Genomic DNA, 226415 nt, shown 5'->3' on the forward strand with positions numbered 1-226415 from the left:
AAACGCCGGATCAGGCCTACTTCAACGGGCTGCAACCAATCCCGGTTGCGGCATAACCCGAAGGGCAGAAATCCACTTATAGAGCGACCGGATTCTGTTCAGACGAACCGAGCCACCTCTGGCGTCAGACAAAAAAGAAACCCGCCCGGAGCGATCCGGGCGGGTTTTTTGTTTGTGGGCGGATGAGCGCCCCTGCGGCCTACATCCGGAGGCGGGCGCCGGCGAAGAAGTAGCGGCCCCGGGCGCTGACCGGCCAGGCTTCCTCGGTGATGAACGGCTTCTCGTCGGCGACATTGTTCACGCCGCCATAGAATTCCAGCTTCTCGGAGAAGGTGTAGCGGCCGAACAGGTCGAACACGAAGGTTTCGTCCGACTGGGCATTCTCGAGGCTGAACGTGTTGTTCTCGATCTGCGAGTTCAGCACGCCGGCAAAGAGCTGCTTGCCCTGATAGCTGGTGCGCAGGCCGGCGAGGACCGGGCCGCGATCCCAGGTGAGTGTCAGATTGCCGGCCCATTCCGGGCGCTGCAGCTGGCCGAGACGGTCAACCACGAAGTCCGGATCGTTCGGGCTCGGGAATTCGTTCAGCCGCTTCTGCTGGGTCGCGACGCCCCGGATACCGAAGGTGTTGGCCCCGATATCGAAGCTGTAGTTCGCCGCGATGTCGATGCCGCGGGCCTCGATCTTGGCGAAGTTGATGTCGCTCTGGCGCAGGAAGGTGAACCCGCCGAACTGCGGCGAGGCCTGGTTGCGGTTGCGTTCGAACAGGTTGCAGAAGGCGTTCGGGAAGGTCGGGCTGTCATAGCAGGTATCGACGATTTCCTGGGCCGCAACGCGCAGGATGACGTCGTCGATCTTCACATCCCAATAGTCGACCGTCAGGTAGAAGCGATCGAGGAAGCGCGGGCGGAAGACGAGGCCGAGGGTGATCGTGTCGGCGGTCTCTTCCTTCAGGTTCGGGTTGCCGCCGATGACGCCCAGGAAGCGGGCCGAGAGCGGATCGGTATAGGTCGCGGGCAGGCCGTCTGCGAGGCAGTTGGCGGCCCGGATGGCCGGGTTGGGCGCGTTCTGGATCTCGTTGGCGTCGCAGGGGTCAACCGGGCGGAAGGTCGCCGGGTTGTCTGGGCCGAACAGCTCGATGATGTTCGGCGCGCGGATGGCCTGGGAGACCGTGCCGCGGAAGCTGATGTCCTGAACCGGCGCCCAGGAGAAGCCGGCTTTCCAGGTCTCGGTCGAGCCGATGGTGGAGTAATCCGAATAACGGATCGCGGCATCGAGCGTCAGCTCATGGGCGAGGATGACATCGCGCAGGACCGGCACGCGGATCTCTGCGAAGACGTCCGTCGCATCGTAGCTGCCCGAGGAGTTGAAGAACTGGCCTTCGGCATTGAAGCCGAGCGAGCCGTTGCCGCTGACATCGGAGACGAACTGGCCCGGCGTGAAGGGGGTGCCTTCCGGCAGGATGCCGAGATCGAACGGGTTGCGCTGGTTCTTGCTTTTCTCTTCGCGGTATTCGGCGCCGACTGCGAAGCCGATCGCGCCGCCCGGCAGGGAGAAGTATTTCTGGGTGTCGCCGACAAGGGTCGCCGAGAACACCGTCTGTTCGAGGTTGAGCTTGTCATAGACGGTGGTGGTGATGAAGTTCACCGCATCCGGGCTGATCGAATTCGGCCCGCCCCAGATATTGGCGGGGCGGCACTGCCCGTCGCCGGGCCGAAAGGTAAAATAGCCCGGATCGAAGGCCGGAATATCGAAGATCGTCGTCGGGAAGATAGACGGATCGACATCCGAGCGGCAGATCGGGTTGCCATTGGCATCGCTGATCACATCGATGGCGGCGAAGAACCGGTCGAGCAGGACGAAGTTGTTGTCGGTGACCCGGCGGGTGAACCGGCCATGGTTCAGCGAGATGTCGTATTGCCAGCCATCATTGATCTCCCCCTTGAAGCCGCCGACAAAGCGCAGGGTTTCGCGCTTGGTCTGGTCCACGTTCGGGCCGAGATCGGTCGGGTCGCGGGTGATCCAGAGGCCGCCGGTTGCGTCCGCAACGCCCTGCAGCTGGGCCGGGATGAACGGGTTCTCCGGCGCACCGTAGAGCAGGTCATAGAAGGTGTTCAGCGGCGAGCCATAGCGCGACACCGTGCTGCCATACATGAATTCGCCGAAGATCTTGTGGCCGGGGGCGTATTCATAATTGGACAGGACATTGATCGTGGCCCTGTCCGTTTCCGGGATCAGGAAGCCCTGATTGAAATTGTCCTCGATGCCGTCGCCGCCGAAGCCGTTGAAGTTGCCGGCGACAAGCCCGTCGCGATAGGGGCGGACCGTGCCGTCATCATTGACGACCCAGCAGCCGCCGGCGAGGCCGAAGGAACCAGTGCCGACGAGGGTGGAGTTCCAGCCGACGAAACTGTCGAGACAGTCATCGCGGCCATTGCCGTCGATATCCAGATTGGCGAGGTCAAAGTCGCCCGGTGCGATGACGCCGCGCTTGGAGCTGATCGAGAAGGTCGGCTGGCGCAGGATGGCGCGTGAAGGCGAGGTGTTGCGCCGCTCGAACAGGGCTTCTTCGGCCGGCGTCAGGTTCGGGGCGACGCCGAAGGCGGCGGTATACTGGTTGATGAAGGTCTGCCGGGCCGGGATGGCGAGGCCATAGGGATAGCGGCCGGTATTGTCGAAATTGTAGAAGTTCGCGAAGTTCGGCGTGCCGGCGCCGATATCGCCCTGCTGGAAGCGCAGGGCGGGGTTCGCCTGGTTACGGCCGACGCCATTGTCGCGCGACCAGTCGCGGTCGCCATAGCGCAGGGCGCTGTCATCAACATAGTCGAGCGAGACGACGATATTGCCGCGATCATTGGCAAAATTGCGTCCGAACAGGGCCTTGACCGACAGGTATTGCGCGTCGCTCTCGCTGGAGATGCCGGTACTGACATCCAGGTCGAAGCCTTCATAATTGTCCTTGAGGATGAAGTTGACGACGCCGGTGACGGCATCAGCGCCGTAGAGTGCCGAGGCGCCGCCGGTCATGACTTCGACGCGCTCGATCAGCGAGGTCGGGATGGTGCCGATATCGACGGCCTGGCTGCCCTCGAAGCCGCCGACGCTGCGCCGGCCATTGATGAGGGTGAGCGTCCGCGTGGTGCCGAGGCCGCGCAGGTTCAGCGCGCTCTGGCCGGTGGCGGAGTTTTCCGAGGTGGTGGAGGAGATGAGGGCTGGCAGGTCGTTGACGATGTCGGCGACGCTGATCTCGCCCGAGAGGCGGAAATCATCGCCGGTGATCGACTGGACCGGAATCGAGGAAACGAGGTTCGGATCGGTCGGGATGCGCGAGCCGGTGACGGTGATGGTCTGCTGGACCGCTTCAGCTTCGGATTCTGTCGTGACGGTGATGGGCGCGTCCTGCGCAAAGGCGGCTGGCCCGCACACGGTCAGGAGCGCTGTGGCGCACGCGGATGTGCGCAGCCAGGCGGCTTTGGTGGTGGCTGGTTTGGTGGTCAACATCTGCTTTCCCCTCGCATATCTTGCTGATTGACACGACTTAGACCAGCGGCGTGCCCTCGGCTGCACAGAAGGTAGCTCCCGCGATTTCATGTCGATAACTGACCAAAAAACAGCCTTCGGGACGGGGCAAGGGAAATTTTGCCCGCTTTTTGGTCAGAGAGGGGCGGAATTGCGTGGGAAGAGCCTAAGGAAAAGGGAGCCGGTTGCTGCCGGACCGCCCGCATCGTGCAAGAAATACGACAGATTGACAAAGATTGGCGCCGGGAGTGCGGCTGGCGGGCCACAGGCCGGAGTTTTTTGGATGGCGGCGGGACGGCGCCGGTTCAGGCCGCTGATTCGAGCCGTCCGAGTTCGCTTTGCAGCCAGTCATGATGGGCCTCGAGGCGGCTGAGCGCCTCGAGGTCCTGATCCGGGCGGCTTGCGAGTTCTTCCCGCCAGGCGGTCAGGATGCGCAGCTGGCCGCGCAGCCAGCAGAGCATCTGGAAGTCGTCGATCGGCACGCACATGGCTGTCGCCTCCGCCTTATCTGCCGAACTGCCAGGAGGCGGCGATCTTGAAGTTGCGGCCGGGCTCCGAAACGCCTTGAAAGACCCGCTCATAATTTTCGTCGAAGACATTATCGATGCCGGCATCGAGGCGCAGGGACGGCGCAAAGGCCGGGCGCCAGGAGGCGTAGAGGTCGAGCACGGTATAGGCATCGCGCCGCTCGGTGACGGTGAGGACGCCGCCGGAGAGGGCGCGCCGCTCAAAATCGGCTGCGTGCTGGATCCGGGCGCCGAGGCGGGTGTTCCAGTCGTCGAGCTTCAGGCCGGCGTCGAGGGCGATGCGGTCCGGTGTCAGCGTCCCGACGTCCTCGCCGGTTGAGACGTCGGTGCCTTCAATCGTGGAGGCGCTCAGGCGGGCATACCAGAGGGGCGCGTCATAGGTCGCCTCGGCCTCCCAGCCTTTCAGTTTTGCGCCGTCGATATTGGCGGAGTTGGTCGTGCCCGCCGTGCAGGGCTGGAAGGTGGGCGCGGCAAAGCAGGTGGGGGAATAGGCGAAGTCGACCGTCAGGTTGATCAGGTCACTCACATCGCTCTCGAAATACGAGACCTTGCCCTGCAGGCGGTCGCCGCCGGTGAGGAGATCCTTGAAGTCGAGGCCGAAACCGAGCTCGGTCGTCTCGCTCGATTCCGGTTTCAGGTCGGGGTTCGGCACGAAGCGGTTGGTGGCGAAGATGAAGCTGCCGGTCTGCGGGTTGAAGAGGATGGGGTGGGGCACGGAGAAGTGCGTGCCATCGAGATAGAGCTCGTTGAGGGAGGGCGCGCGGAAGCCTTCCGAATAGGAGGCGAAGAGGCGGAGCCAGTCTGCGGGGGCGTAGCTCGCGCCGATGCGGGGGGAGAGCTGGCTGTCGGAGGCGCCGTCGGGGCTGAGGCTGGAGGAGCTCTCGAACGCATCATGGCGGATGCCGGGAATGACGATCAGCCGTCCGGGCAGGCCGAGGGGACGGGCGATCTCGGTCTCCAGCTGGGCGAAGAGGCCGGTGAATTCCGCGCTGCCATTGGGGACGCCGCCGCGGATGCCGCCGGTGGCGGCAGAATCGGTGCCGACCTGCTTGTCCTCATACCAGTCGGCGCCGAGGGTGAGCACGGCGTCCAGCGGGCCGGCGCTGAAGCGCGCGGCATTGCGCAGGCTGACGCCATTGGTCTCGATCTCGCGCAGGGTGCGGCGGGAATCGGAGGGGTCGAACTCATCGACGGCGGTCAGCGCATTATAGACGGTGAGGCGGGCATCGATGAGGCGGGAGTCGGGGTTGAAGGCGAGGCCCGCGCGCCAGGTTTCGCTGGTGATGTCCTTGTTGACGTCGCGGTCGAGGATCGCGTCGCCGGTGCTGCCGGTGCCTTGTCCGTTATTGGTCTCGACGGCGCTGTTGGCAAACTTCTGCCAGGCGATGTCGGCGGAGAGGGCATCGGTGAAGCGGTAGCCGAGCTTGACGAGGCCGGTGGAGATTTCGTCCTCCGAGGGCAGGTCGGCGCCGGAGCCAAGGGCGATGTCGCCGGACTGGCGCAGGCCTAAGCTGGCGATGCCGTCGAGGCCGCCGGTCCTGCCATAGACGGTGAGGGCGCCGAGCCATTCCTCATTGACGCTCTGATAGCCGGTGCGCAGGCGCGCGCCGAAGGTCTCGCCCTCGCGCAGCAGGTCTGCCGCATCGACCGTCTCGAAGGCGAGGACGCCGCCGACCGCGCCTGAGCCATAAAGGGCAGAGGCAGGCCCACGGACGACTTCCGCAGTGCGCACGAGTTCGGGATCGAGGAAGAAGCGCCCGTCATGGGCGGAGATGAAGGACTGGCGCGCCCCGTCGAGCAGGATCAGGACGTTCTCGCGCCCGAGGCCGCGCAGGCTGGGCGTCTCACCCGTGCGCCGGGGGCCGCCGGAGAATTCGAGGCCCGGCACATCGCGCAGCAGGTCTGACATCGTGCTCGGCTGGATACGCTCCAGAGTGTCGCGCGAAATGACAGTGACCTGGCCCGGATAGTCGAAGACGGGCAGGGGGTTGGACGTGCCATAGACAGTGATGGTTTCCTCGCGCTGCTCGGGTGCGTCGGGGGCTTCGGCCTGGGCCGCCATCGGGGCGAGTGCGGCGAGCGCGGCGGTGAGCAGCAGCGGCGCCTTGAGCGCGCAGGCAGGGCGGGAAGGCGTGCGTTGGAGGCGGGGCGCCGGGGCGGAATCAGGCATGGCAGGTCCTTTTTGCGAACAATTCGCAAAACGCTAAAGCAGATCGAAATTGAGATTGCAAGTGACTCGCAATTGCAATAATCAGCAGGCATCGGTTTTTTTCAAGCGGCGGCCTCCCGGAAGACGCCGCCCAAGATGGAGGTGCCTGATGGCTCGCTTTTCCCTTCGCCCCGCTGCCAGCCTGATGCTGGCCGCGACCCTGACGTTCGGCCTGCCGGCCAGTGCGAGCGCGGAGACTGCTGCGCAGGTATCAGCTGAGGCGCAGGCGCAGGCGAACCCGGGGGCCTCCTTCGAGCGCGACCGGCAGGCGATCCTGGCGATGGCGGGCGATTACCGCGTGACGTTTGATTTCATCGAGACGGTCGCCTTCCGCGAGGGCTACAGCCTGAAGCCGCAGAAACTTTCCGGCGCGCTGGAGGCGGTGCGCGTGATCGAGGACCGGGGTGATTTCATCAGCCTGCAGCATATCCTCATCATTCCGGCTGGCGGGCAGCGGATGGTGCTGAAACACTGGCGGCAGGACTGGCAGTATGAGCCGGAGCGGGTGCTGGAATTCACCGGGGCGAATGCCTGGGCCTGGCGTGATGTTCCGCAGGCGGAGCGCCGGGGGACATGGTCGCAGACGGTCTATCAGGTGGAAGATGCCCCGCGCTATTCGGCGGTGGCGGCGTGGGACTATGCCTTCGGCACGCCGACATGGGCGCCGCCGCATGAGTGGCGCCCGCTGCCCCGGCGCGACATGACGACAAGGGATGATTACCATGCGATCAACGCCGTGAACCGGCATGTGATCACCCCGGCCGGCTGGGTGCATGAGCAGGACAATGACAAGCTGGACCTGGCGACCGGCGCGCCGCAGCTGATCGCGCGCGAAATTGGTGTGAACACGTACAATCGGCTGGAGGGCGCGGACCTGTCGCTGGCGGACAAATACTGGGCCGCTACGGCAGATTACTGGGCGGGCGTGCGGGCCGAATGGGCGCGGATTGCGGCTGAAGGCCCGCGCTTTGGCCTGACCGTGCAAGGGGAGACCGAAGAGCTTTACAATCCGCTGCTGGCGCTGGGCGATGAGGTGGCTGCCGGGCGGCGGGAAACGGCGTTGGCAGTGGCCGAGGCGCGCGGCATCGTGCGCAGCTACGTGACGCATGAGCTTGCGCCGCTGGCCGAGCGGGTGGCGCTGACGCCGCCGGTGGGAGAGGGATCGTGAGGCGGACGCGGGCGGCGCTTGCAGCCCTGGCTGGCGCGCTGGCGCTGGCGGGGCCGGCGGGCGCGCATGCGGGTTTCGTGATGCCCGACAAGTTCCGCTATCCCGCCTGCGGAATGGCAGCGGCGATTGCCAGCTTCAGCGACCGGTTCCCGGCGCCGGAAGTGGCGCTGGAGTCCGGGTCGTTTGCACTGGTGGGGCCGGATGGCGAGGTGGCGGGCTTCGGGCCGGTCCACCGCGATGCGGCGCTGGTGCGGCTTGCCGGCGCGCTGCCGGGGCCGGGCGTCTACCGGCTGACAAGCGGGGAACGTCTCGGGCGGATGGGCCGGGTGGCGGTTCAGGGCGGGCGATATGTGCGCCTTGGCGCGGCGGCGGACGATCCGGACTTTGCTCCGGGAACGGAGATCCTGTCCTCGCAGGCGGTGACGGTGTCTGAAGCCTATTTCGGATGCGGGGATAGCCTGCGCGGGCCTGCCTTGGCGCCGCAGGGGACGCTGTCGATCGAGCCGGATTCACTTTTGCTCGCGCCGGGCGCGGCGGCGGCAGGGTTTACCGTGCGGTTTGATGGCGTGGGCCTTGCGCCGCAGGAGGCGTATCACCTGACGGCCTATGGCGCGTATGCGGGCGAAGGGGACGGCGTGCCCGTGACGGTGGAGGCGGACGGGCGGGTGATGCTGGCGGGGCTCACGCCCGGCATCCATGCCCTGCTGGTGCGCCATATTGCGCCTGCGCCGGAAGAGGCGGCGAGCGCGCTGAGGTCCTATTCGGCTGTGCTGGCCTTCGAGGTGGCGGCGGCGGACTGACCGCGAATACCGGCTGGATTTGCCGGCGGGGCGGGTGCATAAAGGATATATCTTTTATGCGAGGCCCCGCGTGCCGACACTTTTTGACAAGCTCTGGCAGCTCCACCGGGTGGCGGAGGCGGGCGACGGGTATGACCTGATCGCCATTGACCGGCTGCTGCTGCATGAGCGCACCGGGGGCGTGGCGCTGAAATCGCTAGCGGAAGCGGGCCACCGCGTGCGCGATCTGGCGCGTGTGTTTGCCGTGATGGATCATATCGTCTCCTTCCGCGCCGGGCGGGGGCGGGACGAGGCGAGGAGCCCGGGCGGCGAGGCCTTCATCACCGAGACCCGCGCGATGGCGAAGGCGGCGGGCCTGCACCTCATTGACACCGATGATGCGGCGCAGGGGATTGTGCATGTCGTGGCGCCGGAACTCGGCATTGCCTTGCCGGGGCTGACGCTCGCCTGTCCGGACAGCCATACCTGCAGCCTCGGCGCGCTGGGGGCGCTGGCCTGGGGCATTGGCTCGAGCGATGCAGAGCACGCGATGGCGACGGGCACGCTGCGCCTGAAAAAGCCGCGCCAGATGCGCGTGACGGTGACGCACCGGCTCGCGCCCGGCGTGACGGCGAAGGATTTGGCGCTGCATCTGATCGCAAAACATGGCGCGGGCGGCGGGCAGCGGATGGCACTCGAGTTTGCCGGCGAAGGCGTTGCGGCGCTGGAGGTCGAAGGGCGGCTTACCCTGTGCAACATGGCGGTGGAGTTTGCCGCCTTCACTGCGCTGATTGCGCCGGACGCCAAGACGCTGGCCTATGTGGCCGGGCGCCCGTTCGGGCCGGGACCGGAGCATATGGCAGGCGCAGAGGCGCTGTGGGCGGGGCTGGCGACGGATGAGGGCGCGGCGTTTGATGCGGAGATCGTGATTGATGCGCGCGATGTGCGCCCGCAGGTGAGCTGGGGGACGAGCCCGGAGCAGACGGCCGCGCTGGGAGAGAGTGTACCTGCCGGCGCAGACGCGCGCGCGCTGGCCTATATGGGGCTCAAGGCGGGCGAAGCGATCCGGGGGCTGAAGATCGGCGGGGCCTTCATTGGTTCGTGCACGAATGGGCGGATCAGCGATCTTGAGGCGGCGGCCGCAGTGCTGAAGGGCCGGCGGGTGGCGCCGGGGGTGCGCGCGGTGTGCGTGCCGGGATCGCAGGCCGTGCGGCGCGAGGCGGCGGCGCGGGGCATCGACCGGATTTTCATTGATGCGGGCTTTGAGTGGGGCGAGCCCGGCTGCGCGATGTGTTTCTATGCGGGCGGGGAGACGTTTCCGGCAGGTACGCGGGTGATGTCGTCCACCAACCGCAATTTTGAAGGCCGGCAGGGGCCGGGCGTGCGCACGCATCTCGCCAGCCCCGCGGTGGTCGCAGCCTCGGCTGTGGCGGGGCATATCTGTACGCCTGCGGATATTCTGGCGGCGGAGGGAGTCGGCTGATGCCCGAGGCGTTTCGTCAGCATACGGGGCTTGCCGCGGCGCTGCCCGTGGACAATGTGGATACCGACCAGATCATACCGTCACGGGAGATGAAGGCGGTGAGCCGGGAGGGCCTCGGCGAGGGCCTGTTCGCGGGCTGGCGCTATACCGAGCCGGGCGGGCGCGAGCCTGACCCCGGCTTCGTGCTGAACCGGCCGGATCAGGCAGGCACGAGCATTCTTGTGTCCGGGGCGAATTTCGGCTGCGGATCCTCGCGGGAACATGCCGTCTGGGCCCTGAAGGATTTCGGCATAAGGGCGATCATCGCAAAATCTTTCGGTGACATTTTCCATGGCAATTGCCTGAGAAATGGCCTGCTGCCGGTCGCGCTGCCGGAGGCGGAGGTCGACGCGCTGCTGGCGGAGGCGGGCGGGGCAGAGATCGCGGTGGACCTTGGCGCGCAGACAGTGACGAGCCCTGCGCGGCCCGGCTGGACGGGGCGGTTCGAGATCGGGCCTTATCCGAAGCGGCTGCTGATGGAGGGGCTGGACCCGATCGGGCTGACGCTGGTGCAGGGCGATGAGATCGAGGCGTTCCTTGCGGCGGACCGGGCTGCGCGGCCCTGGATTTATTCCGCCGTCTGAGGATTGGCAGTCACCGATTGCGGCGTCTGGACAAGGCCGCGGCGGACAAGGTCTGCAATCGCCTCGCGCGAATGGCCGAGGTGGGCGAGGATTTCCTCTGAATGCGCGCCGATGCGGGGCGGGTCGATGGTGAGGCCCGGGCGCTGGCCATCAATCGAGACCGGCAGGGCGGGCAGGGCGACGCGCGGGCCTTCGGGCAGTTGCATGTCGAGCAGGCCGCCGCCGGCGAGGAGGTGGGGATCGTCCAGCAGGTCTTCCGGCTTCTGGATCGGCGCGAAGGGCAGCCCGATCTTTTCGAGCTTCTGCATCAGCGCGTCTTTTGTATAGCCGGCAAACAGAGTGCGCAGGCGCGGCAGGAGGATGTCGCGCCGGGCGACGCGGTCATTGTTGGAGGCGAGCGATGCGTCTGCGCCCCAGTCATCAAGGTTGAAGGCCTTGCAGAACGCCGTCCACTGACCATCGGAGACGACGCCGACGAAGACGCGCTCATCATCCTGGACTTCAAATACGTCGTATACGGCCCAGGCGGAGACGCGGGCGGGCATGGGGGCGGCCGGCGCGCCGGTGACGGCGTATTGCGCGATATGCTGGCCGACGAGGAACACGGTCGTCTCGAAAAGGGAGGCGGTGATCTGGCGGCCGCGCCCGGTGGTGTGGCGCTCCTGCAGGGCGGCGAGGACGCCGATGGCGCCGAACATGCCGCCGGTGACGTCGATGACGGAGGCGCCGGCGCGCAGGGGGCGCCCGGGCGGGCCGGTCATATAGGCGAGGCCGCCCATCATCTGGGCGACTTCATCGAGCGCAGTTCTGTGCGCATACGGACCATCCAGGAAGCCCTTCTCGGAACAGTAGATGAGCCTTGGATTGCGGGCGGAGAGATCGCCATAGCCGAAGCCGAGGGCGTCGAGCGCGCCGGGGCGGAAATTCTCGATGAAGACATCGGCTTCATCCACCAGCGCCAGCGCGATGGCCTTGCCTTCAGCGGATTTGAGGTCGAGCGCGAGGCTTTTCTTGTTGCGGTTATACATCGGGAAATAGCCCGCGCCGGAGCCGCGCAGGCGCCGCGTCTTGTCGCCGCCAATGGGCTCGACCTTGATCACCTCGGCGCCGAGATCGGCCAGCACAAGGCCGGCCGCCGGGCCCATCACCATATGGGTGAATTCGAGCACTTTCAGCCCGGACAAGGGTCCGCCTGCTTCGCTCATGAATTTCACTCCCCTGACTTCCTTACGCGCCGTGTTGCCATTACTTGCTCAAATGATATATCTTTTCAAGCGGCGTAATTGACCGGTCAGCAGAAGCAGGTGGAATTTGATGGGCAGCGTACTGATCAGCGAAGTCGGGCCGCGCGACGGGCTGCAGAACTGCAAGGCCGTCATGCCTACGGCAGACAAGGTGCGCTGGATCCGCGCGATGGCGGCGGCGGGCGTGAAGGAGATCGAGATTGGCTCGTTCGTCTCGCCAAAGCTGCTGCCGCAGATGGCGGATACGGGCGAGGTGCTGGCCGAGGCTGTGACGATTCCGGGCCTGACGGTGGCGGTGCTGGTGCCGAACCTGAAGGGTGCAGAAGCGGCAATCGCCGGAGGCGCGCACAAGATCACGCTGCCAATGTCGGTGTCGGAGACCCATTCGCTGCGCAATATCCGCAAGACACATGCTGAAGTAATTGCAGAGGCAAAGGTAATTGCCGACCGGCTGGCTGAGCTGCCGGAAGGGCGCCGGCCGCATTTTGAAGGGTCGCTGTCGACCGCGTTTGGCTGCACGCTGGAAGGGCCGGTGGCGGAGGCGAAGGTGCTGGCCTGCGCCGAGGCGCTGATGGCGGCGGGCTGTGATGAGGTGGGCCTTGCCGACACAACGGGCTATGGCGATCCGGCCTCTGTGCGGCGGCTGATCCGGGCGGTGCGCGGGGCGGTGGGTGCAGGCGCGCTGACGGGCGTGCACTTTCATAATACGCGCGGCCTCGGCCTGGCGAATGTGCTGGCCGCCCATGAAGAAGGCATCACGACCTTTGACAGCTCGCTGGGCGGGCTGGGCGGCTGCCCGACCGCGCCGGGGGCGAGCGGGAATGTCGTTACCGAAGACCTTGTGTTCATGTTCGAGGCGATGGGTATCGAGACCGGGATTGACCTTGAGGCGCTGATGGCGACGCGGGCGATGGTGGCCGAAGCGCTGCCCGGTGAGGAGCTCTATGGCTTCACGCCGAGGGCCGGATTGCCGCTGGGCTTCCGGGGTATGCCGGCGCCTGCGCCTGCGGGCTGACGGGCGGAGCGGGGCGGGGTGCGGGCGAACCTTCCGGCGCTGCTGACGCTGGCCGTCTATGCGGCGCTTCTGATTGGCGTGAGCTATTGGGCGAGCCGGCGGGTCCGGGCCGAGGCGGGGACGTTCCTGCTGGGCGGACGGGCGCTGGGGCCGGTGGTGTCAGGCCTTGCCTATGCCGCGTCGAGTTCGAGCGCCTGGGTGCTGCTGGGCTATTCTGGTTTTGTGTATGCGGTGGGACCGTCTGCGCTGTGGATGATCCCGGGGATCCTCGCGGGCTATGCGGCGGTGTGGCTGTTTGCCGGGCCGGTGCTACAGCGGGCGAGCCGGGAAGACGGGCATCTGACGCTGACCTCTTTTCTGACGGCGGGGGCCGGGCCGGGCACGGCGCGTACCATCCGCATCGCGGCGAGCGGGATGATCGCGTTCAGCTTTTCCTACTACATCGCCTCGCAATTCCAGGGCGCGGGCATCGCGCTCGATGACCTGTTCGGGACGGGGATTGCCGGCGGCATCGTGCTCGGGGCGGCGATCATCCTCGGCTATACGCTGGCGGGCGGGTTCCTCGCTGTGTCGGTGATCAACACGGTGCAGGGGCTGGTTATGATGTTGGTGGCGATCCTGCTGCCGGCGATGGCCTTCCTGGCGGCGGGCGGCATGGCGGGAATATCGCAGGCGCTCGAGGCGGCGCCGGAGGGATATCTCGATCCGTTCGGCGGGCGCGCGGGATGGGTGGCGGCGGGCTTCGTGACGGGGCTGATGGCGACGGGATTCGGCGCGCTGGGCCAGCCGCATCTGATCAGCTGGATCATGGCGGCGCGGGATGCGCGCGCGCGGGTGACCGGCGCCGGCGTCGCGATCGGCTGGGGCGCGCTGGTCTATGCGGGCATGGCGGTGCTGGGCCTTTCGGCGCGGGCGCTGCTGGGCGCAGAGGCCCCGGCGGAGGGCGTGTTCTTCAAGCTGGCGGCGGACCTGTTGCCGGGCATTCTCGCCGGGATCGTGGCGGCGGCGATCCTGTCGGCGATCATGTCGACGGTGGACAGCCAGCTCCTGGTGGCGGGCGGGGCGATCAGCCATGACCTTGGCGCGGCGCGGCTTTTCGGCGGGCGCACCGTGCTGGCAACGCGGGTGGCGATGGCCGGGCTGAGCGCCGCTGCCGTGGCGCTGACGCTGGCGCTGCCGGCGACGATCTTCGAGCGGACGCTGTTTGCCTGGACCGCGCTGGGGGCGAGCTTCGGGCCAGTCGTCGTGGCGCGCGCGCTGGGCTGGCGGCCCGGCGGGGCGGCCGTGCTGGCGGCGATCCTCGGCGGATTTGGCGTGTCGCTGGCGTTTGAATTCGGGCTGGATGCAGGGCCGGGCGCCGTCTGGGCGCGGACGCTGCCCTGGGTTGCCGGCGGGCTCGGCCTGTCGCTTGGCGGAATTTTTGCGCGCCGGGCCGAAAAGCGTCTTGGCGCGGCGCCCGGTTTATGAGATGTAAAAGATATAACAATAAAAGATATACCAAACTTCGGAGGACCTATGCATATGTTGCGCCTTGCGGCGGCGGCGACCGCTGCCATCTTGATTTCGGCCTGTGCCTCGACCGGTGAGGCGCAGGGGCGTCGGCTGGACCCTTCGGTGCCGGCGGATGCTATGGCGATCCAGCGCAAGGTCCAGTGCTCGACAGTTGAGAACGAGCCGGTCGTCTATTGGTGGCATGGCAAGGCGCTGTCGCGCCGGCAGGGCGAGCGCGACCGCCACCTGTTCGATGTCGAAGGCATGAACATCCGCGCCTGTTCCTCGATCACGAATGAGGACGGCGTGCCGGGCTTCCACCTCGTCTCGCGCGAAATCCTTCTTTATAAGGACAAGGACACCGGCGAGGTTCTCAAGACCTGGGATAATCCGTGGTCGGGCGAAACGGTGGACGTGCTGCACGTCGCCAATGATCCGGTGAACTGGCGCAGCTACCAGGTGAACCGGGACGGCACGCCGGCGACCTGGAGCGGCGAGATCGGGGGACCGAACTGGTGGATGCAGTCGACCTTCCCGCTCTGGTATCCCAACCCGCTGGCCGGGGATTTCCAGAAAGAAGTCGGCGGAACTTATCACGCGACGGAGCTTTTCAATTTCTTCGGCCGGACGCAGGACCTGCTTGACCCGTCGACGAAGACAGCCATCGTGACGGTCGCCTGGACGCGGATTGCAGACTGGCTGCCCTGGATGATGATGAACGGCCGGGAGGGGATGATGTACATGCACACCTCCGGCCACAAGCTCGCCAGCTTTGACGAGCTTTCCGAGACGATGAAGGCGGAGATCGCCGCGCATTATCCCGAATATGCGAGCCCGCCGCCGCCCGGCGACCCGCGCCCGAACATGACGAGCTGGACCTATTATCTCGGCATCAAGGATGGGAGCATCCAGAAACCGCAGCGCTGACGACCAGAAAATGCGCTGATAATTCAGAATGATAAAGGCCGGAGCAGTGCTCCGGCCTCACCTGTTTCCTGTTTCTCAATCTGGGCGAAACCCTCCGTCCTCAGAAGGGTTTGCTCTCCCAGGATTTCCAGTCGGGGCTGATGAAAGTCTCGTCGATCAGGGTGCGCTGGAACAGGCGGTCCTGCTTGAACCATTGCCAGGTGCGTGAGCGCGATTGTCCGTCATCGGAGATCTGGATCATCTCATAGAGATAGAGGTCCGGCTCGCCGGTGCGGGTCCAGTTGAGCATGGTCGTGCGCTTGAAATCATCGAGCGGGACATCGGCGGCCCAGCCATTGATGAGCTCATTATCCCAGGAAATGCGGCCATTTACGATGCTGGCAGGAAAATCGCGCACTTCGGTGCGTCCATCATCCCATTTGTAGAGATTGGTCTGGTGATAGGCCGGGCCGGTTCCCGGAAAGCGGCAGAGCAGGCGCGAACGATGCTCGTCAATCTTGTTTCCGGCCGCATCATAATACCGGTAGACGCCTTCCCACACTCCTTCATGGCGCGCGAGCAGCGGCATCAGGGTTTTCAGTTCGGTGGATGTGATCGCAGTGCTCATCATTTGCCTCGTTTCTGGTCGCGGTGTGCTTGGAATGTCACGCATACTTCAAATTTGTGTCGTCTGCCCACGGAAAGGGACTTGCCAATCCGTGAATCCCAGCGGAATGTAAATGGTATATCATTTAGATGCTCTGTCGAGATGCAGAGTGACGCAGCGGGGAGTAGCTGAGATGAAGAAGACCGTATTGCTCGCTGGGGCGGCCGCCCTGGCGATGAGTGTTCAGGCAGCGCCTGCCTATGCGCAGGAGGCGAGCGACGAGACCGAGCTGAAGCAGGATGTGATCACCGTCAGCGCCCGCCGGCGTGAGGAGACGATCCTGCAGGCGCCGGTCGCAGTCAGCGCGTTTGACGAGAGCGCGATCGAGAATCTCCAGCTGCAGAGCGTCGATGATGTCGCGCGCTTCACGCCGGGCCTGTCTTTCTCTGCTGCCTTTGGCCGCTCGACCGAGCGCCCGGTCATCCGGGGCCAGTCGAACGTGCTGGCGGGGGTGCAATTCGGGGTTGAGTCCGGGACGGCCTACTTCATTGACGGGGTCTATTATGCCGGCTCCATCCAGAGCCTGGACCCGAACGAGCTGCAGCGGGTCGAGGTCATCAAGGGCCCGCAATCGGCGCTGTACGGCCGGAACACCTATGCCGGCGCGATCAATTTCATCACGCGCGGCGGCACGGACACGTTCGAAGCCTCAGCGAAAGTCCGCGGTGGCACCAACAACACGCGAGAGATTGCGGCCACGATGTCCGGCCCGATCCTGCCGGGGCTGACCGGGCGTCTCTCCTTCCGCGATTATGAATATGGCGGCGAGCATCGCAACCTCGTGACCGGCGAGCTTGTGGGGCAGGAGCAAAGCACGAGCTTTTCAACTGTGCTCGACTGGAAGCCGACGCAGAACTTCGACAGCCGCCTGCGCGTCAGCTTCCAGGAAGACCGCGACGGCACGATCCCGCTGTTCCTGCAGCCGGCTCAGGCGAACAATTGTTCGCCGGGATACCGCTCTCAGCGCTACTGGACGCTGGCTGGCAGCCAGAACATCAACCAGTATTATTGCGGCGTCATCAAGCCGGGGCAGGTGGCGCTAAACACTGGTCCGGATGCGGATGGTATTCCGAACCTCGTGCCGGGCGTTCCGATCAATGCGACGCTGCCTTTTGCGCCGCAGCCCTACAGTCTGGCAGATGGCACGGCCTTTGACGGGATCCTCAGCGACCTTTGGGTTGTCTCGACTGTTAACACGCTTCGCTTGGGCGACAGCGGCTGGAGCGCCTCGCTGCTCGGCGGGTATTCCAAGGAGCATTACAAGTTTGGCTCGGACAGCGACCATTCCTCCGTGAACTGGTTCCTCTCGGGGCCAACGGTTGAGCCGTTCTTTGCCAACACGACGCGCCGCGACAATGAGGATTACAGCGCCGAGCTTCAGCTGAATTCGCCGCAGGACCAGCGCATTCGCGGCATGCTGGGCGTTTATTACTACAACCAGACGATCTATGAGGGCGACATCACCTTCGCCGATCCTTCGGGCCGCGCGGTCGATACAAACCGGCGGAGCGTTCGCAACGAGGCCGTTTTCGGACTGATCGAAGGCGACCTGACGGACAAGATCACGGTCACGCTCGAAGGGCGTTATCAGGAAGAGCAGAAGACCGACCGGTCATCGGTCGCGACGCCGTCTGTGTCCTTCAGCAAGTTTACCCCGCGACTGACGGTGCGCTATGGCCTCGACAATGGCGGCAGCATCTATGGCATCCTCTCGCAGGGCGTGAAGCCGGGCGGCATCAACGGAGCGATTGGCGAGGCGGTCGGAATGCCAACCTACAAGCAGGAAGAGTCCGACAATATCGAGATCGGCCTCAAGACGCCGCTGCCGGATTTCGGTATCGGCGACTGGACGCTGGCCGCCGCCGGCTATTTCACCAAGGCAACGAATGTCCAGCTGACCAACGCGATTGCAAGCCCGCAGGGCGCCATCAACTCGGTAGCCACCAACCAGGGTGAAGGCGAGATCAAGGGTCTCGAGATCGAGCTCTCTGGTGCGATCAACCGGATCATCTCCAGTGGCCTGACCTATGCCTGGACGGTGCCGGAATTCACCAAGGGCTGTGACCCGGATCAGTGGATCCTGACATCGGGCGGCGGGCTCTTCAATAATCCGGCAAACAATAGTGGCGTTGACTTCACTGCGCTGTTCCCCGGATCGGGCCCGGCCACATGCGACATCGCAGGCAAGCGCTTCCCTTTGACCTCGGAGCATCAGGCGAGCGCCTTCGTGCGGCTCGACTTTGACGGGGCTGGCCCCTTCGACTCCAATTTCTTCGTCACGGGCAATGTGACGTATGAAAGCTCGAAATTCGTGCAGGTGCACAACCTTGCCGAGACGGGCGATGCCACGATCTTCGGCGCGCGCTTCGGCTTCGAGACGGATAAATGGTCGCTGTCGGCCTATGGCCAGAACATCTTCGACGAAGACTCCATCGTGATGGCCACGCGCTGGCTGCAGGCGCCGTATTTCATCACGGCGTTCAGCCCCAACTCGGCACCGGTGACCGCTTCGCGCGGCGCGCCGCGGGCCTTCTTCGGAACCCGGCGGAACGGCCCGCAGTTCGGCGCCGAGCTGCGCGTCCGGTTCTGACCGGTCGGCTTCGGCAAACCTCGATGCGGCGCCGGACCCCCCGTTCCGGCGCCGTTTTCTTTTGGGGGCAGAGGGAACATCTGTATGCGGAGGGCGTTGGCCATTTGGGTGCTGTCTGGGTGCGCTGCGGCGGGGCCGATGGTGGCCGAGGCGCCATCGCCGCCGCCCTACCTGCAGAAGGACATTGCTGACCTTGCCGCGATGCGTGCGGGGCTGTGGTCGGATGACCGGCAGGTGTTTTTCTGGGGAGAGGCAGGATATGCGGGCGAAGCGCCCGTGGGTGTCACTGAGTGGGAAATCCGCCCGGCAAGTGATGGCGGGCTGGTCAGTGTGCTGACGGGTCCCGGTGCCGGGTCCGGTGAATTGCGCCATTCGTTTGAGATTACCGGAAGCGAGATCGAGGAGCGGATCGGTGGCGGCGCTTGCGTGATCCGCTGGAAGCGGCGGGCGGGCGGCTTTGCCGGGGTGGCGAACGCGGGCGAGTGCACGCTGCTGGGCGCGGGGGCGGCAGAGCTGTTCCTGACGGACGCAGACATGGATGTGCGTGTGGGCGGGCTGCAGGCGTTCCGCCGGGCACGGACGTTCACCTGCTGGGCGGCTATCTTGCGCGGCGCTGTGCATGGCGACAGCGGCGAGGGGATGAGCGGCTGGGATTTCCGGCAGGGCCTCACCCTGCATGACCAGGGCGGGGACGCCGTTCTGGAGAGCGACGAAACGCCGCCGCGCACCGTGCGGCTGAAGCTGCGCGATGTGGACTGGCCCCATGGCGCGCGGCGCGGATCGCTGACGCTGTATGTGCTGGAAGGCGCCTCTGACCGCGCAGTGTCCTATGCCTGGACGGGCGGCGGCGAGGACCGGATCGGCATTAACCTGCGCTGGCTGCAGGCAAGCTGCACCCGCGATGGCGCGGAGCCCTGATCAGGCCGGGGCGGCGGCTTCCATCACTCCGTAGGCGGCGGATTCTCCGCTCTCCATCGCGCCTTCCATGCCGGTGTGCAGGAAGGAGAGGTGTTCGCCCGCGAAGTGGATGCGGCCTGAGGGCGCGCCCATGCGGCCCGCCCATTCGCCAATCTGGCCGGGAGCCCAGTGCATATAGGCGCCGCCCGCGCCGGGCGTTGTCTCGTCCCAGCGCACAACGCGCACGCCGCGTACGCCGCTGCCGCGCAGGCGGCGGAATTCTGCGTCGGCGAGGGCGAACCAGTCTTCATCGTTGCGGGAGGGGTCTGCGGCTGTGCCGTTGATCCAGCAGGTGAGGCTCGCAAGTCCTCCGTGCTCGTCATAATTGGCGAAGACGCGCTCCAGCGGTCCATCGGTCCACATTTCAGCGGGCAGGCCATCGGCTTCCCAATAGCGCGCCTCGGGTATGACATGCACCTGATGGATCCGGGTATAGGGGAGGCCGGAAATGGCGGCGCGGCGGAGCTCCGTGGCCGGATCAGCCTCGGCAGCGGTAAACGCGACCTGCCGCAATGCCGGAAAGGGAAGGCTGCAGATGGCGAAGGGCGCGGTGAAGGTGCGCCCGCCGGCGCGGATCTCGACATGGTCGCCGCGTTCAGTCAGGGCCTCGATCCGGGTTTCCAGCAGTAGCGCGCCACCTGGAAGGCTCGCGGCCATCGCCTCGGTCAGGCGGGAGGAGCCGCCCTCGATCCGCTCGGATGGGCCGAGGCCGGAATCCTCCGCATACAGCGTCAGCGAGCGCCAGGTGTTGGCGATGGAATAGGTGGCGAGGCTGTTGCCATTGAGCGAAGTGTCGATCAGCGCGCGGGCGGCGCCGTCAAAGCCCTGTGCGGCGAGGAAGGCATCGGCAGAAACATCCGCCTCCGGCGCAATCTCGCGCCAGGCATAATTGTCGGCAAAGGGATTGGCGCGGCCCGCAGTCACCAGCAGGGCGGCGGAGGGGCTGAGCGCGCGGTAGGGTTCGGGAAGCGGATTTTCTGCGGCGCCCGCCCAGTCCGCCATCGGCATGATACGCCCGCCTACGGCGATCGCCGCATCGCGCGGGCGCGTCGGATAGGGCAGCACGCGGATACCAAGGTCGAGCGCGCTCTTGCGGATGCGCGCATAGGTCTGGCCGACCTGCTGGCCGCCGCCTTCGGGCTGGCCGGGCACATCGTCCAGCGTCATCATCCGCCCGCCGGGGCGGGATGCGGCTTCGAGCACCAGCACCTTCATGCCAATGTCTGCGAGCATCCGCGCTGCATGAAGGCCGGACAGCCCCGCGCCGAGGATGATCACATCGGCGTCGTCCCGCCGGCCGATGGCGGGCGCGGCGGCAGGCGCAGCGCCGGGTCCGCAGGCGGCGAGCAGCGCTGCGCCTGAAAGCAGGGCGAATTTCCGGCGGTTCAGGTCCATCTGGCGATTTCCTCTCGACGGGCGGCTCAAATGATATACCAATTGCGCAAGGATTGGCAGCGCGGCGTTCGCCGTGCAAGCCGGATTATTACGTAAAGGAGCGGGATCCATGGCGGAGACAGGCGAATTCAAGCGCGGCTGGCCAGTTCTCAGCGCAGCAGCGGTCGGCGTGGGCCTCGGCCTGTCGCCGCTGCCTTTCTACACGATTGATGTGATGGTCGGCCCGCTGAGCGCGGAATTCGGCTGGACGCGGGGGCAGGTCTACAGCGCACTGGCGATCTATACGCTCGGCGCGTTTTTCATGTCGCCGGTGATCGGATGGATGGCAGAGCGGTTTGGCGCGCGGCGCGTGGCGCTGATCTCGATCGTGACGTTCAGCCTGTCGATGATGGGCCTGTCGCTGAACACGGGCAATATCCCGCTTTACTTTGCGCTCTGGTTCCTGCTGGCGGTGGCCGGCGTCGGCACGCTGCCGATCACCTTCACCCGGCCGATCAATAACTGGTTCGACAAGCGGCGCGGCATCGCGCTCGGCATCGCGCTGATTGCCACCGGTGTGTTCGGCGCACTGGCGAAATCCTTCGCGCAATACATTGTCTCCACCGATGGCTGGCGCACGGCCTATGTGCTGCTGGGCCTGCTGCCGCTGATCATTGCGCTGCCGATTGCATATCTTTCGCTGCGCGATATCAGCGACGAGCCGGCGCGGGATGCAGCGATCACGCGCTTCAAGGTGCCGGTGCTGGCGATCTCGCTCGGCGGGGCGATCTGGCTCATCTACATGTCGCTGAAATTCGTCTGGCCGCAATATGAGGCGCAGGGCCTCGCGCTGCAGAACATCATGGCGTTTGCGTTCATGGCGCTGATCCTGGTGCCGCCGCTGGCGATGATGATTTTCCCGATCAATACTGCGCCGCCGGAAGTCTCGCGCGAGGGCGGCAAGGTCGTGCTGCCCGGCATGACGCTGGGCGAGACCGTGCGGACCTGGCGGTTCTGGCTGCTGGCGGTGTGCTTCGTGCCGATCTCCTATGCGCTGGGCGCGATCATTCCGAGCCTTGTGCCGCTGCTGGCGTCCAAGGGCTTCAGCGTGCCGGATGCCGTGGGCCTTGCGACGCTGACGGGGCTTGCCGTGCTGATGGGGCGGCTTGTCGGCGGGTGGCTGATCGACCATTTCTGGGCGCCGGGGGTGGCGTTCATCTTCCTGGCTTCGCCCGCGCTGGCGCTCTACTTCCTGACCGGGGAGGTCTCGCCCGCCATCGCCACGCTCGCCATCCTGATGATCGGCTTCGGGGCGGGGGTGGAGTATGATTTCATGGCCTATCTCGTCTCGAAATATTTCGGGATGAAATCCTATTCGGCCATCTATGGCGCGCTCTATGGCTTCTTCGCCGCCGGGGCGGGCTTCGGGCCGACGATCATGAACAATTTCGCCGACAGCCATGGATGGGACTGGACGCTGAGCAAGTCGGCGATCCTGCTCTTCGTGTTCACGGTGCCGATCCTGTTCCTCGGGCGATACCGGTATACGACACACGGGCTGGTCGAGGCGAAGGAAGAGACGGCAGAGGGCGTGGCGCGGGCGCAGGCCTGAGCCGCGACCGCCGGCGGACGATCCGCCAGCGGAGCACTCAGCGAAAAACTCAGCGCAGGACTTTGGCGAGGAGGGCGGCGACGTCCTCCGGCCAGACATCCATGAAATTATAGCCCCACTGAGGGCATTCGATGACTTCGCCGTTCTTCAGCAGCGCCGGGGCGCGGCGCGTGCATTCGGCAAGGTCGTCATCGGGGTTCAAGATCGTGATCCGGTGGGGCAGCGTCTTCAAAGCGTCCACGAAGGGCTGGTCCCAGGCGAAGGCGGCGATGTGGCCCCATTCATAGGCTTCGCCGCCGAGCAGGTTCATCATGTAGGACTGGGCGAGCATTTCCAGGCTGGTGCCGGGCCCGCGGCGCTTGAGGATCCGCTCCCACATCGTGGTGAAGCGCGTGCCGGCCTCATCCAGCGGGATCGGCGTGAAGTAGTCCGAGAAGAAGGCGCGTTCCTCCGGCGTCAGCAGCGCGGCGGAGACCATCGCGATGCTCCGCACACGGTCCGGCCGGGAGGTCGCCATTTCGGCGGCGACCTTGGCGCCGGTATGGTTCCCGAAGAGATCCAGCGTGTCATGGCCGAGGGCGCCTGCCACCTGCCAGCAGGCTTCGGCATAGGCGGGGGTGGTGGCGTCATGTTCCGCAGGCGGTGCATCGGAGCCGCCATAGCCCGGATAATCCGGCGCAACCACGATGCGCTCGCGGCCCACCGTGCGCATCAGCGTTTCGAATTCGAGGCCGCATTTGGGGCTCTGGTGCAGGCAGTAGAGCGGCGGCAGTGCGGAGGGGATCTCCGGCGCGGCGATGCGGTAGTGGAGCTGGCCGAAGCGGCCATCGGTATAGGCGCGCTTTACACGGGTCATCATGCGCGCTCCTCCGACACGGTGATGATCGGCTTGCCGATATTCTGCCCACGCATTAGTTTCTCCATCAGGGCCGGAGCGGCGTCGAGGCCGGTGGCGGCGTCCTCTGCGAAGGCGAGCCGGCCCTCGCGGATCCAGACGGAGGCTTCGGCGACATAATCGTCCCAGTCCGGATAGAAATCATAGACGACGAGGCCGAGCATCTGCGCGCGCTTGCCAATGATGGCGCCTGCGTTCAGGGCATGGGCCTGGGGCGTGGCCGCCTGGTAGGCATCGGCAAGGCCGCAGAGCACGCCGCGCACATAAGGTTTCGAGACCGACAGGGCGATCATCGCCATCTCGGCGGAGACGTTCTCGAAGAACACGCTGGCGCCTTCTGGGAGGACCTCTTTCAGGCGCGCCTGCCAGCCTTCGGCCTTGTAGTCGATACAGGCGTCGAAGCCGTAAGTGTCTGTGACCACGCGGCATTTTTCCGACCCGCCGGCAATGCCGACGATCTTCGAAGCGCCCTTCAGCCGCGCAATCTGGCCGGCCGTGCCTCCGACAGCGCCAGCGGCGGCATCGATCAGGACGACATCCCCGGCGCCCACTTTTGCAAGCCGCGTGATGCCCGCCCAGGCGGTGAGACCCGGCATCCCGAGGACGCCGATATGCGCGCGCAGCGGCGCGGCGGCGGGATCGAGCTTGCGGAAACTGCCGGGGCCGAGGGCGCAGACTTCCTGCCAGCCGCCTTCCATGGCATGGACATAATCGCCTTCCGCGACGCCCGCCGCGCGGCTGGCGATCACCTGGCCGACGATGGCGCCGGGGATGGCGTCCTGCATCGGCCGGGGCGGGACATCGCCCATATGCCGGCCGCGCAGGCGCGAGCCGATATAGGGGTCGAGCGAGAGATAAACCGTCCGTACAAGGAGGCCGCCCTCCGGGCAGTCAGGCGCGGGCACGTCGATGGTGGTGAAATCCGACGCGACCGGGGCCGCGCTGAGCGGCGCCTTCAGGACATAGCGTTTCATGACTCGACAATCTCGATCAGCGCGCCATCGAGGTCTTTCATCGTGGCGGCGCGCTTGCCCTGATAGATGGGGCCATCGCGGCGTTCCGGCGGCGTAATCCACGGGCCGGGCAGCGTATCGAAATCCGGATGCCACAGCGTGCCAACGGCGCAGCCGGGCACGAGCATTCCGGCATGGCGGGGGCGATCAATGGCTGCGTCCGGGTACTGATCAAGCTCGAGGAACACATCGCGGCCATGGATCATGGTGGAGATCTTGTGCAGCTCCTCCATCGGCGTGCCATAGGCCTTGGCGAGCATGGTGTACACGATTTCCATTTCGTCGCGCCCGATGGTGAGGCCGCAATGGCGCACCATCCAGTCGAGCGACGCCTTCATGTCGCTGCAGCCGAGCACGAGGATGAACAGCTTGTCGATGGGCGCACCGGCGCGCGGCAGGTCGAAGGCCGGCAGGTCGTCGCGGATCTGGGTGAGGTAGACGATTTCCTCGTCCGGGCCTTTCACCTGCATCGGATAGATGGCCGGCAGGCCGTCAATCTCGCGCGGCGGGCCGATGATCTCGAAGGGCGAGCCTTCCATGCGCGCATTCGCCGCCAGCACATCCTCTACGCAGATCTCGATGGCGTTCCAGCCATAGGAGCGCAGCGCGGTATAGCCCGGCACGGGCGGCTGCTCGATGAAGCGGATGTAGACATCAGCGCCGGAGGCAGGCTTCAGGACCGCATAGGGACGCCCGGCGGAGGCCGGCGCGTCCCAGCTGACGGCGAGGTCAGCGGGAAGCTCGCCCTGTTCCACCACCGAATAGTCGAAATATTTCTGATAGTTGCCGATGGCACGGGCAAGATCGGCTACGGTCAGCGTGGCGGCGCGGAGGAGTTTCATAGGGGCGGGCCTTTCGGGTTTTTATTCGGGATTGTGGGGCTCTGGAGGCTCTTCTATAAAAGATATATCATTTGAATCGAGAGGTCCAAGCCGAAAGGGACGTGATGGCAGCTTACATGATCGTTTTTGCAGCGGTGAAGGACCGTGCGCGCTTCCTGAGCGAGTATGCCGTGCCGGCGGCGGCGCTGGTGCAGCGTTTTGGCGGGGAATATGTCGTGCGCGCGCCGGGGGTGGAGAGCCTTGAAGGGGGGATGTTTGCCGGGGCGAGCGCGGTGATTTCCCGCTGGCCGGACAAGGAAGCGATTCGCCGCTTCTGGGACAGCGCGGAATACCAGGCGCTCAAAGCGGCGCGCGCGCCGCTGGCCGAAGCGCATGTGATGATCGTGGAGGAGCCGGCATGAGGCGCGGCGTTGGCCTGATGATGGCGGCGCTGCTGGCAGCCTGCGCGGGTGTGCCGGAGGCAGGCGAGGCGCCGCGCTTCGATGGTCCGCCGCCGGAGGTTTCGCGGCGCGGCGAGATGCCCGCTGCCGTGCAGGCCAATCCGCAGCTGACCGCGCGCGAGATACTCGCAGCCGCGCATGAGGCGGCGGGCGGGGAAGACTGGCGCGGGGTGAAGAGCCTTTATCTGGAAGGCTACAACATCATCCGCCGGCCGGATGGATCGGAAGTGCTGTGGGACCGGTATGCGATGTGGCGGGAGTTTTCCGACACCAAGGCGAACGCCCATGCCGCCGAGGGCAAGGTGCGCATCGAGGCCTGGACGGGCGACGCCATCGCCATGCTGATCGCGTTTGATGGCGAGACGACCTATGACCAGAATGGTCCGGTGCCGGAGGATGTTGCCGCGCGGGCCTGGGCCTCGAATTTCGGCTTTGGCGCCATTCGCAATGGACTCGATGAAGGTTGGACGCAGGCGCGCCTGCCGGATGACCTGATCGATGGCGCGCCGGCCTATATGATCGCGCTGACCGATCCGTCGGGCGGCCGCACGATCTTCGGCATCCGCCAGTCTGACTTTGCGACCGTCTATGCCGGTTTCGGCACGCCGCGCGGCTGGCATGAGCGGCGCTATTCGCATTTCTTCTCCGTGCCGGGGTCCCGCTGGGTGCAGCCGGGGCGCGTGCGCCTGCATTATGACGGTGTGAAGGCGAATGAGGCGGTGTGGACGCGCGTGGTGATCGGCGAGGCAATCGATCCGTCCGTATTCGTCATAACGGAGCCTCCCGCCTCGCCGACCTTCTGAGGCGGCGTCAGAACGGTTTCACCGCGCCGAAGAAGGCGGTGGCGGCAATGCCGATCCAGTAGACATAGGCGATGGTGCGGCCATGGCCGATGGAGCGTTTGAGCTTTGCTTCCGCTTCAGGGCTCGGCCCGGCGGCGAGCAGCGGGAACAGCGCGCGCCATTCATGCATGATAAGGCGCAGGCCGACGCCGAGCACCAGCAGAGACCCATAGGTGAGGAGCTTCGCCGAGAACCATTTCTGGCCGAGGCCTGCCTCGAACGGTCCATGGCCGAGGAGGGAGGAGAGCGAGGAAATGATCAGTACCGGGATCAGGATGTAGCGCGTCCAGTCCTCGATGTCGGAGAGGCGCTTGCCGAGCGGCGTGCCGCGATTGGCGAACGCGCCCCAGGTGAGCGCCATCCAGGCGGCCCAGAGAACCCACATGGCGGCCAGCCAGCCGCCGCCATAGGGCTGCATTCCCCAGATATAGCCCATATGCATCCCGAGCGGCAGGAGGGAGATGATGCCCGTGCGCGCCATGATGTCGATGCGGTAGGCCGTGTCCATGTGCCGGCTGCGCTCTTCCAGCGACAGCGCGGGATTGATCACCTTGTAGGAGGTCTGGAACACGCCCCATTCGCCGCCAAGCCAGTAGACCATGGCAAGGATATGCAGCCAACGGAGGATCGCGAGTTCGTTGAGGGAGAGGAAGTCTGTCATACGGGCCTCCGGGCTGGGCGATCTGAAAAGATATATCTTTTGAAATCGGCGCTGGATACCGGTCCATACGGAAAAATACGTACAGGGATTAAAAATCAGGCAGACAGCAAAACGCCCGCCGGGTCAGGGCGGGCGTTCGCAGACAGATGGTGACCTTGAGCGGTCAGGTCGTGCGCGCGAATTCCTCGGCGACGTCTTCGGAGGAGGCTTCCTCGCCGCGCTCGATCGCTTCGCGGTCCTGCTGGAGGATGCGCAGCACGCGGGCGATGTATTCCTGCGTCCAGGCGCCGCGCTCGGCGGCTTCTTCCTTGGTCGGGGTGAAGGCCTCGATGGAGGCGCGGGTCACCTTGCCGTCGCGCTCCAGGAGGCGTTCGACCGTATCCATCCGTTCCCGGAGCACAGCGACTTCCTGCATCAGGGCGAGGGTGATATTCATCACCCGCTCGACATCGGGATCCTTCAGGAACCAGGGGCGCTTACCCTTGGCCTTGGCGCCGGAGAGGGCGACGGGATCAAGTTTCGCAGACATTGCCTATGCCACCTTCCGTGCGCCGACGACATGCCAGGCGGCCTTGCGGCCATAGTCTTCCTGCTTGGTGTCTTTTGCCGCTTCAGGGAACACTTCCGGATCGACGACGGCGGCAACCCCGCCATGGATGAGGTTCGTGCGCTCAAAGCCCGCTTTTTCCATCCAGGCATCGAGGTCGATCTCGTGCATCTTGGTCCAGAAGGGTTCGTTGTTGTTGAAGGCGTCCCAGTCCCGCATCGCCTGTTCAAACAGGGGCATTTCGGGCGTGTATTGCGGCTGCTCGACATGCAGCACGATGCCGCCAGGCTTCAGGAGGCGTTTCGTCTCTGCAAAGATCATCGGCATCGTCTTGTAGCTGGTCTCGTGCAGGAACATGGTCGACTGGATCCAATCGAAACTTTCATCCGCAAATTCGGCGAGGTTCGAGACATCGCCCTGGATGAAGGTCACATTGTTGATGCCCATGGTCTTGGCCCGGGCAAGGCCGTAGCGCAGCATCGGCGCGCCGGCGTCCACCGCGATGATCTCGGCTTCCGGGAAAGCCTGCGCCAGCGGCAGCACATTATGGCCAAGGCCGCAGCCGATATCGAGGATGCGCTTCGGTGCAAAGTCCGGCAGGTTTTTCTTAACCCATTCAGCGACCGCAACGCCGCCGCCATCATTATAGCGGCCGAGCATCCCGCCCGTGGTGGCGAAGATACCGATGTCGTAATTCGCTGCGCCGGTCACATCGCCGGGCACGAGTTCGGTATGATAGCTGCCGGGCATGCAGTGATGGTCGATCGCCTCGGTCGAGCGGGGCTGGCGGAAGCCGGGCTTCAGCACGAGGCGGGCGTCGCCCTCGGTCAGCTCCGCAACGCGGGCGTTGAGGGCGCCGGCCTGGCGCAGCGTGACCCAGCGGCCGGCCTGCTGGCGGGTCTCCATCGTCGCGCGGCGCAGCGCCGACCACCATTGCCAGACGGGATCCTTCGCGAGCGCCTTGCGCACCTCGTGGCGATCCTTGAAGGCGCGTTTCTCGGCCTTTTCGAAACCGGGTTTCACGCGCGCCTCGAAGGCTTCAGCGATGCCGGGCATGATATTGGCGGACAGGTGCCGGTTCATCTGGGCGAGGAAGTTGAAACGAGCGATCTCGTCATGGCTCGTCTCCGGGAAGACGCCGTGGCGGCCGACCACACGGTAATCCGGCGGGCCGTCATAAGCCCGCCCGGGGGCCCTGGACGGCGGGGCAGCTTTCGCGGCCGGCTTGCGCTTCGGCGCGGGTTTGCGGGGACGTTGCGTGTGAGCCATTCTTATCCTCCGGGACGCGCGGGACCAATTCCCGATTGACCTTCGACCAAAAGATATATCATTTAAGCGAGACCACCAAGTAGGGGAGAACCCGTATGAGCACCCGGATTGTCGCACTTTTCAATCTCAAACCCGGAATTTCAGCAGCGGACTATGAAAACTGGGCGAGGACGAAGGACATCCCGACCGTCAACGGCCTGAAATCCGTCGACAAGTTCGAGGTGTTCCGCTCCTCCGGCCTGCTCGGGTCCGAGGCGAAGCCGCCCTATGCCTATATCGAGATCATTGATGTGAACGATATGGGCGTCTTCGGCGGGGAGGTCTCGACCGAGACGATGCAGAAGATTGCCGCCGAGTTCCAGGCGATGGCGGATGACCTCGCCTTCATCCTCACCGACAAGCTCGGCTGAGGGGCGGGCGCGATGGGCACACTCTCCGGCAAGACCGCCGTCATTACGGGCTCCGGCCGCCGCAAGGGGCTGGGCGAGGCAATCGCCCGCCGGCTGGCCAGCGACGGGGCAAACATTGTGATATCCGACATCGGCCAGGCCCGCGATGCAGCGACCGGCGAGGCGCATATCGGCACGACCGATGAGATGGAATCCATTGCCGCCGAGCTGCGCGGCCTCGGCGGGCAGGTCTCCACCTGCGTCTGCGATGTGCGCAGGCTGGAGGAGGTGCGCGCCCTGGCCCGCCATGCGGCGGATACGCATGGCTCGCTCGACATCTGGGTCAACAATGCCGGCATCGGCTATATCATGAAGCCGCTGCTGGAGGTGACCGAGGAGGATTGGCGCGCGGTGATCGATGTGAACCTGACGGGCGCGTTCTTCGGCCTGAAAGCTGCCGCCGAGATCATGGTGGCCCGCGGCAAGGGCGGGCGGATCGTCAATATCGCGAGCCAGGCGGCCAAATCCGGCTTCCCCCATGCGCAGGCCTATACCTCGTCCAAGCACGGCCTTGTCGGCCTCGTCCGCTCGGCCGCGGTGGAGCTCGGGCCGCACGGCATCACGGTCAACAATGTCTGCCCGAACCATGTCACCACCGGTCTCGGCGCCTGGCAGAACGAGTATTTCTCCAAGGTGGTCGGCGCCGCCTCGGTGGAGGATTACCTTGCGAGCATGGCCGCGCGCATCCCCATGCGCCGCCCCGGCCTGCCGGAGGATACCGCCAATGCCGTCGCCTGGCTCTGCACCGATGATGCCGCCTACATCACTGCCGAAAGCATGAACGTCTCCGGCGGGGAGGAACCGCATTGACCCCGCTGCCTCCTGATCCTGCCCCTGAAGGCTTCACCTGGCCGGGCGGCGCAAAGCTCGCGCTCTCGGTGGTCGTTAATGTCGAGGAAGGCGCCGAGCGCCGCATCGACGAGGGCGACGGCCGGCCCGAACCGGTGGACGAGCTTGGCGCCGTGCCGGGCAAGCCGATCCGCGTGCATGGCAATGAGACGAATTATCAGTACGGGATCAATCGCGGCGCGCCGCGCATCATCCGCATCCTCGACGCTGCCGGCGTGCCCGCCACCTGGACCGTCTGCGGCCTCGCACTGGAAAAGGCGCCCTGGCTGGCGAAGGCCATCACCGCGCGCGGCGACGAGCCCTGCAATCACGGTTACAAATGGGCCTTCACCGCCTTCATGGACGAGGCCGCCGAACGCGCCTTCATCGAGAAGGGCACGGCCAGCATTGCGGCGACCTGCGGGCGGCGCCCGTCCGGCTGGCTGTCGCGCTACCTGCATACCGACATCACCCGGCGCCTGCTGCTGGAGCAGGGCTATACCTATCATATGGACGATTATTCGGACGACTTTCCCTATTGGGCCAAGGTCGCGATGTCCGATGGCGGCGAGCAGCCAATGGTGATCCTGCCTTATGCCATCGATTCCAATGACATGAAGTTCTGGCTCGCGCCCGCCTTCACGCCGGACATGTGGCTCGACTATGCGCGCCGCAGCTTCGACTGGCTGTATGATGAAGCAGAGCGCGACGGCGCGCGGATGATGAGCCTCGGCCTGCACCTGCGCATCATTGGCCGGCCCGGGCGGATCAAGGCGTTTTCAGATTTCCTCAGCCATGTGAAGGCGCATCCCGGCGTCTGGATCGCCACGCGCGAGCAGATCGCGGCGCATTTCGCCGCGAATGTATCCCCGGAGACCGCCCGATGAGATGGACTGCTGCCCTGGCCGCCCTCGCCGCCGCGCTGATCGCCGCGCCCGCACTCGCTGATCCGGCCACGGAGTTTGCGGAGATCGCCGCGGGCAGCTGGACCAGCCGCGCCCAGTCCGCAGATCCCCGCTATGACTGGGTAGAGAGCGAGACCGTCCGTATCCTGCCGGATCGCACAGACGGGGTCTGGCTCTATCAGGAGAACGCGATTCTTGCCGCCTCCCCGGACGAGACCCCGGCAGACGGCGCGAAGGATCGGCCTTACTTCCAGGTGATCGTGCAGCTGCGCGCCATCGGCCCGTTTGAAGTCCACTCGACCACCTACCGCCTCGATACACCCGAGGCCCGCGAAGGCGCGCGTGGCATCTGGCGCGCGGGCGGGGAGGGCTTCGACCCTGCATGGATCGGCACGATGGCCTGCATGAGCGGCCTCACCCGCATTTCCGAAGGCTACTGGACCGGCGGGGCCGACTGCCCCAACAACTGGCGCGGCGGGGTCAAGGTCGACAGCCGCTCGATCCGCACGCCCGACGCCTATGTCAACTGGGACCGCGGCATGGACGCAGACGGCCAGCAGATATGGGGCCCGCGCGCGGGCGGCTATGTTTTCCTCCGGAAGGACCCGCAAGAATGAAACGCTTCGCCCTTACTGTTGCCGCCGCGCTGATGCTCTCCGCCTGCGCAACCCCTGTAGCTGAAGCGCCCGCGCCCGCCGCGCCTCCGGCGGGCCTTCTCGGCGCCGACAATCCCTATCCGCTCCACCCGATCAACCTGCGCCGCACAACGCTGGTCGTGCGCGACATGGCCGCTTCGCTCGCCTTCTACCGCGACGCGCTCGGCTTCGATGTGGTCTATGATCAGGAGCTGACCTCGCCGGGTCTTACTTCGCGCCATGGCGCGGATGGGCAGAACCGCTCCCGCCTCGTGCTGACCCAGACCAACAGCGGCGAGATGGGCATGATCGGCCTCTGGCAATTCCTCGACCCCACGGAAAAGGACACTGCCCCGGCCGGGCCCGCCGATTTCACTCCCGGCAAAGTCGTCCTCCTGTTCAACACCACCGATCTCGATGCCCGCTTCAACGCCGCCGCTGCCGTACCCGGCGTCACCGTGATCAGCGAGCCGCGCGAGCGGCGCTATCCCTCTCCGGCCGGCGACATCATCGTCATGGTTTCCATGCTGGTGGACCCCGATGGCCACACGATCGAACTCAACCAGCTGATCTTCGACCCCCGCGCGGCGAACTGAAGCGGGCCCGCGAATTCGCGGCCGCCAGCGATTGACTTTGCACACCTGCAGGCTAATTTGTCCGGACAAACTTTTTGCGGACCGCCGGCCATGATTCAAGCCTTTCGCTCGCTGCTCTTCGTGCCCGGCGCGCGGCCAGACCGTTTCGCCAAGGCCGCCGCTGCCGGGGCCGACACGATCATCATCGACCTTGAAGACGCCGTTCTGCCGGCGGACAAGGACAGCGCCCGCGCCGCTGTGCTGGACTGGGTGGCCGTTGCCGCTCCGGAAGCCGGGACTATCGGCGTGCGGATCAATTCTCCGCGCACCGCTTATGGCTGCGCCGACATTGCCGCCTTTGCAGGCTCGCCCGCGCTCGCTCGCCTCGCCTTCCTCATGGTGCCGAAGGCAGAGACCGGCGTGGACCTCGAGATCGTGACCGAAGCCCTCGGCTCCGGCATTCCTCTCATTGCCGTCGTTGAAAGCGGGCGGGGCCTCGCTGAAGTGAGCGCCGTCGCCGCGCAGGCGAAGGGCGGCGTGCTGTTCGGCGGCGCGGATTATTCCGCCAGCCTCGGCGCCGACCTTGCCGACTGGGACGCGATGATCACCCCGCGCGCGCTGATCTCAGCCGCCTCTGCCGCAGCCGGCGTGCCCGCCTATGATGTGCCCTACCTTGATGTGAAGGACGAAGCCGGGCTAGGCGATTACACCGCCCGCGCGCGGCGCATGGGCTTTTCAGGCCGCGCCTGCATCCATCCGGACCAGGTTGCTGCCGTCAACGCCGCCTTCACGCCGACCGAAGCGGAGATTGCCGACGCGCGTGCGATCATTGCCTCGCTGAATGCGTCCACCGGCGGCGCCGTGCTCCACAAGGGCAAGCTTGTCGACCGCCCCGTCATCCTCGCGGCCGAGCGCGTGCTCGCCCGCGCAGAATCAGTCCCAAAATCAGTGCAGGGAACATAATTCATCATGGTACAGAACTGGAAAGAAGTCGCCCCGAACCGCTACCGGGAAACATTCGGGCGCTATTTCGAGGATTTCCATGTGGGCGACATCTATGAGCATCGCCCCGGCAAGACCGTCACCGAATATGACAACCACCTCTTCACCTTGCTGACGCTGAACACCCATCCGATGCATTTCGATGCGGAGTTTGCCAAGGCCTCTGAGTTCAAGCGTAACCTTGTGGTCAGCCCCTATACGCTGGCGCTGCTGATCGGCATGAGCGTGACCGATTGTTCGCAGAAGGCCATCGCCAATCTCGGCATGGACGAAGTGAAATTCACCGCGCCTGTCTTTGCTGGCGACACGCTTTATGGCGAGAGCGAAGTGCTGGCGAAACGCGAAAGCCAGAGCCGCCCGGGTCAGGGCATCGTCACCATCGTCACGCGCGGTTTCAACCAGGATGGCACCATGGTGTGCACCTTCAAGCGCAACATGTTGATCCCGGCGCGTGGCCACGCGGTCGAGGACAAGGTTGGCAATTATTAAGACCGGATACGGATTTTCAGGAGACAATCAGATGGCGGACAGCACGCATCTCACCGAGGAAGACGAGCGCCAGATCCTCGCCAGCATCGAGAAATGGATCGAGAAGAAGGTCGCGCCCGTCGCGATGCAGCTCGAGCATGACAATGTCTGGCCTGCGGACCTCGTCGAGGACATGGCCGAGCTGGGCCTGTTCGGCGCGCTGATCGAGCCGGAATATGGCGGTCTCGGCCTGTCGGCGACGACCTATTCGCGCATCGTCACGCTGATCGCCGAGGAATGGATGAGCCTGACCGGCATCTTCAACTCGCATCTCATGATGGCGCTCGTCGTGCAGAAATTCGGCACGGAGAAGCAGAAAGCCTACTGGCTTCCGAAATTCGCAACCGGCGAAATCCGCGGCGCGCTCGGCCTGACAGAGCCGGATGCCGGAACAGACCTTCAGGGCATCCGCACGGTGGCCCGCCGCGTGGGCGACAAATACATCGTGAACGGAACAAAGACCTGGATTTCGAACGCCATCGAAGGCCACTGCGTCGCCCTTCTCGTCAAGACCGATCCGGACGCCCAGCCCCGCTATAAGGGCATGTCGATGCTGATCACGCCGAAGATCGACCCGGAAACCCGCGCGCCGCTGAAAGGCGTCAAGAATGGCCGCAAGCTCGAAAAGCTCGGTTACAAGGGCATCGATTCTGGCGAATTCATTTTCGAGGATTATGAGTGCGATGCGGACCTCTCCCTCGTCGGCGGCAAGGAAGGCGAAGGCTTCTTCATGGCGACCGGCGGTTTGGAGATCGGCCGCATCAATATCGCCGCGCGCTCTGTCGGCATTGCCCGCCGCGCGCTGAAGGAAAGCGTGAAATACGCCCAGCTGCGCAAGACGATGGGCAAGCCGATCTGCGAGCATCAGGCGATCCAGTTGAAACTCGGCGAGATGGCCGCCAAGACGCGCGCCGCCGAACTGCTCGTGCAGGACGCCGCCGCCGCCTTCGACCGGGGCGAGCGCGTGGACATGGAAGCCGGCATGGCGAAATACTTCGCCTCCGAAACCGCCGTGGAAGTTGCCACCGAAGCGATGCGAATTCATGGCGGCTATGGCTATTCCAAGGAATATGTCATCGAGCGGCTCTACCGCGACGCGCCATTGATGTGCATCGGCGAAGGCACAAACGAGATGCAGCGCATCATAATTTCCAAACAGCTCGTGAAGCGCAACCCGGCATGACGCGGCTCCTCGAAGGCATCCGTATACTGTCAGTCGAGCAGTATGGCGCGGGCCCCTATGGCACGCAGCTGCTGGCAGACTTTGGCGCCGAAGTCATCAAGATCGAGGACGGCGCGCGCGGCGGGGACGTCTCCCGTGCCGTCGGCCCATACTATCTCGGCGAAGGCGATTCGGATTTTTTCCAGACCTTCTCCAAGGGCAAAAAATCGGTAGACCTTGACCTCAAGAGCGAAGCGGGCCGCGGAGCCTTCAATCAACTTGTCGCCTCCGCCGATGCCGTCGCCAACAATCTGCGCGGTGACCAGCCGGCAAAGCTCGGCCTCGACCATGCATCGCTGAAAGCCATCAATCCCCGCATCGTCTGCGCTCATCTTTCCGCCTACGGACGGGACAATTCCCGCGCTGGCTGGCCGGGCTATGACTATCTGATGCAGGCCGAAGCCGGTTTCATGCTCGCCACCGGGGAGCCCGAAGGCCCGCCCGTGCGCTGCGGTCTCTCCATCGTGGACTTCCACACGGGCAGCCATCTTGCCACGGCCCTCCTCGCCGGCATCCTCAGTGCTCAGAAGACAGGGCAGGGCTGCGATGTTGATGTCACCCTGTTCGACACCGCGCTGCACCAGCTTTCCTATCCCGCCACCTGGTATCTGAACCGCGGCCATGAGACCCGCCGCCTGCCGCGCGGCGCGCATCCCTCCATCGCGCCGAGCCAGCTGGTGAAAACAAAGGATGGCTGGGGCCTTCTGATGTGCCAGACGCCGAAATTCTGGGATCTGTTCTGTGAACGGACGGGCGCCGCGCACCTGAAAGCCGATCCCCGCTTTGCGACCAATCCCGCGCGGCATGAGAATCTCGCCGCGCTGACCGAAGAGGTCGACAAGGTGCTCAGCCAGCGGACGAGCGCCGAATGGACCGCGCATTTCGCGGGCGAAGTGCCGTTTGCGCCGGTCTTGGACATCGCCCGCGCCCTCGAAAATCCTTACCTGGCGGAAACGCAGATGATCGAAACCGTCGACCATCCCACCCTGCCGCAAGGGCTTCGCACGCTCGCCTCACCTTTCCGCGTCAATGGCCAGCGCCCGCGCAGCGCCCGCGCGCCGGCCCTTGGCGAACAGACCGAGGAATTGACGCAGCGCCCCGGCGCAGACTAGTCACGCGGCCATCCAAGAAACCACCCGGGAGACGCGCCGAGATGAAACTCGAAGGCCTCAAAGTTCTGGACCTGTCGGCCTTCCTGCCGGGTCCGCACATGACGATGATGATGGCCGATCATGGCGCCGATGTGATCATGGTCGAGCCCGCCAATGGCGTCGGCGAACCGGTGCGCGAGATCGGCGAGCGCACGCCGGACGGCACCACCGTCTGGTTCCGCAACATCGCGCGCGGCAAGCGCAGCCTGAAGCTGAACCTGAAGGATCCTGCCGGCGTTGAGCTTCTTTTGAAGCTCGCGGAGACGGCGGACGTGTTTGTCGAGGCATTCCGGCCCGGCGTGGTCAAGCGGCTCGGCGTGGACTTTGCGGCGGTTGCCGCGCGCAATCCGCGCATCGTCTATTGCTCAATCTCCGCCTTCGGACAAACCGGCCAGCATGTGCAGAAGCCCGCGCATGATTTGGTCGTGCAGGCGATGACGGGCCTCATGGATCTTGGCCGCGGCCTGACGGACAACCAGCCCGCGCCGCCGCCGGTGCCCTTTGCGGATTCCGCCGCCTCGCTGATGGCGCTGTCGGCGATCCTGATGGCGCTCTATCGGCGCGAGAAGACCGGTGCGGGCGACTATATCGACATGTCGATGTATGACGCGGCCATCGCCTGGACGCCGAATGTTCTGGGGCCGACCTTCGGCAAGGGCGAAGCGCCGGAGCCCAAGAAGATGCGCAGCTTTGGCGGCGCGGCGATGAATTCGATCTATCCGACCTCGGATGGTGGCTTCGTCGTGATCGGCGGATCCGAAGTCAAGTTTGCCGAAAACCTGCTCAGTGCCCTCGGCCGGCCGGACCTGCTGGACTATGCCAAGATCCCGCCCGGCGATGGGCAGGAGCCGCTGAAGGCCTTCTTCCGCGAGACTTTTTCCGCGAACACGCTGGCGTACTGGACCGAGTTCCTCCAGCCAGTCGATTGCTGCTGGGCGCCGGTGCGCAGCCTGAAGGACGCCTTCGATGATCCGTTCACGGCGGAGCGCGGCATGGTCTTCAGCGATGCGAGCGGCAACCGCCATGTCGGTCCGCCGATCCGCTTCATGAATGAACCACCCCGGCCCAATCCGGCGCTGCCCGCCTTCGGTGAGCATTCCGAAGCCATTGCTGCCGAAGCCGGCCTTTCGCCCGATACGATCCGGAAGCTGAAGGAAAAGGGCACGATCTGATGACACGGTTTCCCGCCCACCGGGCCCATGAAGGCATCTGGGAAGGCGTTTACCGCCATATCGCCGCCGATGGCAGTGAGGAGGGGCGGTTCCGTTCCCGCGTCACCTGTGAATTTCCAGATGACGGCAACGTCTTCTACCGTCAGACGACGGAACTCTGGACGCCGGAGGGCGCGCACTCAGCCGCGAGCTTCGACGGCCTCGACCGGGGCGATCATTTGTTCTACGACACGCCGACTTTTACCGGGCGCAGCTGGGAGACAGAAGGCGGCCACCTGATGCTGAACCTGATGCGCAAGGACGAACCCGGCGCCTATTTCGTCGAGGTGATCATCCTTGGCGAAGGCGGGCGCCACCGCGCGCGCACCTGGCATTGGTTCCGAGAAGGCCAGCTTTACCGGCGCACGCTGTGCGAAGAATCACGCACCGGCTGAGCCGGCCGCGTCATTTGCGCTGGCGGGTCATTTTCATCTCATAGGCAAAGCGCCCGGCCGGATGCAGGCTTTCGGAGACGAGGATTGTCCGCCCCGAAACGTCTGTATACCGCCGCAGCGTGCGCAGCGCAGGCGAACCTTCGGCCACGCCCAGTTTGGCCGCGTCGGTCTTCGTCAGCGCGACTGCCTCCATCCGCTGCGTCACGCTGGCGACAGAGACGTCATGCGCATTTTCCACCCATTCCGAGATGGAGCCCGTCAGCGCACGGACGGCCTCGAGCGGCGGAGCAAGGGCATCCAAAACATAAATCGTGGTGATCGCCAGCGGCGCGGCTCCGCTCGCCCGGCGCAGGCCCGGATAGGCCGTAAAAGCGCCGGTCAGGTCGAGGCGTTTGGCTTCGCCGGCCGTCGCCGGCCGCGCCCGGTCGGGCAGGAAGGCCGCGTCGCGGGCATATTGCAGGATCGAGTCGAAGTCGCCGATGGGTTGGGCAAAAGCCGGCGCCGGCGGCTGGGTCACGACCGTTCCTGCTCCGCGCCGCCGCGCGATCAGGCCGTCCTCGGTAAGCAGGCGCAGCGCCTCCCGCGCCGTGTGGCGCGAGATGTCCCGCGCGGCGCACAACTCCATTTCTGTCGGCAGCGCGTCGCCCGGTTTCAGCCGGCCAGAGGCAATCGCCTCGCGCAGCTCATCCGCAATCTGACGGTATCGGGGCAGGGGCGTCGTCGTCACATCCGGCTCCTTATCCGGCTCCACTCATCGCTTAATCTGGCACGATGCGCGGGATCGGCAATCCCGATCAGCGCTTCGGCGCGTGCGTCAATGTCGCGGCCTTTCAGGCGCGCGGCGCCGTGCTCGGTCACCACGATGTCGAGATCGGTGCGCGCGATGCTCGTCGCGCCGGGCGCGAGGCGCGCCACGATGCGGCTCACCGCGCCGCCCTTCGCCGTGGAGGCGAGCGCCGTGATGCCCCGCCCGCCGGGCGAGAGGCCCGCCCCGCGCAGAAAATCGACAAGCCCGCCAAGGCCCGACACCTGCCGCCCGCCCATGAATTCGGCGTTCGCCTGGCCGAACAGGTCAATCTCGATCAGGGAATTTATCGCGGTAAAGCGCGGGATCGCCGCCAGCACAGAGAGGCTGTGCGTCTCGATCACCGGCCGGAACCGCACATTTTTCGCCGAAGCAAGCCGCGCATAAAGCGCTGCCGAGCCCACCGCAATGCCGGTCGTGATGTCGATATCCGGGTCCCCGTCCATCAGCCCACGGACCGGATCGGACACCATGCCCGAATGGATGCGGAGCCCCCGCCGCCCGGCCAGCTCTGTCAACACCGCCTGCTGCACATTGCCGAGACCGAATTGCAGCGTATCGCCGGCCTCGATCATCCCGGCGATATGCCGGGCAATCGCCTCAAACGCGGGCGGCAGCGCGGCGGGCGCCACCTCCACCAGCGGGCGCGCATCCTCTGCCAGCATCGCAAAGCGCGAGAGCGGCACGCGCACACTGTCCCGCGCCGCCGGCATGTGCGGATTGATGATCCCCAGTACGGGCACCTCGCCCCGCGCCAGCACCGCCGGCGCAAAATCCGGGCTCACCCCCAGCGACACCTCTCCGGAACCATCGGGCGGCGACACCATCACCACCGACCCGTCGAGCGGCGTTTCGCACAGCCAGGGCCAGGCCTGCGTGTAGGGGATGGGCAGGAAACGCGTGCGCCCCGCCTCGAAGCCTGCCCGGTAATCCGGGGCGAGGAAAATCGTCTCCGCCCACGCGCCCGGCGACAGCGCGGCCCAGTCGGTGCGGTTGATGCCGGGGATCCAGACGCCGAGGAAAGTGACGCCCCCGGCCAGGTCCGGCGCGGCCCGAATCACATCCGCCAGCGCCAGCGGATCTCCGCTGCACCCGCCCACATAGAGGCGCGCGCGCTCTGGCAAACGCCCACGGAACGTGCGAAACGCTTCAGACAGACTTTGGTATATCAAATAATGCTCCCGCGAGGCTCCTGGCGGCCAAAAACAGGTTTTCGCATGACGGGAGCGCGTGGTACACACCGAAAATGTCCGGACAAACTTCCGCCCTTCCCGAGACCCCCGCGCCGCTCACTCGGCAGCTGGCCGCGCACCTCGCCGCGCCCGTCAGCGAGGGCGACCGGGCCCGCGCGGGGCTGCACCTCCTCGACTGGGCCGGCTGCGCCGCCGCAGGCCGGGCAGAACCGGCCGGGCGCATCCTCCTCAGCGGGATGGACGCCACCGCCAGCGCCCGCGCCTTCGCCTGGGGCGGCCTTGGCAACATTCTCGAGATGGACGATGTCGACAAGCGCGCGCGCCTGCATCCTGGCCCCGCGATCATCCCCGCCGCCCTCGCGCTTGCGATAGAGACGGGCGCCGGCGGAGAGGCCCTGCTCAGCGCCATCGTGCGCGGCTATGAAGCCACCATCCGCCTCGGCCGCGCCACCGGCAACGCCCACTATGCCCTCTGGCACACGACCGGCACCTGCGGCGCCATCGGCGCGGCGGCCGCCTGCGCCAGCCTCCTCGGCCTCAGCGAGGAGGAGACGGCCCACGCCCTCGCCCTCGCGCTCAGCCAGTCCGCTGGCCTCTGGCAGACGCGGCACGAACCCGCCAGCATGGGCAAGCAGCTGCACACCGCAGCCGCCGCCCGCGCGGGGCTGGAGGCGGCGCGTCTTGCAGCCGCCGGATTCCTCGGACCCCTGACGATCCTTGAAGGTCCGCAAGGCTTCTTCGCTGCCATGTGCCCCGGTGCAGAGCCGGGCGGCGTGGCCGCGCCGATGCCGGGCTGGCGCATCCACGAGGTCAGCTTCAAGCCCTGGCCGGCCTGCCGCCACGCCCACGCCGCGATTGATGCCGCGCTCGCCTTGCGCGCTGAAGCAGGCGCTCCGGGGCCGGAGGAAACCATCCGTATCGAAACATACCAGGACGCGCTCGTCTTCTGCGACAAGCCTGCCCCGCGCACGGTGATCGAGGCGAAATTCTCGCTCCAGCATTCCGTGGCGGTCACCCTCCTGCGCGGCGCGCCCCAGCTTTCAGACTTTGCGACCGAAGCCCTGGGTAATCCCGAAATCGCCGGCCTCCGCGCGCGAATATCTGTCGCCGCAACGCCGGAATTCAATGACGCTTACCCCGCCCGCTTCGGCACAGCCGTCACGTGCGGCGCCCGCCGCATCGCTGTGCCCGATGCGCTCGGTGACCCGGAAAATCCGGTGACGGAGGAACAGGTCCGCGCCAAGGCGGCCAGCCTGTTTCAGGCCGGCGGCATCTCAGCCGATGTCGCCGCTGCCCTCATCACCGAGGCGCCCGCCGCCTCGCCGCGCTTCCTCGCCCTCATCCAGCAGGTGCTGGCATGAGCCTCGGCGCCGAAATCCTCTTCATCCGCCACGCCCTCGGGCTCCGCTGGGATGCAATGTCGCCGCCCGCGCAGGAGGCGGTGAAAACCTTCCTCCTCGATTCTCTTGGTGTCGGCATCGCCGGCGCAGGGGCTCCGCTCACGGATAATATCCGAGCCGCCGCCGCAAACTGGGCCGGGGCAGGGCGCGCCCATGTCTGGGGCCGGGAGAGCTACACAACCACCCCCGCCAACGCCGCCTTCATCAATGGCTTCCAGATCCATTGCCAGGAGTTCGACTGTGTGCACGAGCCCGCCGTCGTCCACCCGATGGCCACCATCCTCGCCGCCCTGATGGCCACCGCGCAACAGGTGAGCGAAGTCTCCGGCTGCGAGTTTGGCGCGGCCCTCGCCGCAGCCGTCGATGTCGCCACAGGCCTCGGCATCGCCGCCAAGACGCCGCTGAAATTTTTCCGTCCGGCCACGGCAGGTATCTTTGGGGCTACCCTGGGCGCCGCCCGCCTGCGCGGCTTTACCGAGGATGAAGCCCGCCGCGCGCTCGGCTATGCGCTCGCCTTCGCCTCCGGCACGATGCAGGCCCACGCCGAAGGCAAGCCCGCCCTGCCGGTGCAGATCGCCAATGCCGCGCGCGGCGCCGTCATGGCGTGCGATCTTGCCGCCGCCGGCATGGACGCCGCCGAATTCAGCCTTGAAGGCCCCTTCGGCTATCTCGCTCTGTATGAGGATGAAACGGACCTTGCTCCTGTTCTCGCTTCGCTAGGCAAGGTTTTCCGCATCGCGGAAGTCAGCCATAAGCCGTTCCCGACAGGCCGCGCTGCCCAGGGCGGCATCGTCCTCGCGCTGAAAGCACGCGCCGCCGGCATCCGCCCCGGGGACATCGCCTCCGCCACACTCACCGCGCCGCCCCTGATCAAACGCCTCGTCGGCCGCCCGGCCCATCCCGGCATGACCGCCAGCTATGCGCGCCTCTGCTACGCCTATTCCGGCGCCCTCGCCCTGACCGATGGCCGCGTCGGCCTTGCAGATTTTTCGGCAGAATCCCTCGCCCGCGACGACATTGCAAAACTCAGTGAACGCATCACCGTGATCGAGGACGGCCAGACCAACCCGGCCGCCTTCACGCCGCAGACCCTCACCCTTCGCCTTGCCTCCGGCGCCGAAGAAACCTTCACGATAACAAGCCTGTATGGCTCTCCGGCTGATCCGCTCAGCCCCGAGGACAATGCCGGAAAATTCCGCGCCTGCTGCGCCTTCGGCTTCGGCGCGCCGCGCGCTGATATCGAAGACGCGGTGATCCGCGCCATCGCAAATCTTGAAACCCTCGATGATGCGGGCCGCCTCGCGCGCCTCGCTGCTGGCTCAATGGAGTAATCCGATGACTGATGGACACAACACTTACTTCAACTCGGTCGATTGGGCCGCCATGCAGGCCGATCATCCGGTAGGCGACGCCTTCCTTGCCTTCGCCCGCAAATCCCGCGATGAAATCCGTGCGCATCAGGAACGCCTCTTTGCCCGCCTGGTCGCCCGTGCCTGGCAGACCGAATTCTATCGCCGCCACTGGGGCAATGCCGGTATCCAGCCCGGCGACATCAAAGGCCTCGAAACGCTCCCGCAACTTCCGAGCTTCGACAAGAGCGACATCATGGACTCGATCGCGCGCAATCCGCCGCTGGGCGATTTCGGCGGCTTTGAAGCCTATGGCGAAGGCGCCCGCCCACCCGTCATCCTGCACACGACCTCCGGCACAACCGGCACGCCGCAAGTGCTGCTGTTCGGCGCCAAGTCCCGCGAAGTGCAGAACCTGCTCCTGGGCCGGCTTTACCGCTTCCAGGGCCTGCGCCCGGATGATGTCGTCCACTCCGTCTATGGTCATGGCATGATCAATGGCGGCCATTATGTGCGCGAATCCGTCACCCACTGGACCAGCGCGCTGTTTCTTTCCGCCGGCACGGGTGTCGAAACGCCTTCCGTCCGCCAGGTCGCCCTGATGCGCGATTTCGGCGCCACCGTCATCGTCGGCTTTGCCGACTACATCAAGAAACTCGCCCGCGTTGCAGCCGAGCAGGGCATCGACCCCGTCCGTGACCTGAAGATCCGCATGATCTCCGGCCATCTCGGCCGCGAAGACAAGGAAACCCTCTCCGAAGCCTGGGGCGGCGCAGCCTGTTTCGACTGGTACGGCGTTGGCGACACCGGTTGCATCGCGGGTGAAGGTCCGGACCGGGACGGTCTCTATGTCATGGAGGATGCGCAATATCTCGAAATCGGGGATATCGACACCGGAAAGCCCGTGCCGGAAGGCGCTGAAGGCGACATGATTGTCACCTGTCTCTACAAGGACGATATCTACCCCATTATCCGCTTCAACACCCATGATGTCACCCGCCTCAAACCCGGCGCCTCAAGCATCGGGGTAAACTTCCAGCGGATCGAAGGCTTCCTTGGCCGTTCGGACAACATGGTGAAAATCCGGGGCATCAACATCTTCCCGCAGGCAATGGGCCCGATCCTCGAAGAGGATCCTGCCTTTGCCGGTGAATTCATCTGCAAGGCCCGCCGGGACGAGACCGGCCGCGACGAATTTATCGTCGCCGCCGAAATCACGAACGGGGCCGACAGTTCGGTGGCAGACCGCCTTCGCGCGCTGCTCAAATCCCGTATCGGGATTGACGTTGGTGTCGAGATTGCCTCGCCCGGCGACCTTGCGGGCCTCACCCAGACTGAAGTTCGCCAGAAGCCCATCCGCCTGATCGATGAGCGCTTCAAATGATGCCGCTCCAGCGCTTCCATCATTATGCGGAGCGTATCCGCGCATTCAATCCCGCGCTGAACGCCTACCTCCACCTGCGCCTCGATGCCGCGGAAACAGACGCGGCGGCTTCGGAAGCCCGCGTCGCCGCCGGAAAGCCGCTGTCGCAAATCGATGGGTGGTGCATCGCCGTCAAGGCGAACATCGCCGTCACAGGCCTGCCTCATCATGCAGGCATCGGCGCCTACAGGGATGATATTGCACAAGAAGATGCAGAGGTCGTCCGGCGGCTGAAGGCATCGGGCGCGGTCATTCTCGGCATCGTCAATATGCATGAAGGCGCGCTCGGTGCCACGACAGACAACGCCTTCTTCGGGCGTACGGTTAATCCGTGGAAAGAAGGCTATACACCGGGCGGATCATCCGGCGGCTCCGGCGCTGCGGTTGCAGCAGGCCTCTGCAATGTAGCGCTCGGGTCCGATACGATGGGTTCCGTGCGCATCCCGTCCGCCTATTGCGGTGTTCAGGGGTTCAAGCCCGGTCCCGGTGTCCTGTCCAACCGGGGGGTGCTGGCCCTGTCAGAGACGCTGGACACGATCGGCCCGCATGCGCGCAATATAGACAGCCTACGGAAGGTCCTCGCAGTCATGTCGGGGGCGGAAGCGCCCGCCTCCCGCCTGCCGCTTGAAGGTCTCAGGATCGGGGTCTGGGCTGAGGCAGGCAAGGCAATGATTGATCCCGCTGTAAAGGACGGCTTCCATCGCGCTCTGGCCAAACTGGAAGCTGCGGGTGCAACCACGAAGGCCTTTACGCCTCCGATCTATGCGTCTTCGCTATCCCGCCGCGCAGGGCTTCTTGTGTCCGAGGTCGAAGCGCATGCCATTCATGCGGAACGGCTGAAGCAAAATCCGGACGGCTTTTCACCGCTCTTCCGCAAGCTGTTGGAATGGGGCGCTGCGCAGGCCCCGGACCGGGTGGCCGCCGCCTACGAACATATCTGTGCCATTGCCGCTTCGGCGCCTGCAGTCTTCGAGGCACATGATTTTGTCATCGCACCAGTTGCTCCGCAGACGGCCTTTTCCTTTGATGCGCCCGTCCCGGAAACGCAGGCAGATTTCACCGCATGGGCAAACCTCGCAGGCCTGCCTGCCGCCGCAGTGTATACCGGCCTCAGCCCGGAAGGGCTTCCGTTATCGGTGCAAGTTATTGGACCACAAGGCGCCGATTCGCGCCTGCTTGATTTTGCGGAGGCGGTGGAGCAGGTGTTCGGGCTGCCGCCGTTGCCGCCGGGTTTCTAGCGGAATGTGAACGCCGCTGGCCGCTTGGCGAGAAAGGCGCGGTAGCCCTCCTGGAAATCCTCATTGGCAAAGCCTTGCAGGAAAAGCGCCTGAGCAGCCTCGGTCTCTTCGGTCCATCCAGATTGCAGCCCACGGATCATCCGCTTGGTGGCGCGGACAGACCATTGGGAAATGCCGGCAATGTCCATGGCCCACGCCCGCGCAGCCGCCAGCGCGCTCCCGGTGTCCACCATCCGGTCGATCATCCGGATCGTCAGGGCGTCTTCGGCTGAGAAGATCCGTCCCGTGAACAAGATATCCTTCGTCGCGCCCGGGCCGATGGCCGCCAGAAGCCGCCGCGTGTCACCGGCGGGATAGACGAGGCCGAGCTTTCCAGGGGTGACGCCAAACTTTGCTGCGGCGCCTGCGATCCGCAAATCTGCGGCCATGGCAAGGCTCACGCCGCCGCCAACACAGGCGCCTTCAATGGCGGCGATCACGGGCTTTTCGCTCGTCTCGATCGCGTCCAGGGCTTCAGCGATGCGCTGTCCGGAGGCGCGCGCGGACGCCTCCGTGGCATAGATCGACTCGAATTCGGAAATGTCCGCACCCGCAGCAAATGCGCCTGCTTCTCCGCCATGCAGGAGGATGACCTTGATGTCCGGATTCGCATTGGCCTCGGCAACGAGGCCGGGGATTGCGCTCCACATGTCGACCGAAAGGGCGTTGCGGCGCTCGGGCCTGTTGAGGATGATTTCGCCCAGCGGCGCGGCGGCATCAAGGCGGATCGGCAGGCTCATTCAGGCATCCTCGGCGAAAGCGGACAATGGGGCAGGCGCGCCCGTGTTAGCGATCAGCGCCTTGCGGCGCAAGAAGCGCTGGAAGCCCGCCGGCCCCATCCGGCTGCCGCCGAGGCCGGACAGACGAAATGAATGTTTCTCCGCTTCATGGAACAGGCCGGTCAGCGCGGCATCGTTGAGGCTCACGGCGCCCGCCTCGATCCTGCGGCCGATTGCCTCGGCCTCCTCCAGCGTGCCGGCGAAGACCGCTGCCGATAGGCCGTACACGGTATCATTGGCGAGCTGGATGGCGTCCTCAACACTGGAAAATGCCATCACTGGCAGGATGGGCCCGAACGTTTCTTCCGTCATCACGGCCATCTGATGGCTGACATTCGTCAGCACTGTCGGCCTCAGCCAGAGCCCGCCGCCAAGTGTCTCAATCTCTCCGCCGGTCAGGATGCGTGCGCCCTTGGCGGTCGCGTCGTCGATTTGTGCCCGGAGTATATCGGCCTGCCGTTCGAAGATGATGGGGCCGATCTCGCCGGCTGTGATGTCCGGCCAGTTCAGGCGTACGGCGGCGGCTTTTTCTGTCAGGCGGCTGAGGAATTCGGCCTGTATCTGCGCGTCCACATAAATCCGCTCGATGGACTGGCAGGCCTGCCCGGTCGAGAGGACAGAGCCGCGCAGCGCAGCGTCGGTTGCCTGCCCGATATCCGCGCTGGCGGTGACGATCAGCGGGTCCTTGCCGCCGAGCTCGAGGAAAGCGGGGATCATCCGCGCGGCCGCAGCAGCGGTAACCTTGCGCCCCGTGGCAACGGAGCCGGTGAAGCAGATGACATCCACAGCCTCGATCAGGGCCGCGCCGGTCGCGCCGTCACCGGATACCAGCGTGAGCACATCGCTGAGGCCCGCAGATTCTATCGCTTCCATCAGCGGGCGGATGAAACGAGGTGTCACCTCCGAAGGCTTGATCATCACGGCGCATCCCGCGAGCAGGGCAGGGATCGTATCAATCATCGACAGCGTCAGCGGGAAATTCCAGGGCGAGATGACGCCCGCGACTGCATACGGAACAAATTGCGGCGCATGGCGGATATGCGGAGCGGAGCGCCCTTCGGTCCAGCCTTCGGGCAGCAAGTGCGGTGCCTGCGCGGCCCATCCGCGCAGGCTGGCGACGGCGCCGTCCAGTTCCATGCCGGCGATGCGGCGCCGGCCAGTGTCGATTTCCAATGCGGCTGTGATGGCGCCCCGGTGCGCGGCGAGGGCGTCCGCGAGGCGGACAAGCGCTATTGTGCGCTCCTCCAGCGGCCGGGCGGCCCAGGCTTTCTGTGCGCTACGCAGGCGGGCAGCAATGGCGGCGATCTCCTCCGCGCCGGCTGCCTCGATGGCGTAGTCCATTTCGCCGGTGCGCGGGTTGCGGACGGGGAGGGTGCGGGGTGTCACAGGCCAAGCGCTCCCGGATTGATGGTGGCGTTCGGATCCAGAAGTGCCTTGATGGACTTCAAGAGGTCCAGAGATGCCGTATCCAGAATATCGGCATACGGATAAGATCGGCCAATCTGGAAATGTGCCGCGCCGAAGGAATCGAACAGGTCGATCACGCCGCGCCGCGCGCGCTTCACCGCTTCCGTGGCTTCGGGGTTTGAGGCATGGCGTTTGAGCTTTTTGAGATGTGCCGGTTCAACGAATTCCTCATGGATTTCAAGCAGTTCCTCCGGCCAGAGGAAGACCGGCTCGATCAGGTAGCCGGTGGTGGAGAGGGTGGTGACGAGATAGCCATGCTCGATCCGGTGACGGGCCATTTCGTCTGTGATCGACGCAAAATAGGCGTCGAGCGCCGCCCACATTTTCGGGCCGTCCTCCATGGCGACAATTCCGTGCACGGGCACCCAGCGTTCACCCTCTGGCCCGAGGATCGTGTTCGGCGCGGTGAACGGATTGGCCCGGATGATCTTCGGGATGGAATTCTCCGTCTCCTTTCCGCCATGGCGTTCACAGATGGTTTTCAGCCGCTTCATGTCCTCGGCGACACCGGCTTTCGAGCGGCCCTCGACGATGACATGCAGGCTCCAGCTCTCCGCTTCCATGAAGTTGCGCCCGGCGAGGGCCACCTTTGCGCCTTCCTGCAGGCCCTTGAGCAGGCTGCCCTGCGCCTTCATGACATTGGCGAGCGTCTTCGTGTCGGCGGCCAGCGAGGCGCGCTTCAGGCGCACGCGCGTCAGCGCAGGGTCAAAGCCGAACACTTCGCAGGCGATGTTCTCGCGCGCGACGGCCGCCATCGCTTCGGCGCATCCGTCCCGGCTGGAAAACTCGAAGGACGCCCAGTCCTCATGCTCCGGCCACGGAACAAGCCGGAAGGAGACTTCCGCCTTGATGCCCATCGCGCCGGAATCGCCGCAGAAAAGCCCCGTCAGGTCAGGGCCATAGGAACGCCAGAACGGCTTGCCCACCCGGGTGGCGCCGGTGCCGGTGCGCACGCGCGTCCCATCGGCGAGAATGATTGTCAGCCCCATCACGCTGTCGCCCGTCGTGCCATAGGTGCCGGCCCCGAAGAAGGCATTGTTCTGCGAAACCCCTCCGCCTACGGTGGAAGAGAGGCCCGACAAGGGCCCCCAGAAGGGCGTGCGCAGGCCAAGGGGCTTGAGCGCATCATAGAGCTGTTTCCAGGTCACGCCCGCCTCGGCGGTCACATACATGGAGGCGGCATTGATCTCCACGATCCGGTTGAGGCGGGAAAGGTCAAGGATGCCCGTGCCGGCCCGGTCCGGGGTGAAGCTGCTGGTATAGGACATGCCCCCGCCGCGCGGATGCAGGGCGACGCCCGCGCCATGACAGGCGCGTACAGCGGCTTGCAGCGCATCGACCGTGTCCGGAGCGATCACAAAATCGGCGGTGACGCCCGCCGCCCAGATATCCTGGCTCATCAGCCTGCGGAGGGCTACATCCTCAGAGTACCCCGCTTCGCCGAGGATCTGCCGGAGCTGGTCCTTCAGCGGTGCAGGGATCGTGGCGGTGTCCATGGGCAAATCCTCCGGCAGGTCAGATCGGTTTGAAAAGGGCGAGGGCGGCGGCCGCGATCAGCAGCGCCCAGATACAGACAACCAGCGGCCGCGCACGGTTCAGCGTCGCGGCAAGGCTTGCCTCCGCGCCCGCTGCGTCCGGCCCGGTCAGTCCCATCAGCGCCGGCCCCAGCGGCGCCAGCACCGCGCGAATGTAAAGCCCGAGGCCCGTGCACCCCGCCAGCGCCAAGAGCTTCAGCGACAGGAACAAGGGTAAGCCGTCCCCGCCGCCCGCGCCGGAAAGGCTCCACGCCGCGGCGGCCACAAGCCCCGCAATCATCAGCCAGCGGATCATCAGGTCCGCCTGCCGCCAGGCCATCGGCGCGGCGCCATGCCGGTTGTGGATCGCCCAGGCGAGCGCGAGCCAGGCGAGCGATCCCGCCCACAGCGCCGCCATCACCGCCGGGCCCATCGCCAGCCATCCCTTCGCCGCCGCAAGGCTCAGCCCCGTCGGCAGCGCCAGGATCAGCGCGGTGCGCGGCGCCATGTCCACATCGCCGACGATCTTCGCCGCCATCAGCCGCCGGTCCGCGCTCACGCCCGGCCGGATCAGGAAGCGGCTGGTATAGAACGCTCCCAGATCCCCGCCCAGCCAATAGACAAAGACGAGCAGGTGCAAGAGCGTGAAAAGGGCAAGGTCTGGCATCCGCCGGGGGCTCGCGATCAAAAGATATATCTTTTAATCGCGCGAACCGGCGCCGATGGCAAGAGCGCCCTGCCGCTGGCCCGCGCCGGTGCCCCGCGCTGCCTGCGCAGCAGGCACCCGCCTCAGCTGTCGGTCTTCCAGTCCTTCTGCCGCGCGGTGTCGCGCGTCAGGCGCATGTGATACTGGAACCGGTCGGAGCGGTAATGCGCGGTAATGTCCTGCACGGGCCGGCCTTTCCGGTCGCGCATAATGCGGTGGATGCGCAGGAGCGGCGAGCCCGGCGCCACGCCCAGATTGGCCGCCACCGCCGGCTCGGCCGGCTCCGCCATGATCGTCTGCTCGGCTTCCACAGGCGCATGGCCGGCCTTTTCCAGCAGCTTGATCAGCGATTCCGTCGCCAGCTCATCTTCCGAATAGCCCTCGGCCACATCCGCCGGAATATACGTCACCAGGTAGGAAAACGGCTCCCCCGCCAGCCGCCGCAGGCGCACGATGCGCTGTACGGCCGAACCCTTGGGCAGTTCCAGCGTCTCGCAGATCGCCGGGCTTGCCGAGCCCATCGTGCAGTCGAGCAGCTGCACCTGCGTCTCCACGCCCATCCGCGTCAGCCCGTCGATCAGGTTCTCGAAGCTGCCTTTCACGGTCGGCGCGGCGGCGTCATAGGTGATGACCGTGCCGATGCCCCGCTGGCGGCGCACGAAGCCGGCAATCGCCAGCTCGTTCAGCGCCCGCTTCACGGTGATGCGCGAAACGCCCAGCATCTCGGTCAGCTCCTGCTCCGCCGGCAGGCGCGTGTTGAGGCCGAGTTCGCCGCTCACGATGCGCGCCCGCAGGAGGTCATAGATCTGCTGGTAGAGCGGCGCATTGGCCGCCTCGTCCAGCATGTCTGCCGTCAGCGCAGGGGAAAGGTCGGCGGCCATGGGGCATATTTCCAATAGAAGTTGATCCGGTCTTCCGGCTTTATCGGCTGAGTGATGCCTATATGCAATGCACCGCCCCGTCTTTCCGGCGCGGCAGCGGGAGAGGGGGGTATCCTCGGGGTCGGAGACGGGCCGCCCCTTGCCGGGCGCGGAAATCCGGGTAAGCTGACAAAGGATATATCTTTTGGAGGTGCCTGATGATCCGCGCGGCTTTGCCTGCTCTTGCGCTCCTGCTCGCCGCCTGCGCGGGCGCCACCGGCGCTGCTCCGGCCATCGCACAGCCGCCCGCCGTCCCAGCTGCTGAGGCCGGGCCCGCCGCTGAGGCCGAGCCCGACATCTTCCGCCTCTGGATCGAGGCGCGCGCCGGCACGGGCGCGCCCGTTCACTGGGTGTCCGAAGGCGCGGTCTATGCCTATCCCTCGGGCGAGAAACTGTTCGGCATGGTGGGCTTTGATTCCTCCCGCATGCTCTGGCCGGAGAACGCAGGCGACGAGGTCGTGCACCTGACGCGCAAGACCTTCACCTATACCGATCCCGAAACCGGCGAGATCCTCACCGAATATAACGGCCAGGCCGTTGTCCCGATTGCCTATCCCTACCAGGTCATCCGTTACCAGATGAAAGACGGCCTGATCTTTGCCGAAGTGGAGCAGGGCGCCGCCCCGCGCATCCAGCGCATCGCCGCCAGCCATGGCATCGAGGCGCGCCGCCTCGGCACGAGCTGGGCATTCACCGCGCCGCTCTTCCTCAATTTCCCGCTGCCCGGCGGCGCGCAGTATGAGGCGTGGGAGAATTATGATTTCTTCATCCACCCCGAAGGCAGCGTCAGCGAGCCCCACCAGATGAGCTGGCAGCGCTTCGGCGACCTGCCGCCCTGGGCCGGCGGCGGCAAGGCGATCTATCACCTCTTGAGCTGGCGTGTGGAAAGTGCGGACGCATTCCCGCCCGCACTGCTGGCCTGGGCAGAGGCCGAGCAGCCGATGTGGCTTCATCCGCCTACGGATATGGACGAAATCCGCGCGCTGCAAGCCGGCACAGGCGGCCCCGGCTGGGGCCAGTAGCGCCTAGCCGCTGAGCCCCTTGGGCACATCATCCGGCGGGCCGCCGGCCGCGCGGTGGCGGATCGCCTCGCGGCTCGGCCAGATCTTGCCGCCGATGAATTGCCCGATGGAATTGGTGAATTCCTTATATTCTACAGAGGCATACATCCCGCAGCTGAGATAGGGGTCGGCCTCCATCAGCGCCTTCACCTCCGCGAGCGAGTTGCCCATCACCAGGAAGAGAGAGCCGACCAGAGCCTCGCCGCCTGGCTCGCGCAGCGGCCCGGCGGTCACATAGCGCGTCCAGTGACGCTCGACATGTTCGAGGTGGCCATCCAGGTGCAGCGCCCTGAATTCCGCCGCCCCCGGACCATCCCGGCAGATCACGAGATAGCAGGTCCCCTCCGGCTTCGGAACATGCGGCGGCACGGAATGATCCGCAGGCGTCATTTCAGGACCCCACTTGTCACCAGCCGGTCGATCACGGCCTGTTGCTGTGCAATCGCTTCGGCGCGCGATACCATCTGCCCGTCCGGCGTCCGGTTGGGCGGGGCAAGGTCCATGCCCGCATAGGCCGGCGCAAAGGCCGCCAGCGGCAGGCGTGTCAGCGTATTGGTCATGCCGGTCTTGCGCCGCGTCTCGCGCAGCGCGCCGATATCCAGCACGGCATTGGCATTCATTGTCTCGCCGCCCGCCGCGTCGGCCAGCGTTCGGCCATACCAGTCGAGCATGATGGACATGCCGTCGGTCGAGGCCGCGGGAACCGGCGTGCCGATGATGCTCGCGGAATTGGCCGAGACGACATAGGCCATCGTTTCAATCGCGCGGGCCTTCTTGGCGATATGTTTCGGCGTCAGCCCCGGCGCGCCAACTTCCGAGGTCGGATGAAGCAGCACTTCGGCGCCCTTGAACGCCAGCATCCGCGCAATCTCGGGATAAAGGATCTCCTCGCTCGCAATCGTGCCCAGCGCGCCGATCCCGGTCTCGGCCACGGGGAAGACGGCATCGGCGCCATAAATCTCGAGGTATCTGTCCCAGACATCATACGGGCTCGGCGAATAGAGCGAAATCATGCGGCGATAGCGCAGCACGGTGTCGCCATTTGGTCCGTAGACGACATTCGACTGGAAATAGAGCGCGGGAAAGTTCGGGTCGGTCTCATAATGGTTCGAGCACAGATAAACTCCGGCCGTCTGCGCCATGCGCGCCAGCGCGTCAGGAAAGGCGCCGTCCATGGGGATCGCGGCCTTGGCCTGCCAGGCCTCCCGCGTCTCGCCCATGGGAAAGCCCGTCATCCAGTATTCGGGCAGCACGACGAGTTTCAGGTCATACCCGTTGAAGCCCTTCAGGAAGTTCTTCGACGCCATGATCTGCCCGGTTACGCGGGCAATCGCCGCGCGCATTCTTGCGTGTGCGTCTTCCGGCGTCTGGTCCTGGTTCACGGCGTCGCAGACGGTCTGCAGGGCGAGGGCAGTATAGCGCATGGGGGCCTCCCGGGGCTCGGCAAATGATCTGCCTGCGAATGATGCGAGCGCGGTGGTGGCCGCGCCCATGAGCAGTCCGCGCCGCGTCATGGGGCTGCCTCCGCAAAGGCCGCCGCGACGCCGGATGCCGTTGCGACCTCAAGGCCTTCCATTGCCGCAAGGCCGTGCAGAACGCGCGTCAGCGCCGAAATCCGAAAGGGCAGCCCCGTCACATAAGGGGTCAGCGTGAAGCCGAAACATTGCGCGCCGCGTGTCTCATGCTCGGCCACGGTCTGCGCGGCGGCTTCAAGGATCTGGCCCGCCCAGGAATCTTCCGTCTGCGAACGGGTCGTCAGCATCAGGAAGTCCGACAGTTCATGATGGTTCGGCAGGCAGGTCAGCGCGCCATGCGCCGTCTGCATGGACAGCGGCCTCTGGTCGCTCTCCCAGTCGAGGCAGATCGTAAAGCCCGCCTCGCGGATCAGGTCCGGCGTGCGGAAGCTCTCATTGCGCGCCGGGCTCATCCAGCTGACGGCATCGGGGAAAACGTCGCGGGTCTCGCGCACAAGCGCGCGTTCTTCCTCTTCGCTGAGGCCTGCATGATGGATATGCGCGGTGGAAACGCCGTGTGCGGCAATTTCGTGCCCGCCGGCGCGGATGCGCGCGATCAGCGGCGGATAGCGCCGGGCGAGGTCTGCATTAACCGCAAAGGTCGCCTTCAATCCGGCCGATTCCAGTTCCGTCAGCAGGCGGAATACGCCCACGCGGTTGCCATAATCGCGCGTCGTATAATGGCGCAGGTCCGGATAGGGCGTCACCATCGCGCCTGGATGCTTGAAGGGTTTCGCTGGCGGGTCAAGCGGAAAAAACTCAAGCGGAACAATGATGAAGGTCATCGCCTTCGCGCCGGATTTCAGCTGCAGCGGCGCGCGCCGGTCGGCGGGCTCCCAGCCATAGCGGTCCTGGTCCATGCCATGGGCGCGGCGGGGATAGGCGAGGTAGTCCTCAGGCAGGGGCAAAGCCGGTCCCTCCCGTTGTAACGCCGCGCGCTTCGATGTCGGCGAGGCTCTGGTCCCAGTAATGCTCGCGGAAATGCGCGGCGATTTCCGCGCCCGTGGTGATCCACACATCATCTGTATGTGCGGCAATATGTTTCAGCGCGGCCTCGAACACACGGATCCGGTGTGGCTGGCTGACGAGATAGGCATGCAGCGGAATGCACATGACGGTGCCGGAGGTATCGCCCTCCTTCAGCAGCTGGTCAAAATGCCGGATCAGCACATCCGTATACCGCTCCGGACTCCATCCCTGTACGGAATAGGTGATGACGTCGTTCACCTCCAGCGAATATGGCATGGAGACGAGCCGGCCCGTTTTCGTTTTCAGGGGCTGGGGCTGGTCGTCCTGGAACAGGTCGCAGGAATACCAGAAATCATGTTCCGCGATCAGGTCGAGCGTACGCTCGGTATGCGTCAGGGCCGGGGCGAGATAGCCGCGAATACGCTCGCCGGTCGCGGCCTCGACCGATCGGATCGAATCCTCGATCACCGCCCGCTCCTGCGCCTCATCCATCCCATAGGAGAAGCGGGTGTTGTAGATGCCGTGGCTGAAGAATTCCCAGCGGCGCGCCTTGCACGCCTCGATGATTTCCGGGTGATGGTCGATGAGGCCGATCGACAGCGAGATTGACCCCCGCATATCGTACTTATCCATCAGGTCCATCAGCCGCCAATGGCCGATCCGGTTGCCCCAGTCGCGCTGGGAATATCCGGTAATGTCCGGGTTCGGACGAGGCCAGGGCGCGCGTTGCGGGTTGGCTGGCGGGTCGAATTCGTAATACTCTATATTGGGCGCGATCCAGAAGGCGAGCTTCTTGCCGCCCGGCCAGCGGATTTTCGGGCGCCCCTCATAGGGCCAGTAATCATAGAGGTTCGGATCAGGCTGCGTCACTTCGCATAACCCTCGATCCAGGCCTTCACCTCAGCCACCTTCACGACATCGGCATATTTGATCAGCAGGTCGGTGAGGTTCGCGAAGTGAAAGCTCTCATGCTTGTCGGCCACGCATTCGATGGGCACGATGGTGCGATAGCCATGGCTCAGCGCGTCCACCGCCGTTGCGCGCACGCAGCCGGAAGTGGACCCGCCGGTGACAACGACCGTGTCCACCTTGTGCCAGGTCAGGAAGCTCTGCAGCGGCGTTTCGAAAAAGGCGCTGGGCATACGTTTCGTATAGACCGCGTCGACGCGCCGGTCGATGGTCAGCCGGTCGTCGAACTCGGCGCGCTCTGATCCGTATTTGATGTTCTGGAGCGAATCCGGCGTATCCGTCCGTGTGCCCCATATACCGGCATCGGCGGCATTCTCCATATAGGCCACATGCGTCCAGATGACGGGCAGGCCTTTTGCGCGCGCGGCGGCTGAGATGTCGTTGATATGGGTTACCTGGTCCGGATCGGTGATGTAGGCCGTCTTCGGGTAAAGGTCCGGCCGTGTATAGGCTTTCTGCGGATCGACATTGATAATGGCGAGCTTTGTGCCGAAGCCGAATTTCGCCCGGGCGGGGTTTGCCAGCGTCTCCTCGAAGATCTGCCGGGCGGTCTTGTCCGAGAGGGTCATGGTGGGCTGTGTCGGATAGGCGCTCATGGGCCGTGGGTCCTCGCTTGCCAAGTCAGGCTTTCTCAAATGATATATTCTTTCCGGTCCGTCGAGCCCGGAATTGCAATTTCCCCCGAAGGAGACGCCGGTGCCTACCAGACCCCAGTTTACCAGAGCCTTGCTCGCCGCGGCACTGTTTCTCGCCGCCTGCGCGAGCCCCGGCGCCCCGGCGCCTGCACCTGTGGCCGCAGTCGAGGCGCCGCCGCAGAATTCCGGTGAGGATCCCGGCGTCTATATGATCGTGCTCGGCACGGTGTTTGACCGGCCGGCCTTCATGGCGGGCTATGCCGCGAAACTGCCGCCGCTGTATGAGCGGTTCGGCGGGCGCTATGTGGCCCTGACGGGCCAGCCGGGCATCCTGGAAGGCACGCCCGGCTTTGAAAGCGTGGTGATGTCTCACTGGCCGAGCGAAGCGGCGGTGCGCGGATTCTGGACCAGCGAGGAATATGAGCAGCTGATCCGCGACCGGACAGAGAATGGCTGGGGCGAATTCACCGTTGTGATTGTACCGGCGCTGCCATCTGCCCGCTGACGGGGCAGGGGCGCCTTCGCATCGTGCAGGTGCAGCCGGGGGGCGGTTGACTTTGACCGGACATATTGTAGCTGTGGATGAGTAAAAGATATATCATTTAACGAGGCGGGGACGTACCCCGTCCCAACTCGCCGGAGGTCAATATGCGTTTCAGAACATCGCTCACGGCTGGCGCAAGCCTTGCCGTTCTCCTGTCGGGCGCAGGCATGTTGCCTGCGTTTGCCCAGGAAGACCCTGCTGCCGATACCGATACCCGCCGCCTCGGCGCGATCACGGTGACCGCTCAGCGGACGGAAGAAAACCTGCAGGATGTGCCCGTTGCCGTCACGGCGCTGGATGCACGGATGCTCGAGGACAAGCAGGTCGCCGACCTGCTCGACCTGCACACGCTGGTGCCCAATATCAACATGGCCACCAATACCGGCACAGCCAATGCGGCGCGGATTTTCCTGCGCGGCGTGGGCGAGGATGAAAGCCGGGGCGCGGTGGACCAGGCGGTCGGCATCTATGTTGACGGGGTTTATGTTGGCCGGTCGGTCGGCTCGCTGTTCGATGTGGTGGACCTCTCCTCCATCGAGGTCCTGCGCGGGCCGCAGGGCACGCTGTATGGCCGCAACACGATTGGCGGCGCAATCAAGCTGACCTCCGTGCGCCCGCAATTCGAGAATTCGGGCGATGTGCGGGCAACACTGGGCAATAATGGCCGCTATGATGTGCGCGGGACGGGCAATTTGCAGCTCGGCGAGCGCACGGCCCTGCGCGTGACTGGCCTGCTGCGGGAGCGCGATGGCTTCCACGACGTGATCCCGAACGGCGGCAATGCCGACCAGCGCCGCAACGGCGTCGGCGCGCTGCATGTGATGTCCGTGCGCGGCAGTCTTTATACGGAATTCAATCCGGACTGGTCGTTCCAGCTGACGGCGGACCATACGCTGGACCGGTCGGACCCGATCCCGGATTCGGTGGCGCCGGGCAATGATGCCGACGGCAATATCTTCACCATCGAGCCGATCCCGGGCATAGTCTGCACAGCCGGATCGACCGCGATTGGCTGCTTTACCGGCTATGACCAGCGCGCCAAGACGACCGGAGTTTCCGGCACGCTGAAAGGCGATGTTGCGGGCCTCGATTTCACCTCGATCACCGCCTATCGCGAGATGGAAGACAACCTCGTCACGCGTATCGGCTCTCCCTTCCGTCAGGCGACCGACCAGAACCAGTTCAGCCAGGAGTTCACCCTCGGCGGCAAGGGCGACAAGCTCGACTGGCTGCTGGGCGCGTTCTATTTCACCGAGGATATCACGCTCAATACCGTGTTCGTCTTCCCCTTCCGGATTGATACGAGCACAGATTCCTACGCCCTGTTCGGCCAGGGCAGCTATGCCGTGACTGATGCGCTGAGCGTCACGGCTGGCCTGCGCTATACCTCGGAAACCAAGGACTTTTTCGGCCAGAACTTCACCCTTCCTTTCAGCCGCAGGGACAGCGCCGACTTTGACAATGTGAGCTACACGATTGGTGCGGATTACCGGTTCAATCCGTCCGTCCTCGGATATGCGAAGTATTCCACGGGCTTCAAGTCCGGCGGCTGGTCGCCCGATGCGTTCAGCGGCACGGCGGTGTTCCTGCCCGTGGATGAAGAGACGCTGAAATCGGCCGAAGTGGGCCTGAAGACGGACCTGTTCGACAACACGGTGCGGCTCAATGTGGCGGCGTTCTTCAACCAGTATGAAGGCCTGCAGATCGGCGCGACGGTGCCGGGCGTAGGCTTTACCCGGTTCAATGTCGATGAGACGGAGATCAAGGGGCTTGAAGTCGAAGGCGTCTGGCAGATCACCGAGAATTTGCAGCTGAACGGAAACCTGGGTCTTCTGAGTGCGGAATATACCAGCATGAACGGCGACCAGGCGCGCGGGCTGACCAACAATGGCGCTGGCTGCCCGGCGGGCACGAATGCGGCGGACAATGCGCAGATCATCGCCTGCGCGCTGGGGCTCGAACTCAAGAATGCGCCAGAATACAAGGCTACACTCGGTATGCTCTACACCCGCCCGCTGGCGAATGGGGAGCTGGTCTTCTCCGGCGATGTCAGCTTCGAGGATGACACCTGGAGCCTTGTTGCCAACTCGCCGCCGCATGCGCTGACGCGCGGGCCGACGCTGCTGAACGCCCGTATCAAGTATGAGTCTCTGGCCGGATGGTCCGTGGCGCTGTGGGGCAAGAATCTGACGGATGAGGAATACTGGCGCGCGGCGTCTGCCGGTTCGTTCACGACCTATGCGTCAGAACCGCTGACTTACGGCATCGATATCGGCTGGAAGTTCTGATCCGTATGCGGCCTGTGAAGTCCGCACTGCTGGCAGCCCTGGCGCTCGCGCCGGGGCTGCTGTGCGCCTGTGTGGCCGTGTCGCAAACGGTCACTCCTCCGCAGGCGGAGGAGATGGTGCGGCCCACGCCAGTCACCACGAAGCCCTGGCTGATGGCGACGGCGAGCGTGACCGATCTTGAGGTTTCCGCGCGTTTCTTTCGCGAGATTGGCGGCTATGAAACGCTGTGGCAGGGGGCGCTTTCAGGCGAAGAGATTGCAGCCTTCGGTCTGCCGGAAACTGCCAGCGGCGAAGCACTGGTGCTGGCCGCGCCGGGGGCGGCGCATGGCTGGGTGCGGCTGGTGCGCTTTGATAATGCCGGGCGGAAAGTGCCGACGCGGCCGGGGGCAAGGGCGTGGGATACAGGCTGTTTCTGGTCACTGATGGTGCGGGCGAAGGATATGGAGGCGGTGTATGATGATGCCATCGCCATGGGCTGGTGGACGCATACGCCGATCACGGACCTTAATTTTGGCGACTCTGTGCTGAAGGTTGTCGTGTTCCAGGGGCCGGATGGGTTGCAGGTGCAGGCCTATGAGCGCCTGTCGCCGCCGCTGCCCGAAGCGTTCGGGCCGTTCGGGCGGATCAGCCAGCCTTTCAACATCATGCAGATGACGCGCGACCGGGAAAAAGTGCGTGTGCTGATGGAGGATGTTCTGGGCTTTGGCCGGTTCTGGTTCGGGGCGCCTTATGTGGATGCTCAGCCCACGGATATGCCGCTGGGCATACCGCGGAACCTGACAACATCGGTGCCTTACAAGGCCGCGATTTTCGAGCCGCAGCCCGGCGAATTCGGGCGGATGGAATACATCGAGATCGTCGGGCTGGAGGGGCATGACTTTGCGGAGCGTTGCCGGGCGCCGAATCTCGGCTGGCTGTCGGTGACCTATCCGGTGGCGGATGCGGCGGCGGCGGAAGCGCTGATCCGGGCGCGGGGGTGGGAGATTGCCTCGGCGCGGCGGGAGGTGGCGCGGGGGCCGTTTGGCAGTGCGCAGGTGTTCTCCATCCGCGCGCCGGATGGCGCATGGATCGAGTTCCAGGGGCCGGTGGCGCCCTGATAAAGTTAGTAAAAACAGAGTATTAAGATTATCCGTATCAGGATGTGTTTGCCGGCATCGGCGGCCCGCAAAGGTGCGCGGCGGCGACAGATGCCTGCAGGCAGAGCGCAGCGAAGGCGGCGCGCGCCTCGGGCGCCAGCTCGGGTGTGCGCCCGCCGGGGGCGTCCTCAAGGCTGGCGGCGAGATGCGGCGGGCGGCCGCGCGCGGCAAGGCGGGCGAGGCGCAGGGTTTCGGATTTGATGTTGCGCTGAAGGGCGAGGAGCGCGGCGAGGCGGCGGCGCACGCGTTCTGCAATGAGGGCGGGATCGGGCGCGGCGCGGTCTGTGGCGGCGGCGGTGCTGGCGGGGGCTGCGCCGGGCATGCGGGGCTGGCGCCGGGGTTCGCCGAGGCGGAAGCGGGGGCTGCGCGCGGAGGCGGGTGATCCGGGTGCGGAGGGGTCGCGGCCCTCGGCCTCACGCTCGCGCGGGGCGGGCAGCAGCATGACAGGCAGGGCGGCGGCGATGATCCACAGGCAGCGGCGCATCATGGCTTCGGCCGGCGCGATCATCCATTTGAGGATGCGGCGCGAGACTTCCGGCGCAGGGGCCGGCCCCGCCGCCGACAGGGCAAGGCCCGCCTGGCGGATCAGCTGGCTGATCAGGGCAAGGATCGCCGGAGGAAGCGCAGGAATGCTCATGACCCCCATTATGCCACAGCCCGGAAGGGGGAGGATAAGTTTGCAGGTTTTTCGGGTAAGGCGTTGGAGGGGATGGAGTTTTTTTCGCGGGGGTGTGGGATAAACCCCTGTTGCACCGGCCTTCCGGCGCCGCCATTCAGGGTTCCCCGGGGGGCTTTTTCCAGAAGAACAGCAGGTAGATGACGCTGATCCAAAGAATATAGTGGGCCGCATTGATGAAGATTGCCGTGCCCTCGAACAGCCATGACTGGCTGAGCTGGAGCAGTCCCTCAGCGACCGGCGCGCGGTCCGCCTCAGGAAGCGCGCCGATGCTGTCGAGCGCGACGCGCTTGAAGTTCGACTCGCGCAGCATCATGCCGAAGATAGCCAGCATGCCGACGGCGTAGCAAACGAATGCGAAGAACTTCAGTTGCAGGCTGGCGCGATTTAGGAAGTAATAGGTGCCGGCAATCATCGCAAAGTTGATGGAGATCATCTGTCCGAACAACGAAGCGACTTGCTGGTCGGCGGAGCGCACGAGGACAAGCAGGTCCATACCATCAGTCATAGCGGCTCCCTCACCACGCAAGGAAATAGCCGGAATAGGGGCGGCTGGCTAGCCGAGGCCGTTCGGTGGATTGTGCGGTCGGTCCGGGCAGGAGGCTGCTCTTGAGGAGCAGGGGTCAGACGCCGATCACCTTGCGCAGAGCTTCGTCGATGCGGCTTTGCCAGCCGGGGCCGTCTTTCTTGAAGTGCTCGATGACTTCGGGGCTCAGGCGGATCGTTGTGCTGATTTTGGTCTTGTCGGCCTTCGGGCGACCGCGCTGCACCCTGGCGGCGGCGAACTTTGCCTGCCAATCCGGGGTGGAGAGGTCGGGGGCGTCATTCTCTGAAACGCGGCGTGTAGGTTTTTTGCTCTCGCTCATTGTCCAGCCCCCTGGCTTCCGGCGTGGCGCTTGGCGTGATCATACTCGATCTGCATCTATTATTGTTACTACAATAAACGGTGGCGCGCGATTGTGTAGTATCAGAAATAATGTGCCCCTGGCGACCCCGGCAGGACTTGAACCTGCGACCATTCGCTTAGAAGGCGAGTGCTCTATCCAGCTGAGCTACGGGGCCTCTGGGCCGGTGGGGCACCTATAGCATCGGGCCGGTTGCCTGAACCAGCCCGGTGCGCGAGGTTTGATTTATTCCGGCGTTCTGGCGGAAACCGGGTCCCGCTTCTGGCAGGGCCGCTGTAGCGCGGGGGCGCTCAGTGAGTCCATGGCTGTTTGCGGCCGGCCGAGAAGTTGTCGGCATAGGATTTGACGAGGCGTTTGCGCTCGCGCGGCTCTTCGACCGTGAAATTCAGGCCCTCGCGCTCGGCATAGGCGATGGCCTGCTCGCGCGTTTCGAAGCTGAGGCGGACCTGGCCGGAGGTGTCGTCAATGCCGCTCCAGCCCATCAGCGGATCGGAGCTGCGGCGGGCGCCGGGATTGACGAGTTCCAGCACCCAGGCGCGCGTGTTGCCGCGGCCCGATTGCATCGCGCTCTTGGCGGGGCGGTAGATGCGCGCTTCCATGGGAGAGCCTCCGGGCGGGGGGTGAGCGATTGGTCAGCGCGGTGATTATCCCGCTTCCCGCGCCGCCGCAACCTGCGCTTAGCTTCAGGCGTGCGCGGCGGCGAGCCGGTTCATGCCGCGTGTGTAAAGGGCGCGCGCGGCGCGGTTGGCGCCAAGGGAGGCGGCGAGGGCGCTCGGCAGGATGAAGCGCCAGTATTCGCGCACGGCCGAAGCCGGATCGCGGCGCAGGCGACGGGCAATCTGCGGCGCTTCGTCATAATAGCGGGCAATGTCGGCTGCCCCGCCCGGCTGGCGCGCGAGCCAGCCATCGCGGAAGCGGCGCAGGGTGCGCAATTCCCAGCAATCATCGGCGAGCCCGATGACGCCGCAGGTGGCGGTCGTCAGGAAGCAGTCGTCCTTGACGGGGATTGGCGTGCATTCGCGCCCGATATAGCGGTTGGCCAGATCGACAGCCCTGGTTCTGGCAAACTGTCCTGACGCAAAAGCCGCCATGCTGCGATCATATTGGAGGACGGCCCGGTCTGCCTCTGTATCGCCAATGAGTGTCAACAGGATCGCGGAGTCCTCCACGTGCATGTCGTACCACCCGCCATAGAAGGAGATTGATCCGGATGCGTCACGGACGCAGGATTGTTCAAACTCATGGTTGTCAATCTTCAGCGTTGCGCAGGGCCAGCGCGATGGGATGTCCGAGATGATTGCGTTTTGGCTTCTATGGTTCAACGTTCCGCCAAAGAATGTAAATACCATTTCATAAACCAAAACGGGGCCGCCGGCTTCGAAAGACAAGGCCCGTTCGGGGGACGCTGTCTCCGGCTGGAGGAAGACGCGGTGAGCAACGGTTTCGTCAAATGAATTCCGCCTGATCTCGGTGATCACAGACGCGGCATTACTCAGCTTTGTCTCTTCCCGGCAAACCGGCGTTTCTGCCTGGGCGAGGGAGGCTGCCGGCACAAGGCCAAGGAGGGCCAGCGCGGCGGCGGTTCTTTTTCTGATTTGTTTCATCTTGTCCCTCTTCCCTGATGTCGTGTTGCGCGCCCGGCTGATGGGGGCTGCGCATGAGTCCCCGCCCGGACGATTGCTGAGCGGGCGCCCGGCGTCAACGACCGTTCAGCCCCCGATCGGTCCGGATACTTTCCCGGGAAAGCGGCTGGATCAGGGCGCAGATGAGGCGCCGGGGAGGGCAGAGTGGACCCAGATTGGGATTCTATCTGGCCAGCGGGGAGAGATGGTCGGAGCGATAGGATTCGAACCTACGACCCTCTGGTCCCAAACCAGATGCGCTACCAGACTGCGCTACGCTCCGGAGTCCCGGTGTAATGAGATAGCGGGCGGGCGCAAGGGGCTTTTGGCGGCGGGGTGTGGGGCTTTTGGGGCGGGGTGTCAGGGTTTCCGTCAGCTTCCCTGTCAGGTTCTGGGGCGGAACTTGGCGTTGCGGCGCATCAGGCCTTCCTGGGCGACCGAGGCGACGAGGCGGCCGGACTGGTCGAAGATCTGCCCCCGGTTGAAGCTGCGCCCGCCGCCTGCATACGGGCTGTCCATCGAATAGAGGTGCCATTCATCGAACCGGATGGGCGCGTGGAACCACATGGCATGGTCGAGGCTGGCAGACAGCAGCTCGCCCGTCATCCAGGAGACGCCATGCGGGCGGTTACCCGTGCCGAGGAGGGCCATGTCGGAGGCGTACGCCATGAGGCAATGGTGGAGCCAGGGCGCCTCGTCGATCTGGCGGGCGACGCGGAACCAGAGGTGCTGGACATCCGAAGCTTTGGCGGGCTTCAGCGGATCGAGGGGCTCGATCTCGCGCATTTCCACAGGGCGGGGGCGGAGGAAATGGCCGCGATGGCGCTCTGGCACCTGCTCGGCGAATTTGCGGCGCCATTCGATGCGGTCTCCCAGTGATTTGGGGCTCGGCACGCCGGGCATCGTGTGCTGGTGGTGCCAGCCTTCCTCGGCCGTGTGGAAGCTGGCGGCGAGATTGAAGATCTGCTTGCCATGCTGGATGGCGACGACGCGGCGGGTGGTGAAGCTGCCGCCATCGCGGGAATGGTCGACCTGGTAGATGATCGGCACGGAGGGGTCGCCCGGGCGGATGAAATAGGCGTGCAGCGAGTGGCAGGCGCGGTCTTCCGGCACGGTGCGATAGGCGGCGACGAGCGACTGGGCGATGACCTGGCCGCCGAAGACGCGCTGGCTTTCTTCCTCATCCGGGCTCTGGCCGCGGAACAGGTCATGCTCGAGGCGTTCGATGTCGAGGAGGGTGAGGAGGTCGCCCACGGGATCGGTGCTCATGGCGGGGCCTTTCTTGCGGTGTTTATCTTTGTGCGGCGCAGCAATTAGCAGAGACCGGGCGCGAGGCCAACTGCCGGAGCGCCGGGCAGGTTTCCCGAGGGGCAGGCCGCAGGGGAAATCGGCGGGTATGGTTAGCGAAATCTTTGACATTGCGTGAGAGTGTTACAATCTACGGCCCAACGACAACAATCACCGGTTTTGAGCCCAGACGCTTTGGGAGGCGCATTTTCATGAGCATTGTTTCGGTTCTGGCCCGGGAATTCCGCTTCTTCCAGGATGTGCAGCTCGTGCAGAAATGGACGGGCGATATTTCGCCGGACTCGGCTCATCTGCTGGCGGACGATATGGAGCAGGCGGCGGACAAGTTCGCCGGCAATCTGGCTTTCCGGTTTGAAGGCCATTCCATGACCTATCGCGAGTTTGATGCGCTGGCCTCGCGCTTTGCCAACTGGGGGCTGGGGCAGGGCCTGAAGGCGGGCGACTGCGTGGCGCTGTTCATGGAAAACCGTCCGGACTATGTGGCGGCATGGACGGGGCTGGCGAAGATCGGGGTCGTCACGGCACTGATCAATCACAATCTTGAAGGCGAGGCGCTGGCGCACTGTGTCAACATCTCCGGCGCGAAGATCATCCTGACCGGCGCGGAGCAGGACAGCGCCGTGCGGGGCGCCGCCGGGCTGCTGAGCGGGGCGCCCGAAGTGTGGACACTGGGCGGGGGCGTGGGCAAGGACCTCGTGGTGGGGCTGGCGGCTCTGTCCGAGGCGCGGCCTGACAAGTCGCACCGCGCAGGTCTTCTGGGTAAGGATCTTTGCCTCTATGTGTATACGTCCGGCACGACGGGCCTGCCCAAGGCGGCGCGCCTGACACAGGCGCGCACGCAGGGCATGATGCGCAGCTTCATCGCGCCGTGCCGCATCACGCCGAAGGACCGGGTGTATGTGACCCTGCCGCTCTATCATGGCACGGGCGGGCTGTGCGGGATCGGACAGGCGCTGAACACCGGCGCGGCGGTGATCCTGAGACGGAAGTTTTCGGCGAGCGGGTTCTGGGATGACTGCGCCGATGAGGGCGTGACCTCGATCGTGTATATCGGCGAGCTCTGCCGGTACCTGCTCAATTCGCCGCCGCACCCGAAGGAGCGCGCGCACAATATCCGCACGGGCTTTGGCAATGGCCTGCGCCCGGAAGTGTGGGAGCCGTTCCTGGAGCGGTTCAATATTCCGCACCTCGCCGAATTCTATGGCTCGACCGAAGGCAATGTGAGCTTCATCAATTTCGACGGCAAGCCGGGCGCCATCGGGCGGATTCCGGGCTGGCTGAAGGGAAAGTTTGCGCATATCGCGTTTGTGAAATTTGACGTGGAGACCGAAGAGCCTGTGCGCGGGGCGGACGGGTTCTGCATTCGTGCGGATGCGGACGAACCGGGCGAGGCGCTGGGCCAGATCGGCGATGATGTGCGCCAGCGCTTCGAAGGCTATAACGACCGACAAGCGACCGAGAAGAAGCTGCTGCGCGACGTGTTCGAGAAGGGTGACCTCTGGTTTCGCACGGGCGACCTGCTGAAGCAGGACAAGCACGGCTATATCTATTTCGTTGACCGGATCGGCGACACCTTCCGCTGGAAGGGGGAGAATGTCTCCACCAATGAGGTGGGCGAGGCGCTCTCGCGCATTCCCGGCATTGCGACGGCGAACGTCTATGGCGTGCCTGTTCCGGGGGCGGACGGCAAGGCCGGCATGGCAGCCATCACCACCGAGGGCGAGGTGGACTTTGCGGGGCTCTACCATGCGCTGGCGGAGAAGCTGCCCTCCTATGCAGTGCCGCTATTCATCCGTGTGCAGAAGGAAGCTGAAACGACCGGCACGTTCAAATACCGCAAGGTGGACCTTGTGACCGAGGGCTTTGACCCCGACAAGGTGGGCGAGGATGCGCTGTGGATGTATGATCCGGAATCAGGGCGCTACCAGCCTGTGAGTCAGGAACGGTATGACCGCGTGCTGGCGGGTGGATACCGGTTCTGAGGTTTTCGTGAATTGAGTTGCGTGTGTCGCGGCGCTCAATCTATACAGCGCTTGTCCCGGGACGATACGCTCATCCCGAGCCGGTACGCTCATCCCGAGCGAAGTCGAGGGATGGGGATGTGGGGCCGTGGTCGCGGCCCGGCTCGTCCTTCGACTTCGCTCGGGATGAGCCTTCCTTGATGGCGGCGATTGTCGGGCGTTGCTTGAGTTAGCGGCTGATCAGCATTTTCTGATAGCTGGCGGTGCGCGCGGCGAGGGCTTGCTGGCCGCTGGGGGTGGCGGCGGCGGTGAGCAGGAGGGCGTAGCCGAGGCCGACCGAGGCCATCAGGTCTTCCGTATCCAGAACACCGGCGGCCCAGGAGAGGAGCGTGCCGGCGGCGAGGTTTGACAGCGAACGCTCCAGCAGCGGGATGTTGACCTCTGGCTTCAGGAGGCCTTCGGACTGGGCGGTTTCGAGCAGCGCCCACCAGGCGGCCTGGGTCTGCGCGCGGCGTTCGGGGCTGGCGAGGCCGGTCTCGTCGCCTGTCCCGCTTCCCAAGCCGGCGCCGAGCAGGGCGCGCCAGAGAGGGCGATAAAAGTCCGGGTCCTGAACAAAATAGCCATAGGCGATGGCATGGGCCTCGAAGATGCGGTCGATGGCGCTGCGCACTTTCAGGCGTTGGAAACGCTGCACGAAATCGCGTTCGTCTTCCAGAACCGCGAGCATCACCGCGCGTTTGGAGCCGAAGAGATTATAGGCGGTGGCGACGCTGACTTCGGCGCGGCGGGCGAGCTCGCGCATGGGCACATTCGTGTCGCCGGTCTCACGGATGAGATCGCGCGCGGCGCGGCGGATGCGGGCGCGGCGCTCGGCCTTGGCTTCCTCGCGCCGGCCTGTGGCGGGGGCGGTCTCGGTGAGGGGCGCGTCGGTGCTCATGCGGCCTTGAGCTCGGCGGGCGTCTCGCGGATCATGTCCGCCTGCGGATCAATGGCGAGGGCGGCGAGCATCTCGTCGCGTGGCGGACCGGGCTCCGGCGGATAGGCCGCCGCGTTGAGACGTTTACCGCGCGCCCAGTAATAGAGGACGCGGGCGAGATTGCCGGGGCGGCCGAGCCATTTTTCCGGGTGTTCGAGCATGTGGAAACCGCGCAGCGCGGCGCGCAGGAGGGCGACATCGGAGCGCACCGCGATGCGCACGCCGTCTTCCACGAAACTCTCCATCATCCGGGAACGGAAGCTCTGCCTGTGTCCGGGCGTGAGGGTCTGGCGGGCGCGCTTGATGGCGCTGCGGTCCTGCCGGCGCTGGGTGAGGTAATAGGGGCGCAGTTCCGCTTCGAGGCGGGCATGATAGGCGCGGGCGCGGGCGGCGGGGTCCGCCGTTTCGTCGAGCGATTTGCGCAGGGCCTCGGCGCTGACGGCGGCGAAGGAGCAGCCCCGGCCATAAAGGGGATTGGTGCGGATGACCGTGTCGCCGAGGGGGAAATAGCCGCGCGCGGCGGGCTTACCTTCCGGCGCCATATCGCGCCAGCGGCTGACAAGGTCGCCCATGCCGAAGACCTTGCTGGTGGGGATGGCGCGGGTTTCATTTGTCCACGGATAGAGGCCGGGCAGCATCAGGGTGATGCGGTGGAACACGTCCGGATCGAGGATGGATTTGCGCAACTCCATCTCGATTTCGGGGATTGCGATGGTGATGGAGAAATTGCCATTGTCGCCCGGGAAGACGCCGAATTTGAGATAACCCAGATCACCCGTACCCGGAGGGTTGGTCTTGCGGTCTGGCTCGTCGAGGCCGGGCAGGAGGCGGTAATGCCTTGTGAAATAGAGGATGCCGGCGGTTTCGGCTTCCTCGGTGATGGCGGCGCCTTCCTCGATGAGCTGCTCTATCGTGAAGCCGCCCTTACCGGAGGCGTCCACGATGACGTCTGCGGTAAGGGAGACAGGCGCGCCGTTTTCCTCGCCCTCGACGCCGGTGACGTCGAAGACGCCGTCAGCGCCTTTCGAGGTGATCAGCTTGCGGACGAGGAAGCCGGAGCGGATCTTCACGGTGCCGAGCGTTTCGACATAGCGGCGCATGGTGAGTTCGAGCGTGGTGCGGCGGCTGGTGAGGATGGTGAGTTCTTCATCCTCCGGGAGCGGAACATAGGTTTTCTGCTGGTCGGCGGTCAGCATCATCTCGAAGGGCAGTTCGCGCACGCCGCTGGCGAGCATTTCCTCGAGCAGGCGCGGATGCTCTGCGCGCAGGATGGTACGCAGGCGGGCGAGGAAGGCGTGGCTCTGGCGGAGGTGGCCGACACCGGTTCGCTTCCAGCTGCGGAAGGTTTCGTCTGGGTCGTTCGCGGGCGCGGGGCCGTCGCGCTCCAGCAGCGTGACGTCGCGGCCCGAGGAGGAGAGCATCAGGGCGGTGCAGAGGCCGCCGATGCCGGCGCCGATGACAAGGACGGATTCGCGCATCGTGGGGCCTCCTTCAGCCGTCGATACTTTTGAGGAATTCGAGGATGGCATCATTGACCGCATCCGGCGCTTCCTGCTGGGTCCAGTGGCCGATGCCGGGGATCATGCGGTTGATGCGCAGATCCTTGACGAAATGCGGCATCATCTCGATGGCGGCGGCGGCCATCATCACGACGCCGTCCGCCGTGCCGGCGACGAACATGGCGGGCTGGTGGATTTCCATGGGCGCGCCTTCGGTGAGCTGCCAGTGGAGATCGTGATTGCGGTAATAGTTGATGGGGCCGCGCATTCCGGAGGCCTTGAATTCGGCGACGTAGAAATCGAGATCGGCGTCCGTCAGCCAGGCCGGGAGGGTTTCGGGGTAAGGCAGGCTGGTGAGGAGGTCGTCATGCTCGCTCTTGGGCGTGAGCTTGGTGAGGTCTGTTTCGCCCGCCGCCATGATGAGGAATTTGCGCAGGGCGGTATACATGTCCTTCTCGAACTCGGCCTCCGCGACGCCGGGTTCCTGGAAATAGAGCTGATAGAAGAACTGGCCCTTGAACATCTCGCGCAGCATCGGCATGGGCTGGACGGGTGAGCGCGGCATGAAGGGGACCGATAGTCCGCCTACGGCGCGAACTTTGTCCGGGTGGAACAGCGCGGTGGACCAGGCGGTCGGCGCGCCCCAGTCATGGCCGATGACGATGGCGGTCTCGTGGCCGAGGGCCGGGATGAGGCCGATGATGTCCTTGATCACTTCGGTCTGGACATAGTCCGTGATCTGAGGGGGCTTGTCGCTCTTGCCATAGCCGCGCATGTCGGGGGCGGCAACATGATAGCCGGCGGCCGCGAGCGGGGCGAACTGGTGGCGCCAGGAGTACCAGCTTTCCGGGAAGCCATGCAGGAGCAGCACGAGGGGGCCGGAGCCCGCCTCGGCAACATTCAGCTCGATCCCGTTTGTGGCGACGCGGCGCTGGGTGACGCCCGGCCAGCTCATGCGGCCACCAGGGGGCGGGTGTTTGCGGCGGCGCCGGGCAGGACTTCGCCGCGCGCGTCCTGATAGCCTCCGGCGGCTGTCCAGGCGATGCCGCCGGAGACGATCACAGTCTCCACGCCGCGCGCTTCGCGGACATAGCGGCTGCCATCGCCGGGCACGTCCTGGACGAAGACTTCCTCGCCCCGGTCAATCGTGGCGGGATCGAAGACGACGATGTCGGCGACATAGCCCTCGCGCAGCAGGCCCCGGTCCGGGATGCCCCAGATGGCGGCGGTGTCGGAGGTGATTTTCTTCACCGCATCCTCAAGGCGCATGGCGCTCAGGCTACGGACGAAATGGGCGAAGAGGTAGCCGGTATCGCCATAGGTGGAGAAGGAGAGGATGTGCGCGCCGCCATCGCTGGCGCCGATATGCACGCGGGGGTGTTTCAGGAGGCTGCTGACGCGCTCATTCGAATTGTGGCCCATATCGGCGGCGAGGAAGTGGGCGTCGAGCTCTTCTTCGAGGGAAAGGTCGATCATCGCTTCGACGGGGGTTGTCTTGCGCAGCTTTGCGATCTCGCCGAGCGTCTTGCCGACATATTTCTGGTTGGCTTCGGTCTTCACCTGCCGCAGGCGGAGCATCGGCCAGAGGGTGGACATGGCGGCTTCGGCCTCGGCGACGAGGTTCTTGCGGTTCTCGGCGTCCCTGAAGGCGGCCATGATTTCCTCCGGCGTGCCGAAGCGGATGATGCGATACCAGCTGCGCATACGGATGAAGAGGAGGCTCGGCACCGCGAAGCTGAAGGAAATGTCGATGGGGCGGGTCTGGACCTGGGGCCAGACGCGGGCGCCGCGGGCGAACTGTTCATCGACGCGGGCCATCACGCGCTCGACCGCGTCGGTATTGTCGGCATTGACGAAGAGGGGCGAGAAGGTGGTGGGGATGGAATATTTCAGCGACAGCTCGGCGAGCTGGTCGAGGCGGGCGATGGTGAGGTCGGCGTCATAGAATTCCGGCACGATCTGGAGGATGCGGCCATATTCGCCGAGAACGCTGGCGAGAGCATCGACTTCGGCGGCATCGGCATAGCGGCTGGGCACGGGCTGGAGGCGCTCGTCCATGTCGACATAGGAGGTGGAGAGGCCGATGGCGCCGGCATCAAGGCATTCGCGCAGGACCGATTTCATGCTTTCGATTTCACCCGGATTGGCGGTGCGCTCCATGGCTGCGTCGCCCATCACCCAGAGCCGGATGACGCTGTGGCCGACGAGGGGGGCAACGTTGATGGCGAGGCCCTTGCGGATGCGGGTGATGTATTCGGAGAAGGTTTCCCAGTCCCAGACGACGCCTTCCTTGAAGGCCTTGTAGGGCATTTCTTCGATCTGGTTGAACATGCCGACGAGCTTCATCCGGTGATCGGCTTTCAGCGGGGCGAGCGAGAGGGAGCAGTTGCCGGGCACGATGGTGGTGACACCGTGGGAGAGGGCGGGCCTGGCGGCGCCGTCCCAGAGGAGCTGGGCATCGAAGTGCGTATGCGGATCAATGAAGCCGGGGGCAACGGCGCGCCCCGAGGCGTCGATTTCCTTGCGGGCCTTGCCGGCGATCTGGCCGATCCTTGCGATACGGTTGCCGGTGATGGCGATATCGGCGCGGTAGGCGGGCAGGCCGGAGCCGTCCACTATGGTGCCATTGCGGATAACCAGGTCAAACATGGGCCACTTCCTCCTCGTGGGATATTTTGTTCAGCTATTCTCTGCCGGCAGGCCGGCGAAACGTTCAGATGAGGCGATGAGCGCGTCGCGCACGTGCAGCCAGCTGGCGCCGATCAGGGCGTCGGGCGTCTGGGCCTGGCAGGTCTCGATCAGGGTGCGGGCGGCGAATTCGTCGAGGGTTATCTGGGCGGCGCCGCCATTGGGATAGGCGAGCGTGACGAGCAGTTCGGCCTCCCCGTCATGGGCGGCGGCGATGTCGATGCGCTGGATCACGGCCTCGTGCATCTTGGGTGCGTATCAGGTGCGGGCGACCGGAGGCTCGACGAAGATCACATCGCTGGGAAGGATCGGGTTACCGCCCCTGACCCCGCCAATGGCGCCGGCGGCGCGCATGAAGACGTGGAGGTTCCAGCTCTGCAGGGCGCCGGTGGCGGCGGCTTCGTCCATGTCCGGCAGCTCGCGCGCGGCGATGCTGGCCCAGGTGTCCCCGGCCTGAGGCAGGATGGAGCGGCGCACGCGGGAGAGCGTGGATGCGGTCATGGCGGGTCTCCGGAGTCGGGCTGTCCGAGAAAATTAGAACATGTTCCAATTTTGCTCGCAAGAGGCGACGCCGGGGAAGGGGGTGGGGTATGTGAGGGCGGGCGGGGCTGGCCTCACCGGTAAAGCCGGCCCCGGCCCATGTCGAGGTGGAAGTGGTCGGCATGGGCGGCGTTGTAGTCGGGGCCGAGGGTGACCGAGAAGAGGCCGCAGGCGCCCTGGTGGACGCGGGCGAGGAAGTCGCCCTTCGCGGTGCCGTCTTCCCAATGGGCGAGGACGGTGACGGCGCGGCCATCGGCGAGGCGGAAGCCGGAAATGTCGATGGCATTGCCGAAGGCGTGCTGTGAGATGCGGCCTGAGCCGGCGATGTTGCGGCAGGAGAAGCTGCCAAAGGTCTCGATGCGGGCAAGCTCTGCGCCGAGGAGTTCGGCGGCGGCCGGGGCGACGATGTGGCGTTCCCACATATGCAGCGCGGCGGTCTGGGCGCAGGTCATGCGCAGGGGCGCGGAATAGGGCGTCAGGCTGCGGCCGAGGGTCAGGGCATCTGTGAGGGCGCAGCGGGCGCCGGGCGGGGAGTCCTCAAGGGGGAGGTATTCTACGCCGGCCTCGTCCAGCGCGGTGAAGCAGGCTTCGCGGTCTGATTTCAGGCGGGCGAGCTGGACCTGGGCGGCAAGGCCGGGCGGCTGGGTGAGGTCTGCAGGCTCCAGCGGGTTGTGGCGCGCGGGCACGGCGCGCAGGAAAACCAGCACGATGGCGCCGATCAGCCCGGCATAAAGCATGAGAATCAGGGTTTCACGCATATTCGCAGCTGGGGCCTTCGAGCTTTGTTAACCCTGCGCCGGTTTCTGTTAACCTGCGCACGTCGTGAGTCGGGGGCAGCGGGGACCCAGTCTGGCCCCCCAAACCGCACCAGAATGTGGCGAGACCTGCAAAGAGGACAGAATGTCGAAACGTGTGAGCGAGCCGCCGGAAGACCGGATCATCAATGAGCCGATGAGCGAGGCGCTGTCGAAGCGCTATCTCGCCTATGCGCTCTCCACGATCACGGCGCGGGCGCTGCCGGATGTGCGCGACGGGCTGAAGCCGGTGCAGCGGCGTATCCTCTACGGGATGCGCGTGCTGAGGCTGGACCCCGAGGGGGGCTACCGCAAGTGCGCCAAGATCGTCGGCGATGTGATGGGTAACTACCATCCGCATGGCGACAGCTCGATCTATGACACGCTGGTGCGCCTCGCGCAGGATTTCAACGTGCGCTACCGGCTGGTCGACGGGCAGGGCAATTTCGGCAATATCGACGGGGATTCCCCGGCCGCCTACCGCTATACCGAGGCGCGGATGACGCGCGCGGCAGAGCTGCTGATGGAGGGGCTGGACGAGAACGCGGTCGATTTCCGCCCGAACTATGCGGAGAATGATGAGGAGCCGGTCGTGCTGCCGGCGGGCTTCCCGAACCTGCTTGCCAATGGGGCGAGCGGGATTGCGGTCGGCATGGCGACGTCCATCCCGCCGCATAATGTGGCCGAGGTGATCGATGCGGCGCGCCACCTGATCGAGAAACCGAAGGCGACGACCGAAGAGCTGATGCAATTCGTTCAGGGGCCGGACTTTCCGACGGGCGGGGTGATCGTCGAGGATGCGGCCTCGATGCTGCAGACCTATGAGACCGGGCGGGGCGCGTTCCGCATCCGCGCACGCTGGCAGGTGGAGGATACCGGGCGGGGCACCTATCAGATCATCGTGACGGAGATACCGTATCAGGTTCAGAAGTCGCGCCTCCTTGAGAAACTGTCTGAACTGCTGGAAGCGAAGAAAGTTCCGCTGCTGGAAGATGTGCGCGACGAAAGCGCGGAGGATGTGCGCCTTGTTCTGGTGCCGCGCGCGAAGACGGTGGAGCCGGACGTGCTGATGGAGAGCCTGTTCAAGGTCTGTGATCTTGAGACACGGTTTTCCATGAACATGAACGTGCTGCACAAGGGCGCGCCGCAGGTGATGGGGCTGCGCCAGGTGCTGCAGGCCTACCTTGATCATCGCCGCGAAGTGGTGGTGCGCCGGGCGGAGTTCCGGCTGGATAAAATCGAGAAGCGGCTGCACATCCTGGAAGGCTTCCTGAAGGCCTATCTCAACATTGATGAGGTGATCCGCATCATCCGGACCGAGGATGAACCCAAGCCCGTGCTGATGGAACGGTTCAGGATTTCCGACATCCAGGCCGAGGCGATCCTGAACCTCAGGCTGCGCGCGCTGCGCAAGCTGGAAGAGATGGAAATTCAGGGCGAGCACACCAAGCTCACCGAGGAGCGCGACGAGCTGGTCAAGCTGCTCGGCTCCGAGCGGCGGCAGTGGACGCGGGTGTCGAAGGAATTGCTGGCGGCGCGGGGGGAGTTTGATCCATCAACGGAGCTTGGCCGCCGGCGCGCGACGTTCGAGGCGGCGCCCGAGGTGGACCTTGCGGCGGCGCTGGAAGCTTCGCGGCCGAAGGAGCCGGTGACGGTGGTGCTCTCGGCGCAGGGCTGGATCCGGGGCATTAAGGGGCACGGGATTGATCCGGAGACGGTCAAATTCAAGGAAGGCGACGGGCCGGGCTTTACCGCCGAAGTGATGAGTACCGACCGGATCGTGTTCATGTCGTCGGATGGGCGGGCGTTCCTGCTGGCGGCGGACCGGCTGCCGGGCGGGCGCGGGCATGGCGAGCCGATCCGGCTGTCGATCGAGCTGGAGGACAATGTCGCCATCGTCGACATGTTCCGGTTTGATGCGGGGCGCCGGCGCGTGATGGCGTCTTCGGCCGGGTACGGATTTGTTGTTCCGGAGGCGGAGCTTGAATCCAACCGCAAGGCGGGCAAGCAAATCGTCAATACCGGCGAGGGCGTGCTGAAATGCTGCCCGGTGGTGGAGGGCGACATGATCGCGGTGGTCGGCACGAACCGGAAGCTGCTGATCTTCCCGCTGGCGGACCTGCCGGAAATGCCGCGCGGCAAGGGTAACAAGCTGCAATCCTATAGCGGCGGGGCGGAACTGGCTGACCTCATGACCTTCGACAAGCGCGACGGGCTGATCGTGCGCACGGGCGAACGTTTCCGCGCCTTCGAGGAGTGGAAGGAGTGGAAAGGCCAGCGCGCGCAGGCCGGCAAGATGGTGCCGAAGGGCTTCCCGCGGGGCGGGACGTTCGGGGGGTAGGGCTCGCGATGCCTTTGAACCCCTCTCCCCAGGGAGAGGGGCAGGGGTGAGGGGGCTGCGTCGCAGGTGTTGATTGGTGGGGAGAGCGCGCGCTCCCTCACCCCCAACCCCCTCTCCCTCAAGGGAGAGGGGGCTTAGAGCCGCTCCATCACGGCGCTCATCAGGGGGCCGATTTCGGTGTTTAGGACAAGGTCTGCATACGGATCGTGGTCGGTTTCCTCGCGGTTGACGATGGCGAGGCGGGAGCCGGCTTCGCGGGCGATGAGGGGCAGGCCGGCGGCGGGGTAGACGACTAGGGAAGAGCCGAGGACGAGGAACAGGTCGGCGAGCATTGCTTCTTCGGTGGCGCGTTCCATTTCGGCTTCGGGCATGGCCTGGCCGAAGGAGATGGTGGCCGATTTCACAAGGCCGGTGCAGAAGAGGCAGGTGATGTCTTCATCCGCTTCCCAGCGCGGGCGCAGGGCGTCGAATTCATACCGCTTGCCGCAATTGAGGCAGCGGGCATAGCTGGCATTGCCGTGGACCTCGATGACCTTGTCCGGGTGGATGCCGGATTCCTGGTGGAGGTTGTCGACATTCTGGGTGATGACGCTGGTGACCTTGCCGAGATCGACGAGGCGGGCGACGGCGTAGTGGCCGGTGTTGGGCGAGGCGCCCGTCCAGCCGGCGGTGCGGTTGAAGACGCGGTTCCAGGATTCGCGGCGGGCCTCGCGGGAGGCGACAAAATCCTGGAACATGATCGGCTTCATCTTTGACCAGACCCCACCGGGGGAGCGGAAATCCGGGATGCCGCTCTCGGTGGAGATGCCGGCGCCGGTGAACACCACCACGCGGGAGGCATCCTGGATGAGGCGGGCGAGGGAGTCGGCAGCGCGGTCAGTCATGAGGCCGATGCTACACGATCTGGCGCAGGCCGCTAGCCGCAGGGTTGCGGAAATGGGCGGGCGCCGCTAGGGCAGGAGGCAGAGACTCGCGCGTGGGAGGCCCCGATGGAAGCGTTTTATGTGATACTCGGCATCATCGTTGCGGTGATCGGGGCGATCATCCTGATTTACAACGGGCTGGTGATGAAGCGCCAGCGGGTGAACCAGGCGTTCGCCGATGTCGATGTGCAGCTGAAACAGCGCCAGAACCTGATCCCGAACCTCGTCGAAACTGTCCGCGGCTATGCCAAGCATGAGCAGGAAACGCTGCAGCAGGTGATCGCGGCGCGCAACGCCGCGCAGGCGGCGGGGTCGGCGGGCGAGAAGGCGGTGGCCGAGGGCGTGCTGACGCAGGCGCTGGGCAAGCTGTTTGCCCTGGCCGAGGCCTATCCGGACCTCAAGGCGAACACCAACTTCCTGCAGCTGCAGCAGCAGCTTTCCTCGATCGAGGACAAGCTGGCGGCGGCGCGGCGGTTCTACAACTCGGCCGTGCAGGATTATAACACTTCGCGCGAGCAGTTCCCGGGATCGCTGATCGCCGGCGCGTTCAATTTCGAGGGCCGCGAATTCTTCGATGTCGGCACCGAGAGCCGCGCGGCGATGGACGAGCCGCCGAAGGTCAGCTTCTGAGCGCTTTCAGGGCGCTTTTCTGGGCGCGGCTGCGACCTTTCCGGAATGACATGATGCGGGCGATGGACAGGGGCGCGGGGCTCTGCTCAGTGTTGTGTTCCGTGTGCGGTGTTGTTTGGCGCCGTGCCTGCTTGAAAGGCTTTTAGTTCATGCGCTCCCTGACCCTGATTCCGATGGTCCTTCTTGTGCTGGCGGCGTGCTCGCCCGCGGAGGCGCCTGTGCCAGCGGCAGAGAGTGCGGGGGTGGCGGCGCCGGCTGCGCCCGCGGGGGCCGCGCCGGGCGAGCTGGATCCCGGCTCGCTCGACCTGTCGCAGATTGCGCTGGCGATGCGCATTCCGGAGGCGTTTCAGGCGCGCGAGGCGGGGGCGTATCTGCAGATTGTCGTCACCAATGATCGGCTCGGCGTGGATATCGCCGAGGACTTCCCGATGGTGACGACGCAGGATGTGGCGAGCCCGGCGCTGGCGGCGGAGGCGCGGCCGGGTTACCGGATCTGGACCTATGGCCTGCGGGCGGAAGATGCGCCGCGCCTGAACGCGATCAGCGCGGAGCTCTCGCGCCTGCGCGCGGAGGCGCCGGGGGAGAATGAGCTGTCCTTCGGCGCGGTGGCGGCGGGCTGCTGGAACGAGCCGGAAGCGACGCCGGAGAGCCTGCGGCGCACCCTCTACATCCGCATCGCGCCGGAGGGGGATTTCCAGGTGTTCGTGCCGGAGGAAGACTATGCGCCGGGCGCGCTTCCGGGGCTCGACAGTTTCTGGGCGGCGTGCGGCTGAGGCGCGCTTGACGGGCATGGCCCGAGCGGGCTGGTCTGTGGTATCCTCGCGGCGCGATGAGTGATGCGCTTGGCCCCGGCGATCTGGTTCTCTGCGTCAATGCGGCGCCCAACCACATGACGGGCGAGCCCGTGCCGCTGGTGGCGGGCGAGACCTACCGGGTGCACGATATCTGGGCGTTCATGTGCCCGTGCGGGCGCTCGGACGCGCTCCTCGATGTGGGCATCGGCTTTGCCTGGTGCGAAAGCCGGTTCCGGAAGTTGCCGAAGCCGAAGGCGCGGGCGAAGGGGCGGAAGGCGGGGGCGCCGAAGGTGGTGGAGAAGGTTTGAGGGGAAATCGTAGGGCGGATAGAGCAAAGCGAAATCCGCCATCGCGAAACACATGCCTCAGAGTGTCGGATTTCGGCCTGCGGCCTCTATCCGACCTACGAGTTGCTCAGTGAACGGTGCGCGCGGAATTCGTGGTGAGGCGCATTTTGAAGGTGCCGCAGCAATCGAGTGCTTCGCTGCTGATCCAGATGGGTCTCTGATCAGCACTTGTAACCCGAAGCCAGGCTTCATCCGGCGATCTGTCGAATACGGCGATAGGGTCCCACCCGCCGAACGGATGCCGGCTGACGCTCAGCGTCGGCACACCCGCTTCTCCCGGGAACCAGAACAGGAGTGTTGCGCCATCGATCTCGGGCCAGTTGCCCGAATGCCCCTGCAAGCGCAGCCAGCCGATGCGATCGCCCTCCGGAGCATCGAGGATCTCGGACATGAAATAGGTCGCGGTACTGTAACGAGGCATCGGACTGTCGTCATACAGATCGGAATAAAAGAATGCCGCGAAAGGCGCGGAAGATAGGGGGTCTCCTTCCGTCACCTGCTGCAGAGGGACGTTCTCCCGGTCACCTTCGACAAACCCTTCCGCAAAGGACCAGACCGGCTCCGCGGTCGGGCTCCTGGCGGTTTGCCAATTGCACATCGAGACGGGCATTTCCGGTGCCGGGCAGATCGGGAAATTGATGGCCGCATACACCGCGTCCTCGCTTTCGGGCTCGGCGCAGAAGCGGTCCAGAATGTCCTTGTCGGATTGCTGCTCCTCGCAAGTTCCATACAGTTCAACACCTTCACCGCTCAGATGCAGCATCGTGACGAACGTATCCGAGAGCCCCATGGCAATCAGCCTGGTGTCGGACAGGCTGAGATGATCCTTCTCTCCGTTGCTTGAAGCGGGCGCTGCCTGATCAACCGTGTCCGGGTCATCGCTGTCCTGCGAGAGGGCAGGTGCCGGTCCGGACGCATGGGTATCCGATTTCATTGTGCTGTATGACGCGATTGCCAGCGGAAACAGTGCGACTGCCGTGCCCAGTGTCATCAGGGCCAACAGGCCTGCCCGCCGGTAGCGGGCAACGGCCATATGATAACCGGCGGCAACGGCGAGCCCGGCGGCTGCGGAAGCGGCGCCAAGATGCAGCCAGTGCAAGGTGCTGCTGACCAGGGTCGGGGCAGCTCGAAGACCCATTCCGCCCAAGGCACTGAAAAGATACGCGCCGCATGACAGGGCGATCAACACGCCGGCGATGAGTACGCCTGCGACGAACCGGATAACTCGAAGTGTCAAAACGCTCGCTCCGCCCATGCCATGGCCGGGAAGACCATAGCAGATCGGAGTTAAAGGCCGGTTTCGGCGATGTCCCGCCGCTTGAGAGTGTCCTGCTAACCCAATCACCGCCTCTGCTGCGCCGCGAACCATGGGGTCAGGAGGCCTATGGCTTCTTTGATTTCCGGCGTTGAGAGCGCGAAGGAGAAGCGCATGAAGTGGTGGCCGTCGATGGGGTCGAAGTCGATGCCGGGGGCGGTGGCGACGCCGGTGTCTTCCAGGAGCTTCAGGCAGAAGGACAGGCTGTCACCCGTAAACCGGGAAATGTCCGCATAGATATAAAAGGCGCCGTCCGGCGGGGCGATGCGCTCGAGGCCGAGGGCGGGCAGGGCGGCGAGCAGCAGTTCGCGGTTGCGGGCGTAGACGGCGACATGGCCGTCCAGTTCGTCCCTCGCGTCCATCGCAGCGAGGCCGGCATGCTGGGCGAGCGAGGGCGCGGTGAGGAAGAGGTTGCCGGCGAACATTGCGGTGCGCGCAGCAGCCTCTTCGGGCGAGACGAGCCAGCCGAGGCGCCAGCCAGCCATCGAGAAGTATTTCGAGAAGCTGTTGACGACATAGGCTTCCGGGTGGACTTCGAGGATCGAGTGGATCTTCGGGCCATAGGAAAGCCCGTGATAGATCTCGTCGGAGATGAGGGTGGCCGACAAGTCGCGGCAGAGGGCGGAAATCTCCGCAAGCTCCGAGAACGGAAGGATCGTGCCGGTCGGGTTGGCGGGGCTGGCTAGGATGACGCCTTTGGGTGGCTCCGGCAGCGCGCGCAGGGCGGCGGCGGAAAGCTGGTAGCGGGCGTCCTCGCCGCAGGGCATTTCGACGGGCACCATGTTCAGGGCAAGGATGGTATTGCGATAGGCGACATAGCCCGGCCGGGCGAGCGCGATACGGTCGCCGGGGCGGAAGGCGCTGGCGAGGGCCAGGACGAGGGCGGGCGAGGCGCCGCAGGTGAGAGCGATCCGGTCGGGTGTCACGTCCACGCCATAGGTGTCGCGGTAGTGCCGGGAGATGCGGGCTTTGAGCGGCGCGCTTTCCCAATAGCCCATGGCTTCGGTGTCGAGGATGGTGTGGGCGGCCTCGATGGCGCGGGCGGGCGCGCCGGTGGAGGGCTGGCCGAATTCCATGTGCAGGATGCGCCGGCCTTCGGACTTCAGGGCATGGGCGCGGCGGCTGATGCGGATTGCCTCGAACGGCGCGATGGATTGGGGCATTGTGTGTGTACGGCCTATCTCGCCGCGATGCTGGGCAGCCAGGTGGCGAGGCTGGGGACAGTGGCGACGATGAGGATGAGGAGCAGCTGGAGCCCGATGAACGGCAGCGCGCCCTGCCAGATCTGCATTGTGGTGACTGAAGGTGGGGCGGCGCCGCGCAGGTAGAACAGCGCAAAGCCGAAGGGCGGGGTGAGGAAGCTCGTCTGCAGGTTCAGCGCCATCAGGATGCCGAGCCAGATGGGGTCGAAGCCCATCAGGATCAGCGGCGGGGCGACGAGCGGCACGACGACAAAGACGATCTCGATGAAGTCGAGGAAAAATCCGAGGACGAACATCACCAGCATCGCCATGGCGAGCGCGCCCCATTTGCCGCCGGGGATGGCGGCGAGGAGGCCGGCGACGAGTTCGTCGCCGTCAAAGCCGCGGAAGACGAGGCTGAACAGCGAGGCGCCGATGAGGATGAGGAACACCATCGAGGTGATGTGGACGGCGCTTTTCAGGGCGGGCTGCAATTGCCGGGCCCGGCGCAGGACGAGGAGGCCGGCGCCGACCGCGGCGAACAGGGCGAGGCAGGCGAGCACGGTGATGGCCATGCCGGCGGCCTCTGCGCCGGTATGGGTGGCGGAGCCTGCGCGCAGGTCGAGCAGGTTGCGCAGGAGGAGGATGAGGACGAGGCTGGCGAGGCCGAGCAGCATGACAGGCGTGAGGCGGCTTTCGGCTTCGCGCGCAAGGCGGAGGCCCGCGAGGAGGATGGCGCCGCCGGCGCCGATGGCGGCGGCCTCGGTCGGCGGGGCGATGCCGCCGAGGATGGAGCCGAGGACGGCGACGATAAGGGCGAGCGGCGCGCCAAGGCCGAGGGCGACTTCGCGGAAGGTGAGCGCAGGCGTGTCGCTCTCGAGGCGCGCCGGGGGGCAGGCCTGCGGGCGCAGGAAAGCCATCACCGTAATCCAGAGGAGGTAAAGCGCGACGAGGATCAGGCCGGGGATAAGCGCGCCGGCGAAGAGGTCTCCCACCGAGACGACGGCCGAGCCGCCGCCGGTGCGCAGGCTCGCCTGGCTGGCGGCGTTGGAGATGGCGTCGGCCAGCAGGATGAGGACGATGGAGGGCGGGATGATCTGGCCGAGCGTGCCGGAGGCGGCGATGGTGCCGGTGGCGAGGCGCGGGTCGTATCCCTGGCGCAGCATCGAGGGCAGGGCGATCAGCGTCATGGTGATGACGGTGGCGCCGACGATGCCGGTGGAGGCGGCGAGCAGGGTGCCGACGAGGACGACGGCATAGCCGAGACCGCCGCGCACACGGGAAAGGAGCCGGCTGGCGATGGCGAGCAGGTCTTCGGCCACGCGCGAGCGTTCAAGGATGACGCCCATGATGACGAAGAGCGGGACAGCGATCAGCGTCTGGCTCTGCATGATGGAGCCGCCTTCGATGCGGCTGGGGAAAGCGAGCAGGAAGGATTCCGGGAAGACGCCGAAGGCGATGCCGATGAGGGCGAAGATCAGCGCGACGCCGCCGAGGGTGAGCGCGACGGGAAAGCCCATCAGCAGCGCGCCGATGGCGGTGAGGAACATCGCGATGGCGAGGACGGCTTCAAACTCCACGGGCGCCTCCGTGGGGTTCGGTTTCAGTGGGCTCTGCGGGGGCCAGCGCGCCGGTGAGGCGTAGGGCGGCCTTGATCGCTTCGGAGAGGCCCTGCGCCATCAGGAGGACGGCAAAGGCGGGCACGAGGGTCTTGAACAGGAAGAGAATCGGCAGGCCGTCAGACTCGCGGGAGCCTTCGAGCAGCAGCCAGGAACGGGCAAGGCCCGCCTCGCCCGTCATCAGGATGCGGACGCAGATGGGGAAGAGGAAAAGGTAGATGCCGGCCAGCTCGATCCAGTTGCGGCCAGCCTCGCCGAAGCGGGGGCGCAGGATGTCGACGCGGACATGCGCGCCGTCGCGCAGGGCAGCGGCCGCGCCGAGCATGAACATGGCGGCGAAGGCGTAGGTGACGGTCTCGTTCAGCCAGCTGAAGGACAGGCTGAAGGCGTAGCGCAGGAAGACGACGCCGAGCTGGGCGAAGACGAGGACGAGGGCGGCGAGGATCGCTGCGCCGAGGGCGGCGCCGCTGATCCGGTCGATGAAGGCGCTTAGGCGCAGGGCGAACCGGTCGATGAGGCCGGGGGCGCTGACGGCGATGAGGGGGATGAGGAACAGCGGCAGGCTGGCGATGCCGAGCCATTTGAGGCCGGCGCCGATCGTGAGGAAGATGCTGGAATCCATGCTGCGCCCGCCCCGGAATGCCGCTTACTTGCCGCGCGCGCGGGCGGCGTAATACGGCCCGTCCGAGATGTCCGACCAGCCGCGCATGAGTTTGAGCGCACGTTCATAGCTGTCGTAGATGCGCTTCTCGAGGCCGCTGCGCCCGCTGGCGGCGCGAATGTCATAGGAGGCTTCGGAGATACGCTGCATCACATCGTCCGGCAGGGAGCGCAGGCGGACATTGTGCCGGGTGGTGAGGAGTTCGAGATGGACCGAGTTCTGATAGGTGAATTCGCCGAGGGAGAGATGGTTCACGGATTCGCAGGCGGATTTGAAGATCATCTGTTCGGTCTCGTTGAGACTGTCCCAGACACGGCGGTTGATGCCGACGGCGAGGCCGGCGCCGGGTTCCTGGAAGCCGGGGCCGTAATAGAAGGGCGCCTCGCGGTGGAAGCCGAGGGCGTAGTCGTTCCAAGGGCCGACCCATTCGGCGGCGTCGATGGCGCCGGTCTGGAGGGCCTGGTAGATTTCCCCGCCGGCGAGGGCGATGGAGGCGCCGCCGAGCGCGCGGATGACTTCGCCGCCCTGTCCGGGGATGCGCATCTTGAGGCCGGCCATGTCGGCGAGGGAGCGGATCTCGCGGCGGAACCAGCCGCCCATCTGGTGGCCGGTATTGGCGCCCTGAAGGGATTTGATGCCGAACTGGCCGGACAGCTCGTCCCAGAGTTCCTGTCCGCCGCCGAAATCGATCCAGCCCATCAGCTCCTGCGCGGTCATGCCGAAGGGAACGGAAGTGAAGAAGGGATAGGCGCTCGACTTGGCGGTCCAGTAATATTCGGCGCCGTGATACATGTCGGCTGAGCCATTGGCGACGGCGTCGAAGGATTCAAACGGCGGCACGAGTTCGCCGGCGGCGAAGACGCGGATTTCGATGAAGCCGTCGGTCATCTGGCTGATGCGTTCGGCGACACGTTCGGCGGCTGTGCCGAGGCCGGGCAGGCCCTTGGGCCAGGTGGTGACCATGTTGAAGCGGCGCCGGTTGCGGGTGATGGCCGGGGTGGCGAGCACCGCGCCGGCTTTCGGCGTGGAAAAGGTGGCGGCGGCGCCGGCTGCGCCAAGGGCGCCTGCGCCGATCAGGTTGCGGCGGTTGATCATCGAGCCCTCCCCGGGGCGGGGCGGCGGTCTGGAGCGCCGCTTGTCCGCCGGAACTATTCGTCGTCTCTCAAGGGCCGCCAGCGGTCGCCGTCAAGCACTTCCAGCGGTTTGTAGCGGCGCTTGTAGTCCATCTTCGGGCTGCCCTTGACCCAGTAGCCGAGATAGAGGTGGGGCAGGCCATGCTCATGCGCGTGGCGGATATGGTCGAGGATCAGGAAGTGGCCGAGGCTCTGGCTGGTCAGCTCCGGATCGAAGAAGGTGTAGACCATCGAGAAGCCGTCGCGGAGGATGTCCGTGATCGCGGCGGCGACGAGGCGGGAGTCCGGGTCCGGGCCGTCGCGGTATTCGAAGATGAGGCTCTGCACCGGGCTGCCGCCGACCATGGCGACATAATCCCGGTAGGACATGTCGGACATGCCGCCATTGTCATGGCGGGTGGAGACATAGTGTTTCAGCAGGCGGAACTGCTCGCGGGTTGCCTGCGGCGGGGCCGGGCGGCGCACAAGATGGGCGTTGCGGGCAAGGGTGCGCCGGTCGCCGCGGCTGGGGGCGAAGGCGCGGGTATCGACCCGCACGCTGCGGCAGGCATTGCAGCGGGCGCAGGCGGGGCGGTAGGCGATCGACTGGCTGCGCCGGAAGCCGGACTGGCTGAGCACATTGTGGATCGCGTCCGCATCCGGGACGGCGAGGTTGGTGAAAGCCTTGCGTTCCTTCAGCCCGGGCAAATAGGGGCAGGGGCTGGGGTTCGTGACGTAGAACCTCAGCGACCGCTCAAGGCCCGCCGGCAGAAGATGTGAATCTGAAAACTTCATGTGGCCTGACGATACACCGGACGGCGAATCCGCCAAGGGGCGATTTCGTGGCAAGGCTTGCCGGATGCCCTGAATGCGCAGGGCATGTGCTTGCGGAGTGACAGATCAGGGGGCTGTGTGCAGCTCGAGGCTGATGCGCCGGTTGGCGGCAAGGTGAGGCTGGCCGGGGGCCAGCGGGCGGGTGTCGGCATAGCCGGTGACGGCGCGGATGCGCCCTGCCGGCAGGCCGGAGGCGGTCAGGAGGCGCCGGGCCTCATTGGCGCGGGCGGAGGCGAGGTCCCAGTTGGTGAATTCGGCGCCCGAAAGCGTAAACGCATCGGTATGGCCCTCGATGGAGACCTCGTTCGGCAGGGCGGCGATGAGGGCGGAGACCTCTGCGAGGAGGGTGCGGCCCTCGGCATTGAGGGCGCCGCTGCCGGTTTCGAACAGGGGGCGGCCGGCGGTATCGACAAGTTCGAGGCGCAGGCCATCGGGCAAGGCGGTAAGCTGCAGGCTGTCGCCGGCGCGTTTCAGCGTTTCGGAGAGGTGGAGGAGCGCGGCGAGGCGTTCAGCTTCCGGCGCGGGGGCGGGATCTGCTGCAGAGGCTGCAGGGCGCGGCTTGTGGCTGAATTCGGCGGCGATGACGGCGCGGTCTTCGGTCGAGACGCCGCTGACGAGCCACATGAGCAGGAAGAAAGCCATGAGCGCGGTCAGGAAGTCGGCATAGGCCAGCTTCCAGGTGCCCGGCTTGCGGGCGGGCGTCGCAGGCCTTCTGCCTGCCTGCCGCCGCGAGGATGTGGCATACGCCATGGCTCTCTCTGCGTCCGATCATTCTGATGGATATGCCCTTTCTAACAGGGTGTGGTGAAGGTCACGCTTCGGGCAGGGGTGGGATTTTGATGAAATTCGATCTAATTGCCGGGACCCGGATGAGGGCTTGAAACAAGGAGACGGGCATGGCGCGCACGGCATTTCTGGGGCTGGGGGTGATGGGCTTCCATATGGCGGGCCATCTGGCGCGGGCGGGCCATCAGGTGGCGGTGTGGAACCGGACGCCGGAGAAGTCGCAGGCCTGGACCGGGGTGCACCGGGGCGAGGCGGCGAAGGACCCGGCGGCGGCCGTGTTCGGCGCCGAATTCGTGCTGATGTGCCTCGGCGATGACCCGGATGTGCGGGCCGTGTTCGAGGCGTTCGAGCCGAGCCTGGGGGCGGGGATGGTGGTGATCGACCACACAACCGCCTCGGCGGGCCTCGCGCGGGAGCTGGCGGCGCGCTGCCGGGCGAAGGGCGCGCATTTCGTGGATGCGCCGGTCTCCGGCGGAGAAGCTGGCGCGATCAATGGCAAGCTGACGGTGATGTGCGGGGGCGAGGAGGCAGCGTTTGCCGCGGCCGAGCCGGTGATGGCGGCGTTTTCCCGCAAAACCACGCATATCGGGCCGAGCGGGGCGGGGCAGCTCGCAAAATCAGTGAACCAGATCTGCATTGCCGGCATCGTGCAGGGCCTCGCCGAGGGGCTGCACTTTGCCGAGGCGGCGGGGCTGGATGCGGCCAGGGTGATCGAGGCGATCTCCGGCGGGGCGGCGCAGAGCTGGCAGATGGAGAACCGCTGGCAGAGCATGACCGAGGGGCGGTTTACGTTCGGCTTCGCAGTCGACTGGATGCGCAAGGATTTGCGCATCACGCTGGACGCGGCACGCGAGACCGGCGCGAGCCTGCCGCTGACGGCGATGGTGGACCAGTATTATGCCGATGTGCAGGCGATGGGCGGCGGGCGGTGGGATACCTCCAGCCTGATTGCGCGGCTCGGGCGGAAGGGCTGATTGCCAGCGGGTTCAGGGCGTCATAGCGTTCCGTGAACGGAGGGGACGGGATGGCGAAGGCGAAGACTGAACCGAAGACGAAGGCGACGGCCGTGTCACCGGCGGAGTTTATTGCCGGGCTGGAGGATGGGCCGCGCAAGGCGGATGCGGAGGTTTTGCTTGAATGGATGACCAAGGTCACGGGGCTCGCGCCGAAGATGTGGGGGCCGTCGATCATCGGGTTCGGGCGGTATGCCTCTACCTATGCGAGCGGCCATTCGGGCGAGATGTGCCTGACAGGTTTCAGCCCGCGCAAGGCCAACCTCGTTGTCTATGTGATGCCGGGCTATGAGGAGAAGGCGGAGATGCTGGCGCGGCTGGGCAGGCACAAGACCGGCAAGAGCTGCCTCTACATCAACAAGCTCTCGGACATCGACATGGATGTGCTGGCAGAGATCGTGAGCGGCGGCCTCGCCGAGATGCGCCGGACGCACCAGACCTGGGACGCGTGAGCGTGCCAGGCCTGGCGGGAGAGGGCACGCTCACTCTGCGATGAAGCGGGGGCAGTCGCGGATGAAATCGCGGAACGCCGCATCCGGTTCCGGCAGGGAGACAGCGACGGGCCGCAGGCCGCCGACCTCGACCTCTGCCGCCTGACGCTTGTAAACAGCATCGACGGCGGTGAAGGCCACTTCGTCCCGGGCGGCCTGGGCGACTTTCAGCCTTGGCCGGTACAGGAAGCGGGTGGTCTCGCGCGGACGTTCTCCGTCGACAACGAGCCGGCCGCTCATCTGGCGTACCTGCTGGCTGGAGGCGAAATAGGCCTCGTCGGCGAAATCCACCCCGTCGAGCGAGAACATGACCGCGAGGCCTTTTTCAGCGCTGCAGGTGAACAGGGCGCCGGGGCGGCTGGTGTCCAGCGTGTGCACCATGACGCCGGAATATCGGACCCGCCGCTCTTCCACCGGCTTGCGGCGATCGGCAGGGTCATAGACGTCGAAGGTGCGCAGGGTCCATGCGGCAGGCTCGGCGGCAACCGCGCTTGCGGCGGTGTTGGGCGAGGCTCCAGCCGACAGGGCGAGCCCGGCAACAAGGGCGGTGGCGATGAGATGGCGCATGGGCAAGGTCCTTCATATTCGTTTTTCAATCAATATTCATTGAAAAACAATATGTCAACGCGTTTCTGGTCTCATTGGGCATAGAATACGCCCCCTCGGACCCTTCCTGCAGGGTGGGGGGACTTCAGCCCAGCTTTTCCGCAGCCCGTTCGGCGAAGTAGGTGATGACCCCGGCCGCGCCGGCGCGTTTGAAGCAGAGGAGGGTTTCCATCATCACACGGTCGCCGTCGATCCAGCCATTCTGGGCGGCGGCCATGATCTGGGCGTACTCGCCGGAGACCTGGTAGGCGAGGGTGGGCACGCCGAAGGTGGAGGAGACGCGCTGGACGATGTCGAGATAGGGCAGGCCTGGCTTGACCATGACCATGTCGGCGCCCTCGGCAAGGTCCATGGCGACTTCGCGCAGGGCTTCGTCGCTGTTGGCGGGGTCCTGCTGGTAGGTTTTCTTGTCGCCTTTCAGGGCGGCGGCCGAGCCGATGGCTTCGCGGTAGGGGCCGTAGAAGCCGCTGGCATATTTGGCGGCGTAGGCGAGGATCATGGCGTTGGTGTAGCCTTCTTCCTCGAAGGCCTCGCGGATGGCGGCGATGCGCCCGTCCATCATGTCGGAGGGGGCGACGACATCGGCGCCGGCGGCGACATGGACGAGGGCCTGCTGGACGAGGCGCTCGACGGTGGCGTCATTCGGGATGGTGCCGTCCTCGTCGAGCAGGCCGTCATGGCCGTGGCTGGTATAGGCGTCGAGGGCCACATCGGTGATGAGGCCGACTTCCGGGGCGGCGTTCTTCATTTCCTTCAGAGCGCGGGGGACGAGGCCGTCCGGGCTGAGCGCGCCGGTGCCTTCGGGGTCTTTGCCGTCGGGGCCGATATAGGGAAAGAGCGCGATGGCCGGGATGCCGAGTTCGCTGGCGCGCTTTGCGGCGAGGCCGGCTTCCTTCACGCTCAGCCGGTCGACGCCCGGAAGCGAGGCGACGGGGACGCGGCCTTCGCCGTCATGGACGAAGACGGCCCAGACGAGATCGGCGGGGGTGAGTACGATTTCGGCGGCGAGGCTGCGCACCCAGGGGGCCTGGCGCAGGCGGCGCAGGCGGGTGAGCGGGAAGGTCTGGTTGTAGCCGGTCATGGGTCTCGCCGTTTCTGGAATTTTATGTGGGCCCAGCACTAATTGGCAAAGCCCCTAGCCGCAATCTTCAATCCCGTTTACCAAAGCCGGTGTCCGGGGACGCAAGATGCAACACGATTTCTTCCTGAGCTATCGGCGGACCGACCAGGCGCTCGCCCGCCAGCTGGTCGAGGCGCTGCGTGCCCGGGGCGGCCGGGTCTGGTGGGATGAGCATATCGAGGGCGGTGAGGACTGGCGCGAGGCCATCGTGTCGAACCTCGAAGCCTCGCGGACGCTAGTGATCCTGTTCTCGGAGGCGTGCAACAGCTCGCGCCAGCTGCGCAAGGAGCTGGCGATTGCCGACCTGCTGGACAAGCCGGTAATACCGGTGCTGATCGAGCCCACGACGCCCAAGGGGCATTACCTGTACGAGCTGGCGACGCGGAACTGGCTGCAGATCCATCCAAATCCCGAGACGCGGATCGAGGAGCTGAGCACAAGGTTGATGTCGGAGCTTGGCCCCGGCGCGGCGGCGCTGCCCGAACCTGTGATGGCGCGGGAGGAATCGGGCGGGCCGGACGCGGCGGAGGATCTGGAGCTTTCTCAGACTGCCCCCACAGAAGGGTCGCCGCAGCCGGCTGCCCCTCAGCCGCGCAAGAAAACACCGCCGCCGCCGCGCAAGGCCAAGGCCCGCAAGGATGAGGCGAAGCCGAAGGCGCGGCGCAATTTCCTCGCCTTCAAATGGTATGAGGTGCTGCTGGCGCTGCTGATCGCGGCCCTGCCCATCGCCGGCATGATGAGCCAGCCGGTGGAGGGGCGCAGGCAGACGCCGGAGATCCTGACGCTGGATTTCCTGCTGCTGCTGCTGCTGGTGCTGATTGTGGTTGCGGTGATCGTGTTCCCGTTCCGCTATTATTTCCGGCGGCTGAGGGCGCGCACGGCGCTGGGCTTCTATCTCGCGAGCGTCTGGTTCCTGTCCTGCGTCATGGGCGTGATTTCGGCGTTTCACCCGGAATTCATCAATGAGGGCCATGGGGTGGGCGGGAACGTCCTGCTCTACATCACCGTCTGGGGATTGATCACACTGGTCGTCTCGATCCCCGCCTTTGCGATCTATGGCGCGCTGCATTTCCAACGCAGCCTGCGGCAGGTGAAGGCCAATACCGAGATGATCGGGGCGCCGGAAGCCGGCGTGACAGCGGCCTAGAACAGGCTGGTCCTGCGGGCCATGAAACAGCGCTTCGAGACATCGAGGCCGCGCTCGGCCTGGGCCTCCTCGATCTGCAGCATCCAGGTTTCGTAGCGCCGCTTCGGCAGGATGCGGAAGCCGTGGAGCCGGTAGAAGGGCGCGTTCCAGGGCAGGTCGCGGAAGGTGGAGAGGAGGACGGTCTTGAGGCCGCGCTCCTTCGCCTCGGCGATGACGCGGGCGAGGAGGGCGGCTCCGAGGCCCTTGCGGCCATGATCCGGGTGGACGCTGATCTGGTCGAGATAGAGCGTGTTGCGCCGGAGGGAGGTGAGCGCAAAGCCGGCGAGGCGGCCCTTATAGTCGCGCACCGTGTGGAGGTGGCCGGCGGGGATCGCCGCCGCGAGGATGTCCTCGGGAACATGATCGCCGAGTTCGGCTTCCGGGATCAGGCCCGTGCCAGCGAAGAGCTGGCCAGCGGCGAGGTCTATGCGGACAAGGTCCGGGATTTCCTCCTGTGCGGCGCCGCACAGCTGGTAGTCAGCGGGGAGGTGGCGCATTGACATGAACGGGGCCTCGCGGACACATGCGGCCAGACCCATAAGCCAATCCGGAAGTATCGCCAATGAGCCTCATGTTCACCGACGAACAGCAGATGATCCGCGACATGGCGCGCAAGTTTGCCGAGGACCAGCTTGCGCCCCATTCGGAAGCCTGGGACCGGGACAGCCATTTCCCGGTGGATGTGATCCGCGAGAGCGCAGCGCTGGGCTTTGCGGGCATCTATGTGAGGGAGGATGTGGGCGGATCGGGCCTGACGCGGACGGATGCGGCGCTGATCTTCGAACAGCTCTCCTATGGCGATGTCTCGACAGCGGCGTTCATCTCGATCCACAACATGGCGAGCTGGATGATTGACACGTTCGGCTCCGAGGCGCAGCGCAAGGCCTGGCTGCCGCGGCTGACCTCTATGGAGCTGATCGCCTCCTACTGCCTGACCGAGCCGGGGGCAGGATCGGACGCGGCAAGCCTGAAGACGAAGGCCGTGCGCGAGGGCGATGAGTATGTCATCACCGGGACGAAACAGTTCATCTCCGGCGCGGGCACATCGGACGTGTACGTGCTGATGGCGAGAACCTCCGATGACGGAGCAAAGGGTGTTTCCGCCTTCATCATCGAAAAGGATGCGCCGGGTCTGTCCTTCGGGGCGAATGAGCGCAAGATGGGTTGGAAGAGCCAGCCGACACGGCAGGTGATCCTCGACGGCGTGCGTGTGCCGGCGGCCAACCGGATCGGTGAGGAAGGGCATGGCTTCCGCTTCGCGATGGCGGGGCTGGACGGCGGGCGGCTGAACATTGCCGCCTGCGCGCTGGGCGGGGCGCAGCTGGCGCTCGACAAGGCGGTGGCCTATGCGAAGGAACGCCAGCAGTTCGGCAAGGCAATTGCCGATTTTCAGGCGACGCAGTTCAGGCTGGCAGATATGGAGACCGAGCTGCAGGCCGCGCGGCTGATGCTGTATGAAGCGGCGGGACGTCTTGATGGCAAGACGCCGGACGCGACGCGCTGGTGCGCGATGGCGAAACGCTTCGTGACGGATACGGCGTTTCGTGTGGCCAATGACGCGCTGCAGATCCATGGCGGGTATGGATACCTTGCGGATTACGAGGTGGAACGGATCGTCCGGGATCTGAGGGTTCACCAGATCCTTGAGGGGACGAACGAGATCATGCGGGTGATCATTTCGCGGGATATGCTGAAGGGGTGATGGCGCGCGCTGCCGCATTTCCTGCTTTGCGCTGAGAAGCAGCAGCCCCTCATCCCCAACCCCTTCTCCCGGAGGGAGAAGGGGCTTTTAGGCATCAGTAGCGAGGCGTCCTGCCGCGGATGCGGTCGAAGCCGGCCTTGATGGCGTCGAAGCGGGCTTCGATGACGGGTTCGAACTGCAGGTCAGTGAAGATGTGGGGCCAGTCGCCTTCGATGGCTTCGCGGACGAGTTCGCCGACATAGAGGGGGTCGATGCCGCTGGCGATGGCTTCGGTGACGGCTTTCAGGACTTCCGTGCCCGGACCTTCAATCGGGCCCGACGGGATCTGTCCCTGGAAGCGATCCGGGATGTTGCGCGAGGACTCAAGGATGTTGGTGCGGATCACGCCGGGGCAGAGAACGGAAACGCCGATGCCGCGTGCGGCGAGTTTCGGGCGCAGATCCTCCGACAGGGCAACGACGCCGAATTTGGTAACGTCATAGGACGGGTTGGTCAGCGCGACCATGCCGGCGATGGAGGCGGTGGAGACGATATGGCCGCCCTCGCCATGGGATTCGATCAGCGGGCCGAAGATTTCAAAGCCCCAGACGACCGACATGAGATTGACGCCGATGACCCAACGCCAGGCGGGATCATTCCAGGTGCCATAATCGCCGCCGCCGCCTACGCCGGCATTGTTGACGAGGATGTGGACCTTGCCGAAATGCTCGAGGGTGGCGTCTGCGGCGGACTGCAGCTGGTCCTTCAGCGAGACATCGGCGAGGACGCCGTCGACATCGGCATTGGTGGCCTTGAGGCCTTCGACGGCGGCGTCGAGCGCGGCCTTGTTGATGTCGCAGAGCATGACCCTGACTCCGGCCTGCGCGAGCGCAGTGGCGATGCCGAGGCCGATGCCGGAGCCCGCGCCGGTGACGAAGGCGACCTTGCCATCCAGATCTTGCATATGTTCCCTCCCGAGGATGTTTTGCGGGGCAGAATGCGCCGGGCGCGCGGCGCGCGCAATTGCCGCGTTGGCTTCACGCAGCGGAAGTTTTGACGGGGCCTTTCGCCGGTGACACGGTGGGGGTCATGCCGGGCGAGCTGGTCATCGAGAGCCTTGAGAAGGCGGGCGAAGTGTGCGCCGACCCGGCGCCGCTGATCTATGCGCGGCTGTTCGAGCTTCGCCCGGACTATGCCGCGCTGTTCGAGATGGATACCGATGGCGGTGTGCGCGGCTCGATGCTGGCGACGTGTTTCGAGGTGATCCTGGGGATCATTGACGGGCAGCCGAGCCAGCGGGTGATCCTGTCGGCGGCGCGCTTCAGCCATGGCGGATATGGCGTGCCGGAGGCGGACATTGATGTGATGTTCGAGGCGATCCGCGACACTTGCCGCCGCCTGATGGGGCCAGCGTGGAGCGAGGCGCATGAGGCGGACTGGGACGCGGTGATGCGGGAGATTGCGGCCATCGCCTGACGGGCGGGGCGGGGATCAATTGCGGGTTTCCTTTTGGCGCGGCTGATTTACTCTCCCTTCAAAACGGGGAGGAACGGGCCATGACCGATCACAGCCAGTCTGTGTATGGCGGGGTTTCGCGGGCCAATCACTGGATCGGGGCGCTCTTGTTTGCGGGCGTTCTGTCTGTGGGGTTCTACCTTGCCTATAGCGGCATCGAGGGGCCCGACCGGCGCTCTCTGATGGGGATGCACCGGGCGACGGGGACAGTTCTGCTGCTGTTCGCGCTGTGGCGGGTGATCTGGCGCCTCCGGCAGGGGTTTCCCTCTCCGCTGGACGGGGTGCCGGCCTGGCAGGTGATTTTCGCTCGGATCACGCATTGGGGGCTGATCGCCTGTATGCTGGCAATGCCGCTGTCGGGCGTGTTCATGATGTCGCTGCTGGGCGGGCGCGGCATTGACATCTACGGGCTGTTCACGATCCCGCCGATCCTGGAGATCGAGGGCATCCGGCCCATCGGCCGGCAGGTCCACGGGATTGTGGCATTCACCTTCGTGGGCCTGATCGGGCTGCACATCCTGGGCGCGCTGAAACACCTGCTGATCGACCGGGACGGGACGGTGCAGCGGATGCTGGCGGGCGGGCGCCGCTGAAGCCTGCCGAGGTTTCCGGCAGGGTTATTGTCAATTCCGGCGGGCCGGGTTTAACTGTCGCCCACAAGAGCCTGCCGGGTGCGAGTGGGCCGGGAGGAACCACATGCAGATCACATCCTTGCCGGGCGCCGGCGCGGAGATTACCGGTGTCGATATCAGACATCTGAACGAGGATGAGTTCGGGGCCATCCGGCAGGCCTATGCCGATCATGGCATCATCTTTTTCCGCGACCAGACACTGAGCGAAGATGACCACATCGCCTTTGCCCGCCGCTTCGGGCCCATCAATATCAACCGCTTTTTCCTGGCGCATGAGCGCTATCCCGAAATTGCGCTGGTGCTGAAGGAGAAGGAGCAGAAGACCAATATCGGCGGCGGTTGGCATACGGACCATTCCTATGATGCCGAGCCGGCGATGGGCTCTGTGCTGGTCGCGCGGCAATTGCCGGATGCAGGCGGGGATACGTGGTTTGCCTCGATGTATGCCGCCTATGAGACGCTGGACGCGGCGACGAAGGAAGAGATTGCGGGCCTGCGCGCGGTGCACTCGGCCAAGCATATCTTCGGGTCGGGCGAGAGCAATTTCTACAAGGCCAATGAGGATACAGACGGGCGCATTGCCAATACGGCAGCGGCGGATGCGCTGGCGGATGTGACCCATCCGGTGGTGATCACGCATCCCCTGTCAGGGCGAAAGGCGCTGTATGTGAACCCGGCCTTCACGACGCGGATCGTGGGGTATGATGAGGAGGCGTCAAGCGCGCTGCTGATGCGCCTCTATGCCCATGCGATGAAGCCGGACCATGCGCATCGTTTCAAATGGCGGGATGGATCGGTGGCCTTCTGGGATAACCGGGCGACCTGGCATTGGGCGATGAATGATTATCACGGCGAGCGCCGCCTGATGCACCGCATCACGATCGAGGGGTGCGCCCTCAACTGATGCCGGCTCAGTCCGCCCGGAATTCGACGCCCATTTCACGGCCGCTTTCCCAGCGCTTCATGCAGACGCGCGGGCGGCGGAATTGCGGGAGCATCATGACGAATTCTTCCGGCACAGCCGCGCCTTCCGGCAGGACGATGCGCGCGCCGCCGGGCGAGATGTCGCGCAGTTCGCACTCCATCCGGCCGAACAGGCCGACCCGGATATAGGCCTTGCCCTCGACACGTATGCGCACGCCGCGCCTGTTATACTGCAGGAACGGCTGATGGTTGATCTCAGGGCGCGCTTGCGTCATGGGGGGCTGTCGGGTGGCTGCCGGGACTTTGACCTTGGCACACTCGAGTAAAGCCCGATCAAAACAGATCGAATAAATTCAAAGGATTGCGCTCAGGGCGCGTTCAGAGGTGGGGAGCGTTGCGTGAGCGTTGGCGTACATGTCCGGATTGAGGGCCAGATTGGCCGGGTGACCCTGGCGCGGCCGGAGGCGCTGCACGCGCTGAACACAGGGATGTGCGCGGCGATCCTGGAGGCGCTGACGGCCTGGGCCAGCGACCCGCAGGTGTGCCTTGTCTGGATCGACCATGAAGCGGGGACGCGCGGCTTCTGTGCGGGCGGCGACATCCGGATGCTGGCGGAGAGCGGAGCGGGCGATGCATCCGAGGCGCGCGGCTTCTTCCGCACCGAATACCGGATGAATGCGGTGCTGAAGGCGTTTCCGAAGCCGGTCATCGCGGTGATCGACGGGGTGACGATGGGCGGCGGGGTTGGTCTTTCCGTCCATGGTTCGCACCGGGTGGCGACGGAGCGCACGCTGTTTGCGATGCCGGAGACGGGGATCGGCCTGTTTCCGGATGTCGGCGGGGGCTGGTTCCTGCCGCGCCTCGGCGATCAGCTTGGCACCTGGCTGGCGCTGACCGGCGCGCGGCTGAAGGGTGCGGATGTGGCGGCGGCGGGCGTGGCGACGCATTTCCTGCCATCAGAGCTTGTGCCGGCGCTGGCGAAACAATTGGAGGCTGCGGACTTTTCGGTTGATCCGCGCGGGATGCTGGACGAGATCCTCCGTGGGCTGACGCATACGGTTGCAGCGCCGTCTTATGCGGCGGTGGCTGGGACCATTGCGCGCTGCTTCGCGTTTGATACGGCCGAGGAGATCGTGGCGGCGCTGGAGGCGGATGGGAGTGACTGGGGGAAGGCGGAGGCGGCGACCATCCGCGCGAAGTCTCCGGAGACGGTGAAGGTGGCGCTGCGCCAGTTGCGCGAGGGGGCGCGGGCGGCGACGTTTGAAGAGAATATGCGGATGGAGTTCCGGATTGGCTGGCGCAAGGTGCAGAGCCATGATTTCCGCGAAGGCGTGCGCGCCGTCATCATAGATAAGGACAATGCCCCGGCCTGGTCGCCGGCGCGGCTTGAAGATGTCAGCGAGGCGGATGTGGGGAAATACTTCGCGTCTCTTGGTGAGAACGAACTGACATTTTGAGGTGAGGCCGCGCGCGGCGTTATTCTTTTCAAGTATAGATGTTTGAGCCGCGCAGGTTTTGCTTGCGCGGCTTTTTCATGCGCAATGTGCCGGAATGAGACGGAAAGTCTTACCAAAACATGTTTCGGGGCAGTAACGGTAAATGATTTCTCTGTTTTGTTAACCAACATCACTTGCGAAACAGATGTGCTTATCAATTTATTAGGCCGGATGCTGTAACTCTACTCAAACTACAACAAAAGTTGAGTGGTGGTGAAAATGATGATGATCGACATGCAGGAAACTGCACCGGCAACTGTTGGCGACTCTTTCCTGAAGTCGCTCTCCCTTCTCGAGCAGGCGCATCGCCGTCTGCACGATGTGGTCAAGGATGATCTTGAGCGTGGCGGCGAGCGGTCGCTGACCGGCGTCCAGGCGCTGCTGCTCTATGAGATCGGCGAGGGCGATGCCCCGGCTTCCGTGTTGCGCGCCCGCGGCGCCTTTGCCGGCACGAGCCTCTCCTATAACGTCAAGAAGCTGCAGGAGGGCGGCTATCTCGTCCAGACGCGGTCGGATGACGACAAGCGCACGGTGACGCTGCGCCTGACCGATCGTGGCCGGAAAGTCCGTGCACGGGTTCAGAAGCTGTTCGAGAAGCAGGCCAAGGCCCTCGAGCCTACGGCCAGCGTGCGCGCCGATGACCTGTCGCAACTCAACAAGACCATTTCGCGCCTTGAGCGCTTCTGGTCGGACCAGATCCGCTACCGTCTCTGATCGTCCGGCGAAGGCTTATCAAGACTGGGAGGAAAGGCCCCGGAACCCAAGCGGTTCCGGGGCCTATAATTTTCGGGGATAATCCTTTCACGGATTATTCGGGATAGATCATCTTCAGCGTGATGGCCTTGCCGTCTGCGCCGACGGTGACGCTGGCCTGCTCGAAGGTCGGGGCAGCTGTCAGGGTCTCTGCCTTGAGGGTGGACCAGCCATCGGCGGGGCGGCCATCGGGCATGAGATCGAAATTGCCATTGGCTTTCAGGTCGTGCCAGGCGGAGATGGCGTAGCGGCCTTCCGGCAGGTCGAAGCTGAGGGTGAGGGTGCCCTCGGCAGGTGCGGCGATCATTTCACCGGCGATGCCGTCGTCCTTCATATACTGGCTTTCGGTCTGCACGCCGACATAGAGCGGGCCGGGATGGGCGCGTACGCCCTCAACGGTGACGGTGAGGGTGCCGGCGCTGGCGATGCCGGAGGTGAGGAAGGCGCCGAGGAGGGCGGTTGCGAGTCTGGGGCGGGTCATCTGGGGGCTCCTGTCTGGGGGTGTACGAGCTTTGTAATTCAAAGTGAGTTATAGAGTCAACAAAGAACTTTGAAAAGCAGAGCTTGCTCGAGACGGCGGGGGCGGAGGGTCTGAGCCTGTTTTCCGGGGGTGCGCTTGACTCTCCGGTAAAAGAACAAAATAAGAACTCATGAGCCTCGAGACCCTCCGATCCAGCGGCCTTGTGCGCCCGCTTACCCTGCCGGCTCCGGCCGGGCTGGCCTTTCCTTATGGCCTCGGACGGACGGGCCTGCACGAGATGGCAGAGGCCGCCTATGGCGCGCGGGCGGCGATGACGGGCTTCCTGTGCGCCGTGATGCAGTCGGCGGAGGCCGGGGCGTGGATCTGGGTGCAGCAGGCTTCCTTCCGGCGCGAGGAAGGCAGCGTTCCTGAGCGCGCGCTGGCCGACAGCCCGTGCGTACTGCGCCTGACGGTCGAGGCCCGCAATGGCCGCGAGGCGCTCTGGGCGGCGGAGGAGGCGGTTGTCTCCGGCGCCGCGAGGCTGGTGATTGCAGAGGTCGATGAGGCGGATTTCACGGCCACGCGGCGGCTGGCGCTCGCCTCCGGGCGCCATGGCGTGCCGGCCGTGCTGATGCTGCCTTACAATTGCGCCGGGCCGACGGCGGCAGCCACCCGGTGGCGGATCGGCCCGCGCCCGTCTGCGCCCAACCGGTATGACCCGCACGCCCCCGGCGCGGCCCGCTGGCGGGCAGTTCTGGAACGCTGCCGCGCGGCCCCGGCCGCAACGGGCAAGGCTTTTGATCTCGAATGGACCGATGAAACGCTATCTCTCAGTGTGGTTTCCGGACTGGCCACTGGACCGGCTGCGCCGCGCCCGGCGGCAGGGGAATCCATCCTCCGCAGCCGGGCCGGCTAGGCCGAAGCCGTTTGCGCTTTATGAGGCGTCTGCGGGCGGGCTTACGCTCGTGGCAGCGAATGCGCCGGCGCAGGCGGCGGGCGTGGCGGCAGGGCTGCGCCTGACCGATGCGCGGGCGATCCTGCCGGCGCTCGCCTGCGAGGAATGGGATAGCGGGGCGGATGCGGCGGCGCTGGCCGCGCTGGCGGGATGGATGGTGCGCTTCTCGCCCCTCGTTGCCCTGGATGGGGCAGATGGGCTGATGCTCGACATCACCGGCTGCGCGCATCTTTTCGGCGGAGAGGCGGGGATGGCGGCGGAGATGTCCGCGCGTCTCAAACGGGCGGGGTATGGTCACCGGATCGCGGTGGCCGGCACGCCGGGCGCGGCCCATGCGCTGGCGCGAGAGGCCGGGCCGGGCGCGCCGCCGGTGCTGGCTTCCGGGGAGGAGGCGGAGGGGCTCGCCCATCTGCCGATGCAGGCGCTGCGCCTGTCGCCCGACGCGCTGACGCTGCTGCGCCGTTTCGGGCTGACCCGGATCGGCCAACTCTATGGGATCGACCGGAAGGCGCTCGCCCGCCGGTTCAGGTCAAAGGGGGCGGCCGATGCGGTCTGCCTGCGGCTGGACCAGGCGCTGGGCCGGCGGCATGAGCCGCTTTCCCCGGTTCGTCCGCCAGCGGATTATATTGAGCGCCTTGCCTGCCCGGAGCCGCTCTCGGCTGCGGAGGGGGTTTCCGAAGGGCTGGCGCGCCTCGCCGGGGCGCTGTGCGAGGGGCTTTCGCAGGCGGGGCTCGGCGCGCAGACATTCATCTTCCGGGCTTACCGTTCGGATGGCGGCGTGGCGGCGGTTTCTGTCAATGCCGCAGCGCCGGTGCGCAGCGCGGCGCATGTGCTACGCCTGTTCCGGGAGAAGATTGCCGCGATTGATCCGGGTTTCGGCATAGACCTGCTGACCCTGGAAGCGGAGCGCACCGGACCGATGGAGACCGGCAGCCGGCCGCTTTCGGGAGACATGGCGGGCACGGATTTCGATGCGGCTGCGATTGCGGCGCTGGCTGACCGGATCACGGCGCGGCTTGGCGAGGGGCGCGTGACGGTGATGGTTGCCGAGGCGCGCCACCTGCCGGAGAAGGCCGAGCGGCGGGCGGCGTTTGCGGGGGAGGCGCCCCGGCAGATGGAGGGGCCGCTGCCCGGCGGGCCGAGACCGGTGCGGATGCTGGCGCGGGCCGAAGCGGTTTCTGTGGTCGCGCAGGTGCCGGATGGCCCGCCGCTGCAATTCATCTGGCGCCGCCGGCTGCGCAAGGTCGTGCGCGCGGACGGGCCGGAGCGGATTGCGCCGGAATGGTGGACGAGCCTGCCGCCGCCGCCCGGCGAGCGGGCCGTGCTGCCGCGCGCGCGGGACTATTACCGCATCGAGGACAGCGAGGGGCATCGCTACTGGGTGTTCCGCGAGGGGCTCTATGGCGATGGCCGGGGGGCGCAGCCTGAATGGTTCGTACAGGGACTGTTCGCATGAGCGCCTATGCCGAACTTGCCGTGATGAGCAATTTCTCCTTCCTGTGCGGGGCGAGCCATGCGGAGGAGCTGGTGCGGCGCGCGGCGGCGCTTGGGCTGTCGGCGATCGGGATTGCGGACCGCAATACGCTTGCGGGCGTCGTGCGGGCGCATGTGGCGGCGAAGGCGGCCGGGCTGAGGCTGCTCGTAGGGGCCCGTCTGGCGCCGCGCGACGGGTCGGAGATCATCGCCTATCCCATGGACCGGCCCGCCTATGGGCGTCTCTCGCGCCTGCTCTCCGAAGGCAAGCTGCGGGCAGAGAAAGGCGCGTGTGATCTCTCGCTTGCGGATATTCTGGCGGCCAGCGAGGGCATGATCCTCATCACATTGCCGCCGGATGGGTTGACGCCGGACTTCCGCCGCCAGCTGGAGACCATCGCGCAGGCCGCTGCCGGGCGGGCCTATCTGGGGGCGCGCTACAGCTATGCCGGGCGTAACCGCGAGCGCCTCGGGCGGCTGGCTGAAGTATCGGCAGCTTCCGGCGCGCCGATGGTGGCGATCAATGACGTGCTCTATCACGCCCCGGAGCGCCGCCCCCTGCAGGATGTGCTGACCTGTATCCGCGAGCATTGCACGATCGAGACAGCCGGATACCGGCTGGAGGCGAATGCCGAGCGCCATCTGAAAGGCCCGGAGGAAATGGCGCGGCTGTTTCGCGGGTTCGAGCCGGCGCTGCGGCGGACGCAGGAGATTGCTGCGCGCTGCGGCTTCAGCCTCGACGAGCTTTCCTATGAATATCCCGATGAGCCGGTGCCGCCGGGGATGACCCCGCAGGCGCACCTGGAAGAGCTGACCTGGGCGGGCGCGGCGGCGCGCTATCCGGGGGGGATTCCGGACAAGGTTTCCGTACAGCTGCGCCGGGAACTGCGGATCATTTCGGACCTTCGCTATGCGCCTTACTTTCTGACTGTGCACGACATTGTCGCCTGGGCGCGGGCGCAGGGCATTCTCTGCCAGGGGCGGGGCTCGGCGGCGAATTCGGCGGTCTGCTACTGCCTTGGGATTACCAGCGTCGACCCCGCGCTCAGCAATCTGCTGTTCGAGCGGTTCCTGTCGCCTGAACGGAAAGAGCCGCCGGACATTGATGTCGATTTCGAGCATGAGCGGCGCGAGGAAGTCATCCAGTATGTGTACGGACGGTATGGCCGCCACCGGGCCGCGCTGGCCGCGACGGTGATCACCTACCGGTCGCGCTCCGCGATCCGCGAAGTGTGCAAGGCGCTGGGCCTGAGCGAGGATATTTCCGCGGCGCTTGCCAGCACGGTCTGGGGCAGCTGGAGCGACGGGCTGCCGGACAAGCGCATTGCCGAAGCCGGGCTTGATCCGGCAAACCCGATGATCCGGCGCGCGGTGCAGCTGGCCCGCCAGCTGATGGGGTTTCCGCGCCATCTTTCCCAGCATGTGGGGGGCTTCGTGCTGACGCGCGGGGCGCTGATCGAAACGGTTCCCATCGGCAATGCCGCGATGGAGGCGCGCACCTTCATCGAATGGGACAAGGACGACATTGACGCGCTGGGCATCATGAAGGTGGATGTGCTGGCGCTGGGGATGCTGACCTGTATCCGCAAGGCATTCGAGATGCTGGCGGCGCACAAGGGCATAAGGCATGACCTTGCGAGCCTTCCGCCGGATGATCCGGATACGTATGACATGCTCTGCCGGGCCGATAGCCTGGGTGTCTTCCAGGTCGAGAGCCGGGCGCAGATGGCGATGCTGCCGCGCCTCAAGCCGCAGACCTTCTATGACCTTGTGATCGAGGTGGCGATCGTCCGCCCGGGGCCGATCCAGGGCAATATGGTGCATCCCTATCTGCGCCGCCGCAAGGGCGATGAGGCTGTGAGCTTTCCGCGCCCCTCGCCGGAGGCGGGGCCGCCGGACGAGTTGGAGGCGATCCTGAGCCGCACGCTCGGCGTGCCGCTGTTCCAGGAACAGGCGATGCAGATCGCGATTGATGCGGCAAGGTTTTCCCCGGCTGAGGCCAATGGCCTGCGGCGCGCCATGGCGACCTTCCGCAATGTCGGCACGATCCACCATTATGAGGAAAACTTCGTCTCGCGGATGATCGCGCGGGGATATGAGCCGGCCTTTGCCAAGGCATGTTTCGACCAGATCAAGGGATTTGGTGAATATGGCTTTCCGGAGAGCCATGCAGCGTCCTTTGCCCTGCTGGTTTATGTTTCGTCCTGGATCAAATGCCATCATCCGGATGTCTTCTGCGCTGCCCTCCTGAACAGCCAGCCGATGGGCTTCTATGCGCCCGCGCAGATCGTGCGCGATGCGAAGGAGCATGGGGTCGAGGTGCGCCCGGCGGATGTGAACCTGTCGGACTGGGACAATACGCTGGAGCCGTGCGAAGGCGGGCGGGGGCATCTCGCGGTACGCCTGGGTCTGCGCCAGCTGAGCGGGCTTGCGGAGGCGGATATGCGCCGCCTCGTGGCCCTGCGGGGCGGGGGGTATGAAACGCCGGAGGCGCTGCTGCGGCGAACGGGCCTTGGGCGCAGCGTAGCCGAGCAGCTGGCAGCGGCCGATGCCTTTGCCTCGATGGGGCTCAGCCGGCGTCAGGCGCTATGGCAGGTGCGCGGGGAGGCGGCGGGCGGCGCGCTGCCGCTGTTTGCGGCAACGGATACAGCCAGCCAGGGGATGGAGGCCGGCACGCGGCTTCCGGTCAGTCCGCCCTCGGAGGAAGTGATCCAGGATTACCAGGCCATCCGCCTGTCGCTGAAGGACCATCCGATGCGGTTCCTGCGCGAGGTGTATGCCGGCCGCGGCATTGTCACGACGGCGGAAGCGACAGGCGCGCGCAGCGGGCGGCGGGTGCGGACATCCGGTCTCGTTCTCGTGCGCCAGCAGCCGGGAACGGCCAGCGGGGTCGTGTTCATCACCATCGAGGACGAGACCGGGGTTGCAAACCTGATCGTCTGGCCCTCCGTGAAGGAGCGGTTCCGGGGGGTGATCATGCGCGCCCGCCTGCTGCAGGTGAAAGGAAAAGTTCAAACGGCGGACAATGTGACCCACATCATTGCGGAGGAATTGATTGACTGTTCGGCCGACCTGTCGCTGCTGTCGGAGGATACACTGCGCGATCCTGTCCGGGGCGTCCTGGCGCGGCCGGATGAGGTGGCCCGCCCGCCGGATGAACGGCGCGGTCAGGGCGGCCGGCGCAGCACGGCGCGCCATCCGCGCGATGTGCGCATCATTCCGCGCAGCCGGGATTTTCATTAGGGCGGGTTCCGCTCAGAATCCAATTCCGGCGCGAGCAGAGGCCATCAGCCCGTAGGCATGGGCTCGCAATAGGCCAGATCGAACCAGTCGGCGAGGCTGAGGCCGGTCAGTTGTCCGGTCTTTCGGATGTCATCAGTATAAAGATCAAGCAGGCGGGTGGCCAGCTCAGCCGGGAGCGGCGGCGCCGGCGCCGGGGGCACCGGAACGATGTACCGCTGCTGGACCGATCCGGCGAGATGAGCGTCAAGGCCGAGGAAAGTTTCTATTGCCTGCAGTGTTCCAGAGAGATGCAGCCACATGTGGTCTGTCCGCAGAAAATGTATTTCGCTTCGCGGAAACATCGTCAGCAGGCGTTCGATCTGCGGCGCATAGAAGCCGCGTTCGAGATAGGAGAAGACCCTGTGGACGCCCATGCCGGTGGCCCGCGCCCTTGCGCGGCCGGCATCCGAAATCGCTTCAGCAAAGCTCAGTGTTTCCAGCTTGCGTCCATGTTCCATCCGCCATTGCGAATAGGCCCTGTGCACCGGATGGCGCAAACAGACGATCAGCTGCGCCGCCGGATTGTAGGCGTGCAGCCGAGGCAGGGCGGGCGGCCAGAAGATGGTGATCGGCGTGGCCTCGCCGCGCTTCAGATGGGGCGTCGTCCAGTCAAACTGCGCGTGCAGGCGGGCGTGATCCGGCGCGGACCAGTCGACATGCGTTTCATCATCGAAGTGATGGACTTCCTTGACCCGCGACATGGCGATCTGCGGATGTTGGCCGAGATGCGCCGCCAGAGCGGTGGTCCCGCCCTTCTGAACCCCGATGATGAAGAAATCGACCCGCTGATCCATTGCCGGTCCTGTGGATGAGTGCGGCTTGCACGTCAATCAGGACACGGCGCGAAAGTGGGGGGCCAGTCAGGCGGCTCTGCGCTCAACCAGTGTTTGACAGCGGCGCCGCGCAATGCCAGTCTTGCGAGCGCTAACAAAACGTAAGAATGGCGAAATCTGGGAGGTAGGGATGACATATCCCGAAAGGGCAGTGCCGGCGGCGCGCCTTGGCTATCACGTGTGTGCAGCTGCACTTGGCATCTTGTTTCTGACCGCCTGTGTTTCGCCCTCCCCCAGGGCGGAGCCGGCGCCGGAGCCGCTCGGCAGCGCTCCGGCGGCAGAGGCATTCAGGGGCAGCGAGCGTGTCGAGGCCCTGCTTGCCAAGATGACAACGGCCGAGAAGCTGGGCCAGCTGAACCAGATGGCGGGCGGACGGCAGATTGCGCTCAATTCCCGCATTGATGAGGGCGAACTGGCGCGGGTCCGCGCCGGCGGGGTCGGCTCTTACCTGCACGTTGCGGGCGCAGAATTCCTCGAGACGCTGCAGCGCGTTGCGGTCGAGGAAAGCCGCCTGGGCATTCCGCTCCTGTTCGCGATGGATGTCGTGCATGGCTATCGCACGATGTTTCCCGTCCCGCTCGGTATCGCGGCCACTTTCGATACCGCCGATGCAGAGCTTTCGGCCCGGATCGCGGCAATCGAGGCGACGAGCGCAGGGCTGCACTGGACGTTTGCGCCGATGATCGACGTTGCCCGCGATGCGCGCTGGGGCCGCATTGTCGAGGGCGCGGGCGAAGAGGCATTCTTTGTGGCGGCCATGGCGCGGGCGCAGATCAGGGGGTATCAGGGTACGGATCTTTCTGCGCCGGACACGATCCTCGCCACGGCCAAGCATTTCGGCGCCTATGGCGCGGGCACGGGCGGACGCGACTATGACAGCGCGGACATCTCCGAGCGGACGCTGCGGGAGGTCTACCTGCCGCCGTTCCGGGCCGCGGCGGATGCGGGCGCGGGCAGCTTCATGGTGGCATTCAACGATATTGGCGGGGTTCCGACGACGGCGAACCGGGCGCTGGTCAGGGACCTGTTGCGGGGTAAGTGGGGCTATCATGGGCTTGTCGTCAGTGACTGGAACTCAGTCCTTGAGCTGATCAATCATGGTGTGGCGGAAACGCGGGAGGAGGCCGGCGCGCTGGCGCTTCTTGCGAGTGTCGATATGGAGATGACCAGCGGCATCTATGCCAATGACCTGCAAGCCGCTGTCGAGGCGTCGCCTGCGCTTCAGGCGGCGCTCGATGCCTCGGTCCGCCGTGTGCTGATGACCAAGGAGCGGCTGGGTCCGTTTGACACGCCTTTTGCCTATCATGATCCGGCGCGGGAGGCGGCGGTGATGCTGACGCCAGAGCGCAGGGCGGCGGCGCGGCATGTTGCCGAGCGGTCCATCGTGCTGCTGCGCAATGACAAGGGCCTGCTGCCATTGGCCGAGGCGCCGGGCCGGGTGGCCCTGATCGGGGCGCTGGCGGATGATGCGCGGTCGATGATCGGTTCATGGAAGGCGCAGGGGCGCCCCGAAGACGTGATAACGCTGGCCGCCACCTTGAAAGTACGGCTGGGCGACGATCTGGTCTATGAGCCGGGCGGGCCGGCGCGCTGGGAGGCGGATCCCGCCGCGATTGCGCGGGCTGTGCGCGCCGCCGAGGCGGCCGACATCGTGATCCTGGTGACCGGCGAGGATTATGACCTGTCTGGTGAGGCGCGGTCCCGGTCTGACATTGGCCTGCCAGCGCCGCAGAAGGAACTTGCGCGCGCCATCCTGGCGACGGGTAAACCGGTGATCACGGTCGTCATGACCGGGCGGCCGCTAGACCTCGATCCGCTGGACGCAGAAGACGCCTCCATCCTTCTCGCCTGGTTTCCGGGGACACAGGCCGGGCCGGCGGTTGCGAATGTGCTGTTCGGGGCGGTTTCGCCGGCTGGACGGTTGCCAGCGACGTTTCCGAGGCGGACCGGGCAGGCGCCGTTTTTCATGGGGCACTATCCGACGGGCCGGCCTGCAGACCCTGACCTGTCGAAGGATTCGGCCCGTTACATGGACATTCCGATAACGCCAGCCTACGCCTTCGGGCACGGGCTCAGCTATGGACAGTTCGAGTACGGATCGCTGGGTGTTTCACAAAGCGAACTGGCTCCCGGCGGGGTTGTGACCCTCAGCGCGGCGATTACGAATGTCTCGGGTGTGGATGCGGATGAAGTTGCCCAGCTTTACGTGCGTGATCCGGTCGCGCAGGTTGCCCGGCCGGTGCAGGAATTGCGGGGTTTTGTGCGGGTGAACATCCCGGCAGGTGAAACGCGCCGGGTATTCTTCCGGCTGAAGCCTGAGCATTTCGCCTATCTTGCGCCCTCGGGCCACTATGAAGCGGATGCGGGCCGGATTGATTTCCGGATTGGTCCGGCATCGGATGATATCCGGCTGACGGGACACATTACCCTGACTTCGCCGGTCGTCTCTGCAATGCCCGGCGCGGCAATCGCAGTGGAAGCGGGCACCGAGGAGGAGTGAACATGCGGAAATCATCAAACGCTTTCGCTATCGCAACCGCCGTTGGGTTGGCGGTGTTGCCGGCTTGCGGTGTGGCAGACCGGTCAGAGCGCGCGGAGATAGGCGCGGCCTACGTTCCGGCGTATGAAGAACGTGCACAGATTATTGTCCTGAATGCGGACCTCGCGGCTGATATCCTGCTCACGGGTGCAGGCGTTGAGCGGCTCACGGATGACCTGTTCCAATGGTCTGAGGGGCCGGTCTGGGTCCAGGATGGCGGATATCTTCTGTTCACGGACGTGCCGACGAACACGATGTTCAAATGGAGTGAGGCAGGCGGCCTTGAAACTTTCCTCAAGCCAGCTGGCTATGGCGGGGAGGACCCTGACGGAATTTTCGGCCAGCCCGGCGCAAACGGGCTGATCCCCGGCGACCAGCCCGGCACCATCCTGCTGGCGGATCATGGCAACCGGGCGATTGCGCGACTTAATCTGGCGAGCAAGGAGAAGACATTTCTCGCGACAGATCATGACGGCAAGAAGTTCTCCAGCCCGAATGACCTTGTGCTGGCGGCCGATGGGTCGGTCTACTTCACGGACCCGCCCTATGGTCTCGCGGGGCTCAATGCTTCGCCCCACAAGGAAGCGGATTTCAATGGCGTCTATCGGTGGCATCCGGGTGGAAGGGTCGATCTGATCGATGACAGCCTGACGATGCCCAATGGCATCATCCTGTCGCCGGATGGGTGGACGCTGTATGTTGCCGTTTCGGATCCGGAGGCGGCGCAGCTTTTTGCCTATGATCTTGATGCGGAGGGAAACCCAACCGGCCGCCGGATGCTGGCAGACCTGACGCCGATGGTTGCCGAAGGATATCCGGGCCTGCCAGACGGGATGGCCATGGATACTGCAGGCCGGGTCTACCTCGCCGGGCCGGGCGGGGTCTCTGTCTTCATGCCGGATGGAACGCCTGTCCTCAGGATCGATACCGGCACGGCCGCCGCCAACTGCACATTCGGCGATGATGGCCGAACCCTGTATATCACCTCCGGTCCCTGGCTCGGGCGCGTGCGCCTCAGCGCCGCCGGGCTCGGCTTCTAGGCTGGCGCAAAGATGGGGGAGACCGCCAGCGCCTTCGTGATGGTGGCCGCGAGCATCGCCGCACTGCTTGGCCTGATCCTCCGGGCCCGGATCCCGGCTTTCCTCGCACTTCTGCTCGTCACGGTCGGTTTCGGTCTGGCTTATGGCATGGAGCCCGGCGCCATCATCCGCTCGATCCAGTCCGGGATGGGCGGGACGCTTGGCTTTGTCGCGGTCGTCGTCGGGCTGGGGGCGATGCTCGGCGCGCTTCTGGAATCGTCCGGCGGCATTCGCGCCCTGACACAGGGCATCCTCGGCACGTTTGGCGAAAAGCGCACGTCCCTGTCGCTGGGCTTCCTGGGCTTTGTTGTTGCGATCCCGGTGTTCCTCGATGTGGCGCTGATCATCGTGGCTCCGGTGCTCTATGGGCTGAAGGCGCGAACCGGGCGGCCGATCATCGCCTTTGCGATTCCGCTTCTGGCGGGGCTGGCCGTGTCGCACGCCTTCATTCCGCCAACACCGGGGCCGATTGCGGTCTCGGATATTCTGGGTGCGGATCTTGGCTGGGTCATCCTGCTGGGCGCAGTCGTGGGCCTTCCGGCGATGCTGGTTGCCGGCCCGGTCTTTGCCCGGTGGCTGGAAGGCCGCGCCGGGTTTCAGGATACGGCGCCTGTCCCGCTGGAGGCGGATGAGGCAGGTGGCCGCCCGGTCAGCCTTGCGCTTGCCTTGTCAGTGGTGCTTATCCCGCTCGTTCTTATCCTTGCGGGCACCCTCGTCGATGCCCTCACGAAGGCGGGCGCGGTACAGATTCCGGAGGGGCTTGCGGCTGCCATCATCTTCATCGGCCACCCGTTTTCCGCGCTGATTATTGCCTGCCTGTTTGCCTGGATTGTGTTCGGTCCCGGGCGCGGTGTACCGGCAGACGCGCTGAACCGCGCGATGCTGCGCGGGCTGGAGCCGGCCGGAGTGGTCGTCCTGATCACGGGCGCCGGCGGCGCGTTCAAGCAGATCCTTGTGGATTCGCAGGCCGGCATGGTGCTCGCCAGCGCGCTGACATCGACCGGTGTGTCGCCGCTTTTCTTTGGGTTTTCCGTGGCCGCGATCGTGCGCATTGCGCAGGGGTCTGCCACGGTCGCGATGTTGACGGCGGCCGGGCTTGCAGCGCCGGTGGCGCAGCTGGCAGGGCTCGACGGGGCGGGCCTTGCCCTCATGGTGCTGGCCATTGCCTCGTGCGCAACGGTGCTCAGCCATGTCAATGACAGCGGCTTCTGGCTTGTCAGCCGTTATCTGGGGCTCTCGGAGGCGCAGACGCTGCGGAGCTGGACCATTGCGTCAACGCTGGTCGGCGTTACCGGCTTTGCGGGCACCTTGGTGCTATCACTGGTCGTTTAGGGATCCGTCCGCAAGCGGAGGGCTTCCACGGCGCAGCGCAATTGCTCATCGGGCGCCATGCTGACCGGGATAATGATCGCACTGGCCGGAGGATCCAGGGCTTCAAACTGGCTGCCGAGCAGGTGGGGGTTCATGAAGTGGCCGGTGCGGCGGCGGAGGCGCTCGGCGACCAGCGTCTGATCGCCTGAGAGCCATAGGTACAATGGCTGGCAGCCTGTGCCAGCCTCGATCCATCCGCGTACGGCCGGGTTCAGGGCGGAGCAGGCTGTGACCGATGCCGGGCCGGCCTGCCGGATGGCGCTGCACAGGGCGCTGATCCAGTCCCGCCGGTCAGTGTTTTCAAGCGGGATGCCGGCGGCCATTTTCTGCCGGTTGGCGGCGCTGTGATAATCGTCCCCTTCGATCACCGGCCAGCCAACATGGCTGCCGAGTGAATTGGCCAGCGTGGACTTGCCGCTGCCGGAGACCCCCATCACAATGACCGTGCAAGGACGGATCAACCTTGCCTCCCTGCGCTCTTGGGGGCGTGCAGCGCCTCACAGGGTTTCATCCGGGCAAGCATGAACGGGACACCGGGGACAACCAACCATATGACGCTACGCACATGCGGGGGGGCGTCAATGCAGAAATATCCTTTGACATTTGAAAGGTTCAGGCCCATGTGCGCGCTGTCTGGGCAGCTGTCGTTGCCTTGCGGGGACAGCGTGAGCTGGCGAGGTGGGTTAGCCCCCCTTGTCCTGGGCCCCCCTCAAAGACGGATTTTATCCCCAAAGCGCCCTTCTTCACGCGGGTCGTTCCACCCCGCCACCTGGCCGCATGTGATTGCGCCGGGCGCACACTCTTGTTGAAAGTAAATATGACCAGTTTCCAATCCTTCGGCTTCACCGAGCGCCTTGCGCGCGCCCTTACTGAGGCCGGCTATACCACACCGACACCGATCCAGGCCGGGGCCATCCCGCTGATCCAGTCGGGCCGCGACGTCCTCGGCCTTGCCCAGACGGGCACCGGCAAGACGCTTGCCTTCGCTGCGCCGATTATTGACCGGCTCTCCCGCAAGTCGGGCCCGGCGCCTGTAAGGGGCACCCGCGTGCTGGTGCTGGCTCCGACGCGCGAGCTTGCCGGCCAGATTGCCACCTCGTTCGAAACCTATGGCGCGGGGCAGGGGCTTCGCATCGCCATGGTCTGCGGCGGCGCCAAGATCGGCCCCCAGATCCGCAAGCTGGAGCGCGGCGTGCACGTGCTCGTCGCGACGCCGGGCCGCCTGATCGACCTGATGGAGCAGCGCGCGGTCAGCCTCAAGGATGTCGAAATCCTCGTGCTGGACGAAGCGGACCAGATGCTGGACCTTGGCTTCATCCACGCCCTGCGCACGATTGCAAAACATCTTCCGCAGAAGCGCCAGACGCTGTTCTTCTCGGCCACCATGCCGAAAACCGTTGAAGGCCTTGCTGCCCAGTATCTCACGGACCCGGCTGAGGTCGCGGTGGCGCCCCCGGCGACGACGGCTGAGAAAATCGAGCAGCGCATCTGCTTTGTCGAACAGTCCGAAAAGCAGGCCCTGCTGGCTGAAACGATCCGCCAGCCGGACCTTCGCACCGCGCTCGTCTTTGTACGCACCAAGCATGGGGCGGACGCAGTCGTGCGCCGCCTCGCGAATGCGGATATTGATGCTGTCGCCATTCATGGCAACAAGAGCCAGTCGCAGCGCGAGCGCGCCCTGCAGGCCTTCAAGGGCGGCAAGGTGCCGGTTCTGGTCGCGACGGATATCGCTGCGCGCGGCATCCATGTCGATGGCCTCACCCATGTGATCAATTTCGACCTGCCGGAAGTGCCCGAACAATATGTTCACCGTATCGGCCGCACGGCCCGGGCCGGGCATGCGGGCATTGCGATCTCGTTCGTTTCGAAGGCGGAGCGGGAGTATCTGCGCGCCATCGAGAAGCTGATCGGCATGAAGCTCGCTCCGCGCCCGGCTGATTCGCCGGATGAAGTGCACGGCAATGGTGGCCGCCGGCCCGGGCAGGCGCGCCGCGGTGGCCAGTCCGGCCCGCGCCGGGACGCTTCGTCCCAACAAGGACAGAATGCTCCGCGTTCCAACAAAAGTGGCGGGCATGGCAAACCAGCTTCGGCGCAAGGCGGCGGTGAGGCTCCTCGTGGCCGCCGTCCCGGCAAGCAGGCGCGGCGCCGGCGTCCGGAATATGCCGGTGCAGGCTCGGCCTGACGCATCGTCAGCCAGCGGACGGGTAACAGCCTGGGCGAAACGTCAGAATACGGCGTGATCGCCCCGGTCGTCCTCTGTCTCGCCGCTGAGCATGCGGGCATAATGCTCGAACAGGGTGTCCGATCCGGTGGAGGGTGTGGCGTTCGCGTCATACCTTCCAGATTCCGGATCGAGCACCAGCATCGACTCGGTCGCATAATAATGGCCAATGGCGGCAAGCTCTGCCTTGTCGGCCAGTGTGCGGCTGAAGCGCCCGAGAAGCCTGAGTCCGCCGCCGATAGCTGAAATCATACCCGGCGGGACCTGCTGGAACTTTGCCTCGCGTCCCAGAAGGGCGAACAGTGCTTCGCCCTGATCGCGCGGCGTGATGGCCTCGCCCGGCCCCCCGATCGGCAGGATCCTGTTTTGCCGCGAGGGATCCTCAAGGCAATCGGCGAGGTAGCTGGCGAGGTCGCGGTCGCTGATGGGTTTGCAGGCGGTCAGCCGCCCGTCGCCAAAGATCATGTAGGGCTTGCCCTGCTTTACGCGTTCGACTTGACCGGAAAGCGACTTGAAGAACGCGGTCGGGCGGACGATCGACCATGTGAGTCCGGACGCCATCAGTTCGCGCTCAAAGGCGAGTTTCGCATACTGGAACGCCAGCTTCGGCTTCTGGACGCAGATCGCGGACAGGTGCACGACCTGTGTGACGCCGGCCTGCCGGGCGGCGTGCAGCGCGGCGAGATTGGCCGCATGATCAATCGCCCAGGCATCGCGCGGCGTGCCCGTGCGGGAGGCGAGGCAGGAGACGAGCGCGTCAAATTGCTCGCCGCAGAAGCCGTCCCGGGCGAGCGAGACGTGATCGGTTGCGTCCCCGAAACGAAGGGTTGCGCCGGGCAGAATGCGCGCGGCCTCCTCAGGTGACAGCGCTCCTGCCGGGCCTGCGCGCGGCCGGATGAAACAGACAAGCTCGTGGCCACGCTCGGTGAGAGCGCTGGCAGTCGCTCGGCCAATTGTCCCGGTCGCGCCGACCATGAAGATGCGGCGGCGCGGCGAGGATCGGGAAACAGACGGTGTCATTCGGGGCGCATTCCAGTTCACTGGACCTTAGCTGAGCCCGGCGAGCCTTGCCAACCTCCAGCACGTCAAGCGCCCTGTTGGCGCACGAGCGCCACATAGGCATGCCAGCTTGCAAGGCCGATCACGGGAAAGACAATGATCAAGCCGAGAAATGCTGTCAGCACGCCGAGCGCCGTCAGCCCGGTAATCAGGACAGCCCAGAGGAACATCGGATAGAAGTTCCGGTTCACGGCTCTCACGCTCGTCGCCATTGCCATGAACACGTCGAAGCGGCGGTCGAGCAGCATAGGCGCCGAAATCGCGGTCAGCGAAAAATTGCAGAAAGCCACTACTCCTCCCGTCAGGATGCCGGAGAGCGCCATTGTCTGGCCGGCAGGATCTGTCAGCATGAAGGTGAGAAAGGCCTGTGGCTCGCGAAATATCTGCGGTGTCGAAAGGGCGTAGATGACCTGCGCGATGCGGGTCCAGAGAAAGTAGAGGAAGACGATCAGCAGGCCGAGCAGAAGCTGGTCCCGGCGCATCGCCGCGCGGACCCAGAGCATACCGGACAAAGACGGTTTCCTTCCATCCGAGAGCTCTCTGGCAGCATGGTAGAGCCCCATGCCCAAGAGCGGGCCGGCGATCAGGAATCCGCCCAGCAACACGAAAAACCAGCTCGCCGAACCGGTGGTATACAGCACAAGGAATATCCCTGCACTGATGCCGGAGAGCAGAATACCGTAAAGTGAACAGGTCACCGGGGCGCTCCAGAAATCCCGCCATCCCGAGGCGAGCCAGGTAAGGGGCGCCGACAGAGGTATATCGTTGATGTCGGGCAACCGCGTGACAGGTTCATTCATCAGGTGTTTTCCCATGGTCAACACGATTCGATGCGCCCGCTTGTTCGCTGGCCGGGGCGCTCTTTTTCCGCCGGTTGAAATTCGTATCCTTCGCTGCTTGCACCGGAATAAGGAAAGTTCCGGATATGCCGGGCCAGATACTCTGCAGGCGCTTGACCGCGCAGCGATTAAGCTGTGTGCTTGCGGGCCTGGTGCTCGGACAAGAAGTCCAGCGTGGCGGGCAAGGCCATCGGGCGGGCGATATGGTAGCCCTGCACGCAATCGGCGCCCATCAGGCGCAGCATCTCGACGACCCGCTCATTCTCCACGCCTTCGGCCACGACCGACATGCCTAGCGCATGGGCGAGGTCTACCGTCGACTGGATCATCAGCTGGTCGCAGCGGCCATCCTCCAGCGGCAGGATGAAGGATTTGTCGATCTTCAGCTCATGCGCGGGGATCTGTTTGAGATAGGAGAGCGATGACAGGCCGGAGCCATAATCATCAATCGAAATGCGTATACCGGCATTGCGCAGCAGGCTGATGATCCGCAATGCCTTGTCCGGATCGCCGATCACGGCTGTCTCGGTGATTTCGAAACACAGGTCTGCATTGTTCGCGCGGACCTTGCCGATGGCCCAGATCGCGAAGGCTTCGTCATTCAGTTGCCGTCCTGAAATATTGACCGAGACCGGCAGGAAATGGCCGGCGGCCTGCATCTTCTTCTGGTCTGCGATAGCCCGATCGATGACCCATTCCGTCAGGGGACGGATATGCCCAGTATCTTCCGCCAGCGGAATGAAGGTATCCGGAAAGACCCGGCCTCGGGCGGGATGATTCCATCGGATCAAGGCTTCAAAACCGGATATCTCGCGCGTGTTGAGGCTATATTTCGGCTGGTAGGCGAGGGAGAGTTCATCCTCGCCCTGCATGGCCTGCATCAACTCGCTCATCAGCGAGAGGGTGCTCGACGGGTTGCCATAGGCAGGCAGATCGAATTCGGCTGCCGGGGCCTGGGACTGTTCGGCGATATCCGTCGCAACCACAGCCTGGTCGATCAGGCCGATGGGGGGCGCCTCGCCCTCCCTGGCCACGGCAAGGCCGCAGCAGACGAGCAGGTCAACCGAGGCATCGCCGACCCGGACCGGGCCGGAACACTCCGCTGCCAGCCGGGCGAGTGCGCCTACCGACAGGAATGCTGCGCCTGCCGGCATCAGCAAGGCGAGGTCGGACGTGTTGATCCTGTAGACCGCGCCCCCGCCCGTATAGGCTGTGAGCCGGGCAGCGAGCAGCCGGATTGCTTCGGCTGAGGCGACATGGCCGATGGCCCCGCGAACGGCCGCAAACCGCCGTATACGGATTGCGATGGCGGCATGGCCGGACGGGCTCGCCTGCATGAGGATGGCGAGGTCTTCATTCATGGCGCGCCGGTTGGCGAGTCCGGTTTCGATGTCTTCGCGCGACATGCGCACGATGGCGTCTTCGCGCGCGGCCAGGTCGCCCAGCATCATGTTGAAGCTGCTCGCAAGCCGGCCGAACTCATCATCTGCCGGGACGTGCACCGGTTCGCGCTGCCCGGCGGCAAGCGCCTGAACGGCTTTGTCCAACGCGCCGATGGGCCGCGTCAGCCCCCGCGCGACGAGGCCTCCACTGACGACCAGCAAAGCTGCGCCGGCGAGGCTGAAGATCAGGATTGCCAGCATCATCGGCTGGTACGGTGCCATGGCGGCTTTCATCGGATAGCTGATGACCAGATTGACCGGTTCCTCGCCGCCGAAACGTTCGATTCCCTGCGCTGTGGCAAGCGACCCGCCGCGCAGATAGGCCTGGCCCGGCCGGCCCTCCCAGTCGGCCGCCGGCACGATCGCGGCCTGAACCGGGATGGGGGAGAGGTCCTCCAGCGCGGACATCCGTGCCTCGTCCAGTGGCGACCAGAATATGGCCCAGCCGACCAGCATCGGAGCGTGGACCGGTACGCCAACGGAATGGAAATAATTGCCTTCGTGGAGGACCACCCCGCTGGCTCGGTCCCGGTCGTAAAGGGCTTCCAGCATATCATCTGGCAGAAGACCCTCTTCGCCGCTTGCCGGTATCAAACGGCCATCGGTGAAGGCGACCGCTGCATTGAGCCCTGCCGCGCGCGCGGCGACATTTGCGACGGCTGATGCAATCGTCGGATAATCCTCTGTCGCGACCGCTTCCCGGAACCCGAAATCTGCTGCGAGCACTTCTGCCCGCGCGGTCATGTTTTCGTTTTCCATCTGCCAGATGCGCTCAAAGACGGCGAGGCTGGCCAGAAGTTCGCGTTCAACAGTGCGTTCGGCATTCATCCGGATGCTGAAATAAACGGCCAGCGCGACCATGAGGATGATCAGGCCGAACAGCGCGGAGTAGACGATTGTCAGCTTGCGGCGCAGGGAGCCGCCAGCCCAGCGGCTAATGCCCATGACCGTGCCGTCTCGTGCGCATACGGAGGGTGGCTGTCACCGGGCCGCTGCGATTGGCTGCGGGAACATCGACCCTTGTTTCCTGGCCGGTGGCTTCGGGGTGCCAGATGGTGGCACGGCCGGCTGCGGCGGGCAGATCGATCACGGCTTCGCCGGCGGTGTTGGTCAGGGCTGCATAGGGCGTCTCGACCACCCGGATATAGGCGACCATTTCGTCATGGATGTTGCAGCCGATGGCCACGATGCCGGGCGTGTTGAATGTGGCTGAGCGCTGTTCCTCGCGCCCATAGAGGCGCAATTCGAACCGGTTGCCACGCGAGAAGGAATAGACATGGTGGCGCACACGGTCGAGGTTCGGGAAGCTGACCTCAGCGCCGGCTGGAACAATCAGGATGAACGGATCGAAGGTGAGATTTTCCTGGCTCATCACGAATTTGCCGGATGCCGACGGCTTCGGCGTTCCCGGCACATCCACCATGACGACTGCGTTCGCCACAGGCTGTCCGGAGGCGTCTGTCACGCGAAATGTCACAGGCCCCGCGGAGGCTGTTCCTGCAAGGAACGCGGCTGTCGCGAGACAGGCAATCAGATGGCGGATGAAAGTCTGGACCATACCGGGTGTCTAGCTGCCTGGAATTGCGATAGCGTTAATCAGTTGGAAAAATTCCCGCATCTACAAGCTGTCAGGTCTTGATGTTCCGGGGGTTGTCAAACTCTCCTGGAGGTCGAAAAGTCGATGATCAGGGGATCCCTTCATGAGCTTTCGCATTGTGCTCGGCGCTGCCGGCCTGTCACTCGCCTGCGTGCCGGCAATGTCTGCGCAGACTGTAGAAACTGGCGGAAAGCTGATGTTGACACGCGGCATCTCCACGGTAGAAGGCGCGGGCGGCGGGGGGCTTGCGCCCTGGGCGCTCATCACCGGAAATTCCACCGAAAGAGGAATTGGGGCCTCCGCCCATTATAGTTACGCTGCACTGTCCGATTTCGATATCGAAAGTTTCGGGCTCGCTGCCGGCTTCTATGACCGGTTCGAGATTTCCTATTCGCGCATGACACTCGACACGCGCGATGCGGGCGCGGCGCTGGGGCTCGGCGAAGGGTTCGAGATTGCGCAGGACATCTGGGGCGCCAAGCTGCGCGTTGCCGGAGACGCCATCTATGCGCAGGACAGCTGGATGCCGCAGATCGCGGTCGGTGCGCAGTTCAAGCGGTCAAACCGGGAGGATCTCGTCAAGGCGCTCGGCGCCGAGGATCACACCGGTGTGGATATCTATGCCTCGGCGACAAAGCTCTTCCTGGCGGAAAGCATCCTGGCGAATGCGACCTTGCGCTACACGAGCGCGAACCAGACCGGTCTGCTCGGCTTTTCCGGTTCTGACGATGCCAGCCTGCAGCCTGAATTCTCCATCGGTTACATGCTCAGCCGGCGATTGATCGTGGGCGGAGAATACCGTTTCAAGCCGGACAATCTGGCTTTCGCGCAGGAAGATGATTTCTTTGATGTCTTCGGCGCGTATGCGGTGAACCATAACCTGACCCTGACAGCCGGCTATGCCGACCTCGGTTCCATTGCGACCTTTGGCGGCCAGCGCGGTGTTTATCTCAGTGCACAGATCGGATTCTGACGCGATGAAAATTGCTACAATCATATTCGCCGCCTGCCTGCTGGCCTGCAGCGCCCTCGCACAGGACACAGATATGCCGGCCGGGGAGCTGCCGGTCGATCCGTATGAGATGAGCAATGACAATGCCGGCGCCACGCCACTTGCCGATGATGCGCTGTTCCGTGCATTTGGCGCGGAGGCAGGCATCAGCAGGATTGTCGATGAGATGGTCGAGCTGTGCCTTGCCGATCCGCGCATCCGGGACGTGTTCATGGGGAGTGACCTTGTGCGCCTGCGCCGGACGCTTAAGGAGCAGTTCTGCTACATTCTCGGCGGCCCGTGCGATTATACCGGCCGGGACATGGCATCCTCCCATGCCGATCACCGGATCACGACGGCAGAGTTCAACGCGCTGGTCGAGAACCTGCAGATTGCCATGTCGAAGGAGGGCGTGGCCTTCCGCCACCAGAACCGCCTGCTGGCGAAACTCGCACCGATGCACCGCGATATCGTCCGGCGTTAAGCGCCCGTCCTGCGCTGTATATGCCAGCGGTGTTGCTGAAAATTGAGTGCGGACCCTCCCCATAGGGCAAGCTGGACAGCGCCCCGGTTTCTGTGATGCCTTCCCTGCAAATCAGGGCACGCGCTGCGGCGCGCGCCCGTGCAGGGAGGCAAGAGGACATGAATCTCGATTTCTCGGACGAGCAGAAACAGCTGCGCGATCAGGTGCGTCGTTTCCTTGAAGAGCGCTGCCCGCCAGCCGCGGTTCGCAAGGTGCTTGAGGGCGATGCAGGGTATGATGCGGGGCTTTATCAGGGCCTTGCCGAGCTCGGCGTCCTCGGCGCAGCGATCCCGGAAGAATATGGCGGGGTCGGGCTCGGCCATCTTGAGCTTTGCGTGGTGGCTGAAGAGCTTGGGCGGGTGCTCGCGCCGGTTCCGGTGGCTTCCTCGATATATCTTGCGGCGGAATGCCTGCTGCTTGCCGGCTCTGAGGAGCAGAAGCAGGAATGGCTGCCGAAGCTCGCCGCAGGGGAGGCCATCGGCTGTTTCGCGCTGAAAGAAGGTAGCGGCCGGATGCGTGCGGAGAAGATCGCCGCCCGGTTCGAGAATGGCAAGCTCACTGGCATCAAAGCTCCGGTCGCTGATGGCATGATCGCAGACTTCGCGATTGTCGCGGCCCGCGAGGGACAGGGCGTCTCGCTTTGCCTCGTGGATCTGAAGGCCTCTGGCGTCACGCGCGAAGCGCTTGACTCGATCGACCCCACCCGCAGCCAGGCCCGACTGACCTTCGAGGGCGCCCCCGCCAGCCGCATCGGCGCGGCCGGGGATGGCTGGCAGATCGCCTCGCAGGTGCTGGACCGCGCGGCGATCCTGATCGCGTTTGAACAGATCGGCGGGGCGGACCGCTCGCTGGAAATGGCGCGGGACTATGCGCTGGAGCGGATGGCGTTTGGCCGGCAGATCGGCTCGTTCCAGGCGATCAAGCACATGCTGGCAGATATGTATGTCTCCGCCACGCTCGCCCGGTCCAATGGCTATTACGGCGCCTGGGCGCTCGCCACGAATGCGCCGGAACTGCCGATTGCGGCGGCGACTGCGCGCGTTGCGGCGACGACCGCCTTTCAGCACTGCGCCAAGAACAACATCCAGACCCATGGCGGCATGGGCTTCACCTGGGAATATGACTGCCACCTCTATTATCGCCGCTCCAATGCGCTCGCCCTCGCGCTTGGCTCGCTCTCCACCTGGGAGAGCCTGCTGATCGAGCGGATGAGCCACGGCAACGCTGCCGAAGCTGCAGCCTGACAGGAAAGGACCTTCGAGATGGACTTCAACGATACCCCGCAGGAAGCCGCCTTTCGCAAGGAAGTGCGCGCCTGGATCGACGCCAACGCCCCGAAGCACCTGGAGGCAGAACTTAAGCGCGCGAGCTTTGGCTCAAGCGGCCTCGTCAGCGAGGACCCGATTGTTGCCGGCAAGGCCTGGCAGAAGAAGAAGGCGGAAGCCGGCTGGGCCTGCCTGCACTGGCCGAAGGAATATGGCGGCGGCGCGCGCACACCGATCGAGCGTGTGATCTGGGGACAGGAAGAGGGCGCCTATGCCGTCCTCTCGGGCGCCTTCACTATCGGCCACGGCATGTGCGGGCCGACCGTGATGGAATGGGCCACCGAAGAGCAGAAGCAGGCGCTGCTGCCGCCGCTCGCCAGCGGCGAGGAGATCTGGTGCCAGCTCTTTTCCGAACCCGCCAGCGGCTCTGACCTGGCAGGCCTGCGCACCCGCGCCGTGAAGGCCGAAGACGGCTCCGGCGACTGGATCGTGAACGGACAGAAAATCTGGACGAGCGGCGCGCAGAATTCCGACTGGGGCCTGCTGATTGCCCGCACCGATCCGGACGTGCCCAAGCATAAGGGCCTCACCATGTTCTTCCTGTCGATGAAGACACCCGGCGTGAAGGTCGTGCCCATCAAGCAGGCGAACGGTGCCTCCGGCTTCAATGAGGTCTACTTCACCGATGTCCGCATTCCGGATGCTCAGCGCCTCGGCGCTGTGGGGGATGGCTGGAAGGTTTCGCTCACGACCCTGATGAATGAGCGGCTTTCCATTGGCTCGGGCATGTCGACCGGCTTTCCGGAGCTTTTCCGGTTCTGCCTGGATGCAGAGATTGATGGCCAGCCAGCCGTGGCCGACTCGGCGGTGCGCTCCCGGCTTGCCCAGTTTGCCGTCAGGCAGAGCGGGCTCAAATACACAGGCATGCGCGCAATCTCGGCGCTGTCGAAAGGCGAAACGCCGGGGCCGGAGAATTCCATCGGCAAGCTGGTGGCCGGCGCCACCATGCAGGACCTCGCCATGTTTGCGCTCGACCTGCAGGGCGAGGCGGGCGTGCTGTGGAATGATGACAGCCCGCAGAATGGCCGTTTCCAGGCGATGCTGATGCGCTCCCCCGCTACGCGGATCGAGGGCGGATCGGATGAGATCCTGCGGAATATCATTGCCGAGCGTGTGCTGGGCCTGCCCGGTGACATTCGGGTGGACAAGGATGTGGCCTTCCGTGACATCCCGACCAGCGGGAAGCGCGAGTGACAAATTATCCGCTCCCGAACAATTCTGCTGATCTCAGCGGTCAGGTCGCGCTCGTCACGGGCGCCTCTTCCGGGCTCGGCCTGCGCTTTGCCAAAGTGCTGGCAAGGCAGGGAGCAAAGGTGGCCCTTGCCGCCCGCCGGATTGACCGGCTGGAAGCGCTTGCGGCTGAAATCCGCGCAGATGGCGGCGAAGCCCTCGCCATCGCGATGGACGCGACGGACGCAGATCAACTCGCCGGCGCCGTTGCACAGGCAGAGGCCGGTCTCGGCCTTGTGACAATCCTCGTCAACAATGCCGGCATCCCGGATGCACAACGCGCCCACAAGATGGACATTGGCCTGATTGACCGTGTGCTGGACATCAATGTCCGCGCGCCGTTCGTGCTCAGCTGCGAAGTGGCGCGGCGCCTGATGGCGGCGGGCAAGCCGGGGCGGATCGTCAACATCGCCTCGTCGGCAGCATACGCCTATAATGGGTCCGGCGCGGCGCTCTATTCCGTCTCCAAGGCCGCCGTCGTGCGGATCACCGAGACGCTGGCCGTTGAATGGGCGCGCAATGGCATCAATGTGAATGCGATTGCGCCGGGCGCCTTCGAATCCGAAATGATGGACGGGATGCTCCAGCGCGTCGGCGATATCAGCCAGCACTTCCCCCGGAAGCGCATCGGCAACCCGGCGCAACTCGACTCGACGCTGCTCTACCTCGTCAGCCCGGCATCAGATGCCGTCACCGGCACCTGCATCCGTGTAGATGATGGACAGGGCGGGCGCTGAACCAACGGCCGGAACCAAAAAAAGGGCGTATACGGATCTTCTGGGAGAAAGCGGCATGTATGATTACAAGGACATCAAGGTTGATGTGCGCGGGCAGGTTCATTGGCTGACGCTGAACCGCCCTGATGCACTGAACTCGATCAATCACCGCATGGTCGGCGAACTCGCGGATTATTTCGGCGGGCTCTATCATGACCGCTCCTGCCGTGTCGTCGTCATGCGGGGGGAAGGGCGCGCCTTCTGCGCCGGCCTCGACATCAAGGATCGCAGCAGCGGCAATGAGGCCCAGCCCTTCGGCGGTGGATTCGGTTTCCAGGGCTATCTGGCCGATGTCTATATCAAGATGCGCCGCTGCCCGCAGCCGATCATCTCGCTCGTGCATGGCCCGGCCTGTGGCGGCGGCTTTGCCTTTGCGCTGGCTTCCGACATCCGCATCGGCGGGGAAAGCCTCAAGATGAATGCCGCTTTCATCAAGCTCGGCCTGTCGGCCTGCGATATGGGCGTCAGCTATTTCCTGCCGCGTCTCGCGGGCGTGTCGATTGCGTCGGAACTGATGCTGACGGGCCGCTTCATCTATGCCCAGCGCGCGCTCGCGGTTGGCCTCGTCTCGGAAGTCGTGCCCGATGACAAGCTGGAGGAAGCTGCCCAGCCCTATATCGATGAGATGCTTGCGGCCTCACCCATGGGCCTGCGCCTTACCAAGGAAGGGCTCAACATGGCGATTGATGCCGCCAGCCTTGAAGCCGCCATGGCCATCGAGAACCGCAACCAGGTGCTCTGCGCGGGAACTCAGGATTTCCGCGAGGGGATGCAGGCCTTCCTCGAGAAGCGCAAACCGGTTTACCGGGACGCCTGACCTGTTCCTGAAAATGTCCGGTTGGCTTGGCTGCAGGGGCCATGCATGATGGGTGTTCAGCTGACGGATGGCTGAACCCTGCGGACAGTCTCATGCGACCTTTCATGCCCCATCGCCGCGAGGTGCTTCTTGGCTTGTCAGCCAGCGCTGCTGCCGGATCGTCTTTCGCGGCCCCCGGCGGCGACCCCCGTGTGCTGACCAGCTTCGGCCCGGTTGTTGGCATAACAGAGCAGGGCATCGCTGTCTTCCGCGGCCTGCGCTATGGCGCTGATACTGCGCGCACCCGCTTTGCCCGGCCCAGGACCCCGCTTCCATGGCGCGACGCGGTTCGGGCCACGGAGTATGGCGGGGCCTCGCCCCAACGCGGACGCGAGCCGGGGCAGTCTGAAGACTGCCTGTTCCTGAATGTGTGGACGCCGGAAGCCCGGCCCGGCGGCGACCGCCCAGTGATGGTCTACCTGCATGGCGGCGCCTACAACACCGGCTCCGGATCGGATGCGCTCTATGAGGGCATTCGCCTGGCCGCGCGCGGCGATGTGGTTGTGGTCACGGTGAACCACCGCCTAAATGCCTTTGGCTATCTCTCGCTCGGCCGACTGATGCCGGAGGCATTTCCGGATTCCGGCAATGCCGGGCAATGGGATCTTGTGCTCGCGCTCGAATGGATCCGGGGCAATATCCGTGCGTTCGGGGGCGATCCTGGCCGGGTAATGCTGTTCGGCCAGTCCGGGGGAGGTGCAAAGATTGCAACCCTGATGGCGACCCCTGCAGCGAAGGGCTTGTTCCACGCCGCCGCCACGATGAGCGGCCAGCAGGTCACCGCCTCCGGCCCGCTCAACGCCCAGAAGCGGGCCGAAGCTTTCCTCGCGCGCCTCGGCATAACGCCCGGTGATGCAGCCGCCTTGCTTGCTCTGCCTGCGGAGCGTTTCATCGAGGCGCTCGATACGCCCGATCCCGTGAACCCGGAACACCCGCTCTATTTCGGCCCGGTCCTCGATGAGCGGATGCTGATGCGCCATCCCTTCTGGCCGGATGCGCCCGCGCAATCCTCCGCCATTCCCATGATCCTTGGCAATACGCGGGATGAAACCCGGACGCTGATTGGCCGGCGCGAACCGGAATTGTTCGATATCAGCTGGGCGGACCTGCCAGCGGCGCTCGCGCGCCATATGCGCACCGATATTGATCCAGGCGCCGTCGTATCAGCCTACCGGGCCGCCTATCCGGATCGCAGCCCCGGCGAGATATTCTTCGACGCGGCAACCGCTGCGCGCTCCTGGCGGGGGCAGGTGGAGGAGGCAGATGCCCGCGCGAAGGAAAATGGCCCGACATGGGTCTACCGCTTCGACCTTCCCTGGGCGGAGGAAAATGGCCGGTGGGGCGCGCCGCACACGGTCGATATCGGCTATGCTTTCCTGAACCTCGACAAGCCCGGCGCCATGCCCGGTGCGGCAGACCATGTGGGGCGCGTTGCGGACCGGCTGAGCGGCGCGTTCATTTCGCTTGCCCGCACGGGAGACCCGAACCATTCCGGCCTGCCCCTCTGGCCGCGCTACAGCCTGCCCGCTAGGGCGACGATGATCTTCGGGGCTGAAACAAGCGTCCTGAACGACCCCCGGAGCATGGAGCGGGAGCTGTTCTCAAAGGTCCCGTTCATCCAATGGGGCACATGATCCGCGCGCTTGGTGCAGGCCATCTGTAAACGGATTTCAATAAATAATCAGTAGACAGAGTAGATCCTAGGGCCACGTTCGTTGAGAACCGCTGGGATCGGCTGATTCGCGCCTCTGAAAATAATACTGCCGGCGGCCTGGGAGGGAGCCGCCGGCAGTTTCAGGATCAGGCAGGATGCAGCAAAGACATCAAGGGGATACGATGCCCCGCTGGCCAGACCGCTCCTTCAGTGCCGGTATCGAACGCCCACAAGGAATTCGCGGCCGGTATGCTCGTAGTTGAGGTTGTTCTTGCGCTGGCTGTTCACCCAGCGCTCGTCATAGGCGTCGGTCAGGTTGATCGCCTCGAACGAGAACTCGACCCTGTCATTCAGGCGATAGGACGCCTTGAAATCGACATTGAGTGTTGCCGCGCGGCCTTCCACATCATTGCCGCTACCGGCCGGGAAAGTCGTCAGGTACTCATCCCGCCAGGTGCTCGACACGCGTGTCTCGAATGGGCCACGCTGGTAATACAGCGTTGTGCTGAGCGCTGAAGGGGACTGGCCAAGCAGGGCCAGGGTTCTGGTCGCGCCTGTGTTCGGATTGATGACATAGTCGAACTCGGACTCGATCTTGGAGTAGCTGAGCCGGCCGCCGAAATCCTGCAGGAATTCGGGCAGGAAACCGAAGCGGAACGGTGTCTGCGCCGAGATCTCGAAACCCGTCAGGTCGCCGCCGGGCGTGTTCACCGGCGTCGTCACCTGGAAGATCGTGTCCGGATCAATTCCCGGCTGCAGTAGCTCCAGCGGGAATCCGGTTTCGGAATAGGGCATCGTCTGGCGGACGCGCTGGACAAAGCTGCCGATTTCCTTGCGGAACAAGGCCACCGAGAACAGCGCCTCCTTGTAGGGATACCATTCAAGCGACAGGTCGTAGTTGTCTGACCGGATCGGGTCAAGGTAGGGGTTACCAAGAGTCAGCGATGACGTGCCGACCGAACCGCCGGGCGTCAGGAAGTTCAGGTTCGGCCGGGCCATTGTCTTGGCGGCGGCAAAACGGACCAGCACATTGTCGATCGGCTCCAGCACGAATGTCGCCGCCGGCAGGGTGTCGCTGTAGCTGTTGCTCAGCGTCTGGGCGACGCCATTGATGAAGCCGGTGGTTTTCAGATCGGTTTCCACATAGCGCACGCCAACATTGCCGCGGAACGGCATGTTGGCGAGTTCAGTCCGCCAGTTGAGCTGCACGAAGCCGCCATAGGAGGTTTCATAAGCGTCACGCGTTTCGCCCGGGAACAGGGGGCGAGTGAAGTTGCCAAACTGGTTGACGCAGTTGCAGTCAAAGTCGATCAGCGCCTTGAGGGCGTTCACGTCCGGCACGATCCAGCTGCGGTCCGTTCCAGCCGGCAGGCTCATGCCCCGTCCGAAATCGGTCAGCAGGGTCGTATAGGCCGATGGCGGAATGCCGAGCGCGTTCAGCTGCGCAATGGTTGAGGCCGGAATTGCTTCCGTGGCGCGGCGCCACTCTTTTACGTCGAAGCCGAATTCCTTCCAGGACATGCCGCCCACCAGGGTGAACGTGTCGTTGAAATCCCATTCCAGATCGAACTTGACGGTTTCGTAGGTGTTCAGCGTCTTGTTCGGGCGCATACGGATGATTGAGGCATCCCCCAGTGCGTTGCTGGATGAGAACACCCAGCTCGCCGGGTTAGTCACGTCGATCACATAGTTGAAGCCGGGCAGGTTCGGGTTCGAATAGTCGTAGGAATAGCCCTGAACATCATAGGCTTCGAGCGTTACGGTCGTCTGCTCCGGGTTCTTGCCGATTGCGCGGGAGATGCCCGCCATGGCATTCAGCCGAAGGGTCGGCGTGATGTCGTGTTCAAGCGCGAGCGAATTCTGCATGAACTCGGTCGAGAGCCTGTCGAGACGCTGCTCGGTGCGCAGATCGATATTGTTGAACGTGCCGGCTACAAGGGTGTTGTTGTTGTCCACCCGGCCCGAGACGAGCTGGACCGCGCGGAGGCCCTGAACACCCGTTTCCCGGGCGAAGGAAATCACTTCGAGGAATTCTTCGGACCGGTTCTGATCCAGCTGAGCAAACAGCATGTCATATGTCAGCGTCGTGGTGCTGAAGGGCTGGTACTGGATCGTGCCGGTCATGCCGAGCCGCTCCCGCTCATAGCCGATGCGGCCATAGCGCGGGATACGCGGATGGGCGGCGTTCCAGGCGGCTTGTTCTGCAGCAAGTCCTGTCAGGACATTGCCGGAGGCGTCGGTGATCGTGCCTACCGAGGCATAGCAGCGCGTGGTGCCGGTGTAGCGGGTAATAACCCCGCCGGATACAGTGGGCACGCAGCCATCATCGGCCGGTACGCGGAAACGCAGCGAGCTGGAGCCTTCCTCGAACGTGTTGCGGGTGGAGTAGGCGACAGAGAAGAGGGTACCCAGGCGGCCGTCCATCCAGCGCTTCGAGACGAGCGCTGTCATGCGCGGGTCAATTTCCTGCGCCAGGTCGTTGTAAGACGCCTGTCCGCCAACGGCGAATGTGAAATCGTCATAGTCGAACGGTTTGGCGGAGCGCAGCTGGACGGTTGCGCCGAGCGAGCCTTCATCGAGGCGCGCGTCCTGCGATTTTGCGACGCGCACGCTGCTGAAGAGTTCTGCGGCGAAGACGTTGAAGTCGAAGCCCCGGTTGCGGTTGGCCCGGCCATCCCGGCCGCCGGTGGTGGCGAGGGCTTCCATGCCGTTGATCTGTACCCGAACGAAGTCCGAGCTGAGGCCGCGCACGCTGATCGAGCGGCCTTCGCCGCCGTCCCGGTCGATCTGAACGCCGGGGATGCGCTGAAGCGCTTCGGCCAGGTTCAGGTCCGGGAAGTCCGCGATGTCCTGCGCGGAGATGGCATCTACGATGCCGGTCTCGTTCCGCTTGACTTCGATCGACTGTTGCAGGCTGCCCCGGAAGCCCGTGACGGTCACGGTGTCCTGTCGGCTTTCGGCATCGCTCGCGACGGTGGCGGCGGGCTCCTCCTGGGCGGTGGCAGTCGCCCCGGATGCCATGAGGCCCACGGCAGCAGCGCCCATGAACAGGCGGAAATTGAGGCTGTTTTGCTTGAAACGCATGACTGGTCTCCTCCCCAGGATATGTTCGTTTCGGTTCAGGGGCCCTCTTTGTCGAGAGACCTCCAATTATGTCACCGGTAGCATTACTGATTTTGATACCGGTGGCAATTCGAAAAAGGGCCTGTTGGCCCGATAACCTTCATTTTTCCTTCATTGTGTTCCGGAAGACGCACTGCCACCCGGAATCCGGCGGGCCGAGGGGCCCATCGGCAGTAATCTTAGGTTGATCTCAGGATAGCCGTCCATCTCAACGCTGGCGGTCTGGCCGGCGCGGATGGTATGGACGCCTGTGACGGCCCCGGTCGACACATACATGCCCTTGCGCAGCGGCATTCCGCGGGCGGCGCAGATCTCGAGCAGGGCCCGGAAGGATTCGATGGGTCCGCCCGGGATCGCCGAAGCGTCTGCGCGGCCGATGATCTCGCCGTCGATCCGGGTCGTGAAACCCCAGTCAGACGGGCTGGCCTGGCGCCAGCCTGCGACCTGCGGGCCGAGCACGAGGCCATTATTGTTGCCGAAGTCAGAGATCGTCACCAGCGGGCCCAGATCATTGATGCCGGGAAAGGGGCTGGACGCAATCTCGGCGCCGATCAGGATATCACCAATTAATTCAGAGGCTTCTTCGGTCGTCCAGGCCGTTTTCTGGGGCGGGGCGTCGCCAGCACAGACAATCACGATCTCGCCTTCAACCGCGCCGAAGCCGCCCTCAAAGACAAATGTATCCACCGGGCTGGCGCCGGCGTGTGAGACATCGCTCGCGAAAACCGGGCCGGCCAGGCGGTCGGATCCGAGCAGGCCGTCCCAAGGCGGATTGATCCGGCCGACTTTCCAGCCGGCAACCCGGTCGGGCCAAAGCCGGATGGCTTCGTCCTGGACGGAGTAGGCTTCCGTCAGCGATTGCGGCGGCGCGCCGGGATATTCCGCCAGCGCTTCGGCGCGCAGGCGGGCGGTGATGAAGCGCCTCGCGCGGATGTCTTCTGCCAGTTCTGTGCTCATCTGGATTGTAGTGCTTTACGCCATCCCTTTTGCGCCGGGCTCTTGAATGCGCTGGTGTGCGCGCCTGGTCGTGTTTTTGTCCATCGGGTCACCAAGGCGGTGTGGACACCGGAGGAAACCGGTGTCATAGTCTCGCGAAACGCAGGCCTGTCAACTGGATTTTTTCTGGCACGGCGAACAAACACAAGGTGCCAGTTTGCAGCGGCGCCGCAAAAGGAGGGCTTCATGGCACACTCATTCCGGAGATCCGTTCAATATACTGTCGCGGTGGCGGCCGTCCTGATCGCGGGCTGTGCAAGCACGGCGGTTGCAACGCCGCCGGCGCTGACTGCTGCGGCCCAGCCGGCTCAGGCGGCGGTGCCTGCTGCGGCGCTGAAGCCTGCCTGGTTCTTCCCGGACATCGACTGGACCCAATACACGACCGGCGGGCGCGGCGGAGAGATCGTGCGCGTGACGAACCTCAACAATCACGGCCCCGGCAGCCTGCGCGAGGCGCTGTCAAAGGATGGCCCGCGCATCATCGTGTTTGAAGTCGCCGGCGTGATCGACCTCGAGAAAGACACCCTCCCGGTCGCCAAGCCTCATGTCACGATTGCGGGCCAGACGGCCCCGTCGCCGGGCATCACGCTCATCCGCGGCGGCATCAACATCACGACGCATGATGTCATCATCCAGCACATCCGCGTGCGCCCGGGCGATAACAATGAAGAGCGTGGCTCCGGCTGGGATGATGATTCGATCAACACAAACCGGGCCCGGAATGTGATCGTTGACCATTGCACCCTGACCTGGGCAACCGACGAGAACCTCTCTTCCTCCGGCCCGCGCTTCACGGGCGACACGCCGGATGAATGGCGCGCCGGCACGTCTCACAACATCCTCTTCAGCCACAACCTGATCGCTGAAGGCCTTGCCGATGCAACCCATGCGAAGTTCGAGCACTCCAAAGGCTCGCTCATCCATGACAATGTGAATGGCCTGCTGCTGTACGGAAACCTGTACGCGCACAATTATGAGCGCAACCCGCTCTTCAAGGGCGGCGTGCACGGGCAGATCGTCAACAATTTCATCTACGATCCCGGCCAGCGCGCCGTGCACTACAACCTGCAGGGCCTCGAATGGGGCAGCGTGCCCTTCGAAACCGGCCGGATGGACCTGATCGGCAATGTCATGCGGGCCGGCCAGTCTACGCCGAAGGGCCTGCCGATGGTGATGCTGGGCGGCGACGGCGATCTTGCGGTGTATGAGCGCGACAATATTGCGGTCGACCGCTGGGGCAATCCGGCGCCGATGCGGGGGCGCTACACTGCTGGCCCTGCCAGCTTCATTGACGCGCCCGCGCCGATGAAGCTGCCGGACGGCCTGCCGATCCTGCCGGCGGTTGCAGTCGAACGCTACGTGCTCGCCAATGCCGGCGCCCGGCCCTGGGACCGGGATGCGCATGATGTGCGCGTCTTCGCCAATGCGGCTGAAGGCCGGGGCGACATCATCGACAGCCAGAACCAGGTGGGCGGCTATCCGAAGTTCGAGCCAACCTACAGGGCCTTCGATCCTGCACTCTGGGACCTCGAAACGATGCTCCCTCTGTCGCCTGAGGCACTGGACGCATCTGCCCGCGGCCGGGGCACCTGAGGCCTCGCCGCGATGGCGGTAACAGGCGCCCGCTTGCAAAATGTCCACCACTAGGCAACACGAGACAATTACGGTTTCGAGAAGGCCTTAAGGTGACCCAGGAGATCAAGCCCGATCACGCGACCGAGCTCGCCGCCGCTGTCGAAGCGGCGGCCGAGTTCCGGCAGCACGGGCGGGCGACCATCAACGACATCGCGCGCATCGCGAAGGTGTCGAAGAAGACCGTTTCGCGGGTCATCAATGACAGCCCGCTGGTCAAGCCGCGCACCCGCGAGATCGTCAAGGCGATCATCGCCGAGCTCGGCTACGCGCCGGATCCGCAGGCGCGGGCGCTGGCGCTGCGCCGGTCGTTCCTCGTCGGCCTGGTTTATGACAATCCAAGCCCGCAATACGTGGTCAACATGCAGCGGGGCATCCTGGATGCGCTGGAGGAGACCGACTTTCAGCTGGTCCTGCGCCCCGTCAGCCGCACGGATGATCATTATCCCGGGCGCCTGCGCCAGTTCATCCAGCAGCACAAGCCCTTCGGGCTGATCCTGCCGCCGTCCGTGTCGGAAGATGACGCGCTTTGCGAAATGTTCCGGGCGAATGATGTGGACTATGTTCGCATCGCCTCCGGAATGCTCGACGAACCCGGCCGGATGATCCTGACCCATGACAGCGAGGGCGCCGCCCAGGCCGCGCGGCACCTCTGCGCGCTCGGGCATGAGCATATCGCCCATATCCATGGCCCGGAATCCTTCCGCTCGGCGCATGAGCGGCGCGGCGGCTTCCAGCGCGCGCTTGAGGAGGCGGGCCGCGCGCTCGATCCCGGCCTGACGGTCGAGGGTGGCTACACCTTCGACTCCGGCCTTCAGGCGATGGAGCGGCTGCTCTATGCCAAGCGCCGCCCGACGGCGGTGTTCGCAGGCAATGACGAGATGGCGACGGGCGCCTATGTCGCCGTGCGCAAGGCGGGCCTGCGGATTCCCGATGACGTCTCGATTGTCGGCTTTGACGATACGCCCATTGCCGGGCGGCTCTGGCCAGCGCTCACCACGGTTCGCCTGCCGATCCGGGAGATGGGCCGGGCGGCGGCGGCGCTGCTGCTGGAACAGGCGGCAGGCGTCGAGCGGGAAGAAGTGATCAGCTTCACGCCGGAAATCGTCGTGCGCGAGTCCACTGCCGCGCCAGCCGGGCGCGCCTGACGCGAACCGGAATTGCCCACGCAAAACACCGATTGCGGCTTGCCGGTTCTTCTGGATGCAGATATGACACCGGTTACCAAATAAAGGCCGCCAAGGGACACCGCCATGAAGATCGCGCTCATCATCGAAAACAGCCAGGCCGCCAAGAGCAGCATCGTGCACGACGCGCTGACAACGGTCGCCGAGCCGCTCGGCAATGAAGTGTTTCACTACGGTATGTATACGCCGGAAGACGCGGCCCACCTGACCTATCCGATGATCGGCATTCTCGCCGGCATCCTGATCAATTCGAAAGCCGCCGACTTCATCGTCACCGGCTGCGGCACAGGCATGGGCTCGAACCTTGCGTGCAATGCGATGCCGGGAATTTTCTGCGGGCTGATCATCGACCCGACCGACGCCTTCCTGTTCGGCCAGATCAATGATGGCAACGCCATTTCGATGCCTTATGCCAAGGGCTTCGGCTGGGCCGCCGAGCTGAACCTGCAGGACTGCTATCGCAAGCTGTTCGAAGTGAAACGCGGTGAAGGCTATCCGAAGGAGCGCGCCGCAGTCATGGCCAAGAATCGCGGCATCCTCAGTGAGCTGAAGAAAGCCTCCTGCCACGACATGCTGACCGTGCTGAAGACGATCGACCAGGACCTCCTGAAGACCGCGATCTCGGGCGAGAAATTCCAGGAATACTTCTTCGCGAATTCGCAGGACGAGGCGATTTCCGGCTACATCAAGAGCGTGCTCGCATCCTGAGGCGCCGCGCAGGCTCAGCGCACCATCATTGTCGTCGTTCGGGAGGAAGCCGATGAACCTCAGCATGTTCAGCCTTGAAGGCAAGACCGCCATCGTCACCGGGGCCAATACCGGCCTCGGCCAGGGCATCGCCGTGGCACTCGCAGGAGCAGGCGCGAGCCTCGCACTTGTGGGCCGCTCTGCGCCGGATGAAACGGTCGAACTGGTTCAGAAGGCTGGCGGCAAGGCGCATGTCATCATGGCCGATCTCGGCAGCCTTGATCCGCTGGACCGTATCATTGAGGAAACAAAGGAAGCGCTCGGCGGCGTCGATATCCTCGTCAACAATGCCGGCATCATCAAGCGCAATGATGCCATCGACTTTACGGTTGAAGACTGGGACAGCGTGATGAATATCAACCTGCGCTCGCTCTTCTTCCTCAGCCAGAAGGCGGCGCGCGCGATGATCGAGGCCGGCACTGGCGGCAAGATCATCAACATCGCCTCGATGCTATCCTTCCAGGGCGGGGTGCGCGTGCCCTCCTACACTGCCTCCAAGAGCGGCGTGCTGGGCCTGACGCGCCTGATGGCCAATGAATGGGCCAGGTACGGCATCAATGCGAACGCCATTGCACCGGGCTATTTCGCGACCAACAACACCGATGCCCTGCGCGCGGACGAAAAGCGCAACACCGAAATCCTCGGCCGGATTCCGGCCGGGCGCTGGGGCCAGCCTTCGGACCTTGGCGGCGCGGCTGTATTCCTTTCCTCTGCGGCTTCTGATTATGTGCACGGAACAGTTGTTGCCGTGGATGGCGGCTGGCTCGCGCGCTGAGCCCGCCGGGGAGGAGCAAGCCGATGGCCCGTATCGTCTGTTTCGGGGAACTGCTCCTGCGCCTCACCGCGCCGGGCAGCGAGCGGCTGCTGCAATCCTGGTCGCTCGATGTCTGCGTTGGCGGGGCGGAAGCGAACGTTGGCGTCTCGCTTGCCGCCTTCGGTCATGATGTCAGCTTTGCCAGCATCGTCGCGGACAATCCTCTCGGTAGCGCCGCTCTCGGCGAATTGAAACGCCACGGCGTCGGCACGGCCTGCGTCCAGCGCGCGCCGGGCCGGATGGGGCTCTATTTCCTCGAGCCCGGCGCCGTCCGCCGCCCCGCCGCCATCACATATGACCGCGCCGGTTCTGCCTTCGCAGAAGCCGCGCCGGATGCGCTGGACTGGTCATCGATTCTTCCGGGTACGGATCTCTTCCACATCTCCGGCGTCACGCCCGCCATCGGCCCGAAGGCAGCCAATGCCGCCCTGCGCGCCGCTGCCGCCGCCGTGAACGCCGGCTTGCCCGTCTCCTTCGATGGCAATTACCGCGCGCTGCTCTGGGAGGCGTGGGACGGCGACGGCCCGGCCATCCTGCGCGAACTTCTCGCCTCGGCCACCTATGCCTTCATCAATGAGCGCGACATCGCTCTCATCCTGAGAGAGCCTTTTGCTGACCGCGCCGCGGCCTATGCCGCCGCCTTCGACGCCTTCCCGCGCCTGAAGGCGGTTGCAGCCACGACGCGGCAGCAATCCTCGGTCGATGATCAGGCCCTCGCCGCCGAACTCGTCACCCGCGAGGGTCGCTGGGTTTCGCCGGAGCACCTGCTGCCCGGCGTCATCGACCGGATCGGCGGGGGCGACGCTTTCGCCGCCGGCGCCCTTCATGGCCTGATCGCGGGCAGGGACCCCCAGCACACCATCGATTTTGCCGTCGCGGCCGGCGCGCTCAAACATTCCGTCCCCGGCGATTTCAACCGCGTGACCGAAGCCGAGGTCGAAGCTGCCATGGCGGGCGGCAGCCTGGATGTGCGCCGCTGACATGCGCGGCGAATAGATATTGACACCGGTTACCTAAACGCCACAAATGGGCGGCAGAAGAAGACCAGAAGAATAATTGGGCCGGCCCAGCCGCCCGGCGCCTCGAGGGGGCAGGAAACACTGATGCGGACCTCCGCAACCGCCGAAAAACCTGGCATCAGCCGGCGCAACGTGCTCCTCGCGGGCGCGGCTGCCGGCGGTCTCAGCGCGTGCGGGATGCGGGCGGGCCGCGAGTTCCTCTCCACAGATACCCACCCGCGCGGCTATCCGACCGTGGCGGCGGTCGAAGAGATGGGCCGCCTTTTGGAGCAGCGCACGGACGGGCGCCTCGGCATCAAGATCTATGCCGGCGGCCAGCTCGGCTCGGAGCAGGACACGCTCGAAATCACCGTCTTCGGCGGGCTGGACCTCAACCGCGTCAACCTTGCCCCGCTGAACTCCATCGAGCCGCTCACGACCCTGCCGGCGCTGCCTTTCCTGTTCCGTTCGAACGAGCACATGCGCCGCGCGCTCGACAGCGACATCGGCGAGGAAATCCTCGCCTCGCTGGAGCCGCACGGCCTGATCGGCCTCTGTTTCTATGACAGCGGCGACCGGAATTTCTACAACACCCGCCGCCCGATCCGGACGCCCGCCGATATGCGCGGCCTGAAGATCCGTGTACCGAATTCTGATCTCTACGTTTCGATGATCCGCGCGCTCGGCGCAGACGCGACCCCGATGAGCATTGCCGAGGTCTATCAGGCGCTGGTGCAGGGCGTCATCGACGGCGCCGAGAACAACTGGCCCTCCTATGAGAGCGGCCGCCATTTCGAGGCCGCCCGCTATTACAGCCTGACCCGGCATGTCATCGCGCCCGAAGTGCTGGTCATGTCGAAAAGCCGCTGGGACAAGCTGGACGAGGCCGACCGCGCGCTCGTGCGCGCAGCCGCAAAGGAGTCTGTGCCATACATGCGCGGCCTCTGGGACCAGCGCGTCGCCGATGCGCGCACCCGGCTGCTCGCCTCCGGCATCGAGGTCAACGAAATCGAAGATACCGCTGCCTTTGCCGAAGCCATGCGCCCGGTCTGGGACCGGTATATAATGACGGATCAGGCGCGCCGCATTGTGGATGCCATCGTCGCGGCCGGGGAGGCAGAGGGATGATCCGCCTGCTGTCAAAATTCACCCATGTCGTCGCCGACATCCTCGTGAAGATCGCCGCCGCCGGACTCGTCCTGATGACGGCCATCATCGGCTGGCAGGTGTTCGGCCGCTATGTGCTGAACTCGACACCGTCCTGGTCGGAGCAGGCGGCGCTGACCCTTATGATCTGGTATGTGGCGCTTGCGGCGGCCGCCGGTGTGCGTCAGGGGTTCCACATCCGCATCGTGGCGCTGGAAGAGGCCGTAGGCCCGCGCACGCGCAAGGCGATGCAGGTCTTCTCCAATTCCATCGTCGGTCTCTGCGGCCTTGCCATGCTTATCTGGGGCGGCGAGCTGGTCCTGCGCACCTGGAGCCATGTCGTCCCCTCGCTCGGCATCCCGCGCGGCCTTGCCTATCTAGGTCTGCCGATTGCCGGCGCGCTGATGGCGCTGTTCTCGGTAGAGCGCATTCTCGAACTTCTGAACGCCCAGCCCATCAAGGATGAGGAGGATCCCAGATGGAGCTGATGGTTCTGATGGGGGTGCTCATCGCGCTGCTCGCGCTCGGCGTGCCGGTGGCCTATTCGCTGCTCGGCGCGGCGATTGCGACCTTCCTTGTGCTGGATATCCCGCTCGTCGTCGTCTTCCAGCGCCTCGCTGGCGGCGTCAGCGTTTTCTCGCTCATGGCCATCCCGTTTTTCATCTTTGCAGGCGATCTGATGTATCGCTCGGGCATTGCAAAACGCCTTGTGGAAGTGGCCGAAGCGATGCTCGGGCGCACGCGCGGCGGCCTCGGCCTCGTCAATGTCGGCGCCTCCACCATGTTCGGTGCGGTCTCGGGTTCCGCCATCGCCAGCGCCTCGGCCATGGGCTCTACGCTGATGCCGCTGATGAAACAAAAGGGCTATGACGCAGACTACGCCGTGAACGTCACGGCATCCGCCGCCATCGTCGGCCTGCTCATTCCACCCTCGCACAATATGATCATCTATTCGGCCGCCTCCGGCATTGGCGTGCCGATCGGTGACCTGTTCCTGGCGGGTGTCGTGCCGGGCGTTCTGACCGCGCTGATCCTCATGGGCGTCACCTGGCTCGTGGCCGTGCGGCGCGGCTATCCCAGCGGCGCATTTCCCGGCTGGGGCGCCTTCCTGCGCGCCACCGCCATCGCCATTCCCGGCCTGATGGCCGCCATCATCATCATGGGCGGCATCCTCTCGGGCATCTTCACCGCGACGGAATCCTCTGCCATTGCCGTGATTTACACCATCCTCGTCGGCGCCTTCGTGTATCGCTCGCTCGGCTGGACGCGCTTTGCCGAAGCGGCGATGCAGTCGGTGAAGGTCACCGCCATGGTGCTTCTCATCATCGGCGCCGCGACAGCCTTCGGCTATGCCCTCGCCATCCTCGAAGCGCCGGCCCAGCTTGCGGACCTGATCACCTCCATCACGCGCAACCCGCTGCTGGTGCTCCTGATCATCAACATCACCCTGCTGGTGCTCGGCACCTTCATGGACATGTCACCCCTGATCGTCATCACGACGCCGATCCTTTTGCCGGTCGTGATGGAGGTCGGCGTAGACCCCGTGCATTTCGGCATCATCATCATGCTGAACCTCGGCATCGGCCTCGTCACCCCGCCGGTCGGATCGGTGCTTTTCGTGGGCGCGGCCGTCGGCAATCTGAAGGTCGAACAGGCGGTGCGCACGATCTGGCCGTTCTATTCGGCGCTGATCCTGTCGCTCATCCTCATCACCTATATCCCGGCCATCTCGCTGACCCTCCCGGCGCTGTTCCGGTAAGGGGCGGCCGATGCTCCGCCTGCTGACATCCCTGCTGGCGGCCCTGATGCTCGCGGGTGCCTGCGCGTTCGCGCCATCGGTACCCGCAATTACGGAAGGCGAGGTGATCTATCTGTGGCCGGACGGCCCACCCGGCGGCGTCCCGCAAAGCCTCACCGAACATATCGTCCACCGCGACAATCCCTTCGGCCTGCCAGACCGCGCCGCGCATGATGTGACGGCGCCCAGCCTCACCATATTTCGGCCTGCCGTGCCAGACGGCTCGGCCATCCTCATCATTCCCGGCGGCGGCTATCGCTGGGTCGTCATGGACAAGGAAGGCTTCGAGGGCGCCCGGCATTTCGCGTCCCGAGGCGCGACCGTTTATGTCCTGCGCTACCGCCTGCCGCACCAGGGTTGGGCCGCCGGCCCGGCAGCGCCGCTGCAGGATGCCCAGCGCGCGATGCGACTGATCCGCTCAAGAGCCGCGGAAGACGGCATCGACCCGGACCGGGTGGTCGTCATGGGTTTCTCCGCAGGCGGGCACCTTGCCGGCCTGCTCGCCACCCGTTTCTATGAGGCTGTATATGCGCCTCTGGACCGGGCCGACAGCCTCTCCGCCCGGCCGGATGGGGCGGCGCTGATCTACCCGGTTGTCACCTTTACTCAGCCCCATGCTCATGCCGGATCCCGAACAAATATGCTGGGCCCTGAGCCCTCGGAGGCCGCCAGCGCAAGCTGGTCGCTCGAGACGCTGGTGCACCCGTCGATGCCGCCCGTCCTCCTCATGCACGCCGCCGATGATGCCGCCGTGCCGGTCGAGAACTCCTTGATTCTGCACGCGGCGCTGCGCGTTGCCGGTGTGCCCGTAGCGCTGCACATCTTTGAAACCGGCGGCCACGGCTTCGGCCTGCGCGGCCTTGAGGGCACGCCGCTCGCCGCCTGGCCGGATCTCGTCAGGGATTGGGGCAGGGGCAAGGGCCTCTTGGATTGACCGCGCTGCAGAGCGTAAACGAGGTGTGAACGATTTCCCTTCAATTGGAGCGTTCTGCCCCATTCCGGCAGCCCAGTCAGACTTGTTAACGAGGCACCCGCTCCATGACCGCCAAGGCTCCCGCTTCCACCCCGATCAAAGCGCCCTCGATTGCCGCCCTCATCGCCGCCGAGCTCGGGGTGGCCGAGCGGCAGGTCGCAGCGGCAATCGAGCTGATCGATGAGGGCGCCACCGTTCCGTTCATCGCCCGCTATCGCAAGGAGCGCACCGGCGGCCTCGATGACGCCCAGCTGCGCCAGCTGGCCGAGCGCCTGACCTATCTGACCGAGCTCAACAAACGCCGCGAAGCTGTCCTTTCCGCCATCCGCGAGCAGGGCAAGCTGACCCCCGCGCTGGAGCGTGAGATCATGGCGGCGGCCACCAAGGTTGCCCTGGAAGACCTCTACGCCCCGTTCAAGCAGAAGCGCCGCACCAAGGCGACCATCGCCCGCGAAGCCGGCCTCGCCCCGCTCGCCGAGCGCCTCCTCGCCAATCCGTCGCTCTCGCCTTTTGATGAGGCCAAAGCCTTCATCTCCGCCAAGAAGGGCGTTGCAGACCGGGACGCGGCCCTCGAAGGCGCCCGCGAGATCCTCGTCGAGCAGATTGCAGAGACACCGCGCGTCGTCGGCAAGGTGCGCGAGACCGTTTGGTCGCAGGGCAAGCTCGGCTCCACCCTCGTCAAGGGCAAGGAGAAGGACGGCGCCAAGTTCGCCGATTATTTCGACTTTGACGAACCTGTCACCGAAATCCCTTCGCACCGCGCCCTCGCCGTGCTGCGCGGCCAGAAGGAAGGCGTGCTGAAAGTGAAACTCGCCGTGCCGGTCGAGCCGAAACGCGAGCATCCCGCCATCCGCGAAATCCGCAGCGAGTTCGGCATCGTCAGGAAGTGCCGCCCGGCCGATGACTGGCTGATGGAAACCGCAGAAGCCGCCTGGAAAGCCAAGCTCGAGCCCGCCTCGACCCGCGATGTCATCAGCCGCGTGAAAGAGGCCGCCGACCGCGAAGCCATCCGCATCTTCTCCCGCAACATGCACGACCTGCTCATGGCTGCGCCGGCGGGCCCGAAAGTCGTCATGGGCATCGATCCCGGCATCCGCACCGGCTGCAAGGTCGCCGTCGTGGATGCGACCGGCAAGCTCCTCGAAACCGCCACCATCTACCCTCACGAGCCGAGGCGCGACTGGGCGGGCGCCCTGACCACCCTCGCCATGCTGTGCAAGCGCCACAAGGTCGAACTCGTCAGCGTCGGCAACGGCACGGCGGGCCGGGAAACCGAGAAACTCGTCGCCGATCTCAGCACAAAGCTGCCGGACCTGAAGCTCACCAAGATCATGGTCTCTGAGGCGGGCGCCTCGGTCTATTCGGCCTCTGAGCTTGCCTCGAAGGAATTCCCGAAACTGGATGTCAGCCTGCGCGGCGCGGTCTCCATCGCCAGGCGCCTGCAGGATCCGCTCGCGGAGCTTGTGAAGATCGAACCCAAAGCCATCGGCGTCGGCCAGTACCAGCATGATGTCGACCAGGCCGCGCTCGCCCGCTCGCTCGACGGCGTGGTCGAAGACTGCGTGAATGCCGTGGGCGTCGATGTGAACACCGCCTCAGCCCCGCTGCTGGCCCGCGTTGCCGGCCTTAACGCTACGATCGCGGCCAACATCGTGACTTACCGGGAGCAGAACGGCCCCTTCAAATCGCGCGCCGAGCTCAAGAAAGTGCCGCGCTTCGGCCCGAAGGCGTTTGAACAGGCCGCCGGCTTCCTGCGCATCATGAACGGCAAGAACCCGCTCGATGCCTCCGGCGTTCACCCTGAAGCCTATCCGGTCGTGGAGCGGATCGCGAAGAAGGCCGGCCGCAAGATCGACTCCCTCATCGGCGACAAGGCCTTCCTGTCGAAGCTGAAGCCCGAAGAGTTTGCCGACCAGACCTTCGGTGTCCCGACGATACGGGACATCATCAAAGAGCTGGAAAAGCCCGGCCGCGACCCGCGCCCGGAGTTCCGCACGGCAACCTTCAAGGACGGCATCGACAAGGTCAGCGATCTAAAACCCGGTATGCGCCTTGAAGGCGTCGTCACGAATGTCACCGCCTTCGGCGCCTTCGTCGATATCGGCGTTCACCAGGACGGCCTCGTCCACATCTCCGAACTCGCCGATACCTTCGTCAAGGATCCGCATACGGTGGTAAAGACCGGGCAGGTGGTCTCGGTCGCCGTCCTCGATGTAGATGTCCCGCGCGGCCGGATCAGCCTCAGCATGAAACGCGGGGGCAGATAGGCTGGACAGGGCCGGGAGCGCCGGTAGTGTCCCTCCCGAAACTCAAAGAACGGGACGGAGACACCAGATGGACCTTCAACTGAAAGCGCGCAGCGCCCTGATTCTCGGCGGCACCCGCGGCATCGGCCGTGCGATTGCAGACACGCTGGCCGCCGAAGGCGCCAATGTCGGCATCTGCGCGCGCAATGCCGATCAGGTGGCCGAAACAGTTGGGGCCCTGAAAGCTGCTGGCGTTTCTGCAACAGGCCGCTCTGTCGATGTCACCGATGGGGCCGCGCTGAAAGCCTGGATCGCTGACGCGACCGCAGAACTGGGCGGCCTCAATATCCTCGTCTCCAATGCTGGCGCCATGGCGCAGGGCAACGATCCTGCCGCCTGGAAACAGAATTTCGAGCTAGATGTGCTTGCCGCGGTCAACGCCTTCGACGCGGCGAAAGGGCCGCTCCAGAAGGCCGCAGCCGAGAGCGGCGATGCGGCCTTCATCATCATCTCTTCAATCTCCGCAGCCCTTGCGGATCGCGGCGATTCCTACGGCCCGGTGAAAGCCGCGCTGATCCACATGGCCAAGGGCCTTGCCCGCGAGCACGCCGCCAGCGGTGTCCGCGTCAATGTCGTTTCGCCCGGCATGGTCTATTTCGAAGGCGGCATCTGGCACCGCGTGAAAACCCACGCGCCGGATTTCTTCGCCCAGGCCAATTCCCGGAACCCGACCGGGCGCTGCGCGACACCGCAGGAGATCGCGAACGCGGCCGTTTTTCTCGCGAGCCCGCTTTCCTCCTACACAAACGGCTCCAACCTGATCGTCGATGGCGCCCTGTCGGACCGCGTCAATTTCTGAAACGCAGGGTGTAAGCAGCCCCGGTCAGGTGACCTTCTCGCGCCTGTGGAACTCCGGCCGGTCCCAGCTCCGGCTTTGCAGGATCTCGCCGAGGGCCTCCATCGCGTCCCAGACCTGCGCATAGGTCAGGAACAGCGGCGAGAACCCGAGTCTCACCGTTTCCGGCGCGCGGAAATCCGCGAGCACTCCTTGCGCAGCAAGCGCCTGCACGACCGGATACCCGTCATTGATCCGCAGGCTGATATGACCGCCGCGCCGGTGACCTTCAGCCGGGGAGCGCATGTCCAGTCCCAACGCACACGCGCGTGCGATGGCCAGCGTGCCAAGGGCCTCGGCCTTGGCCTGCAGCGCCGACATCTGAACCCCGTCGAACGCATCCAGCGCGCCGTCAAGCGCGGAGAGAGACAGGATCGGCGGTGTCCCGCTGGCAAACCGCGCGGCGCCATCTCGCGGCTCATACATCGCGTCGAACGCAAAAGGCGCCTTATGGCCCATCCAGCCGGGCAGCGGTGAGCTGACCCGGTTGGCGATGTCCCTCGCAAGATAGACAAAAGCCGGTGCGCCGGGTCCGCCGTTCAAATATTTGTACGTACACCCCGTAGCCATCAACGCGCCGTCGGCCTCGAGCGAAAGCGCGCGCACGCCCGTGGCATGGCTGAGATCCCAGACGATCATGGCCCCGTGCCGCCGGGCTTCCTCCTCATAAGCGGCGATGTCAGCCACTTCCGCCGAGCGGTAATTGACAGCGCTCTTGATCAGCACACCGCCTGTCCCCAGCGCGGCGAATCCCTCTCCCGGTGCAGCCCGGCGCACGTCCAGTCCGAGCAGCCGCCCGATCTCTGCCGCAATGTATTGATCGGTCGGAAATTCGTCGTCCTCAATGGCGATCACAGGCTGGCGGGCGAGGCTCAGCGCAGCGACGGCCAGCTTGAACAGGTTGACCGACACATTGTCGGTCACCGTCACGCTTACGGCCTCTGCGCCGATGAGCCGGGCAATCCGGGCGCCGGTGCGATCGGCGAGATCTATCCAGTCGGCCGTGTTCCAGCCCCGGACGAGGTCGTGCTGCCAGGCGTCCATTGCTGCCTGCGCCTTCTGCCGCGCCGCTGTGGGCTGCGGCCCCAGCGAGTGTCCGACGAGGTAGATCGTCCCGGCAGGGATTCCGAACTGGCCTCGCCTGGCTGCCAGAGGGTCCTCCGCGTCGAGCGCAGCCGCGTCCTCCCGGGATGTTGCTATCTGGATCATTTGTCTTGCTTGCCTGTCTTTCCGAACCTGCGAGAGTAGCGGGCGGTGGTTTGCCGGCAAGGGAGCAGGGCGTGTGGAAATGTCTGACCGGAATTCTGGCGACCCTGCTGCTTGCGGCCTGCCAACCCGACGGTTCCCAGCCTGCCTCCGCGCTGCCTGAGCCTGCCATGCCGGAATCGCCCGCCGCCCTTATGACCTGGCCGGACCTGACCGGGCGCCCCCGGCCGGAACCGTCAATGGCGGTCCGCTGGGGCGATGGGCCGGCTGATACGGCCGATCTCTGGCTGCCGGAAGGCGGCGGGCCACACCCGGTTGTGGTCATGGTGCATGGGGGCTGCTGGCAGAAATCCATTGCCGACCGCACGCTGATGAACTGGATGGCAGAAGGCCTTCGGCAGGAAGGTTGGGCGGTCTGGAATATCGAGTACCGCGGCGTTGACGAACCCGGCGGCGGCTATCCTGGCACCTTCCTCGATGCCGGTGCCGCCGCAGATGAGTTGCTGACGCGGGCCAGCGACTTCAATCTGGACCTGTCGCGTGTGACCGGGATCGGCCACTCGGCCGGCGGGCATCTCATCCTTTGGCTCGCTGCGCGCAGCCGCCTGCCCGAGGGAAGCGCGCTGGCGGTCCCCGATCCCTTGCCATTCCGGGGCGTTGTTGTGTCGGGCGGGCTTGCGGACCTGGAAGCGTCCCGGCCTGTCACGCTGGCATCATGCCTGGACGCGATCTATGACCAGTTGACCGGCTCGGTGAGCGCCCAGCGCCCGGATCCTCTGGCAGACACCTCGCCCGCCCGGCTGCTGCCGATAGGCGTGCCGTTTGTCAGCGTTCATGGCCGGGAAGACCGCATCGCACCGCCCGCGCTCGCCGAAGCCCTTACGGAGAAGGCCCTGACCGCAGGCGACGCAGCTGTCACGATTATCGTGGAAAGCACCGGCCATGTCGAGCTGGTTGCTCCGGATACGGAGGCTTTCCGCCGTCAGGCCGAAGCGCTGTCCGGCTTCATAGCCGGCCCGTCCGGCGGAGCGGACTAGAAGTCCGCGATCAGCCGATACCTTCGGCTTTCACCCGGTTTCGCCCCTGTGCCTTTGCGGCATAGAGCAATTCATCTGCCTTGCGCACGAGGTCGCGCGGGTTCATCCCGCTGCGGAACCGTGCAAGCCCGATGGACACAGTCATGGACGGCAGGGGTTTGCCGTCTGCTGCGTTCAGAAGCTGCAACCCTGCGAAGCTGTTCTTGATCGCGACCAGCCGGTTGTAGGCCATGATGTGATCGCTGCCGGGCAGGATCATCGCAAATTCTTCCCCGCCATATCGGGCGGCGAGCTCGGCATCATGCGTGCACTCGACCCAGAGTTTGGCGAAGGCCTGCAGCACATGATCGCCCGTCTGATGGCCTAGCGTATCGTTCAGCTGCTTGAAGTGATCGAGGTCCGCGATCGCAAGGCAGAGCGGACGCCCGGTCTCCTCGGCCACCTCGATGGCGTCATCCAGCGCCCGGTCAAATGCCCTGCGGTTGGCGATCCCCGTCAGCGGGTCACGCAGGGACTGGTCTTTCACTTCGCTCAGCTGCTCGTTGAGGTTCGAGATCAGCTCCTGAGACCTTGAGAGGCCGTCACTCAGATCATCGGCAAGCTGCGCCATTTTCCGGTTCTCGGCCAGCAGCGTATCGACAACCTCGATCAGGCTTTCCGGCGAGCCGGACTGCGCGAGGTTCGAGCCGATCCGGTCGAGGCTGGAGGAAAAATCATTGCTTTGCTTAAGGCTTTTCTGGATCGTCGCGAGGACGTCGTTGATCTCCTCGCCGATCGCCTCACTGATTTCATGAGCCGCAAACGCATCCGGCTCCTCGGCAAGATATGCTTCGAACAGGAGTTGCAAATCATAGGTCGAGATCTGGTCGCGGCCGAGCAACAACTCATCGAGTTCCGAATTGAGCTTTGGGTCCAGCCCGGTCACATAGGCAAACCAGACCGCATAGGTGTTGGGCAGCGGGGCCGTCTTGTATTTCTCCGCAAGCTCGAAGACGTTCATGGCGGCCCTGCACGCAGCCCTGAACTCCATCGATCCCAATGTTCCGGGACCGGGCTTTGAATTGATTTTATCCATCATGTGACCTGAACGTCTGCGGTAGCCCGTGAGGACTCCGGTTTATATGCTCTGGTACCACAGCAAAATTTGCGTTTGATTAACGCTGTCCGCTGCAGCATGTCCGCGCTCTGAAGTATCCGTGCAGGCATCGGGACGGAGCGCGCGCCAGCTAGACGTCAACCGGCTCTGGGCTTGCGCGCACCGCATCCTGCACATCTCCTTCCGCCCCTTCGGCGACGAGCGGGATCGACATGGACACGATGAGCCCCTGCGGCTCGGCGGCTGTCATCTCCAGGCTGGAAGCGTCTCCATAGGCAGAGACCAGCCGCTGGCGGACATTCAGGAGCCCGATCCCGGTCTCGCTGCCTGAGCGGCTCATCCCGGCCGGGCCGGGGCCGTCATCCTGAACGGTCAGTTGCAGCCGGTCTCCTGAAACCTGCGCGCTGACTGTGATCAGTGTCGGCTTCGTCTGTCGGCCAAGGGCATGTTTTATGCTGTTCTCGACAAGAGGTTGCAGCAGCAGGCTGGGCACCAACACGCTGCGCGCCGCGTCATCAATCCGGAACTCCGTCTGCAGACGATCACCGAATCGCACTCGTTCAATCCCGAGATAGAGCTGCAGGGCCGTCAGTTCCTCCTCCAGCGTGTGCAGCAGCTCGTCATGATGTTCCAGCGACATCCGCAGGAAATCCCCGATGCGGGCCAGCATGTCCAGCGCCGTCGCCTTGTCGTCCCGGTGCACAAGGTAAGAGACCGAGTTCAGCGCATTCAGCAGGAAATGCGGGCTCAGCTGGTATTTCAGCATACGGAGCTGGGTTTCCCGGAAGTGCTTCTCCGCCTCCAGCCGCCGGAAACTTTCTTCCCGTGCGGACGCCTGCGCCAGCAGCATCTCATTGCGCGCCTCGGCGAGGAACTGGCGCTGCAGGAACCAGGCCCGGTAGTATTTCAGCGCATGATAGCAGAACGACCATGCCCCGAACACGATCACGGAGGCGAACACCCATCCGCCCCAGTCCGATGGCGGAATGGCTTCCCCTGTCAGCCAGGTGAAGCTCGCCAGCCGCGCGGCCGTCCAGACAAGGGAGGCAGCCACCACCGCCGCGCCGTTCGTCACCGTACGGACCAGCCAGCTTGACGACCAGGTCATGGTCGCCACCCAGCGCAGCGGATGGCTGATGAAAATGCCCAGGAAGGACTGCAGCAGCGTGTGCATCGCCGGCTGCCATTCGCCCGGATTGTACCAGATCGTCAGGCTGAGGAAGCTGAGCAGCGCCATCGCGCTCCAGCCGGCAATCTGGAGCAGCCAGTATTGCCGCGTCGTGGAGCCGAGCGCCATCAGCTCAGGTTCGGACTTTTCAACACTCATAAAACCCGCTTTCCTTCCCGTCCTGAAGGATGTCTGCTGGCGCCGGGCCTTTGGAAGGGCCAACGCACAGCCGCTATCGTGCATCAATTGCGTGCAGCAAAACAGGTAGGTCAATGCTGAAGACCGTAGTTTGCGATGATGAACGCCCGGCGCTGGAGCTGATGAGCGAGCTTCTGGTTGAGTCCGGCTATGTCGAGATCGTGGCTGCCTGCCTCACCCCGCTCGAGGCGATTGCCAACATCAATGCCGGCGGAATCGACCTTGCCGTCATGGATGTCGAAATGCCGGGGATGAGCGGCGTGGACGCCTTCAGCCAGATCACCGTCAGCCCGAAGCCACTGCTGCTGTTTGCCACCGCACATCCGGAATACGCCGTCGAAGCCTTTGGAATCGATGCCATAGATTATATCCTCAAGCCATTCGACCGGCACCGCGTCCATAAGGCGGTCGAGCGGGCGCTGCGGTTCCATCGCCTGATCGCCGAGAGCGAGCGCGAGGACGAGGCCGATCCCGCATCTGCGCGGGATGCCGGGCCGCAGGCCGCCCTGCGCATCCGCGATGGCGGCCGGATTTTCGTTATTCCGTATGCCGAAGTGATCTGGATCGAGGCGGCCGGCGACTATTCCCTGATCCATTCCACGGGCCGTGAAGCGGTCATCCGCAAGACGATATCATCGCTTGAATCCGAGCTGCCGGCTGAGCGTTTTGTGCGGGTGCACAGGTCCGCCATCATCTGCCGGGACCATGTGAAGGAAGTGCGCCTCCTGACCAAGGGGGAGGCCATCCTGACCTTGACCGGGGACGCCACGGTGCGCTCCAGCCGCAGTTTCAAGGCGGCCGTGACAGGGCTTGCCCCCCAGAAATAGGCCCGTTTCGCCGCCCGGCCTGTCCCATTCGTCGCATGAGGTGTCCGGTTCGCCGCAAACGCGTTGCGACCGGCAACGGGCTGCTGAAACCTACAAAAATAGGGAAGGAACGATATGCGGCGCAAGAATCGCACAATCATGCCTTGTATTGCCGGCATCCTGCTGCTCGCAGGCTGTTCATCGGCAGCCGACAGCATGACGCTGGCGGCCGGAACGGCAGCGGCGGGTCTTGCTGCGCCGCAACAGGGCGGCTGGACGCAGGTCTGGTTCGATGATTTCACCGGCAATGCGCTGGACCGGTCGAAATGGGCGCCGGAAGTCTCCTGCTGGGGCGGCGGCAACAATGAACGCCAATGCTATACTGACCGGCCCGCGAACATCCAGGTCCGCGACGGCACGCTCCGCCTGATCGCACGCAGGGAGCGTTTCACCGGCCCGCTGCATCCAGCGGACACCCCTACCGCGGACACAAGCCGCGCGACGCAGCCCTACACGTCCGGCAAGGTACGCACGCGCGGGCTTCATGCGTGGACCTATGGGCGTTTTTCCGCCCGCATGAAACTCCCGTCAGGCCTCGGCACCTGGCCGGCCTTCTGGATGATGCCGGCGGACTCCGCCTATGGCACCTGGCCGCTGTCCGGCGAAATCGACATCATGGAAGCGGTCAATCTCGGCGCGCCGTGTGCGGAGTGTCCCGGCGGTGAGGAGCAGCGCACATCTTCTGCGCTCCATTTCGGTGGTCTGTATCCTGACAATACCTACCGCTATGCAAAAACCAGCGGCGAACGCCGGCCAGGCCCGGCGGATGAGTGGCGTGTCTACAGCCTCGAATGGGCTGAAGGCGTCGTGCAGACATTCGTCGATGGCGAACTGGTGATGCGGATTGAAGCATCCGACTGGCACACCGCTGCGCCGGGGGCGGTGGGCCGGCCAGATGCGCCATTCGACAAGCCCTTCTACCTCATCCTGAACCTCGCCGCCGGCGGCAACCTGCCGGAGCGGTCGCCAGGTGGCGGATTCGACCCTGCATCTTTCCCCGCGGAACTGCTCGTCGATTGGGTTCGGGTGGAGCATTGCGCTATAGATATCGAAACTGGCCGGGCCTGCCTGACCGGCGCAGACTGGCAAGGCGAACTTCTGGGTCCATGGGAAGCGGATACCGGATAGGCGGCAGACGCTGCCGGACTTGAGATAAATCAAAAGACTTCTGGGAGGAGACAGATCATGAAACCCCAACGCAGACCCCACAGACTGACATATTCCCTCTTGCTGCTGGGAAGCGCCTCCATGCTCGCGCTGGCCCAGCCGGCCGCCGCGCAGGACGCTGAGGAGCAGGCCGATGCTTCCCTCCGCCAGGACGTTGTCGTCGTCACCGGCATCCGCAGTTCGCTCGCGCAATCCTCGGACGTGAAGCGCAATGCGCAAGGCGTTGTCGATGCGATCACCGCCGAGGACATGGGCAAGTTTCCGGACACCAACCTCGCCGAATCCCTGCAGCGCATCTCGGGCGTGTCGATCAACCGCTCGAACGGCGAAGGAAGCCAGGTGACGGTCCGCGGCTTCGGGCCGGATTTCAACCTCGTGCTCCTCAATGGCCGGCAGATGCCGACCGCCTTCCTCACCGGGGGCGCGCCATCCTCGCGCAGCTTTGATTTTGGCAACCTCGCCTCAGAAGGCATCGCCGCCGTCGAAGTCTACAAGACCGGCCGCGCTGACCTGCCAACCGGCGGCATCGGTTCGACCCTGAACATCCGCACCGCCCGCCCGCTCGAGGCGCCGGGAATGCGCTTCTCCGCCGGCGCGAAGGCGGTGTACGACGAGTCCGTCACCAGCCTCGGCAGCAAGAGCCTGACGCCGGAAATCTCGGCGATTTACTCCAACACCTTCGCCAATGACACGATCGGCGTTGCCATCGTGGGCAGCTATCAGGACCGCCAGTCCGGTTTCGCCCAGGCCGCCACCAGCAGTGGCTGGCGCGGGGCGTATTTGGGGTCGGAGAACAACTGGGGCACGCTGCCGCAGCCGCCGAACGATACGCAGGTAACGAACCGTCCGGGGCCGAACGATATCTACGAAGTCCCGCAGAACCTCAACTACTCCCTGACCAATATCGACAGGGAACGGATCAACGGCCAACTGGCGCTGCAATACCGCCCGGTGAGCAATTTCACCGCAACGCTCGACTATTTCTATTCCCAGAACAAGGTCGCGACGGAACGCTCCGACATGTCAGTCTGGTTCAACCATGGCGACACGACCAGCGCCTGGACGAATGGGCCCATCGCGAGCCCGATCTTCTATAATGAAGACTTTGGCCCCGGCGGCTCAGACCTTTCGATGGGTGGTGCGAAATACGCCACCAAGAGTGAGAACAACTCGGTCGGCCTGAACTTCGACTGGCAGGCAACCGACCGGCTGAACATCGTGCTCGATGTCCACTCCTCCTCTGCGAAGTCCGGCCATGACAGCCCCTATGGCACAAGCTCCGTCATCAGCACGGCAGACTTTGCGCTCCGCTTCCAGGGCGTGAATTTCGAGAATGAGCTGCCTGTGCTCTCGCTCGGCTTCCAGCCGCCCTTCACGGATATTGACGCAGGCCGGATGATCAGTACCGGTTCTGTCTTCTCCAACAGCCTCATCCGGACTGATATTGATCAGATCCAGCTGACATCGTCCTATGATCTCGACCTTTCCTTCATCAAATCGGTCGATTTCGGTGTCTCGGCCACGCGCAACGAAGTGCGCTCCGCCTTCGCAAACGCCCAGCGGGACACCTGGGGCGGCGTCGGTACTGCCGCCGACCTGCCGGACGATATTTTCCGGCGGCTGAACATCGCGAAGAACTTCAACCGGTTTGGCGGTCATCAGCAGACCTTCCAGGACTTCTTCGTCTTTGACTTTGACCGCATGGTCCAGATCATCGACAGCAGCGGGGCGCCCTTCTTCAATGCCTGCGGCGGGGATGGCATCTGCCGCTCAGATGATTACCTGATCGACCGCCGGATCAAGGAAGAGAGCTTCGCCGGCTTCTTCCAGGTGAACACGGAATTCAATGTTGGCGCCATGCCGGCGATGATGTCCGCGGGCCTGCGCTACGAGACGACCGATGTCGTCTCACCCTCGCAGGTCACCGTCCCGACAGGCACGGCCTGGGTTGCGGCTAACGAGTTCACGCTCCTTGGGCTGACGGATGCAGCCAATGTCCAGGTCCAGGAATTCTCCGGCGAGTATGACTACTGGCTCCCGGCCATCGATTTCCGTCTCGACCCGATGCAGGATGTGATCCTGCGTGCCTCCTACAGCAAATCGCTGACCCGTCCGGGATATGGCGACATCGCAGGCGGCCTCAGCGTCGCGCAGCTCTTCCGCGTCGATGGCGGCAATGGCTCGAACGGAAATACAGGGCTTCTGCCCTTCGTGTCGGAGAATTTCGATCTGTCGGCTGAATGGTATTATGACCGGGGCTCGTACATCTCGGCCGGCTACTTCAAGAAGAATGTCGACAACTTCATTGGCTCCGGCGTCGTCACGGAAACGCCGTTCCAGGTCCACACACCCTTCGGCGGTGCGCGTTACAATGCGGCTGTGGCTGCTCTGGGTACGAACGACCTCGCCGCCATCCGCCAGTGGATCTTCCAGAATGCCAACCCGGCAACCTTCCAGATCACCGGGACGGACTCCAACGGCAACTTCACCGGCAACATCTTCGGCGTCGCCGGGGAAGACCCGCTGCTGAACTTCCAGATCGCCACCCCGGTCAACCAGCGGGCCGCCTCGATCGATGGTTGGGAATTCGCCGTCCAGCACCTGTTCGGCGAAACCGGCTTCGGCGCCATCGCCAACTACACGATCGTCAGCGGCGATGTGGAGTTCGACCGTTTGCAGGTGCCCTCCAGCGGCGACCCGCAATTCGCCCTCACAGGCCTTAGCGACAGCTACAACCTGATCGGCTTCTATGACAAGAACGGCATCCAGGCGAGGATTGCCTATAATTGGCGCGACCAGTTCCTGACCTCGACAGTCGGGGTCAGCGGCACGCCGAACAATCCGCTCTATGTCGAAGCCTATGGCCAGTGGGATGCCAATGCGAGCTATGAGATCCGCAAGGGCCTGACAGTCTTCGTTGAAGGCATCAACCTGACGGATGAGACCACCCGCGTCATCGGGCGGACCCCTGCCTATGTGAATTTTGCCACCCAGACCGGGCGGCGGATCAACATCGGTGCGCGGTACACCTTCTGACTCCTCCCGGAAGGTGCGGAGCGGGGAGGTCCAACACCCCGCTCCGGCGCCGCTGCGTTTCTGGCAAGACTGTTGATCCCCTGCGGGATGGCGTAAAGTCAGGATGCAAAAGGAAGAGTCAGCCGGTCATGAGGCAGGCGGCACATCGGGAGGTTGTGTGCTGATGGATGAAGTAAACCATGTCGTGATTGTCGGCGGCGGAACTGCCGGCTGGCTCACGGCCTGTATCCTGGCGGCGGATCACCGCACAGCATCGGGTGGTGGCCTGAAGGTCACGCTGATCGAATCCCCCGGAATCCCCATCCTCGGCGTTGGGGAGGGCACTTGGCCCAGCCTGCGCGACACGCTGCGCCGTATCGGTCTCAGCGAATCCGAATTCATCCGCCGCTGCCAGGCCAGTTTCAAACAAGGCTCGCGCTTTGATGGCTGGCTCGATGGTCGCCCCGGAGACACCTATTACCACCCCTTCGATGCCCTTCCGCCAGCGGATGATGTCAACGCGCTCGCTCTCTGGCACAGCGCCCCCGCCGGCACCCCCTTTGCTGCCGCCGTCTCCGCGCAGGTTCATCTGTGTACGGCGGGCCGCGCCCCGAAACAGCCGCAGACACCGGAATACGCCGCCGTTGCGAACTATGCTTACCATCTCGATGCACCTGCTTTCGCGGCGCTGCTTTGCGAGCATGGCACCCGCCATCTCGGCATCCGCCACATCCGCGATGATGTGACCGGCGTGCGCCGCGCACAAGGCGGCAGTGTCGAGGCGGTGGAAACCTCCGCCAACGGTGCCATCGCTGCAGATCTTTTCGTCGATTGCTCCGGCGCGCGCGGTCTCCTGATCGGAGACGCCCTCGGCGTCCCGCTGAAGGATGTCTCAGCCTGCCTGTTCAACGACCGCGCCCTCGCGATCCAGGTTCCCTATGCGGCGCCCGACGCGCCCATCGCCTCCCAGACGAATGCGGCCGCCCAGCCCGCCGGCTGGATCTGGGATATCGGCCTCCAGTCCCGCCGCGGCATCGGCCATGTTTATGCTTCCGCCTTCCGCAGCGAGGAAGACGCCCGCGCAGACCTCACCGCCTATCTCGCCGGCACCGCGCCTGGCTGCGGCTTCACCGGCGCCGACGCCCGCCTCATATCCTTCCGCTCCGCCTACCGCGACACGCCGTGGACGGAGAATGTCGTCGCCATCGGCATGTCGCAGGGCTTCGTCGAGCCGCTGGAGGCTTCTGCCATTGTGATGATCGAGCTTGCCGCTGCCCAGCTCAGTGACACCCTCCCGCCCGTCAAATCGCTCTTCGCCTCTGCGGCCCGTCAGTTCAACGCCCGCGCCGCCTATCGCTGGGAACGTATCACTGAATTCCTCAAGCTTCACTATATCCTCAGTCAGCGGACGGAACCTTACTGGCAGGCCCACCGCGACCCGGGGTCATGGCCCGCGCGCCTCATCGAAGGCATGGCCCGCTGGCAGCATATGCCGCCGTCGCGGGAAGACTTTCCCCAGTCACAGGAAATCTTCCCCGCCGCCAGCTATGCCTTCATACTTTACGGCATGGGCCATCGCCCCCAGGCGGGCGCTTTGCGCCGCCGCAGAGACGATCCGGCGCTCGCAAAACGCTACCTCGCTGATATCGACGCGCGCACCCGCAAATTTCTCGCCGGCCTTCCCGCCCACCGCGAGCTCATCCAACACATCTGCGAGCGCGGCCTCGCCCGCGCCTGACAAGGATTCACCCACGCATGTCCCGCCCTGTTCCCCTGAACAATATCGACCATGCCGGCCTGCGCGTGATCCCGGCGCGCGGCGCGGCCTATGGCGATGCCGCCATGTTCGCGCCGGTCTTTCCTTACGAATTCCGAAATGTGCAGGCACACTATCCCATCGTCTTCATCCGGGAACGGACGGGCGGCTATCGCCCGGTCGCCCTGTTCGGTCTGGAAGAGGGGCAGAACCTGTTCCTGAACGAGAGTGGCTGGGATGCGCCCTATCTCCCCATGGCCGTGCGCATGGCGCCCTTCCTGATCGGCCTCGCCGATGATGGTCGCGAAAAGCGCTTCGAAGTGCATATCGATCTTGATCATCCGCGCGTCTCAACCACACAAGGCGACCCGATCTTCCTCGAACAGGGCGGTCACTCGCCCCTCCTGCGTGATGTCTCCGCGCTTCTGTCGGATATCCATAATGGCGAACAGTCCGTACGCCCTTTCTGCGCCCTGCTCGACGAACTTGGCCTGATCGAGCCCTTCACCCTCGATATCGAGCTCGATGACGGCACAAAGGGCCGCCTCGCGGGCTATTACACCATCGCCGAGGAAGCGCTCTATGCTCTGTCGGCGGAACAACTCGGCCGCCTTCAGGCCGCCGGCGCGCTACAGCCGGTCTACATGGCCGTCGCCTCTCTTTCCCAGATGCTTTCGATAATTGCGCGGCGCAATCGCAGGGCAGGGGGCGCCGCATGAACATGATCGCCCTGCCGGGATCCCGCTGGATGGATGAGGCCCCCCGCGTGGAGGAAATCCACCTGCCGCGCACGCCTGAGGCCATGGCTTCCCTCAGCGCCCGGGAACGTCCTGCAATCCTGCGCGGGCTGGTCGCGGACTGGCCCGTCGTTCGCGCAGCGCGTGAAGGGCAGGCGGCCCTCCTCGATTATCTCCTCCGCTTCGATGCGGGCCGGATCGTCCCAATCGCGGCCGGCACGCCGGGGATCGGTGGACGGATTTTCTACAATGAGGATTTCACCGGTCTCAACGTTGATCGCGGCCGCGCGCATTTCGCGTCCTTCCTGCGAGAGGTCGACCGGCAGGGCCGCGAGGACCCCGCCCCGCTGATCTATATGGCGTCCACGGATATTCCGGATGCCGCTCCCGGCTTCGAGGCAGAAAACCGTGTTGACTTTGAAGGGCTCCGCCCGCTCGAAAGCCTCTGGATTGGCACGCCCAGCCGGATAGCGGCACACAATGACCTGCCGATGAATCTCGCCTGTATCGCCGCCGGAACGCGCCGCTTCACACTCTTCCCGCCGCACCAGACCGCCAACCTCTATCCGGGTCCGTTCGAGCTTACGCCTGCAGGCCGCCCGGTCAGCCTCGTCGATTTCCACGCGCCTGATCTCTCCCGCTTCCCCCTCTTCGCAGAAGCTATGGGAGAGGCCGCCGTAGCCGATCTTGAGCCGGGCGACGCGCTCTACATCCCCTCCATGTGGTGGCACCATGTGGAGGCGACTGCTCCGTTCAATATCCTCGTGAACTATTGGTGGCGCAGTGTGCCGGCCTGGCTCGGCACGCCGCAGGATGTGCTCCACCACGCCATGCTCACCCTTCGCGACATGCCTGCCAATGAACGCGAAATCTGGCGTGACCTGTTCGATCACTATGTCTTCCGCAATGATCCGCAGGCCGCAACGGCCCACATCCCCCCGCACGCGCGCGGGATGCTCGATCCGATGACGGAAGAAATGGCCCGGCGCATGCGGGCGTTCCTCCTAAACCGCCTGAACCGCTGAGGTGCCCCATGACTGATGCGATCCCGAAGAAGCAGAAGGTCGTCATCGCCGGCGGCGGCACAGCCGGCTGGATGACCGCCGCCGCCATGGGCAAGGTGCTCGGCGCAGTGTGCGACATTACGCTCGTTGAGTCTGAAGAAATTGGAACCGTCGGCGTCGGTGAAGCCACCATCCCGACACTGATGACCTACAATCGCCTCATCGGCATCGACGAAGCGCGCCTGATGCGCGCCGTCAGCGGCACCTTCAAGCTCGGCATCGCCTTCGAGAACTGGACCGAGCTTGGTCACCGCTACATCCACTCCTTCGGCATCACCGGAAAGGATCACTGGACCGCCGGCTTCCAGCATTTCTGGAAACGCGGGCGTGATCTCGGCCGCGCCGGCGAATTCGGCGACTATTGCCTCGAACTGATGGCCGCTGAAGCTGGCCGCTTTGCCCACCTGCCAGACCTTGGCCTCAACTATGCCTACCATCTCGATTCCTCCGCCTACGCCGTATTCCTCCGCCAGCTTGCAGAGGCGAGCGGCGTCCGCCGCATCGAGGGCCGCATCGCAGATGTCCGCCGCACCGATGACGGCGACCTGCAAAGCCTGACCCTGCAGGATGGCACGGTCATCCCCGGCGACATGTTCGTGGATTGCACCGGCTTCCGCGCCCTGCTCATCGGCGAGGCGCTCGGCGTCGGTTATCAGGACTGGACACACTGGCTGCCGTGTGACCGCGCCATCGCTGTGCAGACGGCCTCCGTCCGCCCGCCCTTACCCTATACCTGCTCCATCGCGCATGGCGCCGGCTGGCGCTGGCAGATCCCGCTGCAGCACCGCACCGGCAATGGCATCGTCTTCTCCAGCCGGTTCATGAGTGAAGATGAAGCCCGCCAGATCCTGCTCAATGCAGTGGAAGGCGAAGTTCTCACCGAACCCAGGGTGATCCGTTTCCGGACGGGTTCGCGGACCGCCCACTGGCACCGCAATTGTGTTGCCATCGGCCTCTCCAGCGGCTTCATCGAGCCGCTGGAATCAACCAGCATCCACATGATCCAGCGCTCGGTCATGCGCCTCATGCAGATGTTCCCTCAGGGTACGGTCAACCCGTCCGATGTGCGCGAATTCAATCGCCAGACGCATTACGAGATGGAACACATCCGCGATTTCATCATCCTGCACTATCATCTCACCAACCGCACAGACACGCCCTTCTGGCGCCATTGCCGCACGATGGACATCCCCGAGGGCCTGCGCCACCGGATGGACCTATTTGCCGCCACCGGCCGCGTCTTCCGCGCCAATGACGAGCTGTTCGCAGAGAACTCATGGACCCAGGTGATGCTTGGCCAGGGCATCCTCCCGCGCGGCCACCACCCCGTCGCAGATGCGATGAGCCCGGATGAAGTGCGCCGATTCCTCGCGCACATCTCCGAGAACGTAAACCGCACGGTCGCCGGCCTGCCAATGCACCAGGCTTATCTCGACAGTTACTGCAAGGCCGCCGTCACCGCCTGATCCACCGAACCCAAAGAGGAGCCTCCCATGCCCTTGACGACCCTCCTGTGCCGAAGATTGACGATTTCAGCGGCATTGTCAGCTGCCTTGCTCGCAGCCTGCGCCGCAACTCCAGCCGCACCGCATACGGAAGAACAGGCGCCTGCGGCGGCCTCCGCGCGCGTCAACCCGGACCTCTGGCCAGTCCTAAATCCGCCCGCACTCGACCCGGCGGTCGAGGCGCGCGTGACGGCCATCATGGCCCGGATGACGCTTGAACAGAAAGTCGGCCAGGTCATCCAGGCCGATAGCGATAGTGTGACTGCGGAGGAAGTGAAACAATACCGCCTCGGCTCGGTCCTGAGCGGCGGCAACTCCGCGCCTGGGCCGCAGCCTTATGCGGACACTGCCGCATGGCTCGCTGCTGCCGATGCCTATTTCGAAGCCTCCATTGACCCGGAAGGCGTGGACATCGCCATCCCCATCATCTGGGGCATTGATGCCGTGCACGGGCACGCAAACCTCATCGGAGCCACCGTTTTCCCGCATAATACCGGCCTCGGCGCCGCGCGCGATCCGGACCTGATCGAGCGCATCATGGAGATCACCGCCGCAGAACTCGTCGTCTCCGGTCATGACTGGACCTTTGCGCCAACCCTCGCTGTGCCCCGTGATGACCGCTGGGGCCGCACCTATGAAGGCTTCTCCGAAGACCCCTCCATCGTTGCGGAGTATGCAGACCGTATCGTCTTCGGCCTCCAGGGCCGTCCGGGAACGGACAGCTTCTTCGCACCCGGCCGCGTCATGTCCACCGCCAAACATTATGTTGGCGATGGCGGCACAGCCGAAGGCATCGACCAGGGCGATGTGCTCGCCTCTGAAATCGAGCTGCGCGATATCCATGCCGCCGGATACTTCCCCGCCATCGAAGCGGGCGTTCAGTCGATCATGGCCAGCTTCAACAGCTGGAAAGGCATCAAGATGCATGGCGACCACGACATGCTGACCCGCGTGCTGAAAGACCGCATGGGCTTCACCGGCTTCGTCGTGGGCGACTGGAATGGCCATGGCCAGATCCCCGGTTGTACGAATACGGATTGTCCCGAAGCGCTCCTCGCCGGCGTCGACATGTATATGGCGCCGGACAGCTGGAAAGGCCTCTATGAAAGCCTGCTCGCTCAGGTGCAGAGCGGCGAAGTGCCGATGGAACGCCTCGATGATGCCGTCCGCCGCATCCTCCGCGCCAAGGTCCATGCCGGCCTGTTCGAGGCGCCGCGCCCAAGCGCCCGGGTTGGGGCAGGGGATGTGTCCCTGCTCGGATCGGACGCCCATCGCAGCATAGCCCGCCAGGCCGTTCGCCAGTCGCTCGTCCTCCTGAAGAATGACAACGCCACACTTCCCGTCGCGCCCGGCAAGACGATCCTCGTCATCGGCGACGGCGCCGACAGCATGGCCAAGCAATCGGGCGGCTGGACGCTCTCCTGGCAGGGCACAGGGCATTCAAACGATGATTTCCCTTATGGCGACACCATCCTCGCCGGCATCCGTGAAGCCGCCGCCGCCGCCGGAAGCACCGTGATCTTCGATCCGGAGGGCACCAGCGAGGCCGCTGCCGACATCGTCATCGCAATCTATGGCGAAGATCCCTATGCGGAGTTCCAGGGCGATCTCAACCATCTCGCCTTCGAAAATGATGGCTTTGACACCGCCCGCCTGGCCGCCTTCCGCGCGCGCGGTATTCCCGTCGTCTCGGTGTTCCTCTCCGGCCGCCCGCTCTGGGTGAACCCTGAGATCAATAATTCCGATGCCTTCGTTGCGGCCTGGCTTCCGGGTACGGAAGGTGCGGGCATCGCCGATGTACTGTTCCGGACATCCCCGGATTACGACTTCACAGGCCGCCTCTCCTTCTCCTGGCCGGCGACAGCCGTCCAGTTCAACAATAATTATGGCGATGAATCCTACGCGCCGCTGTTCCCGCTCGGCTATGGCCTGTCCTATGGTGATGCGCCGGGTATGCTCGGCCAGCTCTCCGAAGACAGCGGCCTCGAGCCGGAGCAAATGACCAATCAGGGCTCGGTGTTCCAGCGGGGCCGCTCCATGGCGCCCTGGCGGGCCTTCCTGGTCGCGGGCGGCGAATCCTCCGTGTTCAGCGGCGCGCGCGCCAATGTGCCCGGCATTTCCGGCAGCCGCGCAGACCACCTCTCGCAGGAAGATGCGCTCAGCCTGTCCTTCTCAGCTTCAGGCGCGCTCGCCTTCTTCCCGGACAGCGACAGCGTCAGCTGGGCCGAGGAGCTGGACGCCGGCATGATGCTCGGTTTCGCCGTGCGCACCGATGAGGCCTTCACCCTCACCATCGGCGCCGAATGCAGCGCTGTGGGAACCTGCGAGGCGGCCGAAACCCGCCTCATCGCCGCCGGTGACTGGCGGGAAGAGCGCGTCCCGCTCGCCTGCCTCGCTGCCGCCGGTGATGGGCTCAGCCGGCTCCAGAGGGGCGTGATGTTTGCCGCGGGCGCCGGTGCAGACTTCGATATCGCCGATGTCCGCCTCGTGCGGGCTGCAGGACAGCCGCCCGCCTGTAATCCGTCCACCCCGTAACGCTCCAATCTCAACCTCACAGGAACAGAACCGTCATGAACCTCGGCACACTTGATCTTGGCATCCTGGCTGTCTATGCGGCGGTTCTGTTCCTGATCGCCATCTGGGTCTCGCGCGAGCCCAAGGGGCATACGCGGAGCACGGAGGATTATTTCCTTGCGGGCCGCGCGCTGCCCTGGTGGGCAATCGGCGCCTCGCTGATCGCCGCCAACATCTCTGCCGAACAGATCATCGGCCAGTCAGGGCAGGGCTTCGTCGTCGGCCTCGCCATCGCCGCCTATGAATGGCAAGCGGCCATCGTCCTGCTGATCGTCGCGAAGTATTTCCTGCCGATCTTCCTGAAGCGCGGCATCTATACGATGCCGCAATTCCTCGAAACGCGCTATGGCGGGGGCGTCAAGGCGCTGATGTCGGTCTACTGGATCCTTCTGTATACGGCAGTAAACCTCACAGCCGTCCTCTGGCTCGGCGGCCTCGCCATCGAAAGCCTCACGGGCGCCAACGTCTTCCTCGCCATGTGCGGGCTTGCTGCGTTTGCGGTGCTCTATTCCCTTTATGGCGGCCTCAAGGCCGTTGCGCTGACTGATATCATCCAGGTCGTCATCCTCATCGTCGGCGGCTTCATCATCACATGGATCGCGCTCGATCTCGTCGGCGGCCAGGCAGGTCCCATTGCGGGCCTGCAGCGTCTTGCCGGCGAGGTGCCGGGCCATTTCGAGATGATCCTCAGCCCGGAGCATCCGAGCTATTCAGACCTGCCGGGCATCTGGACCCTGCTGGGCGGCCTGTGGGTGCTCCATTTCTCCTATTGGGGCTTCAACCAGTATATCATCCAGCGCGCCCTCGGGGCTGAAAACCTTGCCGAAGCCCAGAAAGGCCTCGCCCTTGCTGCGGGTCTGAAACTGCTCGTTCCTGTCATCGTCGTCCTCCCGGGCATCGCCGCGCTCGTCCTGGCGGGAGACAATGTCCTCTCCGGCGCCGTGCTGGAGGAGAAATCCGACCGCACCTATGGCGAGCTCATGAAGCTCGCCCCGGAAGGCCTTCGCGGTCTCGTTTTCGCGGCCCTCATCGCTGCCATCATCTCCTCGCTGGCCTCGATGATGAACTCCATCTCCACCATCTTCACGATGGATATTTATCGCGACTATATCGCCCGGGGCAAAACCGAGCGCCATTATGTCACCGTCGGGCGTATCGCCGCGCTCAGCGCGATGTTGCTTGCACTCGTCCTTGCACGGCCCTTCCTCGGCGGCATGGAAAGCGCCTTCCAGACGATCCAGGAATATACCGGCTTCATCGCCCCCGGCGTCGTCGCCATCTTCCTGCTCGGCTTCTATTTCCGCCGGATGAACACGCCCGGTGCCTTCGCGGTCCTCATCGGCTCGGTTCTCGCCAGCCTCGCGATGAAGTTCGGCCTGCCGGATATGCCCTTCGTGCTTCGCATATGGCTTGTCTTCATGGCCATCGTCGCACTCGGCATTCTCGTCAGCTTGCTGACGAAGCCGCCTGCGCCGCAGCAACCGGTGGACCTTGGCGACATCGCCGTGAAAACCAGCCCCGCCTTCAACATCGCCGGCATCGCCATCGTCGCCGTCCTCGCCCTCATCTACATAGCCTTCTGGTAACACCCATGGCCTTCAGTCCCGACACCGGCCGCAGAACGCGCGTCACCATCCGCGAAGTAGCCCTTCACGCAGACGTTTCCCAGATGACCGTCTCGCGCGTCCTCAACAAGCGCGACTCCGTCCGCCCCGACACGCGCGACCGCGTGGAAGCGGCCATCCAGGAACTCGGCTACCGCCCGAACCTTGCCGCCCGCAGCCTCGCCGGCGGCGCGTCCTGCTCCATCGGCGTCATCTATCACAATGCCAGCGACAGCTATCTGGGCGAAGTCCTGCGCGGCGCGCTCACGGGTAGCCATGCGCAGGGCCACCAACTCTTCGTCGAATCCCTTCCGGATGCCGACAAGGATCACTCCCTGCACGAACTTTCCGAGCGCCTTACCCGCATCGGCTTTGACGGCGTGATCCTCGTGCCTCCGCTCAGCGAGAGCGAGAAGGTGCTGGACCTGCTGGCCAGCATCGGCGTGCCCTGTGTCCTGATTGCCCCGGCCAGCGCCGCGCGCCCGGAACGCAGCGTTGCCATTGATGATGCCGCTGCCGCGCAGGCGATGACACAGCACATCATCGCCCAGGGGCACACGCGCATCGCCTTCATCCGGGGTCCGGCCGGGCAAGTTTCTGCGGACTCCCGCTGGGAAGGGTTTGAGGCCGCCATGGCCGAAGCCGGCCTGCCGGTGCGCAAGGGCTGGACCGCCGAAGGCGACTACACCTATCGCTCCGGTATGCTCGCAGCAGAGAAGATCCTCACCGCCGGCAAGACCCGCCCAACTGTGATCTTCGCGAGCAATGACGATATGGCCGCCGGTGCCATCACCACCGCCTACCGCCTCGGCTTGCCGGTTCCGGACAACCTCTCCGTGGTCGGATATGACGATACCCGTGTCGCGACCTCCATCTGGCCGCAGCTGACGACTGTCCGCCAGCCGATCGCGGACATGGCTGCCCGCGCTGTCGCTATGCTCGCCGATGCCGTGCAGGGCACAGCGCAGGAATCCGAACCGCCCGCCCGCGTCGTGCTGGACTTCGAAATCATCCAGCGCGAGTCGCTCTGCCGCATTTGAAAAACTCCGGGCCATCCCGCCGCATCCGGAAATTCCCTTATTATCGCGGCTGGCATGTCTGCTAGCCTCTCTTCGATCATTCAAACCCGTACGACGCTGAGGGCTGGATGTCCGGTATCCGCCTTTTGTCGCGATGTTTTCTGCGGGCTCTCGTACTGCGCTCACCGGATGAGACGAACAGGAGACGGAAGACCGATGGCAGATCATGAATTCAAAGGGCAGGTGGCCCTCGTCACGGGCGGCTCGTCCGGCATTGGTGCGGCCACAGTGCGCGCCTTCTGCGAAGCCGGCGCCGCTGTGGTCATTGCCGACATTCTCGATGCCGAAGGCGAGGCGCTCGCAGCGGCCCTGTCAGCCGCCGGCCACCGCGCCGTCTATCAGCATTGCGATGTGTCGCGCGAAGCTGACATCGAGGCGGCTGTCGCGCGCGCCGTCCATGAGTTCGGCGGCCTCCACCACGCTTTCAACAATGCCGGAATCGAAGGTACGCCATCGCCCGTTGATCAGGCTACGAACGAAAACTGGGAACGCGTGATCACGGTGAATCTGCGCGGTGTCTGGTGGTGTATGAAGCATGAGATACCCGCGATGCGCCAGACCGGCATGGCCTGTTCCATCGTCAACTGTTCCTCCATCGCCGGCCTCACCGGCTTTGCCGCCATCCCGGCCTATGCCGCGAGCAAGCATGGGGTCGTCGGCCTCACCCGCAGCGCTGCGCTGGACCTTGCCACAAGCCCCATCCGGGTGAACGCCATCTGCCCCGGCGTGATCGAGACCCCGATGATCGACCGGTTCGCCGGCACGGACGGCACCGCGCGCGAGGCACTTGCCACCGGCGCGCCCATGGCCCGCATGGGCCAGCCGGAGGAAATCGCCCAGGCGGTACTCTGGCTCTGCAGCCGGGGCGCAAGTTACATAACCGGCCAGGCCATTGCTGTCGATGGCGGATGGACCGCCCGCTAAATCGCCGCCCGCATCGGGCAGGTGATGCGCGTTGAACGATCAGGGAGCGTTGCCATGAGCAACACGGACATTCCGGCTGCGTCAGGCGGCGCGCCATTTCATGCCCGCGCAGCCGCAGACATCCTGTCGGACCTTTCGGCAGACAGCCAGTCCGGCCTCAGCGAGATCGAAGCTGCCGCCCGCCTCCGATCCCATGGCCCGAACCGGCTGCCGGCCCCGCCGGCGCGGCCCCTGATCCTGCGTTTCCTCGCGCATTTCCACAATGTGCTGATCTATGTGCTGATCGGCGCCGGCCTCGTCACGGCCCTTCTCGGCCATTGGATCGACACAGGCGTGATCCTCGCCGTCGTCATCATCAATGCCGCCATCGGCTTCATCCAGGAGGGCCGCGCCGAAGAGGCGATGGCCGCCATCCGCAACATGCTCACCCCTCATGCCGCCGTCATTCGCGGCGGGCGGCGCGTCACGGTCGATGGTGAGGCGCTGGTCCCCGGCGACATCGTGCTGCTCGAGCCCGGAGACAAGGTGCCCGCAGACCTGCGCATCGTGCAGGCCAGTAACCTCCAGGTCCAGGAAGCCATCCTGACCGGGGAGTCCGTGCCCGTCAGCAAGCAGACCGCCGCCGTCGCCGCCGAGGCCGCGCTCGGCGACCGCAAATGCCTCCTCTTCAGCGGCACGCTCGTCACATCCGGCACGGCGCGCGGCGTGGTTATCGCCACGGGGCCCGCCACGGAAATCGGCCGGATCAGCGGAATGCTGGGAGAGGTCGAACGGCTGACAACGCCCTTGGTGGCCCAGATGGAAGGCTTCGCCCGCTGGCTGACGGTGATGATCCTGCTGATCTCGTTCCTGCTGTTGGTCTTCGGCTATTTCGTCGATCATTTCGAATTCATCGACGTGTTCATGGCAGTCGTCAGCCTCGCCGTCGCCGCCATCCCGGAAGGCCTGCCCGCCGTCCTCACCATCACCCTCGCGGTCGGTGTCCAGGCGATGGCCCGGCGAAACGCCATCGTCCGCCGCCTGCCGGCCATCGAGACGATCGGTTCAGTCTCCGTCATCTGCAGCGACAAGACCGGCACCCTGACCCGGAATGAAATGGTCGTCAGCGCCGTCGCCGTCACAGCCGGACAATTCAGCATCAGCGGCGAAGGCTATGCGCCCTCAGGCGAGATCACCGGCGGGGACACAGCCGCGCTCGCTCCGCTCGCCCGCGTTGCTGCGCTCTGCAATGATGCGAGCCTGCACGAGGCCGGAGGCGACTGGCGCGTCGAGGGCGATCCGATGGAAGGCGCACTGATCGCCCTTGCCGGCAAGCTCGGCGTCGACCGGGCTGCAGCCGAAACCGCAACGCCCCGCATCGCCGAAATCCCGTTCGACTCGGCAACCCGCTACATGGCCACCCTGCACACCGAGGAGGGCGGCGCGGCCCGCGCCTGCGTCAAGGGCGCACCGGAGCGGATCACCGCCATGGCCAGCTTCCAGCGCGGCGCAGACGGCCAGCCCGAACCCGTCAATGAAGCCCACTGGCAATCCCTCGGCAACGCGATTGCCGCGCAGGGAATGCGTGTCCTCGCCCTCGCAGAATGCGCCTTCGACACCGCACCGGACACCTTTTCCCCGGCGGATCTTGAAGGCGGGCTGATCCTCCTCGGCCTCGTCGGCCTGATCGACCCGCCGCGCGCCGAAGCGGTGGAGGCCGTCGCAGCCTGTCATATGGCGGGCATCGCGGTGAAAATGATCACCGGCGACCATGCCGGCACCGCCGCCGCCATCGGCCGGCAGATCGGCCTAATAAATCCTGGCGAAGTTCTCACCGGCGCCGATCTCGACATGCTCGATGATGCCCAGCTTCAGGCGCGCATCGAGCGCACGAACATCTTTGCCCGGACGAGTCCCGAGCACAAGCTGCGCCTTGTCACAGCCCTTCAGGCGCGCGGCCTCAGCGTTGCGATGACCGGGGACGGGGTCAACGACGCTCCGGCCCTCAAAAGGGCAGATGTCGGCATTGCGATGGGCCGCAAGGGCTCCGAAGCCGCCAAGGAAGCCGCTGACCTTGTGCTCGCCGACGACAATTTCGCCTCCATCGTGGCCGGGGTGCAGGAAGGCCGCACTGTCTATGATAACATCAAGAAAGTCATCAGCTGGACCCTGCCCACCAATGCCGGTGAAGCGGCAACGATCCTCGTCGCCCTGATGTTCGGCTTCACCCTGCCGATGACTCCGGTCCAGATCCTGTGGATCAACCTCGTCACGGCGACGACGCTCGGCCTCGCTCTCGCGTTTGAGCCGACCGAGAAGACAACCATGAAACGCCCGCCCCGGGCGCGCAGCGAACCCCTGCTGACGGGCGAGCTTGTCTGGCACATCGTGCTCGTCTCGGCGCTGTTCCTGGCAGGCGTCTACGGCATGTATCTCTATGCGGTAGACCGGGGCTATCCGGTTGAACTCGCGCGCACCATTGCGCTCAACACCCTCGTCGTGTTCGAGATTTTCCACCTGTTCTTTATACGGAACATCTACGGCACCTCCCTGACCTGGGACGCTGTCAAGGGCACCAGGTTTGTCTGGTTCGCCGTCATCACCGTAGCCGCCGCCCAGTTCGCGATCACCTATATCCCGGCCCTGCAGGACATCTTCGGCACAGCCGCCGTGCCGCTCTTTGATGGCATCCTGATCGTCGCCGCCGGCGCCGCCCTTTTCGCCATCATCGAGACAGAGAAACAGATCCGGCTCCGCCTCGGCTACATGCGCAGCGGCCACCGGCTTCAGGCTTCATGAACATAGAGCCCCGGCGCCGGTCCGAGCCCCTCTTTCGGCGATGGGGGCGGGGCTACCTCAACTGGTGAGGCGCGCGCTTTGAGCCAGCTCAGCCATTCAGGCCACCAGCTGCCCTCATGACGCCGGGCATTGGAAAGCCAGCCTTCTGGCTCCAGATGATCGGCCTCGCCGATAACCGGACCGGTATGATAATACGCGCCCGGCTTTCCGGGCGGGCTGACGACGCTCGTATTGTGTCCGCCGCCGGTGAGAACGAAAGTGGTCTCGCTTCGCCCGTGAAGCCCGATCCGGTATACCGAGCGCCAGGGCGCGATATGATCTCGCTCTGCGCCAAGCGCAAAGACCGGGATACGGATGTCCTTCGCGGCCACAAACTCGCCGTCGACGGCCAGTTCGCCATGGGTGAACCGGTTCTCGAGGAACAGCTGTCTCAGATACTCGCCATGCATTCGCGCGGGCATCCGCGTCGCATCCGAGAGCCAGGCATCCAGCGGTCCCTGCACGCCGGCCCGGCCGATCAGATATCGCTCCACGATCCGCGAATAGACCATTTCATGCGCCCGCAGCATCGAGAAGGCGCCCGACATGTTGCGCGCATCCAGCGTGCCCTCGACATGCATCATGTCCTCCAGCAGCGCGACCTGACTTTCATCAATGAACAGCAGCAGCTCGCCGGCCTCCCGGAAATCGGTCTGCGCCGCCAGCAGCGTCAAAGTGGCAAGGCGGTTATCTTTCCGGCGGCCCATTGCAGCGGCGGCAATCGCCAGCACAGTCCCGCCAAGACAGTATCCGACGCCATGGATCCGCTGCCCGCCTGCCTCTTCGCTGACCCGGTCGATCGCGGCCATCACCCCGAGGCGCCGGTAATCATCAAAGCTGATGCCACGATCATCCGGACCCGGATTTTTCCAGGACAGGATGTAAACAGTATAGCCTTGGCTGGCCAGCCAGCGGGCGAATGAGTCCTCCGCCGTCAAGTCGAGGATGTAATACTTCATGATCCAGGCTGGCACGATCAGGACGGGCTCGGCATGAACGGACGGCGTCTGCGGGCGGTAGCGAATCAGTTCGCAGAGTTCCCCGCGCCAGATTACATCGCCGGGCGTTGTCGCAAGCGTCTTGCCAACCTGCCAGGGCGAGTCTGCCTGGCCATGGCGCTGCCCGCCGGCCACGGCGACGTCCTGCAGCAGATTGTGAAGGCCCTGAAGGAAGTTACGGCCGCCGCTCGCAAGCGTGGCATCGACGACATCCGGATTGGACCAGGGAAAGTTGACGGGCGCCATCGCATTCAGCACCGAAGCGCCCATGAAAGTCACCCGGCGGGCATGATGGTCCGCGACGCCGCGCAGGCAAGAGGTCGCAAGGCGCCACTGGGCTTCTGCAGCCAGATGCGCCTGCGCGAGCAGGTGAAAAGGTGGACGGGTCCAGCTGGGGCTGCGGAATCGCCGGTCGCCGGGTTCGGGTTTGAAGGCCCAGTCTTCCGGGGCCGGGTGTGCAGCCGCTGCGACCAGCCTGTTAGCCGCTTCGCCCCAGCGCCACCAGAGCTCGAACTGGCGTGCAGGCGAGACAGACAGGTGAAACAGCCAGTCTTCATAAGCCTGCAGCGCCGCCCAGGGCGATTGCCCGCCCGTCATCCGCGCAAACCGGCCTCTCAGCCGGCGGTCCAGATCCCGCAGAAGCTCTTCGGTCTCATCTTCTGCCGCGCAGGCCGGCTGCGCCCGCTGGTCAGGCTTTCGTGCGGTCAAGGAGCCGGGCCGTCTCTTCGGCATAGTCGGACACAGCCTCCATGGCCGCCATCCGCCAGATGGTGATGAAATCCGCCGGTGTCCGGCAGGTCGCAAAAGCCGCCAGCGTGCCCATGTTCTTGCGTGCGCGTTCGGCGGCGAATTGCGCCATCGCCATCTGCGCTTCGCTCAGGTGCCGGATGTTTTCGATGGCCGTCGCCGGGTTCAGGGCTGACTGTGCCGTCTGCCAGTATTCCGGCAAAGAGGGGGCTGCCGAGAAGAGGGTTTCGGGCGCCTTGGCGGCTTCCGCCTGGGTCTTGGTGCGCGTCATCTCGCGGTCTCCTTTCTGAAGCAAAGGGCGCTCCTGCAGCCCTTTCTTCGAATATGGGGCTGCAAGCGTGAAAAAGTTATCCGGGAAAATGCCTAATCCTGGCGTTTTTGTTCCGGAATCGAGTCGATTCCCTCGATCAGGCCGAGCGTACCCCGCGCGATCTCCCATTCCTCGTCAGCGGGCATCACAGCGACGCATACGGAGCTTTCCGGTCCATCGATCCGCAGCGCATTTCCGGCATTGGCCGCCGCGTCGAGCCTGAGGCCCGTCCAGGCGAGCCCCTCAGCGATCCTTGCGCGAATGCCCGGCGCGTTCTCGCCGATGCCTGCGGTGAACACCAGCGCGTCCAGTCCTCCCAGCGCCGCGATCATGGATCCGCACTCGCGCACGATCCGGTAGGCAAACAGATCCGTCGCCTCGCGCGCTTCATCGGTATCGCTGGCTTCCACCGCACGCAGGTCGCCCGATACTCCGGAGACGCCGAGCAGGCCGGATTCCTGCCGCAACATTTGCGAGACTGCTTCAACACTCATACTCCGCTCACGGAGTAAAAAGAGGATGAGGCCGGGGTCAACATCGCCGCTGCGCGTGCCCATCGGGATGCCGGACAGCGCGGAAAAGCCCATCGAACAGGCGACACTTAACCCCCCGCGCAGCGCGCAGAGGCTTGCCCCACTGCCAAGATGCAGGGCCAGCGTGCGGTCATGCGCGCGCGCGCCGAACAGTCGGGGCAGGCTGCGCGCCACATGCGCATAGGAGAGGCCATGATAGCCATAGCGCAGCATCCCTTCATCACTCAGCGCCCTTGGGATTGCGTAGAGCTGCGCGATCCTCGGCTGGGTGCGGTGGAAGGCCGTATCAAACGACAGGGTCTGCAGGAGGCCCGGGCGCGCCTCCATCAGCGCACGGACGGCTGACAAGTTATGCGGCTGATGGTCGGGCGCGAGCGGGCTCAGCGTGTCCAGAAGGTCCAGAAGCTCCGTCGCCGCCCGCCGGCTGCCGGTAATCTCCGGCCCGCCCTGCACGATGCGGTGCCCCACCGCGCTGACCGGCCCGCCCAATGCCGCCTCAAGGGCTGCGATCAGGCGCAGCGCCAATACCTCCGCCGAGAGATCGGAGAGGTCCGCCGCGCCCCGAAACCGCTCTGCCGCCGCCTCATCGCCGGCTTTCACACTCAGGCGCGGCGCCGACGGCAATCCCGAAATCTGCGCGCGCAGGACCGGCGCGCCGGGCTCGTCTGCGCCGGTGCCCGGCTCAAAGGCTGCCATCTTGATGCTGGACGATCCCGTATTGAGCGTTGCAATCCGTATACGGCTCATATTGCCCGGCCCGCCCAGTCCAGCCACGCCGCCGCCAGCGCGCAGGAGGCCACCCGCTCGCGCGCGCTGTCCGACCGGCTCGTCAGGATCACCGGCACTTTCGCGCCCAGCACGATCCCGGCGGCGTTCGCGCCCGCCAGATAGTCGAGCTGCTTGGCCAGCATGTTTCCCGCTTCGATGCCCGGAACGATCAGGATGTCGGCCGCGCCCGCGACAGGCGAGACAAGCCCCTTGGCCGCAGCAGATTCTTTCGAGATCGCCAGGTCGAACGCAAGCGGGCCATCCAGGATACCGCCCCGGATCTGGCCCCGCTCCGCCATCTTGCACAGCGCCGCCGCATCGAGGGTCGAGGGGATGTGCGGATCAACCACTTCGGTGGCCGACAGCAGCGCCACTTTTGGCAATTCGATGCCGATGGCACAGGCCAGGTCGATGGCGTTCTGCACGATCCAGCGTTTCGTCATCAGGTCCGGCGCAATGTTCAGCCCGCCATCGGAGATCAGCAGCCAGCTCGGCCAGGCTGGCGTTTCCATTACGAAGATATGGCTCATCCGCCGCTCGGTGCGCAGCCCTCCGGCGGGCGCCACACAGGCCGCCATCAGTTCGCTCGTCGCCAGCGCGCCCTTCATCAGGGCAGAGACGGCTCCGCTCGCGGCAAGGCGCACGCCTTCTGCCGCCGCTGCATGGCTGTGCGGCACCGTAACAATCTCGATACCCGAAAGGTCGAGCCCCGCCGCTGCCGCCGCTGCCTCGATCCGGGCGGGCGGCCCGACAAGGACCGGCTCGATCAGGCCATGATTGCGCGCTTCGATGGCCCCCGACAGCGACAGCGCATCCACCGGATGCACAATCGCCGCCGGAATGGCCGGCTGCCCGGCCCGCGCCAGCAGCCCCTCGAAAGCCGTTTCATCCCTGCCGGTCTCGCTCGTGCCCATGGCGTCCTCCAGATCCACCGCCACCTTGCGCGGAGCTGGCGGCCCCTGCAAGCGCCTGCAACCCGGACCGTCCCGCGCCCGTCAGTGTGACAGCAGCAGGGGCAGGTGCGCCTCGCGCAACATGCTGCGCGTGACGCCTCCGAACAGCGCCTGTTGCAGCCGGGAATGGCGATACCCGCCCAGCACCATCAGGTCAGCGTCAATGTCGGTCGCAACCCGCAACAGAACCTCATGCTTCGATTGTCCAAGGCTCGCCTCATTGCGCAGCACGACCTTCAGCCCATGGCGTGCAAGATGCGCTGCGATATCTATGCCCGGCGTATCGCCATGCTGGAACCCGCCCGGCCTGACATCCACCGTCACAATCGTCACAGTCGCGCCCGCGGGCAGGACCATCAGCGCATCATGCAGCGCCCTGGCCGCTTCGCGGCTTGCGTCCCAGCCAGCAACCACATTGGTGCCAACCGTCTCGCCCTTCCAGTCAGCCGGCACGACCATGACCGGCCGGCCCGAACCCAGCAGCGCGGCCTCGATCATCTCGGCGTGGGGCTGGGGGCTTTCCTTGGCCGGCGCGCGGATGACGGTCAGGTCGCCATGGCGCGCCATCGCGGCGATCAGTGCCTCAAGGTTGATGCTGTAAGTCATCTGCCGCCGGACTTCAAAATCCGGATACTGACGATCAAGCACTGTTTTGAGATCGCTCCAGAACCGCTCGATCCTGAGCTTGTCCTGATTGAGCTGCTCCGCATACGCCGCCCCGGCGCCATACTCATTGTAAAGCAGCGCCGATGGCAGGATACCGATGCCTGCGCAGGCGACATGCGCCCCCGTCGCCTCCTTCAGCCTCTGTGCCAGGGCGATGGCCCCCGTGTCCTGAGTTGCGCTCGTCACGCAAACGAGAATGTCCCTGAGCTGCATCTGTCCGTCCTCCGTTCAGCGCCCCGCTGCGGACCCGCGCCCGCGCCTGCCAGCAGGCTCGCCGGCGCTGCCGCCTCATGAGCAACCTGACCCCCTTAAAGCCGGGAAAGGAGCGGCCCAGAATAAGTAATTGCCGCAACCCCCACGAAAGGCCGCCGGGAAGCGAGACGACCCGGTAGAGTCGAAAAAACCAATAAAATCAGAACAGTAATTTAAGAAAACTGGCGGAGAGGGAGGGATTCGAACCCTCGATACCCTTGCGAGTATATCGGTTTTCGAGACCGACGCGATCGACCACTCCGCCACCTCTCCGCGCCGGGGTCTTTGAAGGGGCGTGACGTATCCCGGCCCGGCGAAAAGCGCAAGACACCATACTGGTGAAAATTCCCCCGCCCGGCGCCCGCGCGCCCGGGCCCCGCTTCCCCCTGCGGCAGCGCTCGCCAAGCCCGCCGGATGCGCTAGTCTGGCCCCAGCGGCCCGCCAGCGGCCTCAAGGGAGGAGTTCACCATGTCAGCCACCGTCCAGGGCAAATGCGACCCTAAATTTGCGAAAGTCCGCGAGGAATTCGAGCGCAATTTCGCCGCGCGCGGCGAGGTCGGCGCTTCGGTCTGCCTGTCGGTGAATGGCGAGACGGCGGTCGACCTCTGGGGCGGCATGGCCAACCCAGAGACGAACGATCCCTGGCGGGAGGAAACGATCTCCATCGTCTTCTCCTGCACCAAGGCGGCGGTCGCCACCTGCGCGCATATCCTGATCGACCGGGGAGAGCTCAATCCCGCCGCCCGCGTCAGCGACTACTGGCCGGAGTTTGCAAAGGCCGGCAAGGAGAAAACCACCGTCCAGATGATGCTGAACCATGAGAGCGCGCTGCCGACCCTGCGGGATCCCGTCAAGCCCGGCGGCTTTGCTGACTGGGATTATATGGCCGCCCGGATGGCGGACGAGGAAGCCTTCTGGGAGCCCGGCACGCGCAATGGCTATCACATGATCAATTTCGGCTGGACGGTGGGCGAGCTTGTCCGCCGCGTGTCCGGCAAAACGCTCGGCACCTTCTTCCGCGAGGAAGTAGCGGAGAAGACCGGCGCGAAATTCTGGATCGGCCTGCCGGAAAGCGAACAGGTGCACATCGCCCCGATCCGGCCTTACATCCCGAAGCCAGATGATCAGCCCACGGAGTTCACCGTCGCGCTGATGACGGACCCGGCCTCCATCCAGCACAAATCCTTCATGAACACCGGCGGATGGGATTTCAACGACCGCAAGGGCCAGGCCGCAGAGATCGGCGGGGGCGGGGGGCTTTCCAATGCGCGCGGTCAGGTTGCGTGGTATACGGAGCTTGCCACCAATTCCGGCAGGCTCGTCTCGGCCGACCGGCTGGCAGCGATGAGCATGGTCAGCGTCGCCACCCAGCGCGACGCGACGCTGCTCATCCCCACGCGCTTTGCCTCGGGCTACATGAAGTCGATGGACAATCGCCGCCTCGGCCTCGGCCCGGGCACCAGCGCCATCATCGGCGAGCGCGCTTTCGGCCATGTCGGCGCGGGCGGCTCCATCGGCTTTGCAGACCCGGACTGCGGCCTCGCCTTCAGCTATACGATGAACCAGATGGGCGGCGGCCTCCTCCTCAATGATCGCGGCCAGAGCCTGATCGATGCCGCCTATGCCGCCCTCGGCTACCGCACCAACGCGCCGGGGGCGTGGGTGCGGTAATTCCGCTTGCCCCGCCGCCTCGGCGCGCCTATCCTTCCCGCGAAGATTGCAGGGAGAGGCATGTGCGCTGCAGGATCGTTCTCGCCGCCGGCTTTCTGGCCTTCGCCGCCGGTGCTTCATCGGCGGGCGAGGAAGAGTGCCCGGACGAATGTATCCCGTTCGATGTGGATGCGCGCCCCTTGACGGTGCCCCAGCCGGTCTTTCCGGTTTTCGCCGCTTATCTCGGTCTCGGCGGTTATTGCGAAGTCCGGTTCTCGGTGACACCTGACGGGCGCACAACGGCCATCGAGCCTGCCTGCTCGCGGCCGGCCTTCTGTGACAGTGCAGCCCGCGCCATCGGGGAAATGCGGTTCAAACCGGCGGAACGCGGCGGCAAACGTGTTCTCCGCAGCAATGTCGTGGCCCCGCTGACCTTCCTGCTCGACGGCATGGACCAGGCGGTGGTCGAGGCACAGCCTCTCAGGGGCTGCGTGGATCCGAACATTTCATGAAGGCCCGTGTCGCCGTTAGCTGAGCCTGAACTGAAGGAGTCCCGGAACATGCGTATACGGATATTTTCTGCCGCCATGCTTCTCCTCGCCGCAGGTGCCTCAGCCGGTGAAGGCGCCGCGCCGGACACAGGCGCGGCAACAGAGCTGGTGCTGAAAAAGGGTAATCTCGAAGCACATGTCGTCCGATGGCCCCAGCCCACCTATCCGGCGCGGGCGGCCGAGCAAAGCCTCGTGGGATTTTGCGATGTCCGGTTTGATCTGGATGCGGATGGTTGCCCCCGGAACATGACGCCGCATTGTTCAGACGCCGTTTTCTGTCAAAGCGCGGCCACCGCCATGGCGGCGGCGCGTTTCCGCCCCCGGATCGTGAACGGCACCCCGGTGGCCCACCCGAATGTCGTCTTTCCCCTCGAATACCGGATCGACGGGGTGCCACCGGCCAGCCCGGATCCCCGCACGCTTACGGTGTGCCCCTGATCAGCCCGCCACGGCCGGCAGCCCGCGTGCGATCCAGCCGCCTTCGCCGCGATAGCCGCCGGTCACGCTGAACAGGTGGACGAAGCCTGCCGCGCGGGCCTGCATCGCCGCCTGCATGGATCGCTGTCCGCGCTCGCTGATGAAGGCAACCGGCCGCTCGAAATCGCCCGCCAGCCGCGCCACCTGCTGCAGGAAATCCCGGTCGCGCAGGCTGGCATGTTCCGCCCCCTCCGGCGCCCCGGTCGCGGCGCGTTCGGAAGGCTGGCGCACATCGATCAGCAACAGCTCGCCCGCCACGAGGTTCTCATGCGCGTCCAGCGCGCTGATCTGGCCGATGGGTGGGGCCGGGCGGCCGTCCGCATCCTTCTTCGACATCATCGCGGCGATGATGGCGGCAATCCTCATCCCGCCCCGCCCACGGTCAGCGCGCCGACCTTCAGCGTCGGCTGGCCCACGCCCACCGGTATGGATTGTCCCGCCTTGCCGCAGACACCGACGCCGTCATCCATCGCGAAATCATTGCCAATCATGGTGACATCCGACAGCACCGTCGGCCCATGCCCGATCAGCGTCGCATTCTTCACCGGCGCCACCACCTTGCCATTCTCGACAAGGTAAGCCTCCGTACACTGGAAGACGAAATTACCCGAGGTGATATCCACCTGCCCGCCGCCGAAATCCACCGCCCAGAGCCCGCGCTTGATGGAGGCGACAATCTCCGCCGGGTCGCGGTCTCCGCCCAGCATCACGGTATTGGTCATGCGCGGCATGGTGGAGGCTTCATAGCTTTCGCGCCGGCCATTGCCCGTGGGCGCCATGCCCATCAGGCGGGCATTCATCCGGTCCTGCATATAGCCCTTGAGGATGCCGTCCTCGATCAGAACGGTGCGCTGCGTCGGCGTGCCCTCATCATCAAAGGACAGCGATCCGCGCCGAGCCTCGATGGAGCCATCATCAATGACGGTCACGCCGCGCGCGGCCACCTGCTCGCCGATGCGCCCGGAATAGACGCTCGTGCCCTTGCGGTTGAAGTCCCCCTCGAGGCCATGCCCCACCGCTTCATGCAGCAGCACGGCCGGCCAGCCGGGGCCGAGCACCACTTCCATCTCGCCGGCCGGGGCAGGGATGGAGCGAAGGTTCACTTCCGCCTTGCCAATCGCCCGGCGCACCATGGCCTGCCAGCGCTCCGGCGCGATCCATTCGTCATACGCCGCCCGGCCGCCCGCACCTGCTGAGGCTGACTCGCGCCGGCCATTCTCCTCCAGCGTCACAGACACGTTCAGCCGCACCAGCGGGCGGATGTCATGGAACTGTGCCCCGTCGGGCCGGATGATGTCGATTTCCTTATGGCTCCCGGCCAGCGAAACAGACACCTGCACCACGCGCGGGTCCGCCGCACGGGCAAAGGCGTCGATCTCGGCCAAGAGGTTCGTCTTGTCGCCAAAGGCAGGCGCCAGCGTCGGGTCTATGGGCTGGTAGAGGCGGCGGTTGACCGGCTGCGGCCCGGCGGCGAGCTTGCCGGAATAGCCGCGCTTCGCCTGCGCCGCCGTCTCCGCCGCCCGGCGGATCGCCGCGAGGCTCAGTTCAGAGGCATAGCCGGAGCCCTGCGCCTCGCCGGCCACGACGCGCAGGCCGAAGCCCTGGTCGGTGTCATAGGCGGCCGATTTCAGCCGGCCATCATCAAAGACGAAACTTTCGGAGCGGGAGCGCTCGATATAGAGGTCGCCATCATCGGCGCCTTTGGCGGCTTCGGCGAGGATGTCAGCGGCGGCGCGGGAATCGAAGGGCAGGGGAGATTGGGTCATGCCCCCAACATGTGCCCGCGCGCGCGCGGCTGCAAGCCGCTTCGCGCGGCCAGGCGCGGACTCAGGCGTGGATCAGGCCACCGATGACCGGCGCACCCGGGACATTGGCGCGCGCGGTGCCTTGTAGGGCCGCGACATGCGGATGCCGCCCCGCGCCGCGCCGATCACACAGGCCGCCGCAAACACCAGTGTCAGCACCTTGAAGCCCGCCGCGATATAGCCGGCCACGCCAAACTGCGCCGCCAGGATGGCCACCATCACCATCAGGATGAAACACACCGCCAGAACCCGCATCGCTGTCTCCTGCATCGACTACAGGGTTTCCAACGCCTCTGCGCCGGTCCGGTTCCGTGATGGCGACTGATTCCCGTGTCAGGCGAGAGACCTGCGCCTGCCGGGCCTGCTGAACGCTCAGTCGATCCGTCAGTTGATCGTCACTTCAAACCGCGCGAGCTGTTCAGCGGTGCGGGGGAAATCGGGGTTCAGCTCCTGCGACTTCAAGAAGTCGAAATACGCCCCCTCGATATCGCCGGTCTGCTCCTTGACGATCGCGCGGTTGTAATAGGCGGCATAGAGCTCCGGCGTGCCGAGCTCTATCGAGCGCTCGATGGACACCCGCGCCGCTTCATAATCGCGGCCGAGGATGTAGGCGGCGCCCTCGTTCAGCCAGGTCGCGCCATTGTCCGGGGAAATGCGCTTTGAGGCAGCATAATCTGCCAGCGCAAGGTCCAGCTTGCCCTGCCGCATCCGCAGGATGCCGCGATTGGTGAAGGTCGCGGCCCGGTTGGAGATGTTCAGCATCTCGGTTTCCAGCGCCCGCGTGCAGATGGCCTCGGCATCGGCAATCCGGCCCTGGGCGAACTTGGCAGCCTGGTAACACTCGCGCGCGAGCCCGCCGCCGATGACCGAGATCTGCGCCGCCGCAACCGGGGCGAGCGCGACCAGAAATGCAGTAAATACAACTGTGCGGACCATGGATGTCCTCCCTTCATTCTTGTGACAGGAGTATATCACGCAGGCGCCTGCCCGGCGATCCGCTGCGACAATTTTGAGCGAGGAAAAGGCTGGGGTTCGCCTGCGCGCTGGTATAGTTAGAGCCGGAATCGTAGTGAACCGAACTGGGGTTATTTTCCGTGCGCCATCTCCTTGCCGCCCTCTCTGCTGCAGTTCTTGCAGCTCCGGCCATGGCCGGCGAACCCGTAGACGGCGCCCTCGGCTTCCAGCCGGCGGCCACCCGCATCGCTGAGCGGGTGCATGAATTCCATGTCGTGCTGCTCTGGATCATCACCGCCATCACCCTCCTGGTGCTGGCGCTGCTGCTGTACGTGATGGTGCGCTACAAGAAGAGCTCCAATCCCGAATCGCGCAAGTTCAGCCACAACACCACGGTTGAGGTGGTCTGGACGGTCGTGCCCGCCCTGATCCTGGTCGGCATTGCCGGGCTGTCCTTCCCGCTCCTCTACTACAAGGATGTGCCGCCCAACCTCACCCAGATCGTTGCGACCTCTGAGCGCCTGCTCGCCGAGGGCCGCTCGGCCCAGCATCAGTCCTTCACGCGCAACCATTTCCCCGATGCCGCCGCTGAAGGTTTCATCACGGTCAAGGTGCAGGGCAACCAGTGGAACTGGACCTACACCTATTCCGACCTGATCGACGAGTCGGGCTTCCCTGTGGAATTCGTCTCAAACCCGCTGCATCGCGGCCGCGCCAGCGACCCGGCCGAAGGCGTCCGCCTACTGTCCACCGACTATCCCATGGTCATCCCGGTCAACCGCTACATCCGCTACCAGACCGCCGCTGCCGACGTGATCCACTCCTGGACCGTCCCGGCCTTCGGCATCAAGACCGACGCCATCCCCGGCCGCCTCAATGAAGGCTGGTTCCTGGTCAACCAGACCGGGGTATATTTCGGCCAGTGTTCTGAGCTGTGCGGCATCGACCATGCCTACATGCCGATCGAAGTGCGCGTCGTGCCGCAGGCCCAATATGACCGCTGGGCCGAGCTGATGCTGGCGGGCGATTTTGACGCCGCCGCCGCCTCTGTCCGCCAGATTGCCGATGCCGGCACCGCCCAATACGCGTCCAACTGAAGTCCGATTAGAGAAAGTCCCGCCCCATGCCCATGGATCAAGTCGCCACCGGTCACGATCATGCCCATGATCACAAGCCCGGCTTCTTCACGCGCTGGTTCTTCTCGACGAACCACAAGGATATCGGCACCCTCTACCTGATCTTCGCGCTGATCGCGGGCGTCGTCGGCTACTCGCTGTCGGGCCTCATCCGCTGGGAACTGGCAGAGCCGGGCATCGGCCCGATGCTGTGGATCCAGACCACCTTCTTCGGCCTCGAGGGCGAAGCGGCGCTGACCGCTGCCAAGCACTTCTACAATGTAGTGATCACCTATCACGGCCTCGTCATGATCTTCTTCATGGTGATGCCCGCCCTGATCGGCGGTTTCGGCAACTGGTTCGTGCCGCTGATGATCGGCGCGCCGGACATGGCCTTCCCGCGGATGAACAACATCTCGTTCTGGCTGACGGTGGCCGCCTTCATCCTCGCCCTCCTGTCGATGATCGTGCCCGGCAACTCGGCCGGCCCCGGCTTCGGCGGCGGCTGGACGCTCTACCCGCCGCTCTCCGGCGCCACCGGCCACCCGGGCCCGGCGATGGACCTCCTGATCCTGTCGCTGCACACCGCCGGTATCGCCTCGATCCTCGGCGCCATCAACTTCATCGTCACCATCCTCAACATGCGCGCCCCCGGCATGACGCTGCACAAGATGCCGCTGTTCGCCTGGTCCATGCTGATCACCGCCGTGCTGCTGCTGCTGGCCCTGCCGGTGCTCGCCGGCGCGCTCACCATGCTGCTCACCGACCGTAACTTCGGCTCGCAATTCTTCGTGCCCGGCGGCGGCGGCGACCCGGTGATGTTCCAGCACCTGTTCTGGTTCTTCGGCCACCCCGAAGTCTACATCATGATCCTGCCGGCCTTCGGCATCATCAGCCACATCGTCTCGACCTTCTCGAAAAAGCCGATCTTCGGCTATCTCGGCATGGCCTATGCGATGGTTTCGATCGGCGTCATCGGCTTCGTCGTGTGGGCCCACCACATGTATACGGTCGGGATGAACGTGGACCTGAAGGCCTATTTCGTGGCTGCCACCATGGTCATCGCGGTGCCCACCGGCATCAAGATCTTCTCCTGGATCGCCACGATGTGGGGCGGCTCGATCGACTTCAAACTGCCCATGCTCTGGGCCATCGGCTTCATCTTCCTGTTCACCGTCGGCGGTGTGACGGGTGTGGTGCTCGCCAATGCCGGCATCGACCATGTGCTGCACGACACCTATTATGTCGTGGCTCACTTCCACTATGTGCTCTCGCTCGGCGCGGTGTTCGGCCTGTTCGCAGGCTGGTACTACTGGTTCGAGAAGATGTTCGGCGTGAAATACAACGCCATCCTCGGTAGCCTGCACTTCTGGCTGATGTTCATTGGCTCGAACGTCCTGTTCTTCCCGCAGCACTTCCTCGGGCTGCAGGGCATGCCGCGCCGCTATATCGACTATGCCGACGGCTTCGCCACCTGGCACTATGTGTCGTCCATCGGCTACGCCATCACGCTGGTCGCGACGCTGATCTTCTTCGTCTCGCTGGCCGTTGCCTTCATCCAGCGCCGCAAGGCGACCGAGAGCGGCAACCCCTGGGGCGAAGGCGCCACGACGCTGGAATGGACCCTGCCGTCCCCGCCGCCCTTCCACCAGTATAACGAACTCCCGGTGGTCACGACCAAAGGCGGCCACTGAGGCGACGCTTCAGCCCCTCACCCCTCTCCCCCCGGGAGAAGGGTGAAGGGCAGCCCCACTAACCCCTCTCCCACTTGTGGGAGAGGAGGGGCCCGCGCCGAAGGCGTGGGAGGTGAGGGCCTACCAACCTCCCACCTCACCCTTCTTGTCATCCCGGCGCACGCCGCGACCCAGAAAAGCCACACAGAACAAGGTTCAATAGGCTCCCGGCGTCCGCCGGGATGACAGCGGGCGGGCCTGCTCCGACACGATCACCCGGCTGACAGCGCGCACCAGACCATCGGGTATTGTGTCACGCTGCTTTCCGCGCTCGTTTTTGCCATATGCATCGCAGACGCAATTCTGAGGCGCGTCCGGCAACGGAACGCGTTATAGACCCGCCATAATGACTGATACGCACGCCACACCTGCCAGACGCCCCGCCACGGCGGCGGACTATGTGAACCTGATGAAGCCCCGCATCATGATGCTGGTGGTGTTCACGGCTGTGGCCGGCCTTGCCGCTGCCAGCGGCCTCACCGGCGCCGCGATGCACCCCGTCATGGCCGCCATTGCGGTGCTCGCCGTCGCGCTCGGCTCGGGCGCCGCCGGCGCGATCAATATGTGGTATGACGCGGACATTGACGCCGTGATGAACCGCACCTCTACCCGCCCCATCCCGTCCGGCGCTGTGCCGAGGGATGAGGCGCTCGCGATGGGCCTCATCATGTCGGGCGTCTCGGTGATGCTGATGTGGCTTGCCTCCAACTGGCTGGCCGCGGGCCTGCTGGCGCTGTCGATTGCCTATTATGGCTGGTTCTACACGATGGTGCTGAAGCGCCGCACCGCGCAGAACATCGTTATCGGCGGCGCGGCCGGCGCGTTCCCGCCGGTTATCGGCTGGGCAGCGGTCACCGGTTCGGCTCCGCTGGACGCCTGGATCCTGTTCGCCATCATCTTCTTCTGGACGCCCCCGCATTTCTGGGCGCTGTCGCTGCTGGCCCACAAGGAATACGCCAAGGTCTCGGTGCCGATGCTGCCGGTCACGCATGGCGCGAAGGCGACCCGCACGCAGATTTTCCTCTACACGCTTGTGCTTGTCGCCGTCTCGCTCGCCCCGCTGGCGACCGGACTTGGCGGCTGGGTGTATGGCGGCGTCGCAGCGCTCCTCGGCACGGGATTCCTCGCCTATGCCGTGCGCCTTCTCACCTCGCGCGCAGGGGATGCCGACGCCCCGGGCGCGGACATGAAGCTCGCCCGAAACACCTTCGTCTTCTCGATCCTTTACCTGTTCATCCTGTTCGGCGCGGTCCTGGCCGAACATGCCGGCGGCCTTTACTGGCCCCTCACCGGAGGCTGACATGACCGACCCTGCACCGCTGACCCCTGAAGAACTCGCCGCGCGCAAGAAGCGCAATCTCTGGCTCGGCCTGTCGCTGGCCGGCTTCGTCGTCCTCGTCATGCTGATCACGGTGATCCGCCTGACGACCGGCGAAGGCATCTCGACGCGGATGTAAGCGATGGGCCTGTCGAACACCCGGATTGCGCTTCTCGGCGGCGGCCTCGCTGCCGGAATGCTCGTGCTCGCCTTTGCAGCTGAGCCGCTCTATTCGGCCTTCTGCGAGGTCACCGGCTTTGGCGGTACCACGCGGATGGCGACCGCCCCGGCCAGCCAGATCCTGGAACAGACCGTCACCGTGCGCTTCGACGCGAATGTCGCCGACACGCCCCTCCTGTTCCGTGCCCTCCAGGGCCCGCAGACGGTCCAGCTCGGCCAGCATGGCCTTGCTTTCTATGAAGTGACCAACCCGACCGACCGGGAAGTGCGCGTCATCGCCACCTATAATGTGACGCCGCATATGGCCGGGCCGTATTTCAACAAGCTGGAATGTTTCTGCTTTTCGGAGCGTGTTATCGGGCCGGGCGAATCGCGCAAGCTGCCGGTGGTCTATTTCGTCGCCCCGGAGATGGTCGAGGACCGCGTCGCCTCGCAGCTGGAGACGATCACCCTCAGCTACACTTTCTTCGACAGCCGCACCTATAATGGCCCCCGCACAGAGGCGAATGCAGAAGCGCGTGCCGGGGGTGCGGCAAATCCGGCCACGCCGGGCTGAAAGAGTTGCCTGACCGCGCGCACAGGCGATAAAGAGCGCGACAGTTTGGTATGATTCCGGAGGGGATTCAGAGAAGATGGCCGGCGGCGACGTCAAACACGATTATCATCTGGTAAACCCCTCGCCCTGGCCGCTGCTGGGGTCGCTTGCGGTTACCGTCCTCGCCATCGGCGCTGTCACCTATATGAAGGGCCTGTTCGGCATTGCCGAAGGCAGCTGGTGGCTGATGGCCATCGGCTTTGCCATGGTCATCTGGGTGATGTTCGGCTGGTGGGCCACCGTGGTCAAGGAAGGCCGCGCGGGCGACCATACCCCGGTGGTCGAGATCGGCCTGCGCTATGGCATGATCCTGTTCATCGCTTCGGAAGTGATGTTCTTCGTCGCCTGGTTCTGGAGCTTCTTCGAATTCGCGATCTTCTGGGACGCCCGCGTCGGTCCGACCTGGGACGCCGCCAACGCCCTGTTCGCTGACAATCTGGAGCGGTTCCGCCAATGGCCGCCGGCGGGTGTCGAGACGTTCGATCCCTTCCACCTGCCGCTGATGAACACGCTGGTCCTCCTGCTCTCCGGCACGACCGTGACCTGGGCGCACCATGCGCTGCAGCATGGCGACATGAAGGGCGCCAAGCTCGGCCTGTCGGTGACGATCATCCTCGGCCTCGCCTTTACGGCGCTGCAGGTGCTCGAATACAGCCATGCCGGCTTCACCTATGACGGCACGCTCTATGGCTCAGCCTTCTTCATGGCCACCGGCTTCCACGGCGCCCACGTCGTCATCGGCACGATCTTCCTGATCGTCTGCCTGTTCCGGATGTATGCCGGCAATCTGACGCCGAAGAAGCATCTCGGCTTCGAGTTTGCGGCCTGGTACTGGCACTTCGTCGATGTGGTCTGGCTGTTCCTGTTCGCCTTCGTCTATGTCGTGCCCCATCTGGTGCATGGCGGCGGCCACTGAGGCAGCGGCAAGGTAACGGATTGCAGGAGCCCGCCGGCAGAGCTGCCCGGCGGGCTTCCTGTTTGAAAGGCGAGGCAGAGCGATGCAATTCCGCCCCTATCCGGTGATGACGGCGTTCACGGCCGCCGCCTTTGTCATCCTCATCCTGTTCGGCAACTGGCAATGGGGCCGCTACGAACAGAAGATGGGCGCGCGGGACACTGCGCCGGACTGGGCAGACATCACCGCCGCCATCATCCCCGGCACCGAGCAGGCCGTCTATGCCTATGCCGAGGGCCGCTCGGCCTGGCGCATCACGGTCGCAGCCGAAACAGCCGACGGGGTGATCCTCCTGCCGCGCCAGATCAGCTATGAGGTGGAGCCGCCGGACATCCTGCCGCTCGCCGTTGCCGAAGCCGTCACCCTGCGCGGCCTGTGGCATCCCCCGTCGCGGCGCAATGCCTTCTCGGCAGAGGACCAGCCCCAGTTCGGGCTCTACTACACCTTCGATCCTGTGCGCATGGCCGAGACCCTGCCGCCGAGCGTCGGGGCCAGGCTGATCCCGCGCGTGTTCGAGCCTGAAACCCTCGTGCTGATCGGCACCGCCGAGCAGGTCGCCAATCCGATGCTGCAACCCGGCGATCCCGCGCGCCTGCCGCCGGAGCGGCATTTCGGCTACGCGCTGACATGGTGGGGCCTCGCCATCGGGCTGATCGGTGTGTATCTGGCGTTCCATTACCAGAAAGGCCGGCTGCGCTTCGGGCAGGAGAAAGAGTAAGTGAAATACATTTCCACGCGCGGCGGCGCCGGGCCTGTCGACTTTGCAGGCGCCTGCCTGGCGGGCCTTGCGCCTGATGGCGGCCTCTATGTGCCCGAAAGCTGGCCGCAGATTGCGCCTGCCGCAGCCGGCGAGCCCTATGCCGAGGTTGCTGCGCGAATCCTCTCCGCCTTTGCCGGGGATGCGATCCCCGCCGATGTGATGGCCCGCCTGTGCGAGGAAGCCTATGGCCGCTTTTCGCACCAGTCCGTCGCCCCGCTGACGCAGGCCGGTCCCGGCCTGTGGCTGATGGAGCTGCATCACGGGCCGACGCTGGCCTTCAAGGATGTGGCGATGCAGATCATCGGCCAGATCTATGACTATCTGCTTGGCCGCTCCGGTCAGCGCATGACCGTGGCGTGCGCCACCTCCGGCGATACGGGCGGGGCAGCAGCGGCGGCCTTTGCAGGCTTGCCCAGCGTTCGCCTCGTCATCCTGCACCCGCATGAGCGCGTCTCGCCGGTGCAGCGCCTGTTCATGACGACGACCGGGGCGGAGAATGTGCTGAACCTCGCCGTCGAAGGCGACTTCGATGACTGCCAGGCGATGATCAAGGCGATGTTCGCGGACAAGGCCTTTGCCGGCCAGATCGGTCTCTCTGGTGTCAACTCCATCAACTGGGCCCGCATTGCGGCGCAGGCGGTCTACTATGCCACCGCCAGTGCGCAGCTTGGCCACCGGCCGCTGCGCTTCGTCGTGCCGAGCGGCAATATGGGCGATGCGCTGGCAGGCTATGTCGCCGCGCGCTGCGGGCTGCTTCCGGGCGGCCTGGAGATCCGCTGCGCGGTGAACGAAAACGACACGCTCGCCCGCCTGTTCAATACCGGGCGGATGACCCGCACCGCTGCGGTCGCGACGCCCAGCCCGGCAATGGACATTGCCGTCCCGTCGAATTTCGAGCGGCTGCTGTTCGAGGTGGCCGGCCGCGACCCCGAGGCGGTGCGCCGCACCTATGAGACCTATGCCCAGTCGGGCGAAGCGGCGCTTCCCGAGAGCGCGTATTCGCGGCTCTCCTGTACGGGGCTCTCGGCGGCGTCCGTCAGCAATGACGACACGCTGGCTGAGATGGCGCGCTTCCACGCCGATACTGGCTGGCTGATCTGTCCGCATACGGCCGTTGGCACGCTGGAGGCGTCTCGCTGGGCGTTGTCCGGGGCGGAGGCCACAATTGTGCTCGCCACAGCCTCTGCCGCGAAGTTCCCCGAAACGGTGGCAGAGGCTACAGGCGAGGAGGCGCCGCTTCCCTCGCGCTGCGCAGACCTTGTCGCGCAGGGCGAAGTGTTCGAGCGCGTGCCATCCGATCTGGGCGCCGTGCGCGCGCGCATCGCCGCCTTCGCGGCCGGATAGGAGGCGCGGCGATGGCCCTCATCCCGCCTGATACGGTGATCCCGGCGGGGCGGACGGTGCTGATGGGGGCGCGGCGCAGCGACTATGCCGAATGGTCCGCCCTGCGCCGGGAAAGCCGCGACTGGCTGGAGCCGTGGGAGCCGCGCTGGCCTAAGGATGCCCTCTCGCGCGGCGACTGGCATCGCCGCGTGGATGCCTGGAACAAGGCCTGGAAGGCGGGGAGGGGCTATGTGTTCCTGATCCGGAGGGCCGCTGACAACATGCTGCTGGGCGGGGCCTCGCTGACACAGGTGCGCGCCTGGCCGGCCAATGCGGCGAGCCTCGGCTACTGGATCGGCGCGCCCCATGCGGGGCAGGGCTATATGCAGGAAGCGGTCAAGGGCCTCTGCGACTGGGCGTTCCCGGCGCTGCGGCTGGCGCGGATCGAGGCGGGCATCGTGCCCGGCAATGACCGCTCGCGCCGCGTGCTGGAGGCCGCCGGTTTTGCCGAGGAGGGCTATGCCAAGGCCTATCTGGAGATCGCCGGAACCCGGCGCGACCATGTTCTTTTTGCGCTCGTCAGCCCGGACATTCGCGGCTAGGACTGAGCCTGCATGTCTAAACCCCTTCCGACAGACCCGCAGGGCAGCTGGCACTGGCGCGGCGGCGCAGGCCGCCTGATCATCGAGGCGCGCACCGGCACGCTGCTCTCAGACATGGCCGGCAACTGGTCGCTCGATGCGCTTGAAAAGATGGTGGAGGGGCTGAGCCGGGGGCGTCTTGGCAAGGCACTGTCGGCCAGTGACGGGCCGGTGCGCTGCGGGCTGAGGCTTTCCAATGGGCGGGACGTGCATTTCGTCGGCGCCTTCGTCAGCGATAATGAGGCGCGCGGCATGCTGCTTGCCGGCGAGAGCTTCCCCGAGATCGACCCCGCCGAGATGCGCCCCGGGCCGGATCTTGTGCCCGTCTACCAGCCGATCATCTCGCTGAGGGATGGCCGGGTGGTCGGCTTCGAGGCGCTGGCCCGCTGGGACGGCATCGAGGTGAACGCGCCGCCGAGCCGGTATGAAGACCAGGCGCTGGCCTCCAATATGCTGATCCGCTCAGCCGAGACGCTGTCGAAGCTGCGCGAGGGGGCAAGACGCGACGACCTTTTCATGCATGTGAACCTAACGGCGCGGGAGCTGACACGCTCGACCCTGCCGGCGCTGATCGAGGCGCTCATGAATGGCTACAAGCTGCCGGAGAAGGCGCTGCGCATGGAGCTGACCGAGCAGGCGGCCCTGCGCGACGAGAACCATGCGCTGTCCGCCGCGATGGCGATGAAGGCGGTGGGGGCGGGGCTGGTGCTCGATGATTTCGGCACGGGGCATTCCTCGTTCCAGTGGCTCGCCGACCTGCCCTTCGACAGTTTGAAGATCGATCACGGCCTGACGCGGCGTCTCGGCGAGGCGCGCATCGACACGATCCTCGGCACGATTACGCTGCTCGCGACGCGGCTCGGCATGTCGTCTACGGCTGAAGGCGTGGAGCGGCGCGAGGATGCCGGGCGGCTGCGCGCGCTGGGCTTCGACCATGCGCAGGGCTATGCCTTTGCCCGGCCGATGGATGCGGAGAAGGCGCTGGCGTTCCTGAAAGGCTGAGCCGAGGATTGCACGCAGGCGGAAAATCCGGACAGGGAGCTTTCCCTTCCGGTGATGCTTGGCAAAGGGTCCTGCGGATGGGGCGATGGCCCAATTGGTCCGGGGACGGAATTTTTACTCTACAGTTTGGTATTGGTGTCCCCGGCGTCCCGGAGCCTGCCGCCACCCGCAGTTTGAGCCAGGTCGTGATGACGAAACACGCCCGGCCCGACCCGAAGCCGGACCATCCGGCTTCGAGGCAGAGTATATGGCGGGGCGGGACCCGGTCGGATTGGATTGCTGGTGTTTTTTATTGGTGGAGCGCGCCGGGCGAGTGTTGAGCCTTGTTCCTGCGAAGTTTTCTGGGTCCCTGCCTGCGCCGGAATTACAGGGGATGAGGTGGTTTTTGGGGGGATAGGGATGTGCGAACCCAGCAGAAACAGAAGGGTGTCCCCGCTTCAGTTCATGTCACCCCGGCGGAAGCCGGGGCCCAGCGTCAAGCGGTATTGAGGCTTGCGCCCTCTCACCCCCAACTCTCTCTCCAAGGGAGCGGAGCTTTGGGTGGTTCACTCCGCCGGGAGTTTGATGTGCTCGAGGCGCGTCTTGACATACGTGCCGGGGGCGGGGCCGAGGCCCATGTCCTTGGGCTGGACGGCGGGCACCTTGCGGCCGGATTTCGGCTTCAGCCAGGCCCACCAGGTGGGCCACCAGCTGCCGGGTGTTTCCTCGGCGCCCGACATCCAGTCTTTCGCTGAAGCATGCGGCGCGAGCGGGCCGGGGCGGGTCCAGTGCTGGTATTTCTTCGCATCCGGATGATTGACGACGCCGGCAATATGACCCGAGCCGGAGAGGACGAAGGTGGCGTCCCCGCCATAGCGTTTCGCCGTGCGGAACACGCTTTCGAAGGGCACGATATGATCGTCCTTCGAGGCCTGAAGCATCACAGGCACCTTGATGTCGCCCATGCTGATTTTTTGTCCGAGGACGGTATATTCCCCGCGCGCGAGACGGTTCTCGGCGTAGCATTCCTCAAGGTAGCGCTTGTGGACCTTGCCGGGGATGTTGGTCTGGTCGGCATTCCAGTAGAGCAGGTCGAAGGGGCGGGGCGGCTTGCCCAGCATGTACTGGTCAACGACATAGCGCCAGACAAGGTCGATCGGGCGCAGCCAGTTGAAGGTCTCGTACATGTCCTTGCCGGGCATGATGCCGCCATGCTCGTCGATGATCCCGAAGACATAATTGCGGCCCGGCCCGTCGGTGAAGACTTTCAGGTCGCCGGCGAGTTCGAAGTCGGACTGCGAGGCGAAGAAGGTGGCCGAGTCGATCTTCGAATAGCCGGTGGCGGCCATGTGGGCGAGGGCGGAGGTGAGGAGCGTGCCGCCGATACAGTAGCCGACCGCATTGAGGCTTTTCGCGCCGGCGGCCATCAGGGCGGCTTCGGTGGCGGCGTAGATGCCCTTCTGAACGTAGTCGTCCCAGGTATAGTCCTTCGTCACCTTGTCTGCGGAGCGCCAGGAGACGACGAAGACGGTGAGGCCCTGATTGACCAGCCAGCGGATCATCGAATTCTTTTCCTGCAGGTCCAGAATGTAGAATTTGTTGATCCAGGGCGGGAAGATCAGCAGGGGCTTGGCGTGGACCGTTGCCTGCGTCGGGGCATACTGGATGAGCTCGATCAGGTCGTTGCGGAAGACGACTTCGCCAGGGGCGGTGGCGATGTTCTTGCCAAGCTCGAACGGGGTCTCGTCGGTCTGGGTGATGTAGAGCTTGCCATTGCCCTTGCGCACATCCTCGCGCGCCATGCGCAGGCCCGCGAGCACGCTTTCGCCGCCGCTTTCGATGAAGGCTTTCAGCGCCTGTGGATTGGTACCGAGGAAATTGGTGGGCGAGAGGCTGTCGGTGAGCAGCTGGGTGAAGAATTTGGCGCGCAGGTGGATGGCGTCGTCAAGGTCGGGTGCCTTGTCGGCGAGGCTGGTCAGCCATTTGGCATTGACCTCATAGGCCTTGCGGATGAACCGGAAGCCGGGATTGGTCTGCCATTCGGGATCGGAGAAGCGCTTGTCCTTGACGGGGGGCGGTTCCGGCGCGAGGGCTTCCATCGCCATTTCCTGCCAGAGACCCATCCAGCCCTGCATGAGCTCCATATTCGCCTGCATCAGCGCCATCGGATTGCGCGCAAGGCTGAGGCCGAGCTCGCGCATGGCGTCGCCTGCGCCCATCGGGTCGCCCTTGGCGATGGTGCCGAGCGGGCCGGAGCCGGTGATGACTTCGGTGAGGAGGGCCTGGGATTCGGTGTTGGCAAGCGCCAGCGTCGTCATCAGGAGGTGCAGCCGCGCCGGATCCTGCGCCATCATCAGCGCGGTGAGGCTGTCGGTTTCAGCCGGCAGGAAAGGTTTGCTGCTCATTGGTCGTAGTTTTGCCCGCTTGATCGGGCTTATCTATCCTTCGGAAAGTTTGTGATTTAATGAGTTTAAGCATGAAAAACACCGCGATTCCCCTCCTGAGTGTGCCATTCCTGCTCATTGCGGGGTGCGCCTCATCCTATTCGGCGGTGCGCGAGGCGGTGGGCCAGGCGCCGGAATGGTATGGTGAGCGGCGCACGGAAATCCGGGGCGAGGGGTATCCGGCGATTGCGGATGTGCCCCGGCTGGAGCCGGCGAGCGTGCCGGGCCGGGGGCTGGCGCAGCGCCGCAGCCGCGCCGCGCAGCTGGTCGCGCAGTTCGACAACAATCCGCGAGCCGAGCCGCCACAGGGCGGTATCGAGGAAATCCTCCAGCTTGCAGCAGACATCCGGGCGCGCCTTGGGGATGAGGAGCCGCCGGAAGCGTTCCTGACCGAGGCGGATCTTGCGGCGATCCGTGCGAGTTTCACCGTGCCGCGCGTAACCCAGGACTGACCGGAGCCCCTCCCCATGAACACCGACTTTCACAAGATCCGGCGCCTGCCGCCTTATGTCTTTGAGCAGGTGAACCGCACCAAGGCGGCGCTGAGGGCCAAGGGCGCGGACATCATCGACCTCGGCATGGGCAATCCGGACCTGCCGACGCCGAAACATATCGTCGACAAGCTGGTCGAGACCGCGCGCAAGCCGGATGTGAACGGCTATTCCGCCTCGCGCGGCATACCCGGCCTGCGCCGGGCGCTGACCGACTATTACAGGCGCCGCTTCGGCGTCAGCCTCGACAAGGACCGGGAGGTGATCGTCACGCTCGGCTCCAAGGAAGGGTTTGCAAACCTTGCCCAGGCGATTTCTGCGCCGGGGGATGTGATCCTCGCGCCCGACCCGTCCTATCCCTTGCATCATTTCGGCTTCATCATTGCCGGCGCCTCGATCCGCGGCGTGCCGGCGCATACGCCGGAGCAGTACCTGTCGAACCTTGGCAAGGCCGTGCGCTATTCGGTGCCGCCGCCGACGGCGATGGTCTTGTGCTTCCCGTCGAACCCGACAGCGGCTGTCTGCGATCTCGATTTCTACAAGGAGGCCGTCGCTTTCGCGAAGAAGCATGACCTCTGGGTGCTGTCGGACCTTGCCTATAACGAGATCTATTTCGACGAGCCGACGCCCTCCATTCTGCAGGTCGACGGGGCGAAGGATATCGCGGTGGAGTTCACCACCATGTCGAAGACCTATTCGATGGCCGGCTGGCGGATCGGTTTCGTCGCGGGCAATGAGCGGCTTGTGGGCGCGCTGGCGCGGGTGAAATCCTATCTCGATTATGGCGCCTATACGCCGATCCAGGTGGCCGCGGTGGCCGCGCTTGACGGGCCGCAGGACTGCGTGGCGGAGACGCGCGCGATCTACAAGGCGCGCCGCGATGTGCTGGTGGAGAGCTTTACCCGCGCCGGATGGCCTGTGCCGAGTCCTAAAGCCTCGATGTTCGCCTGGGCGCCGATCCCGGAACAGCTGCGCCATCTCGGCAGCCTCGAATTCTCATTGCAGCTGATCAACGAGGCGCATGTGGCGGTGGCGCCGGGCGCAGGCTTTGGCGAGCATGGGGATGATTATGTCCGCATCGCGCTGGTCGAGAATGAGCAGCGGATCCGGCAGGCCGGGCGGAATATCCGCAAGTTCCTGGCCTCGCGCGGCGTGAAGGAAATCAAGCCGGTCGCGGCGGCGTGACCCTTCCTTGAACCCCTCGCCCCCGGAACGGGGGAGAGGGGCAGGGGTGAGGGGGAGCAGCGGCTGAGCGGAGCGCTTCGTTGAGAGGTCGCGCCCCCTCACCCCCAACCCCCTCTCCCCAAGGAGAGGGGGCTTAAGGCCTTCCCCCCGGGCCCCAAAAGGGCTAGGCAGCGCGCGGTGTCTGGATAGCGTGTGAGGGGACCCTCGTGGGGCCTTTGAGGATCGGGATTGCGGGGCTCGGCCATGTGGGGTGCGGGCTGATTGAGCTGGTGCAGCGGCAGGAGCGGCTCCGCCTGCCCGGGCAGGTGGTGATTGCGGGCGTCAGTGCGCGCTCGCAGAGCCGGAACCGGCCGGTGAGCACGGATGCCTATACTTGGTATGACGACGCCGCGACGCTGGCCGAGGACCCGAAGGTGGACGTGTTCGTGGAACTCGTCGGCGGGTCGGACGGGCCGGCGAAGTTTGCGGTGGAATCGGCGCTGCGGGCCGGAAAGCATGTGGTGACCGCCAACAAGGCGCTGATCGCCAAGCATGGGCAGGCACTCGCCGCGCTGGCAGCCGAGAAGCAGGTGGACCTCTTGTTCGAGGCGGCGGTGGCGGGCGGCATCCCGGTGGTGCGCGTGCTGCGCGACAGCCTGGCGGGCACCGAAGTCAAGCGCGTGTCCGGCATCCTCAACGGGACGTGCAATTTCATCACCTCGACCATGCTGGAGACCGGCCGGTCCTACGAGGATGTGCTGGAGGAGGCGCAGAAGCGCGGCTATGCCGAGGCAGACCCGACGCTGGACGTGTCCGGCATGGACGCAGCCCACAAGGCGGCGATCCTGTCGGCGATTGCGTTCTCGGCAGACCTTGATTTCTCGAAGGTGGCCGTGCGCGGCATTGAAGAGATTGGCCTCCTGGACCTGCGCCTCGCCGACCGGCTGGGTTTCCGGATCAAGCTGATTGCCGAAGGCGTGCTGACCAAGGCGGGCGTTGTCTGCCGGGTGGAGCCGATGGCACTGCCGGCGGCCCATGCGCTGGCGCGCATTGATGGCTCGCTGAACTCGGTGCGCGTCGAGGCTGACCCGCTGGGCGCGGTCGTGCTGACCGGGCCGGGGGCGGGCCCGGGGCCGACGGCGAGCGCGGTGATGGGCGATGTGGCGAAACTGTTCCGCCCGGCGATCCGCAATGCGTTCGGCCGGGCCGATCACCATGTGGCGCAGCCTTTCGTGACCGGCACAGGCGACGAGATTGCGCCTTTCTTCCTGCGCGTACGCCTCGCCGACCGGCCGGGCACGCTGGCGGCGCTGACCGAGGCGCTGGCCGAGGAAGGCGTGTCGGTGGACAAGCTCCTGCAGGATTCCGCCGATGAGAGCGGGGCGAGCCCTGTGGCGGTTGTCACCCATCGCTGCCCGCGCGATCACATGGCCGCAGCCCTGAAGCGCATCGACGCGCTGGGCGTGACGGTGGACGCGCCGAGACTGATACGGATTGAGACGGCAAGCTAATTGCTTAAGGCTGCCCCAGACTAACAGGAACGACCGGACCGGAGAAAAAGTCCATGAATAACAATGTTCTGACTTCCAGCCTTGCCGATGCCATGGTGCGCGTGACGGAGGAAGCGGCGATTGCCGCTGCGCGCCTTGCCGGGCGCGGCGACGAAAAGAAGGCCGATGCGGCCGCTGTGGACGCCATGCGGTCTGCCTTCAATGCGGTGGATTTCAAGGGCCGCGTCGTGATCGGCGAGGGCGAGCGGGATGAAGCCCCGATGCTCTACATCGGCGAGGAAGTCGGCACCGGGAAAGGCCCGGAGATCGACATTGCGCTGGACCCTCTTGAAGGCACGACGCTGACGGCGAAGGCGATGGCGAATGCCTGCGCGGTGCTGGCGATTGCGCCGCGCGGCGGGCTCCTGCACGCGCCGGACACGTATATGGACAAGCTGGCCATCGGGCCGGGCTATCCGGAGGGTATTGTCAGCCTCGACAAGTCGCCCGCCGACAATATCCGCGCGCTGGCGAAACATGCCGGCCGGGCTGTGGAAGACATGACGGTGTGTGTGCTTGACCGGCCGCGCCATCAGGAAATCATCGACTCGCTGCGCTCGGCGGGCGCGCGGATTGCGCTGATCTCGGACGGCGATGTGGCCGGCGTGATCGCAACGACCGATCCGGCAACCGGCATCGACATGTATGTCGGCCAGGGCGGCGCGCCGGAAGGCGTGCTGGCGGCGGCGGCGCTGAAATGCGTGGGCGGGCAGATGTTCGGCCGCCTCGTGTTTCGCAATGAGGACGAGAAGAAGCGCGCGGCACGCACCGGGATTACCGATTTCGACAAGACCTATTCGCTGAACGAGCTGGCCTCGGGCGAGACGGTGTTCTGCGCCACGGGCGTGACGCCGGGATCGCTTCTGGACGGCGTGTCGGTGAAGGATGGCCGGGTGCACACGCATACGCTGGTCATGACGTCCACGGACGGCATGGTGCGCAATGTGCGCAGCGCGCGGAAGGCCTGAGGCGCGGTAAACGACGGGGGTAATCACCGGGCTTGCGCGCGTTTGCCGGGACTGCTGAATAGGCGGGACAAGCGAACGGAGGGGACAGGGATGCTGTCGCGCGTGAGTATCCTGCAATGGGTGATTGTCGTCTTTTCGCTGGTGACGGTGAGCGGCGGGCTGGTGCTGCTCCTGACCCCGCTGGGGGCAAACCTGCCGGGGGACGGGCAGAACAGCAGTGCGCTGACAGCGTCGGTTGCGCTGATCGTGGTCGTCGTCGGCCTGATTCTGACGGTCTACATGCAATCGGCGGAGTATCGCCGGCAGGCCGAGATTATCGACGGGCTGCAGGAAATCCGGATCATCCTGACGATCATGGCCGCGCGGGTGAGCCTGGCGCGGACGGGCGGGGACGCTGACCACAGTATTTCCGCCGAGGAACGCGCGGTGTTGCTGAACGCCGTGAAAGGGCCGGCGGGGCGTTTCCTGAATTACATGCGCGGGGTGAAGGACAAAGAGGCGGGTGAGGCGAACGCTCCGACGCGGTGGCGGACGATCTTCCTGAACTTCTCGATGGTGGTCTATGCGACCGATATCGGGCGGGCCGGGCAGAATGTGATCGACCTCCTGCAGGTGGTCGATGATGTCACGGTCAAGGATATCAAGAAATATGCCTCCAAGGTGATCTCGGCGGACTCCATCGACAAGATCCGGGCCTATGAGGACGACATTATCGTCCGGGCACTGAAATCCATGTATGCCGAACAGGCGCAGCGGGCTATTGACCCGGCGGACATGGCACGGCTGGAAGGCATGATCGCCGGGCTGCAGGCCGTGTTGATGCAGGACGCGCAGGGCCGGGCGGGCTGGGCGGAGCTGCAGAAGACGCTGCCCAAGGCGCGGGCGGGTGATCCGGAGGCGTTCAATTATATCGCGTCACTGTATGGCGCGCTGGTGGCGCCGGACGACGACGAACCGCAGGGCTGAATTGCGCGTCAGAGGCGCTTTGCCATGACGATGTCGTCATAGAATGTGCCGCCGACTTCGAACTTCCGTGTGCCGATGAGTTCGAAGCCGTGGCGGGTGTAGAAGGCGACGGCACGGCGGTTGTCCTGATAGGTGCCGAGGAGGAGGCGCGGAGCGCCGCGCGCGGCTGCGTCTTCGAGGGCGGCGCGCATGAGGCGCTCGCCCGTGCCGGTCCCGTGGAAACGGGAGAGGACGTAGATGCGTTTGAGCTCGATATCGCCGGGCTCGGGCGCAACCGGAAGGTCCGGCGGGCAGTTGACGGCATAGCCGATGGGGGCGCCGGTGGCGGCATATTCGGCGAGCCACACCGAGGCAGCGGGGTCTGCGAGCCAGGCCTCATAGACGCTGCGCGCGTGCTGGCGCGTGCAATGGGCGACCATGGCGGCGCCGTCGATGTCGAAAGTGTAGCTGTCGATGAAGGTGGCGACGCCGATATGGGCGAGGCGTTCGGCGTCGTCGGGCCGGGCGGGGCGGAGAGTGATTTCGGTCATATGAGAGGCGCCACAAAAGGAAACGGCGGCAGGGAAACCCCGGCCGCCGTTGCAGGTCAATCCGTCAGAGGACGGATCAGGCTTTCGCCATCGCCTCTTCGAAGCGCTGGGCGACTTTTTCGATGAAGCCTTCGGTCGTCAGGTAGCCCTGGTCGGGGCCGACGAGGAGGGCGAGGTCCTTGGTCATGAAGCCGGCTTCAACCGTCTCGATGATGGTCTTCTCGAGCAGCTGGGCGAAGGCGCGCACTTCGGGGGTCTCGTCCATGCGGCCGCGATGGTCGAGGCCCTGGGTCCAGGCGAAGATCGAAGCGATGGAGTTGGTCGAGGTGGCCTCGCCTTTCTGGTGGGCGCGGTAGTGGCGTGTGACGGTGCCGTGGGCAGCTTCAGCCTCGACGGTCTTGCCATCGGGGGAGAGCAGCACCGAGGTCATCAGGCCAAGCGAGCCGTAACCTTGCGCAACCGTGTCGGACTGGACGTCGCCGTCATAGTTCTTGCACGCCCAGACATAACCGCCGGACCATTTCATCGCGGCGGCGACCATGTCGTCGATCAGGCGGTGCTCGTAGGTGCCTTTGAATTCAGCGAACTTGTCCTTGAATTCGGTGTCCCAGATTTCCTGGAAGATGTCCTTGAAGCGGCCGTCATAGGCTTTCAGGATCGTGTTCTTGGTGGAGAGGTAGACGGGCATCTTGCGCTGCAGGCCGTAATTGAACGAGGCGCGGGCAAAGTCGCGGATCGACTCGTCGATGTTATACATGCCCATCGCGATGCCGGAGCCGGGGAAGTCATAGACTTCCTTCTCGATGACCTTGCCGTCCTCGCCTTCGAATTTCATGGTCAGCTTGCCCTTGCCGGGCACGAGGAAGTCGGTCGCGCGGTACTGGTCGCCGAAAGCGTGGCGGCCGATGATGACCGGCTTGGTCCAGCCCGGCACGAGGCGCGGGATGTTGGAAATGACGATCGGCTCGCGGAAGACGACGCCGCCGAGGATGTTGCGGATGGTGCCGTTGGGCGACTTCCACATCTTCTTGAGGCCGAATTCCTCAACCCGGGCCTCGTCCGGCGTGATGGTCGCGCATTTGACGGCGACGCCGTATTTCTTGGTGGCTTCGGCCGCGTCGATGGTGATCTGGTCGTCGGTCGCGTCGCGGCTCTGGATCGAGAGGTCGTAATATTTCAGGTCGATGTCGAGATAGGGGTGGATCAGCTTGTCCTTGATGACCTGCCAGATGATCCGGGTCATCTCGTCGCCGTCCATCTCCACGATGGGGTTCTTGACCTTGATCTTCGCCATTTTCTGTAATCCTTGCGCTGCATTCGGGTTGGCCGGGGCTATAGCAGACCCGTTGCCCGCGTCAAAACCTCTAAACTGAGAGCTGATATGTCTGCCAAACCCGCGATTTTGCTGCACACGCCGCAGCTGGGCGAGAATATCGGCGCGGCGGCGCGGGTGATGCTGAATTTCGGCCTGACCGACCTGCGCCTGATCGCCCCGCGTGATGGCTGGCCGAGCGAGACGGCGGAGGCGATGTCGGCCGGCGCGCTGGGGCAGGGCACGGTTGTGTCCGTCTTCGAGACGCTTGAGGCGGCAGTCGCGGACCTGACCTATCTGGTCGCGACAACTGCGCGGCCAAGGGGCATGGAAAAGCCGGTCTTCGATGCGCCGGGCGCGGTGGCGGCGCTGGCGGCGCGCGGCGGACCTGCCGGGGTGCTGTTCGGCGGCGAGAAATCCGGCCTGCCGAATGAGGCGGTGGCGCTTTGCGATGCAATCCTGACCTATCCGGTGAACCCGGATTTCTGGTCGCTGAACCTTGCCCAGGCGGTCGGCGTGTTCTGTCACCAGTGGGGGGCGCAGGCGGGGCTCGGCGGCAAGTTCGAGGGCAAGGGCGAGGGCGTCGGCGAGGCGGCGAGCCGGGAAGACCTGATCGGCATGTTCGAGCATTTCGAGGCGGAGCTGGAACGCGCGGGCTATTTCTACCCGCCGGAAAAGACGCCGGTGATGATTGCGAACCTGCGCAGCGCGCTGGTGCGGGCGGAGTGGACGCAGCAGGAGGTGCGCACGTTTCGCGGCGCGATCAAGGCGCTGGCGCTGGGACGCGGCAAGGCGCGGGTGCTGCGGGAGGAGTGAGGCGCTGACCTGCCGGGCGGGGCTTACCGCATCTGCGCCTGGATCAGGGTGAGCGCGGTTTCCACCGAGGCCATGCGGATGGCGTTCCGGCCGATATCGCCGAGCTGAAGCATCTCATGAATAATGGCGCGGTTCTCGCGCGCGCAGGCGATGTGCACCGTGCCGACCGGCTTCATCGGCGTGCCGCCGCCGGGGCCGGCGACGCCGGTGATCGCGACCGAGATATTTCCCCGGCTGTTTGCCAGCGCGCCCTCGGCCATCATCCGGGCGACGGGCTCTGATACCGCGCCGAAATCGGCCAGCACATCGCCCGGCACGCCGAGCATCTCTTCCTTCGCCTTGTTGGAATAGGTGACGAAGCCCCGGTCCACGACGCTGGAGGAGCCCGGGATCTCCGTCAGCAGCGCGGCGACGAGGCCGCCGGTGCAGCTTTCGGCGGTGACGATCTTCAGCCGCGCGCGCTCGGCATCGTCGAGCACCAGCATGGCGAGGTTGCGGAGGCGTTCGGGAAACATGGGGCTTGTCTAGCGCCGGTTCACTGCCCCGTGAAGACGGGCGTGCGCTTCTCGAGGAAGGCGGCGGCGCTCTCCTTCGCGTCGGCGGTCTGCATCAGGCGGCGGATTTCGGTGATCGCCCATTTGCCGGTATCGCGCCAGTCGGGATCAAGCGTGCGGCGGAGGCCCGCTTTCAGCGCGCGCACGGCCTGGGGCGGGTTGGCGGCAATCTTCTCGGCGAGGGCGATGGCGGTCGGCATCAGGTCCTCGGGCGGCACGACCCGGCTGACGAGGCCGATGGCTTTCGCCTCGGCCGCATCGATCACATCGCCGGTGAAGAGGAGCTCGCTCGCCTTCTCGCGGCCGACCAGCTGGGCGAGGCGGCCGAGCCCCGGCGCATCGCAGCAGAGGCCGCGCGTGACGAAGATTTCGCCGAATTTCGCAGTCTCAGCCATCACGCGGATATCCGCCATGATGGCAAGCTCCGCGCCCCAGCCGAGGGCGAAGCCATTGATCGCGGCGATGACCGGAATGTCTGTATGCAGAAGGGCGTCTGCGGCCGGCGTCAGCCCTCCTGTCTCCTTGGCTTTCGCTGCCCGCTCCGGCGTGACAGGCGCGCCCTTGGAGAGGATTTTCTTGACGTCATCCCCGGCGCAGAAGGCGCGCGTGCCGGAGCCTGTGATAACAATGGCGCGCGCGGTGCTCACGCGCACGGCGTGTTCGAGCGCGTCATAGAGCTCATAATCGAGCGAGTTCATCGCTTCGGGCCGGTTCAGCGTCAGGATGTCGACATGCCCGCGCCGCTCGGTGATCAGGATGTTGTCCATGCATTCCTCCCGGTAGTCTTTGGGGGAAGGCTCTCATGAAGGTGGGGGCTTGGAAATCATGCCGTGGGGGTAAGGCGCGTGAGGCTTTTCTGGGTCCCGGACAATCGCTGCGCGATTTCCGGGATGACGGCAAAATGCGAACGCCCCTTATCCGTCATCCCGGCTTTGGACCAGAGGTCCAAGGACCGGGACCCGGAAAGTTCCCCCCTCCGTCAGCCCGCTTCGCGGTCTGCCACCTCCCCCGCTTCGCAGGGGAGGATGGTGTTGCATCCGGCGAAGCCGTTATCCTCCCCTGCAGAGCGGGGGAGGTGCCCCGGAGGGGCGGAGGGGGAAACTAGACCGGCACCAGCAGCGCCACAGCCTCCGCCGCAATCCCCTCGCGCCGACCCGTGAAGCCGAGCCCCTCGGTCGTCGTCGCCTTCACGCTGATCGCATCGAGCGGAAGCCCCAGCAGCTCCGCCGTGCGGGCGCGCATAGCTTCGCGGTGGGGTTTTACCTTGGGGGCTTCGCAGATGACGGTGATGTCGCAATTGGCGATCGCGTAGCCTTTTTGGAGGGCGAGGTCCTGCGCGGCCTTGAGGAAGATGGCGCTGTCGGCATTCTTCCAGCGCGGGTCTGAGGGCGGGAAATGGTCGCCGATGTCGCCCAGTGCGACGGCGCCGAGGATGGCATCGGTCAGGGCATGCCAGGCGGCGTCGGCGTCGGAGTGGCCTTTCAGTTTCGCCACATGCGGAATGGCGACGCCGCAGAGGGTGACATGGGTGCCGGCCTCGAACTCATGCACGTCATAGCCCTTGCCGATGCGCGGGGTGCCAGAGGGGGCGAGGAGGCGGGCGAGCATGTCGAAATCTTCCGGATAGGTGATCTTGGTGAGGCGGGCGGAGCCGGGAACGAATTCTATCCGTCCGCCGGTGGCTTCTATGGCGGCGAGGTCGTCGACGAGGTCGGGTCCGGCGCTCGCGAGGGCCTTGCGGATGGCGCCGAGGCGGAAAGCCTGCGGGGTCTGCACGCGCCAGAGGCCGGCGCGGTCAACCGTGTCGATGGCGCCGTTTTCGCGTGCGCGTTTGAGGGCGTCGGAGACGGGCAGGGCGGGGGCGGCGCCGTCAGAGGTTTCGAGCGCGGCGATGAGGGCGGTGATGGTGGCCGCGTCGAGGCCTGGCCTTGCGGCGTCATGGATCAGGACCGGCGCATCCTCCGGCAGGGTCACCGCCGCGAGGCCGCTCAGCACGGACAGGGTTCGCGTGGCCCCCGGCGGGGCCAGTTTCACGGGGAGGGTGCCGGGCTCGAACGCGGCGCCGGCGTCAGCCACCACGATCAGCTCGGCAATCGCCGGATGCGCCCGGAAGGCGTCGACGGACCAGTCAATGACCCGCCGGCCGAGAAGGGGTTGCCACTGTTTCGGGCGGCTGGCGCCTGCGCGCTGGCCTGTTCCTCCGGCGACAATTATGGCAGCGGCTCTGGTCATGTTCCGGCTTGTATCCGGCCCTGAAGGGGCTGGCTACACTACGAAATGTCCTCACAGGGGAAAGTTATTGCACATCATTTGTGCGCTTGCGAAAAAATGAAAAGTCGGGAAGATGAGTGCATGAACAAATTTCAGGCACCGAAAGTGCTCCTCGCGCCGATGTCGGGGGCGACTGATGCCCCGATGCGGCGCCAGGCGGTGCATTTCGGGGCACCTGCGGTTGTATCCGAGATGGTGGCGGGCGAAATGCTCGCCCGCGCGCGACCGGACGTTGTGCGGCGCACCTGCCGGCATGAGGGGGCGGGCGACTTGATCGTGCAGCTTGCAGCAAGGCGACCGGAAGACATGCTCGCCGGCGCGCGGCTGATGGCGGAAGCGGGCGTCGATGTCATCGACATCAATATGGGCTGCCCGTCGAAACAGGTGACAGGCGGCCAGTCCGGCTCGGCGCTGATGCGTGACCTCTCTGTGGCCGGCGAGATCATCGACGCGGCCATTGAAGGCGCGGGCGGACGCCCGGTGACGCTGAAGATGCGGCTGGGCTGGGATGATACTTCCCTCAACGCGCCGGAGCTTGCCCGGATGGCAGAGGCGCGGGGCGTGGCAATGCTGACCGTGCACGGGCGCACGCGCTGCCAGTTCTATGGCGGGCGGGCGGACTGGGCGGCGGTGCGCCGGACAGTCGAGGCAGTCGCCCTGCCGGTGATCGTCAATGGCGACATTTCGGACATTTCGAGCGCGCGCGAGGCGCTGGCGCTCAGCGGGGCGTATGGGGTGATGATCGGCCGGGCGGCAATGGGCCGGCCCTGGATCGTGGGCGAGGTTGCCGCGAGCCTTGAAGGCCGCTCCTGGCGGGCGCCGGGCCTTGGCGAACAGCTGTCTGCCTTGTGTGAGCAGATCGAGGATTCCGTGGCGCTCTATGGCGCCGACCTTGGCCTGCGGATGGTGCGCAAGCATGTCGCCGCCGCCATTGATGCGCTGGACATGCCGATGGAGGAGGGCGCGCGCCGGCAGCTGCGCGCGGATCTCTGCCGCCTTGCGCCAGCCTCCGCGCTGATCAGCGCGCTGAGAGACGTTTATTCAGGAGTTGTCCCAGAAAGGGGTGTTCCGGCATGAGTACTTTGACCGGGGTCAAGCCGTCGGGGCTTGCCGATGTGGCGCCGATTGCGCTGATCCAGCTGGATGCGCGGCGGCGCATTGCGAATGTCAATCCGGCGGCGGAGTCGCTGCTCAAGCTGTCCCGCCGGGCCCTCGTCGGGCGGCCGCTGAGCGAGGTGATCTTCCATGACTCCCTCCTGTTCGAGCTGATCGACCGGGCCGAGCGCGACCCGGCGGAGATCACCGCGCCGGCCACGCCGGTCTCCGGGCCGTCGATGCAGGTGCGGGTGATCTGTGATGTCCGCCTGCGGATGGTCGAGGGGCAGAACTTCATCCTGGCGCTCGCCGAGGCACCGGCGCGCGACCCGTCCGAAGGGATTGCCGGGGCCGCCGGGTTCGGGCGTATCCTCGGCCATGAGGTGAAGAACCCGCTGGCCGGCATCATCGGCGCGGCGCAGCTCCTGGAGCGGCAGGGCCATGGCGGGCAATCGGAGCTGCTCGACATCATCAAGGATGAGGCCCGCCGGATCGAGCGGCTGGTGAACCGGCTCTCGGCCTTCGAGCTGTTCTCGGCGCCCCGGATGCAGGGCTGCAATGTCCATGCGCTGCTGGACAAGGTGCTCGCCTCGGAGCGGGCGGCGATGGGGGCAAAGGTGGAATTCCGGCGCATATTCGATCCCTCGCTGCCGGACATCATGGCCGACCCGGACCATCTGCAGCAGGCCTTCCAGAACATCGTGCGCAATGCCGCCGAGGCAGCGTCTGAATCCGGGGCGCGCGGCGAAGTAGTGATCCGTACGGCCTATGCGGCGGGGCTCGCAATGCGCCAGGCGCGGCTCGGTCCCGGTCTTCACCGGGCGATGCTGATCTCGATCGAGGACAATGGCGCCGGCATCCCGCGCGAGCGCCAGTCGACGATCTTTGACGTGTTCCAGAGTTCCAAATCCGGCGGGCGGGGGCTTGGCCTCTCGGTCGTCAGTGAAGTGATCAACGCGCATAGCGGACAGATCCGCGTGGACAGCCAGCCGGGCGCCACACGGTTTACCGTTCTCCTGCCCCTCACGGAGGCCTGACCCATGGCTGACAAGACTGTCCTGCTGGCGGAAGATGATGCCAGCATCCGCCTCGTCGTGAACCAGACGCTGGTCTCTGCCGGCTATGAAGTGCGCGCGACGAGCTCGCCCGATGCGCTGCAGCGCTGGGTGCGCAATGGCGAGGGCGATGTGGTGGTCACTGACGTCTATCTGGGCGACACGTCGATCTTCGACCTGTTGCCCTCGATGAAGCTCGCCCGGCCGGAGCTGCCTTTCATCGTGATGAGCGGGCAGAACACGATCCTGACGGCGGCGTCTGCAGCCGAGCATGGCGCGTTCGATTACCTGCCGAAGCCGTTTGATATTGATGTGCTCTCCAGCCTTGTGCGGCGGGCGCTCAAGTCTGCGCCGGCGAGCGAGCGGGCGATCAATCCCGAAGCGCAGAAGGCGGCCTATGATGCCGGCCTGCCGCTGATCGGGCGATCCGATGCGATGCAGGAAGTCTACCGCCTGATCGCCAAGGTGATGAACACCGACCTGACTGTGCTGATCGAGGGCGAGAGCGGCACCGGCAAGGAACTCGCGGCGCGGGCGATCCACCAGCTCGGCCAGTCCAAGAACGGACGTTTCATTGCGCTCGACCTCGCAGCGATGCCGCCGGCGGAGATCAACCGCGAACTGTTCGGCACCAGCGGCGCGCCGGGAGCGGCGCACCTGAAAGGCGGCACCCTCTATCTCGACGAGATCGGCGACCTGCCGGCCGAGGCGCAGGCGCAGCTGGTGAAGCTGCTGCGCGAGCAGGGCGGGGCGCGCCTGATCGCCTCGACCCGGCGCAGCCTGGGCCGGCTGGTGGAGGAGGGCAAGTTCCGCGAGGATCTGTTCTACCGCCTTAACGTGATGCGGCTGACCCTGCCGCCGCTGCGGCAGCGCAAGGAAGACATTCCGGAACTCGCCCGCGCCTTCCTGATCCGCGCCCAGCGGCAGGGGCTGGCAGCGCGCACATTCGACAAGTCGGCGCTGGACCTGATGGCGGCCTATGACTGGCCGGGCAATGTGCGCGAGCTGGAGAACCTTGTCCTGCGCCTTGCGGTGCTGTCGTCCGACAGCGTCATCACGGTCATGGATGTCGAGCGCGAGATGCGCATGGGCGCGGCGGAGAAGACCGGCAGCAATCCCGGCTTCGAGGCGGAGATCGAGGCGCTGCTGCACCGCTATGTGATGGGCGACCTGGTGGCCAGCGGGGAGCTGGACGAGTCGAATGTGCATGAGTCCGTCATTAACCGTGTCGAGCGGCCGCTGATCCGGCTCGCCCTGTCGGTGACATCGGGCAACAAGGTGCGCGCGGCGCAATTGCTGGGCATGAACCGGAACACGCTCCGGGCCAAGATTAACGCTCTGGGCATTGCAGAAGACTGATTGACGGCGTAGCGGTCTGTGCTTTTAGTGCACCAGTGTTGCGGTCGGGACACTTAATGTGTGTCTTTCCTGCAACGGGGCGGGGGCCCTAAGAGCCGGAAAGCCGAGTTTGACCGCAGCGACCTCGCAGACACCCAAGGCAAGCTGGGCCCTGTTCGAGGGGCTGTTCATCATTGCGGCCCTCGTCGCGGTGTTTGCGACCTTCATTGCCATTTCGGGCGCAGCGCCGGACGATCCGACCGCCGGGGCGACGCCCTGGCTGCTGGGGCTGAACTTCCTGCTCCTGACGGTGCTCGCGGTCATCGTGGTGCGCGAATACCTGAACATCCGGGGCGGCGGGCGCGGGCAGGGCGACGGACGGATGGCGCGGCGCTTCGTGCTGCTGTTCGGCTTTTCTGCGCTGATCCCGGCGATGGTGGTCGCGGTGTTCATGGGCGCGTTCATCACGCGCGGGCTGGACCGGTGGATTGGCGAGCGGGTCGACAATCTGATGCAGCAGAATGCGGAAATCTTCCGCACCTATGTGGAGAATTTCCAGTCCGGCTTTGATTCCGACATGCGCCTCGCCGCGCTGGATATCGAGAATTTCGCCCGGCAGGTAGATCGCACCCTTGCCTCGGCGGACACCGGCGCGGAGGGCGGCGAGGCGATCTATGACTATGCCTCGGCGGCGTTCTTTGATGGCCTCCGGGCAGAGCTGACCAGCCGGGAATTCCTGACCATTGCGATCCTCGGCGGGGACGGTGTGGATCTGATCGCCGAGGCGAGCGTGCTCGACCCGATCCTGCTGCTGCCGCCGAAATCGGCCTATCTCGAGGCCGATCAGGGCGCGGTGGCGACGACCCTCTATGAAGGCCGGGGTCTGGCGACGGCGCTGATCCGGATTTCGGCGCCCCTCGACGGCTATATCTATGCGGTGAAGGTGTTCGACCGGAACGCGGCGCGCTCGCTGCGCGAGGCGGAAGCGGCGCTGGAGGATTACTACGCCGCCAAGCAGAGCGGCGGGCGGCTGCAGACGATCTTCGTGATCGGCTATGCGCAGATTGCAGGCCTTGTGCTGCTGCTGGCGGCGCGGCTCGGGCTGGAGGCGTCGGGGCGGGTGACGGGGCCGATCGGGCGGCTTGCCGGGGCGGCCCATGCGGTGCGCGACGGGGACCTGACGGTGCGCGTGCCGGTGACCGGGCCGGAGGATGAGCTGCACGCGCTTAGCCAGTCCTTCAATGCGATGACGGAGCAGTTATCCGGCCAGCGGGACGCGCTGATCCGCGCGCGCAATGAAGAGGAAGACCGGCGCCGCTTTGTCGAGACGCTGCTGGCGGAACTGGGTGCGGGCGTCATGCGGGTAGACCCTGACGGGCGGATCACGTTGGCGAACCGCTCGGCGCTGGACCTGCTCGGTATCGAAGAGCCGGCGCAGGGCGCGCTCTTGTCCGAGATTGCGCCTGCCTTTGCGCGGCCTGTGCGCGATACGCTGGAGCGCGGGGCGCCGGTGGATGCGACGCTGGACATCAGCCGGCGCGGCGAAGTGCTGAACGTCCGCCTCAAGACTGCGCCGGAGCCGGAGGGGGGCTGCGTGCTGACCTTTGACGATACGACGCGGCTGGTGATGGCGCAGCGCCAGCTCGCCTGGCGGGATGTGGCGCGGCGCATCGCGCATGAGATCCGCAACCCGCTGACGCCGATCATGCTGTCGACAGAGCGGCTGAAGCGGCGCTATGGGCCGAAGATCGACGATCCGGACGGCGTGTTCGAGCGCTGCACGGATACGATCCTGCGCAAGGTGGACGAGATTGCGCATATGGTGGAGGAGTTCTCTTCCTTCGCGCGGATGCCGAAGCCGAGCCTGGCGCCGTTCGACATGGTGGCGCTGCTGAAGGAGTCGACCTTCTCGCAAGGGGTTGTCTCGCCGGAGATTCAGATTCAGCTGGAGACCGAGCTGCCTGAGGCGATGTTCCTGGGCGATGAGCGCCTGCTGGGGCAGGCTTTCGGCAACCTCCTGAAAAACGCCGCTGAAGCCATCGACGGCGAAACGGGCGGCGGCGATGCCGAGGGGCATATCCGCATCCAGCTGAAGCCTTCCGGGCGCGACCTTGAAGTGATCATCGAGGACAATGGCCCGGGCTTTCCGGCGGAAGTGCGCGCGCGGCTTCTGGAGCCTTATGTGACGACGCGGGAAAAAGGCACCGGCCTTGGTCTTGCCATAGTTAACCGGATCATCGCCGATCATGGCGGCTCCATCTCCCTGCAGAACCGGCCCGATGGCCTGCGCGGCGCGCGGGTGCGCGTGCTGCTGCCGGAGAATGGCGCGCTCGCCCTGCAGGCGGAAGATCCATCCCGGGACGAGACCGGCGGCGAAGATGGCCGCGTCCCGTACCCTTTGAGTTTGTAGAGGAGACGTTCGCATGGCGTTGGATATCCTGGTGGTGGATGACGAGCCGGACATCCGTGAACTGATGGCCGGGGTTCTCGGCGATGAGGGCTATGCGGTGCGCACCGCCGACACGGCGGAGCGCGCGCTGGAGGAAGTACGCTCGCGCACGCCGCGGCTGGTGATCCTGGACGTCTGGCTGCAGGGCAGCGGGATGGACGGCCTGTCGCTGCTCAAATACCTCAAATCCATCGACCCGATCCTGCCGGTCATTGTCATCAGCGGGCATGGCAACATCGAGACGGCGATTGCCGCGATCCGGCGCGGGGCGTTCGACTTCATCGAAAAGCCGATCAAGACCGACCGGCTGATGCTGGTGGTCGAGCGCGCCATCGAGGCGGCGGCGCTGCGCTATGAGAATGCCGCGCTGCGCAACCGGGCGGGCGATGAAGAACGCTGGATCGGCAACAGCCAGGCAGCGAGCACGCTGCGCGCGGCGATCGACAAGGTGGCGCCGACCAATTCGCGCGTGCTGATCTCCGGCCCGGCGGGTGTCGGCAAGGAACTGGCCGCAAGGCTGATCCACAAGAATTCGATGCGCGCGGAAGGCCCGTTCGTGGTCGTCACAGCGGCCACGATTGCGCCCGACCAGATGGAAGCAACGCTGTTCGGCGAGGAGGATTCGGGCGGGCGCACGGTGCGCGTCGGCCTGTTCGAGCGGGCGCATACCGGCACGCTTCTGCTCGACGAAGTGGCGGACATGCCGGTCGGCACGCAGAACAAGATACTCCGTGTGCTGACGGAGCAGCGCTTCCAGCGGGTCGGCGGGCGTTCGGATGTCAGCGTCGATGTCCGGGTGATGGCCTCGACCACGAAAGACCTGCGCGCCGAGATCGAGGCGGGGAATTTCCGCGAGGATCTCTATTACCGGCTGAACGTCGTGCCGCTGCGGGTGCCGTCGCTGATGGAGCGGCGCGATGATATCATCGACCTGTCGACCTATTTCTGTGAACGGATTGCCGAGACTTCGGGGCTGACCTTCCGGCGGTTTTCGACCGAGGCGCTGGCGGTGCTGCAATCAATGGACTGGCCGGGAAACATCCGCCAGCTGCGCAATATGGTGGAACGCATCCTGATCCTGTCGCCGCCGGATGCAACCCGCCCGATCAGCGTGGACGAGTTGCCGCGCGATCCCGGCCGGGGCCCGTCACAGGCGGAAAAAGCGGGGTCTGCGGAGCTTGTGGGCCTGTCCCTGCGCGATGCACGCGAGCAGTTCGAGCGGGAATACCTGACGCTGCAGATCACGCGCTTTAACGGCAATATCTCGCGCACGGCTGAGTTTATCGGTATGGAACGCTCCGCCCTGCACAGAAAATTAAAGGCTTTGGGGATAGCTACGGGTGTCCGTCAGGATTCCTGAGCCGTTCTTCGGGGGCGCTTGAGCCATGCATGTTCTGATCTGCGGCGCCGGGCGGGTGGGGCAGGGCATTGCCCGCCGCCTTGCCCGCGAGAAGCATGAAATCACCATCATCGACGAGAGCGCCGACCTCGTCGACCAGGTGTCGATCGACCTCGATGTGCGCGGCATTGTCGGCCATGCGGCCCATCCCGATGTGCTGAAGCGCGCGCGGGCCGAAGACTGCGAAATGATCATCGCGGTCACCCATTTCGACGAGATCAACATGGTGATCTGCCAGATCGCCCACACGCTGTTCTCGGTGCCGTTCAAGATCGCGCGGGTGCGCGACCGATCCTACCTGGAGCCCGCCTGGAAGAACATCTTCTCGCGCGAGGGGCTGCCCATCGACATGGTGATCTCGCCGGAGGCAGAGGTGGGCGATGCGATCCTGCAGCGGTGCCGCACGCCGGGCGCGATCATGAGCGCGAACTTTGCCGCCGGGCAGATCAAGCTGATCGGATTTGAAGTGACCGCCGGAAACCCGCTGATTGATACGGCGGTGGACCAGATGCGCGGGCTGTTCCCGGAGCTTTCCGCCCGGATCGTCGGCATCGGCCGGGGCGAGAGCCTGCGGGCGGCGCGGGCGAAGGATGTGCTGAAGGCGGGCGACCGGGTCTATGCCGCCGTACTCGATGCGCACGCCCCGCGGCTGACCTCGATCTTCAGTACCCAGCAGAACCGGCTGGATCATGTGGTGATCGTCGGCGGCGGCAATGTGGGCCTCTATGTTGCGCGGATGCTGGAGAAGGAAAGCCATATCCGGGTACGGATGATCGAGCGGGACAGCGAGCGCGCCAACAAGGCGGTCTCCATGGTCAAGCGCTCCATCGTGATCCAGGGTGACGGGCTCAATCCCGACATCCTGTCGGAAGGCGGGGTGGAGCGGGCGGACTTCGTGATCGTCATCACTGATGATGACAAGACGAACCTCCTGATCAGCAATCTTTCCAAGCGGGCGGGCGCGCGCCGGGCGCTGGCGCTGATCAATACGCCGGAACTCGCCACACTGGCACCGGACATGCGGGTCGATACCGTGCTCGATCCGCGGGCGCTGACCGTGTCCCAGATCCTGCTCAGGATGCGCCGGGGGCGGATCCTCGGCCTGCAATCGCTCGAAGACGGCGCGGCGGAAGTGGCAGAAGGCGTGGCGCTGGAATCCTCCTCCCTCATCGGCAAGCCGCTTGGCCATGACGACATGCCCGAAGGCGTCGCGGCTGCCGCCATTGTGCGCGACAATCAGGTGATGATGGCGGACGAGACCGTGACCGTGCGGCCGGAGGATCATCTGATCCTCTTCTATGAGGCCGACATGGTGCGCAGCGTCGAGAAATTCTTCCGGGTCAACCCGGACTATTTCTAGCCATGAATTACGCCTCCGTCGTCCGCGTCCTGGCGCTCCTGATGCTGATCCTCGCGGGGGCGGCCTTGTCTGGCGCAGGCGTGGCGGCTGCGTTCGGCGAGACGCCGCAGGTGATTGCCTTCGGGGCGACGGCCCTCAGCCTCGCCGTGTTCGGCTCCAGCGTGCTGCTGCTTTCGCCGAAGCCGGCGCGGCGGGCGCGGCCTTCCGATGCGCTGGCGGTGGTGCTGCTCTGGTGGCTGATGGCTCCGCTCGCGTCGGCACTGCCGTTTGTCTTCGGGGTGGCCAATGATTCGCCGATGGCGGCGGTATTCGAAGCAACCTCCTGCCTGACAACAACGGGGCATTCGACGCTCGTCTTCGGCGAGGACGGATGGCCGGCGAGCCTGATCTACTGGCGCGGCCTGCTGCACCTGATCGGCGCCTATGCGGCGGTGGTGATGGCAGCCGGCGTGTTCGCGGCGATCAATCTGGGCGGGCCGGGGATCCACCGCACGGTGCTGTTTACCGTGCCGGATACGAGCTATTTCGATGCGATGCCGCGCATTTATGTGGCGGTCGGGCTGATGCTCGGCATTTCGACGGCCTTCATCCTGCTGCTGCTTCTGGTGGCGGGCGTGCCGCCGGGCCGGGCGCTGGCGGATGCGGTCAGCGTGATCACCACGGGCCTCGTCCTGCCGGGGGCTGCGGCGGCGGCGCCGCTTTCGCTCGCGGCGTCGGTGGTGCTGACTTTCGGCATGGTGATCGGCGCGCTGGGGCTGGCGATCTGGCTGCCATTGCGCGTCGGATCGGTGAAATCGGCGGCGCTGGACCCGGAGACCGTGACCTTTGCCGCGCTGGCGGTGCTGTTTGCGGCGGCCTTGATTCCGCTGGGATTTGCGCTGGATGATGCCGCGGCCTGGTCGGTGTCGGCGCTGTCGACCTCCGGACTGCCGCTGAGTGTGGGCGCGGCCGGGGCGAGCGTGCCGCTGACGCTGCATGTGCTGCCGGGCCTGATCGGCGGCTCGGCGCTGGCGGCGGCGGGCGGCATCAAGATCGCGCGCTTCATCGTGCTGGGGCGCCGGGCGGGGCAGGAATTCCTGCAGCTCGGCTATCGCCGCTCGGTCCTGAGTTTCCGCTTCCGCGACCGGGAGCTGGACGAGCGCAGCGTGATCGGCGTCTGGGTGTATTTCATCGGCTATGTGGTGGCCGTGTTTGTGCTGATGACGGCGTTTTCCTTCGCCGGGGATGCGATCGGTGATTCGATCCGGCTGGCGATCGGCGGGCTGACGAGTTCCGGAGGGTTGATCGCCACCGCCGAGCGCGCTGTGCTGACGCCTGCCGAGCAGGGGCTCCTTGTAATTGCCATGCTTTTGGGCAGGGTCGAGATACTCACAGTGCTTCCCGCGCTTTCCCTCAGTTTCTGGAGAGGGTAAAGCGGGTGTGCACTTGCGAAGGTGACGCAACCGCACTAGCTGCCGGATAAATCATAACGAGAACAAGCACCAGAAAGACATAACCCATGTCCGCCGACAAGAAGCAGAACCTCCAGGACACCTTCCTTAACGCTGTCCGCAAATCCCGCACCCCGCTCACCGTCTTCCTCGTCAACGGGGTCAAGCTGCAGGGGGTGGTGACATGGTTCGACAATTTCTGCGTCCTGCTGCGCGGCGATGGCCGTCCGCCGCAGCTTGTCTACAAGCACGCCATTTCCACCATCGCGCCCAGCGCCCCTGTGCAGCTGTTCGATGAGGAAATGGATGCGGACTGATCCCGCTTGAAGCCGGGCATGATCGACCGCCTGCCGGCGCCCGAGATCGCCGGCGTCGTGATCCCTTGGTTCACTCCAGCGGACAGGCCGGGCCCGGACCGGCTCTCTGAAACCGCAGGCCTTGTCGAGGCGCTGGGCTGCGAGCTCGGCTTCCTCCGGCCGGATCATGTGCGCGACGTCAATCCCAGCTATCTCCTCTCCGGCGGCCTGCTGGACCGGATGGCGGGGGATATCGAGGCGCACAATTGCACGCTGGCGGTGATCGATGGCAGCCTGACGCCGGTGCAGCAACGCAATCTCGAGAAACGCCTCGGTGTGAAGGTCATCGACCGGACGGGGCTGATCCTTGAAATCTTCGGTCTTCGCGCGCGCACCAAGGAAGGCCGCCTGCAGGTGGAGCTGGCGCGCATCCTTTATGAGCGCTCGCGGCTTGTGCGGACCTGGACCCACCTTGAGCGCCAGCGCGGCGGCGGGGGCTTCCTGTCGGGGCCCGGCGAGAGCCAGCTGGAAGCGGACCGGCGGATGCTGGACGAGAAGATCCTGCGGCTGCGCCGCGACCTAGAGGATGTGAAGCGCACGCGCGAAGTGCAGCGCGCCGGGCGGCGGCGCTCCGGCAAGCCCGTGGTCGCGCTGGTGGGCTATACCAATGCAGGCAAGTCCAGCCTGTTCAACCGGCTGACCGGGGCCGATGTGCTGGCCAAGGACATGCCCTTTGCGACGCTCGACCCGACCATCCGGCGGCTCGACCTGCCGACGCTGGGCGAGGCGGCGCTGATTGATACGGTGGGCTTCATCACCGACCTGCCGACCCACCTCATCGACAGCTTCCAGGCGACGCTGGAGGAATCCCTTCAGGCGGACCTCTTGGTGCATGTGCGCGACCGGGCGAGCGCGTCTGATCTCGACCAGGCCGATGATGTGATGCAGGTGCTGGAGCGGCTGGAGAGTGAGTCCGGCCTGCCGCTGCCGCCGATGATCGAGGTCTGGAACAAGATGGACCTGCTGCCGCCCGAGCGCGCCGCCTCGCTGGAGGCGCTGGCAGCCTACGGGGCGGAGCCGCCGGCGGTTGCGGTGTCGGCGCTGACGGGGGCGGGCATTGACGCCCTGCTGGCGCTGATCGAGGCCGCGCTGCTCCGGGGACGGACAGCTTACATTTTCCGCCTACCGCCTGAACAGGGCCGCGCCCGCGCCTGGCTGCACCAGCATGGCGAAGTGACATCCGAGACAACGGGCGAGGATGGCGCGGTGGAACTGGGCGTGCGCCTGTCAGCCGAACGTGCCGGGCAGTTCCGGGCAGAGTTTCCGGGGGTGGACGGTGAGGTGGTGAAGGGGTGATTTCGATCACCTCGTTCAAGGTCCTCGTCACGCCCGATGGCTGAAAGCCATCTGGGCGCCCATCTCCTGACAGACAGGATGAGCGGCGCGGCGGTGGCGGGAGATGGGCTCCCAGACCGGCTTTGCCGGTCGGGAGCGACGAAGGTAAGGGACGTGAGAGCTATTTCCGCTCGGTTGCCTTGACCCGCTGCCAGTAGGCTTCCTGTTCATCGAGGCTCAGCGAACTGAAATCCACGCCTTCGGCTGCGGCGGCGGCTTCCATGGCGCGGAAGCGGCGTTCGAATTTGGCATTGGCGCGGCGCAGGGCCTGTTCGGGATCGACCGAGAGGCGGCGGGCGAGGTTGGCGGCGACAAAGAGGAGGTCGCCGACTTCGTCCTCGATGGCTTCGGCGTCGCCGGAGGCCATGGCGGCTTTCACCTCCTCCACTTCCTCGGTGAGCTTGTCGAAGATCGGCGGGGTTTCGGTCCAGTCAAAGCCTGTGCGGGCGGCGCGCTTCTGGAGTTTCTCCGCCCGCAACAGCGCGGGCAGGGACAGGGCGACACCATCGAGTGCGCTGCCGGCTTTGGCAGCCTTGCCTTTGGCAGCGCGTTCGGCGGCTTTCATTTCTTCCCAGGCCACCGTCTGCCCGTCTGCATCGCGGCCATCAGCGGCCTCGAAGACATGCGGATGGCGGCGGATCATCTTGTCATTTATGGCGGCGATGACATCGGCAAGCTCGAAGGCGCCGGCCTCCTCCGCCATGCGGCTGTGGAAGATCACCTGGAACAGGAGGTCGCCAAGCTCGTCGCGCAGGTCGCCCATGTCGCCGCGCTCGATCGCGTCGGCGACTTCATAGGCTTCCTCGATCGTGTAGGGGTAGATGGTGGCGAAGGTCTGCTGCAAGTCCCAGGGGCAGCCGCCGTCCGGATCGCGCAGGCGGGCCATGATGTTGATGAGGGTGGTGAGCGCCTCTGCGGCATCGGCCGGCCGGGTCTGGGTGTCGGGCATGGGCTTGCGCCTCCGTCGCGTGTCGCGCCTCCTCCTCTAGCGGGCGGCGCGCCGGGGCGGCAAGCAGGCAGGGGCCTTTTTCCGCCTTGCGCGGCGCGGCGGGCTGCCCCAGAGGTTAGAGGGGCGCGGAATGCGCCGGATGCGGCAGGAGACAATGGCGGAATCGCTGGCACTGATCGGGCTCGACTGGAATGGCACACGGCTTTCGGGCTGGGCCTTCGATGCTGAGGGCGAGGTGCTGGGCGCCTTCTCGGCGCTGGAAGCGCGCCGGCCGGAGCTGTCTGAATACCTGCCGCGCACACATTTCCATCTCGGCGAATGGATCGGCAGCGCGATTGAGGTGCCGGTGATCGCGTGCGGGGACATCGGCCTGCTTGCGCCGGAGAGCCTGCGCGCGGAGATGCGCCTGCCGGTGGCGGCGACCGAAGCGGCGCGGCTGTTCGAGACGGCCGGGGTACATGTCGTGCCATGGGTGTGGCAGGGCGAGCCGGCGGATGTGTCGGGCGGGGCGGAGACGATGCTGGCCGGGCTCGGCGAGGATCATGGCGCGATCTGTCTCGCCGGGCGGCTGACCCGGCATGTCCAGCTGGCGCATGGGCGGATCGTGCGCATCGCGACGGAAATGACGGCGGAGCTGCGCGACCTGTATCTCACCGGCGGCACGCTGGCGCTGGGGCCGGACCAGGCGCAGGCCTTTGATGAGCGCGTCTTCCGCGACTGGGTCGAGATGGCGCTGGATACGGGCGAGCCGGTGCCGGTCTTTGCGGTCGAGGCGGCGGTGCTGTCGGGCCGTCTCCACCCGCGCCATAAGGCGGCCGCGGTCGCCGGCCTGCTGATCGGGCGGGACGTGGCAACCCATTATGATCCGGGCGATGAGGTCGTTCTGGTGGCGGATGGTCCGCTGCTGGAAGCCTATGGCCTCGCCTTCGATTGCCTCGGCGCGGAGGTCGAGGAAGCCTCGGCCGAAGGCGTGCTGCAGGACGGGCTCGTCGAACTGGCAGACCTTGCAGGTTTGCTGGGCGAGGATTAAGGCGTCGCCCCAACATCTGGCCGGGATAGGCAGGTTACCTCATGATGATGTCGCCAGAATGTGTTGCGCCCACGGGCTGTCTGCAGGGCGAAGGCCCGGTGTGGAGCCCTTCGGAGGGGTTCCTCTGGTGGGTGGATGTGCGCCGCGCCAAGCTGCACCGCTATAATCCGAAAACCGGCAATACGCGCCGCTATGACCTGCCGGTGCGGGCGAGCAGCCTGGCGCTGTATGATGGCAGCCTGCTGATGGCGGGCGACCGGGAGATCGGTGTCTTCGATCCGGCCAGTGAAGTGTATGAGCGGCTCTGCCGGCTGGACGATGAGCCGGAGGGAAACCGGACGAGCGATGGCGGCGTCGCGCCGGACGGCTCGTTCTGGTTCGGCACGATGGATGATGCGGGGCGCGAGCCAACGGGCCAGTACTACCGGTATGGCGCCGACAAGGCGGTGTCTCTTCTGCGCCTGCCGTCCGTGCTGGTGACGAAGACGATGCAGTTCTCGCCGGACGGGCGCACCTTCTACACCTGCGATACGGCAGAAGGGGAAATCCTCGCCTTTGACGCGGATCCGGCGACGGGCGCGCTGTCGGGCCGGCGGACCTTTGCGTTTACCCATGAGCTGGGCGGCCTTCCGCACGGGGCGGCGGTGGACAGCGAGGGCGGGCTGTGGGTGTGCCTGCACGGGGCTTCCCGGGTCGTGCGCTACCTGCCGGACGGGACGCTGGACCAGACGATCATCGTGGCCGCGCCCCTGCCGACGGGCTGCGCCATCGGCGGACGGGACATGCGCACCCTGTTCATCACGACGGCGCGCACAGGGCTGAGCTTTCCGCAGCTGGACGCGCGCCCCTTGTCCGGCAGCCTGTTCGCGGTCGAAGTGGATGTGCCGGGCCTGCCGCCGCGCAGCTTCGGCAAGGGCGGCTGACATTGCCGCAGACGGCGCCCTTTACAGACAGGGGCTTGTGATCGGGCCAGGCATGGCTCACATCGCACAGGATGCAGATTTGCCGTGGACGCGGGCGTTCAAACGGGCTAAGCGCCCGCCTTTCAAGTGAGTGATGCTATGGCCGAGAAGGACCCGAAGGAAAAGAAAAAGAGCGTCGGGCCTCTGACGTTCCTCCGCCAGGTACGCGCGGAAGGCAACAAGGTGACCTGGACTTCGCGCCAGGAAACGATCCAGGCGACGATCTTCGTGATCATCATGTCCATCGTGATCGCAATCTTCCTTTTCCTGACTGATACGGTCATAAGCATGTTCGTCAATTTCGTCCGGGGCGGCTGATGCCGGCCCCGGCGCAGGCAGTCTTTCCGGAGCGCGCTGGCCCTATGTCTGAAGCCAAGTGGTATATCGTCCACGCCTATTCCAACTTCGAGAAGAAGGTGGCGGCCACGATTCGTGAACAGGCCGAACGCAAGGGCCTGATGGAACTGATCGAGGAGATCGAGGTTCCGACCGAAGAGGTCGTCGAGGTTGCTCGCGGCAAGAAGAAGACGGTCGAGAAGCGCTTCTTCCCCGGCTATGTGCTGATGAAGGCCCGCCTGACCGACGACATCTACCACCTCGTCAAGGACACGCCGAAAGTCTCCGGCTTCCTCGGCGCCGAAGGCGGCAAGAAACCGCTGCCGGTGCGCCAGAAGGAAGTCGACCGGATCCTCGGCCGCTCGCAGGACGTGACCACCGAGCGCCAGCGCCCGAAGGTCAGCTTCGAGATCGGCGAGCAGGTGCAGGTCAATGACGGCCCGTTCCAGGGCTTCGAGGGCGCTGTCGAGGAAATCGACGAGGCCAATGGCCGCCTGAAGGTGACCGTGTCGATCTTCGGCCGGGGCACGCCGGTGGACCTGGAATTCGACCAGGTCGTGAAGGTCTGAGATTATTGCGCGCCGGGGCTGCCCGCAGGCAGTGGCCCGGCCGCTTGAAACCCCGGCCCGGCAGTTGTATGTCGCCGGAACGGATGCCGCCTTAGCTCAGTTGGTTAGAGCGCTAGATTGTGGATCTAGAGGTCCCCCGTTCAAACCGGGGAGGCGGTACCATTCTTCCGCAGCCGCGCTGGCGATGGGCAAGCCCGGTTGGCCTTCCGGCCGGGGATTTGGGCGCGGCCATGCCTCGATCCGCATGATGCAATTCCAGGGTGAGAACTTTGCGGCCAGGCGAGTCCGGCAGTTTCAGCCTGCTCTCCTGAAAACGGGGCCCTCCAGCCTGCGGTTCGGGGCTGCGTTGCGAATCGGGCTGGAGGAAGTTGACGCAAGGGTGCGATGCTGCGCCGATTCTCCCGCGAAACTGTTCCAGATCGGACCAATACAAGGAATTTTCATCAGATTGCGGGAACCTCCGGGCGCCCTGCGCATTGATACAACGGGATGCGCGGGGGCGGCCTGTTGCTGCGCGTCAACCTGAACTGATAACCTGTTGCAAAAGGGCCTCGCCATCCGGTTTTTTTTACGCCCCACGGACGAATTTGGCCGGATTTTGCTCGCGGGCAGCGGAAAAAGCGATTACACACCGGACTGTGCGGGCTTAACCGTATGAACCTGCGGCCGGTGGCAATCCCGTCACCCGGCACACAAAAGGGGATTGAGTATGAAGAGAACTCTGTTGTGCGCGACTGCCGCTGCTGCATTCGCAACTGCTGGCACAGCGGCACACGCCCAGGACGGGTGGTATACCCGGGCTGATGTGCAGTACAGCTTTGATGGTGTCGTCGATCATGACGCGACCGGTGATGCCGCCGGCAAGATGTCTGGCGACTCGGATGTTTCTGAGAACTGGGGCGGTGTGCTCGGTCTCGGTTTCGCAATGGAAAACGGCCTGCGCTTTGAAGCCGCCATTGGCCAGCGCAGCGGTTCCCTCGATGTGAGCCGCTCGGTGTCCGGCGCCCCCCCCGCGGGTGCCATCGTGCGCCCGTCGGGCTATGCCACCGTCACCGATGTCATGATCAATGGTATCTATGACTTCAACAAAGGCGGTTCGATCCAGCCCTATATCGGCCTTGGTATCGGTGGTGCCCGCATCGGCGCGAAGGCCGCCAACCGCGTGACGGGTACCCCGGGCAGCTACAGCGCCGTCAACGGGTTCAACGACAAGGACACCGGCATTGCCTATCAGGGTCTGCTCGGCGCTGGCTTCAAGATGTCCGAGCGCCTGACGCTCGACGTCGGCTACAAATACTTCCTGGCACCGGACCTGAACTTCGCGGGCAACCATGGCGGCATTTCCTATGATGCCGACTATACCGACCACACCGCCCTGATCGGTCTGCGCTTCGCATTCGGCGCGCCGCCGGCTCCGCCGCCGCCGCCCCCGCCGCCTCCTCCTCCGCCGCCCCCGCCGCCTCCGCCGCCCCCGCCGCCGCCTCCTCCGCCGCCCCCGCCGGTGACGGATACCGGCCCGGCACAGGTGCAGTGCTCGGAGCTGAGCCAGGAACTGACTGTCTACTTCGAGTGGGACAGCTCGGCCCTGAACAGCCAGGCGGCTGCCGTGATTGATGCGGCTGTTGCCAACATCAGCGCGGTCGCTGGTTGCTCACCGAGCTCGGTGACGGTTGTTGGTCACACCGACTCTTCGGGGAACGCAGCCTACAACCAGCGCCTGTCGGTCCGCCGCGCAGATGCGGTCGCCAACGCTCTGGTCGAGCGTGGCATTCCGGCGAACATCGTGACCCGCGATGGTAAGGGCCAGACCCAGCTCGCCGTTCAGACCCGCGACGGCGTGCGCGAGCCGCTGAACCGCCGCTCGGAAATCTCGATCATCGTCCGCTAATCCGGACGGCTGACGCCAATCAAGGAACGGCCCGGCTTCCTGCCGGGCCGTTTTTTGTTGCGCGGCAAGGGGGTGTCAGGCTTGCCGCGCGGGCATAGCTGTGAAACCAGAAAGACATGAACACGCTGACTGACTTATCCCGGGAGGACGCCGCTGCCCGCGAGCGCCTGACCGATGCCCTGCCGCAGATGATCGCAAGGACCCGGGACTGGTCCGTGCACAATACCGGCAGTTTCAATGTTGCCGGGCTGAAGGCGTTTGCCCCGAAGCTGGCGGATGCCTTCGCCGAGCTTGACGCGGCTGTGCGCCTCGAAGCCGGGCCGGCTTTCGAGACAGTCGGCGCGAATGGCCAGGTCTCCGAGATGGAAACCGGGCCAATCATCCGCGCTGAGGCGCGCCCCTCCGCGCCGGTCCAGATCATCCTGTCCGGCCATTACGACACGGTGTTCCCGCCCGGCCAGTTCGAGACCATCCGCGATCTTGGCGATGGCCGCATCAACGGCCCCGGCATGGCCGACATGAAGGGCGGGTTGTGCGTCATGCTCGAAGCGCTGAAAGCCTTCGAGGCCGGGCCGATGAAGGACCGGATCGGCTACAGGATCGTGATGACGCCGGATGAGGAAATCGGCAATTTCGCCAGCAACGGCGCGCTGACAGAGGCGGCCCGCTCCGGTGCCCTGATCGGCATGACCTATGAGCCGGGGATGGAGACGGGGGCGATGTCCGGCGGGCGTAAGGGTTCGGCGGTGTATGACATCGTGCTGCATGGACGCGCCGCCCATGCCGGCCGGGCGAAGGAAGAGGGCCGCAGCGCGCTGCTCGCGGCGGCCGAACTCGTGATGGGCCTCGAAGGCCTGAACGGCCAGCGGGACGGGGTGACCTTCAATGCCGGGGCGATCGAAGGCGGCGCGCCGGTGAACATCGTGCCAGACCTGGCCGTCGTGCGCTTCGGCGCGCGCGCGCCGGATGCCGAGGCCGCCGCCTGGGCCGACACCGAAGTCCGCCGCCTGTTTGCGCGCGCCACGGCGCATGACGGCATCCACGGCCATCTGCATGGCGGGTTCTATCGCCCACCGAAGCCGCGCAACGGCGCGCAGCAGGCCCTGTTCGACGCCGTGCACGCAACCGGGCGCGCCATCGGTCTGGATCTTGAGTTCGTGGACACGGGCGGTGTCTGTGAGGGCAACAACATCTTTGCTGCCGGCGTGCCGAATGTGGATACGCTCGGCGTGCGCGGCGGGCGCATTCATTCAAATGAGGAATTCGTCATTACAGAGAGCTTTACCGAGCGTGCGCTGCTCTCTGCCCTCATCCTCAACCGGCTGGCGGACGGGCGGCTCAATGCGCGCGCGATCAAGGATCTGATGGGTCGCTGACATGCCGGCAAGCTATGTCATGCGTCCGGCCCGGCCGGAAGATTTCCCCGCGCTGATGGCGCTCGCTGAATTGTCCGGGCCCGGATTCACCAGCCTGCCGGTGGATGAAGCCATCCTGAAAATGCGGCTCGAGCAGTCAGAGCGCGCATTCCATGGGCGCCAGCGAAACCTTCAGTACGGAAAGTATCTGATGATGATGGACCATGTGCCCGACGGGCGCGTGGCGGGCTGCTCGGCGGTGAAGGCGGGCACGGGGATCGACCAGCCCTTTTTCAATTACCGCATCATCACCCTGGCCCAGGCGAGCCATGCGGCGGGCAATCTGCGCTTCGACATGGACGCGCTGGTGCTGACGAATGAATATGTGGGGTATACGGAGGTTGGCACCCTGTTCCTGCGCCCGGAACATCGCGGCGGGGGGGCAGGGCGGCTTGCGGCGCAGTCGCGCTACCTGCTGATGGCGGCCGCGCCGGAGCGTTTCAGTGACAAGGTGCTGGCGGAGCTGCGTGGCGTGGTGGATGATGAGGGCATCTCGCCCTTCTGGGAGTGCCTCGGCCGGCATTTCTTCCGCATGGATTTTGCCGAAGCCGACCGGCTGTCGGCGATCAGCGACAATCAGTTCATCATGGACCTGATGCCGCGCTATCCGATCTATGTGGACCTGTTGCCGCCCGAGGCGCGCGAAGTGATCGGGCGCTGCCATGCGGAAGGCGTGGGCGCCTACAAGCTGCTGCAATGGGAAGGCTTCGAGTTTGACCGCACCGTCGACATTTTCGACGGCGGCCCGCTGGTCGCGGTCCAGCGCCGCCACATCCGCACGATCCGCGAGAGCCGGATCGTCACGGTGGAGACCGGTGATTCTGAGGGCGATGCGGGGGCGCGGTTCGGTCTTCTGTCCACGAACAGAATGCCCGATTTCAGGGTGTGCACCGGCAAGTTTCTCGCCAGCGGCGAAGACAGGATAGTAGCGGGTGCAGATTATCTGGACGCCCTGAAACTGAAGCCCGGCAGCCAGGCCCGGGTCTGGATGCGGGGGGCGTGATGAAGGCAGGCGTTTATATTGACGGCACCTGGCGCGAGGGGCGGGGCGACGTGTTCGCCAAGACCTGCCCCGCGCGCGGCGAGGTGAGCTGGCAGGGCCGCGCCGCGTCTGGTGCAGACGTGACCGAGGCAGTCGCCTCGGCCCGCCGCGCGCTTCACAGCTGGGCCCGCCGTCCGCTCACGGAGCGTATTGGCATCCTGACGCAGTATGCGGAGGAACTTGGGCAGCGGAAGGCAGAGATCGCCCGCGCGATCAGCCGCGATATGGGCAAGGCGCTCTGGGACTCGGAGGGCGAGGCGGCCACGATGGTGGCGAAGATCGCCGTGTCAATCGCCGCCCTGAAGGAGCGCGCGGGAGAGCGGACGGAAACACAGCCCTTCGGCGCCGCTGCCCTGACCCACCGGCCGCATGGCGTGATGGCGGTGTTCGGGCCTTACAATTTTCCGGGCCATCTGCCGAATGGCCATATCGTTCCGGCGCTGCTGGCGGGCAATACCTGCGTTTTCAAGCCTTCGGAACTGGCGCCCTCGGTCGCTGCGCTGATGGCAGAGGCGTCCGAGGCCGCGGGCCTGCCGCCAGGCTGTGTAAACATCGTACACGGAGGACGCGAAACCGGCGGCGCGCTGATCGATGAGCCCATCAATGGCCTCCTGTTCACAGGCTCTGCGGCGACAGGCGTCTTTTTTCACAGGCATTTCGCCGGGCGCCCCGATGTGATCCTCGCACTGGAAATGGGCGGCAACAATCCGCTGATCATCTGGGAACCGGCGGATGTGGACGCCGCCGCCGACATCGCGGCTCAATCTGCCTTTCTCACCACGGGCCAGCGCTGCTCCTGCGCGCGGCGGCTGATCCTGCCGGAGGGGGCTTTCGGCGACCGGGTTCTGGAGGCCGTGACGGCGCGCGCGCAGGGTATCCGGATCGGGGCCTGGGACGAGCCGGAGATCTTCATGGGGCCGCTGGTGTCTGAAAGGGCTGCTCAGCAGGCGGAAGAGTTTCAGGCGATGCTGGTCTCGAAGGGCGGGCGAGCGATCCTGCCGCTGCAACGGATGGCGCGCGGTGGCGGGTTCGTCAGCCCCGGGATCATCGATGTGACTGGCGCCGCAGATGTGCCGGATGAGGAATTGTTCGGGCCGCTCCTGCAGGTTTACCGTGCAAGGGATTTTTCCGCCGCGCTGGAGCGGGCGAATGCCACGCGCTATGGGCTCTCTGCCGGGCTCGTCTGTGATGATGAGGCGGCTTGGGAAGAAGCGCGGCTGGAAATCCGCGCGGGCATCCTCAATCGTAACCGCCCGACCGCCGGGGCGAGCGGGGCGATGCCGTTTGGCGGGCCGGGCTTCTCGGGTAATTTCCGTCCGGGGGCGTACTATGCGGCAGATTACTGTGCCTGGCCGCAGGCGAGCCAGACGGCGCCCGCCGCACAGCGCCTGAAGGCGCCGGGCTTTCCGGTCTAGGGAGGGAACGCAATGGATAACACAGCGCAGATCGACTACTGGAACGGCCCGGCCGGCGAGAAATGGGTGCGCGATGCAGACCGGCTCGACCGGATGCTCGGGCCGTTCGCTGAGGCGATCATCGAGACGGTGAAACTTTCCGCCGGCCAGCGCGTGACCGATATCGGCTGCGGCGCCGGCGCGCTGTCGCTGGGCATCGAGGCGGGGACCGTGAATGTCGATGTGACGGGCGTTGATGTGTCCGAGCCTTTGGTCGCGCTGGCGCGGCGCCGGGCAGAGGCAGCCGGCGCGCGGGCGAAATTCGTGGTGGCGGATGCCTCTTCCTGGGTGCCCGAAGCGCCGGCGGATGCGGTCGTCTCGCGCTTCGGGGTGATGTTCTTTGCAGAGCCGGTAGCGGCTTTTGCGAATATCCGTGCCGGGACGAAACCGGGCGGGCAGCTGAGCTTCGCGTGCTGGCGCCCGCTGGCGGATAATCCATGGGCGCTGACACCGCTGATGACAGCCTTGCCGCTTCTGAAGGAGCCGCCTGCGCCGCCGGAGCCCGGCGCGCCGGGGCCGTTCGCGTTCGGTGAGGAGGCACGCATCCGTGAAATCCTGGGTGCATCCGGCTGGAGCGAGATCACGATAAAGGCCTGGGACGGCGACATGCGCCTGCCGGGCGCTGATCCGGCAGAGACGGCAGGGTTCCTGATGGAGATCGGGCCGCTCGCGCGCCTCATCAAGGAGCAGGCGCTGGACGAGGCGCCGATCCGCGCAGCCCTTCAGGCAGAGGTTCGCAAACATGCGGGTACGGATGGACGTACACGGATGAAGGCGGCCGCCTGGATCGTCGGGGCGCGGGCATGAGCTTTGCGGCGGAAGTCAATTTCGATGGGCTGATCGGGCCAAGCCATAATTATGGCGGGCTGTCCGATGGCAATCTTGCGAGCGCGAAGAATGCCGGGGATGTCTCCAACCCGCGCGAGGCCGCGCGGCAGGGGCTGGAGAAGATGCGGCTCCTGGTGCGCGCGGGCCTCGTGCAGGGCGTGCTGCCGCCGCTGCCGCGCCCGAATTTCGACCTGCTCGTACAGGCGGGCTTTGGCGGCAGCGACCGGGATATCCTGGCCGCCGCCGCGCGCGAGGCGCCGCAGCTTCTGAAAGTGGCCTATTCGGCGAGCGCGATGTGGACGGCGAATGCAGCCACCGTCTCGCCTTCGGCAGACACAGCCGATGGCCGGCTGCACCTGACGCCGGCGAACCTGTCGACCATGCTGCACCGCAGCCTCGAACATCCGGACACGACGGCGACGCTGGTGTCTGTGTTCTCCGGCGACGAACATTTCGCTGTGCACAGCGCGCTGCCGATGCATTCCGATTTTGCCGATGAGGGCGCGGCCAATCATGTGCGGCTTTGCGCGGAGCATGGCGCGCGGGGCGTCGAACTCTTCGTTTACGGACGGGAGGCGGGCGAGAGCACGGCCGGCTTCCCGGCGCGCCAGACGCGGCTTGCGTCCGAGGCGGTTGCCCGCGCGCATGGGCTGGAGGCAAGCCGCTCCGTGTTCGCGCGCCAGTCGCGCCGCGCCATCGAGGCCGGGGCATTCCATAATGATGTGGTCTGTGTCGGCGCGCGGGATACGCTGTTCTTCCATGAGGCGGCATTTGAAGACACCGCCGGGGCGCTGGAGGCGCTGAAGCGGGCCTCGAGCGGCCTGTTCGAGCTGAAGCCCGTGATGGTGCCGGAGGCGGACGTGCCGCTCGGCGATGCGATCCGGTCTTATCTCTTCAACTCGCAGCTTCTTCAGTTCCCGGATGAAGACCGGCTGGTGCTGGTCGCGCCGATTGAGGCGCAGGAAACAGCGTCGACGCGCCGCTTCTGTGAGGGGATGGTTGCCGGCAACGGGCCGATTGGGCGGGTCGAGTTCGTGGATGTGCGCCAGTCGATGCGCAATGGCGGCGGGCCGGCCTGCCTGCGGCTGCGGGTCGTGATGACAGAGACAGAGCTGGGCGCGTGCCATCAGGGCGTGCTGATGGACGAGGAAACGATTGATGCCCTGCAGGCGGTGGTCGCGCGCACTTACAGGGACCGGCTGAGCCCGGCGGATCTGGCTGATCCGGCCTTTGCCGATGAGTGCCGCATCGCGCGGGAGGAACTGCTCCGTGTGCTGGAACTGGAGGAGCTTGCATGATCCGCCTCTATGATTACTGGCGGTCTTCGGCGGCCTACCGTGTACGGATCGCGCTGAACCTCAAGGGCGCGGACTATGACCTTGTGCCCGTCAACATCCTTCCGGGAGCGGATGAACAGACTGGCGATGCCTACCGGCGCATAAATCCGCAGATGCGGGTGCCGGCCATCGAGGTGGACGGGCGGCTGGGCATCCAGTCCATGGCGATCCTTGAATGGATCGACGAGGCATTGCCCGGCCCGCGCCTGTTGCCGGAGGATCCGTGGGAGCGGCTGCGCGTGCGCGCTTTTGCCGATGTCATCGCCTGCGACATCCACCCGCTGAACAATCTCAGCCCGCTGGCCTATCTGCGCCAGCAGTTCAGCGCGGACGAGGCGGCGATTGCGCGCTGGTATGGGGAGTGGATCACGCGCGGCTTCACCGCGCTGGAGGCGATGGTGGCAGGGCCGCGCGCCGGGGATTTCCTGTTCGGCGATGCGCCGGGGCTCGCGGAGATCGCGCTCGTGCCGCAGATGGCGAATGCGCGCCGGTTCAAGGTGGCGCTGGAGGCGTTTCCCACGCTTGTGGCGGTCGACGCCGTCTGCGCCGAGATCGACGCGTTCAGGCGCGCGGCGCCAGAGAACCAGCCCGCGGCGGGCTGATCCGTGCGCCGACCCGCCTCCTAATCGGTCTGGCCGGGGCGGCGGATTTCGACCACTTCGATGTCTTCAAAGTCGCCCAGCGGCGGGGCGAGTTTCGGGGCGCTGTCTTCCAGCCAGTCTTTGAAGCCGCCGAGCACTGGGCCCTCGAGCGGGTCTTCGCCGGCGATGACCCAGCTGCCGCTCTCGCGGCGGATGTCGATGGTCTCGGCGCAGGCTTCGCTGGGCTTGAACCGGTCGGAGCAGACGGCGCCCGCATGGACCCCTGCGCCGAAGGCTTCCGTCTGGCCGTTCAGCAGCAGCACGCCGCCGAAGCGCGCGCGCAGCATCGGGTCTGAATTGATGACGGGCACAAGGCTGGCGGGCAGGGGTTCGCTGGTGGCGATGATGAAGGCGCGGCCCTGGTTTGCGCGCTCGACATAATGGGTCAGCGCGGCGGCGGCGTCGTCTGCGAAGTCAGCGCGGCGCAGGCGCGGAGCATAGACGGGGCCGGCGGCGGCGAGGGCCTCGGCATAGTCTTCCGGCTGGCGGCGGGTCTGGGAAGCCAGGAGCAGGACATCCGTCGCCCAGCCATCCTGCCAGACAGGCGGGGGCGGGGCCGCAGGCTTCACATGCCAGCTGGCCGTATCAGCATAGTCATAGGGCGGAAGGTTTTCCGGCTCTTCCTCTTCATGGGAGTTGATGTGCCAGAGCGTGATTGCGGCGGCGATGGCCAGCAATCCGATCGCTGCCCCCGCCAGAAAGACCTTGTTCATCGTCACCTCGACTTATGAACGGACCGCTGTGCGCAGGCCCGAATACCCCGGTTGATCGACAGACAATTGCGCAATTGTGGTCGATTTCAGGTGGGTCAACAGCCCCGGGGTCGCAAGGTCAAGGCGTCCGGCCTGAATTTCTGTGCAAAGTTGACGATTGAGCAATTCAGGGTCGCTTTTCGCGCTGCCGAGCAGGGCCTGCAGGCGTGAAATCTCTGCTGCTTCGGCCTCCGGGCGAATCTCCAGCTCGCGCAGGACAGTGGCAAGCGCATTGGAGGCGACGCGGGCATGGAAGGCGGCATGGCCGGTCAGTTGCGGGGCGGCGGTCTGATCGATGAAGGCCTTGACCGCTTCGATCAGCTCCTTGGCGGAGGGGGCGTCATGCATGGCGGGCCAGTCCCTCGAACAGGTTGATGAGGTCGATCTCGGTCTCCGAGACGCGGCGGCCGATGGCGGCGCGCTCGACGCTGCGGTCAGCGCCGGTCTTGAAGGCGGAATACATGATCATGCACATCACGCCCCATTTCAGGCTGCCGAGGATTTCCCACCAGTCGATATCGGCGGGCCGGAAAGCAGGACCGCCGGCAGCGGAATAGGCGGCGAGCAGGTCTTCGAGCTGGCCGAAGCCGCCGGCGCGGTTCTCGCTCTGCCCGAAGCGCCAGGAATTGGTGCAGAGCCATGCGATGTCCTCGCGCGGGTCGCCAATATGGGCGAGTTCCCAGTCGAGCACGGCGGCAAGGCCGGAGGCGTCGACGATCAGGTTGCCGAGGCGGAAGTCGCCATGCACCAGAACAGGGTCTGCGGGTTCCGGCTCGTTGGCTTTCAGCCAGGCGAAGGCGAGTTCGAAGACCGGGCGGGGCAGGCCGAAGCCGCGATAGATGGCTTCATACTTGTCGATCTGGTCGCGGCCCATGCTGCGCGGCAGCTCCGGCAGGCCGGTCAGCGGCACGGCGTGGATGCCGGCAAGCGCAGCGCCGCAATCAGCGGCAAGGCGCGCGCGGGCCGCCTCGAATTCTGCGTCGCGCAGGATCTTCCGGCCGATGGTTTCGCCGTCCACGCGGTTCATGATGAAGGCTTCGCCGAGCGCGCTGCCGGGCGGGGAGACATGGCGCACGCCGGGCACGGGCACGCCGGAGGCGGCGGTGGCGTTCAGGAGCGCGGCTTCGGTGGCCAGCGTGATCGCTTCGGAGCTGCGCGCGGCAGCGGCGCCGCCGGGCGCGCGGCGCAGGATCAGCGGATCGGTGCGCCCGCCGGAGGCCACTTCGAAGGCCCAGGTTTCCTGGCTGGCACCGCCGGAGAGGCGCCGGAGGTTTACGACCCCGGCGTCTGCGCCGTACTGTGCTGCGGTCCAGCCGGCGAGGGCCTTTTCTATTTCTGTTGCGGTTCCCATCTTTGCCACAATCGCGCGGAAGAACCGGCCCGCCAAGCGGTAACGCTGAGGAAGCCTGAAGCGGCGGCAGGTGAGGACTGATGACTGAGAATGAAAAGCCGGATTTCGGCCTGATTGAAGTGAAGAAGCCAGCCAAGCCCGGGCTCCTGTCCTGGCTCAGGGCGCGGTTCGTCGCGGGGATGTTCCTCGCGCTGCCGATTGTCGTGACGTTCATGCTGCTCAACTGGCTGATCGGCGAGATCGACAAGCGCGTCGTGCCGCTGCTGCCGCCGGCGCTGCAGCCGCAGACCTATCTTGATTATGCGGTGCCGGGCTTCGGCCTGATCGTGCTGTTCATCTTCCTGACGATGCTGGGCGCGGTGACGACGAATTTCCTTGGCCGCTATTTCGTCAGCCTGAGTGACCGGATCATCCTGGGCATCCCGGTCGTGCGGTCGGTGTATTCGGCGTTCAAGCAGATCACCGATGTGTTCCAGACCAACACCGCCGGCCAGTTCGATGAAGTGGTGATGGTGCAGTATCCCCGGCAAGGCACCTGGGCGGTGGGCTTTGTCTCGGGCTCGGCCAAGGGCGTGATCCGGGCGGGGCTGGGCGAGAATTTCCTCGGCGTATTCGTGCCGACGACGCCGAACCCGACCTCGGGCTTCCTGCTCTATGTGCCGGAGGATCAGGTCAGACGCCTCGACATGACGATCGAGGAAGGCGTGAAGGTGATCCTGTCGGCGGGCCTTGTGGTGCCGGAGGTGAATGCCGCGGCGGCGCCGAAGCCGGCGGAAGAGCTGCCGGAGTCGTAGCGTTTCAGGAGGCCGTTTCGCTGCCGGCGGCAATCCTTGGCGTCAGCAGTTCGCGCGCGATGCGCAGCGCCTGCCAGCGCGCGCCGGTGCGTTCCGGGTCCGCGCTGAGGAGGGCTTCGGCATCCTTGCGCGCGATGGGCAGGAGCGGCGCGTGTTTCGACAGGTCGATGACGCGGTAATCCGTCATCCCCGCCTGCCTCACGCCCAGCACGTCGCCCGCTCCCCGCAGGCGGAAATCGGCCTCGGCAATCTCGAACCCATCCTCTGTGCGGCGCAGCGTGTCGAGGCGTTCGCGGGCCATCTCGCCCAGCGGCGGGCGGTAGAGCAGCAGGCAGAAGGCCGGCTGGTCGCCGCGCCCGACCCGGCCGCGCAGCTGGTGCAGCTGGGCAAGACCGAAGCCCTCGGCGCGCTCGATTACCATGATGGTGGCTTCGGGCACATCGACGCCGACTTCGATGACGGTTGTGGCCACGATAATGCGCGTGCGCCCGGTGCGGAAGTCTTCGAGAGCGGCATCTTTCTCGGAGGGTTTCATCCTGCCATGGACGAGGCCGACAGATGTGCGCAGCTCATCTTCCAAAGCGGCATGGCGGGCGACAGCGGAGGAATCATCTTCCTCCACATCCACCCTCGGGCAGACCCAGAAGGCACGCTCGCCGCGCGCGACGGCGCGGCCGACGGCTTCGATGACATCCTCAAGGCGAGTGTCCGGCACGGCGCGGGTCTCCACCGGTTTGCGCCCCGGGGGCTTCTCGTCGAGGATGGAGACGTCGAGATCGCCGTGCACGGCCTGGGCAAGCGTGCGGGGAATGGGCGTCGCGCTCATCACCAGCATGTGCGGGCTGGCGGCCTTGCCGGCGAGCTTCATCCGGTCGGAGACGCCGAACCGGTGCTGCTCGTCCACGATAATCAGGCCAAGATTGCGGAAGGTGACCGCCTCCTGGAACAGCGCGTGCGTGCCAGCGACGATCTGGATTGTGCCATCTGCGAGGCCCATCAGCGTGGCCTCGCGCGCGGCGCCCTTGTCGCGTCCGGAAAGCGCAGCGACGGTGTAGCCGAGCGGAGAGAGGAGCGCGGCGAGCGTGTCGTATTGCTGGCGGGCGAGCACTTCGGTCGGCGCCATGAAGGCGGACTGGTAACCGGCAGCTGCTGCTTCGACAGCGGCGAAGGCGGCGACCAGCGTCTTGCCGGAGCCGACATCGCCCTGCAGCAGGCGCCGCATCGGATAGCCCCGCGCCATGTCGGAGCTGATGTCCGCGCCGGCGCGCAGCTGAGCGCCGGTCGGCCGGTAAGGCAGCACATCGGTCAGCCGGTTCACCGCGCTCGGCGGCGCCTTGATGACCGGGGCAGACCGGGCGCGCCGGGCAGCCTGGGCGAGGGCGAAGGCGGATTCGCGGGCGAGGGCCTCGTCATAGGCAAGGCGCTCGCGGGCGAGGGTGAAGCGGGCCTCGTCATAGGCGGGTGGGTCGTGCAGCCACTGAAGCGCCTCGCGGAAAGGCGGCCATCCACGCTCGCGCACGAGGTGCGGGTCGGCCCATTCGGTGAGGCCCTCGGGCACGCGGGCGAGGGCCTGCACGGCGAGGGTATGGACGCGCCTGTTGGTGAGCCCGGCGGTCAGCGGATAAATCGGCTCGACCGCAGGCGGCGTCTCGCCTTTCGAAGGGTCGAGGATGAAATCGGGATGGGTGATCTGCCGCTCGCCCCGGTATTCATCGACGCGGCCCGACACGATGCGCATTGCCCCGACCGGGAATTGTGATTTCAGCCAGCGCGGATCGGCGCGGAAGAACGCAAGCGTCAGGAAGCCGGTCTCGTCCACCAGCTGGATCCGGTGGGGCGCCTTGTCATTATAGGGCGCGACATAGGCATGCACCTCGCCCTGAACGGTGACGACTTCGCCGGGCTGGGTCGCCTCGAAATTCGGGCGCACGCGCCGGTCGAGCCAGCGGTCCGGCAGGTGGAGCAGCAGGTCCCAGACCGTGTTGCCGCCGGCGAGCTTCTGCAGCAGGGGCGCGAGCTTGGGGCCAACGCCGGTGAGCGCGTCCAGGCCTTCAAACAGCGGATAGAGTCGCTCGTCTCGCATCGCGGCGAGTGTAGGCGCGCGCGGGCGGGCGAACAATCTGCGCCGGTCCGATTGCCTCGCGGCGCGGCTGCGCCTAGTTGGAGCGGGCGCGCCTGCCTCCCTCCATCAAGGGGGCGGGCCGGAGACGATTCTGCATAGACCTGCACTTGAATGAGGGGCCTGATGGACGAGAACCGGCGCAGCAAGCTGAAATTCCGCGCCTGGCGGCGGGGCTTCCGGGAGCTGGACCTCTTGATGGGCAGCTTTGCCGATGAGGCTCTGGCAGGCATGGACGAGACGGGCCTCGATGAGTTCGAGCGGCTGCTGGCCCTGCCGGACTGGGACGTTTTCGCCTGGATCACTGAGCAGGCGCCGGTGCCGGAAGCCCATCGCGGCCCGGTGCTCGACCAGCTGATCGCCTTCCGCTACGCCGCGCGCGGCGGCTGACCCGGCCCGCCAGCCGATCCCCCCGGAACCGAGAGGCAAGATGACCCCCGCTGATGTGCTTTCATCCTTGAGCGGCCCGGCGGCCTT

Annotated in this window: 207 protein-coding genes and 4 tRNA genes (1 of these 211 running past the window's edge); 126 read left to right on the top strand and 85 right to left on the bottom strand. The window is 65.3% G+C overall.

Translation table 11 applies throughout. The features are described 5' to 3' along the window. Positions 1 to 199 precede the first annotated feature (199 nt). The 3 genes from ACK4SV_RS00005 to ACK4SV_RS00015 all read right to left on the bottom strand — a co-directional run bounded on the left by ACK4SV_RS00005 (position 200) and on the right by ACK4SV_RS00015 (position 6214). Entirely contained in the window at positions 200 to 3499 is a 3300-nt protein-coding gene (locus ACK4SV_RS00005; protein ID WP_409915725.1) for a TonB-dependent receptor domain-containing protein, read from the bottom strand. Positions 3500 to 3822: 323 nt separating this feature from the next. After that, positions 3823 to 4005 carry a hypothetical protein gene (locus ACK4SV_RS00010; RefSeq protein ID WP_409915726.1) on the bottom strand — a complete coding sequence of 61 codons (183 nt, stop codon included), beginning with the start codon at positions 4003 to 4005 and terminating at the stop codon, positions 3823 to 3825. 16 nt (positions 4006 to 4021) lie between these two features. Continuing rightward, complete coding sequence (locus tag ACK4SV_RS00015) at positions 4022 to 6214, bottom strand: TonB-dependent hemoglobin/transferrin/lactoferrin family receptor (protein WP_409915727.1); 2193 nt, start codon at positions 6212 to 6214, stop codon at positions 4022 to 4024. Positions 6215 to 6362: 148 nt separating this feature from the next. Between ACK4SV_RS00015 and ACK4SV_RS00020 the strand changes: the two genes are divergently transcribed. From ACK4SV_RS00020 to leuD, 4 genes are all read left to right on the top strand, one after another. Continuing rightward, positions 6363 to 7421 (top strand): DUF6607 family protein, encoded by a 1059-nt coding sequence (locus ACK4SV_RS00020; RefSeq protein WP_409915728.1) that lies wholly within the window; start codon positions 6363 to 6365, stop codon positions 7419 to 7421. Next, positions 7418 to 8221, top strand: coding sequence for a hypothetical protein (locus tag ACK4SV_RS00025; RefSeq protein WP_409915729.1), 804 nt, complete (start codon positions 7418 to 7420; stop codon positions 8219 to 8221). The genes ACK4SV_RS00020 and ACK4SV_RS00025 overlap by 4 nt, the downstream gene beginning before the upstream one ends. A gap of 70 nt (positions 8222 to 8291) precedes the next feature. Next, positions 8292 to 9683 carry a 3-isopropylmalate dehydratase large subunit gene (locus tag ACK4SV_RS00030; RefSeq protein WP_409915730.1) on the top strand — a complete coding sequence of 464 codons (1392 nt, stop codon included), beginning with the start codon at positions 8292 to 8294 and terminating at the stop codon, positions 9681 to 9683. Beyond that, positions 9683 to 10306 carry a 3-isopropylmalate dehydratase small subunit gene (gene leuD, locus ACK4SV_RS00035; RefSeq protein WP_409915731.1) on the top strand — a complete coding sequence of 208 codons (624 nt, stop codon included), beginning with the start codon at positions 9683 to 9685 and terminating at the stop codon, positions 10304 to 10306. Before ACK4SV_RS00030 ends, leuD begins: the two co-directional genes overlap by 1 nt. Here leuD and ACK4SV_RS00040 read toward each other — a convergent pair. Further along, the gene (locus tag ACK4SV_RS00040) at positions 10291 to 11511 is read right to left on the bottom strand and encodes a CaiB/BaiF CoA transferase family protein (protein ID WP_409915732.1); all 1221 of its coding nucleotides are present in this window, start codon (positions 11509 to 11511) and stop codon (positions 10291 to 10293) included. The genes leuD and ACK4SV_RS00040 overlap by 16 nt on opposite strands. A 109-nt stretch (positions 11512 to 11620) precedes the next feature. Between ACK4SV_RS00040 and ACK4SV_RS00045 the strand changes: the two genes are divergently transcribed. The 3 genes from ACK4SV_RS00045 to ACK4SV_RS00055 are packed head-to-tail and all read left to right on the top strand — an operon-like array spanning position 11621 to position 14983. Next, positions 11621 to 12565, top strand: coding sequence for a hydroxymethylglutaryl-CoA lyase (locus tag ACK4SV_RS00045; RefSeq protein ID WP_409915733.1), 945 nt, complete (start codon positions 11621 to 11623; stop codon positions 12563 to 12565). Positions 12566 to 12583: 18 nt separating this feature from the next. Then, the gene (locus ACK4SV_RS00050) at positions 12584 to 14032 is read left to right on the top strand and encodes a sodium/proline symporter (RefSeq protein WP_409915734.1); all 1449 of its coding nucleotides are present in this window, start codon (positions 12584 to 12586) and stop codon (positions 14030 to 14032) included. 48 nt (positions 14033 to 14080) lie between these two features. Next, positions 14081 to 14983: a DUF1838 family protein gene (locus ACK4SV_RS00055; RefSeq protein WP_409915735.1), complete on the top strand. Its 903-nt coding sequence runs from the start codon at positions 14081 to 14083 to the stop codon at positions 14981 to 14983. A gap of 100 nt (positions 14984 to 15083) precedes the next feature. On the opposite strand, the gene ACK4SV_RS00060 is transcribed toward ACK4SV_RS00055, so the two are convergent. Continuing rightward, entirely contained in the window at positions 15084 to 15590 is a 507-nt protein-coding gene (locus ACK4SV_RS00060; RefSeq protein ID WP_409915736.1) for a DUF3598 domain-containing protein, read from the bottom strand. Positions 15591 to 15762: 172 nt separating this feature from the next. Here ACK4SV_RS00060 and ACK4SV_RS00065 point away from each other — a divergent pair, with 172 nt between their 5' ends. Next, positions 15763 to 18219, top strand: a complete 2457-nt coding sequence (locus ACK4SV_RS00065; RefSeq protein ID WP_409915737.1) for a TonB-dependent receptor — start codon at positions 15763 to 15765, stop codon at positions 18217 to 18219. A 96-nt stretch (positions 18220 to 18315) separates the two neighbouring features. Next, complete coding sequence (locus ACK4SV_RS00070) at positions 18316 to 19137, top strand: hypothetical protein (protein ID WP_409915738.1); 822 nt, start codon at positions 18316 to 18318, stop codon at positions 19135 to 19137. On the opposite strand, the gene ACK4SV_RS00075 is transcribed toward ACK4SV_RS00070, so the two are convergent. Beyond that, the gene (locus tag ACK4SV_RS00075) at positions 19138 to 20571 is read right to left on the bottom strand and encodes a flavin monoamine oxidase family protein (RefSeq protein WP_409915739.1); all 1434 of its coding nucleotides are present in this window, start codon (positions 20569 to 20571) and stop codon (positions 19138 to 19140) included. Between the two features lie 109 nt (positions 20572 to 20680). On the opposite strand from ACK4SV_RS00075, the gene ACK4SV_RS00080 reads away from it, so the two are divergent. Further along, on the top strand, positions 20681 to 22162 hold the full coding sequence (locus ACK4SV_RS00080) for an MFS transporter (protein ID WP_409915740.1): 1482 nt from the start codon (positions 20681 to 20683) through the stop codon (positions 22160 to 22162). Positions 22163 to 22211: 49 nt separating this feature from the next. Here ACK4SV_RS00080 and ACK4SV_RS00085 read toward each other — a convergent pair whose 3' ends face one another. From ACK4SV_RS00085 to ACK4SV_RS00095, 3 genes are read right to left on the bottom strand one after another with little or no spacing between them, the layout of a single operon-like run. Next, a complete protein-coding gene (locus tag ACK4SV_RS00085; protein WP_409915741.1) occupies positions 22212 to 23021 on the bottom strand; it encodes an alpha/beta fold hydrolase in 810 nt (269 codons plus the stop codon). Continuing rightward, a complete protein-coding gene (locus ACK4SV_RS00090; protein ID WP_409915742.1) occupies positions 23018 to 24031 on the bottom strand; it encodes a zinc-binding dehydrogenase in 1014 nt (337 codons plus the stop codon). The genes ACK4SV_RS00085 and ACK4SV_RS00090 overlap by 4 nt, the downstream gene beginning before the upstream one ends. Next, positions 24028 to 24912, bottom strand: a complete 885-nt coding sequence (locus tag ACK4SV_RS00095) for a hypothetical protein (protein ID WP_409915743.1) — start codon at positions 24910 to 24912, stop codon at positions 24028 to 24030. The genes ACK4SV_RS00090 and ACK4SV_RS00095 overlap by 4 nt, the downstream gene beginning before the upstream one ends. Positions 24913 to 25016: 104 nt before the next feature. On the opposite strand from ACK4SV_RS00095, the gene ACK4SV_RS00100 reads away from it, so the two are divergent. Both ACK4SV_RS00100 and ACK4SV_RS00105 read left to right on the top strand, forming a co-directional pair. Beyond that, complete coding sequence (locus ACK4SV_RS00100) at positions 25017 to 25313, top strand: DUF1330 domain-containing protein (protein WP_409915744.1); 297 nt, start codon at positions 25017 to 25019, stop codon at positions 25311 to 25313. Further along, positions 25310 to 26155: a hypothetical protein gene (locus ACK4SV_RS00105; RefSeq protein WP_409915745.1), complete on the top strand. Its 846-nt coding sequence runs from the start codon at positions 25310 to 25312 to the stop codon at positions 26153 to 26155. The genes ACK4SV_RS00100 and ACK4SV_RS00105 overlap by 4 nt, the downstream gene beginning before the upstream one ends. Before the next feature lie 7 nt (positions 26156 to 26162). On the opposite strand, the gene ACK4SV_RS00110 is transcribed toward ACK4SV_RS00105, so the two are convergent. From ACK4SV_RS00110 to ACK4SV_RS00120, 3 genes are all read right to left on the bottom strand, one after another. Then, complete coding sequence (locus ACK4SV_RS00110; RefSeq protein ID WP_409915746.1) at positions 26163 to 26855, bottom strand: hypothetical protein; 693 nt, start codon at positions 26853 to 26855, stop codon at positions 26163 to 26165. A 163-nt stretch (positions 26856 to 27018) separates the two neighbouring features. Then, positions 27019 to 27384, bottom strand: coding sequence for a hypothetical protein (locus ACK4SV_RS00115; RefSeq protein ID WP_409915747.1), 366 nt, complete (start codon positions 27382 to 27384; stop codon positions 27019 to 27021). Between the two features lie 3 nt (positions 27385 to 27387). Further along, positions 27388 to 28671 carry a class I SAM-dependent methyltransferase gene (locus ACK4SV_RS00120; protein WP_409915748.1) on the bottom strand — a complete coding sequence of 428 codons (1284 nt, stop codon included), beginning with the start codon at positions 28669 to 28671 and terminating at the stop codon, positions 27388 to 27390. Positions 28672 to 28766: 95 nt separating this feature from the next. Between ACK4SV_RS00120 and ACK4SV_RS00125 the strand changes: the two genes are divergently transcribed. From ACK4SV_RS00125 to ACK4SV_RS00175, 11 genes are all read left to right on the top strand, one after another. Beyond that, positions 28767 to 29081: an REDY-like protein HapK gene (locus ACK4SV_RS00125; RefSeq protein WP_409915749.1), complete on the top strand. Its 315-nt coding sequence runs from the start codon at positions 28767 to 28769 to the stop codon at positions 29079 to 29081. A gap of 12 nt (positions 29082 to 29093) precedes the next feature. Next, positions 29094 to 29930, top strand: a complete 837-nt coding sequence (locus ACK4SV_RS00130) for an SDR family NAD(P)-dependent oxidoreductase (RefSeq protein ID WP_409915750.1) — start codon at positions 29094 to 29096, stop codon at positions 29928 to 29930. Beyond that, positions 29927 to 30835: a polysaccharide deacetylase family protein gene (locus ACK4SV_RS00135; RefSeq protein ID WP_409915751.1), complete on the top strand. Its 909-nt coding sequence runs from the start codon at positions 29927 to 29929 to the stop codon at positions 30833 to 30835. The genes ACK4SV_RS00130 and ACK4SV_RS00135 overlap by 4 nt, the downstream gene beginning before the upstream one ends. Beyond that, complete coding sequence (locus ACK4SV_RS00140) at positions 30832 to 31470, top strand: CpcT/CpeT family chromophore lyase (protein ID WP_409915752.1); 639 nt, start codon at positions 30832 to 30834, stop codon at positions 31468 to 31470. The genes ACK4SV_RS00135 and ACK4SV_RS00140 overlap by 4 nt, the downstream gene beginning before the upstream one ends. Further along, positions 31467 to 32084 (top strand): VOC family protein, encoded by a 618-nt coding sequence (locus tag ACK4SV_RS00145; RefSeq protein ID WP_409915753.1) that lies wholly within the window; start codon positions 31467 to 31469, stop codon positions 32082 to 32084. The genes ACK4SV_RS00140 and ACK4SV_RS00145 overlap by 4 nt, the downstream gene beginning before the upstream one ends. A gap of 90 nt (positions 32085 to 32174) precedes the next feature. Beyond that, the gene (locus tag ACK4SV_RS00150) at positions 32175 to 33026 is read left to right on the top strand and encodes an HpcH/HpaI aldolase/citrate lyase family protein (protein ID WP_409915754.1); all 852 of its coding nucleotides are present in this window, start codon (positions 32175 to 32177) and stop codon (positions 33024 to 33026) included. A gap of 6 nt (positions 33027 to 33032) precedes the next feature. Then, positions 33033 to 33554, top strand: coding sequence for a MaoC family dehydratase (locus tag ACK4SV_RS00155; RefSeq protein WP_409915755.1), 522 nt, complete (start codon positions 33033 to 33035; stop codon positions 33552 to 33554). A gap of 31 nt (positions 33555 to 33585) precedes the next feature. Next, positions 33586 to 34776: an acyl-CoA dehydrogenase family protein gene (locus ACK4SV_RS00160; RefSeq protein ID WP_409915756.1), complete on the top strand. Its 1191-nt coding sequence runs from the start codon at positions 33586 to 33588 to the stop codon at positions 34774 to 34776. Further along, positions 34773 to 35927 (top strand): CaiB/BaiF CoA transferase family protein, encoded by a 1155-nt coding sequence (locus tag ACK4SV_RS00165; RefSeq protein ID WP_409915757.1) that lies wholly within the window; start codon positions 34773 to 34775, stop codon positions 35925 to 35927. The genes ACK4SV_RS00160 and ACK4SV_RS00165 overlap by 4 nt, the downstream gene beginning before the upstream one ends. Before the next feature lie 41 nt (positions 35928 to 35968). Further along, a complete protein-coding gene (locus tag ACK4SV_RS00170; protein ID WP_409915758.1) occupies positions 35969 to 37138 on the top strand; it encodes a CaiB/BaiF CoA transferase family protein in 1170 nt (389 codons plus the stop codon). Continuing rightward, positions 37138 to 37572, top strand: coding sequence for a hypothetical protein (locus tag ACK4SV_RS00175; RefSeq protein WP_409915759.1), 435 nt, complete (start codon positions 37138 to 37140; stop codon positions 37570 to 37572). The genes ACK4SV_RS00170 and ACK4SV_RS00175 overlap by 1 nt, the downstream gene beginning before the upstream one ends. A 10-nt stretch (positions 37573 to 37582) precedes the next feature. Here the strand turns inward: ACK4SV_RS00175 and ACK4SV_RS00180 are convergent, their stop codons facing one another. Beyond that, positions 37583 to 38299, bottom strand: coding sequence for a GntR family transcriptional regulator (locus ACK4SV_RS00180; RefSeq protein ID WP_409915760.1), 717 nt, complete (start codon positions 38297 to 38299; stop codon positions 37583 to 37585). After that, a complete protein-coding gene (locus ACK4SV_RS00185) occupies positions 38296 to 39549 on the bottom strand; it encodes an acetyl-CoA hydrolase/transferase family protein (protein ID WP_409915761.1) in 1254 nt (417 codons plus the stop codon). The genes ACK4SV_RS00180 and ACK4SV_RS00185 overlap by 4 nt, the downstream gene beginning before the upstream one ends. A 74-nt stretch (positions 39550 to 39623) precedes the next feature. Here ACK4SV_RS00185 and ACK4SV_RS00190 point away from each other — a divergent pair, with 74 nt between their 5' ends. From ACK4SV_RS00190 to ACK4SV_RS00205, 4 genes are read left to right on the top strand one after another with little or no spacing between them, the layout of a single operon-like run. Beyond that, on the top strand, positions 39624 to 40931 hold the full coding sequence (locus ACK4SV_RS00190; protein WP_409915762.1) for an MmgE/PrpD family protein: 1308 nt from the start codon (positions 39624 to 39626) through the stop codon (positions 40929 to 40931). Further along, the gene (locus tag ACK4SV_RS00195) at positions 40928 to 42301 is read left to right on the top strand and encodes an MmgE/PrpD family protein (RefSeq protein ID WP_409915763.1); all 1374 of its coding nucleotides are present in this window, start codon (positions 40928 to 40930) and stop codon (positions 42299 to 42301) included. Before ACK4SV_RS00190 ends, ACK4SV_RS00195 begins: the two co-directional genes overlap by 4 nt. Positions 42302 to 42305: 4 nt before the next feature. Beyond that, complete coding sequence (locus ACK4SV_RS00200; protein ID WP_409915764.1) at positions 42306 to 43703, top strand: phenylacetate--CoA ligase family protein; 1398 nt, start codon at positions 42306 to 42308, stop codon at positions 43701 to 43703. Further along, complete coding sequence (locus ACK4SV_RS00205; protein ID WP_409915765.1) at positions 43700 to 44980, top strand: amidase; 1281 nt, start codon at positions 43700 to 43702, stop codon at positions 44978 to 44980. The genes ACK4SV_RS00200 and ACK4SV_RS00205 overlap by 4 nt, the downstream gene beginning before the upstream one ends. On the opposite strand, the gene ACK4SV_RS00210 is transcribed toward ACK4SV_RS00205, so the two are convergent. The 5 genes from ACK4SV_RS00210 to ACK4SV_RS00230 all read right to left on the bottom strand — a co-directional run bounded on the left by ACK4SV_RS00210 (position 44977) and on the right by ACK4SV_RS00230 (position 50366). Next, positions 44977 to 45759: an enoyl-CoA hydratase/isomerase family protein gene (locus ACK4SV_RS00210; protein WP_409915766.1), complete on the bottom strand. Its 783-nt coding sequence runs from the start codon at positions 45757 to 45759 to the stop codon at positions 44977 to 44979. The genes ACK4SV_RS00205 and ACK4SV_RS00210 overlap by 4 nt on opposite strands. Then, positions 45760 to 47184: an aldehyde dehydrogenase family protein gene (locus tag ACK4SV_RS00215; RefSeq protein WP_409915767.1), complete on the bottom strand. Its 1425-nt coding sequence runs from the start codon at positions 47182 to 47184 to the stop codon at positions 45760 to 45762. Next, positions 47181 to 48761 (bottom strand): FAD-binding oxidoreductase, encoded by a 1581-nt coding sequence (locus tag ACK4SV_RS00220; RefSeq protein WP_409915768.1) that lies wholly within the window; start codon positions 48759 to 48761, stop codon positions 47181 to 47183. The genes ACK4SV_RS00215 and ACK4SV_RS00220 overlap by 4 nt, the downstream gene beginning before the upstream one ends. Positions 48762 to 48780: 19 nt before the next feature. After that, entirely contained in the window at positions 48781 to 49446 is a 666-nt protein-coding gene (locus ACK4SV_RS00225) for a hypothetical protein (protein ID WP_409915769.1), read from the bottom strand. Positions 49447 to 49568: 122 nt separating this feature from the next. Next, positions 49569 to 50366 (bottom strand): GntR family transcriptional regulator, encoded by a 798-nt coding sequence (locus ACK4SV_RS00230; RefSeq protein WP_409915770.1) that lies wholly within the window; start codon positions 50364 to 50366, stop codon positions 49569 to 49571. A gap of 197 nt (positions 50367 to 50563) precedes the next feature. Between ACK4SV_RS00230 and ACK4SV_RS00235 the strand changes: the two genes are divergently transcribed. After that, on the top strand, positions 50564 to 51427 hold the full coding sequence (locus ACK4SV_RS00235; protein WP_409915771.1) for a DUF1838 family protein: 864 nt from the start codon (positions 50564 to 50566) through the stop codon (positions 51425 to 51427). A gap of 3 nt (positions 51428 to 51430) precedes the next feature. Here ACK4SV_RS00235 and ACK4SV_RS00240 read toward each other — a convergent pair whose 3' ends face one another. The 5 genes from ACK4SV_RS00240 to ACK4SV_RS00260 form a co-directional block, all read right to left on the bottom strand. Further along, entirely contained in the window at positions 51431 to 51856 is a 426-nt protein-coding gene (locus ACK4SV_RS00240) for a YciI family protein (RefSeq protein WP_409915772.1), read from the bottom strand. After that, complete coding sequence (locus ACK4SV_RS00245) at positions 51853 to 52890, bottom strand: nitrilase-related carbon-nitrogen hydrolase (protein WP_409915773.1); 1038 nt, start codon at positions 52888 to 52890, stop codon at positions 51853 to 51855. Before ACK4SV_RS00245 ends, ACK4SV_RS00240 begins: the two co-directional genes overlap by 4 nt. 86 nt (positions 52891 to 52976) lie before the next feature. Beyond that, positions 52977 to 53888: a polysaccharide deacetylase family protein gene (locus ACK4SV_RS00250; protein WP_409915774.1), complete on the bottom strand. Its 912-nt coding sequence runs from the start codon at positions 53886 to 53888 to the stop codon at positions 52977 to 52979. After that, positions 53875 to 54819 carry a polysaccharide deacetylase family protein gene (locus ACK4SV_RS00255; protein WP_409915775.1) on the bottom strand — a complete coding sequence of 315 codons (945 nt, stop codon included), beginning with the start codon at positions 54817 to 54819 and terminating at the stop codon, positions 53875 to 53877. Before ACK4SV_RS00255 ends, ACK4SV_RS00250 begins: the two co-directional genes overlap by 14 nt. Beyond that, a complete protein-coding gene (locus tag ACK4SV_RS00260; protein WP_409915936.1) occupies positions 54816 to 55487 on the bottom strand; it encodes an isochorismatase family protein in 672 nt (223 codons plus the stop codon). Before ACK4SV_RS00260 ends, ACK4SV_RS00255 begins: the two co-directional genes overlap by 4 nt. A gap of 127 nt (positions 55488 to 55614) precedes the next feature. On the opposite strand from ACK4SV_RS00260, the gene ACK4SV_RS00265 reads away from it, so the two are divergent. From ACK4SV_RS00265 to ACK4SV_RS00275, 3 genes are all read left to right on the top strand, one after another. After that, a complete protein-coding gene (locus ACK4SV_RS00265; RefSeq protein ID WP_409915776.1) occupies positions 55615 to 56058 on the top strand; it encodes a DUF1330 domain-containing protein in 444 nt (147 codons plus the stop codon). Between the two features lie 143 nt (positions 56059 to 56201). Further along, a complete protein-coding gene (locus tag ACK4SV_RS00270) occupies positions 56202 to 58385 on the top strand; it encodes a TonB-dependent receptor (RefSeq protein ID WP_409915777.1) in 2184 nt (727 codons plus the stop codon). A 5-nt stretch (positions 58386 to 58390) separates the two neighbouring features. After that, positions 58391 to 59482, top strand: coding sequence for a VOC family protein (locus tag ACK4SV_RS00275; RefSeq protein WP_409915778.1), 1092 nt, complete (start codon positions 58391 to 58393; stop codon positions 59480 to 59482). 37 nt (positions 59483 to 59519) lie between these two features. Here ACK4SV_RS00275 and ACK4SV_RS00280 read toward each other — a convergent pair whose 3' ends face one another. The 8 genes from ACK4SV_RS00280 to ACK4SV_RS00315 all read right to left on the bottom strand — a co-directional run bounded on the left by ACK4SV_RS00280 (position 59520) and on the right by ACK4SV_RS00315 (position 63993). Next, entirely contained in the window at positions 59520 to 60158 is a 639-nt protein-coding gene (locus ACK4SV_RS00280) for a hypothetical protein (RefSeq protein ID WP_409915779.1), read from the bottom strand. Positions 60159 to 60294: 136 nt separating this feature from the next. Next, on the bottom strand, positions 60295 to 60693 hold the full coding sequence (locus ACK4SV_RS00285; protein WP_409915780.1) for a hypothetical protein: 399 nt from the start codon (positions 60691 to 60693) through the stop codon (positions 60295 to 60297). Positions 60694 to 60820: 127 nt separating this feature from the next. Then, positions 60821 to 61063: a BrnA antitoxin family protein gene (locus ACK4SV_RS00290; protein WP_409915781.1), complete on the bottom strand. Its 243-nt coding sequence runs from the start codon at positions 61061 to 61063 to the stop codon at positions 60821 to 60823. Positions 61064 to 61182: 119 nt separating this feature from the next. Further along, positions 61183 to 61259: transfer RNA gene (locus ACK4SV_RS00295), tRNA-Arg, on the bottom strand. Positions 61260 to 61392: 133 nt separating this feature from the next. Next, entirely contained in the window at positions 61393 to 61701 is a 309-nt protein-coding gene (locus tag ACK4SV_RS00300; RefSeq protein WP_409915782.1) for an ETC complex I subunit, read from the bottom strand. Positions 61702 to 61785: 84 nt separating this feature from the next. Further along, on the bottom strand, positions 61786 to 62706 hold the full coding sequence (locus ACK4SV_RS00305; protein ID WP_409915783.1) for a CFI-box-CTERM domain-containing protein: 921 nt from the start codon (positions 62704 to 62706) through the stop codon (positions 61786 to 61788). A gap of 224 nt (positions 62707 to 62930) precedes the next feature. Next, positions 62931 to 63007 (bottom strand) — tRNA-Pro (locus ACK4SV_RS00310). Positions 63008 to 63108: 101 nt separating this feature from the next. Beyond that, complete coding sequence (locus ACK4SV_RS00315; protein WP_409915784.1) at positions 63109 to 63993, bottom strand: acyl-CoA thioesterase; 885 nt, start codon at positions 63991 to 63993, stop codon at positions 63109 to 63111. 230 nt (positions 63994 to 64223) lie between these two features. Between ACK4SV_RS00315 and ACK4SV_RS00320 the strand changes: the two genes are divergently transcribed. Further along, positions 64224 to 66014: a long-chain-acyl-CoA synthetase gene (locus tag ACK4SV_RS00320; RefSeq protein ID WP_409915785.1), complete on the top strand. Its 1791-nt coding sequence runs from the start codon at positions 64224 to 64226 to the stop codon at positions 66012 to 66014. Positions 66015 to 66222: 208 nt separating this feature from the next. Here ACK4SV_RS00320 and ACK4SV_RS00325 read toward each other — a convergent pair whose 3' ends face one another. From ACK4SV_RS00325 to ACK4SV_RS00355, 7 genes are all read right to left on the bottom strand, one after another. Next, positions 66223 to 66930 (bottom strand): TetR/AcrR family transcriptional regulator, encoded by a 708-nt coding sequence (locus ACK4SV_RS00325; protein WP_409915786.1) that lies wholly within the window; start codon positions 66928 to 66930, stop codon positions 66223 to 66225. Continuing rightward, entirely contained in the window at positions 66927 to 68447 is a 1521-nt protein-coding gene (locus tag ACK4SV_RS00330) for an NAD(P)/FAD-dependent oxidoreductase (protein ID WP_409915787.1), read from the bottom strand. Before ACK4SV_RS00330 ends, ACK4SV_RS00325 begins: the two co-directional genes overlap by 4 nt. A gap of 13 nt (positions 68448 to 68460) precedes the next feature. Continuing rightward, positions 68461 to 69423, bottom strand: coding sequence for an alpha/beta fold hydrolase (locus tag ACK4SV_RS00335; RefSeq protein ID WP_409915788.1), 963 nt, complete (start codon positions 69421 to 69423; stop codon positions 68461 to 68463). Next, positions 69420 to 71117, bottom strand: coding sequence for an N-acyl-D-amino-acid deacylase family protein (locus ACK4SV_RS00340; RefSeq protein ID WP_409915789.1), 1698 nt, complete (start codon positions 71115 to 71117; stop codon positions 69420 to 69422). Before ACK4SV_RS00340 ends, ACK4SV_RS00335 begins: the two co-directional genes overlap by 4 nt. A gap of 30 nt (positions 71118 to 71147) precedes the next feature. Further along, positions 71148 to 71402 (bottom strand): hypothetical protein, encoded by a 255-nt coding sequence (locus ACK4SV_RS00345; RefSeq protein ID WP_409915790.1) that lies wholly within the window; start codon positions 71400 to 71402, stop codon positions 71148 to 71150. A gap of 12 nt (positions 71403 to 71414) precedes the next feature. Further along, the gene (locus tag ACK4SV_RS00350; protein WP_409915791.1) at positions 71415 to 71657 is read right to left on the bottom strand and encodes a hypothetical protein; all 243 of its coding nucleotides are present in this window, start codon (positions 71655 to 71657) and stop codon (positions 71415 to 71417) included. Positions 71658 to 71770: 113 nt separating this feature from the next. Further along, the gene (locus tag ACK4SV_RS00355; protein ID WP_409915792.1) at positions 71771 to 72454 is read right to left on the bottom strand and encodes an extensin family protein; all 684 of its coding nucleotides are present in this window, start codon (positions 72452 to 72454) and stop codon (positions 71771 to 71773) included. 142 nt (positions 72455 to 72596) lie between these two features. On the opposite strand from ACK4SV_RS00355, the gene parC reads away from it, so the two are divergent. Further along, positions 72597 to 74831, top strand: a complete 2235-nt coding sequence (gene parC / locus ACK4SV_RS00360) for a DNA topoisomerase IV subunit A (RefSeq protein WP_409915793.1) — start codon at positions 72597 to 72599, stop codon at positions 74829 to 74831. 134 nt (positions 74832 to 74965) lie between these two features. On the opposite strand, the gene ACK4SV_RS00365 is transcribed toward parC, so the two are convergent. After that, positions 74966 to 75715, bottom strand: a complete 750-nt coding sequence (locus ACK4SV_RS00365; RefSeq protein WP_409915794.1) for an SIR2 family NAD-dependent protein deacylase — start codon at positions 75713 to 75715, stop codon at positions 74966 to 74968. 105 nt (positions 75716 to 75820) lie between these two features. Between ACK4SV_RS00365 and ACK4SV_RS00370 the strand changes: the two genes are divergently transcribed. From ACK4SV_RS00370 to ACK4SV_RS00380, 3 genes are all read left to right on the top strand, one after another. Beyond that, entirely contained in the window at positions 75821 to 76384 is a 564-nt protein-coding gene (locus ACK4SV_RS00370) for a LemA family protein (RefSeq protein ID WP_409915795.1), read from the top strand. Between the two features lie 149 nt (positions 76385 to 76533). Continuing rightward, positions 76534 to 77157 carry a hypothetical protein gene (locus ACK4SV_RS00375; protein ID WP_409915796.1) on the top strand — a complete coding sequence of 208 codons (624 nt, stop codon included), beginning with the start codon at positions 76534 to 76536 and terminating at the stop codon, positions 77155 to 77157. A gap of 56 nt (positions 77158 to 77213) precedes the next feature. Continuing rightward, positions 77214 to 77486: a hypothetical protein gene (locus ACK4SV_RS00380; RefSeq protein ID WP_409915797.1), complete on the top strand. Its 273-nt coding sequence runs from the start codon at positions 77214 to 77216 to the stop codon at positions 77484 to 77486. 106 nt (positions 77487 to 77592) lie between these two features. Here ACK4SV_RS00380 and ACK4SV_RS00385 read toward each other — a convergent pair whose 3' ends face one another. The 7 genes from ACK4SV_RS00385 to ACK4SV_RS00415 all read right to left on the bottom strand — a co-directional run bounded on the left by ACK4SV_RS00385 (position 77593) and on the right by ACK4SV_RS00415 (position 84997). Next, the gene (locus ACK4SV_RS00385; protein WP_409915798.1) at positions 77593 to 78762 is read right to left on the bottom strand and encodes a hypothetical protein; all 1170 of its coding nucleotides are present in this window, start codon (positions 78760 to 78762) and stop codon (positions 77593 to 77595) included. A 104-nt stretch (positions 78763 to 78866) separates the two neighbouring features. Next, positions 78867 to 80003 carry an aminotransferase class I/II-fold pyridoxal phosphate-dependent enzyme gene (locus ACK4SV_RS00390; RefSeq protein WP_409915799.1) on the bottom strand — a complete coding sequence of 379 codons (1137 nt, stop codon included), beginning with the start codon at positions 80001 to 80003 and terminating at the stop codon, positions 78867 to 78869. A 14-nt stretch (positions 80004 to 80017) separates the two neighbouring features. After that, positions 80018 to 81601: a TRAP transporter large permease subunit gene (locus ACK4SV_RS00395; RefSeq protein ID WP_409915800.1), complete on the bottom strand. Its 1584-nt coding sequence runs from the start codon at positions 81599 to 81601 to the stop codon at positions 80018 to 80020. Beyond that, complete coding sequence (locus tag ACK4SV_RS00400) at positions 81591 to 82262, bottom strand: TRAP transporter small permease subunit (protein WP_409915801.1); 672 nt, start codon at positions 82260 to 82262, stop codon at positions 81591 to 81593. Before ACK4SV_RS00400 ends, ACK4SV_RS00395 begins: the two co-directional genes overlap by 11 nt. A gap of 24 nt (positions 82263 to 82286) precedes the next feature. Continuing rightward, the gene (locus ACK4SV_RS00405) at positions 82287 to 83396 is read right to left on the bottom strand and encodes a TRAP transporter substrate-binding protein (RefSeq protein ID WP_409915802.1); all 1110 of its coding nucleotides are present in this window, start codon (positions 83394 to 83396) and stop codon (positions 82287 to 82289) included. Positions 83397 to 83449: 53 nt separating this feature from the next. Beyond that, positions 83450 to 84208: an arginyltransferase gene (locus ACK4SV_RS00410; RefSeq protein WP_409915803.1), complete on the bottom strand. Its 759-nt coding sequence runs from the start codon at positions 84206 to 84208 to the stop codon at positions 83450 to 83452. Positions 84209 to 84313: 105 nt separating this feature from the next. Further along, positions 84314 to 84997 carry an OmpA family protein gene (locus ACK4SV_RS00415; protein WP_409915804.1) on the bottom strand — a complete coding sequence of 228 codons (684 nt, stop codon included), beginning with the start codon at positions 84995 to 84997 and terminating at the stop codon, positions 84314 to 84316. 146 nt (positions 84998 to 85143) lie between these two features. Between ACK4SV_RS00415 and ACK4SV_RS00420 the strand changes: the two genes are divergently transcribed. After that, on the top strand, positions 85144 to 86007 hold the full coding sequence (locus tag ACK4SV_RS00420; RefSeq protein WP_409915805.1) for an NAD(P)-dependent oxidoreductase: 864 nt from the start codon (positions 85144 to 85146) through the stop codon (positions 86005 to 86007). A gap of 50 nt (positions 86008 to 86057) precedes the next feature. After that, on the top strand, positions 86058 to 86498 hold the full coding sequence (locus ACK4SV_RS00425) for a DUF1801 domain-containing protein (protein ID WP_409915806.1): 441 nt from the start codon (positions 86058 to 86060) through the stop codon (positions 86496 to 86498). Positions 86499 to 86528: 30 nt separating this feature from the next. Here the strand turns inward: ACK4SV_RS00425 and ACK4SV_RS00430 are convergent, their stop codons facing one another. Beyond that, positions 86529 to 87104 (bottom strand): hypothetical protein, encoded by a 576-nt coding sequence (locus tag ACK4SV_RS00430; RefSeq protein ID WP_409915807.1) that lies wholly within the window; start codon positions 87102 to 87104, stop codon positions 86529 to 86531. Between the two features lie 124 nt (positions 87105 to 87228). After that, positions 87229 to 88224 carry a porphobilinogen synthase gene (hemB, locus tag ACK4SV_RS00435; protein ID WP_409915808.1) on the bottom strand — a complete coding sequence of 332 codons (996 nt, stop codon included), beginning with the start codon at positions 88222 to 88224 and terminating at the stop codon, positions 87229 to 87231. A gap of 106 nt (positions 88225 to 88330) precedes the next feature. Between hemB and ACK4SV_RS00440 the strand changes: the two genes are divergently transcribed. Further along, on the top strand, positions 88331 to 89410 hold the full coding sequence (locus tag ACK4SV_RS00440) for a toll/interleukin-1 receptor domain-containing protein (protein WP_409915809.1): 1080 nt from the start codon (positions 88331 to 88333) through the stop codon (positions 89408 to 89410). Here the strand turns inward: ACK4SV_RS00440 and ACK4SV_RS00445 are convergent. Then, the gene (locus ACK4SV_RS00445; RefSeq protein WP_409915810.1) at positions 89407 to 89952 is read right to left on the bottom strand and encodes a GNAT family N-acetyltransferase; all 546 of its coding nucleotides are present in this window, start codon (positions 89950 to 89952) and stop codon (positions 89407 to 89409) included. The genes ACK4SV_RS00440 and ACK4SV_RS00445 overlap by 4 nt on opposite strands. Before the next feature lie 59 nt (positions 89953 to 90011). On the opposite strand from ACK4SV_RS00445, the gene ACK4SV_RS00450 reads away from it, so the two are divergent. Further along, the gene (locus tag ACK4SV_RS00450; protein WP_409915811.1) at positions 90012 to 91151 is read left to right on the top strand and encodes an isobutyryl-CoA dehydrogenase; all 1140 of its coding nucleotides are present in this window, start codon (positions 90012 to 90014) and stop codon (positions 91149 to 91151) included. A 94-nt stretch (positions 91152 to 91245) separates the two neighbouring features. Here the strand turns inward: ACK4SV_RS00450 and ACK4SV_RS00455 are convergent, their stop codons facing one another. Next, on the bottom strand, positions 91246 to 92094 hold the full coding sequence (locus ACK4SV_RS00455; RefSeq protein WP_409915812.1) for an SDR family NAD(P)-dependent oxidoreductase: 849 nt from the start codon (positions 92092 to 92094) through the stop codon (positions 91246 to 91248). A gap of 125 nt (positions 92095 to 92219) precedes the next feature. Between ACK4SV_RS00455 and ACK4SV_RS00460 the strand changes: the two genes are divergently transcribed. The 3 genes from ACK4SV_RS00460 to ACK4SV_RS00470 all read left to right on the top strand — a co-directional run bounded on the left by ACK4SV_RS00460 (position 92220) and on the right by ACK4SV_RS00470 (position 94181). Continuing rightward, positions 92220 to 92606: a globin gene (locus tag ACK4SV_RS00460; RefSeq protein ID WP_409915813.1), complete on the top strand. Its 387-nt coding sequence runs from the start codon at positions 92220 to 92222 to the stop codon at positions 92604 to 92606. 80 nt (positions 92607 to 92686) lie between these two features. Next, a complete protein-coding gene (locus tag ACK4SV_RS00465) occupies positions 92687 to 93238 on the top strand; it encodes a cytochrome b (protein ID WP_409915814.1) in 552 nt (183 codons plus the stop codon). A gap of 103 nt (positions 93239 to 93341) precedes the next feature. Continuing rightward, positions 93342 to 94181 carry a TauD/TfdA dioxygenase family protein gene (locus tag ACK4SV_RS00470; protein WP_409915815.1) on the top strand — a complete coding sequence of 280 codons (840 nt, stop codon included), beginning with the start codon at positions 93342 to 93344 and terminating at the stop codon, positions 94179 to 94181. A 7-nt stretch (positions 94182 to 94188) separates the two neighbouring features. On the opposite strand, the gene ACK4SV_RS00475 is transcribed toward ACK4SV_RS00470, so the two are convergent. Then, the gene (locus ACK4SV_RS00475; RefSeq protein ID WP_409915816.1) at positions 94189 to 94476 is read right to left on the bottom strand and encodes a PilZ domain-containing protein; all 288 of its coding nucleotides are present in this window, start codon (positions 94474 to 94476) and stop codon (positions 94189 to 94191) included. Positions 94477 to 94599: 123 nt separating this feature from the next. Between ACK4SV_RS00475 and ACK4SV_RS00480 the strand changes: the two genes are divergently transcribed. Then, entirely contained in the window at positions 94600 to 95658 is a 1059-nt protein-coding gene (locus tag ACK4SV_RS00480; protein ID WP_409915817.1) for an enoyl-CoA hydratase/isomerase family protein, read from the top strand. 258 nt (positions 95659 to 95916) lie between these two features. Then, a complete protein-coding gene (locus ACK4SV_RS00485) occupies positions 95917 to 96411 on the top strand; it encodes a MarR family winged helix-turn-helix transcriptional regulator (RefSeq protein WP_409915818.1) in 495 nt (164 codons plus the stop codon). A 94-nt stretch (positions 96412 to 96505) separates the two neighbouring features. On the opposite strand, the gene ACK4SV_RS00490 is transcribed toward ACK4SV_RS00485, so the two are convergent. After that, the gene (locus ACK4SV_RS00490) at positions 96506 to 96931 is read right to left on the bottom strand and encodes a DUF2141 domain-containing protein (RefSeq protein WP_409915819.1); all 426 of its coding nucleotides are present in this window, start codon (positions 96929 to 96931) and stop codon (positions 96506 to 96508) included. A 169-nt stretch (positions 96932 to 97100) separates the two neighbouring features. Here ACK4SV_RS00490 and ACK4SV_RS00495 point away from each other — a divergent pair, with 169 nt between their 5' ends. From ACK4SV_RS00495 to ACK4SV_RS00505, 3 genes are read left to right on the top strand one after another with little or no spacing between them, the layout of a single operon-like run. Further along, positions 97101 to 97826 (top strand): ImuA family protein, encoded by a 726-nt coding sequence (locus ACK4SV_RS00495; RefSeq protein ID WP_409915820.1) that lies wholly within the window; start codon positions 97101 to 97103, stop codon positions 97824 to 97826. Then, positions 97726 to 99321: a Y-family DNA polymerase gene (locus tag ACK4SV_RS00500; protein WP_409915821.1), complete on the top strand. Its 1596-nt coding sequence runs from the start codon at positions 97726 to 97728 to the stop codon at positions 99319 to 99321. Before ACK4SV_RS00495 ends, ACK4SV_RS00500 begins: the two co-directional genes overlap by 101 nt. Beyond that, positions 99318 to 102581, top strand: a complete 3264-nt coding sequence (locus ACK4SV_RS00505) for an error-prone DNA polymerase (RefSeq protein WP_409915822.1) — start codon at positions 99318 to 99320, stop codon at positions 102579 to 102581. The genes ACK4SV_RS00500 and ACK4SV_RS00505 overlap by 4 nt, the downstream gene beginning before the upstream one ends. 44 nt (positions 102582 to 102625) lie before the next feature. Here the strand turns inward: ACK4SV_RS00505 and ACK4SV_RS00510 are convergent, their stop codons facing one another. After that, positions 102626 to 103414 carry a sulfotransferase domain-containing protein gene (locus ACK4SV_RS00510; protein ID WP_409915823.1) on the bottom strand — a complete coding sequence of 263 codons (789 nt, stop codon included), beginning with the start codon at positions 103412 to 103414 and terminating at the stop codon, positions 102626 to 102628. 169 nt (positions 103415 to 103583) lie between these two features. Here ACK4SV_RS00510 and ACK4SV_RS00515 point away from each other — a divergent pair, with 169 nt between their 5' ends. From ACK4SV_RS00515 to ACK4SV_RS00525, 3 genes are read left to right on the top strand one after another with little or no spacing between them, the layout of a single operon-like run. Continuing rightward, the gene (locus tag ACK4SV_RS00515; RefSeq protein ID WP_409915824.1) at positions 103584 to 105953 is read left to right on the top strand and encodes a glycoside hydrolase family 3 N-terminal domain-containing protein; all 2370 of its coding nucleotides are present in this window, start codon (positions 103584 to 103586) and stop codon (positions 105951 to 105953) included. 2 nt (positions 105954 to 105955) lie between these two features. Continuing rightward, the gene (locus ACK4SV_RS00520; RefSeq protein ID WP_409915825.1) at positions 105956 to 107032 is read left to right on the top strand and encodes an SMP-30/gluconolactonase/LRE family protein; all 1077 of its coding nucleotides are present in this window, start codon (positions 105956 to 105958) and stop codon (positions 107030 to 107032) included. Between the two features lie 12 nt (positions 107033 to 107044). After that, a complete protein-coding gene (locus tag ACK4SV_RS00525) occupies positions 107045 to 108403 on the top strand; it encodes a gluconate:H+ symporter (protein WP_409915826.1) in 1359 nt (452 codons plus the stop codon). Here the strand turns inward: ACK4SV_RS00525 and ACK4SV_RS00530 are convergent. Then, entirely contained in the window at positions 108400 to 108903 is a 504-nt protein-coding gene (locus ACK4SV_RS00530; protein ID WP_409915827.1) for a gluconokinase, read from the bottom strand. The genes ACK4SV_RS00525 and ACK4SV_RS00530 overlap by 4 nt on opposite strands. 356 nt (positions 108904 to 109259) lie before the next feature. Here ACK4SV_RS00530 and ACK4SV_RS00535 point away from each other — a divergent pair, with 356 nt between their 5' ends. Next, positions 109260 to 110624, top strand: coding sequence for a DEAD/DEAH box helicase (locus ACK4SV_RS00535; protein ID WP_409915828.1), 1365 nt, complete (start codon positions 109260 to 109262; stop codon positions 110622 to 110624). 42 nt (positions 110625 to 110666) lie between these two features. Here the strand turns inward: ACK4SV_RS00535 and ACK4SV_RS00540 are convergent, their stop codons facing one another. The 4 genes from ACK4SV_RS00540 to ACK4SV_RS00555 all read right to left on the bottom strand — a co-directional run bounded on the left by ACK4SV_RS00540 (position 110667) and on the right by ACK4SV_RS00555 (position 115468). Next, positions 110667 to 111638 carry an NAD(P)H-binding protein gene (locus ACK4SV_RS00540; RefSeq protein ID WP_409915937.1) on the bottom strand — a complete coding sequence of 324 codons (972 nt, stop codon included), beginning with the start codon at positions 111636 to 111638 and terminating at the stop codon, positions 110667 to 110669. 110 nt (positions 111639 to 111748) lie between these two features. Next, the gene (locus tag ACK4SV_RS00545) at positions 111749 to 112522 is read right to left on the bottom strand and encodes a DUF2189 domain-containing protein (protein WP_409915829.1); all 774 of its coding nucleotides are present in this window, start codon (positions 112520 to 112522) and stop codon (positions 111749 to 111751) included. A 167-nt stretch (positions 112523 to 112689) separates the two neighbouring features. Beyond that, positions 112690 to 114948 (bottom strand): putative bifunctional diguanylate cyclase/phosphodiesterase, encoded by a 2259-nt coding sequence (locus ACK4SV_RS00550; RefSeq protein ID WP_409915830.1) that lies wholly within the window; start codon positions 114946 to 114948, stop codon positions 112690 to 112692. After that, entirely contained in the window at positions 114938 to 115468 is a 531-nt protein-coding gene (locus tag ACK4SV_RS00555) for a methylamine utilization protein (protein ID WP_409915831.1), read from the bottom strand. The genes ACK4SV_RS00550 and ACK4SV_RS00555 overlap by 11 nt, the downstream gene beginning before the upstream one ends. A 235-nt stretch (positions 115469 to 115703) precedes the next feature. On the opposite strand from ACK4SV_RS00555, the gene ACK4SV_RS00560 reads away from it, so the two are divergent. The 7 genes from ACK4SV_RS00560 to ACK4SV_RS00590 all read left to right on the top strand — a co-directional run bounded on the left by ACK4SV_RS00560 (position 115704) and on the right by ACK4SV_RS00590 (position 122935). Then, positions 115704 to 116573: a DUF3034 family protein gene (locus ACK4SV_RS00560; RefSeq protein ID WP_409915832.1), complete on the top strand. Its 870-nt coding sequence runs from the start codon at positions 115704 to 115706 to the stop codon at positions 116571 to 116573. A 4-nt stretch (positions 116574 to 116577) separates the two neighbouring features. Further along, positions 116578 to 117075, top strand: coding sequence for a group I truncated hemoglobin (locus tag ACK4SV_RS00565; RefSeq protein ID WP_409915833.1), 498 nt, complete (start codon positions 116578 to 116580; stop codon positions 117073 to 117075). 158 nt (positions 117076 to 117233) lie between these two features. Beyond that, complete coding sequence (locus ACK4SV_RS00570; RefSeq protein ID WP_409915834.1) at positions 117234 to 118358, top strand: acyl-CoA dehydrogenase family protein; 1125 nt, start codon at positions 117234 to 117236, stop codon at positions 118356 to 118358. 18 nt (positions 118359 to 118376) lie between these two features. Beyond that, the gene (locus tag ACK4SV_RS00575) at positions 118377 to 119633 is read left to right on the top strand and encodes an acyl-CoA dehydrogenase (protein WP_409915835.1); all 1257 of its coding nucleotides are present in this window, start codon (positions 118377 to 118379) and stop codon (positions 119631 to 119633) included. Continuing rightward, positions 119630 to 120406 (top strand): SDR family NAD(P)-dependent oxidoreductase, encoded by a 777-nt coding sequence (locus ACK4SV_RS00580; protein WP_409915836.1) that lies wholly within the window; start codon positions 119630 to 119632, stop codon positions 120404 to 120406. Before ACK4SV_RS00575 ends, ACK4SV_RS00580 begins: the two co-directional genes overlap by 4 nt. A 55-nt stretch (positions 120407 to 120461) precedes the next feature. After that, positions 120462 to 121262 (top strand): enoyl-CoA hydratase/isomerase family protein, encoded by an 801-nt coding sequence (locus ACK4SV_RS00585; protein WP_409915837.1) that lies wholly within the window; start codon positions 120462 to 120464, stop codon positions 121260 to 121262. 104 nt (positions 121263 to 121366) lie between these two features. Further along, positions 121367 to 122935 carry a carboxylesterase/lipase family protein gene (locus ACK4SV_RS00590; protein WP_409915838.1) on the top strand — a complete coding sequence of 523 codons (1569 nt, stop codon included), beginning with the start codon at positions 121367 to 121369 and terminating at the stop codon, positions 122933 to 122935. Positions 122936 to 123162: 227 nt separating this feature from the next. Here ACK4SV_RS00590 and ACK4SV_RS00595 read toward each other — a convergent pair whose 3' ends face one another. Both ACK4SV_RS00595 and ACK4SV_RS00600 read right to left on the bottom strand, forming a co-directional pair. After that, complete coding sequence (locus ACK4SV_RS00595; protein WP_409915839.1) at positions 123163 to 126039, bottom strand: TonB-dependent receptor; 2877 nt, start codon at positions 126037 to 126039, stop codon at positions 123163 to 123165. Positions 126040 to 126189: 150 nt separating this feature from the next. Next, positions 126190 to 127035, bottom strand: coding sequence for a 2-keto-4-pentenoate hydratase (locus ACK4SV_RS00600; protein ID WP_409915840.1), 846 nt, complete (start codon positions 127033 to 127035; stop codon positions 126190 to 126192). A gap of 225 nt (positions 127036 to 127260) precedes the next feature. Between ACK4SV_RS00600 and ACK4SV_RS00605 the strand changes: the two genes are divergently transcribed. From ACK4SV_RS00605 to ACK4SV_RS00655, 11 genes are all read left to right on the top strand, one after another. Continuing rightward, positions 127261 to 128667, top strand: a complete 1407-nt coding sequence (locus ACK4SV_RS00605) for a polysaccharide lyase family 1 protein (RefSeq protein WP_409915841.1) — start codon at positions 127261 to 127263, stop codon at positions 128665 to 128667. A 92-nt stretch (positions 128668 to 128759) separates the two neighbouring features. Continuing rightward, positions 128760 to 129854, top strand: coding sequence for a LacI family DNA-binding transcriptional regulator (locus ACK4SV_RS00610; protein ID WP_409915842.1), 1095 nt, complete (start codon positions 128760 to 128762; stop codon positions 129852 to 129854). Between the two features lie 105 nt (positions 129855 to 129959). After that, positions 129960 to 130601 carry an RpiB/LacA/LacB family sugar-phosphate isomerase gene (locus ACK4SV_RS00615; RefSeq protein ID WP_409915843.1) on the top strand — a complete coding sequence of 214 codons (642 nt, stop codon included), beginning with the start codon at positions 129960 to 129962 and terminating at the stop codon, positions 130599 to 130601. Between the two features lie 52 nt (positions 130602 to 130653). Further along, on the top strand, positions 130654 to 131415 hold the full coding sequence (gene kduD / locus ACK4SV_RS00620; protein ID WP_409915844.1) for a 2-dehydro-3-deoxy-D-gluconate 5-dehydrogenase KduD: 762 nt from the start codon (positions 130654 to 130656) through the stop codon (positions 131413 to 131415). Positions 131416 to 131438: 23 nt separating this feature from the next. Next, a complete protein-coding gene (locus ACK4SV_RS00625; protein WP_409915845.1) occupies positions 131439 to 132434 on the top strand; it encodes a sugar kinase in 996 nt (331 codons plus the stop codon). 123 nt (positions 132435 to 132557) lie between these two features. After that, positions 132558 to 133580: a TRAP transporter substrate-binding protein gene (locus tag ACK4SV_RS00630; protein WP_409915846.1), complete on the top strand. Its 1023-nt coding sequence runs from the start codon at positions 132558 to 132560 to the stop codon at positions 133578 to 133580. Then, complete coding sequence (locus ACK4SV_RS00635; protein ID WP_409915847.1) at positions 133577 to 134086, top strand: TRAP transporter small permease; 510 nt, start codon at positions 133577 to 133579, stop codon at positions 134084 to 134086. The genes ACK4SV_RS00630 and ACK4SV_RS00635 overlap by 4 nt, the downstream gene beginning before the upstream one ends. Next, a complete protein-coding gene (locus tag ACK4SV_RS00640; protein ID WP_409915848.1) occupies positions 134077 to 135357 on the top strand; it encodes a TRAP transporter large permease in 1281 nt (426 codons plus the stop codon). The genes ACK4SV_RS00635 and ACK4SV_RS00640 overlap by 10 nt, the downstream gene beginning before the upstream one ends. A gap of 10 nt (positions 135358 to 135367) precedes the next feature. Continuing rightward, positions 135368 to 136330: an alpha/beta hydrolase gene (locus ACK4SV_RS00645; protein ID WP_409915849.1), complete on the top strand. Its 963-nt coding sequence runs from the start codon at positions 135368 to 135370 to the stop codon at positions 136328 to 136330. Between the two features lie 104 nt (positions 136331 to 136434). Beyond that, positions 136435 to 138636 (top strand): Tex family protein, encoded by a 2202-nt coding sequence (locus tag ACK4SV_RS00650; protein ID WP_409915850.1) that lies wholly within the window; start codon positions 136435 to 136437, stop codon positions 138634 to 138636. Positions 138637 to 138703: 67 nt separating this feature from the next. Continuing rightward, complete coding sequence (locus tag ACK4SV_RS00655; protein WP_409915851.1) at positions 138704 to 139474, top strand: SDR family NAD(P)-dependent oxidoreductase; 771 nt, start codon at positions 138704 to 138706, stop codon at positions 139472 to 139474. Positions 139475 to 139498: 24 nt separating this feature from the next. On the opposite strand, the gene ACK4SV_RS00660 is transcribed toward ACK4SV_RS00655, so the two are convergent. Continuing rightward, a complete protein-coding gene (locus tag ACK4SV_RS00660) occupies positions 139499 to 140719 on the bottom strand; it encodes a kynureninase (RefSeq protein ID WP_409915852.1) in 1221 nt (406 codons plus the stop codon). Between the two features lie 167 nt (positions 140720 to 140886). Between ACK4SV_RS00660 and ACK4SV_RS00665 the strand changes: the two genes are divergently transcribed. Next, a complete protein-coding gene (locus ACK4SV_RS00665; RefSeq protein ID WP_409915853.1) occupies positions 140887 to 141753 on the top strand; it encodes an alpha/beta hydrolase family protein in 867 nt (288 codons plus the stop codon). 10 nt (positions 141754 to 141763) lie between these two features. Here the strand turns inward: ACK4SV_RS00665 and ACK4SV_RS00670 are convergent, their stop codons facing one another. Together ACK4SV_RS00670 and ACK4SV_RS00675 are read right to left on the bottom strand one after the other, a co-directional pair. Then, positions 141764 to 142753 (bottom strand): GGDEF domain-containing protein, encoded by a 990-nt coding sequence (locus tag ACK4SV_RS00670; RefSeq protein ID WP_409915854.1) that lies wholly within the window; start codon positions 142751 to 142753, stop codon positions 141764 to 141766. Positions 142754 to 142979: 226 nt separating this feature from the next. Further along, positions 142980 to 144176 (bottom strand): sensor histidine kinase, encoded by a 1197-nt coding sequence (locus ACK4SV_RS00675; RefSeq protein WP_409915855.1) that lies wholly within the window; start codon positions 144174 to 144176, stop codon positions 142980 to 142982. A gap of 113 nt (positions 144177 to 144289) precedes the next feature. Between ACK4SV_RS00675 and ACK4SV_RS00680 the strand changes: the two genes are divergently transcribed. The 12 genes from ACK4SV_RS00680 (at position 144290) to ACK4SV_RS00735 (ending at position 163284) form a co-directional block, all read left to right on the top strand. After that, positions 144290 to 145042 carry a LytR/AlgR family response regulator transcription factor gene (locus ACK4SV_RS00680; RefSeq protein ID WP_409915856.1) on the top strand — a complete coding sequence of 251 codons (753 nt, stop codon included), beginning with the start codon at positions 144290 to 144292 and terminating at the stop codon, positions 145040 to 145042. A 114-nt stretch (positions 145043 to 145156) separates the two neighbouring features. Continuing rightward, positions 145157 to 146209 (top strand): family 16 glycosylhydrolase, encoded by a 1053-nt coding sequence (locus tag ACK4SV_RS00685; protein ID WP_409915857.1) that lies wholly within the window; start codon positions 145157 to 145159, stop codon positions 146207 to 146209. Between the two features lie 57 nt (positions 146210 to 146266). Beyond that, positions 146267 to 149284, top strand: a complete 3018-nt coding sequence (locus tag ACK4SV_RS00690) for a TonB-dependent receptor (protein ID WP_409915858.1) — start codon at positions 146267 to 146269, stop codon at positions 149282 to 149284. 163 nt (positions 149285 to 149447) lie between these two features. Continuing rightward, on the top strand, positions 149448 to 151001 hold the full coding sequence (locus ACK4SV_RS00695) for a tryptophan halogenase family protein (protein WP_409915859.1): 1554 nt from the start codon (positions 149448 to 149450) through the stop codon (positions 150999 to 151001). 17 nt (positions 151002 to 151018) lie between these two features. Then, the gene (locus ACK4SV_RS00700) at positions 151019 to 151738 is read left to right on the top strand and encodes a SapC family protein (RefSeq protein WP_409915860.1); all 720 of its coding nucleotides are present in this window, start codon (positions 151019 to 151021) and stop codon (positions 151736 to 151738) included. A 29-nt stretch (positions 151739 to 151767) separates the two neighbouring features. Continuing rightward, positions 151768 to 152781: a cupin-like domain-containing protein gene (locus ACK4SV_RS00705; RefSeq protein WP_409915938.1), complete on the top strand. Its 1014-nt coding sequence runs from the start codon at positions 151768 to 151770 to the stop codon at positions 152779 to 152781. 8 nt (positions 152782 to 152789) lie between these two features. Continuing rightward, positions 152790 to 154286, top strand: coding sequence for a tryptophan halogenase family protein (locus tag ACK4SV_RS00710; RefSeq protein WP_409915861.1), 1497 nt, complete (start codon positions 152790 to 152792; stop codon positions 154284 to 154286). 27 nt (positions 154287 to 154313) lie between these two features. Further along, the gene (locus tag ACK4SV_RS00715) at positions 154314 to 156860 is read left to right on the top strand and encodes a glycoside hydrolase family 3 N-terminal domain-containing protein (protein ID WP_409915862.1); all 2547 of its coding nucleotides are present in this window, start codon (positions 154314 to 154316) and stop codon (positions 156858 to 156860) included. A gap of 35 nt (positions 156861 to 156895) precedes the next feature. Further along, a complete protein-coding gene (locus tag ACK4SV_RS00720) occupies positions 156896 to 158485 on the top strand; it encodes a sodium/sugar symporter (protein WP_409915863.1) in 1590 nt (529 codons plus the stop codon). A gap of 5 nt (positions 158486 to 158490) precedes the next feature. After that, positions 158491 to 159543, top strand: coding sequence for a LacI family DNA-binding transcriptional regulator (locus ACK4SV_RS00725; RefSeq protein ID WP_409915864.1), 1053 nt, complete (start codon positions 158491 to 158493; stop codon positions 159541 to 159543). 195 nt (positions 159544 to 159738) lie between these two features. After that, complete coding sequence (locus ACK4SV_RS00730) at positions 159739 to 160506, top strand: glucose 1-dehydrogenase (protein ID WP_409915865.1); 768 nt, start codon at positions 159739 to 159741, stop codon at positions 160504 to 160506. Between the two features lie 54 nt (positions 160507 to 160560). Then, entirely contained in the window at positions 160561 to 163284 is a 2724-nt protein-coding gene (locus tag ACK4SV_RS00735; protein WP_409915866.1) for a cation-transporting P-type ATPase, read from the top strand. Here ACK4SV_RS00735 and ACK4SV_RS00740 read toward each other — a convergent pair. The 6 genes from ACK4SV_RS00740 to ACK4SV_RS00765 form a co-directional block, all read right to left on the bottom strand. After that, positions 163272 to 165029 carry a PHA/PHB synthase family protein gene (locus ACK4SV_RS00740; protein WP_409915867.1) on the bottom strand — a complete coding sequence of 586 codons (1758 nt, stop codon included), beginning with the start codon at positions 165027 to 165029 and terminating at the stop codon, positions 163272 to 163274. The two genes, ACK4SV_RS00735 and ACK4SV_RS00740, sit on opposite strands and share 13 nt — an antisense overlap. Beyond that, a complete protein-coding gene (locus ACK4SV_RS00745; protein ID WP_409915868.1) occupies positions 165010 to 165339 on the bottom strand; it encodes a hypothetical protein in 330 nt (109 codons plus the stop codon). The genes ACK4SV_RS00740 and ACK4SV_RS00745 overlap by 20 nt, the downstream gene beginning before the upstream one ends. 92 nt (positions 165340 to 165431) lie before the next feature. After that, a complete protein-coding gene (locus ACK4SV_RS00750) occupies positions 165432 to 166658 on the bottom strand; it encodes an acetate/propionate family kinase (protein ID WP_409915869.1) in 1227 nt (408 codons plus the stop codon). Continuing rightward, positions 166655 to 167644: a bifunctional enoyl-CoA hydratase/phosphate acetyltransferase gene (locus tag ACK4SV_RS00755; RefSeq protein WP_409915870.1), complete on the bottom strand. Its 990-nt coding sequence runs from the start codon at positions 167642 to 167644 to the stop codon at positions 166655 to 166657. The genes ACK4SV_RS00750 and ACK4SV_RS00755 overlap by 4 nt, the downstream gene beginning before the upstream one ends. A gap of 30 nt (positions 167645 to 167674) precedes the next feature. Next, complete coding sequence (locus ACK4SV_RS00760) at positions 167675 to 168511, bottom strand: universal stress protein (RefSeq protein ID WP_409915871.1); 837 nt, start codon at positions 168509 to 168511, stop codon at positions 167675 to 167677. Between the two features lie 222 nt (positions 168512 to 168733). After that, positions 168734 to 168823 (bottom strand) — tRNA-Ser (locus ACK4SV_RS00765). A gap of 195 nt (positions 168824 to 169018) precedes the next feature. Here ACK4SV_RS00765 and ACK4SV_RS00770 point away from each other — a divergent pair. The 3 genes from ACK4SV_RS00770 to ACK4SV_RS00780 all read left to right on the top strand — a co-directional run bounded on the left by ACK4SV_RS00770 (position 169019) and on the right by ACK4SV_RS00780 (position 171189). Next, positions 169019 to 170221, top strand: a complete 1203-nt coding sequence (locus ACK4SV_RS00770; RefSeq protein WP_409915872.1) for a serine hydrolase domain-containing protein — start codon at positions 169019 to 169021, stop codon at positions 170219 to 170221. 62 nt (positions 170222 to 170283) lie between these two features. Beyond that, positions 170284 to 170712 carry an energy transducer TonB gene (locus tag ACK4SV_RS00775; RefSeq protein WP_409915873.1) on the top strand — a complete coding sequence of 143 codons (429 nt, stop codon included), beginning with the start codon at positions 170284 to 170286 and terminating at the stop codon, positions 170710 to 170712. A 48-nt stretch (positions 170713 to 170760) separates the two neighbouring features. Next, positions 170761 to 171189: an energy transducer TonB gene (locus ACK4SV_RS00780; protein WP_409915874.1), complete on the top strand. Its 429-nt coding sequence runs from the start codon at positions 170761 to 170763 to the stop codon at positions 171187 to 171189. Here the strand turns inward: ACK4SV_RS00780 and ACK4SV_RS00785 are convergent, their stop codons facing one another. The 4 genes from ACK4SV_RS00785 to ACK4SV_RS00800 form a co-directional block, all read right to left on the bottom strand. Further along, positions 171190 to 171594, bottom strand: a complete 405-nt coding sequence (locus tag ACK4SV_RS00785) for a rhodanese-like domain-containing protein (RefSeq protein WP_409915875.1) — start codon at positions 171592 to 171594, stop codon at positions 171190 to 171192. Next, a complete protein-coding gene (gene tldD, locus ACK4SV_RS00790) occupies positions 171591 to 172994 on the bottom strand; it encodes a metalloprotease TldD (RefSeq protein ID WP_409915876.1) in 1404 nt (467 codons plus the stop codon). The genes ACK4SV_RS00785 and tldD overlap by 4 nt, the downstream gene beginning before the upstream one ends. A gap of 72 nt (positions 172995 to 173066) precedes the next feature. Further along, a complete protein-coding gene (locus tag ACK4SV_RS00795; protein WP_409915877.1) occupies positions 173067 to 173303 on the bottom strand; it encodes a hypothetical protein in 237 nt (78 codons plus the stop codon). Between the two features lie 114 nt (positions 173304 to 173417). After that, positions 173418 to 173969 carry a tetratricopeptide repeat protein gene (locus ACK4SV_RS00800; RefSeq protein ID WP_409915878.1) on the bottom strand — a complete coding sequence of 184 codons (552 nt, stop codon included), beginning with the start codon at positions 173967 to 173969 and terminating at the stop codon, positions 173418 to 173420. Positions 173970 to 174178: 209 nt separating this feature from the next. Here ACK4SV_RS00800 and coxB point away from each other — a divergent pair, with 209 nt between their 5' ends. From coxB to ACK4SV_RS00850, 10 genes are all read left to right on the top strand, one after another. Further along, a complete protein-coding gene (gene coxB, locus ACK4SV_RS00805) occupies positions 174179 to 175084 on the top strand; it encodes a cytochrome c oxidase subunit II (RefSeq protein WP_409915879.1) in 906 nt (301 codons plus the stop codon). Between the two features lie 32 nt (positions 175085 to 175116). After that, a complete protein-coding gene (ctaD, locus tag ACK4SV_RS00810; RefSeq protein ID WP_409915939.1) occupies positions 175117 to 176796 on the top strand; it encodes a cytochrome c oxidase subunit I in 1680 nt (559 codons plus the stop codon). A 385-nt stretch (positions 176797 to 177181) separates the two neighbouring features. Beyond that, on the top strand, positions 177182 to 178135 hold the full coding sequence (locus tag ACK4SV_RS00815; RefSeq protein ID WP_409915880.1) for a heme o synthase: 954 nt from the start codon (positions 177182 to 177184) through the stop codon (positions 178133 to 178135). A 1-nt stretch (position 178136) separates the two neighbouring features. Beyond that, complete coding sequence (locus tag ACK4SV_RS00820; protein WP_409915881.1) at positions 178137 to 178292, top strand: hypothetical protein; 156 nt, start codon at positions 178137 to 178139, stop codon at positions 178290 to 178292. 3 nt (positions 178293 to 178295) lie between these two features. Next, a complete protein-coding gene (locus ACK4SV_RS00825; protein ID WP_409915882.1) occupies positions 178296 to 178889 on the top strand; it encodes a cytochrome c oxidase assembly protein in 594 nt (197 codons plus the stop codon). 76 nt (positions 178890 to 178965) lie between these two features. Further along, positions 178966 to 179844, top strand: a complete 879-nt coding sequence (locus ACK4SV_RS00830) for a cytochrome c oxidase subunit 3 (RefSeq protein WP_409915883.1) — start codon at positions 178966 to 178968, stop codon at positions 179842 to 179844. An 82-nt stretch (positions 179845 to 179926) separates the two neighbouring features. Then, a complete protein-coding gene (locus tag ACK4SV_RS00835; RefSeq protein WP_409915884.1) occupies positions 179927 to 180601 on the top strand; it encodes an SURF1 family protein in 675 nt (224 codons plus the stop codon). Next, a complete protein-coding gene (gene thrC, locus ACK4SV_RS00840) occupies positions 180602 to 181987 on the top strand; it encodes a threonine synthase (RefSeq protein ID WP_409915885.1) in 1386 nt (461 codons plus the stop codon). It abuts the gene before it with no gap. An 11-nt stretch (positions 181988 to 181998) separates the two neighbouring features. Continuing rightward, a complete protein-coding gene (locus ACK4SV_RS00845) occupies positions 181999 to 182568 on the top strand; it encodes a GNAT family N-acetyltransferase (protein ID WP_409915886.1) in 570 nt (189 codons plus the stop codon). A 12-nt stretch (positions 182569 to 182580) separates the two neighbouring features. Continuing rightward, a complete protein-coding gene (locus tag ACK4SV_RS00850) occupies positions 182581 to 183609 on the top strand; it encodes an EAL domain-containing protein (RefSeq protein WP_409915887.1) in 1029 nt (342 codons plus the stop codon). 545 nt (positions 183610 to 184154) lie between these two features. Here the strand turns inward: ACK4SV_RS00850 and phaC are convergent. Then, the gene (gene phaC, locus ACK4SV_RS00855; protein ID WP_409915888.1) at positions 184155 to 185993 is read right to left on the bottom strand and encodes a class I poly(R)-hydroxyalkanoic acid synthase; all 1839 of its coding nucleotides are present in this window, start codon (positions 185991 to 185993) and stop codon (positions 184155 to 184157) included. Positions 185994 to 186064: 71 nt separating this feature from the next. Here phaC and ACK4SV_RS00860 point away from each other — a divergent pair, with 71 nt between their 5' ends. The 5 genes from ACK4SV_RS00860 (at position 186065) to ACK4SV_RS00880 (ending at position 191171) form a co-directional block, all read left to right on the top strand. Continuing rightward, complete coding sequence (locus ACK4SV_RS00860) at positions 186065 to 186484, top strand: hypothetical protein (RefSeq protein ID WP_409915889.1); 420 nt, start codon at positions 186065 to 186067, stop codon at positions 186482 to 186484. A gap of 15 nt (positions 186485 to 186499) precedes the next feature. Then, positions 186500 to 187708, top strand: coding sequence for an LL-diaminopimelate aminotransferase (locus tag ACK4SV_RS00865; protein WP_409915890.1), 1209 nt, complete (start codon positions 186500 to 186502; stop codon positions 187706 to 187708). Positions 187709 to 187914: 206 nt separating this feature from the next. Beyond that, the gene (locus tag ACK4SV_RS00870; protein WP_409915891.1) at positions 187915 to 189198 is read left to right on the top strand and encodes a homoserine dehydrogenase; all 1284 of its coding nucleotides are present in this window, start codon (positions 187915 to 187917) and stop codon (positions 189196 to 189198) included. 53 nt (positions 189199 to 189251) lie between these two features. Next, the gene (glpX, locus tag ACK4SV_RS00875) at positions 189252 to 190205 is read left to right on the top strand and encodes a class II fructose-bisphosphatase (protein WP_409915892.1); all 954 of its coding nucleotides are present in this window, start codon (positions 189252 to 189254) and stop codon (positions 190203 to 190205) included. Between the two features lie 90 nt (positions 190206 to 190295). Beyond that, complete coding sequence (locus ACK4SV_RS00880) at positions 190296 to 191171, top strand: hypothetical protein (protein WP_409915893.1); 876 nt, start codon at positions 190296 to 190298, stop codon at positions 191169 to 191171. Between the two features lie 8 nt (positions 191172 to 191179). Here the strand turns inward: ACK4SV_RS00880 and ACK4SV_RS00885 are convergent, their stop codons facing one another. Next, on the bottom strand, positions 191180 to 191701 hold the full coding sequence (locus ACK4SV_RS00885; RefSeq protein WP_409915894.1) for an N-acetyltransferase family protein: 522 nt from the start codon (positions 191699 to 191701) through the stop codon (positions 191180 to 191182). Between the two features lie 76 nt (positions 191702 to 191777). After that, positions 191778 to 192995: an NADP-dependent isocitrate dehydrogenase gene (locus ACK4SV_RS00890; protein ID WP_409915895.1), complete on the bottom strand. Its 1218-nt coding sequence runs from the start codon at positions 192993 to 192995 to the stop codon at positions 191778 to 191780. An 87-nt stretch (positions 192996 to 193082) separates the two neighbouring features. Between ACK4SV_RS00890 and ACK4SV_RS00895 the strand changes: the two genes are divergently transcribed. Then, entirely contained in the window at positions 193083 to 193829 is a 747-nt protein-coding gene (locus ACK4SV_RS00895) for an RNA methyltransferase (protein WP_409915896.1), read from the top strand. Positions 193830 to 193852: 23 nt separating this feature from the next. On the opposite strand, the gene ACK4SV_RS00900 is transcribed toward ACK4SV_RS00895, so the two are convergent. The 3 genes from ACK4SV_RS00900 to ACK4SV_RS00910 form a co-directional block, all read right to left on the bottom strand. Then, positions 193853 to 194344, bottom strand: a complete 492-nt coding sequence (locus ACK4SV_RS00900; protein WP_409915897.1) for a CinA family protein — start codon at positions 194342 to 194344, stop codon at positions 193853 to 193855. A gap of 20 nt (positions 194345 to 194364) precedes the next feature. Further along, positions 194365 to 195150, bottom strand: coding sequence for an enoyl-CoA hydratase/isomerase family protein (locus ACK4SV_RS00905; RefSeq protein WP_409915898.1), 786 nt, complete (start codon positions 195148 to 195150; stop codon positions 194365 to 194367). A 334-nt stretch (positions 195151 to 195484) separates the two neighbouring features. Continuing rightward, positions 195485 to 196615 carry a bifunctional 2-C-methyl-D-erythritol 4-phosphate cytidylyltransferase/2-C-methyl-D-erythritol 2,4-cyclodiphosphate synthase gene (locus tag ACK4SV_RS00910; protein ID WP_409915899.1) on the bottom strand — a complete coding sequence of 377 codons (1131 nt, stop codon included), beginning with the start codon at positions 196613 to 196615 and terminating at the stop codon, positions 195485 to 195487. Between the two features lie 120 nt (positions 196616 to 196735). On the opposite strand from ACK4SV_RS00910, the gene ACK4SV_RS00915 reads away from it, so the two are divergent. The 9 genes from ACK4SV_RS00915 to hflX all read left to right on the top strand — a co-directional run bounded on the left by ACK4SV_RS00915 (position 196736) and on the right by hflX (position 208432). Beyond that, entirely contained in the window at positions 196736 to 197731 is a 996-nt protein-coding gene (locus ACK4SV_RS00915) for a tRNA dihydrouridine synthase (RefSeq protein WP_409915900.1), read from the top strand. Continuing rightward, positions 197728 to 198786 carry a two-component system sensor histidine kinase NtrB gene (locus tag ACK4SV_RS00920; protein WP_409915901.1) on the top strand — a complete coding sequence of 353 codons (1059 nt, stop codon included), beginning with the start codon at positions 197728 to 197730 and terminating at the stop codon, positions 198784 to 198786. The genes ACK4SV_RS00915 and ACK4SV_RS00920 overlap by 4 nt, the downstream gene beginning before the upstream one ends. Positions 198787 to 198789: 3 nt before the next feature. Beyond that, positions 198790 to 200163 carry a sigma 54-interacting transcriptional regulator gene (locus ACK4SV_RS00925; RefSeq protein ID WP_409915902.1) on the top strand — a complete coding sequence of 458 codons (1374 nt, stop codon included), beginning with the start codon at positions 198790 to 198792 and terminating at the stop codon, positions 200161 to 200163. Between the two features lie 109 nt (positions 200164 to 200272). Then, the gene (locus tag ACK4SV_RS00930; protein WP_409915903.1) at positions 200273 to 202552 is read left to right on the top strand and encodes an ATP-binding protein; all 2280 of its coding nucleotides are present in this window, start codon (positions 200273 to 200275) and stop codon (positions 202550 to 202552) included. A 13-nt stretch (positions 202553 to 202565) separates the two neighbouring features. Further along, the gene (locus ACK4SV_RS00935) at positions 202566 to 203951 is read left to right on the top strand and encodes a sigma-54-dependent transcriptional regulator (RefSeq protein WP_409915904.1); all 1386 of its coding nucleotides are present in this window, start codon (positions 202566 to 202568) and stop codon (positions 203949 to 203951) included. A gap of 25 nt (positions 203952 to 203976) precedes the next feature. Further along, positions 203977 to 205350 carry a Trk system potassium transporter TrkA gene (gene trkA / locus ACK4SV_RS00940; RefSeq protein WP_409915905.1) on the top strand — a complete coding sequence of 458 codons (1374 nt, stop codon included), beginning with the start codon at positions 203977 to 203979 and terminating at the stop codon, positions 205348 to 205350. A gap of 2 nt (positions 205351 to 205352) precedes the next feature. Next, positions 205353 to 206762, top strand: a complete 1410-nt coding sequence (locus ACK4SV_RS00945; protein WP_409915906.1) for a potassium transporter TrkG — start codon at positions 205353 to 205355, stop codon at positions 206760 to 206762. 86 nt (positions 206763 to 206848) lie between these two features. Next, a complete protein-coding gene (hfq, locus tag ACK4SV_RS00950; RefSeq protein ID WP_034812840.1) occupies positions 206849 to 207097 on the top strand; it encodes an RNA chaperone Hfq in 249 nt (82 codons plus the stop codon). Positions 207098 to 207115: 18 nt separating this feature from the next. Continuing rightward, positions 207116 to 208432, top strand: a complete 1317-nt coding sequence (hflX, locus tag ACK4SV_RS00955) for a GTPase HflX (RefSeq protein WP_409915907.1) — start codon at positions 207116 to 207118, stop codon at positions 208430 to 208432. A 160-nt stretch (positions 208433 to 208592) separates the two neighbouring features. On the opposite strand, the gene mazG is transcribed toward hflX, so the two are convergent. Beyond that, positions 208593 to 209420, bottom strand: a complete 828-nt coding sequence (gene mazG / locus ACK4SV_RS00960) for a nucleoside triphosphate pyrophosphohydrolase (protein WP_409915908.1) — start codon at positions 209418 to 209420, stop codon at positions 208593 to 208595. A gap of 154 nt (positions 209421 to 209574) precedes the next feature. On the opposite strand from mazG, the gene ACK4SV_RS00965 reads away from it, so the two are divergent. From ACK4SV_RS00965 to maiA, 12 genes are all read left to right on the top strand, one after another. Next, the gene (locus ACK4SV_RS00965) at positions 209575 to 210450 is read left to right on the top strand and encodes a 2-dehydro-3-deoxygalactonokinase (RefSeq protein WP_409915909.1); all 876 of its coding nucleotides are present in this window, start codon (positions 209575 to 209577) and stop codon (positions 210448 to 210450) included. Positions 210451 to 210491: 41 nt separating this feature from the next. Continuing rightward, positions 210492 to 211373, top strand: a complete 882-nt coding sequence (locus ACK4SV_RS00970; RefSeq protein WP_409915910.1) for an SMP-30/gluconolactonase/LRE family protein — start codon at positions 210492 to 210494, stop codon at positions 211371 to 211373. A 138-nt stretch (positions 211374 to 211511) separates the two neighbouring features. Next, positions 211512 to 211730 carry a preprotein translocase subunit SecE gene (secE, locus tag ACK4SV_RS00975; RefSeq protein ID WP_409915911.1) on the top strand — a complete coding sequence of 73 codons (219 nt, stop codon included), beginning with the start codon at positions 211512 to 211514 and terminating at the stop codon, positions 211728 to 211730. A gap of 44 nt (positions 211731 to 211774) precedes the next feature. Then, positions 211775 to 212317: a transcription termination/antitermination protein NusG gene (gene nusG / locus ACK4SV_RS00980; protein ID WP_409915912.1), complete on the top strand. Its 543-nt coding sequence runs from the start codon at positions 211775 to 211777 to the stop codon at positions 212315 to 212317. An 85-nt stretch (positions 212318 to 212402) separates the two neighbouring features. Continuing rightward, positions 212403 to 212479, top strand: a tRNA-His gene (locus tag ACK4SV_RS00985). A 562-nt stretch (positions 212480 to 213041) separates the two neighbouring features. Continuing rightward, entirely contained in the window at positions 213042 to 214205 is a 1164-nt protein-coding gene (locus tag ACK4SV_RS00990; protein ID WP_409915913.1) for an OmpA family protein, read from the top strand. Between the two features lie 116 nt (positions 214206 to 214321). Then, entirely contained in the window at positions 214322 to 215581 is a 1260-nt protein-coding gene (locus tag ACK4SV_RS00995; RefSeq protein WP_409915914.1) for a hydrolase, read from the top strand. A 1-nt stretch (position 215582) separates the two neighbouring features. Next, positions 215583 to 216623, top strand: coding sequence for an arginine N-succinyltransferase (locus ACK4SV_RS01000; RefSeq protein WP_409915915.1), 1041 nt, complete (start codon positions 215583 to 215585; stop codon positions 216621 to 216623). Then, positions 216623 to 218077 (top strand): succinylglutamate-semialdehyde dehydrogenase, encoded by a 1455-nt coding sequence (gene astD / locus ACK4SV_RS01005; protein ID WP_409915916.1) that lies wholly within the window; start codon positions 216623 to 216625, stop codon positions 218075 to 218077. The genes ACK4SV_RS01000 and astD overlap by 1 nt, the downstream gene beginning before the upstream one ends. 12 nt (positions 218078 to 218089) lie before the next feature. Next, entirely contained in the window at positions 218090 to 218923 is an 834-nt protein-coding gene (locus ACK4SV_RS01010; protein ID WP_409915917.1) for a class I SAM-dependent methyltransferase, read from the top strand. Then, complete coding sequence (gene astB / locus ACK4SV_RS01015) at positions 218920 to 220242, top strand: N-succinylarginine dihydrolase (RefSeq protein WP_409915918.1); 1323 nt, start codon at positions 218920 to 218922, stop codon at positions 220240 to 220242. The genes ACK4SV_RS01010 and astB overlap by 4 nt, the downstream gene beginning before the upstream one ends. Next, the gene (gene maiA, locus ACK4SV_RS01020) at positions 220239 to 220883 is read left to right on the top strand and encodes a maleylacetoacetate isomerase (RefSeq protein WP_409915919.1); all 645 of its coding nucleotides are present in this window, start codon (positions 220239 to 220241) and stop codon (positions 220881 to 220883) included. Before astB ends, maiA begins: the two co-directional genes overlap by 4 nt. A 20-nt stretch (positions 220884 to 220903) precedes the next feature. Here the strand turns inward: maiA and ACK4SV_RS01025 are convergent, their stop codons facing one another. The 3 genes from ACK4SV_RS01025 to ACK4SV_RS01035 are packed head-to-tail and all read right to left on the bottom strand — an operon-like array spanning position 220904 to position 223025. Beyond that, positions 220904 to 221635: a hypothetical protein gene (locus ACK4SV_RS01025; RefSeq protein WP_409915920.1), complete on the bottom strand. Its 732-nt coding sequence runs from the start codon at positions 221633 to 221635 to the stop codon at positions 220904 to 220906. 12 nt (positions 221636 to 221647) lie between these two features. Beyond that, positions 221648 to 222022, bottom strand: a complete 375-nt coding sequence (locus ACK4SV_RS01030) for a DUF6285 domain-containing protein (RefSeq protein WP_409915921.1) — start codon at positions 222020 to 222022, stop codon at positions 221648 to 221650. Next, on the bottom strand, positions 222015 to 223025 hold the full coding sequence (locus tag ACK4SV_RS01035) for a phosphotransferase family protein (RefSeq protein WP_409915922.1): 1011 nt from the start codon (positions 223023 to 223025) through the stop codon (positions 222015 to 222017). Before ACK4SV_RS01035 ends, ACK4SV_RS01030 begins: the two co-directional genes overlap by 8 nt. Positions 223026 to 223105: 80 nt before the next feature. Between ACK4SV_RS01035 and ACK4SV_RS01040 the strand changes: the two genes are divergently transcribed. After that, positions 223106 to 223819: a DUF502 domain-containing protein gene (locus tag ACK4SV_RS01040; protein WP_409915923.1), complete on the top strand. Its 714-nt coding sequence runs from the start codon at positions 223106 to 223108 to the stop codon at positions 223817 to 223819. 4 nt (positions 223820 to 223823) lie between these two features. On the opposite strand, the gene recG is transcribed toward ACK4SV_RS01040, so the two are convergent. Further along, the gene (gene recG, locus ACK4SV_RS01045; RefSeq protein ID WP_409915940.1) at positions 223824 to 225902 is read right to left on the bottom strand and encodes an ATP-dependent DNA helicase RecG; all 2079 of its coding nucleotides are present in this window, start codon (positions 225900 to 225902) and stop codon (positions 223824 to 223826) included. 162 nt (positions 225903 to 226064) lie between these two features. Here recG and ACK4SV_RS01050 point away from each other — a divergent pair, with 162 nt between their 5' ends. Together ACK4SV_RS01050 and mfd are read left to right on the top strand one after the other, a co-directional pair. Continuing rightward, positions 226065 to 226328 (top strand): succinate dehydrogenase assembly factor 2, encoded by a 264-nt coding sequence (locus ACK4SV_RS01050; protein WP_409915924.1) that lies wholly within the window; start codon positions 226065 to 226067, stop codon positions 226326 to 226328. A 40-nt stretch (positions 226329 to 226368) separates the two neighbouring features. Beyond that, positions 226369 to 226415: the beginning of a transcription-repair coupling factor gene (gene mfd / locus ACK4SV_RS01055; protein ID WP_409915925.1), read on the top strand. Its footprint extends 3514 nt past the window's final position; only the first 47 of its 3561 coding nucleotides appear in the window; it begins with the start codon at positions 226369 to 226371; its stop codon lies beyond the right edge, outside the window.

It is taken from the genome of Hyphomonas sp. (assembly GCF_046313735.1).
Lineage (GTDB): Bacteria > Pseudomonadota > Alphaproteobacteria > Caulobacterales > Hyphomonadaceae > Hyphomonas.

Excerpts from the sequence above, each read along its gene's own strand:
- ACK4SV_RS00170 (WP_409915758.1), top strand. The coding sequence starts at position 35,969 with ATGAAACTCGAAGGCCTCAAAGTTCTGGACCTGTCGGCCTTCCTGCCG.
- ACK4SV_RS00445 (WP_409915810.1), bottom strand. The coding sequence starts at position 89,952 with ATGTCAATGCGCCACCTCCCCGCTGACTACCAGCTGTGCGGCGCCGCA.
- ACK4SV_RS00345 (WP_409915790.1), bottom strand. The coding sequence starts at position 71,402 with ATGCACGAGGCCGTGATCCAGCGCATCGACATCGCCGCCGCCCATGAC.
- ACK4SV_RS00340 (WP_409915789.1), bottom strand. The coding sequence starts at position 71,117 with ATGTTTGACCTGGTTATCCGCAATGGCACCATAGTGGACGGCTCCGGC.
- ACK4SV_RS00460 (WP_409915813.1), top strand. The coding sequence starts at position 92,220 with ATGCCGGGCGAGCTGGTCATCGAGAGCCTTGAGAAGGCGGGCGAAGTG.
- tldD (WP_409915876.1), bottom strand. The coding sequence starts at position 172,994 with ATGACCCAATCTCCCCTGCCCTTCGATTCCCGCGCCGCCGCTGACATC.
- ACK4SV_RS00795 (WP_409915877.1), bottom strand. The coding sequence starts at position 173,303 with ATGCAGGAGACAGCGATGCGGGTTCTGGCGGTGTGTTTCATCCTGATG.
- ACK4SV_RS00510 (WP_409915823.1), bottom strand. The coding sequence starts at position 103,414 with ATGGATCAGCGGGTCGATTTCTTCATCATCGGGGTTCAGAAGGGCGGG.
- ACK4SV_RS00225 (WP_409915769.1), bottom strand. The coding sequence starts at position 49,446 with ATGCCAGACCTTGCCCTTTTCACGCTCTTGCACCTGCTCGTCTTTGTC.
- ACK4SV_RS00060 (WP_409915736.1), bottom strand. The coding sequence starts at position 15,590 with ATGAGCACTGCGATCACATCCACCGAACTGAAAACCCTGATGCCGCTG.
- ACK4SV_RS00635 (WP_409915847.1), top strand. The coding sequence starts at position 133,577 with ATGATCCGCCTGCTGTCAAAATTCACCCATGTCGTCGCCGACATCCTC.
- ACK4SV_RS00475 (WP_409915816.1), bottom strand. The coding sequence starts at position 94,476 with ATGACGCAAGCGCGCCCTGAGATCAACCATCAGCCGTTCCTGCAGTAT.
- ACK4SV_RS00690 (WP_409915858.1), top strand. The coding sequence starts at position 146,267 with ATGAAACCCCAACGCAGACCCCACAGACTGACATATTCCCTCTTGCTG.
- ACK4SV_RS00365 (WP_409915794.1), bottom strand. The coding sequence starts at position 75,715 with ATGACTGACCGCGCTGCCGACTCCCTCGCCCGCCTCATCCAGGATGCC.
- ACK4SV_RS00090 (WP_409915742.1), bottom strand. The coding sequence starts at position 24,031 with ATGAAACGCTATGTCCTGAAGGCGCCGCTCAGCGCGGCCCCGGTCGCG.
- ACK4SV_RS00485 (WP_409915818.1), top strand. The coding sequence starts at position 95,917 with ATGATGATGATCGACATGCAGGAAACTGCACCGGCAACTGTTGGCGAC.
- ACK4SV_RS00145 (WP_409915753.1), top strand. The coding sequence starts at position 31,467 with ATGAAACGCTTCGCCCTTACTGTTGCCGCCGCGCTGATGCTCTCCGCC.
- ACK4SV_RS00410 (WP_409915803.1), bottom strand. The coding sequence starts at position 84,208 with ATGAAGTTTTCAGATTCACATCTTCTGCCGGCGGGCCTTGAGCGGTCG.
- ACK4SV_RS01040 (WP_409915923.1), top strand. The coding sequence starts at position 223,106 with ATGACTGAGAATGAAAAGCCGGATTTCGGCCTGATTGAAGTGAAGAAG.
- ACK4SV_RS00695 (WP_409915859.1), top strand. The coding sequence starts at position 149,448 with ATGGATGAAGTAAACCATGTCGTGATTGTCGGCGGCGGAACTGCCGGC.
- hemB (WP_409915808.1), bottom strand. The coding sequence starts at position 88,224 with ATGACCGGCTACAACCAGACCTTCCCGCTCACCCGCCTGCGCCGCCTG.
- ACK4SV_RS00540 (WP_409915937.1), bottom strand. The coding sequence starts at position 111,638 with ATGGTCGGCGCGACCGGGACAATTGGCCGAGCGACTGCCAGCGCTCTC.
- ACK4SV_RS00615 (WP_409915843.1), top strand. The coding sequence starts at position 129,960 with ATGAAGATCGCGCTCATCATCGAAAACAGCCAGGCCGCCAAGAGCAGC.
- ACK4SV_RS00325 (WP_409915786.1), bottom strand. The coding sequence starts at position 66,930 with ATGAGCACCGACGCGCCCCTCACCGAGACCGCCCCCGCCACAGGCCGG.
- ACK4SV_RS00515 (WP_409915824.1), top strand. The coding sequence starts at position 103,584 with ATGACATATCCCGAAAGGGCAGTGCCGGCGGCGCGCCTTGGCTATCAC.
- nusG (WP_409915912.1), top strand. The coding sequence starts at position 211,775 with ATGTCTGAAGCCAAGTGGTATATCGTCCACGCCTATTCCAACTTCGAG.
- ACK4SV_RS00470 (WP_409915815.1), top strand. The coding sequence starts at position 93,342 with ATGCAGATCACATCCTTGCCGGGCGCCGGCGCGGAGATTACCGGTGTC.
- ACK4SV_RS00150 (WP_409915754.1), top strand. The coding sequence starts at position 32,175 with ATGATTCAAGCCTTTCGCTCGCTGCTCTTCGTGCCCGGCGCGCGGCCA.
- ACK4SV_RS00545 (WP_409915829.1), bottom strand. The coding sequence starts at position 112,522 with ATGAATGAACCTGTCACGCGGTTGCCCGACATCAACGATATACCTCTG.
- ACK4SV_RS00625 (WP_409915845.1), top strand. The coding sequence starts at position 131,439 with ATGGCCCGTATCGTCTGTTTCGGGGAACTGCTCCTGCGCCTCACCGCG.
- ACK4SV_RS00245 (WP_409915773.1), bottom strand. The coding sequence starts at position 52,890 with ATGCGCTATACTGCCCTCGCCCTGCAGACCGTCTGCGACGCCGTGAAC.
- ACK4SV_RS00205 (WP_409915765.1), top strand. The coding sequence starts at position 43,700 with ATGATGCCGCTCCAGCGCTTCCATCATTATGCGGAGCGTATCCGCGCA.
- phaC (WP_409915888.1), bottom strand. The coding sequence starts at position 185,993 with ATGAGCAGCAAACCTTTCCTGCCGGCTGAAACCGACAGCCTCACCGCG.
- ACK4SV_RS00585 (WP_409915837.1), top strand. The coding sequence starts at position 120,462 with ATGTATGATTACAAGGACATCAAGGTTGATGTGCGCGGGCAGGTTCAT.
- ACK4SV_RS00630 (WP_409915846.1), top strand. The coding sequence starts at position 132,558 with ATGCGGACCTCCGCAACCGCCGAAAAACCTGGCATCAGCCGGCGCAAC.
- ACK4SV_RS00305 (WP_409915783.1), bottom strand. The coding sequence starts at position 62,706 with ATGAAACAAATCAGAAAAAGAACCGCCGCCGCGCTGGCCCTCCTTGGC.
- ACK4SV_RS00665 (WP_409915853.1), top strand. The coding sequence starts at position 140,887 with ATGCCGGAATCGCCCGCCGCCCTTATGACCTGGCCGGACCTGACCGGG.
- ACK4SV_RS00420 (WP_409915805.1), top strand. The coding sequence starts at position 85,144 with ATGGCGCGCACGGCATTTCTGGGGCTGGGGGTGATGGGCTTCCATATG.
- ACK4SV_RS00315 (WP_409915784.1), bottom strand. The coding sequence starts at position 63,993 with ATGAGCACCGATCCCGTGGGCGACCTCCTCACCCTCCTCGACATCGAA.
- ACK4SV_RS00450 (WP_409915811.1), top strand. The coding sequence starts at position 90,012 with ATGAGCCTCATGTTCACCGACGAACAGCAGATGATCCGCGACATGGCG.
- ACK4SV_RS00920 (WP_409915901.1), top strand. The coding sequence starts at position 197,728 with ATGAGTACTTTGACCGGGGTCAAGCCGTCGGGGCTTGCCGATGTGGCG.
- ACK4SV_RS00010 (WP_409915726.1), bottom strand. The coding sequence starts at position 4,005 with ATGTGCGTGCCGATCGACGACTTCCAGATGCTCTGCTGGCTGCGCGGC.
- ACK4SV_RS00750 (WP_409915869.1), bottom strand. The coding sequence starts at position 166,658 with ATGAGCCGTATACGGATTGCAACGCTCAATACGGGATCGTCCAGCATC.
- ACK4SV_RS00590 (WP_409915838.1), top strand. The coding sequence starts at position 121,367 with ATGCCCCATCGCCGCGAGGTGCTTCTTGGCTTGTCAGCCAGCGCTGCT.
- ACK4SV_RS00845 (WP_409915886.1), top strand. The coding sequence starts at position 181,999 with ATGGCCCTCATCCCGCCTGATACGGTGATCCCGGCGGGGCGGACGGTG.
- trkA (WP_409915905.1), top strand. The coding sequence starts at position 203,977 with ATGCATGTTCTGATCTGCGGCGCCGGGCGGGTGGGGCAGGGCATTGCC.
- ACK4SV_RS00935 (WP_409915904.1), top strand. The coding sequence starts at position 202,566 with ATGGCGTTGGATATCCTGGTGGTGGATGACGAGCCGGACATCCGTGAA.
- coxB (WP_409915879.1), top strand. The coding sequence starts at position 174,179 with ATGGCCGGCGAACCCGTAGACGGCGCCCTCGGCTTCCAGCCGGCGGCC.
- ACK4SV_RS00175 (WP_409915759.1), top strand. The coding sequence starts at position 37,138 with ATGACACGGTTTCCCGCCCACCGGGCCCATGAAGGCATCTGGGAAGGC.
- ACK4SV_RS00910 (WP_409915899.1), bottom strand. The coding sequence starts at position 196,615 with ATGACCAGAGCCGCTGCCATAATTGTCGCCGGAGGAACAGGCCAGCGC.
- ACK4SV_RS00190 (WP_409915762.1), top strand. The coding sequence starts at position 39,624 with ATGTCCGGACAAACTTCCGCCCTTCCCGAGACCCCCGCGCCGCTCACT.
- ACK4SV_RS00895 (WP_409915896.1), top strand. The coding sequence starts at position 193,083 with ATGTCTGCCAAACCCGCGATTTTGCTGCACACGCCGCAGCTGGGCGAG.
- ACK4SV_RS00525 (WP_409915826.1), top strand. The coding sequence starts at position 107,045 with ATGGGGGAGACCGCCAGCGCCTTCGTGATGGTGGCCGCGAGCATCGCC.
- leuD (WP_409915731.1), top strand. The coding sequence starts at position 9,683 with ATGCCCGAGGCGTTTCGTCAGCATACGGGGCTTGCCGCGGCGCTGCCC.
- ACK4SV_RS00860 (WP_409915889.1), top strand. The coding sequence starts at position 186,065 with ATGAAAAACACCGCGATTCCCCTCCTGAGTGTGCCATTCCTGCTCATT.
- ACK4SV_RS00675 (WP_409915855.1), bottom strand. The coding sequence starts at position 144,176 with ATGAGTGTTGAAAAGTCCGAACCTGAGCTGATGGCGCTCGGCTCCACG.
- ACK4SV_RS00490 (WP_409915819.1), bottom strand. The coding sequence starts at position 96,931 with ATGACCCGCCCCAGACTCGCAACCGCCCTCCTCGGCGCCTTCCTCACC.
- ACK4SV_RS00065 (WP_409915737.1), top strand. The coding sequence starts at position 15,763 with ATGAAGAAGACCGTATTGCTCGCTGGGGCGGCCGCCCTGGCGATGAGT.
- ACK4SV_RS00720 (WP_409915863.1), top strand. The coding sequence starts at position 156,896 with ATGAACCTCGGCACACTTGATCTTGGCATCCTGGCTGTCTATGCGGCG.
- ACK4SV_RS01030 (WP_409915921.1), bottom strand. The coding sequence starts at position 222,022 with ATGCATGACGCCCCCTCCGCCAAGGAGCTGATCGAAGCGGTCAAGGCC.
- ACK4SV_RS00995 (WP_409915914.1), top strand. The coding sequence starts at position 214,322 with ATGAACACGCTGACTGACTTATCCCGGGAGGACGCCGCTGCCCGCGAG.
- ACK4SV_RS00390 (WP_409915799.1), bottom strand. The coding sequence starts at position 80,003 with ATGCCCCAATCCATCGCGCCGTTCGAGGCAATCCGCATCAGCCGCCGC.
- ACK4SV_RS00400 (WP_409915801.1), bottom strand. The coding sequence starts at position 82,262 with ATGGATTCCAGCATCTTCCTCACGATCGGCGCCGGCCTCAAATGGCTC.
- ACK4SV_RS00375 (WP_409915796.1), top strand. The coding sequence starts at position 76,534 with ATGCGCTCCCTGACCCTGATTCCGATGGTCCTTCTTGTGCTGGCGGCG.
- ACK4SV_RS00195 (WP_409915763.1), top strand. The coding sequence starts at position 40,928 with ATGAGCCTCGGCGCCGAAATCCTCTTCATCCGCCACGCCCTCGGGCTC.
- ACK4SV_RS00465 (WP_409915814.1), top strand. The coding sequence starts at position 92,687 with ATGACCGATCACAGCCAGTCTGTGTATGGCGGGGTTTCGCGGGCCAAT.
- ACK4SV_RS00905 (WP_409915898.1), bottom strand. The coding sequence starts at position 195,150 with ATGGACAACATCCTGATCACCGAGCGGCGCGGGCATGTCGACATCCTG.
- ACK4SV_RS00405 (WP_409915802.1), bottom strand. The coding sequence starts at position 83,396 with ATGATCAACCGCCGCAACCTGATCGGCGCAGGCGCCCTTGGCGCAGCC.
- ACK4SV_RS00880 (WP_409915893.1), top strand. The coding sequence starts at position 190,296 with ATGCTGTCGCGCGTGAGTATCCTGCAATGGGTGATTGTCGTCTTTTCG.
- ACK4SV_RS00945 (WP_409915906.1), top strand. The coding sequence starts at position 205,353 with ATGAATTACGCCTCCGTCGTCCGCGTCCTGGCGCTCCTGATGCTGATC.
- ACK4SV_RS00925 (WP_409915902.1), top strand. The coding sequence starts at position 198,790 with ATGGCTGACAAGACTGTCCTGCTGGCGGAAGATGATGCCAGCATCCGC.
- ACK4SV_RS00015 (WP_409915727.1), bottom strand. The coding sequence starts at position 6,214 with ATGCCTGATTCCGCCCCGGCGCCCCGCCTCCAACGCACGCCTTCCCGC.
- ACK4SV_RS00655 (WP_409915851.1), top strand. The coding sequence starts at position 138,704 with ATGGACCTTCAACTGAAAGCGCGCAGCGCCCTGATTCTCGGCGGCACC.
- ACK4SV_RS00210 (WP_409915766.1), bottom strand. The coding sequence starts at position 45,759 with ATGAGCCTGCCGATCCGCCTTGATGCCGCCGCGCCGCTGGGCGAAATC.
- ACK4SV_RS00105 (WP_409915745.1), top strand. The coding sequence starts at position 25,310 with ATGAGGCGCGGCGTTGGCCTGATGATGGCGGCGCTGCTGGCAGCCTGC.
- ACK4SV_RS00715 (WP_409915862.1), top strand. The coding sequence starts at position 154,314 with ATGCCCTTGACGACCCTCCTGTGCCGAAGATTGACGATTTCAGCGGCA.
- ACK4SV_RS00230 (WP_409915770.1), bottom strand. The coding sequence starts at position 50,366 with ATGGCCGCCGACCTTTCCCCTGCGCTGACGGCAGACATGCTGGACGAG.
- ACK4SV_RS00040 (WP_409915732.1), bottom strand. The coding sequence starts at position 11,511 with ATGAGCGAAGCAGGCGGACCCTTGTCCGGGCTGAAAGTGCTCGAATTC.
- ACK4SV_RS00380 (WP_409915797.1), top strand. The coding sequence starts at position 77,214 with ATGAGTGATGCGCTTGGCCCCGGCGATCTGGTTCTCTGCGTCAATGCG.
- ACK4SV_RS00745 (WP_409915868.1), bottom strand. The coding sequence starts at position 165,339 with ATGACGCGCACCAAGACCCAGGCGGAAGCCGCCAAGGCGCCCGAAACC.
- hfq (WP_034812840.1), top strand. The coding sequence starts at position 206,849 with ATGTCCGCCGACAAGAAGCAGAACCTCCAGGACACCTTCCTTAACGCT.
- ACK4SV_RS00520 (WP_409915825.1), top strand. The coding sequence starts at position 105,956 with ATGCGGAAATCATCAAACGCTTTCGCTATCGCAACCGCCGTTGGGTTG.
- ACK4SV_RS00730 (WP_409915865.1), top strand. The coding sequence starts at position 159,739 with ATGGCAGATCATGAATTCAAAGGGCAGGTGGCCCTCGTCACGGGCGGC.
- ACK4SV_RS00100 (WP_409915744.1), top strand. The coding sequence starts at position 25,017 with ATGGCAGCTTACATGATCGTTTTTGCAGCGGTGAAGGACCGTGCGCGC.
- ACK4SV_RS00660 (WP_409915852.1), bottom strand. The coding sequence starts at position 140,719 with ATGATCCAGATAGCAACATCCCGGGAGGACGCGGCTGCGCTCGACGCG.
- ACK4SV_RS00370 (WP_409915795.1), top strand. The coding sequence starts at position 75,821 with ATGGAAGCGTTTTATGTGATACTCGGCATCATCGTTGCGGTGATCGGG.
- ACK4SV_RS00085 (WP_409915741.1), bottom strand. The coding sequence starts at position 23,021 with ATGATGACCCGTGTAAAGCGCGCCTATACCGATGGCCGCTTCGGCCAG.
- ACK4SV_RS00415 (WP_409915804.1), bottom strand. The coding sequence starts at position 84,997 with ATGGCGTATGCCACATCCTCGCGGCGGCAGGCAGGCAGAAGGCCTGCG.
- ACK4SV_RS00355 (WP_409915792.1), bottom strand. The coding sequence starts at position 72,454 with ATGCGTGAAACCCTGATTCTCATGCTTTATGCCGGGCTGATCGGCGCC.
- ACK4SV_RS00330 (WP_409915787.1), bottom strand. The coding sequence starts at position 68,447 with ATGCGCGAATCCGTCCTTGTCATCGGCGCCGGCATCGGCGGCCTCTGC.
- ACK4SV_RS00605 (WP_409915841.1), top strand. The coding sequence starts at position 127,261 with ATGGCACACTCATTCCGGAGATCCGTTCAATATACTGTCGCGGTGGCG.
- astB (WP_409915918.1), top strand. The coding sequence starts at position 218,920 with ATGAGCTTTGCGGCGGAAGTCAATTTCGATGGGCTGATCGGGCCAAGC.
- ACK4SV_RS00080 (WP_409915740.1), top strand. The coding sequence starts at position 20,681 with ATGGCGGAGACAGGCGAATTCAAGCGCGGCTGGCCAGTTCTCAGCGCA.
- ACK4SV_RS00670 (WP_409915854.1), bottom strand. The coding sequence starts at position 142,753 with ATGAACGTCTTCGAGCTTGCGGAGAAATACAAGACGGCCCCGCTGCCC.
- ACK4SV_RS00885 (WP_409915894.1), bottom strand. The coding sequence starts at position 191,701 with ATGACCGAAATCACTCTCCGCCCCGCCCGGCCCGACGACGCCGAACGC.
- ACK4SV_RS00835 (WP_409915884.1), top strand. The coding sequence starts at position 179,927 with ATGCAATTCCGCCCCTATCCGGTGATGACGGCGTTCACGGCCGCCGCC.
- ACK4SV_RS00005 (WP_409915725.1), bottom strand. The coding sequence starts at position 3,499 with ATGTTGACCACCAAACCAGCCACCACCAAAGCCGCCTGGCTGCGCACA.
- ACK4SV_RS00290 (WP_409915781.1), bottom strand. The coding sequence starts at position 61,063 with ATGAGCGAGAGCAAAAAACCTACACGCCGCGTTTCAGAGAATGACGCC.
- ACK4SV_RS00735 (WP_409915866.1), top strand. The coding sequence starts at position 160,561 with ATGAGCAACACGGACATTCCGGCTGCGTCAGGCGGCGCGCCATTTCAT.
- ACK4SV_RS00430 (WP_409915807.1), bottom strand. The coding sequence starts at position 87,104 with ATGCGCCATCTCATCGCCACCGCCCTTGTTGCCGGGCTCGCCCTGTCG.
- ACK4SV_RS00120 (WP_409915748.1), bottom strand. The coding sequence starts at position 28,671 with ATGGCTCACACGCAACGTCCCCGCAAACCCGCGCCGAAGCGCAAGCCG.
- ACK4SV_RS00500 (WP_409915821.1), top strand. The coding sequence starts at position 97,726 with ATGAAACGCTATCTCTCAGTGTGGTTTCCGGACTGGCCACTGGACCGG.
- ACK4SV_RS00830 (WP_409915883.1), top strand. The coding sequence starts at position 178,966 with ATGGCCGGCGGCGACGTCAAACACGATTATCATCTGGTAAACCCCTCG.
- ACK4SV_RS00710 (WP_409915861.1), top strand. The coding sequence starts at position 152,790 with ATGACTGATGCGATCCCGAAGAAGCAGAAGGTCGTCATCGCCGGCGGC.
- ACK4SV_RS00970 (WP_409915910.1), top strand. The coding sequence starts at position 210,492 with ATGATGATGTCGCCAGAATGTGTTGCGCCCACGGGCTGTCTGCAGGGC.
- ACK4SV_RS00095 (WP_409915743.1), bottom strand. The coding sequence starts at position 24,912 with ATGAAACTCCTCCGCGCCGCCACGCTGACCGTAGCCGATCTTGCCCGT.
- ACK4SV_RS00650 (WP_409915850.1), top strand. The coding sequence starts at position 136,435 with ATGACCGCCAAGGCTCCCGCTTCCACCCCGATCAAAGCGCCCTCGATT.
- ACK4SV_RS00440 (WP_409915809.1), top strand. The coding sequence starts at position 88,331 with ATGCAACACGATTTCTTCCTGAGCTATCGGCGGACCGACCAGGCGCTC.
- recG (WP_409915940.1), bottom strand. The coding sequence starts at position 225,902 with ATGCGAGACGAGCGACTCTATCCGCTGTTTGAAGGCCTGGACGCGCTC.
- ACK4SV_RS00815 (WP_409915880.1), top strand. The coding sequence starts at position 177,182 with ATGACTGATACGCACGCCACACCTGCCAGACGCCCCGCCACGGCGGCG.
- ACK4SV_RS00160 (WP_409915756.1), top strand. The coding sequence starts at position 33,586 with ATGGCGGACAGCACGCATCTCACCGAGGAAGACGAGCGCCAGATCCTC.
- ACK4SV_RS00275 (WP_409915778.1), top strand. The coding sequence starts at position 58,391 with ATGCGGCCTGTGAAGTCCGCACTGCTGGCAGCCCTGGCGCTCGCGCCG.
- ACK4SV_RS00760 (WP_409915871.1), bottom strand. The coding sequence starts at position 168,511 with ATGCAGCTCAGGGACATTCTCGTTTGCGTGACGAGCGCAACTCAGGAC.
- ACK4SV_RS00705 (WP_409915938.1), top strand. The coding sequence starts at position 151,768 with ATGGATGAGGCCCCCCGCGTGGAGGAAATCCACCTGCCGCGCACGCCT.
- ACK4SV_RS00800 (WP_409915878.1), bottom strand. The coding sequence starts at position 173,969 with ATGGTCCGCACAGTTGTATTTACTGCATTTCTGGTCGCGCTCGCCCCG.
- ACK4SV_RS00200 (WP_409915764.1), top strand. The coding sequence starts at position 42,306 with ATGACTGATGGACACAACACTTACTTCAACTCGGTCGATTGGGCCGCC.
- astD (WP_409915916.1), top strand. The coding sequence starts at position 216,623 with ATGAAGGCAGGCGTTTATATTGACGGCACCTGGCGCGAGGGGCGGGGC.
- ACK4SV_RS00055 (WP_409915735.1), top strand. The coding sequence starts at position 14,081 with ATGCATATGTTGCGCCTTGCGGCGGCGGCGACCGCTGCCATCTTGATT.
- hflX (WP_409915907.1), top strand. The coding sequence starts at position 207,116 with ATGATCGACCGCCTGCCGGCGCCCGAGATCGCCGGCGTCGTGATCCCT.
- ACK4SV_RS00155 (WP_409915755.1), top strand. The coding sequence starts at position 33,033 with ATGGTACAGAACTGGAAAGAAGTCGCCCCGAACCGCTACCGGGAAACA.
- ACK4SV_RS00725 (WP_409915864.1), top strand. The coding sequence starts at position 158,491 with ATGGCCTTCAGTCCCGACACCGGCCGCAGAACGCGCGTCACCATCCGC.
- ACK4SV_RS00535 (WP_409915828.1), top strand. The coding sequence starts at position 109,260 with ATGACCAGTTTCCAATCCTTCGGCTTCACCGAGCGCCTTGCGCGCGCC.
- ACK4SV_RS00850 (WP_409915887.1), top strand. The coding sequence starts at position 182,581 with ATGTCTAAACCCCTTCCGACAGACCCGCAGGGCAGCTGGCACTGGCGC.
- ACK4SV_RS00595 (WP_409915839.1), bottom strand. The coding sequence starts at position 126,039 with ATGCGTTTCAAGCAAAACAGCCTCAATTTCCGCCTGTTCATGGGCGCT.
- maiA (WP_409915919.1), top strand. The coding sequence starts at position 220,239 with ATGATCCGCCTCTATGATTACTGGCGGTCTTCGGCGGCCTACCGTGTA.
- ACK4SV_RS00320 (WP_409915785.1), top strand. The coding sequence starts at position 64,224 with ATGAGCATTGTTTCGGTTCTGGCCCGGGAATTCCGCTTCTTCCAGGAT.
- ACK4SV_RS00700 (WP_409915860.1), top strand. The coding sequence starts at position 151,019 with ATGTCCCGCCCTGTTCCCCTGAACAATATCGACCATGCCGGCCTGCGC.
- ACK4SV_RS00260 (WP_409915936.1), bottom strand. The coding sequence starts at position 55,487 with ATGACCCTCTCGGACAAGACCGCCCGGCAGATCTTCGAGGAGACGCTG.
- ACK4SV_RS00165 (WP_409915757.1), top strand. The coding sequence starts at position 34,773 with ATGACGCGGCTCCTCGAAGGCATCCGTATACTGTCAGTCGAGCAGTAT.
- ACK4SV_RS00685 (WP_409915857.1), top strand. The coding sequence starts at position 145,157 with ATGCGGCGCAAGAATCGCACAATCATGCCTTGTATTGCCGGCATCCTG.
- kduD (WP_409915844.1), top strand. The coding sequence starts at position 130,654 with ATGAACCTCAGCATGTTCAGCCTTGAAGGCAAGACCGCCATCGTCACC.
- ACK4SV_RS00455 (WP_409915812.1), bottom strand. The coding sequence starts at position 92,094 with ATGCAAGATCTGGATGGCAAGGTCGCCTTCGTCACCGGCGCGGGCTCC.
- ACK4SV_RS00640 (WP_409915848.1), top strand. The coding sequence starts at position 134,077 with ATGGAGCTGATGGTTCTGATGGGGGTGCTCATCGCGCTGCTCGCGCTC.
- ACK4SV_RS01010 (WP_409915917.1), top strand. The coding sequence starts at position 218,090 with ATGGATAACACAGCGCAGATCGACTACTGGAACGGCCCGGCCGGCGAG.
- ACK4SV_RS00425 (WP_409915806.1), top strand. The coding sequence starts at position 86,058 with ATGGCGAAGGCGAAGACTGAACCGAAGACGAAGGCGACGGCCGTGTCA.
- ACK4SV_RS00890 (WP_409915895.1), bottom strand. The coding sequence starts at position 192,995 with ATGGCGAAGATCAAGGTCAAGAACCCCATCGTGGAGATGGACGGCGAC.
- ACK4SV_RS00125 (WP_409915749.1), top strand. The coding sequence starts at position 28,767 with ATGAGCACCCGGATTGTCGCACTTTTCAATCTCAAACCCGGAATTTCA.
- mazG (WP_409915908.1), bottom strand. The coding sequence starts at position 209,420 with ATGCCCGACACCCAGACCCGGCCGGCCGATGCCGCAGAGGCGCTCACC.
- ACK4SV_RS00900 (WP_409915897.1), bottom strand. The coding sequence starts at position 194,344 with ATGTTTCCCGAACGCCTCCGCAACCTCGCCATGCTGGTGCTCGACGAT.
- ACK4SV_RS00820 (WP_409915881.1), top strand. The coding sequence starts at position 178,137 with ATGACCGACCCTGCACCGCTGACCCCTGAAGAACTCGCCGCGCGCAAG.
- ACK4SV_RS00865 (WP_409915890.1), top strand. The coding sequence starts at position 186,500 with ATGAACACCGACTTTCACAAGATCCGGCGCCTGCCGCCTTATGTCTTT.
- ACK4SV_RS00680 (WP_409915856.1), top strand. The coding sequence starts at position 144,290 with ATGCTGAAGACCGTAGTTTGCGATGATGAACGCCCGGCGCTGGAGCTG.
- parC (WP_409915793.1), top strand. The coding sequence starts at position 72,597 with ATGTCGAAACGTGTGAGCGAGCCGCCGGAAGACCGGATCATCAATGAG.
- ACK4SV_RS00560 (WP_409915832.1), top strand. The coding sequence starts at position 115,704 with ATGAGCTTTCGCATTGTGCTCGGCGCTGCCGGCCTGTCACTCGCCTGC.
- ACK4SV_RS00565 (WP_409915833.1), top strand. The coding sequence starts at position 116,578 with ATGAAAATTGCTACAATCATATTCGCCGCCTGCCTGCTGGCCTGCAGC.
- ACK4SV_RS00350 (WP_409915791.1), bottom strand. The coding sequence starts at position 71,657 with ATGACCGCATCCACGCTCTCCCGCGTGCGCCGCTCCATCCTGCCTCAG.
- ACK4SV_RS00915 (WP_409915900.1), top strand. The coding sequence starts at position 196,736 with ATGAACAAATTTCAGGCACCGAAAGTGCTCCTCGCGCCGATGTCGGGG.
- ACK4SV_RS00505 (WP_409915822.1), top strand. The coding sequence starts at position 99,318 with ATGAGCGCCTATGCCGAACTTGCCGTGATGAGCAATTTCTCCTTCCTG.
- ACK4SV_RS00285 (WP_409915780.1), bottom strand. The coding sequence starts at position 60,693 with ATGGACCTGCTTGTCCTCGTGCGCTCCGCCGACCAGCAAGTCGCTTCG.
- ACK4SV_RS00240 (WP_409915772.1), bottom strand. The coding sequence starts at position 51,856 with ATGACGCCTGCGGATCATTCCGTGCCGCCGCATGTTCCGAAGCCGGAG.
- ACK4SV_RS00825 (WP_409915882.1), top strand. The coding sequence starts at position 178,296 with ATGGGCCTGTCGAACACCCGGATTGCGCTTCTCGGCGGCGGCCTCGCT.
- ACK4SV_RS00780 (WP_409915874.1), top strand. The coding sequence starts at position 170,761 with ATGCGTATACGGATATTTTCTGCCGCCATGCTTCTCCTCGCCGCAGGT.
- ACK4SV_RS00115 (WP_409915747.1), bottom strand. The coding sequence starts at position 27,384 with ATGTCTGCGAAACTTGATCCCGTCGCCCTCTCCGGCGCCAAGGCCAAG.
- ACK4SV_RS00600 (WP_409915840.1), bottom strand. The coding sequence starts at position 127,035 with ATGAGCACAGAACTGGCAGAAGACATCCGCGCGAGGCGCTTCATCACC.
- ACK4SV_RS00220 (WP_409915768.1), bottom strand. The coding sequence starts at position 48,761 with ATGGACACCGCCACGATCCCTGCACCGCTGAAGGACCAGCTCCGGCAG.
- ACK4SV_RS00335 (WP_409915788.1), bottom strand. The coding sequence starts at position 69,423 with ATGAGCTGGCCGGGCGTCACCCAGCGCCGCGTCGCCACAAACGGGATC.
- ACK4SV_RS00140 (WP_409915752.1), top strand. The coding sequence starts at position 30,832 with ATGAGATGGACTGCTGCCCTGGCCGCCCTCGCCGCCGCGCTGATCGCC.
- ACK4SV_RS00495 (WP_409915820.1), top strand. The coding sequence starts at position 97,101 with ATGAGCCTCGAGACCCTCCGATCCAGCGGCCTTGTGCGCCCGCTTACC.
- ACK4SV_RS00300 (WP_409915782.1), bottom strand. The coding sequence starts at position 61,701 with ATGGAAGCGCGCATCTACCGCCCCGCCAAGAGCGCGATGCAATCGGGC.
- ACK4SV_RS01050 (WP_409915924.1), top strand. The coding sequence starts at position 226,065 with ATGGACGAGAACCGGCGCAGCAAGCTGAAATTCCGCGCCTGGCGGCGG.
- ctaD (WP_409915939.1), top strand. The coding sequence starts at position 175,117 with ATGGATCAAGTCGCCACCGGTCACGATCATGCCCATGATCACAAGCCC.
- ACK4SV_RS00235 (WP_409915771.1), top strand. The coding sequence starts at position 50,564 with ATGATCCGCGCGGCTTTGCCTGCTCTTGCGCTCCTGCTCGCCGCCTGC.
- ACK4SV_RS00575 (WP_409915835.1), top strand. The coding sequence starts at position 118,377 with ATGGACTTCAACGATACCCCGCAGGAAGCCGCCTTTCGCAAGGAAGTG.
- glpX (WP_409915892.1), top strand. The coding sequence starts at position 189,252 with ATGAATAACAATGTTCTGACTTCCAGCCTTGCCGATGCCATGGTGCGC.
- secE (WP_409915911.1), top strand. The coding sequence starts at position 211,512 with ATGGCCGAGAAGGACCCGAAGGAAAAGAAAAAGAGCGTCGGGCCTCTG.
- ACK4SV_RS01025 (WP_409915920.1), bottom strand. The coding sequence starts at position 221,635 with ATGAACAAGGTCTTTCTGGCGGGGGCAGCGATCGGATTGCTGGCCATC.
- ACK4SV_RS01000 (WP_409915915.1), top strand. The coding sequence starts at position 215,583 with ATGCCGGCAAGCTATGTCATGCGTCCGGCCCGGCCGGAAGATTTCCCC.
- ACK4SV_RS01035 (WP_409915922.1), bottom strand. The coding sequence starts at position 223,025 with ATGGGAACCGCAACAGAAATAGAAAAGGCCCTCGCCGGCTGGACCGCA.
- ACK4SV_RS00785 (WP_409915875.1), bottom strand. The coding sequence starts at position 171,594 with ATGAGGATTGCCGCCATCATCGCCGCGATGATGTCGAAGAAGGATGCG.
- ACK4SV_RS00280 (WP_409915779.1), bottom strand. The coding sequence starts at position 60,158 with ATGAGCATTCCTGCGCTTCCTCCGGCGATCCTTGCCCTGATCAGCCAG.
- ACK4SV_RS00130 (WP_409915750.1), top strand. The coding sequence starts at position 29,094 with ATGGGCACACTCTCCGGCAAGACCGCCGTCATTACGGGCTCCGGCCGC.
- ACK4SV_RS00965 (WP_409915909.1), top strand. The coding sequence starts at position 209,575 with ATGGCGGAATCGCTGGCACTGATCGGGCTCGACTGGAATGGCACACGG.
- ACK4SV_RS00270 (WP_409915777.1), top strand. The coding sequence starts at position 56,202 with ATGCGTTTCAGAACATCGCTCACGGCTGGCGCAAGCCTTGCCGTTCTC.
- ACK4SV_RS00020 (WP_409915728.1), top strand. The coding sequence starts at position 6,363 with ATGGCTCGCTTTTCCCTTCGCCCCGCTGCCAGCCTGATGCTGGCCGCG.
- ACK4SV_RS00550 (WP_409915830.1), bottom strand. The coding sequence starts at position 114,948 with ATGGGCATTAGCCGCTGGGCTGGCGGCTCCCTGCGCCGCAAGCTGACA.
- ACK4SV_RS00075 (WP_409915739.1), bottom strand. The coding sequence starts at position 20,571 with ATGGACCTGAACCGCCGGAAATTCGCCCTGCTTTCAGGCGCAGCGCTG.
- ACK4SV_RS00110 (WP_409915746.1), bottom strand. The coding sequence starts at position 26,855 with ATGACAGACTTCCTCTCCCTCAACGAACTCGCGATCCTCCGTTGGCTG.
- ACK4SV_RS00645 (WP_409915849.1), top strand. The coding sequence starts at position 135,368 with ATGCTCCGCCTGCTGACATCCCTGCTGGCGGCCCTGATGCTCGCGGGT.
- ACK4SV_RS00045 (WP_409915733.1), top strand. The coding sequence starts at position 11,621 with ATGGGCAGCGTACTGATCAGCGAAGTCGGGCCGCGCGACGGGCTGCAG.
- ACK4SV_RS00570 (WP_409915834.1), top strand. The coding sequence starts at position 117,234 with ATGAATCTCGATTTCTCGGACGAGCAGAAACAGCTGCGCGATCAGGTG.
- ACK4SV_RS00770 (WP_409915872.1), top strand. The coding sequence starts at position 169,019 with ATGTCAGCCACCGTCCAGGGCAAATGCGACCCTAAATTTGCGAAAGTC.